General features: G+C 73.7%; 211 protein-coding genes, 3 tRNA genes and 2 pseudogenes (2 of these 216 running past the window's edge). 124 read left to right on the top strand and 92 right to left on the bottom strand.

Going from position 1 to position 230686, the window contains the following annotated elements; translation table 11 throughout:
* Positions 1 to 268 carry the beginning of a cytochrome P450 gene (locus HOP40_RS08630; RefSeq protein ID WP_172156425.1) on the bottom strand. 938 nt of this gene lie to the left of the window's left edge, so 268 of the gene's 1206 nt are visible here — the first part of the coding sequence; its start codon is at positions 266 to 268; the stop codon falls past the left edge of the window.
* Positions 269 to 388: 120 nt separating this feature from the next.
* Here HOP40_RS08630 and HOP40_RS08625 point away from each other — a divergent pair, with 120 nt between their 5' ends.
* Both HOP40_RS08625 and HOP40_RS08620 read left to right on the top strand, forming a co-directional pair.
* Positions 389 to 982, top strand: a complete 594-nt coding sequence (locus HOP40_RS08625) for a TetR/AcrR family transcriptional regulator (RefSeq protein ID WP_205347129.1) — start codon at positions 389 to 391, stop codon at positions 980 to 982.
* A gap of 87 nt (positions 983 to 1069) precedes the next feature.
* A complete protein-coding gene (locus HOP40_RS08620; protein ID WP_172156421.1) occupies positions 1070 to 2260 on the top strand; it encodes an FAD-dependent monooxygenase in 1191 nt (396 codons plus the stop codon).
* 11 nt (positions 2261 to 2271) lie between these two features.
* On the opposite strand, the gene HOP40_RS08615 is transcribed toward HOP40_RS08620, so the two are convergent.
* Positions 2272 to 4062: a bifunctional diguanylate cyclase/phosphodiesterase gene (locus HOP40_RS08615; RefSeq protein WP_172156418.1), complete on the bottom strand. Its 1791-nt coding sequence runs from the start codon at positions 4060 to 4062 to the stop codon at positions 2272 to 2274.
* Between the two features lie 272 nt (positions 4063 to 4334).
* The gene (locus tag HOP40_RS08610; protein ID WP_172156416.1) at positions 4335 to 5753 is read right to left on the bottom strand and encodes an amidase; all 1419 of its coding nucleotides are present in this window, start codon (positions 5751 to 5753) and stop codon (positions 4335 to 4337) included.
* Positions 5754 to 5902: 149 nt separating this feature from the next.
* On the opposite strand from HOP40_RS08610, the gene HOP40_RS08605 reads away from it, so the two are divergent.
* Positions 5903 to 6853 carry a helix-turn-helix transcriptional regulator gene (locus HOP40_RS08605; protein WP_172156414.1) on the top strand — a complete coding sequence of 317 codons (951 nt, stop codon included), beginning with the start codon at positions 5903 to 5905 and terminating at the stop codon, positions 6851 to 6853.
* A 4-nt stretch (positions 6854 to 6857) separates the two neighbouring features.
* On the opposite strand, the gene HOP40_RS08600 is transcribed toward HOP40_RS08605, so the two are convergent.
* Positions 6858 to 7487, bottom strand: a complete 630-nt coding sequence (locus HOP40_RS08600; RefSeq protein WP_172156412.1) for a response regulator — start codon at positions 7485 to 7487, stop codon at positions 6858 to 6860.
* Between the two features lie 105 nt (positions 7488 to 7592).
* Between HOP40_RS08600 and HOP40_RS08595 the strand changes: the two genes are divergently transcribed.
* Positions 7593 to 10538 carry an ATP-binding protein gene (locus HOP40_RS08595; RefSeq protein WP_172156410.1) on the top strand — a complete coding sequence of 982 codons (2946 nt, stop codon included), beginning with the start codon at positions 7593 to 7595 and terminating at the stop codon, positions 10536 to 10538.
* Here the strand turns inward: HOP40_RS08595 and HOP40_RS08590 are convergent.
* Positions 10504 to 10896 carry a response regulator gene (locus HOP40_RS08590; protein ID WP_172156408.1) on the bottom strand — a complete coding sequence of 131 codons (393 nt, stop codon included), beginning with the start codon at positions 10894 to 10896 and terminating at the stop codon, positions 10504 to 10506. The two genes, HOP40_RS08595 and HOP40_RS08590, sit on opposite strands and share 35 nt — an antisense overlap.
* 116 nt (positions 10897 to 11012) lie before the next feature.
* On the opposite strand from HOP40_RS08590, the gene HOP40_RS08585 reads away from it, so the two are divergent.
* Both HOP40_RS08585 and HOP40_RS08580 read left to right on the top strand, forming a co-directional pair.
* Positions 11013 to 11831 (top strand): glucose 1-dehydrogenase, encoded by an 819-nt coding sequence (locus tag HOP40_RS08585; RefSeq protein WP_338053052.1) that lies wholly within the window; start codon positions 11013 to 11015, stop codon positions 11829 to 11831.
* A gap of 5 nt (positions 11832 to 11836) precedes the next feature.
* Positions 11837 to 12829, top strand: a complete 993-nt coding sequence (locus tag HOP40_RS08580; RefSeq protein WP_172168081.1) for an LLM class flavin-dependent oxidoreductase — start codon at positions 11837 to 11839, stop codon at positions 12827 to 12829.
* A gap of 1242 nt (positions 12830 to 14071) precedes the next feature.
* On the opposite strand, the gene HOP40_RS08575 is transcribed toward HOP40_RS08580, so the two are convergent.
* Together HOP40_RS08575 and HOP40_RS08570 are read right to left on the bottom strand one after the other, a co-directional pair.
* A complete protein-coding gene (locus HOP40_RS08575; RefSeq protein ID WP_172156403.1) occupies positions 14072 to 15478 on the bottom strand; it encodes a pyridoxal-phosphate dependent enzyme in 1407 nt (468 codons plus the stop codon).
* 65 nt (positions 15479 to 15543) lie between these two features.
* The gene (locus tag HOP40_RS08570; RefSeq protein ID WP_240157585.1) at positions 15544 to 16773 is read right to left on the bottom strand and encodes an FAD-dependent monooxygenase; all 1230 of its coding nucleotides are present in this window, start codon (positions 16771 to 16773) and stop codon (positions 15544 to 15546) included.
* Positions 16774 to 16851: 78 nt separating this feature from the next.
* Here HOP40_RS08570 and HOP40_RS08565 point away from each other — a divergent pair, with 78 nt between their 5' ends.
* The 6 genes from HOP40_RS08565 to HOP40_RS08540 all read left to right on the top strand — a co-directional run bounded on the left by HOP40_RS08565 (position 16852) and on the right by HOP40_RS08540 (position 23018).
* A complete protein-coding gene (locus tag HOP40_RS08565; RefSeq protein WP_240157584.1) occupies positions 16852 to 17406 on the top strand; it encodes a MarR family winged helix-turn-helix transcriptional regulator in 555 nt (184 codons plus the stop codon).
* Positions 17407 to 17503: 97 nt separating this feature from the next.
* Positions 17504 to 18463: an MBL fold metallo-hydrolase gene (locus tag HOP40_RS08560; RefSeq protein ID WP_172156399.1), complete on the top strand. Its 960-nt coding sequence runs from the start codon at positions 17504 to 17506 to the stop codon at positions 18461 to 18463.
* A gap of 37 nt (positions 18464 to 18500) precedes the next feature.
* Positions 18501 to 20135: an FAD-dependent monooxygenase gene (locus tag HOP40_RS08555; RefSeq protein ID WP_172156397.1), complete on the top strand. Its 1635-nt coding sequence runs from the start codon at positions 18501 to 18503 to the stop codon at positions 20133 to 20135.
* A complete protein-coding gene (locus HOP40_RS08550) occupies positions 20110 to 21306 on the top strand; it encodes a homogentisate 1,2-dioxygenase (RefSeq protein WP_172156395.1) in 1197 nt (398 codons plus the stop codon). The genes HOP40_RS08555 and HOP40_RS08550 overlap by 26 nt, the downstream gene beginning before the upstream one ends.
* Entirely contained in the window at positions 21303 to 22487 is a 1185-nt protein-coding gene (gene fahA / locus HOP40_RS08545) for a fumarylacetoacetase (RefSeq protein ID WP_172168077.1), read from the top strand. The genes HOP40_RS08550 and fahA overlap by 4 nt, the downstream gene beginning before the upstream one ends.
* A gap of 15 nt (positions 22488 to 22502) precedes the next feature.
* The gene (locus tag HOP40_RS08540) at positions 22503 to 23018 is read left to right on the top strand and encodes an ABC transporter substrate-binding protein (protein WP_172156393.1); all 516 of its coding nucleotides are present in this window, start codon (positions 22503 to 22505) and stop codon (positions 23016 to 23018) included.
* A 12-nt stretch (positions 23019 to 23030) separates the two neighbouring features.
* Here HOP40_RS08540 and HOP40_RS08535 read toward each other — a convergent pair whose 3' ends face one another.
* Both HOP40_RS08535 and HOP40_RS08530 read right to left on the bottom strand, forming a co-directional pair.
* Positions 23031 to 23981 carry an alpha/beta hydrolase gene (locus tag HOP40_RS08535; protein ID WP_172156391.1) on the bottom strand — a complete coding sequence of 317 codons (951 nt, stop codon included), beginning with the start codon at positions 23979 to 23981 and terminating at the stop codon, positions 23031 to 23033.
* The gene (locus HOP40_RS08530; RefSeq protein WP_172156389.1) at positions 23981 to 24796 is read right to left on the bottom strand and encodes a mycofactocin-coupled SDR family oxidoreductase; all 816 of its coding nucleotides are present in this window, start codon (positions 24794 to 24796) and stop codon (positions 23981 to 23983) included. Before HOP40_RS08530 ends, HOP40_RS08535 begins: the two co-directional genes overlap by 1 nt.
* Positions 24797 to 24854: 58 nt before the next feature.
* Here HOP40_RS08530 and HOP40_RS08525 point away from each other — a divergent pair, with 58 nt between their 5' ends.
* Positions 24855 to 25409, top strand: a complete 555-nt coding sequence (locus HOP40_RS08525) for a TetR/AcrR family transcriptional regulator (protein ID WP_205347128.1) — start codon at positions 24855 to 24857, stop codon at positions 25407 to 25409.
* Positions 25410 to 25416: 7 nt separating this feature from the next.
* Here the strand turns inward: HOP40_RS08525 and HOP40_RS08520 are convergent, their stop codons facing one another.
* Genes HOP40_RS08520 through HOP40_RS08510 form a run of 3 tightly spaced genes read right to left on the bottom strand, consistent with a single transcriptional unit; the run spans position 25417 to position 27586 of the window.
* Positions 25417 to 25974: a dihydrofolate reductase family protein gene (locus HOP40_RS08520; RefSeq protein ID WP_172156385.1), complete on the bottom strand. Its 558-nt coding sequence runs from the start codon at positions 25972 to 25974 to the stop codon at positions 25417 to 25419.
* A 47-nt stretch (positions 25975 to 26021) separates the two neighbouring features.
* A complete protein-coding gene (locus HOP40_RS08515; protein ID WP_172156383.1) occupies positions 26022 to 27218 on the bottom strand; it encodes an RNA polymerase sigma factor in 1197 nt (398 codons plus the stop codon).
* Positions 27215 to 27586, bottom strand: a complete 372-nt coding sequence (locus tag HOP40_RS08510; RefSeq protein ID WP_172156381.1) for a YciI family protein — start codon at positions 27584 to 27586, stop codon at positions 27215 to 27217. The genes HOP40_RS08515 and HOP40_RS08510 overlap by 4 nt, the downstream gene beginning before the upstream one ends.
* 101 nt (positions 27587 to 27687) lie before the next feature.
* Here HOP40_RS08510 and HOP40_RS08505 point away from each other — a divergent pair, with 101 nt between their 5' ends.
* Positions 27688 to 27969 (top strand): DUF1905 domain-containing protein, encoded by a 282-nt coding sequence (locus HOP40_RS08505; protein ID WP_172156379.1) that lies wholly within the window; start codon positions 27688 to 27690, stop codon positions 27967 to 27969.
* On the top strand, positions 27966 to 28352 hold the full coding sequence (locus HOP40_RS08500) for a DUF1761 domain-containing protein (protein WP_172156377.1): 387 nt from the start codon (positions 27966 to 27968) through the stop codon (positions 28350 to 28352). The genes HOP40_RS08505 and HOP40_RS08500 overlap by 4 nt, the downstream gene beginning before the upstream one ends.
* 10 nt (positions 28353 to 28362) lie before the next feature.
* On the opposite strand, the gene HOP40_RS08495 is transcribed toward HOP40_RS08500, so the two are convergent.
* Positions 28363 to 28941 carry a TerD family protein gene (locus HOP40_RS08495; RefSeq protein ID WP_172156375.1) on the bottom strand — a complete coding sequence of 193 codons (579 nt, stop codon included), beginning with the start codon at positions 28939 to 28941 and terminating at the stop codon, positions 28363 to 28365.
* Between the two features lie 50 nt (positions 28942 to 28991).
* Between HOP40_RS08495 and HOP40_RS08490 the strand changes: the two genes are divergently transcribed.
* The 3 genes from HOP40_RS08490 (at position 28992) to HOP40_RS08480 (ending at position 31716) form a co-directional block, all read left to right on the top strand.
* Positions 28992 to 29981, top strand: a complete 990-nt coding sequence (locus HOP40_RS08490) for a Gfo/Idh/MocA family protein (protein ID WP_172156373.1) — start codon at positions 28992 to 28994, stop codon at positions 29979 to 29981.
* 261 nt (positions 29982 to 30242) lie between these two features.
* Positions 30243 to 31211, top strand: coding sequence for an AraC family transcriptional regulator (locus HOP40_RS08485; RefSeq protein ID WP_172156371.1), 969 nt, complete (start codon positions 30243 to 30245; stop codon positions 31209 to 31211).
* A gap of 16 nt (positions 31212 to 31227) precedes the next feature.
* The gene (locus HOP40_RS08480) at positions 31228 to 31716 is read left to right on the top strand and encodes a bifunctional nuclease family protein (RefSeq protein WP_240157583.1); all 489 of its coding nucleotides are present in this window, start codon (positions 31228 to 31230) and stop codon (positions 31714 to 31716) included.
* Positions 31717 to 31752: 36 nt separating this feature from the next.
* Here HOP40_RS08480 and HOP40_RS08475 read toward each other — a convergent pair whose 3' ends face one another.
* Positions 31753 to 33687 carry a TPM domain-containing protein gene (locus tag HOP40_RS08475; protein WP_172156369.1) on the bottom strand — a complete coding sequence of 645 codons (1935 nt, stop codon included), beginning with the start codon at positions 33685 to 33687 and terminating at the stop codon, positions 31753 to 31755.
* Between the two features lie 133 nt (positions 33688 to 33820).
* Here HOP40_RS08475 and yczE point away from each other — a divergent pair, with 133 nt between their 5' ends.
* Complete coding sequence (yczE, locus tag HOP40_RS08470; RefSeq protein ID WP_172156367.1) at positions 33821 to 34456, top strand: membrane protein YczE; 636 nt, start codon at positions 33821 to 33823, stop codon at positions 34454 to 34456.
* Between the two features lie 10 nt (positions 34457 to 34466).
* Here yczE and HOP40_RS08465 read toward each other — a convergent pair whose 3' ends face one another.
* Positions 34467 to 35732: a multidrug effflux MFS transporter gene (locus HOP40_RS08465; RefSeq protein ID WP_205347127.1), complete on the bottom strand. Its 1266-nt coding sequence runs from the start codon at positions 35730 to 35732 to the stop codon at positions 34467 to 34469.
* A gap of 93 nt (positions 35733 to 35825) precedes the next feature.
* Between HOP40_RS08465 and HOP40_RS08460 the strand changes: the two genes are divergently transcribed.
* From HOP40_RS08460 to HOP40_RS08450, 3 genes are read left to right on the top strand one after another with little or no spacing between them, the layout of a single operon-like run.
* Positions 35826 to 37004, top strand: coding sequence for a pyridoxal phosphate-dependent aminotransferase (locus HOP40_RS08460; RefSeq protein ID WP_172156363.1), 1179 nt, complete (start codon positions 35826 to 35828; stop codon positions 37002 to 37004).
* The gene (locus HOP40_RS08455; protein ID WP_172156361.1) at positions 37001 to 37909 is read left to right on the top strand and encodes an NADP-dependent oxidoreductase; all 909 of its coding nucleotides are present in this window, start codon (positions 37001 to 37003) and stop codon (positions 37907 to 37909) included. Before HOP40_RS08460 ends, HOP40_RS08455 begins: the two co-directional genes overlap by 4 nt.
* Before the next feature lie 46 nt (positions 37910 to 37955).
* Entirely contained in the window at positions 37956 to 38462 is a 507-nt protein-coding gene (locus tag HOP40_RS08450; RefSeq protein WP_172156359.1) for a hypothetical protein, read from the top strand.
* Between the two features lie 51 nt (positions 38463 to 38513).
* Here HOP40_RS08450 and HOP40_RS08445 read toward each other — a convergent pair whose 3' ends face one another.
* Genes HOP40_RS08445 through HOP40_RS08425 form a run of 5 tightly spaced genes read right to left on the bottom strand, consistent with a single transcriptional unit; the run spans position 38514 to position 44598 of the window.
* Positions 38514 to 40772, bottom strand: coding sequence for an FdhF/YdeP family oxidoreductase (locus HOP40_RS08445; RefSeq protein ID WP_172156357.1), 2259 nt, complete (start codon positions 40770 to 40772; stop codon positions 38514 to 38516).
* A gap of 9 nt (positions 40773 to 40781) precedes the next feature.
* Complete coding sequence (locus HOP40_RS08440) at positions 40782 to 41057, bottom strand: helix-turn-helix domain-containing protein (RefSeq protein WP_172156355.1); 276 nt, start codon at positions 41055 to 41057, stop codon at positions 40782 to 40784.
* Between the two features lie 36 nt (positions 41058 to 41093).
* Entirely contained in the window at positions 41094 to 42677 is a 1584-nt protein-coding gene (locus HOP40_RS08435) for an efflux RND transporter periplasmic adaptor subunit (RefSeq protein ID WP_172156353.1), read from the bottom strand.
* Positions 42674 to 43879 carry an ABC transporter permease gene (locus HOP40_RS08430; protein ID WP_172156351.1) on the bottom strand — a complete coding sequence of 402 codons (1206 nt, stop codon included), beginning with the start codon at positions 43877 to 43879 and terminating at the stop codon, positions 42674 to 42676. The genes HOP40_RS08435 and HOP40_RS08430 overlap by 4 nt, the downstream gene beginning before the upstream one ends.
* Positions 43876 to 44598, bottom strand: coding sequence for an ABC transporter ATP-binding protein (locus HOP40_RS08425; RefSeq protein ID WP_172156349.1), 723 nt, complete (start codon positions 44596 to 44598; stop codon positions 43876 to 43878). Before HOP40_RS08425 ends, HOP40_RS08430 begins: the two co-directional genes overlap by 4 nt.
* 163 nt (positions 44599 to 44761) lie before the next feature.
* Here HOP40_RS08425 and HOP40_RS08420 point away from each other — a divergent pair, with 163 nt between their 5' ends.
* From HOP40_RS08420 to HOP40_RS08405, 4 genes are read left to right on the top strand one after another with little or no spacing between them, the layout of a single operon-like run.
* Positions 44762 to 45277 carry an SRPBCC family protein gene (locus HOP40_RS08420; RefSeq protein ID WP_172156347.1) on the top strand — a complete coding sequence of 172 codons (516 nt, stop codon included), beginning with the start codon at positions 44762 to 44764 and terminating at the stop codon, positions 45275 to 45277.
* 53 nt (positions 45278 to 45330) lie between these two features.
* A complete protein-coding gene (locus tag HOP40_RS08415) occupies positions 45331 to 46212 on the top strand; it encodes an MOSC domain-containing protein (protein ID WP_172156345.1) in 882 nt (293 codons plus the stop codon).
* Positions 46213 to 46233: 21 nt separating this feature from the next.
* Positions 46234 to 47835, top strand: coding sequence for an acyl-CoA synthetase (locus HOP40_RS08410; protein ID WP_172156343.1), 1602 nt, complete (start codon positions 46234 to 46236; stop codon positions 47833 to 47835).
* A 4-nt stretch (positions 47836 to 47839) separates the two neighbouring features.
* Complete coding sequence (locus tag HOP40_RS08405) at positions 47840 to 48541, top strand: DUF998 domain-containing protein (RefSeq protein WP_172156341.1); 702 nt, start codon at positions 47840 to 47842, stop codon at positions 48539 to 48541.
* Here the strand turns inward: HOP40_RS08405 and HOP40_RS08400 are convergent.
* Positions 48435 to 49250, bottom strand: coding sequence for an SDR family oxidoreductase (locus tag HOP40_RS08400; RefSeq protein ID WP_172156339.1), 816 nt, complete (start codon positions 49248 to 49250; stop codon positions 48435 to 48437). The two genes, HOP40_RS08405 and HOP40_RS08400, sit on opposite strands and share 107 nt — an antisense overlap.
* Positions 49251 to 49319: 69 nt before the next feature.
* Between HOP40_RS08400 and HOP40_RS08395 the strand changes: the two genes are divergently transcribed.
* The gene (locus HOP40_RS08395; RefSeq protein WP_226370074.1) at positions 49320 to 49694 is read left to right on the top strand and encodes a winged helix-turn-helix transcriptional regulator; all 375 of its coding nucleotides are present in this window, start codon (positions 49320 to 49322) and stop codon (positions 49692 to 49694) included.
* A 279-nt stretch (positions 49695 to 49973) separates the two neighbouring features.
* Here HOP40_RS08395 and HOP40_RS08390 read toward each other — a convergent pair whose 3' ends face one another.
* Together HOP40_RS08390 and HOP40_RS08385 are read right to left on the bottom strand one after the other, a co-directional pair.
* The gene (locus tag HOP40_RS08390; RefSeq protein ID WP_172156337.1) at positions 49974 to 51878 is read right to left on the bottom strand and encodes an acyl-CoA dehydrogenase family protein; all 1905 of its coding nucleotides are present in this window, start codon (positions 51876 to 51878) and stop codon (positions 49974 to 49976) included.
* The gene (locus HOP40_RS08385; RefSeq protein ID WP_172156335.1) at positions 51875 to 52504 is read right to left on the bottom strand and encodes a TetR family transcriptional regulator; all 630 of its coding nucleotides are present in this window, start codon (positions 52502 to 52504) and stop codon (positions 51875 to 51877) included. The genes HOP40_RS08390 and HOP40_RS08385 overlap by 4 nt, the downstream gene beginning before the upstream one ends.
* Positions 52505 to 52592: 88 nt before the next feature.
* Here HOP40_RS08385 and HOP40_RS08380 point away from each other — a divergent pair, with 88 nt between their 5' ends.
* From HOP40_RS08380 to HOP40_RS08360, 5 genes are read left to right on the top strand one after another with little or no spacing between them, the layout of a single operon-like run.
* Positions 52593 to 53888 (top strand): acetyl-CoA C-acetyltransferase, encoded by a 1296-nt coding sequence (locus HOP40_RS08380; protein WP_172156333.1) that lies wholly within the window; start codon positions 52593 to 52595, stop codon positions 53886 to 53888.
* A 1-nt stretch (position 53889) separates the two neighbouring features.
* The gene (locus HOP40_RS08375) at positions 53890 to 55227 is read left to right on the top strand and encodes a 3-oxoacyl-ACP reductase (RefSeq protein WP_172156331.1); all 1338 of its coding nucleotides are present in this window, start codon (positions 53890 to 53892) and stop codon (positions 55225 to 55227) included.
* 1 nt (position 55228) lies between these two features.
* On the top strand, positions 55229 to 56053 hold the full coding sequence (locus HOP40_RS08370; protein WP_172156329.1) for a MaoC family dehydratase: 825 nt from the start codon (positions 55229 to 55231) through the stop codon (positions 56051 to 56053).
* An 18-nt stretch (positions 56054 to 56071) separates the two neighbouring features.
* Positions 56072 to 57619 (top strand): adenylate/guanylate cyclase domain-containing protein, encoded by a 1548-nt coding sequence (locus HOP40_RS08365; RefSeq protein WP_172156327.1) that lies wholly within the window; start codon positions 56072 to 56074, stop codon positions 57617 to 57619.
* 10 nt (positions 57620 to 57629) lie between these two features.
* Positions 57630 to 58538 carry a DMT family transporter gene (locus HOP40_RS08360; protein WP_172156325.1) on the top strand — a complete coding sequence of 303 codons (909 nt, stop codon included), beginning with the start codon at positions 57630 to 57632 and terminating at the stop codon, positions 58536 to 58538.
* Here the strand turns inward: HOP40_RS08360 and HOP40_RS08355 are convergent.
* From HOP40_RS08355 to HOP40_RS08340, 4 genes are read right to left on the bottom strand one after another with little or no spacing between them, the layout of a single operon-like run.
* Positions 58526 to 59287 carry a putative hydro-lyase gene (locus HOP40_RS08355; RefSeq protein ID WP_172156323.1) on the bottom strand — a complete coding sequence of 254 codons (762 nt, stop codon included), beginning with the start codon at positions 59285 to 59287 and terminating at the stop codon, positions 58526 to 58528. The genes HOP40_RS08360 and HOP40_RS08355 overlap by 13 nt on opposite strands.
* Entirely contained in the window at positions 59284 to 60834 is a 1551-nt protein-coding gene (gene pxpB / locus HOP40_RS36575) for a 5-oxoprolinase subunit PxpB (RefSeq protein ID WP_172156321.1), read from the bottom strand. The genes HOP40_RS08355 and pxpB overlap by 4 nt, the downstream gene beginning before the upstream one ends.
* Positions 60831 to 61676: a LamB/YcsF family protein gene (locus tag HOP40_RS08345; protein ID WP_172156311.1), complete on the bottom strand. Its 846-nt coding sequence runs from the start codon at positions 61674 to 61676 to the stop codon at positions 60831 to 60833. The genes pxpB and HOP40_RS08345 overlap by 4 nt, the downstream gene beginning before the upstream one ends.
* The gene (locus HOP40_RS08340; RefSeq protein ID WP_172156309.1) at positions 61673 to 62881 is read right to left on the bottom strand and encodes an NRAMP family divalent metal transporter; all 1209 of its coding nucleotides are present in this window, start codon (positions 62879 to 62881) and stop codon (positions 61673 to 61675) included. Before HOP40_RS08340 ends, HOP40_RS08345 begins: the two co-directional genes overlap by 4 nt.
* A gap of 102 nt (positions 62882 to 62983) precedes the next feature.
* Between HOP40_RS08340 and HOP40_RS08335 the strand changes: the two genes are divergently transcribed.
* Together HOP40_RS08335 and HOP40_RS08330 are read left to right on the top strand one after the other, a co-directional pair.
* Positions 62984 to 63673, top strand: coding sequence for a GntR family transcriptional regulator (locus tag HOP40_RS08335; RefSeq protein ID WP_172156307.1), 690 nt, complete (start codon positions 62984 to 62986; stop codon positions 63671 to 63673).
* A gap of 79 nt (positions 63674 to 63752) precedes the next feature.
* Positions 63753 to 64169: a DoxX family protein gene (locus tag HOP40_RS08330; RefSeq protein WP_172156305.1), complete on the top strand. Its 417-nt coding sequence runs from the start codon at positions 63753 to 63755 to the stop codon at positions 64167 to 64169.
* A gap of 82 nt (positions 64170 to 64251) precedes the next feature.
* Here the strand turns inward: HOP40_RS08330 and HOP40_RS08325 are convergent, their stop codons facing one another.
* From HOP40_RS08325 to HOP40_RS08305, 5 genes are read right to left on the bottom strand one after another with little or no spacing between them, the layout of a single operon-like run.
* Positions 64252 to 64527, bottom strand: a complete 276-nt coding sequence (locus HOP40_RS08325; RefSeq protein ID WP_172156303.1) for an HPr family phosphocarrier protein — start codon at positions 64525 to 64527, stop codon at positions 64252 to 64254.
* 29 nt (positions 64528 to 64556) lie between these two features.
* Entirely contained in the window at positions 64557 to 66002 is a 1446-nt protein-coding gene (locus HOP40_RS08320) for a PTS fructose transporter subunit IIC (protein ID WP_172168071.1), read from the bottom strand.
* Positions 66003 to 66013: 11 nt separating this feature from the next.
* Positions 66014 to 66463 carry a PTS sugar transporter subunit IIA gene (locus HOP40_RS08315; protein ID WP_172156301.1) on the bottom strand — a complete coding sequence of 150 codons (450 nt, stop codon included), beginning with the start codon at positions 66461 to 66463 and terminating at the stop codon, positions 66014 to 66016.
* Positions 66460 to 67407 carry a 1-phosphofructokinase gene (gene pfkB, locus HOP40_RS08310; RefSeq protein ID WP_172156299.1) on the bottom strand — a complete coding sequence of 316 codons (948 nt, stop codon included), beginning with the start codon at positions 67405 to 67407 and terminating at the stop codon, positions 66460 to 66462. The genes HOP40_RS08315 and pfkB overlap by 4 nt, the downstream gene beginning before the upstream one ends.
* 1 nt (position 67408) lies before the next feature.
* Positions 67409 to 68170, bottom strand: a complete 762-nt coding sequence (locus HOP40_RS08305) for a DeoR/GlpR family DNA-binding transcription regulator (protein ID WP_172156297.1) — start codon at positions 68168 to 68170, stop codon at positions 67409 to 67411.
* A gap of 96 nt (positions 68171 to 68266) precedes the next feature.
* On the opposite strand from HOP40_RS08305, the gene HOP40_RS08300 reads away from it, so the two are divergent.
* Together HOP40_RS08300 and HOP40_RS08295 are read left to right on the top strand one after the other, a co-directional pair.
* Positions 68267 to 69922 (top strand): putative PEP-binding protein, encoded by a 1656-nt coding sequence (locus HOP40_RS08300; protein WP_172156295.1) that lies wholly within the window; start codon positions 68267 to 68269, stop codon positions 69920 to 69922.
* A 147-nt stretch (positions 69923 to 70069) separates the two neighbouring features.
* On the top strand, positions 70070 to 71218 hold the full coding sequence (locus tag HOP40_RS08295; protein ID WP_172156293.1) for an IS481 family transposase: 1149 nt from the start codon (positions 70070 to 70072) through the stop codon (positions 71216 to 71218).
* 1126 nt (positions 71219 to 72344) lie between these two features.
* On the opposite strand, the gene HOP40_RS08290 is transcribed toward HOP40_RS08295, so the two are convergent.
* Positions 72345 to 72641, bottom strand: coding sequence for an ArsR/SmtB family transcription factor (locus HOP40_RS08290; protein WP_420821815.1), 297 nt, complete (start codon positions 72639 to 72641; stop codon positions 72345 to 72347).
* Between the two features lie 118 nt (positions 72642 to 72759).
* Between HOP40_RS08290 and HOP40_RS08285 the strand changes: the two genes are divergently transcribed.
* Positions 72760 to 74691 carry a heavy metal translocating P-type ATPase gene (locus tag HOP40_RS08285; RefSeq protein ID WP_172156291.1) on the top strand — a complete coding sequence of 644 codons (1932 nt, stop codon included), beginning with the start codon at positions 72760 to 72762 and terminating at the stop codon, positions 74689 to 74691.
* A gap of 5 nt (positions 74692 to 74696) precedes the next feature.
* Here HOP40_RS08285 and HOP40_RS08280 read toward each other — a convergent pair whose 3' ends face one another.
* Positions 74697 to 75374, bottom strand: coding sequence for an alpha/beta hydrolase (locus tag HOP40_RS08280; RefSeq protein WP_172156290.1), 678 nt, complete (start codon positions 75372 to 75374; stop codon positions 74697 to 74699).
* Positions 75375 to 75413: 39 nt separating this feature from the next.
* On the opposite strand from HOP40_RS08280, the gene HOP40_RS08275 reads away from it, so the two are divergent.
* A complete protein-coding gene (locus HOP40_RS08275) occupies positions 75414 to 76247 on the top strand; it encodes an SDR family NAD(P)-dependent oxidoreductase (RefSeq protein ID WP_172156289.1) in 834 nt (277 codons plus the stop codon).
* A 3-nt stretch (positions 76248 to 76250) separates the two neighbouring features.
* Here HOP40_RS08275 and ppc read toward each other — a convergent pair whose 3' ends face one another.
* From ppc to HOP40_RS08260, 3 genes are all read right to left on the bottom strand, one after another.
* Complete coding sequence (ppc, locus tag HOP40_RS08270) at positions 76251 to 78944, bottom strand: phosphoenolpyruvate carboxylase (protein ID WP_240157581.1); 2694 nt, start codon at positions 78942 to 78944, stop codon at positions 76251 to 76253.
* Between the two features lie 66 nt (positions 78945 to 79010).
* Positions 79011 to 79823: an inositol monophosphatase family protein gene (locus tag HOP40_RS08265; protein ID WP_172156288.1), complete on the bottom strand. Its 813-nt coding sequence runs from the start codon at positions 79821 to 79823 to the stop codon at positions 79011 to 79013.
* Entirely contained in the window at positions 79820 to 80389 is a 570-nt protein-coding gene (locus HOP40_RS08260; protein ID WP_172156287.1) for an SACE_7040 family transcriptional regulator, read from the bottom strand. The genes HOP40_RS08265 and HOP40_RS08260 overlap by 4 nt, the downstream gene beginning before the upstream one ends.
* Positions 80390 to 80459: 70 nt before the next feature.
* Between HOP40_RS08260 and HOP40_RS08255 the strand changes: the two genes are divergently transcribed.
* From HOP40_RS08255 to HOP40_RS08235, 5 genes are read left to right on the top strand one after another with little or no spacing between them, the layout of a single operon-like run.
* Complete coding sequence (locus tag HOP40_RS08255) at positions 80460 to 81974, top strand: carboxyl transferase domain-containing protein (RefSeq protein ID WP_172156286.1); 1515 nt, start codon at positions 80460 to 80462, stop codon at positions 81972 to 81974.
* Between the two features lie 5 nt (positions 81975 to 81979).
* Complete coding sequence (locus HOP40_RS08250; RefSeq protein ID WP_172156285.1) at positions 81980 to 83962, top strand: ATP-binding protein; 1983 nt, start codon at positions 81980 to 81982, stop codon at positions 83960 to 83962.
* A 2-nt stretch (positions 83963 to 83964) separates the two neighbouring features.
* The gene (locus HOP40_RS08245) at positions 83965 to 85113 is read left to right on the top strand and encodes an acyl-CoA dehydrogenase family protein (RefSeq protein WP_172156283.1); all 1149 of its coding nucleotides are present in this window, start codon (positions 83965 to 83967) and stop codon (positions 85111 to 85113) included.
* A 42-nt stretch (positions 85114 to 85155) separates the two neighbouring features.
* Complete coding sequence (locus HOP40_RS08240) at positions 85156 to 86604, top strand: fused MFS/spermidine synthase (RefSeq protein ID WP_172156281.1); 1449 nt, start codon at positions 85156 to 85158, stop codon at positions 86602 to 86604.
* Between the two features lie 26 nt (positions 86605 to 86630).
* Complete coding sequence (locus HOP40_RS08235) at positions 86631 to 87020, top strand: hypothetical protein (RefSeq protein WP_172156279.1); 390 nt, start codon at positions 86631 to 86633, stop codon at positions 87018 to 87020.
* 30 nt (positions 87021 to 87050) lie between these two features.
* Here the strand turns inward: HOP40_RS08235 and HOP40_RS08230 are convergent, their stop codons facing one another.
* Together HOP40_RS08230 and surE are read right to left on the bottom strand one after the other, a co-directional pair.
* Positions 87051 to 87227 carry a hypothetical protein gene (locus HOP40_RS08230; RefSeq protein WP_172156277.1) on the bottom strand — a complete coding sequence of 59 codons (177 nt, stop codon included), beginning with the start codon at positions 87225 to 87227 and terminating at the stop codon, positions 87051 to 87053.
* A gap of 84 nt (positions 87228 to 87311) precedes the next feature.
* Complete coding sequence (gene surE, locus HOP40_RS08225; protein WP_172156275.1) at positions 87312 to 88103, bottom strand: 5'/3'-nucleotidase SurE; 792 nt, start codon at positions 88101 to 88103, stop codon at positions 87312 to 87314.
* A 1012-nt stretch (positions 88104 to 89115) separates the two neighbouring features.
* Here surE and HOP40_RS08220 point away from each other — a divergent pair.
* Both HOP40_RS08220 and HOP40_RS08215 read left to right on the top strand, forming a co-directional pair.
* Positions 89116 to 89997: an aldose 1-epimerase family protein gene (locus HOP40_RS08220; protein WP_172168067.1), complete on the top strand. Its 882-nt coding sequence runs from the start codon at positions 89116 to 89118 to the stop codon at positions 89995 to 89997.
* Positions 89994 to 90569 (top strand): DUF1353 domain-containing protein, encoded by a 576-nt coding sequence (locus HOP40_RS08215; protein ID WP_172156274.1) that lies wholly within the window; start codon positions 89994 to 89996, stop codon positions 90567 to 90569. The genes HOP40_RS08220 and HOP40_RS08215 overlap by 4 nt, the downstream gene beginning before the upstream one ends.
* Positions 90570 to 90596: 27 nt before the next feature.
* On the opposite strand, the gene HOP40_RS08210 is transcribed toward HOP40_RS08215, so the two are convergent.
* Positions 90597 to 91373 carry a transglutaminase family protein gene (locus HOP40_RS08210; protein ID WP_172156273.1) on the bottom strand — a complete coding sequence of 259 codons (777 nt, stop codon included), beginning with the start codon at positions 91371 to 91373 and terminating at the stop codon, positions 90597 to 90599.
* A 57-nt stretch (positions 91374 to 91430) separates the two neighbouring features.
* On the opposite strand from HOP40_RS08210, the gene HOP40_RS08205 reads away from it, so the two are divergent.
* Positions 91431 to 92438, top strand: a complete 1008-nt coding sequence (locus HOP40_RS08205; RefSeq protein WP_172156272.1) for an NADP-dependent oxidoreductase — start codon at positions 91431 to 91433, stop codon at positions 92436 to 92438.
* 35 nt (positions 92439 to 92473) lie between these two features.
* Here HOP40_RS08205 and HOP40_RS08200 read toward each other — a convergent pair whose 3' ends face one another.
* Entirely contained in the window at positions 92474 to 93388 is a 915-nt protein-coding gene (locus HOP40_RS08200) for an ATP-binding protein (RefSeq protein WP_172156271.1), read from the bottom strand.
* A 102-nt stretch (positions 93389 to 93490) separates the two neighbouring features.
* Here HOP40_RS08200 and HOP40_RS08195 point away from each other — a divergent pair, with 102 nt between their 5' ends.
* The 5 genes from HOP40_RS08195 (at position 93491) to HOP40_RS08175 (ending at position 98286) form a co-directional block, all read left to right on the top strand.
* Complete coding sequence (locus HOP40_RS08195) at positions 93491 to 93943, top strand: MaoC family dehydratase (protein ID WP_172156270.1); 453 nt, start codon at positions 93491 to 93493, stop codon at positions 93941 to 93943.
* A complete protein-coding gene (locus HOP40_RS08190; protein WP_172156269.1) occupies positions 93943 to 95154 on the top strand; it encodes an acetyl-CoA C-acetyltransferase in 1212 nt (403 codons plus the stop codon). Before HOP40_RS08195 ends, HOP40_RS08190 begins: the two co-directional genes overlap by 1 nt.
* 85 nt (positions 95155 to 95239) lie before the next feature.
* Positions 95240 to 95491, top strand: a complete 252-nt coding sequence (locus tag HOP40_RS08185; protein WP_172156268.1) for a hypothetical protein — start codon at positions 95240 to 95242, stop codon at positions 95489 to 95491.
* A 96-nt stretch (positions 95492 to 95587) separates the two neighbouring features.
* Positions 95588 to 96079: a MarR family winged helix-turn-helix transcriptional regulator gene (locus HOP40_RS08180; protein WP_172156266.1), complete on the top strand. Its 492-nt coding sequence runs from the start codon at positions 95588 to 95590 to the stop codon at positions 96077 to 96079.
* An 8-nt stretch (positions 96080 to 96087) separates the two neighbouring features.
* Positions 96088 to 98286, top strand: a complete 2199-nt coding sequence (locus HOP40_RS08175; protein ID WP_172156264.1) for an MDR family MFS transporter — start codon at positions 96088 to 96090, stop codon at positions 98284 to 98286.
* A 55-nt stretch (positions 98287 to 98341) separates the two neighbouring features.
* On the opposite strand, the gene HOP40_RS08170 is transcribed toward HOP40_RS08175, so the two are convergent.
* Positions 98342 to 98860, bottom strand: coding sequence for an inorganic diphosphatase (locus tag HOP40_RS08170; protein ID WP_172156262.1), 519 nt, complete (start codon positions 98858 to 98860; stop codon positions 98342 to 98344).
* A 137-nt stretch (positions 98861 to 98997) separates the two neighbouring features.
* On the opposite strand from HOP40_RS08170, the gene dacB reads away from it, so the two are divergent.
* The 4 genes from dacB to hpt are packed head-to-tail and all read left to right on the top strand — an operon-like array spanning position 98998 to position 103114.
* Positions 98998 to 100416: a D-alanyl-D-alanine carboxypeptidase/D-alanyl-D-alanine endopeptidase gene (gene dacB, locus HOP40_RS08165; protein WP_172156260.1), complete on the top strand. Its 1419-nt coding sequence runs from the start codon at positions 98998 to 99000 to the stop codon at positions 100414 to 100416.
* Positions 100417 to 100436: 20 nt separating this feature from the next.
* Positions 100437 to 101504, top strand: a complete 1068-nt coding sequence (locus HOP40_RS08160) for a zinc-dependent metalloprotease (RefSeq protein WP_172156258.1) — start codon at positions 100437 to 100439, stop codon at positions 101502 to 101504.
* A 57-nt stretch (positions 101505 to 101561) separates the two neighbouring features.
* The gene (gene tilS / locus HOP40_RS08155) at positions 101562 to 102521 is read left to right on the top strand and encodes a tRNA lysidine(34) synthetase TilS (protein WP_172156256.1); all 960 of its coding nucleotides are present in this window, start codon (positions 101562 to 101564) and stop codon (positions 102519 to 102521) included.
* A 29-nt stretch (positions 102522 to 102550) separates the two neighbouring features.
* Entirely contained in the window at positions 102551 to 103114 is a 564-nt protein-coding gene (gene hpt / locus HOP40_RS08150; RefSeq protein WP_172156246.1) for a hypoxanthine phosphoribosyltransferase, read from the top strand.
* Between the two features lie 825 nt (positions 103115 to 103939).
* Here hpt and HOP40_RS08145 read toward each other — a convergent pair.
* A complete protein-coding gene (locus HOP40_RS08145; RefSeq protein WP_172156244.1) occupies positions 103940 to 104878 on the bottom strand; it encodes a serine protease in 939 nt (312 codons plus the stop codon).
* Positions 104879 to 105178: 300 nt separating this feature from the next.
* On the opposite strand from HOP40_RS08145, the gene ftsH reads away from it, so the two are divergent.
* From ftsH to HOP40_RS08085, 12 genes are all read left to right on the top strand, one after another.
* Entirely contained in the window at positions 105179 to 107593 is a 2415-nt protein-coding gene (ftsH, locus tag HOP40_RS08140) for an ATP-dependent zinc metalloprotease FtsH (RefSeq protein WP_172156242.1), read from the top strand.
* Positions 107594 to 107613: 20 nt separating this feature from the next.
* A complete protein-coding gene (gene folE, locus HOP40_RS08135) occupies positions 107614 to 108216 on the top strand; it encodes a GTP cyclohydrolase I FolE (RefSeq protein WP_205347126.1) in 603 nt (200 codons plus the stop codon).
* Positions 108217 to 108221: 5 nt separating this feature from the next.
* On the top strand, positions 108222 to 109091 hold the full coding sequence (folP, locus tag HOP40_RS08130) for a dihydropteroate synthase (protein WP_172156240.1): 870 nt from the start codon (positions 108222 to 108224) through the stop codon (positions 109089 to 109091).
* Complete coding sequence (folB, locus tag HOP40_RS08125) at positions 109088 to 109480, top strand: dihydroneopterin aldolase (RefSeq protein ID WP_172156238.1); 393 nt, start codon at positions 109088 to 109090, stop codon at positions 109478 to 109480. Before folP ends, folB begins: the two co-directional genes overlap by 4 nt.
* A complete protein-coding gene (gene folK / locus HOP40_RS08120) occupies positions 109477 to 109974 on the top strand; it encodes a 2-amino-4-hydroxy-6-hydroxymethyldihydropteridine diphosphokinase (RefSeq protein WP_172156236.1) in 498 nt (165 codons plus the stop codon). The genes folB and folK overlap by 4 nt, the downstream gene beginning before the upstream one ends.
* Positions 109975 to 109987: 13 nt before the next feature.
* On the top strand, positions 109988 to 110461 hold the full coding sequence (locus tag HOP40_RS08115) for a DUF3180 domain-containing protein (protein ID WP_240157580.1): 474 nt from the start codon (positions 109988 to 109990) through the stop codon (positions 110459 to 110461).
* Between the two features lie 28 nt (positions 110462 to 110489).
* Positions 110490 to 111797: a PrsW family intramembrane metalloprotease gene (locus HOP40_RS08110; protein WP_172156234.1), complete on the top strand. Its 1308-nt coding sequence runs from the start codon at positions 110490 to 110492 to the stop codon at positions 111795 to 111797.
* A gap of 523 nt (positions 111798 to 112320) precedes the next feature.
* Positions 112321 to 112869 (top strand): NlpC/P60 family protein, encoded by a 549-nt coding sequence (locus HOP40_RS36745; RefSeq protein WP_420821793.1) that lies wholly within the window; start codon positions 112321 to 112323, stop codon positions 112867 to 112869.
* A 25-nt stretch (positions 112870 to 112894) separates the two neighbouring features.
* Positions 112895 to 113581: an SDR family oxidoreductase gene (locus HOP40_RS08100; RefSeq protein ID WP_172156230.1), complete on the top strand. Its 687-nt coding sequence runs from the start codon at positions 112895 to 112897 to the stop codon at positions 113579 to 113581.
* A 64-nt stretch (positions 113582 to 113645) separates the two neighbouring features.
* Complete coding sequence (locus tag HOP40_RS08095) at positions 113646 to 114068, top strand: DUF1707 SHOCT-like domain-containing protein (RefSeq protein WP_240157579.1); 423 nt, start codon at positions 113646 to 113648, stop codon at positions 114066 to 114068.
* A 23-nt stretch (positions 114069 to 114091) separates the two neighbouring features.
* Positions 114092 to 114841: a UPF0158 family protein gene (locus HOP40_RS08090; RefSeq protein WP_172156228.1), complete on the top strand. Its 750-nt coding sequence runs from the start codon at positions 114092 to 114094 to the stop codon at positions 114839 to 114841.
* Positions 114838 to 115287 (top strand): hypothetical protein, encoded by a 450-nt coding sequence (locus tag HOP40_RS08085; RefSeq protein WP_172156226.1) that lies wholly within the window; start codon positions 114838 to 114840, stop codon positions 115285 to 115287. The genes HOP40_RS08090 and HOP40_RS08085 overlap by 4 nt, the downstream gene beginning before the upstream one ends.
* 1 nt (position 115288) lies before the next feature.
* Here HOP40_RS08085 and leuS read toward each other — a convergent pair whose 3' ends face one another.
* On the bottom strand, positions 115289 to 118117 hold the full coding sequence (leuS, locus tag HOP40_RS08080) for a leucine--tRNA ligase (protein ID WP_172156224.1): 2829 nt from the start codon (positions 118115 to 118117) through the stop codon (positions 115289 to 115291).
* A 184-nt stretch (positions 118118 to 118301) separates the two neighbouring features.
* On the opposite strand from leuS, the gene HOP40_RS08075 reads away from it, so the two are divergent.
* Entirely contained in the window at positions 118302 to 118784 is a 483-nt protein-coding gene (locus HOP40_RS08075) for an SdpI family protein (RefSeq protein WP_240157578.1), read from the top strand.
* Here the strand turns inward: HOP40_RS08075 and HOP40_RS08070 are convergent.
* Both HOP40_RS08070 and HOP40_RS08065 read right to left on the bottom strand, forming a co-directional pair.
* Positions 118753 to 119250: a DUF427 domain-containing protein gene (locus HOP40_RS08070; RefSeq protein WP_172156222.1), complete on the bottom strand. Its 498-nt coding sequence runs from the start codon at positions 119248 to 119250 to the stop codon at positions 118753 to 118755. The two genes, HOP40_RS08075 and HOP40_RS08070, sit on opposite strands and share 32 nt — an antisense overlap.
* A gap of 54 nt (positions 119251 to 119304) precedes the next feature.
* On the bottom strand, positions 119305 to 119889 hold the full coding sequence (locus HOP40_RS08065; RefSeq protein WP_172168057.1) for a YqgE/AlgH family protein: 585 nt from the start codon (positions 119887 to 119889) through the stop codon (positions 119305 to 119307).
* A gap of 45 nt (positions 119890 to 119934) precedes the next feature.
* Here HOP40_RS08065 and HOP40_RS08060 point away from each other — a divergent pair, with 45 nt between their 5' ends.
* The gene (locus HOP40_RS08060; protein ID WP_172156220.1) at positions 119935 to 121236 is read left to right on the top strand and encodes an MFS transporter; all 1302 of its coding nucleotides are present in this window, start codon (positions 119935 to 119937) and stop codon (positions 121234 to 121236) included.
* Positions 121237 to 121258: 22 nt separating this feature from the next.
* On the opposite strand, the gene HOP40_RS08055 is transcribed toward HOP40_RS08060, so the two are convergent.
* Positions 121259 to 122689, bottom strand: coding sequence for a CCA tRNA nucleotidyltransferase (locus HOP40_RS08055; RefSeq protein ID WP_172156218.1), 1431 nt, complete (start codon positions 122687 to 122689; stop codon positions 121259 to 121261).
* Positions 122690 to 122784: 95 nt separating this feature from the next.
* Between HOP40_RS08055 and HOP40_RS08050 the strand changes: the two genes are divergently transcribed.
* The 9 genes from HOP40_RS08050 to HOP40_RS08010 all read left to right on the top strand — a co-directional run bounded on the left by HOP40_RS08050 (position 122785) and on the right by HOP40_RS08010 (position 134038).
* Positions 122785 to 123279 (top strand): NUDIX hydrolase, encoded by a 495-nt coding sequence (locus HOP40_RS08050; protein ID WP_172156216.1) that lies wholly within the window; start codon positions 122785 to 122787, stop codon positions 123277 to 123279.
* Entirely contained in the window at positions 123276 to 125933 is a 2658-nt protein-coding gene (locus HOP40_RS08045; RefSeq protein WP_172156214.1) for a DUF6049 family protein, read from the top strand. The genes HOP40_RS08050 and HOP40_RS08045 overlap by 4 nt, the downstream gene beginning before the upstream one ends.
* 863 nt (positions 125934 to 126796) lie before the next feature.
* Positions 126797 to 128389, top strand: coding sequence for a murein biosynthesis integral membrane protein MurJ (murJ, locus tag HOP40_RS08040; protein WP_172156211.1), 1593 nt, complete (start codon positions 126797 to 126799; stop codon positions 128387 to 128389).
* Positions 128390 to 128441: 52 nt separating this feature from the next.
* Positions 128442 to 130070 (top strand): protein kinase family protein, encoded by a 1629-nt coding sequence (locus HOP40_RS08035; RefSeq protein ID WP_172156209.1) that lies wholly within the window; start codon positions 128442 to 128444, stop codon positions 130068 to 130070.
* A 50-nt stretch (positions 130071 to 130120) separates the two neighbouring features.
* On the top strand, positions 130121 to 130666 hold the full coding sequence (sigM, locus tag HOP40_RS08030; RefSeq protein WP_172156207.1) for an RNA polymerase sigma factor SigM: 546 nt from the start codon (positions 130121 to 130123) through the stop codon (positions 130664 to 130666).
* Entirely contained in the window at positions 130663 to 131265 is a 603-nt protein-coding gene (locus HOP40_RS08025) for a hypothetical protein (protein ID WP_172156205.1), read from the top strand. The genes sigM and HOP40_RS08025 overlap by 4 nt, the downstream gene beginning before the upstream one ends.
* 86 nt (positions 131266 to 131351) lie before the next feature.
* Positions 131352 to 132350 carry a thioredoxin-disulfide reductase gene (gene trxB / locus HOP40_RS08020; protein ID WP_172156203.1) on the top strand — a complete coding sequence of 333 codons (999 nt, stop codon included), beginning with the start codon at positions 131352 to 131354 and terminating at the stop codon, positions 132348 to 132350.
* A gap of 36 nt (positions 132351 to 132386) precedes the next feature.
* On the top strand, positions 132387 to 132716 hold the full coding sequence (gene trxA / locus HOP40_RS08015; protein ID WP_172156201.1) for a thioredoxin: 330 nt from the start codon (positions 132387 to 132389) through the stop codon (positions 132714 to 132716).
* Between the two features lie 164 nt (positions 132717 to 132880).
* A complete protein-coding gene (locus tag HOP40_RS08010; RefSeq protein WP_172156198.1) occupies positions 132881 to 134038 on the top strand; it encodes an N-acetylmuramoyl-L-alanine amidase in 1158 nt (385 codons plus the stop codon).
* Positions 134039 to 134128: 90 nt separating this feature from the next.
* On the opposite strand, the gene HOP40_RS08005 is transcribed toward HOP40_RS08010, so the two are convergent.
* Positions 134129 to 134773, bottom strand: coding sequence for a GNAT family N-acetyltransferase (locus HOP40_RS08005; RefSeq protein WP_172156195.1), 645 nt, complete (start codon positions 134771 to 134773; stop codon positions 134129 to 134131).
* A gap of 182 nt (positions 134774 to 134955) precedes the next feature.
* Here HOP40_RS08005 and HOP40_RS08000 point away from each other — a divergent pair, with 182 nt between their 5' ends.
* Entirely contained in the window at positions 134956 to 136281 is a 1326-nt protein-coding gene (locus HOP40_RS08000; RefSeq protein WP_240157576.1) for an aminotransferase-like domain-containing protein, read from the top strand.
* A gap of 956 nt (positions 136282 to 137237) precedes the next feature.
* The gene (locus tag HOP40_RS07995; RefSeq protein ID WP_172156191.1) at positions 137238 to 138188 is read left to right on the top strand and encodes a D-alanine--D-alanine ligase family protein; all 951 of its coding nucleotides are present in this window, start codon (positions 137238 to 137240) and stop codon (positions 138186 to 138188) included.
* An 84-nt stretch (positions 138189 to 138272) separates the two neighbouring features.
* On the opposite strand, the gene HOP40_RS07990 is transcribed toward HOP40_RS07995, so the two are convergent.
* The 8 genes from HOP40_RS07990 to rpmH form a co-directional block, all read right to left on the bottom strand.
* The gene (locus HOP40_RS07990) at positions 138273 to 139292 is read right to left on the bottom strand and encodes a ParB/RepB/Spo0J family partition protein (protein WP_172156189.1); all 1020 of its coding nucleotides are present in this window, start codon (positions 139290 to 139292) and stop codon (positions 138273 to 138275) included.
* A gap of 3 nt (positions 139293 to 139295) precedes the next feature.
* Positions 139296 to 140219, bottom strand: a complete 924-nt coding sequence (locus tag HOP40_RS07985) for a ParA family protein (RefSeq protein ID WP_275691343.1) — start codon at positions 140217 to 140219, stop codon at positions 139296 to 139298.
* Positions 140220 to 140244: 25 nt separating this feature from the next.
* Positions 140245 to 140922 (bottom strand): 16S rRNA (guanine(527)-N(7))-methyltransferase RsmG, encoded by a 678-nt coding sequence (rsmG, locus tag HOP40_RS07980; RefSeq protein ID WP_172156187.1) that lies wholly within the window; start codon positions 140920 to 140922, stop codon positions 140245 to 140247.
* On the bottom strand, positions 140915 to 141451 hold the full coding sequence (locus HOP40_RS07975) for a Jag family protein (RefSeq protein WP_172156185.1): 537 nt from the start codon (positions 141449 to 141451) through the stop codon (positions 140915 to 140917). The genes rsmG and HOP40_RS07975 overlap by 8 nt, the downstream gene beginning before the upstream one ends.
* 97 nt (positions 141452 to 141548) lie before the next feature.
* Entirely contained in the window at positions 141549 to 142787 is a 1239-nt protein-coding gene (gene yidC, locus HOP40_RS07970) for a membrane protein insertase YidC (protein WP_172156183.1), read from the bottom strand.
* On the bottom strand, positions 142781 to 143041 hold the full coding sequence (yidD, locus tag HOP40_RS07965) for a membrane protein insertion efficiency factor YidD (protein ID WP_205347124.1): 261 nt from the start codon (positions 143039 to 143041) through the stop codon (positions 142781 to 142783). The genes yidC and yidD overlap by 7 nt, the downstream gene beginning before the upstream one ends.
* Positions 143038 to 143415 (bottom strand): ribonuclease P protein component, encoded by a 378-nt coding sequence (gene rnpA / locus HOP40_RS07960; protein ID WP_205347123.1) that lies wholly within the window; start codon positions 143413 to 143415, stop codon positions 143038 to 143040. The genes yidD and rnpA overlap by 4 nt, the downstream gene beginning before the upstream one ends.
* A gap of 13 nt (positions 143416 to 143428) precedes the next feature.
* Positions 143429 to 143572, bottom strand: a complete 144-nt coding sequence (rpmH, locus tag HOP40_RS07955) for a 50S ribosomal protein L34 (RefSeq protein ID WP_172156181.1) — start codon at positions 143570 to 143572, stop codon at positions 143429 to 143431.
* Positions 143573 to 143975: 403 nt separating this feature from the next.
* On the opposite strand from rpmH, the gene dnaA reads away from it, so the two are divergent.
* The 7 genes from dnaA (at position 143976) to HOP40_RS07920 (ending at position 153429) form a co-directional block, all read left to right on the top strand.
* On the top strand, positions 143976 to 145745 hold the full coding sequence (dnaA, locus tag HOP40_RS07950; protein WP_172156178.1) for a chromosomal replication initiator protein DnaA: 1770 nt from the start codon (positions 143976 to 143978) through the stop codon (positions 145743 to 145745).
* 780 nt (positions 145746 to 146525) lie between these two features.
* Positions 146526 to 147707, top strand: a complete 1182-nt coding sequence (gene dnaN, locus HOP40_RS07945) for a DNA polymerase III subunit beta (RefSeq protein WP_172156176.1) — start codon at positions 146526 to 146528, stop codon at positions 147705 to 147707.
* A 48-nt stretch (positions 147708 to 147755) separates the two neighbouring features.
* Positions 147756 to 148700, top strand: coding sequence for a phosphogluconate dehydrogenase (NAD(+)-dependent, decarboxylating) (gnd, locus tag HOP40_RS07940; RefSeq protein WP_172156174.1), 945 nt, complete (start codon positions 147756 to 147758; stop codon positions 148698 to 148700).
* Between the two features lie 12 nt (positions 148701 to 148712).
* Positions 148713 to 149843: a DNA replication/repair protein RecF gene (gene recF / locus HOP40_RS07935; protein ID WP_172156172.1), complete on the top strand. Its 1131-nt coding sequence runs from the start codon at positions 148713 to 148715 to the stop codon at positions 149841 to 149843.
* A 261-nt stretch (positions 149844 to 150104) separates the two neighbouring features.
* Positions 150105 to 150518: a DciA family protein gene (locus HOP40_RS07930; RefSeq protein ID WP_240157575.1), complete on the top strand. Its 414-nt coding sequence runs from the start codon at positions 150105 to 150107 to the stop codon at positions 150516 to 150518.
* A 261-nt stretch (positions 150519 to 150779) separates the two neighbouring features.
* A complete protein-coding gene (gene gyrB, locus HOP40_RS07925) occupies positions 150780 to 152753 on the top strand; it encodes a DNA topoisomerase (ATP-hydrolyzing) subunit B (RefSeq protein ID WP_240157574.1) in 1974 nt (657 codons plus the stop codon).
* 22 nt (positions 152754 to 152775) lie between these two features.
* Positions 152776 to 153429, top strand: a complete 654-nt coding sequence (locus HOP40_RS07920; RefSeq protein ID WP_172156166.1) for a pentapeptide repeat-containing protein — start codon at positions 152776 to 152778, stop codon at positions 153427 to 153429.
* A 59-nt stretch (positions 153430 to 153488) separates the two neighbouring features.
* Here HOP40_RS07920 and HOP40_RS07915 read toward each other — a convergent pair whose 3' ends face one another.
* Positions 153489 to 159077 (bottom strand): non-ribosomal peptide synthetase, encoded by a 5589-nt coding sequence (locus tag HOP40_RS07915; RefSeq protein WP_172156164.1) that lies wholly within the window; start codon positions 159075 to 159077, stop codon positions 153489 to 153491.
* Between the two features lie 275 nt (positions 159078 to 159352).
* Between HOP40_RS07915 and HOP40_RS07910 the strand changes: the two genes are divergently transcribed.
* Genes HOP40_RS07910 through HOP40_RS07895 form a run of 4 tightly spaced genes read left to right on the top strand, consistent with a single transcriptional unit; the run spans position 159353 to position 168238 of the window.
* On the top strand, positions 159353 to 160570 hold the full coding sequence (locus tag HOP40_RS07910; protein ID WP_172156162.1) for an aminotransferase class I/II-fold pyridoxal phosphate-dependent enzyme: 1218 nt from the start codon (positions 159353 to 159355) through the stop codon (positions 160568 to 160570).
* Positions 160567 to 160854: an acyl carrier protein gene (locus HOP40_RS07905; protein WP_172156160.1), complete on the top strand. Its 288-nt coding sequence runs from the start codon at positions 160567 to 160569 to the stop codon at positions 160852 to 160854. Before HOP40_RS07910 ends, HOP40_RS07905 begins: the two co-directional genes overlap by 4 nt.
* On the top strand, positions 160851 to 167207 hold the full coding sequence (locus tag HOP40_RS07900) for a non-ribosomal peptide synthetase (RefSeq protein ID WP_172156158.1): 6357 nt from the start codon (positions 160851 to 160853) through the stop codon (positions 167205 to 167207). Before HOP40_RS07905 ends, HOP40_RS07900 begins: the two co-directional genes overlap by 4 nt.
* Positions 167204 to 168238: a MupA/Atu3671 family FMN-dependent luciferase-like monooxygenase gene (locus HOP40_RS07895; protein ID WP_172156156.1), complete on the top strand. Its 1035-nt coding sequence runs from the start codon at positions 167204 to 167206 to the stop codon at positions 168236 to 168238. Before HOP40_RS07900 ends, HOP40_RS07895 begins: the two co-directional genes overlap by 4 nt.
* Here the strand turns inward: HOP40_RS07895 and HOP40_RS07890 are convergent.
* The 4 genes from HOP40_RS07890 to HOP40_RS07875 are packed head-to-tail and all read right to left on the bottom strand — an operon-like array spanning position 168233 to position 172522.
* Entirely contained in the window at positions 168233 to 169786 is a 1554-nt protein-coding gene (locus HOP40_RS07890) for an AMP-binding protein (protein ID WP_172156154.1), read from the bottom strand. The two genes, HOP40_RS07895 and HOP40_RS07890, sit on opposite strands and share 6 nt — an antisense overlap.
* A 36-nt stretch (positions 169787 to 169822) precedes the next feature.
* Positions 169823 to 171415, bottom strand: a complete 1593-nt coding sequence (locus HOP40_RS07885) for an HAD-IIIC family phosphatase (protein WP_172156152.1) — start codon at positions 171413 to 171415, stop codon at positions 169823 to 169825.
* Positions 171412 to 171681: an acyl carrier protein gene (locus HOP40_RS07880; protein WP_172156150.1), complete on the bottom strand. Its 270-nt coding sequence runs from the start codon at positions 171679 to 171681 to the stop codon at positions 171412 to 171414. The genes HOP40_RS07885 and HOP40_RS07880 overlap by 4 nt, the downstream gene beginning before the upstream one ends.
* A 19-nt stretch (positions 171682 to 171700) precedes the next feature.
* The gene (locus tag HOP40_RS07875; protein ID WP_172156148.1) at positions 171701 to 172522 is read right to left on the bottom strand and encodes an arylamine N-acetyltransferase family protein; all 822 of its coding nucleotides are present in this window, start codon (positions 172520 to 172522) and stop codon (positions 171701 to 171703) included.
* A gap of 339 nt (positions 172523 to 172861) precedes the next feature.
* Between HOP40_RS07875 and pabB the strand changes: the two genes are divergently transcribed.
* The 3 genes from pabB (at position 172862) to HOP40_RS07860 (ending at position 177024) form a co-directional block, all read left to right on the top strand.
* Positions 172862 to 175039: an aminodeoxychorismate synthase component I gene (gene pabB, locus HOP40_RS07870; protein WP_172156146.1), complete on the top strand. Its 2178-nt coding sequence runs from the start codon at positions 172862 to 172864 to the stop codon at positions 175037 to 175039.
* Positions 175040 to 175128: 89 nt separating this feature from the next.
* Positions 175129 to 175962, top strand: a complete 834-nt coding sequence (locus HOP40_RS07865; protein ID WP_275691366.1) for a chorismate mutase — start codon at positions 175129 to 175131, stop codon at positions 175960 to 175962.
* Between the two features lie 48 nt (positions 175963 to 176010).
* A complete protein-coding gene (locus HOP40_RS07860) occupies positions 176011 to 177024 on the top strand; it encodes an aldo/keto reductase (RefSeq protein ID WP_172156142.1) in 1014 nt (337 codons plus the stop codon).
* An 83-nt stretch (positions 177025 to 177107) separates the two neighbouring features.
* Here the strand turns inward: HOP40_RS07860 and HOP40_RS07855 are convergent, their stop codons facing one another.
* Entirely contained in the window at positions 177108 to 178061 is a 954-nt protein-coding gene (locus HOP40_RS07855; protein ID WP_172156139.1) for a prephenate dehydrogenase dimerization domain-containing protein, read from the bottom strand.
* Between the two features lie 93 nt (positions 178062 to 178154).
* On the opposite strand from HOP40_RS07855, the gene HOP40_RS07850 reads away from it, so the two are divergent.
* The 7 genes from HOP40_RS07850 (at position 178155) to HOP40_RS07825 (ending at position 184017) form a co-directional block, all read left to right on the top strand.
* Positions 178155 to 179009, top strand: a complete 855-nt coding sequence (locus tag HOP40_RS07850) for an aminotransferase class IV (RefSeq protein WP_240157762.1) — start codon at positions 178155 to 178157, stop codon at positions 179007 to 179009.
* Between the two features lie 309 nt (positions 179010 to 179318).
* Positions 179319 to 181817 (top strand): DNA gyrase subunit A, encoded by a 2499-nt coding sequence (gene gyrA / locus HOP40_RS07845; RefSeq protein ID WP_172156134.1) that lies wholly within the window; start codon positions 179319 to 179321, stop codon positions 181815 to 181817.
* Between the two features lie 52 nt (positions 181818 to 181869).
* The gene (locus HOP40_RS36740) at positions 181870 to 182868 is read left to right on the top strand and encodes a DUF3566 domain-containing protein (RefSeq protein WP_420821792.1); all 999 of its coding nucleotides are present in this window, start codon (positions 181870 to 181872) and stop codon (positions 182866 to 182868) included.
* 50 nt (positions 182869 to 182918) lie between these two features.
* A tRNA-Ile gene (locus HOP40_RS07835) sits at positions 182919 to 182992 on the top strand.
* A gap of 46 nt (positions 182993 to 183038) precedes the next feature.
* Positions 183039 to 183152, top strand: coding sequence for a DLW-39 family protein (locus HOP40_RS35810; protein ID WP_240157573.1), 114 nt, complete (start codon positions 183039 to 183041; stop codon positions 183150 to 183152).
* Positions 183153 to 183191: 39 nt separating this feature from the next.
* Positions 183192 to 183267 (top strand) — tRNA-Ala (locus HOP40_RS07830).
* A 474-nt stretch (positions 183268 to 183741) separates the two neighbouring features.
* Positions 183742 to 184017 carry a hypothetical protein gene (locus tag HOP40_RS07825; RefSeq protein ID WP_172156132.1) on the top strand — a complete coding sequence of 92 codons (276 nt, stop codon included), beginning with the start codon at positions 183742 to 183744 and terminating at the stop codon, positions 184015 to 184017.
* Positions 184018 to 184084: 67 nt separating this feature from the next.
* Here HOP40_RS07825 and HOP40_RS07820 read toward each other — a convergent pair whose 3' ends face one another.
* Positions 184085 to 184543 carry a group II truncated hemoglobin gene (locus HOP40_RS07820; protein WP_172156129.1) on the bottom strand — a complete coding sequence of 153 codons (459 nt, stop codon included), beginning with the start codon at positions 184541 to 184543 and terminating at the stop codon, positions 184085 to 184087.
* A 120-nt stretch (positions 184544 to 184663) separates the two neighbouring features.
* Between HOP40_RS07820 and HOP40_RS07815 the strand changes: the two genes are divergently transcribed.
* The 9 genes from HOP40_RS07815 to HOP40_RS07775 all read left to right on the top strand — a co-directional run bounded on the left by HOP40_RS07815 (position 184664) and on the right by HOP40_RS07775 (position 192127).
* On the top strand, positions 184664 to 185011 hold the full coding sequence (locus tag HOP40_RS07815) for an ArsR/SmtB family transcription factor (protein ID WP_172156127.1): 348 nt from the start codon (positions 184664 to 184666) through the stop codon (positions 185009 to 185011).
* Between the two features lie 76 nt (positions 185012 to 185087).
* A complete protein-coding gene (locus HOP40_RS07810) occupies positions 185088 to 186431 on the top strand; it encodes an ABC transporter substrate-binding protein (protein WP_240157572.1) in 1344 nt (447 codons plus the stop codon).
* 197 nt (positions 186432 to 186628) lie between these two features.
* On the top strand, positions 186629 to 187309 hold the full coding sequence (gene nthB, locus HOP40_RS07805; RefSeq protein WP_172156124.1) for a nitrile hydratase subunit beta: 681 nt from the start codon (positions 186629 to 186631) through the stop codon (positions 187307 to 187309).
* Between the two features lie 54 nt (positions 187310 to 187363).
* Positions 187364 to 187990, top strand: a complete 627-nt coding sequence (gene nthA, locus HOP40_RS07800) for a nitrile hydratase subunit alpha (protein WP_172156122.1) — start codon at positions 187364 to 187366, stop codon at positions 187988 to 187990.
* Positions 187991 to 187993: 3 nt separating this feature from the next.
* Positions 187994 to 188422: a nitrile hydratase accessory protein gene (locus HOP40_RS07795; RefSeq protein WP_172156120.1), complete on the top strand. Its 429-nt coding sequence runs from the start codon at positions 187994 to 187996 to the stop codon at positions 188420 to 188422.
* On the top strand, positions 188419 to 188646 hold the full coding sequence (locus tag HOP40_RS07790; RefSeq protein WP_172156118.1) for a hypothetical protein: 228 nt from the start codon (positions 188419 to 188421) through the stop codon (positions 188644 to 188646). The genes HOP40_RS07795 and HOP40_RS07790 overlap by 4 nt, the downstream gene beginning before the upstream one ends.
* Positions 188643 to 190067, top strand: a complete 1425-nt coding sequence (locus HOP40_RS07785) for an amidase (protein ID WP_172156116.1) — start codon at positions 188643 to 188645, stop codon at positions 190065 to 190067. The genes HOP40_RS07790 and HOP40_RS07785 overlap by 4 nt, the downstream gene beginning before the upstream one ends.
* 17 nt (positions 190068 to 190084) lie before the next feature.
* Positions 190085 to 190819 (top strand): nitrile hydratase subunit alpha, encoded by a 735-nt coding sequence (locus HOP40_RS07780; RefSeq protein WP_172156114.1) that lies wholly within the window; start codon positions 190085 to 190087, stop codon positions 190817 to 190819.
* A gap of 99 nt (positions 190820 to 190918) precedes the next feature.
* Positions 190919 to 192127: a hypothetical protein gene (locus HOP40_RS07775; RefSeq protein WP_205347122.1), complete on the top strand. Its 1209-nt coding sequence runs from the start codon at positions 190919 to 190921 to the stop codon at positions 192125 to 192127.
* Here HOP40_RS07775 and HOP40_RS07770 read toward each other — a convergent pair.
* The gene (locus HOP40_RS07770) at positions 192097 to 192918 is read right to left on the bottom strand and encodes a helix-turn-helix transcriptional regulator (RefSeq protein WP_172156112.1); all 822 of its coding nucleotides are present in this window, start codon (positions 192916 to 192918) and stop codon (positions 192097 to 192099) included. The genes HOP40_RS07775 and HOP40_RS07770 overlap by 31 nt on opposite strands.
* Before the next feature lie 177 nt (positions 192919 to 193095).
* Here HOP40_RS07770 and HOP40_RS07765 point away from each other — a divergent pair, with 177 nt between their 5' ends.
* The 5 genes and pseudogenes from HOP40_RS07765 to HOP40_RS36360 form a co-directional block, all read left to right on the top strand.
* Positions 193096 to 194793: an AMP-binding protein gene (locus HOP40_RS07765; protein ID WP_172156110.1), complete on the top strand. Its 1698-nt coding sequence runs from the start codon at positions 193096 to 193098 to the stop codon at positions 194791 to 194793.
* Positions 194794 to 194917: 124 nt separating this feature from the next.
* The gene (locus HOP40_RS07760; protein WP_172156108.1) at positions 194918 to 196174 is read left to right on the top strand and encodes an acyl-CoA dehydrogenase family protein; all 1257 of its coding nucleotides are present in this window, start codon (positions 194918 to 194920) and stop codon (positions 196172 to 196174) included.
* Between the two features lie 68 nt (positions 196175 to 196242).
* Positions 196243 to 197253 (top strand): helix-turn-helix domain-containing protein, encoded by a 1011-nt coding sequence (locus tag HOP40_RS07755; RefSeq protein WP_172156106.1) that lies wholly within the window; start codon positions 196243 to 196245, stop codon positions 197251 to 197253.
* 18 nt (positions 197254 to 197271) lie between these two features.
* Positions 197272 to 197379, top strand: a pseudogene (locus HOP40_RS36735) (helix-turn-helix transcriptional regulator); the annotation flags it as partial.
* Positions 197376 to 198350: pseudogene (locus HOP40_RS36360) on the top strand (AMP-binding protein); the annotation flags it as partial. The pseudogenes HOP40_RS36735 and HOP40_RS36360, both read left to right, overlap by 4 nt.
* 1452 nt (positions 198351 to 199802) lie before the next feature.
* On the opposite strand, the gene HOP40_RS07740 reads toward HOP40_RS36360, so the two are convergent.
* From HOP40_RS07740 to HOP40_RS07715, 6 genes are all read right to left on the bottom strand, one after another.
* Complete coding sequence (locus tag HOP40_RS07740) at positions 199803 to 200816, bottom strand: ABC transporter ATP-binding protein (RefSeq protein WP_172156104.1); 1014 nt, start codon at positions 200814 to 200816, stop codon at positions 199803 to 199805.
* On the bottom strand, positions 200813 to 202345 hold the full coding sequence (locus HOP40_RS07735) for an ABC transporter permease (RefSeq protein WP_240157571.1): 1533 nt from the start codon (positions 202343 to 202345) through the stop codon (positions 200813 to 200815). Before HOP40_RS07735 ends, HOP40_RS07740 begins: the two co-directional genes overlap by 4 nt.
* Complete coding sequence (locus tag HOP40_RS07730) at positions 202342 to 203352, bottom strand: extracellular solute-binding protein (protein ID WP_240157570.1); 1011 nt, start codon at positions 203350 to 203352, stop codon at positions 202342 to 202344. The genes HOP40_RS07735 and HOP40_RS07730 overlap by 4 nt, the downstream gene beginning before the upstream one ends.
* Positions 203353 to 203427: 75 nt before the next feature.
* Positions 203428 to 204123, bottom strand: a complete 696-nt coding sequence (locus HOP40_RS07725; protein ID WP_172156102.1) for a hypothetical protein — start codon at positions 204121 to 204123, stop codon at positions 203428 to 203430.
* Between the two features lie 65 nt (positions 204124 to 204188).
* Positions 204189 to 204680: a pyridoxamine 5'-phosphate oxidase family protein gene (locus HOP40_RS07720; RefSeq protein WP_172156101.1), complete on the bottom strand. Its 492-nt coding sequence runs from the start codon at positions 204678 to 204680 to the stop codon at positions 204189 to 204191.
* Between the two features lie 83 nt (positions 204681 to 204763).
* Complete coding sequence (locus tag HOP40_RS07715) at positions 204764 to 205927, bottom strand: luciferase domain-containing protein (RefSeq protein ID WP_205347121.1); 1164 nt, start codon at positions 205925 to 205927, stop codon at positions 204764 to 204766.
* A gap of 101 nt (positions 205928 to 206028) precedes the next feature.
* Here HOP40_RS07715 and HOP40_RS07710 point away from each other — a divergent pair, with 101 nt between their 5' ends.
* A complete protein-coding gene (locus HOP40_RS07710; RefSeq protein ID WP_172156099.1) occupies positions 206029 to 206355 on the top strand; it encodes a putative quinol monooxygenase in 327 nt (108 codons plus the stop codon).
* 41 nt (positions 206356 to 206396) lie between these two features.
* Here the strand turns inward: HOP40_RS07710 and HOP40_RS07705 are convergent, their stop codons facing one another.
* Both HOP40_RS07705 and HOP40_RS07700 read right to left on the bottom strand, forming a co-directional pair.
* Entirely contained in the window at positions 206397 to 206810 is a 414-nt protein-coding gene (locus HOP40_RS07705; protein ID WP_172156097.1) for a hypothetical protein, read from the bottom strand.
* A 134-nt stretch (positions 206811 to 206944) separates the two neighbouring features.
* Complete coding sequence (locus HOP40_RS07700; RefSeq protein ID WP_172156095.1) at positions 206945 to 207505, bottom strand: hypothetical protein; 561 nt, start codon at positions 207503 to 207505, stop codon at positions 206945 to 206947.
* A 147-nt stretch (positions 207506 to 207652) separates the two neighbouring features.
* Between HOP40_RS07700 and HOP40_RS07695 the strand changes: the two genes are divergently transcribed.
* From HOP40_RS07695 to HOP40_RS07685, 3 genes are read left to right on the top strand one after another with little or no spacing between them, the layout of a single operon-like run.
* Positions 207653 to 208783, top strand: a complete 1131-nt coding sequence (locus tag HOP40_RS07695; protein ID WP_240157569.1) for an alpha/beta hydrolase family protein — start codon at positions 207653 to 207655, stop codon at positions 208781 to 208783.
* Entirely contained in the window at positions 208767 to 209297 is a 531-nt protein-coding gene (locus HOP40_RS07690; RefSeq protein WP_172156091.1) for a peptidylprolyl isomerase, read from the top strand. The genes HOP40_RS07695 and HOP40_RS07690 overlap by 17 nt, the downstream gene beginning before the upstream one ends.
* 10 nt (positions 209298 to 209307) lie before the next feature.
* Entirely contained in the window at positions 209308 to 210168 is an 861-nt protein-coding gene (locus HOP40_RS07685) for a rhomboid family intramembrane serine protease (RefSeq protein WP_172156089.1), read from the top strand.
* Here HOP40_RS07685 and HOP40_RS07680 read toward each other — a convergent pair.
* The 10 genes from HOP40_RS07680 to HOP40_RS07635 form a co-directional block, all read right to left on the bottom strand.
* A complete protein-coding gene (locus HOP40_RS07680; RefSeq protein WP_172156077.1) occupies positions 210154 to 210600 on the bottom strand; it encodes a PH domain-containing protein in 447 nt (148 codons plus the stop codon). The two genes, HOP40_RS07685 and HOP40_RS07680, sit on opposite strands and share 15 nt — an antisense overlap.
* A 62-nt stretch (positions 210601 to 210662) precedes the next feature.
* Positions 210663 to 210932 (bottom strand): cell division protein CrgA, encoded by a 270-nt coding sequence (gene crgA / locus HOP40_RS07675; protein WP_172156075.1) that lies wholly within the window; start codon positions 210930 to 210932, stop codon positions 210663 to 210665.
* Between the two features lie 82 nt (positions 210933 to 211014).
* Positions 211015 to 211650: an aminodeoxychorismate/anthranilate synthase component II gene (locus tag HOP40_RS07670; protein WP_172156064.1), complete on the bottom strand. Its 636-nt coding sequence runs from the start codon at positions 211648 to 211650 to the stop codon at positions 211015 to 211017.
* Between the two features lie 27 nt (positions 211651 to 211677).
* On the bottom strand, positions 211678 to 213600 hold the full coding sequence (pknB, locus tag HOP40_RS07665; protein ID WP_172156062.1) for a Stk1 family PASTA domain-containing Ser/Thr kinase: 1923 nt from the start codon (positions 213598 to 213600) through the stop codon (positions 211678 to 211680).
* A gap of 106 nt (positions 213601 to 213706) precedes the next feature.
* The gene (locus HOP40_RS07660) at positions 213707 to 215002 is read right to left on the bottom strand and encodes a serine/threonine-protein kinase (RefSeq protein WP_240157568.1); all 1296 of its coding nucleotides are present in this window, start codon (positions 215000 to 215002) and stop codon (positions 213707 to 213709) included.
* A 13-nt stretch (positions 215003 to 215015) separates the two neighbouring features.
* Positions 215016 to 216491, bottom strand: a complete 1476-nt coding sequence (locus tag HOP40_RS07655; protein ID WP_172156060.1) for a peptidoglycan D,D-transpeptidase FtsI family protein — start codon at positions 216489 to 216491, stop codon at positions 215016 to 215018.
* On the bottom strand, positions 216488 to 217909 hold the full coding sequence (locus tag HOP40_RS07650) for an FtsW/RodA/SpoVE family cell cycle protein (RefSeq protein WP_172156057.1): 1422 nt from the start codon (positions 217907 to 217909) through the stop codon (positions 216488 to 216490). The genes HOP40_RS07655 and HOP40_RS07650 overlap by 4 nt, the downstream gene beginning before the upstream one ends.
* A gap of 1 nt (position 217910) precedes the next feature.
* Positions 217911 to 219242, bottom strand: coding sequence for a PP2C family protein-serine/threonine phosphatase (locus HOP40_RS07645; protein WP_172156055.1), 1332 nt, complete (start codon positions 219240 to 219242; stop codon positions 217911 to 217913).
* 46 nt (positions 219243 to 219288) lie between these two features.
* Positions 219289 to 219753: an FHA domain-containing protein FhaB/FipA gene (locus HOP40_RS07640; RefSeq protein WP_172156053.1), complete on the bottom strand. Its 465-nt coding sequence runs from the start codon at positions 219751 to 219753 to the stop codon at positions 219289 to 219291.
* A 33-nt stretch (positions 219754 to 219786) separates the two neighbouring features.
* The gene (locus HOP40_RS07635; protein ID WP_172156051.1) at positions 219787 to 221010 is read right to left on the bottom strand and encodes a DUF3662 and FHA domain-containing protein; all 1224 of its coding nucleotides are present in this window, start codon (positions 221008 to 221010) and stop codon (positions 219787 to 219789) included.
* A gap of 136 nt (positions 221011 to 221146) precedes the next feature.
* On the opposite strand from HOP40_RS07635, the gene HOP40_RS07630 reads away from it, so the two are divergent.
* Positions 221147 to 221229, top strand: a tRNA-Leu gene (locus tag HOP40_RS07630).
* A 98-nt stretch (positions 221230 to 221327) separates the two neighbouring features.
* On the opposite strand, the gene HOP40_RS07625 is transcribed toward HOP40_RS07630, so the two are convergent.
* Genes HOP40_RS07625 through HOP40_RS07615 form a run of 3 tightly spaced genes read right to left on the bottom strand, consistent with a single transcriptional unit; the run spans position 221328 to position 222512 of the window.
* Positions 221328 to 221942 (bottom strand): nucleoside/nucleotide kinase family protein, encoded by a 615-nt coding sequence (locus tag HOP40_RS07625; protein WP_172156049.1) that lies wholly within the window; start codon positions 221940 to 221942, stop codon positions 221328 to 221330.
* A 5-nt stretch (positions 221943 to 221947) separates the two neighbouring features.
* The gene (locus tag HOP40_RS07620; protein WP_172156047.1) at positions 221948 to 222190 is read right to left on the bottom strand and encodes a DUF2630 family protein; all 243 of its coding nucleotides are present in this window, start codon (positions 222188 to 222190) and stop codon (positions 221948 to 221950) included.
* Positions 222191 to 222209: 19 nt separating this feature from the next.
* Positions 222210 to 222512 carry a hypothetical protein gene (locus HOP40_RS07615; protein WP_172156045.1) on the bottom strand — a complete coding sequence of 101 codons (303 nt, stop codon included), beginning with the start codon at positions 222510 to 222512 and terminating at the stop codon, positions 222210 to 222212.
* A 60-nt stretch (positions 222513 to 222572) separates the two neighbouring features.
* On the opposite strand from HOP40_RS07615, the gene HOP40_RS07610 reads away from it, so the two are divergent.
* Both HOP40_RS07610 and HOP40_RS07605 read left to right on the top strand, forming a co-directional pair.
* Positions 222573 to 223229: a TetR/AcrR family transcriptional regulator gene (locus HOP40_RS07610; RefSeq protein ID WP_172156043.1), complete on the top strand. Its 657-nt coding sequence runs from the start codon at positions 222573 to 222575 to the stop codon at positions 223227 to 223229.
* A gap of 19 nt (positions 223230 to 223248) precedes the next feature.
* Positions 223249 to 224037 (top strand): IclR family transcriptional regulator, encoded by a 789-nt coding sequence (locus HOP40_RS07605; RefSeq protein WP_172156041.1) that lies wholly within the window; start codon positions 223249 to 223251, stop codon positions 224035 to 224037.
* Between the two features lie 47 nt (positions 224038 to 224084).
* Here the strand turns inward: HOP40_RS07605 and HOP40_RS07600 are convergent, their stop codons facing one another.
* The gene (locus tag HOP40_RS07600) at positions 224085 to 224927 is read right to left on the bottom strand and encodes an LLM class F420-dependent oxidoreductase (RefSeq protein WP_172156038.1); all 843 of its coding nucleotides are present in this window, start codon (positions 224925 to 224927) and stop codon (positions 224085 to 224087) included.
* Positions 224928 to 224974: 47 nt separating this feature from the next.
* Here HOP40_RS07600 and HOP40_RS07595 point away from each other — a divergent pair, with 47 nt between their 5' ends.
* Both HOP40_RS07595 and HOP40_RS07590 read left to right on the top strand, forming a co-directional pair.
* Positions 224975 to 226108 (top strand): 5-methyltetrahydropteroyltriglutamate--homocysteine S-methyltransferase, encoded by a 1134-nt coding sequence (locus tag HOP40_RS07595; protein ID WP_172156036.1) that lies wholly within the window; start codon positions 224975 to 224977, stop codon positions 226106 to 226108.
* Positions 226105 to 226851, top strand: a complete 747-nt coding sequence (locus HOP40_RS07590; protein ID WP_172156034.1) for a methyltransferase domain-containing protein — start codon at positions 226105 to 226107, stop codon at positions 226849 to 226851. The genes HOP40_RS07595 and HOP40_RS07590 overlap by 4 nt, the downstream gene beginning before the upstream one ends.
* 16 nt (positions 226852 to 226867) lie before the next feature.
* Here HOP40_RS07590 and HOP40_RS07585 read toward each other — a convergent pair whose 3' ends face one another.
* From HOP40_RS07585 to HOP40_RS07560, 6 genes are all read right to left on the bottom strand, one after another.
* On the bottom strand, positions 226868 to 227344 hold the full coding sequence (locus HOP40_RS07585; protein WP_172156032.1) for a (2Fe-2S)-binding protein: 477 nt from the start codon (positions 227342 to 227344) through the stop codon (positions 226868 to 226870).
* Between the two features lie 149 nt (positions 227345 to 227493).
* The gene (locus HOP40_RS07580) at positions 227494 to 228186 is read right to left on the bottom strand and encodes a haloacid dehalogenase type II (protein WP_172156030.1); all 693 of its coding nucleotides are present in this window, start codon (positions 228184 to 228186) and stop codon (positions 227494 to 227496) included.
* Positions 228187 to 228223: 37 nt separating this feature from the next.
* Positions 228224 to 228670 carry an ester cyclase gene (locus HOP40_RS07575; protein ID WP_172156028.1) on the bottom strand — a complete coding sequence of 149 codons (447 nt, stop codon included), beginning with the start codon at positions 228668 to 228670 and terminating at the stop codon, positions 228224 to 228226.
* A 66-nt stretch (positions 228671 to 228736) separates the two neighbouring features.
* Entirely contained in the window at positions 228737 to 229423 is a 687-nt protein-coding gene (locus HOP40_RS07570; RefSeq protein ID WP_172156026.1) for an iron-sulfur cluster assembly protein, read from the bottom strand.
* On the bottom strand, positions 229420 to 230469 hold the full coding sequence (locus HOP40_RS07565; protein ID WP_172156014.1) for an amidohydrolase family protein: 1050 nt from the start codon (positions 230467 to 230469) through the stop codon (positions 229420 to 229422). Before HOP40_RS07565 ends, HOP40_RS07570 begins: the two co-directional genes overlap by 4 nt.
* 59 nt (positions 230470 to 230528) lie before the next feature.
* A protein-coding gene (locus tag HOP40_RS07560; RefSeq protein WP_172156012.1) for an NAD(P)-dependent alcohol dehydrogenase crosses the window boundary here: on the bottom strand, positions 230529 to 230686 show its 3' end. 871 nt of this gene lie beyond the right edge of the window; 158 of the gene's 1029 nt are visible here — the last part of the coding sequence; its start codon lies off the right edge, out of view; the stop codon is at positions 230529 to 230531.

The raw sequence follows: 230686 nt of genomic DNA, 5'->3' as shown, positions 1-230686 counted from the left end.
GCGGGTCGTTCTCGATCAGCGGGTACCGCTCGGTCCGGGTGGTGGGGACGTCGAAGGTCACGCCGTCGCCGGACACGAACTCGGCGTGGTGGCGCAGCACGCGGACCGCCTCGGCGTGCCCGGCGACGAGCCAGACGTCGCGCTCCGGCACGTGGACGACGGGCCCGAGCTCGCGCAGCCGGTCGTAGTACGGGTGGGGGTCGCGCTGTGCCTGCGGGGAGTAGGGGTCGAGGTCGGTCGGCTCGGCGGTGAACGCGAGATCTACCATGACGGTCCTCCATCAGGACTGCTGATCGGATCGAACTTGCACTTGGGTGCAGTGGCTCGGGTCACAGACTGCACTCGGGTGCAGATCGTGTCAAGGGAGCACCGGGAAGAGCGATGCGACGTGCCCGTTGAGCCCCCGCCCCCGCTCTCGAACCCCCGCGCCGCCCGGACCCGCCAGGCCCTCTACGACGCGGCGGCGCGGCTCTTCGTCGACCGCGGCTACGAGGACACGACGATGGCGAACATCGCGGAGGCGGCCGGCACCTCCCGCCGGACGGCGTTCAACCACTTCCCCAACAAGGGCGACATCCCGATGCTGTGGGTCCGGCAGATGGCCGACAGCGCGATCGACGTGGTGGAGCACGGGGGCACCGACGACGTCGCCGAGGGCGTCCGCGCCTACTTCCGCGTGATCAGCGAGGCGGTGGAGTCCGAACCCGAGCTGAGCCGGCAGATGATGCTCGGCTGGACCGCCGCGCTCGGGCCGGCCCGGTACGAGTCGCAGCTGCTGGCCGACATCGCCCCGATGCTGAGGGACGGTCAGGAGCACGGGCAGATCGACCGCGGGGCGGACGTCGCGGTGGCGGCGCGCGCGCTCAGCGACGTGCTCCAGGGCGCGGTCTTCCGGTGGGTGCGGGAGCCCGACTCCGTGCTGCACGAGAGGGTCGACAGCGCGATCGCGCTCGTGCTGCGCGCGATCACGACGAGGGACTGAGCTTCCCCCGGGATCCGACCGATGACTCCCGGGCCCCGCCGGCGTCTTCCCCTCGACGAGCCCCGACCGATCGACGAAGGAGCAAGGGTGAGCGGTACCAGGGTGTTGGTGGCGGGAGCGAGCATCGCGGGGCCGGCGCTGGCCCACTGGCTGCGCCGGCGCGGAGCCGAGGTGACCGTGGTCGAGCGGGCACCCGGGCTGCGTCCCGGCGGGCAGGCGGTGGACGCCCGCGGGGTGGCCAGGGAAGTCATCCGGCGCATGGGGCTGGACGCCGAGGTGCGCGCGGCCCGCACCGACACCGCCGGGGCGCACACGGTCGACGCGGACGGCACCGTGCTGGAGACCTTCCGCGCCGACGACGACGGCGGCGACGGGTTCATCGCCGAGATCGAGATCCTGCGCGGGGACCTGTCGCGGGTGCTCCACGACGACACGCGCGACGGCGTCGAGTACGTCTTCGGCGACCGGATCGCCGGGCTCACGCAGGACGCGGACGGGGTCGACGTGGTCTTCGAGAGCGGTGGCCGCCGGCGCTTCGACCTGGTCATCGGAGCCGACGGGCTGCACTCGGGGCTGCGGTCGATGGTGTTCGGGCCGCACGAGCGGTTCGTCCGCCACCTCGGGCTGGTGCTGGCCTTCTACAGCGTGCCCAACGAGTTCGGGCTCGACCGCTGGCTGCTCGACCACCAGGACTCCGGGCGCGGCGCCGCCCTGCGCCCTATCCAGGACGCCACCCGGGCCATGGCCACGTTCTCCTTCCCCGCGGCCGACTTCGCCGTCGACCACCGCGACCTCGAGGGCCAGAAGCGCCTACTGCGCGAGCGGGCCGAGGGCCTGGGCTGGCTGGCGCCGCGCATGCTCGCGCACCTCGACGACACCCCGGACTTCTACCTCGACCAGGTCGCCCAGGTGGTGATGGACCGCTGGTCGAGCGGGCGGGTGGGGCTGCTCGGGGACGCGGCGTTCAGCGCGTCGCCGATGTCGGGGCAGGGCACCGGGATGGCCCTGGTCGGCGCGTACGTGCTGGCCGGCGAGCTGGCGGCCGCCGGGTGGGACCCCGACGCCGGGTTCGCCGGCTACGAGGCGCGCCTGCGGTCGTTCGTCGAGGCCAACCAGGAGATCGGCCGGATGCACGTGCACAGCCTCGGCATCCCGGGCGCCGAGCCGGGGCCGGAGCTCGACGCCGACGGGTTCGCCGCGCTGATCGACCGCGCGATCAACGGCGACGAGCTCCCCGACTACGCCGGGGTACCGGACTCCGGGGCCCTCGTCGGCTAGGTGGCGGCCCGCTAGGGACGGCCGAGGTCCCAGGAGTCCGCGGGCGCCGGGGGGCCGAAGAGGTGGCCCTGGGCCAGGGTGCAGCCGAGGTCGACCAGCACCTCGGCCTGCGCCTCCCGCTCGACGCCCTCCACCACGACCGCGATCCCGAGGTCGGCGCCGAAGCTCAGGAGCGCCTTCACGAACTGGGCGGTGTCGACGTTCGTGTCGATGTCGTGCAGGAACCCGCGGTCGATCTTCATGGCCCGCAGCGGGATCTGCCGCAGGTGCAGCAGCGACGAGTACCCGGTGCCGAAGTCGTCCAGCGCGAGCAGGACCCCGATGTCGGCGAGCCGTCCGGCCACGGCGGTCGCGGTGGGGAGGTCGTGGAGCAGCGCCTCCTCGGTGATCTCGAGCGTCAGCTGCCCGGGATCGACCCGGTGCTCGCGCAGGCACGCGGCGACGCGGTCGGGGAAGTCGTGGTCGCCCATGCACAGCGGCGAGACGTTGATCCCGACGTGCATGTCCTGGTGCCCGAGCTGCGCGTTCCAGTGCGCGAGCCGGCGGACGGCGGTGGCGAGCATGTGGTCGGTGAGCGCGGGGAGCAGGCCGAGGCGCGCCGCGACCGGGATGAACAGACCGGGCCGGACGACGTCGCCCTCGTGTGGCCAGCGGGCGAGGGCCTCGAACCCGACGACGACGCGGTCGGGCAGCGTGACGATCGGCTGGTAGGCGGCCTGGATCGTGCCGGTGGTGATCGCACGCTGCAGCGGCTCGCCGAACGCCAGGTCGATCGACGCGGGCAGCGCCATCGACGGGTCGAAGACCACGTACCGGCCCTTCCCGCTGCGCTTGGCCTCGTACATCGCCGTGTCGGCGCGGGCGACCGCGTTGTCGACGCCGCCCGTCGAGCCCTTCGGGCCCAGCTCGGCGACGCCGACCGTGGCGGAGAGCCGGATCCGCCTCCCGGCGAGGGTGACGGTCTGCTGCAGCGCCGCCACCACCTTCGCGGCCAGGGCCTGCGGCTCGGCGTGGTCGACGATGACCGCGAACTCGTCGCCGCCGAGGCGGGCCAGCAGGTCCGCGGGGTCGACGACGCCCCGGAGCCGGTCGGCCACGAGGACGAGGAGCTCGTCGCCGCCCGTGTGGCCGAAGGTGTCGTTGACGGCCTTGAAGTCGTCCAGGTCGATGAGCATCACCGCCGTCGGCCGGTGCCGGCCGGAGCGCTGCAGGTCGGTGAGGCGCTGCAGGAAGCCGGCCCGGTTGGCGAGCCCGGTGAGGTGGTCGTGGTGGGCCCGCCAGTGCAGCTCGGCCTCGCGGGCGGCGGCCTCGACGCGCAGGTGGTCGGCGTGCAGGATCTGCTCGAGCAGCTCGGCCAGCACGTCGAGCAGCGGCCGGTGCGCGTGCAGCTGCCCGGGGTCCGGGTACGGGCGGGGGTCGAGGCCGCAGATCATGCCGAAGACCGACCCGTCGACGTCGCGGATCGGCACGCCGACGTAGGCCCCGATCTCGGCGAACCCGGCGGCGGCGGCGAACGCCGGCACCTCCCGGACGTCCGGGGCGATCGGCGGCGCCGACCCGTCGACGACGTGCCGGCAGAACGACTCCGACCACGGCTGGGCGTGTCCCGACGACGTCCCGTAGAACTCGTCGTGCACGCGCAGGTGCACCTGCTGGTCGTCGACGTGGCGGCTCACCGACCAGAACGCGAGCGGGACGTGCCGCCGCAGGTGGTCGACGACCCGCTGGCAGGCCGCGTCGAACGTCCTCGACGGGGTGGCGGGCGCGGGCGGGCGCGCAGGACGCGCCGTCACACCGCTCATCGCGCTCACCGGCCTTCGTCGAGGTCGTACAGGCGGCTATCGGGTCGACCGGTCCGAACGTGTCACGGACCGACGAGCTTCACCCGTCGGAGTGACGGCGTCACGCACCGAGGACGCGCTCGACGACCTCGACCGACCAGGGCACGGTGAGGACGTTAGAGGAGTAGAGGGCGTTCGAGTCGGGACCTCCGGAGGGTCGCTCGCCGGGGTCCGTTCCCCCGATGCGGGAGTACACCAACCCCGGCGGGCGTGATCAACCCTCTCCCGACCGTTCAGACAGGCGGCCGGCGGTCGGCCCAGGGACGGGCCTGCTCGACGTTCGCGGCGACGCGCAGCGCGAGCGCGTCCTGGTGGTGGCGCGCGGCGATCTGCAGCCCGACCGGCCGCCCGTCGGCGGTGAACCCGGCCGGCACGGTGATCGCCGGGTTGTTGAGCATGTTGTAGGGGTAGGTGAGCAGCCAGTCGAGCAGCTGCTCCCGCAGCGACGCGCCGTCGAGCCACTCGGGGGCGAACCGGTCGAGCGGGATCGTGGCGCTGCACAGCGTCGGGGACACGAGGACGTCGTAGTCGTCCATGAACCGGGTCCAGGTGTCCCACATCCCGCCGCGGAAGACGTCGGCCCGTCCGACGTCGACGCCGGTCAGGGCCTCGCCCTCGCGCATGAGCGCGATCAGGTTGTCGTCGACCTGCCCGTGCAGCGACTCCCAGTCGAGCAGGTCGTGCTCGGAGGCGAAGCCGGGCACCCAGATGCCGTTCCACATCGCCTCGGACGCCGGCCCCCAGCCGGGGGTCGCGTCGGTGACGGTGGCACCGAGCCCCTCGAGGACCGGGAGGACCTCCCGGCACACGGCCAGGACCTCCGGGTCGACGTGGCAGCCGAGGCCGAGGTCGGGGGAGAACGCCACGCGCAGCCCGGAGACGCCGCCGCTCAGCGCGGCGATGTAGGACTGCTCGACGCGCGGGATCGACAGCGGGTCGGCGTGGTCGGGCCCGGCGACGACGTCGAGCATCAGCGCGTTGTCGGCGACGGTCCGGGTGATCGGGCCGTGGTAGGCCCAGTTGTAGTACCGGCCGGCGAGGATCGTCTGCGGGACGACGCCGGTGGTCGGCTTGAGCCCGACCACCCCGCACAGCGACGCCGGGATGCGGACCGATCCGGCGCCGTCGCTGCCCTCGGCGAGCGGGCCGAGGCCGGCCGCCACCGCCGCGGCGGCGCCGCCGCTGGAGCCGCCCGCGCTGTGGCCGCGCTTCCACGGGTTGTGGGTCGGGCCGAACAGGTGGTTGTCGGTGCCGCCGTAGTAGCCGCTCTCCGGGGTGTTGGTCTTGCCCAGGAACAGCCCGCCCGCCTCGCGCATCCGCCACACCAGCACGGCGTCCTCGGTGGCGGTGTTGTGCTTGAGCGGCACCATGCCGAACGTGGTCGGCAGCCCGGCGACGTTCGTCAGGTCCTTGATCGTGTACGGGACGCCGTGCAGCGGGCCGAGCTCGTCGCCCCGGGCGACGGCGGCGGTCAGCTCGGCGGCGTCGCGGACGACCTGGTCCCGGTCGATGTGGATGATCGCGTTGAGGTCGGGGTTGATCCGCTCGACCCGGTCGAGGACGGCCGTGGCGATCTCGGTCGGCGACAGCGCGCCGCTGCGCACCTGCGCCGCCAGCTCCGTCGCGGACATCCAGCTCAGCTCGTCGGACATGGGGCCTCCTGCGCTCGTGAGGCCACCGCGGCCTCCACCTCGTGGGGTCGGGACGCTAGGAGCGGTCGGCAGCGGCGGCATCGGTGATATGACGGATGCGCCGATCGACCGCTACCCCGGGCGCGGTCGCCCGGCTAGCGTCGCGGGGCATGAGCCAGCTGCGGGCGGCGCGCGACCTGCGCGCGTTCCTGCGGCGCCACGGCAGCCGGACGGCGGGGTCCGCGGCGGTCGTGGTGGAGTCGCTGCAGCTCATCGTGCCCACCGACTGCCTCGCCGTGTCCGCCTGGGACCCGGCCGCGCGGCGGCACCGGACGCTCGCGACGTCCTACCCCGGCACGGACACCTCGTTCTTCGACGACGAGTGGCACCACGACCCCCTGTTCCAGCTGCCCCTGCGGCGGCGCGAGCCGGTGCGGATCGGCGACCTGACCGCCGGCGAGCGCCACGGCGCCGTGTTCGACCGCGTGATCGACCCGGCCGGTTTCCGCGACGGCGTGACCCAGTGCCTGTACGCCTCCGACGGCCGCTACGTGGGCATGGTCAACGCCAACTCGCAGCACGCCGGGACCCTCGACGACGACGTCGTGCACCTGCTGGACCTGGTCTCACCGGACCTCGCCGCGGCGATCGACCCCGTGCCCGCGCCGTCGCCGCTGACCGCCCGCCTCGCCGACGGCGGGGTCGGCGGTGGCGGGGCCGAGGGCTTCCTGCTCGCCGCCGACGGCACGACGCGGCCGCTCTCGCCCGGGGCGCGGCCCGACCTCGTGGCCGCCCTCCCGCCGCTGGGCGGCCTGTCCGACGGCACCACCCACCTCGTCGTCGGCGACGCGGTGATCGCCGTCGACACCGCCCGCAGCGGCGACGGGACGGTCGTCCTGCACCGGGAGGTCCCGCCGCCCGACGGGCTCACCGCCCGGGAGCTGCACGTCCTGGCCCTGGTCGCCGAGGGGCACAGCAACATCCGGATCGGGCAGCGCTGCGGGATCAGCGCCCGCACCGTGGCCACGCACGTCGAGCACATCCTGCGGAAGACCGGCGCCCGCAACCGCGCCGAGGCCGCGAGCCGGGCAGCCCGCCTGCGGCTGGTCGTCGGCGCCTGACCCCTCACGGGGAGCGGTCGGTGCGCTCCCGGTCGGACCCGAGCAGGCCGTTGCGGGCCGCGATCGCGACCGCTTCGAGCTTCGAGTGGGCGTCGAGCTTGGTCAGCACCCGCTGCACGTGGTTGCGGACGGTGTTGACGCTGATCCGCAGCTCGTCGGCGATGTCCTGGTTGGCCAGGCCGGCGCCGATGAGGTGCAGGACGTCGGCCTCGCGGCGGGTCAGGTCGCCGCCGACCGTCGTCGCGCGGCGGCCGACGAGACCCCCGGCGACGTCCGGCGAGATCGGGGTCTCGCCGCGCAGCACGGCCTCGACCGCGGCGATCACCGTGGCCACGCTGTGCCGCTTGGTCACGAAGCCGTCGCAGCCCGCGTCCATCGCCTCCTGCAGGACGCCGCGCTGCTCGGCGGCGGTCAGCATGAGCACGCGCGTCCGTGGCGCGAGCCGCTTCACCGCCGCGACCCCACCGGCCCCGGTCCCCGACGGCAGGTTGTGGTCGAGGACGACGACGTCGGGCGGCGCCGCGGCGATCGCGTCGAGGGCCTCGGCGACGGTGCCGCACAGGCCGACGACGTCCATCCCGTTCGCCGCGAGGGCCTCCCCGAGCAACTCACCGAAGATCTGGTGATCGTCCACGAGCAGCACGGTGGGCGCGCGTCCCGGTGTTACGGTCGCCGCGACGGCCGGCGCGGTCACCACCGGCTCCGGCGCGCTGCGGGTCCCGCTACGAGGTGGAACGCCATGCATGAGGTCCTCCGGCCCGACGGCGTCGTCGGCGTCGATCCGCACGAGGTCCGGGTCGTCCGCGCCGCCGAGGTCGCATCGCTGCGCCGATCGTCGCCCGATCGTGCCATCGTCGCGCTGGCCCGGTCGAGCTGCCCGGAGGAGACGGTCGCGGCGCAGCTGGCCGGGGCCGACGTCGTGCTGCCCTGCGTCGACGGGGAGGAGCCGTCGCCGGAGCTCCTCGCCGCAGCCTGCTCCGCCGCCCGGGTGCTGGCCGGCCGGGCCGCGGTGCAGCGGGAGGAGACCAGGCGCGCGGCCCACGAGATCGCGGGCAACGCCTCCGCCGTCGCGATGGCCGCGCAGCTGCTCGCCGCCGAGGCGCCCGCGCGGTCGCGGCAGCTGCAGTCCCTCGCCGCCCAGGGGGCCGAGCTCGCGTGGCGCGCCGGGCGGGCGGCGCGGTCCGGCAGCGGGCCGCTGGAGCCCCTCGACGTCGTCCCGGTGCTGCGCTCGCTGTGCCGGGTCGCGCGGTCGGGCGACGTGGTGCCCACCGTCCGCGTGGTCGGGCCGCGGGCCGCGCACGTGCTGGTCGACCGCGTGCGGTTCGCGCGGGCGATGACCAGCGTGCTGGGCAACGCCCGGCGGGCGGGCAGCGCGGCCATCGAGGTCCGGGTGCGGCAGGAGCCGGACGCCGTGGAGGTCACCGTCACCGACGACGGGCACGGGCTGCCGGCGGGCTGGGACGCCGGAGCCGCGCTGCGCCCGTTCACGACCGGGTGGGAGGTCCCCGGCGACGGGCTCGGCCTGACCGAGGCCGCGGAGTTCGCCGTCGACCACGGCGGGAGCCTGACGGTCGAGCCCGGGCCGGGCACGCGCGTCCGGCTCCGGCTGCCCGCCGCCCCGCCCCGGCCGGTGCCGGCGGGGGCGCCGCTGGTCTCCCCGGTCGCGGAGGCCGACTGGTCGGTCGTGCGGATCCTCGAGGGCATCGCGCGCCGCGACCCGCTCGCCCACAGCCTCGACGCGCTCGTCGCGGCGATGGAGCAGCGCCTGCCGGGCAGCGTCTGCTCGATCCTGCTGCTCGACCAGACCGCCGGCACGCTGCTGCACGGCGCGGGCGAGCGCCTCCCGCAGCCCTACCGCGCGGAGATCGACGGCGTGCGGATCGGACCGTTCGCGGGCTCCTGCGGCACGGCGGCCTTCACGCGCAGCGAGGTGATCGCCGCCGACATCGACACCGACGCGCGGTGGGCCGACTACCGCACCGTCGCGCTGCGCCACGGGCTCCGCTCGTGCTGGTCGACGCCGATCCTGGACGTCGACCGGGGGATCGTCCTGGGCACGTTCGCGGTCTACCACGCCACCAGCTGGACGCCCGACGCCGCGGCGACCGAGCTCGTGCAGCGGCTGACCCACGTGGCCGCCGTCGCGATCGGCACCGCGGAGCTGCACGAGCAGCTCGTCGAGAGCGAGGCGCGGTTCCGCAGCACGTTCGAGACCGCCGGCCTGGGGATCGCCCTCGTCGATCCCGGGGGCCGCATCCAGCAGGCGAACGCCGCGCTCACGGCCATGGCCGGCCGCCGGGTCACCGGGCTGCGGCTGGTCGACGTCGTCGACGCCGAGGACGCGCGGGCGATCGAGCGGGCGATGGCGGAGGTGCTCGACCCGATGTCGGGCGCGGTCTCCGCCGTCGTCGCCGACCGGCTCCCTCCGGCCGAGGTGCGACTCTGGGTCGCCGGCCGCGAGGAGCCGCTGTGGGCGGCGCTGGGCGGCTCGCTCGTGCGCGGCCACGACGGCGGACCGCGGCTGTTCTGCCTCGAGCTGTACGACCTGACCGAGCGCAGGCGGGTGGCGCAGGCCCGCCGCGAGCGGGCCGTCGCCGAGGCGGCCAACCACGCGAAGAGCGACCTGCTCGCGCTCGTCAGCCACGAGCTGCGCACGCCGCTCAACGCCGTCATCGGGTTCGCGCAGCTGCTCGGCGCGGCCGCGCTGACCGAGCAGCAGCAGCGCGACGGCGTCGGCCACATCCTCGGCGCCGGACGCCACCTGCTCCGGCTGATCGACGACCTGATCGACCTGACGGGCGCGGAGACCGGCCAGCTGCGGCTCGCCGCGGAGCCCGTCGCCCTGTCTGGGGTCGTGGGGGAGGCGCTGGAGATCGTCACCGGGCTGGCCGTGGAGCGGGGCGTCGTGCTCAGCGGCCCCGGTGACGGGCCGGCGCAGTGGGTCCGGGCCGACCGGCAGCGGCTCCTGCAGGTGCTGCTCAACCTGCTGGGCAACGCCATCAAGTTCACCCCGGCGGGCGGCCGGGTGACCGTCGGCGTCGAGCGGGGGGCGGTGCGGGTGACCGACACCGGACCGGGCATCGGGCCCGACCACCTCGACCGGCTCTTCACCCCCTTCCACCGCGCCAGCGACACCGGCGCCGAGGGCTCGGGCCTGGGCCTGGCGCTGTCGCAGCGGCTGACCGCCGCGATGGGCGGCCGGCTGGCCGTGGAGAGCGTCGTCGGGGCCGGCAGCACGTTCCGCGTGGAGCTGGCCCCGTGCCCGCCGGGAGGCGCCGACGTCGACGGTCCCGAGGGCGGCGCCCCGGTGCACGCGCCGCGCGGGCGGGTCCTCTACCTCGAGGACGACGGGGCGAGCCGGCAGCTGCTGGCGTCGGCGCTGTCGCGGTGGCCCGCGGTGTCGCTCGGGCTGGCCCGGACGTGTGCGGAGGCGCGGTCCCTGCTCGTCGAGCACCCGGTCGACCTGCTCGTGATCGACGTCGAGCTGCCCGACGGCAACGGCTGGGACCTCGTGCGCGAACTCGCCGAGCGGGGGCTCGGGGTGCCGCCCGCGGTCGTCGTCACGGCCGGGGGGCGCACCGCACCGCCCGGGATGGAGTCCGTGCCGGTCCTCGGCAAGCCGCTGGTCATCGACGAGGTGCTCGCGGCGATCAGCCGGCAGCTGCCCGCACCCGCTCCGCGCTGACCCGCAGCAGGACGGCCAGGAACTCCGCGACGTCGATCGGTTTGGACAGGCAGGCGTCGGCGCCGGCGGCCCGGGCGCGCACCAGGTCGTCGGCGCTGGTCACGCCGGTCAGCGCGACGAGGGCGACCGCGTCGTGCGCGGGGTCGGCGCGGATCCGGCTGATCAACCGGTAGCCGCCGTCGCGGTCGACGCCCATGAGGAGGTCGGTGACCACCGCCGCGGGCACCGGGCCCTCGGCGAGCAGCCGCAGGCCGCCCGCGACGTCCGCGCTCGTGCGCACCCGGTGCCCGGCGGACTCGAGGACCATCCGCAGCAGCTCCAGGCCGGCGGCGTCGTCGTCGACCGCGATCACATCCATCCCCCGGCACCTCCCCGCAGCACGGTAGGGGCTCGGACGGGCCCGGGAGATGGTGCGGATGCACCAGTCGCGGGTGGTGCCGCGAGCGCTTCTCGGCCCCGGTACCCGCTCCTAGCGTGGCGCACACCACACCCGCACCAGATCGACGGAGGACTGCAGTGGGACGAGTTGAGGGCAAGGTCGCCCTGATCACCGGCGGCGCACGCGGACTGGGTGAGGCGACGGGTCGCCTGATGGCCCAGGAGGGTGCGACGGTGGTCCTCACCGACGTCCTCGACTCCGAGGGCGAGACGCTCGCCAAGGACATCACCGCGAACGGCGGCACCGCGAGCTACGTCCACCAGGACGTCACCGACGAGGGCGCCTGGGCCGAGATCACCGGCGCGATCGTCGCCGAGCACGGCCGCCTCGACATCGTCGTCAACAACGCCGGCATCGTCCTCGACGCGAACGTCGAGGACACCACCCTCGAGGGCTGGCGGCACGTCAACGCCATCAACAGCGAGGCCGTCTTCCTCGGCACCCGCGAGGCGATCCGCGTCATGAAGGCGCAGGACCCGCGGGGCGGCTCGATCGTCAACATCTCCTCGATCGCCGGCCTCGTCGGCATCGACAACCTCGCCGCGTACAACGCGTCGAAGGGCGCGGTGCGGCTGTTCACGAAGTCCGCGGCGCTGCACGTCGCCAAGCAGGGCTACGGCATCCGCATCAACTCGGTGCACCCCAGCTACACGTGGACGCCGATGGTGCAGCACCTCGGCGACAACACCGGTGACCGCGACGCCTTCTTCGACGCGCTCTCGCAGGTCCACCCCCTCGGCCGCCCCGGCGAGCCGATGGACATCGCCTGGGGCGTGCTCTACCTCGCCTCCGACGAGTCGCCCTGGGTCACGGGCTCCGAGCTCGTGATCGACGGCGGGATCACGGCGGCATGACGGCCATGAAGCTCGCTCTCTACCTGCCCAACTTCCGCGACAAGGTGACGGTGAAGGAGTTGGAGGACCTCACCGAGCTGGCCGAGGAGCTGGACTTCGACTCGGTGTGGACGCTGGACCGGATCGTGGTGCCGGAGTCCTCGGACCGTCAGGAGCTGCAGTACTCGTTCGGGATGATGGAGGGCCTGCCCAAGGCGCTGCCGGTGTCGGCGCGGGGGGAGTGGTTCCAGGGGATGCCGTTGATCCCGTGGTTGGCGGCGAAGACGTCGAAGGTGCGGATCGGGATGAGCATCATCGATACCCCGTACCGGTCGCCGGGGGTGTTGGCGGCGGAGCTGGCCACGATCGACCACCTGTCCAACGGTCGCCTGAACGTGGGTGTGGGGTCGGGGTGGATGCCCGAGGAGTTCGCGGCGGCGAGTGCGGCGCACATCTTCCCCAAGCGGCACAAGCACGTGCGGGAGACGATCGAGATCATGCAGGGGATCTGGGGCAACGAGCTGTTCGAGTACCACGGGGAGTTCGCGGATTTCGAGTCGTGTGGTTTCGGGGCGAAGCCGGTGCAGCAGCCGGGTCCGCCGATTTACTTCTCGGGGTTGAAGGATCCGAAGCGGTCGGCGGCGCGGATCGCGAAGTACGGGTTGTCGGGGTGGATCGGGATCCAGGACTCGCCGGAGGACATCCGGAACTGGCGGGGGTCGATCCAGCGGGAGCTCGATGAGTTGGACACGCCGCGGTCGGTGGATGATCTGGACATCTGTTCGATGTTGTGGACGGTGATCACGGATGTGGATGTGGACCAGTCGCCGGCGGGGAAGGTGACGAACTTGATGGTGGGGTCGGAGGGGCAGATCACCGACCGGCTCAAGTCGTACAAGGAGGCGGGGTTGACGATGCCGTTGATCTGGCCGCCGTTCGCGGACGTGCCGGTGTCGAAGACGCTCGACGACCTGAAGCGGATCAAGAACGACATCATGCCGAAGGTCGACGCCAGCTAGACCACTCTCGCAGTACCCGCTCGCGGAGCGCGGCCCGTCCCCCCGCGGACCGCGCTCCGCGAGCGGCACACCTCGTTGCTGGACGGGTGGTCGGTCGTTCGCGGCGGTTGCCGCGTGCTGGACCAGGTCCCGCGCGCCGTTGGGTTCCCGCGCACCGAACCGGCTCCCGCGCCGAACCGGATCCCGCGCGTCGAACCGGGTCCCGCGCGGCCCCGGGGGCACGCGGGAGCGGGAAACGCGCGCGGCAGCCGGGAACGCGCGCGGGAGTGCCCGCGGCGTGCGCGGACCGCTGGCCGAAGAGCCGCCACAGGTGTGCTCGAGGCGGCGGGCTCCAGGTGCCCGCTCGACCGGGCCACCCTCGCCGCCGCGGCCCTCCGCGCTCGCGGCCCCTCGGAGCCGCCGCGCGCCGCCACGGTTCCCGCGCACCGAACCAGATCCCGCGCCGAACCGGATCCCGCGCGTCGAACCGGGTCCCGCGCGGCCCCGGAGGCACGCGGGAGCGGGAAACGCGCGCGGCAACCGGGAACGCGCGCGGGACACGCCCGCGGCGCGCGCGGACCGGTGGCTGAGGAGCGGCCACAGGTGTGCTCGACGCGGCGGGGCTCCAGGCCCCCGCTCGGCCAAGCCGCCCTCGCCGCCGAGGCCTTCGCACCGCGGCCCTTCGCGCCGCCGCCCACCGCCGACGGTTCCCGCGCGCCGTTGGGGTTCCCGCGCACCGAACCGGCTCCCGCGCGGCCCCGGGAGCGCGCGGGAGCATGAAAGGCGCGCGGCAACCGGGTACGCGCGCGGGACACGTCCGCGGCGCGCGCGAACCGGTGGCTGCAGGGCCGCGCTCCGTGTGGGCGCAACGCGGCGGGGCTCCAGGTCCATCCGGCCGGGCCACCCCCACCGCCGCGGCCATCGGCGCCGCCTCGTGCCGCCTCGTGCCGCCGCGTGCCGATGAGGTTCCCGCACGCCGGTGAGGTTCCCGCACGCCGAGCAGGCTCCCGCGCACCGAACCGGCTCCCGCGCGCCCCCCGGAAGCGCGCGCGAGTTCGGAACGTGCGCGGCTGCCGGGAACGCGCGCGGGAGCCCGACGTGGTCTTCGACGTGCCGCACTACAACTGGGCGAGGTACTCGTGGACGTCGACCCGCGTGCTGACGGTGGTCTCGGGCCTCCGGTCGTCGTGACGGAGCTGCCCGAGAGATCCCAACGATCCTCGAGCGCGAGCTACCCCTCCATCGCGGTGTCTACGTGATGTCCTAGAAACCGGCAGAGAACGCTCGCGCCGCCAGCTCCGCCCGGGTCACCAGGCCGGCCAGGCGGCCGTCGCGCAGCAGCACGGCGTGGTCGGCGCCCGCCGCGTCGAGCCGGGCGAGGGCCTCGGCCGCCGTGTCGCCGGTGCCCACCGAGGCGGGCGGGCCGCACATCACCTCGCCCACCGGCGTCGCCGGGTCCCGGCGGGCGAGCACGGCCGGGTCGAGCACGGCCCGGTCGAGCACGGCCCGGTCGAGCACACCGAGGAGCTCGGAGACGGCGGTGGCGAAGCGGGGGTCGCGGCCGGGCAGGACCACCGGGACCAGCGGCTGGTCGCGCGCCGGGCCCGCGGCCAGCGCGGCGGCCTCGGCGAGCGAGGTCTCGGTGGTGACGGTGTGCACCGGGCCGGTGGCGTCGGCGAGCAGGCCGGGGCGGTCGTCGTCGAGGAAGCCCAGGCGGCGCAGCCAGTCGGCGGAGTGGTACTTCGACAGGTAGGTGCGGCCGGAGTCGGGCAGCACGGCCACCACGACGTGCTCGGGCCCGAGCCCGCGCGCCACCCGCAGCGCCGCGGCCACGGCCAGCCCGGACGACGCCCCCACCAGCAGTCCCTCCTCGCGGGCGAGGCGGCGGGTCGTCAGCACCGACTCGCGGTCGCCGATCACCTCGATCCGGTCGACGACGTCGCGGTGGTAGGACCGCGGCCAGGTGTCGGTCACCGTGGCGGTGTGGCGGTAGTGCCCGGCCGCCTCGACGAAGAAGGGGCTGCCGTCGCCGCCGTGGTAGACCGACGTGGCGGGGTCGGCGCCCACGACCTCGACCGGCCCCTGCTCCTTGAGGTAGCGCCCGGTGCCCGAGATCGTGCCGCCGGTGCCGATCCCGGCGACGAGGTGGGTCACCCGCCCGCCGGTCGCCATCCAGATCTCCGGGCCGGTCGTCGCGTGGTGCACCGCCGGGTTGGCGGGGTTGTCGTACTGGTCGGCGAACCAGCCGCCGGGCGTCTCCTCCGCGATCCGCTGGGCCAGCCGGTTGACGTGCTCGGGGTGCTCGCGCGGCAGGCTCGCAGGCGTCGTGACGACCTCGGCCCCGTAGGCGCGCAGCACGTCCATCTTCTCGACGGCGACGGTCTCGGGCAGCACGACGACGATCCGGAACCCGCGGACGGCGGCGGCCTGCGCCAGCCCGATCCCGGTGTTCCCCGACGACGCCTCGACGATCGTGCCGCCGGGCCGCAGCGACCCGTCGCGCTCGGCGGCGAGCACCATCGCGGTGGCGGCGCGGTCCTTCACCGACCCGCCCGGGTTGAGGTACTCGGGCTTGACCAGCACGGTCGCGGAGAGCCCGGCCGCGAGCCGGCCCAGCCGGACGAGCGGGGTGCCGCCGACGAGGTCGATCAGGGAGTCGTGGATGAGCACGCCCCATCATCGACAGCGCGGCCCCCGCGCGCTCTCCGGGTGTCGAACGCCGTGTAGCGGCAGCGCTAGAGAGCCGTAGAAGCAGCGATGGAGGGGTAGCCGGACAGGTCGACGAGCTCCGACGACGAGCCGGAGAACAGCCCCGCCACCGCGCCGACCGCCTGCCCGACCCGGCGCGCCGGTCTGCTGCCGACGACGCGGATCGCGGTGCGCAGGGCGGCCACGCCGGGGCGGGTGCGCGGATGCGCGATCCACGGCACGCCGGGCGGCAGGTCCTGGGCGTCGTCGACGTAGGGCCGCATCCGCTCCTCGTACGCGGCGAACGCGGCGCGGTGGTCGTCGTGCGCGGCGAGCTCGCCCGCCAGCACGTAGGCGCCGACGAGGGCGAGGCTGGTGCTCATCCCGCTCACCGGCGAGGCGCAGTAGGCGGCGTCGCCGACCACCGCCACGCGCCCGCGGCTCCACGCGGGCAGGCGGACCTGGGCCAGCGAGTCGAGGTAGAAGGGCGCGCCGCCGTCGAGGGCGTCGAGGATGCGGGGGGTCTCCCAGCCGGCGTCGTCGAACGTCCGGCGCAGGACGCGGACCTGGGCCTCGGGCCCGATGTCGGCCAGCCCGCGGACGTCGGACCGGAACGACACCGCCGCGCGGATCGTGCCGACGTTGTCCGGGCGCAGGGTGACGCTGCGCCCGCCCGGCGCGTTGTACCAGCGCCAGAGGTCGGTGTCGGCCGGGGTGCGCGGGATCGTCAGGTAGGCGGTGTAGAGGCCGAGCTCGCGGACGTCGGCGTCGGGCAGGACCAGCGCCCGGGTCCGCGACGTGACCCCCTCGGCGATCACGACGACGTCGACGGTGCGGGTGGGCCCGTCCCGGAAGGTGACCTCGACGCCGTCGGCGCGCTCCTCCAGGCCGGTGATCTGGTCGCCGAAGACGTACTCGGTGCCGGGTCGGCTGCGCTCCACGAGCAGCCGGGACAGGTCACCGCGCAGGATCTCGACCTCCGCGGTGGCGCCGTCCCCGTCGGAGGTGCCGGCGGGGAAGGACGCGAGCGCGCGGCCGCGGGCGTCGACGAACTCGGTGCCCCGCTCGCCCGTCGTCGCCGCTTTGACGGCGTCCTCCAGACCCATGCGGCGGACGACCTCGCGCGCGGCGCCGCGGATGTCGATGTTCTGGCCGGTGTCGCGCTGCTCGGCGAACCGCTCGACGACGGTGGTCCTCCACCCGGCGGCCTCGAGCCAGACGGCGAGGGCGGGCCCGGCGATGCTGCCGCCGGAGATCAGGATGCTGCGCGGGGTCACGTCGTCGCCGTTCTTCCGGGAGGCGCCCGGAGCCCGTCGGCTCCGCGGACGACCTGTCTCGACTCCTACCATCGGACGGTGCCCACGCCCCCGCAACCCGGCCCCGAGCTGTCCGGCAGCGACGACTTCCTGTCCTTCGCCGAGATCGCCCTCGACACCACCGGGGAGCGGCTGCCCGACACCGACCGGTCGGCGATGGCGATGGTGCTGCTGCTGCACCGCGTCGCGAACACCGTCGTCTACGACCTGGAGTCGACGGTGCACCGGCCCGCGGGGTGGAGCTGGTCGGCGTTCCGGCTGGTGTTCACGCTGTGGGTGTCGGGGCCGCAGGAGGCCGGCCGGGCGGCCGCACTGGCCGGCATGAGCCGCGCGGCGGTGTCGAGCCTGTCGAAGACGCTGCACGCGTCCGGCGTCGTGGAGCGGGGCCCGGACGCCCGCGACGGCCGCACGGTCGTCCTGTCCCTCACCGACCGGGGGAGCGCGGCGCTGGAGGAGGTCTTCCTCGTGCACAACCGGCGCGAGGCGGAGTGGGCGGGCCTGCTCACCGCCGACGAGCTCGGCACGCTCAACACGGTGCTGCGCAAGCTGGCCCGCGCCGCGCACGACCAGGAGTGGGTCAGCCGCCGCCGCTGATGTGGCGCGGGTCACACCGCGGTGGCGTTCATGGACGCCAGGCCCTACCGTCCTCCAAGTAGTAAAACCTTTGACGATCACCCGGAGGACCGTCCCCATGGCCAAGCCGTTCGCCTCGTCCGCCGACACCGCCGTCAAGGAGCAGACCCTCGAGGTGCTGGCCGACGGCGTCTACGCGCTGACCGCCGAGGGCGACCCGAACATCGGCGCGATCGAGGGCGAGGACTTCCTCGTCTGCTTCGAGGCCCTCGCCACCCCGGTCGCGGCGCGCCGCTGGCTCGCGATGCTGCGCGAGCACACCGACAAGCCCGTGCGCTACCTCGTGCTGTCGCACTACCACGCGGTCCGCGTGCTCGGGGCCAGCGCGTTCGACGCCGAGACGATCGTGTCGCACGAGATCACCCGCGACCTCATCGCCGAGCGCGGCGAGCAGGACTGGGCCAGCGAGTTCGCGCGCATGCCCCGCCTCGCCGAGGCCGCCGAGTCGGTGCCCGGCCTGACCTGGCCCACCCTCACCTTCGCCGACCGCCTGACCATCGACCTCGGCGGCGACCGCGGCGAGCTCGTGCTCCAGTACCACGGCCGCGGGCACACCGAGGGCGACATCACCGCGTGGCTGCCGCAGCACCGGATCCTGTTCGCGGGCGACCTCGTCGAGGCCCAGGCCGCGCTCTACACCGGCGACGCCTTCCACCGCGACTGGGCGGGCCCCACGCTCGACCGCATCAAGGCCGTCGGGGCCGAGCAGCTCGTCGGCGGGCGCGGCGCGGTGAGCCGCGGGCGCGCCGAGGTCGACGCCGCCGTCGAGCAGACTCGCGGGTTCCTGCAGGTCATGCTGCGCGAGGTGGGTGCGGTGCAGCAGCGCGGCGGCACGCTCAAGGAGGCCTTCGAGGCCAGCCACGCCGCACTGGTCGACGACTACGGCCACTGGCCGATCTTCGAGCACTGCCTGCCCTTCGACGTCTCCCGCGTCTTCGACGAGCTCTCGGGCGTCGAGCGGCCGGTGATCTGGACCGCCGAGCGCGACCAGGAGGTCTGGGCGCAGCTGCAGGGCTGATCCGACCACCCCACGCACGACGACGGGAGCCCCCGCCATGCCCACCACCCCTCCGACGTGGCCGCTCGACCCGGTCGTCGTGCTCGGCGCCGGCCCCGTCGGGCAGACGACCGCGCTGCTGCTCGCCCGCTGGGGCGTGCCGACGGTCGTGCTCGACCAGCGCACCGGGCGCGACGCCGTCGGCTCGAAGGCCATCTGCCAGCAGCGCGACGTCCTCGACGTGTGGGAGGCCGTCGGCGCGGGCCGCCGCATCGCCGACGAGGGCGTCACCTGGACGACGGCGCGCACGTTCCACCGCGACGCCGAGCTGTTCAGCTACGCCTTCGCCGAGCCCGGCCGCCCGGCGTTCCCGCCGTTCGTCAACATCTCCCAGACGCGCACCGAGCAGATCCTCGACGAGCGGATCGCCGACGAGCCGCTGGTCGACCTGCGCTGGGACCACCGCGTCGTCGACGTCGAGCAGGACGACTCCGGCGTCACCGCGCGCTGCGCCGACGGCACCGCGGTGCGCGGCTCCTACCTGGTCGTCTGCGGCGGCGCGCGCAGCGACGAGCTGCGCCGGCTGCTCGGCGTCGGCTTCGAGGGCCACTCCTTCGACGACCGGTTCCTCATCTGCGACATCCGCACCGACCTGCCCGGCTGGGCCACCGAGCGGCGCTTCCACTTCGACCCGGCGTGGAACCCGGGCCGCCAGGTGCTCATCCACCCCTGCCCGGGCGGCACGTTCCGGATCGACTGGCAGGTGCCCGCCGACTACGACCTCGACGCCGAGACCGCCTCGGGCGCCCTGGACGCGCGGATCCGCGCGATCATCGGCGAGCGGCCCTACGAGATCGTGTGGAACTCGGTGTACCGCTTCCACTCCCGCGTGGTCGACCGCATGCGCTGCGGGCGCGTCCTCGTCGCCGGGGACGCCGCCCACCTCGTCTCGCCGTTCGGGGCGCGCGGCCTCAACTCCGGCGTCGCCGACGCCGAGAACGCGGCCTGGAAGATCGCCTACGTCGGGCACGGCTGGGCGCCCGAGGCCCTGCTCGACAGCTACCACGACGAGCGGCACGCCGCGGCGCTGGAGAACATCGCCGTCACCACGGCCACGATGGACTTCCTCGTGCCGCCCGACGAGGAGCGGGCGCGGCGCCGGGAGGAGGTGCTGGCGCGGGCGGCGCTCGACCCGGCGGCCCGCGCGGACGTCGACTCGGGTCGGCTCTCGGAGCCGTTCTGGTACGTCGACTCCCCGCTGACCACCGGCGACCCCCGCCGCCCGTTCGACGGCCGGCCGCCGCGCGGGCAGGTCCCGCCCGCGGCGCCCGGGGTGCTGCTGCCCGACGCGCCGGTCGACGCGCCGCAGGGGCGGGTGCGGGCGCTGGCCCGCGACGGCTTCCTGCTCCTGACCGGCGACGCCACCGACCTCGACGCCGTCCGGGCCGCCGCCGCCGATGCCCCCGGCCCGGTGCGGGTCCTCGCCCTGCGCGCGCTCGACCCCGACGGCACGCTCACGGCCACACTGGGGGCGCGGCCCGACGAGGTGTGGATCGTCCGCCCGGACGCCCACGTCGCCGCCGTCGTCGCCGCGCCCACCCGAGAGTCGATCACCACGGCGCTGGCCCGCGCCGCTGCCCGCACCACCACCCGGGAGGAGACCCCCCATGGCGTTCTACAGACGAGCCGGTGACATCCCGCCCAAGCGGCACACCCAGCACCGCGACGAGGCCGGTGCGCTCTACTACGAGGAGCTGATGGGCGAGGAGGGCTTCTCGTCGGACTCGTCGCTGCTCTACCACTCCGGGGTGCCGTCGGCGATCGTCGACGCCACGCCGTGGGAGCTGCCCGACCAGTCGACCACCGAGAACCGCCCGCTGCTGCCGCGCCACCTCAAGCTGCACAGCCTGTTCGACGAGGACTGGAAGGCCGTCGACGTCGTCACCGGGCGGCGCCTGGTCCTGGGCAACGCCGACGTCCGCATCTCCTACGTCGTGGCCGGGGAGGCCTCGCCGCTCTACCGCAACGCCACCGGCGACGAGTGCGTGTACGTCGAGTCCGGCTCGGCGACGGTGGAGACGGTGTTCGGGTCGCTGTCCGCGCGCCAGGGCGACTACGTGATCCTGCCGCGCTCCACCACGCACCGGTGGGTGCCGACGGGCTCGGAGCCGCTGCGCGCCTACGCCATCGAGGCCAACTCCCACATCGCGCCGCCCAAGCGCTACCTGTCCCGCTACGGCCAGCTCCTCGAGCACGCGCCCTACTGCGAGCGCGACCTGCACGGCCCCGAGGGCCCGCTGCTCACCGAGGGGACCGACGTCGAGGTGCTGGTCAAGCACCGCGGCTCGCGCGGGGTCACCGGCACCCGCTACGTCTACCCGGAGCACCCGTTCGACGTCGTGGGCTGGGACGGCTGCCTCTACCCGTACACGTTCAACATCGCCGACTACGAGCCGATCACCGGCCGCGTGCACCAGCCGCCGCCCGTGCACCAGGTGTTCGAGGGCGGCAACTTCGTGATCTGCAACTTCGTGCCGCGCAAGGTCGACTACCACCCGCTGTCGATCCCGGTGCCCTACTACCACTCCAACGTCGACTCCGACGAGATCATGTTCTACTGCGGCGGCAGCTACGAGGCCCGCAAGGGCTCGGGCATCGAGCAGGGGTCGATCAGCCTGCACCCCGGCGGCCACAGCCACGGCCCGCAGCCCGCCGCCGTCGAGCGCTCGATCGGCGCGGAGTTCTTCGACGAGCTCGCCGTCATGGTCGACACGTTCCGCCCGATGGAGCTCGGCGAGGGCGGCCTGGCCGCCGAGGACCCGGCCTACGCGTGGACCTGGTCGGGGCGGGGGCCGGGCCGGTGACCGTCGTCGACGTCCCGGAGGGCTCCCCGTTCGGGCTCGCGAACCTGCCCTACGGCGTCTTCTCGACGCCGGGTGCGCCGCCGCGGGCGGGGGTGCGCCTGGGCGACTCCGTCGTCGACCTGGCCCGCCTGCTCGACGACCCGGTGTTCGCCGCGCCCGTGCTCAACGGGTTCCTGGCGCAGGGCCGGACGCGCTGGACGCAGGTGCGGGAGCGGATCGCTGACCTGCTGGCCGGGGACGTCCCGGACGACGCCGTGCACCCCGTCACCGCGGTGACGATGCACCTGCCGTTCGCGGTGGCCGACTACGTCGACTTCTACGCCTCCGAGCACCACGCGACGAACCTCGGGCGCCTGTTCCGGCCCGACTCCGAGCCGCTCATGCCGAACTGGAAGCACCTGCCGGTCGGCTACCACGGCCGCGCCGGGACCGTCGTCGTGTCGGGCACGGAGGTCGTCCGCCCGTGCGGGCAGCGCAAGGCCCCCGACGAGCCCGGCCCGACCTACGGCCCGAGCCGGCGCCTGGACATCGAGGCCGAGCTGGGGTTCGTCGTCGGGACCGGGTCGGCGCTGGGGGAGCGGATCGGCGTCGACGACGTCGCCGAGCACGTGTTCGGCGCGGTGCTGGTCAACGACTGGTCGGCGCGCGACCTGCAGGCCTGGGAGTACGTGCCGCTCGGCCCGCACCTGGGCAAGAGCTTCGCCACGTCGGTGAGCCCGTGGGTGGTGCCGCTCGCCGCGCTGGAGGCCGCGCGCGTGCCGCTGCCCGGCCAGGACCCGCAGCCGCTGCCCTACCTGCGCGGGCGCGCGGACTGGGGCCTCGACGTCGACCTGGTGGTGGAGTGGAACGGCGAGGAGGTCTCGCGCCCGCCCTACCGGGAGATGTACTGGTCGCCCGCGCAGATGCTCGCGCACCTGACCGTCAACGGGGCCTCGGCGCGCACCGGCGACCTGTTCGCCTCCGGCACGATCTCGGGCCCCGAGCCGCGCCAGCGGGGCGCGTTCATCGAGCTGACCTGGGGCGGGAAGGAGCCGGTCACCGTCAAGGGGGAGCAGCGCACGTTCCTGCTCGACGGCGACGAGGTGACGATCTCGGCCACCGCGCCGGGCCCGGACGGCAGCCGGATCGGCTTCGGCGAGGTCACCGGGACCGTCGCACCGGCCCGCGGGGAGAGCGACTGACCTACGCTCGCAGGCGTGTCGAGCACCCCGGAGAACCCGCGCGAGCAACCGGTGCGCACGGCCGCGCTCACCGCGATCATCGGTGCCGCCGGGGGCCGCCGGGCCTTCGTCGACGCCACCGGCACCCCGGTGACGCTGCCGCCGCTCGTGCGCCGGCTCGTCGCCACCGACGAGGTCGTCGGCGCGCTGCTGCGCGAGCTGGGGGCCGAGCTCGTCGGCTGCGCCGGGACCCTGGACGGCGTCGAGACCGTCGGGCCCGACCGCGCGCCCGACCCGCGGGCCGTCGCCGCGCTGGAGCCGCACGTGATCGTGGCCGGGGCGGTCGACCGCGTGCACGACCTGGCCGACGAGCGGCTGGTCCCGTACCTGCGGAAGGTGGCGCCGGTCATCGCCGTCGACACCGGGCACCCGGCCGTGGCGCGCGCGGACCTGAAGGCCCTGCTCGGCACCGGCCGGGCGGCGCGGTCGGCCCCCGCACCGATCCCCAACCGTCCGCCGGGACCGCCGCAGACGCGGCCCCGGCTCTGGTGAACGCCCGTCCGCTCAGGTCAGCGCGGCCCGCAGCTCCCCGGTGAGCTCGGCGAGCGCCTGCGGCGCGGAGCGGCAGAACCGCGGGAACGACAGGTAGCCGTGCGGCATGCCGACGTAGGTCGTCGCGCGCACCGGGACGCCGGCCGCGCGCAGGGCGTCGGCGTAGCGCAGCCCGTCGTCGCGGATCGGGTCGTGCTCGGCCACCTGCACCAGCGCGGGCGGCAGGCCCGCGTGGTCGGGGGCGAACAGCGGGGAGGCGTAGGGGTCGCGGGGGTCCTGGGCGCCGAGGTAGTGGTCGCGGAACGCCAGCACGTCGGCCTTGCCGATCACCGGCGCGTGCGCGTTCTCCTCGATCGACGGGCTGCCCAGCGTGAGGTCCGTGGCCGGGTAGAGCAGGGCCTGGAACGCGATCGCGGGCCCGGAGCGGTCGCGCGCCATCAGCGCGACGACGGCGGAGAGGTTGCCGCCCGCGCTGTCGCCCATCACGGCCAGGCGCCGCGGGTCGGCGCCGAGCTCGGCCGCGCGCTCCACCAGGTCGACGAGCGCGGCGTGGCAGTCCTCGCCGGCGGCGGGCCAGGGGTGGCCGGGCGCGAGCCGGTAGTCCAGCGACACGACCACCGCGCCGACCCCGGCCGCGACCTGGCTGCACAGCCAGTCGGACTGGTCGAGCGAGCCGAGCACCCACCCGCCGCCGTGGATGTTGACGACGAGCGGCAGCGGCCCGGCGCCCGCGGCCGTGGGCCGGTAGATCCGCACCGGGATCGGGCCGGTCTGGCCCGTCGCGGTGGCGTCGGTGAGCACGACGCCGGGCGCCACCCCGCCGAACAGCAGGTCGGTGACCGGGTTGTGGGGGATCGACGTGGCCTGGGCGCGGGCGATGGCGGCGGCGTCCATCGTGGTGATCGAACTGCTCGCGCGCAGCGCCCGCGCGAGCAGCCGCACCCGCAGGTCGAGCGGTGCCATCAGAACTCCGTGACGCCGGCGTCGGGCGCGAGCTCGTGCGCGGTGACGTAGCGGGACTCGTCGGAGGCGAGGAACAGGACCGAGTCGGCCACGTCCTCGGGCTGGGTGGTCTCGACCGGCAGCATGTTCGCGAACATCATCCCCAGCCGCTGGTCGCCCGCCATCGCGGCGCCGAGCACGGCCTGCATGTCGCCACTGCCCATCGGGGTGGCGACGCCCGTCGGGTGCAGGCTGTTGACGCGGATGTGGTGCTTCGCGAGCTCCGCCGCAAACGCCTTGGCCATGCCGCGCACGGCGAACTTGCTGGCGGTGTAGGGCACCATGAACGGCTGCACCTTGATCCCGGCCGCCGAGCTGACCAGCACGATCGACCCGCCGCCCGCCTCCACCAGGTGCGGCGCGCCCGCCATCACCGTGTTCCAGACGCCGGTGACGTTGGTGCTCATCGTGTCCTCGAAGATCTGCGGCGTCACCTGGTCCCAGGCGCGCGGCACACAGATCCCGGCGTTGGCGACGATCACGTCGAGGCGGCCCAGGTCGGCCACCGCCCCGTCGACGGCCGCGCGCAGCGCCGCGAGGTCGCGCACGTCGAGCCGCGCCGCGACCGCGCGCCGCCCGGCCTTCTCGACCAGCGCCACGGTCTCCTCGAGGTCGGCGGGCGTCGCCGAGTCGTAGGCGACGCTCGGCAGCGGCGCGCACACGTCCACCAGGACGACGTCGGCGCCCTCCCCGGCCAGCCGGACGGCGTGCGCGCGGCCCATGCCCCGCGCGGCGCCCGTGATCAGTGCGACCTTGCCCTCGACCCGTCCGGCCACGGCTCCACCTCTCGACAACAACCGGACACTGTTGTCCGGTTGTTGCTACCGTAGCCGCGTGACCTCCCTGCGTCGAGAGAACCGGGGCCGCGGCGCCGCGGCCGGCAACCGGCGCGCGCTGCTCGCCGCGGCCGTCGAGGTGTTCGGGGAGCAGGGGTACGACGCGCCGCTCTCGGCCGTCGCGAAGCGCGCCGGCGTCGGCCAGGGCAGCCTCTACCGGCACTTCCCCGACCGGGTCGCGCTCGCCGTCGCGGTGTTCGAGGACAACGTCGTCGAGCTGGAGGAGCTGGCCGCGCTCCCGGGCACGACGCTCGACGCCCTGCTCGACGCCGTCACCGACCAGCTCGTGTCCTGCGTCGGGTTCGTCGACGTCGTGACGGCGTCGGTGCGCGACGGCCGCGTCGAGGCGGTGGCCGAGCGGGTCGGCGCCGTGCTCGCCGGGGCGCTGCCGCAGGCGCAGGCGGCGGGCCGGTTCCGCGACGACGTCACCGCCGCCGACGTCGTCCTGGCGATCGGGATGGTCGCCGGGCTGGTCGCGAAGGTCCCGCCCGAGGACCGGCTGCGCACCGCCGCGGCCGCCTGGGCGCTGCTGCGGCAGGGCCTGCGGCCGTGACCGCCGCTCAGCGCGGCCGGTAGCGCGCGTAGAGCAGCCCGCTGTCGAAGCGGCGCTGGTCGACCAGGTCGAGGTCGAGGCGCACGCCGTCGGGGAAGAACCGCGTGCCGCCCCCGACCGCGCTCGTGGTGACGAACAGGTGGTACTCGTCCACCAGGCCCGCCGCGATCGCCTGGGCGGCGAGGTGCGGGCCGTCGACAGTGAGGTCGCGGTCGGCCCCCTCCTTGAGCCGGCGCACCGCGTCGGGGTCGAAGGTCCGCTCGATCCGGGTCCGCGCGCTGGACACCGACCCCAGCGTCGTGGAGTAGACGACCTTGTCGACGGCCTGCCAGTCGCGGGCGTACCCGACGATGTGCGGGGGCGCGTCGGGCGCGGTGTGCGCGGTCTCCCAGAAGACCATCGTCTCGTACATGCGCCGGCCGTAGAGGTACGTGCCGACGGGGCGGAAGAGGTCGCCGATGAACGTGTGGACCTCGGGGTCCTCGGCGCCGCGGCCGAGGTCGCCCTCGGCCGCCACGGCGTAGCCGTCGAGCGAGACGATCATCGAGTAGAGGAGCTGTGCCATGTGCTGTGTGACCGGAGGACGGGCGAGAAGTCATCGACCGGCGGCCCTCATCGTCCGGCGGCTCGGTCGAGCAGGTAGCGGCGCTCGGGCGCGCTCAGGGTGCGGGCGGCCGCGCGGCGGTAGTGCTCGCGCGCCCCGTCGGCGTCGCCGGTGCGGTCGAGCAGGTGCGCGCGCACGGCGTCGACGCGGTGGTGCCCGGCCAGCGCCGGGTCGCCCGCGGCAGCGTCGAGCTGCTCCAGGGCGACGAGCGGCCCGCGCACCATGGCGACGGCGACGATCCGGTTGAGCGTGACCATCGGGCCCGGCGCGATCGCCGCCAGGATCTCGTAGAGGCCCAGGATCTGGCGCCAGTCGGTGTCCTCGGCTCGCGGGGCCTCGGCGTGCACGGCGGCGATCGCGGCCTGCAGCTGGTAGGGCCCGGGCACCGCCGTGGCCAGCGCCGCGGTGACCAGCGCGACGCCCTCGGCGATCGCGGCGGCGTCCCAGAGCCCGCGGTCCTGCTCGTCCAGCGGCACCAGCGCGCCGTCGGGCGCGGTCCGGGCGGCCCGGCGCGCGTCGGTGAGCAGCATCAGCGCGAGCAGGCCGGCGACCTCGCCGTCGCCGGGCCGCAGCCCGTGCAGCAGGCGGGTCAGCCGCAGCGCCTCCCGGGTCAGCTCGACGCGCTGCAGGGACTCACCCGAGCTGGCCGTGTGCCCCTCGGTGAACACCAGGTACAGCGTCCGGAGGACCGCGGGGAGCCGCGCCTCGTCGTCCGGGTCGCCGAACCGCCCGCCCGCGGCCCGGATCCGCGCCTTGGCCCGGCTGATCCGCTGCGCGACGGTCGCCTCCGGCACGAGCAGGCCGCGGGCGATCTCCGCGGTGGTCAGGCCGCCGACCGCGCGCAGCGTCAGGGCCACCTGCGACGGCGGGTTCAGCGACGGGTGGCAGCACAGCGCGAGCAGGGCGAGCGTGTCGTCCTCGCCGGGCACCGGGCCCGGCGGCACGGCCGCGGCCACCGCGTCCTCCCGGCGGCGGCGCGCCGCGTCGGCGCGGTGGGCGTCGACGGTGCGGCGGTGGGCCGCGGTGATGAGCCAGCCCGCCGGGTTGTCCGGGACGCCGTCGGCCGGCCAGGCGAGCGCCGCCGCGATCAGGGCCTCCTGCACGGCGTCCTCGCAGGCGGCGAAGTCACCGCCCCGGCGGCGCACGAGCACGCCGAGGACCTGCGGCGCGAGCTCGCGCAGCAGGTCCTCGACGCTCCCCGTCACAGGTCCGGGCCCGCGGGGCTGAGCACCGGCCGCACCTCGACCAGGCCCCACACCGCGTCCGGGACGCGCGCGGCGATCTCGACCGCGCGGTCCGCTGTCTCGCACTCGACGAGGTAGAACCCCGCCAGGTGCTCCTTGACCTCGGCGAACGGCCCGTCCGCGACGACCGCGGCGCCGTCGCGCGCCGTGACCCACCGCCCGAGCGACGGGTCGGCCAGCCCCTCCGACGCCACCAGCTCGCCCGACGCGGCGAGCTCGTCGGTCAGCGCGCGGTGCCCGCGGCCGAACTCGGCGCGCTGGGCGTCGGTCAGGCCCGCCCAGCGCTCGAGGAAGTGCTCGTTGCTGTGGATGAGGACCAGGTACTTCACGTGCCACCTCCGTCACCGGGAAACTCCTGCCGCCGGGATGTCGAGACCGCCGGCCCGGTCTCGACATCCCGGCGTACGGACCCCGAGGGAAGGATCCTCCGATGGAACTCGACCACGACTTCACCGCCGTCCTGGTGACGAGCCCGGCACCGGGCGGCTGGACCTACGTGAAGATGCCCGGCTCCGCCGAGTTCTTCGGCACCCGCGGGCTGGTGAAGGTCCGCGGCACCGTCGACGGCCACCCGTTCCGCAGCTCGTTCATGGCGCTGGGCGACGGCACCCACAAGCTGCCGGTGCGCGCCGCCCTGTGCCGGACGCTGGGCAAGAAGGCCGGCGACTCCGTCGACGTGCACCTGTCGGAGCGGATCGAGGAGAGCCGGTGAACGTCCTCGCCGTCGTCGTGGCCGCGGTGGCCGCGTTCGTCGTCAGCGGGGCGTACTACGGCGCGCTCGGCGCCCGCCTGGCGCAGCTCTCGCCCGCCTACGCCCCGGGCGCGGGGCGCCCCGCCGCGCTCACGGCGGTCACCGAGGTCGTCCGCAACGTCGTGCTGGCGCTCGTCGTGGCCGGGCTGGCGCGCGGGCTGGGCGCCGACGCGCTCGGTCCGGCGCTGCTGCTCGCCCTCGTGCTGTGGGTGGGGTTCCCGGTCCTGCTGCTCACCGGGTCGGTGTTCCACGAGCGGGTGCCCGTCGCCCTCGCCGCGATCCACTCCGGTGACTGGCTGCTCAAGCTGCTGGTCGTCGCCGGCGTGACGGGCGTCTGGGCCTGACCGGCGCCGCTCAGCCGACGTTGACGCCGAAGTCGCGCGCGATGCCCGCGAGCCCCGACGCGTAGCCCTGCCCGATCGCCCGGAACTTCCACTCCGGGCCGCGGCGGTAGAGCTCGCCGAACAGCATCGCGGTCTCGGTGGAGGCGTCCTCGGTGAGGTCGAAGCGGGTGATCTCCGACTCGCCCGCGGCGTTGACGATCCGGATGAACGCGTTGGCGACCTGGCCGAAGCTCTGCCGGCGGTTGTCGGCGTCGTAGATGCTCACCGGGAACACGATCTTGTCGACCTGCGGGGACATCCCGGCCAGGTCGACCTTGAGCTGCTCGTCGTCGCCCTCGCCCTCGCCGGTGAGGTTGTCGCCGGTGTGCTCGACGGTGCCGTCGGGGCTGATCAGGTTGTTGAAGAAGATGAAGTGGCTGTCGGAGAGCACGCGGCCGTCGGCGCCGAGCATGATCGCCGAGACGTCGAGGTCGAAGTCGGCACCGGTCGTGGCGCGCACGTCCCAACCGACCCCGACGATCACGTTCGTGAGGCCGGGGGCCTCCTTGCTGAGGCTGACGTTGCCGCCCTTGGCCAGGCTGACGCTCACAGAGCACTCCATCTCGGTCGACGCGGTGGTGCGGCTGCGATGCTAGGGCCATGAGCGTGCGGTGGGGGATCGTCGGCCCGGGTCGGATCGCGTCGAAGGTGGTGGCGGACTTCCCGCACGTCCCCGGCGCCGAGGTCGTCGCGGTCGCGTCCCGGTCGGCCGAGCGGGCGCGGGTCTTCGCCGACGCGCACGGGGTCGACCGCGTCCACGCCTCCTACCGGGCGATCGTCGAGGACGACGGCGTCGACGTGCTCTACATCGCGACCCCGCACCCGCAGCACCGCGCCGTCGCGCTGGCGGCGCTGCGAGCGGGGAAGGCGGTGCTCGTCGAGAAGGCGTTCACGGTCACGCCGGCGGCGACCCGCGAGATCGTCGACGTGGCGGAGGCGGCGGGGGTGTTCGCCATGGAGGCGATGTGGACGCGCTTCCAGCCCGCGATCGTGCGGATGCGGGAGCTGATCGCCGACGGGGCGATCGGCGAGGTGCAGTCGGTGCAGGCCGATCTCGGCGCCCAGCACCCCACCGACCCGTCGGACCGCTTCTACGACCCCTCCGTCGGGGGAGGTGCGCTGTTCGACGTCGGGGTCTACCCGATCTCGTTCGCGCAGATGGTCCTGGGCGCACCCGACGCCGTCGCGGCGCACGGCGTGCTGGCCCCGAGCGGCGTCGACGTCGAGGAGGCCGTGCTGCTGTCCTACCCCGACGGCCGCACCGCGTCGCTGCTCGCGTCGCTGCGCTGCGCCACGCCCGGCGCGGCCCGCGTGGTCGGCACCGGCGGCTGGATCGACGTGCCCCCGCGCTTCCACCACCCGTCGGCGATCGTGCTGTGCCGCAACGGCGCCGAGCCCGAGCGGATCGACGCGCCCGCCCTCGGGGCGGGGTACTCCCACGAGCTGCGCGAGGTGACCGACTGCGTCGCCGACGGGCGGACGCAGAGCGCGGTCATGCCGCTGGCCGACACCGTGGTGGTGCAGGACGTGATGGACGCGGTGGCGCGGCAGCTCGGGATGGAGCCGCAGGAGGGGCCGGCGGAGCTGTAGCCCGCTCCGCGGCCGGTCGCAGGGCCGGTGGCGGTGGTGGGCCGGGAGGACCCCCGGCCCCCTCCAGCGGAGGTCCTCCCGTACCGCCGTAGACGTACCCGCTACGTCGGTCGCCCACAACCGGGTCGCGCGCCGTGATCGCCTGGCGGACAAGCGGCCGTCGTGGAACGGACAGCGCAACCTCGCAGCGTCCGGATGGTCGATCGCGCACGGACACCGGGCCGATTAGCGTTTCCCCCTCGACCAAGGGGGGACTTGATCGTGCCGGAATCGCTGATGCGCGCGCAGATCACGACGGCCGACGCCGACGTGGCGCACGGCTGGCTGCGTGACGCCTACGGCGACCACGAGGTGACGATCTCCGGACGACCGACCGATTTCCGGTTCGCGCACAGCATGGCCGACTTCGGCAGCTTCACCGTCGGCGTCGCGCGGCACTCGATGGTGCTGCAGGGCAGCTGGGAGCCCCTCGACGACGTGCTGCTGTTCAGCCACCTGCTCAGCGGGCGGTTCGTCCTGCGCTCGCCGAGCAGCGAGGTGGTGGGCGGGCCGGGCGACGTGCTGTCCTACGACCCCGACGCGCGGACCGACGTCGAGTGGCACGACTTCCGCATGGCCCAGCTGCGCATCCAGCGATCGGCCGTGGAGCGGGCCGCGGCCGAGATGCTGGGCGAGGACCGCGCGACCCCGCGCCTGGCCTTCGACCTCGGGCGGCCGCTGTCGGAGGCGAAGGGGGTGCACTGGAAGCGCCTGATGCAGTACGTGTCGGGCGACGTCGCCCGCAACCCGGGTGTCAACGGCAACCCGCTGGTGGTGCGGCACGTGCAGCGGCTGATCGTCGCGACGCTGCTGGAGACCTTCCCCAACTCGAGCCAGGCCGGCTACCGCACGAAGACCCAGTACGCGGCGCCCGACGCCGTGCGCCGCGCGATCGCGTTCATGGAGGAGCACGCGGGCGAGGACCTCGACCTGACGACCATCGCGGACGCCGCGCACGTCGGCCCGCGGGCCCTGCAGCGGGCGTTCCGGCGCTCGATGGACCAGACGCCGCTGGGCTTCCTGCGCTCGGTGCGGCTCGACCGCGCCCACGACGAGCTGCGCGCCGCCGACCCGGCCGGGACGACCGTCGGCGCGGTCGCCGCCCGCTGGGGCTTCGGCCACCCCGGGCGCTTCGCCGCCGACTACCGGACCCGGTTCGAACGATCACCCAGTGACACGCTGCGCGGTTGACGCAACACTGTCGACCATGTCGATGACGACCATGCGCGTCCTGCGGCTCGTGGTGCACGTGCGCACCCGCGAGCCGGTGCTCCTGCTCGGTGAGGTCGAGGGTGAGCGCTGCCTGCCGGTGTTCCTGCGCCGCCCCCAGGCCGACGCGATAGCGCTGGGCGAGCGCGGCGAGGGCGACCCCCAGCTGCCCCAGGACGTCCTGCTGCCGGTGCTGCAGGGCCTGGGTCACGAGCTCGTCGGTGCCGAGGTGGTCTCGCTCGTCGACAGCGTGTTCCGGGCCGAGCTGGTCTTCGCCGACGGCGCCCGGGTCGAGCTGCGCCCCAGCGACGCGCTGGCCGTCGCGGTGCGCGAGGGCCTGTCGATCGGCGTGGCCACCTCGATCCTGGACGAGGTCGGCCAGCCCATCGCCGACCTGTTCCCCGACGGCACGGACGCGCCGCCGGAGAAGCAGCTCGAGGACTTCCGCAAGTTCATCGACGAGGTCTCGCCCGACGACTTCGCCTGACCGCCCGCAGGGACGCCGGCGGGACGGCGGCGCCGCTCAGAAGCGGCCGCCGCCCCCGCGGCGCCCGCGCGAGGCCGACCCGCCGAAGCTGCCGGGCGAGAACCCGCCGCCGCCCCCGCTGCTCCAGCCCCCACCGCCGCCGCTGCTCCAGCCCCCACCACCGCCGCGCGTGGCGCCGGAGATGATGCCGCCGAGGATCAGGCTGCCCAGGTCGACGCCGGTGCTGCCCGACGACGTGCTCGACCAGCTCGACGCGTCGGACTGCGCGAGCCGCAGGGCCTCCTGGGCCAGCGAGTCGGCCTGCTGCGCCTCGCGCAGGGCCTCGGCCGGGTCCTGCCCGTTGCGGGCGTTCTCCAGATGGCGCTTGGCCTCGGCGAGCCGGGTGCGCGCCGTGGCGTCGACGGCCCCCCGGTGCGTGGTCACGAAGTCCTCGGCGGCGTCGACGGCCGAGCGGGCCGTCAGCAGCGTCTGCTCCAGGACCGCGGCGGTGCGGCGGCGGCGGTCCTGCTCGACGCGGGCGGCGGCGATGGCCTCGTCGAGCGCGGCCCCCGCCTCGTCGAGCAGGCGCAGCGCGGCGATCGGGTCGCCCGCCTCCACCTGCTCCGACGCCGTGACGGCGGCCTCGGCGCGCGCCACCACGGGCGCGAGCGACGCGTCCAGCGCGCGGGCCTCCGCGAGGTCCTGCTCGGTCTCGGCGCGGGCCGCGGGGATGGCCGCGGCCGCCTCGACGAGCTCGGTGCCGCGGCGCGGGACGGCGTCGAGCAGCGTCTCGGCCTGGGTGAGCGCGTCCTCCGCGGCGCGGCCGGACACCACGGCGGCCGGGCGCGCGCCCGCGTCGACCTCGGAGCGGGCGGCGGTGATCTCGGTGCCCGCGACGTCGAGCAGCCGGCGGGCCTGCGCGAGCGAGCCGGCCACCGGCTCCAGCGCGCTCGGGGCGTAGCGCGCCGAGAGCGCCTGCCACGTCGACCCGGTCTGCGGCACGCGCGCGAGCACGGCGTCGCGGCGCGCGGCGAGGCCCGCGACGTACTCGGGCGCGGTGGCCTCGAGGTTGCGCATCGCGTCGAACGCGGCGACCTGGGCGTCGAGGCGCTCGTCGGCGGCCCGGCACGCGCGGATGATGTCGGCGTGCATGCGGCGCTGCGTCGGCTCGTCCTCGGGCACGTCGTCGTCGAGCTGCTGGCGGACGCCGAACGCGCGGAGCATGTCGGCCTTCGACGCCTCGACGGCCGCGGCGAACCCGCGCACCGCCTCCTCGCCGAAGTGGCCGCGGGCGGCGGACAGCTCGATCTCGGAGGTGCGGACGGCCTCGTCGACCTCGATCAGCCCGGCGCTGGCGCGGTAGGCCAGGTCGTCGGTGGCGACGTCGCTGAACTCGTCGCGCGGGGCGGGCGGCTGCGCCGGGTCCGCGGGGACGGCGGCCGTGCGGTTGCGGCGGCGGCGCGACACGACGTACGCCCCACCCCCGACGACGACCACGCCGCCGAGCAGCAGCGCGCCGACCGGGAAGCCGCCGCTTCCGCCACCGCCGAGACCGTCGGACAGCGCGATCGCCGCCCCGGCCCAGTCGTCCTGCGCGAGGCGGTCCTCGGCATCGCCGATGGCGCTGTCGACGGTACTCTCGCCGACGGTGAGGCCGTCGGCCACCGACACCCCGTACGCGCGGTCGCCCACCGCGACCGCGAGCAGCACGTCCTGCGCCCCGAACTGCGAGAGGCGCGCGGACTCGTCGGCCCACGACTGCCCGTCGGCGCCGTCGAAGGAGTCGACGTAGACGACGAACAGCTGCGTGCCGTTCGCCTCGCGCAGCCGGCCGAACGCCTCGGTGATCCGGGCCTGGTCACCGGGCGCGAGGACGCCCGCGGAGTCGGTGACCGCCGGCCCGACCCGGGACGGCGGCTCGGCCGCGGCGACCCCGGCCCCGATCAGGGCGAACAGCCCCAGAACCACGGCCAGCAAGGGCAACCTGCGCACGACGACCTCCGCGAACGGGAAATGATCCGCTCATCATGACGCTCCCCGGACGACGACCCTCAGGCGCGGCCGACCGGGCCACCGGGGCGGGATTGGCACTGGCGCAGCAGGCCACCGCGGCGACGATGGACCCATGGCCGCGATCGAGCTCCGCACGCTCCCCCTCTCGCACGACCCCGCCCGCCGCCTCGTCCAGCTCGTGGCCGGGCTCGCCCTCTACGGCACGTCGATGGCCATGCAGATCCGGGCGACGCTCGGGCTCAACCCGTGGGACGTGCTGCACGAGGGGCTGACGGCGCAGACGCCGCTCGGCTTCGGGCTGATCACCGCGGTGACGGGCGTGGTCGTGCTGCTGCTGTGGATCCCGCTGCGGCAGCGCCCGGGGATCGGGACGGTGGCGAACGTGCTCGTCATCGCCGTCACCGTCGACCTCGCGCTGGCCCTGATCCCGGCCCCCGGTGGCCTCGCCGCCCGGATCGCCCTGATGACGGGCGGGATCGTGCTCAACGGCGTCGCGTCGGCGGCGTACGTCGGTGCGCGGCTCGGCCCGGGCCCCCGCGACGGCCTGATGACCGGCCTCGCCGCCCGCACCGGCCGCTCGCTGCGGCTGGTGCGGACGGGCATCGAGGTCACCGTGCTGGCCGCGGGCTGGCTGCTCGGCGGCACCGTCGGCGTCGGGACGGTGCTCTACGCGCTGGCCATCGGCCCGCTGACGCAGCTGTTCCTGCCGTTCGTCGTCGTGCGGGAACCGGTGCGGCCGGTGGTCTGACCGGCGTGCGTCAGGCGGCCGCGACGGCCGGCGCGGCGGCCGGCTCGATGTCGGGCAGCGTCCACGGCCGGACGACGGTGACGAGCACGACCAGCGACAGCACCAGACCGCCCGCGACGACCGAGGCCATCGCGACGGCGTCGTTGCCCAGCAGCCCGACGACCGGCGAGATGACCGCGCCGATGCCGAATTGCACGGCGCCGAGCAGCGCGGCCGCGGTGCCCGCGGTCTCGCCGTGGCGCGACAGGGCGACGGCGGGCGCGTTGGGCAGCGCGAGGCCGGTGCAGAACAGCACCAGCCACATCCCGCCGACGACCCCGACGATGCCGGCGAAGCCGGTGGTCGCGATCAGCACGAGCAGCAGCCCGAAGAACGCGCCGGCGGAGACGGCGGCGAGCAGGATCTGCCGCGGCTCGAACCAGCGCAGGAACACCGGGTTGAGCTGGGTCGCGAGGATCAGGAAGATCGCGCCCGAGCCGAAGACCAGCCCGAACTGCTGCTGGTCGAGCCCGAACTGGCCCTGGAACACGAACGACGAGCCCGACACGTAGCCCAGCAGCGCCGACATCGCGAGCCCGGCGACGACGACGAGCCCGACGAACGTGCGGTCGTGGAACAGGGCGCCGTAGTCGCGCAGCGTGCCGCCGAGGCCGGCGGTGCGGCGCCGCGAGGGCGGCAGCGTCTCGCGCAGCCCGACCAGCGCGACGGGCAGCAGGACCAGGCCGAACGCGGCGAGGGCGACGAACACCCCGCGCCACGAGGTGAAGCGCAGCAGCTCCCCGCCCAGCGTCGGCGCGATGACCGGCGCGGCGCCCATGACCAGGATCAGCCGGGAGAGCATCGTGGCGGCCGGGCGGCCGGTGTAGAGGTCGCGGACGATCGCCAGCGCGATGACGGCGCCGGCCGCGGCGCCCACGCCCTGCAGCACCCGCAGGGAGCCGAGCACGGCGATGTTCGGCGCGACGGCGCACAGCAGCGACGCCACCACGTGCAGGGCGGTGCCGGCGATCAGCGGGCGCTTGCGGCCGAACCGGTCGGAGAGCGGGCCGATCACCAGCTGGCCGATCGCGAGGCCCAGCAGCGTGCCGGTGAGCGTCAGCTGGACGACGGCGGACGTCGTCGCCAGCTCGGTGGTGATGGTGGGCAGCGCGGGGAGGTACATGTCGATCGTCAGGGGGCCGAGGGCGATCAGTGATCCGAGGATCACGATCAGCCGGAGGCGCTGACCCCGGTCGGGGGTCGCGGCCGTCTCGACGCGATCGGAGGTTGTCGTCACCGCACGGACAAGGAGCGGCGTCCGGCGCGTTGTTCCCGATCCCGGATCGGGTGTGACGTGGGCCACTGCCTGCGCCGGGCTACCGTGCGACGCATGCTGGTCGAACGCATGCGGCCGTTCACGTCGACGATCTTCGCCGAGATGTCGGCGCTGGCGCTGCGGACGGGGGCGATCAACCTCGGCCAGGGCTTCCCCGACACCGACGGCCCGCCGTCGCTGCTGGCCGACGCCGCCGCCAACATCACCGGCGGGATCAACCAGTACCCGCCCGGCCCGGGCGTCCCGGCGCTGCGCGCGGCGGTCGCGGAGCACCAGAGCCGCTTCCACGGCCTGTCCGTCGACCCCGACGACGTGCTGGTCACCACGGGCGCGACCGAGGCCATCGCCGCCGCGGTGCTCGCGCTGTGCGACCCGGGCGACGAGGTCGTCACGTTCCAGCCCTACTACGACTCCTACGCCGCCACCGCGGCGCTGGCCGGCGCCGTGCTGAGGGCCGTGCCGCTGCGCGCGTCCGGTCCGGGTGGGCCGTTCGGGTTCGACCCCGACGAGCTGCGGGCCGCGTTCTCGGCGCGCACCCGCGTCGTCCTCGTCAACACCCCGCACAACCCGACCGGCACGGTGCTCACCGCGGAGCAGCTCACGACGATCGGGGGGCTGGCCGCCGAGTACGGCGCGGTCGTCGTGTCCGACGAGGTGTACGAGCACATGGTGTTCGACGGGCGCGCGCACGTGCCGATGGCGACGCTGCCGGGGATGGCCGAGCGGACGCTGACGATCTCCTCGGCCGGCAAGACGTTCTCCGTGACGGGCTGGAAGGTCGGCTGGGTGCACGGCCCCCGCGAGCTGGTGGCGGCGGTGCGGGCGGCCAAGCAGTTCCTCACCTACGTCAGCGGCGCGCCGTTCCAGCCGGCGATCGCGTCGGCGCTGGCACTGCCCGACGCGTTCTACGCCGACATCGCGACGAGCCTGCAGGGCAAGCGCGACCTGCTCGCCGACGGGCTGCGCGCGGCCGGGCTCACCGTGCACCCGACGGCCGGCACGTACTTCGTGGTCACCGACGTCGCGCCTCTGGGCGTCACCGACGGGGTGGACCTGTGCTGGCGGCTGCCCGAGCTGATCGGCGTGGCCGCGGTGCCGGTGTCGGTGTTCTGCACCGACCCCGAGCTCGGGCGCACGCTGGTGCGGTTCGCGTTCTGCAAGCGCGACGAGGTGCTGACCGAGGCCGTCGACCGCCTCGCCGGGCTGCCCGCGGCGCTGGGCGCGGCCGCGTGAGGGCCTACGGGTTCACCGCCGTCGGCGGTCCGGAGCACGAGGCGTTCCTCGAGGTCCCCGAGCCCGAGCCGGGGCCGGGCGAGCTGCTGGTCCGCGTCCGGGCGGCCGGGGTGAACCCCGGCGACTGGCGGCTGCGCGAGGGGTCCTACGGGGTCGAGCCGCCCGCGGTGCTCGGCCGCGAGGTGGCAGGCACCGTCGAGCGGCTGGGCCCGGACGTCACCGGCTTCGCCGTCGGCGACGAGGTGTTCGGCGGCTGCCCCGGCATGGTCGGCGGCTTCGCGCCGCTGGCCCGGGTCACGGCGTCGTTCGCGGCGCACCGCCCGGCCGGGGTGTCGCCCGCCGACGCCGCCGTGCTCCCGGTCGCCGCGGGCACCGCCTACGACGCGCTCACCGGCCTCGACCTCCCGCCCGGCGCGACGCTGCTGGTCAACGGCGCGGGCGGCGGGGTGGGCCTGCCCGTCGTGCAGCTCGCGGCGGCCCGGGGGATCACGGTCGTCGGCATCGCGAGCCGGGCCAAGGAGGAGCTGCTGCGCCGGTTCGGCGCGGTCCCGGTCGTCTACGGCGACGGGGTGCTCGACCGCGTCCGCGCGGCCGCCCCGGGCGGGGTCGACGCCGTGTTCGACCTCGTGGGCGGCGATTCCCTGCGCACCGTCGCGGAGCTGCTCACCGACCGCTCCCGGCTGCGCTCGGTGGCCGACAAGCCGCTGGTGGCGAAGCTGGGCGGCGCCGACGTCGCCCGCGACCGCAGCACGGCGGTCCTCACCGAGCTGGCGCGGCTGGTCGCGGCGGGCGCGCTGGACCCGCACGTCACGAGCGTCCGCCCGTTCGACGAGGCCGGCGCCGCGCTTGCGGCGGTCGAGCGCGGGCACGAGGTGGGCAAGGTCGTGCTGGATCTCGACGTGTGACATCCGTGCCTACCGGAGGGCCCCCGACGTCGGACAGGCTCGTCCCATGAACATCGGGGCGCTGGTCGGCGGGTCGTTCGGTCTGGTCTACGTGCTGGTCAACGCGGGAGCGCTGGGGACGCCCGCGGGGCCGGCGGTGCAGGCCGCCGGGGTGCTGGCGTTCGTCGCCCTCCTGGTGGCGGTGCTGCGCCGGCGCGGCACCGGGCCGGCGGGGCCGCCGCGGTTCACCCGCGGCTACTGGCTCGTCGTGCTGGCCGAGGCGGTGGCGATCGTCGTCGGGGCGCAGGTGCTCACCGCGCTCGGCCTGCCGCCGCTGCCCTGGGTGACGGTCGTGGTCGGCGTCCACTTCCTGCCGCTGGCGCGGATGTGGTCCGCGCCCTCGCTCGCCCGGGTCGGGGTGGCGCTGGCGCTGTGCGGGGCCGCCGGGCTGGTCGCCGCCGTCACCGGTGCGTCGCCCGCGGTGGTGGCGCTGCTCGCCGGGGTGCTGCCCGGGGCGCTACTGCTCGGCGGCGCCCTCCTCGGCGCCACCCGCCCCACCCCGGTCGCCGCCTGACCTCGTGAGTGGCGATCGTGCCCAGGGGCACGGTCGCCACTCACGGGCGCGTCAGCGCTCGAGGCGCACCACGACCCACTTCGACGTCGGAGTGCCGGCCTCCAGCGCCACCGAGTCGAGCGGGATCAGCGCGTTGGTCTCCGGGTAGTACGCGGCGGCGCAGCCCTTGGGCGTGGAGTACTCGACCAGGCGGAACCCCGCGGCGCGGCGCTCGACCCCGTCGGACCACTCGCCCACCAGGTCGACGACCTCGCCGTCGGCGAACCCGAGCTCGGCCAGGTCGGCGGCCGAGACGAACACGACGCGGCGGCCGTGGTGGATGCCGCGGTAGCGGTCGTCGAGGCCGTAGATCGTGGTGTTGAACTGGTCGTGGCTGCGCATCGTCTGCAGCACCAACCGGCCCGCGGGCACCTGCACCGCGGCCATCGGGCTCACCGAGAACACGGCCTTCCCGGGCTCGGTGGGGAAGGTGCGGCTGTCGCGCGGCGGGTGCGGCAGGACGAACCCGCCCCGCTCCCTGATCTTGTCCGCGTACCCCTCGCACCCGGGCACGACCCGGCCGATGCGGTGGCGGATCTCGTCGTAGTCGGCGGCGAACGCGGCCCAGGGGATGCCGTGGCGGTCGCCGAGGGTGGCCGCGGCGATGCCGCAGAGGATGCCGACCTCCGAGCGCAGGTCCGCGCCCGCCGGCGTCATCCGACCGCGGGACGCGTGCACCGAGGACATCGAGTCCTCGACGGTGATCCGCTGCTCGGTGCCGCCGGACAGGTCCTTCTCGGTGCGGCCCAGCGCCGGCAGGATCAGCGCCGTCTCCCCGCAGGCGACGTGGCTGCGGTTGAGCTTCGTCGAGATCTGCACGGTGAGCGCCGCGCCGCGCAGCGCCGCCTCCGTGACGCCGGTGTCCGACATGGCGGAGGCGAAGTTGCCGCCGAGCCCGACGAACACCGACGCGCGCCCGTCGCGCAGCGCGCGGACGGACCCCACCGCGTCGAGGCCGTGCTCGCGCGGGGGCTCGAACCCGAACTCGTCGCGCAGGGCGTCGAGGAAGGAGTCGGGCGAGCGCTCCCAGATGCCCATCGTGCGGTCGCCCTGCACGTTGGAGTGCCCGCGGACCGGGCACAGGCCCGCGCCGGGCTTGCCGATCATCCCCTGCAGGAGCGCGACGTTGACGAACTCCTTGATCGTCGCCACGGCGTTGCGGTGCTGGGTGATGCCCATGGCCCAGCAGTGGACGATCTTCGACGAGCGCGCGAACAGGTCGGCGAGCTCCTCGATCCGCTCCCACTCCAGGCCGGTGGCGGCCAGCACCTCGGCGCGGTCGATCTCGGCGACGTGCGCGGCGTAGGCCTCGAACCCGACCGTGTGCCCGGCGACGAACGCCTCGTCGGCCACTCCCCGGGCCAGCAGCAGGTGCCCGAGGGCCTGCCAGAGCGCGAGGTCGCCGTCGGAGCGGATCTGCAGGTAGAGGTCGGCCAGCTCGGTGCCGCGCCCGGCGATGCCCGACGGCTTCTGCGGGTTGTTGAACTGCAGCAGCCCGGCCTCGCGCAGCGGGTTGATCGCGACGATCGTCGCGCCGTTGTGCTTGGCGATCTCCAGCGCCGACAGCATCCGCGGGTGGTTCGTGCCCGGGTTCTGCCCGGAGATGACGATGAGGTCGGCCTCGTGGATGTCGTCGAGGGAAACCGAGCCCTTGCCGATGCCGATGGTGTCGGCCAGGCCCACCGACGTCGCCTCGTGGCACATGTTCGAGCAGTCGGGCAGGTTGTTGGTGCCGTAGGCGCGGGCGAAGAGCTGGTAGACGAACGCGGCCTCGTTCGACGCGCGGCCCGAGGTGTAGAACAGCGCCTCGTCGGGGCTGTCGAGGCCGTTCAGGTGCTCGGCGACGAGCGCGAACGCGGCCTCCCACGTGATCGGCTCGTAGTGCGTGCCGCCCGCGCGGCGCACGACCGGCTCGGTGAGACGGCCCTGCTGGCCCATCCAGTACTCCGACCGCGTCTCCAGGTCGGCCAGGGAGTGCGCGGCGAAGAAGTCGGGCCCGATGCGGCGGGTGTCTCCCTCCCAGGCGACGGCCTTGGCGCCGTTCTCGCAGAACTCCGCGGTGTGCCGGTGCTCCGGATCCGGGTCGGGCCAGGCGCAGCTCATGCAGTCGAAGCCGTCGACCTGGTTGAGCCGCAGGAGGTTGCGCGCCGTGCGCACCGGGCCCATCTGCGAGACCGCCATCCCGAGGCTGACGGCCACGGCGGGCAGCCCGGCGGCGGCGGTCTTGGGCTTGCCGACCGCGAGGTCGGGTTCGGGCTGCACGGCGGTCATGCCCCGACCCTAGGCAGTGCGGACGAAGGTGACCTCTCCGTCGGGTGTGACGCCGGGCATGGCCAGCTCGTCGAGCGAGAGTCCCAGCGCGCGGGCGAGCGCGGCCACGGTGAAGAACGCGGGCGTCGGGATGCGACCGGTCTCGATCTTGCGCAGCGTCTCGGCGGAGATCCCGGACGCCCCGGCGACCTCGCCGAGGCTGCGCTCCCCGCGCGCCTCCCGCAGGAGGGCGCCGAGCTGCTCGCCGCGCTCGCGCTCGGCCGGGGTCAGGGGGACGCGCACCATGGGGGCGATACTAATACCGGGTACGGCCCCGGGAGGTCAGTTCTGCGGCGGGCCGCCCGGCGCCGCCGCCACCTGCGCCTGCGGCAGCAGCACCTCCTGGCCCTCGCGCAGGCCGGACTTCACCTCGGTGTACTCGTCGCCGATCGCGCCGGCGGAGAACGGCGTCGTCACCGGGTCGCCGCCGTCGACGCCGGGGGTGGTGACGACCTTGCGGCCGTCCTCCGTGCGCACCGTCGACGACGGCACCCGCAGCACGTTCTCCACCGACTCCACGCGCACCGCGGCGTCGGCCGTCTGGCCGTCGCGCAGCTGCGGGTCGCTCCGGTTGAGGACGATCGTCGCGTAGTAGTTGACGATGCCCGAGACGTCGGCGCCGGTGGGCGCGACGGCCAGCACCGAGGCCGGGACGCTGATCCCCGGCACCGCGTCCACCGTGACGTCGACGGCCTGGCCCGGCTGCACGCGCGCCGCGTCGGACTCCTCGAACGGCACGACGAGCTGGAACGAGTCGACGTCGTTGAGGACGAGGAACGCGCCGCCCCCGGCCGTCGCGCCGCCGGCGCCGGTGCTCGAGGCGTCGGTGACGCCGGGCAGGCGCGCGCTGCTGCCGGGGGCCAGCGAGGTGGTGCCGGAGGCGGCGCCGACGAACTCGCCGACGGCCCCGTTGATCTGCGAGACGACGCCGGCGACGGGGGCGCGCAGCGCGGTGTCGTCGAGGTCGCGCTGCGCCAGCGCCACGGACGCCTCCGCGTCGCGGACCTGGGCCTCCTGCGCGTCGGTGTCGGCCGGGCGGTCGCTGCCGGCCTGGTCGAGGGTGTTCTGCGCGGTCACGATGCTGCTGCGGGCGTTCTCGATCGACAGCCGGCCCGAGGCCTCGTCGACGTTCTCGCGCTGCTCGGCCGTTTCGAGCGCGGTCTCCGAGGCGATGACGGTGCCCCGCGCCTGCTGCACGGCCGTCTCGTCGGCGGGGATGGCCTCGCACTCGGGGTCGGTGACCACGGGCGCCGGGGTCGACGCGGACGCCCCCTCGAGCAGGCTGGGTGACGTCGTCGGCGCCGGCTTCGTCGTCGTCGGCGACGCGCTGCACCCCGCCTGGTCCCGCGCCAGCTGGTCCTCGGCCCGGTCGAGCTGGGAGCGGTCGAAGTCGAGCTGCACCCGCGCGCGCTCGGTGGCCACGTCGTTGGCGCTGTTGGTGGCCTCGACCTGGTCCTCGGTGGCCGACAGGATCGAGTACGCCTGGTCCAGCGAGGCCTGGGCCTGCTCGACGGAGTTGGCGCCGGTGATCTTCGCGAGGTTCGCGCGGGCCTGGTCGAGCTGGGCGCGGCTCTGCTCCAGCGCCTGCTCCAGGTCGAAGTTCTCCAACCGCGCCAGCACGTCGCCCGCCTGCACGCGGTCGCCGACCGACACGAGCACCTCGGCGAGCTGCCCGCCCTCGGCGAACCCGAGGTTCTGCTCGGTGATCGCGACGAGCGAGCCGGACGCGGAGACGCTCGTGGCGACCAGCCCGCGGTCGACGCGCACCACCGGCGGTGGTGCGGCCTCGCCGCTGCAGGCCGCGAGGGCCAGCACCGCCGCCACGGCGGCGACGATCCGGAGGGGCGACTGGGCGACGGTCTTCACTGGAACCTCAACGCTTCGATGGGACGCAGCCGGGCCGCGCGGTTGGCGGGGTAGCCACCGGCGACCAGGCCGATGAGCAGGCTGATCACGAACGAGATGATCACGGAGTTGACGTCGACGACCGGCGGCGGGAAGTCCGGGACCGCCTGCGGCAGCGCGATCGCGGCGGCCGTCGACAGGCCGACGCCGATGAGGATGCCGACGAGCCCGCCGAACCCGGCGAGGAACGTCGACTCGAGCAGGAACTGCTGCAGGATCGCCCGGCGCCGGGCCCCGATCGCCTTGCGGATGCCGATCTCCCGGGTCCGCTCGGTGACGGTGACGAGCATGATGTTGGCGACGCCGATCCCGCCGACGATCAGCGAGATCGCGGCGACGGCCACGGTGAACAGCGTGAGGAACGACAGCGTCTGGTTGACCTGGTCGAGCAGGCTCTGCTGCGCGGTGGCCGTGTAGTCGCGCTCGGCGGGCTCGTCGATGTCGTGGCGGTCGTCGAGGATCGTGGTGACCTGGGTGAGCGCGGCCGGCACCGCCTCGGGCGAGACGGCCACGACGACCACGTTGCTGACGGAGTCGCCGCCGCCGAGCAGGAAGCTGCGCGCGGTGCCCAGCGGCATGATCACGACGTCGTCCTGGCCGGTGGCCGCGACGACCCCGATCACCCGGAACGCCGTGCGCCCGATCCGCACCTCGCTGCCCAGTGCGGCGCCCGCGTCGCCGGCGAAGAGGTCCTCGACCGCGCCGGGGGCCAGCACCACGACCTTGGCCCGCCGCTCGGCCTCGTCGAACATCCGGCCGACGACGAGGTCGCGGTCGGTGACGTCGAGGTAGGTCGACACCGTGCCGACCACCGACGAGCGGAACTGCGTGCCGCCGGGCAGCTGCAGCGTGACCGGGCCGCCCGCGGTGGGCGTGGCCGAGGCGACGTCCGGCGCGTCGGCGGGGTCGGCGAGCGCGTCCACGTCGGCGTCGGTGAGGTCGCGCGGCTGCCCGTTCGTGCCCTCCTGGTTGGCGCTGACCGAGATCTGCGTGGCCAGCGACCCGAACGACTCGGTGAACCCGCTCTGGATGCCGTTGCCCAGCGCCACCAGCACGATCACGGCCGCGACGCCGATGATGATGCCCAGGGTCGTCAGGCCGGAGCGGAGCTTGTTGGCCCGCAGCCCGCGGAACGCCAGGCGCGCGGCCTCGCCGATGTTCACGGGGTGCCGCCGGCCGTCGGGGCCGGTGCCCCGTGCGGCAGCGGCTTCTGCCGCAGGTCGCTGACGATCCGGCCGTCCCGCAGCCGCACGACGCGGCGCGCGAACGCGGCCACCTCGTCCTCGTGGGTGATCAGCACGACGGTGCGCCCGGCGTCGTTCAGCTCCACGAGCAGCTGCATGACCTCGTTGGTCGAGACGGTGTCGAGGTTGCCCGTGGGTTCGTCGGCCAGGATCATCGCCGGCCGCGTGACGAGCGCGCGGGCGATCGCGACGCGCTGCTGCTGCCCGCCGGAGAGCTCGTTGGGCATGCTGCCCCCGCGCCCGTCGAGCCCGACGCGGGCCAGCGCCTGCTGCGCGCGGTCGCGGCGCTCGCGGCGGCCCACCCCGGCGTAGACCAGGGGCAGCTCGACGTTGCGCGCGGCGCTCGTGCGGGCGATGAGGTTGAAGGACTGGAAGACGAAGCCGATGCGGCGGTTGCGCAGGTCGGCGAGCGCGTTCTCCCGCATCCCGACGACATCGGTGCCGCCGAGGCGGTAGTGGCCGGTGGTCGGGACGTCGAGGCAGCCGAGGATGTTCATCATCGTCGACTTGCCGGAGCCGGACGGTCCCATGATCGCCACGAGGTCGCCCTCGTCGATGGAGAGGTCGACGGAGTCGAGGGCGCGGACGGCCACCTTGCCGGCTTGGTAGACCTTCGTCACCGCATCCAGCTCGATCATGCACACCCCCGTTCGGCCCAACGACGGGGGTGGACGGCGGTCACGAGCGGCGGGCGGTGTTCACCGGGTCGTGACCTGGGGGAGGAGGTCATCGCGGCGCAACCTAGCGGGGTCCGCGACGCGCGTGCGCGCGCCGTTCTCAGCGCGCTCTTAGGCTGGGTCCGTGCTCCGCGGACTGCCCTGGGCCTGGGGCGCCACCGACCCCGAGATCGACGACGCCTACCCCTGCTCCGACCTGGTGCCCGAGCCCGCCGCGCGGATGGTGCGGGCCGTCGACGTCGGCGCGCCGGCCGCGCACGCCTTCCGCTGGGTCGCGCAGCTCACACAGGCGCCCTACAGCTACGACCTCGTCGACAACCTCGGCCGGCGCAGCCCGCGCACGCTCACCCCCGGCGCCGACGCCCTCGAGTCCGGCACGCCGTTCGTCCTGATCTTCCAGGTCGTCGACGTCGTGCCGGGGCGCGAGGTCACCGCCGTCGGGCGGCCGGGACCGACGCGCCGGTTCGGCCCGATGGCGTGCACCTACCGCGTCACGCCGACGGGCGAGCGGACCTGCCGCCTGATCGGGCGCCTCGACCTCACCGCGGGCCGGCTCGCCGCCCCGATCGCCTGGGGCGACCTGGTGATGATGCGGAAGCAGCTGCGCACTCTCGCCGCATGTGCGGAACGGACGTCCTGACCCCTCCGACCGGGGGGTTCCGCCGCACCGGCGGGACGGGATAGACCGGGCGCATGACGGTCACCGCGATCCACCGCTACCCGGTCAAGTCGATGCTCGGCGAGTCCCTGACCACCTGCACGGTGGGCCCGACCGGCGTGCTGGGCGACCGCGCCTACGCCGTGATCGACGGCGAGACCGGTGTCGTCGCGAGCGCCAAGGTCCCGCGCCGCTGGGCCGACCTGCTCGCGTTCTCCGCCCGGTTCGTCTCCGAGCCCGAGACGGGCGCCGCGCCGCCGCCCGTGGAGATCACGTTCCCCGACGGGTCCGTGCACCGCAGCGACGACGCCGACATCGACGACGCGCTCTCGGCCGCGATCGGCCGGCCCGTCCACCTGGCCGCCGAGGCCCCCGAGGGCGCGTACTTCGAGGAGCTGTGGCCCGACGTCGAGGGACTGGCGCCGCAGCAGCTCATCGACGACACCACCGTCCGCCGCGAGGAGACCGGCGAGGTGATCAGCAAGTTCGACATCTCGGCGTTCGGCGCCAAGGGCACGTTCTTCGACCTCTCCCCGCTGCACGTGCTCTCCGAGGCCACGCTCGACCGGCTCCGCGAGCTCGCCCCCGACGCCACCTTCGACGCCCGCCGCTACCGGCCGAACTTCGTCGTCAGCGGCGACACCGGATTCGCCGAGAACGACTGGCCGGGCCGCACCGCCACGCTCGGCGGGGCCACCGTGAAGTACTCGTTCGCCACCATGCGCTGCGTCATGACGACCCTGGAGCAGGGCGACCTGCCCCGCGACGTCGACACCCTGCGCGCGATCGCGAAGCACAACCGCATCGAGATCCCGCAGATCGGCGGCGTGTGGGCGTGCGCGGGGGTCTACGCCGACGTCGCCGGGCCCGGTGAGGTGTCGGTGGGCGACGCGTACGCGGAGGTGTCCTCCGACTGATCCGTGGGGCAGGATCGGGCGGTGACCTCCACCGCCGGCAGCCCCTTCACCGACAGCACGCAGGCCGCCATCGCCCGCACCCGCCAGCACTCCCTCGGCGACCTGCTCCGCCGCTCCGCGCTGCGCTACCCCGACAAGCTCGCCGTGGTCGACGGCGAGCGGCGGGTCACGTTCGCGGAGTTCGACGCGGCCGCCAACCGCACCGCGCACGCGCTCACCGCGCGCGGGCTGCAGAAGGGCGACCGCCTCGCGCTGCTCGCCCGCAACTCCTACGCCTACGCCGTGCTGGCCTTCGCCACCGCGAAGGTCGGCGTCGTGCTGGTGCCGGTGAACTTCATGCTCGGCGCGTCCGAGATCGCCTTCATCCTCACCCACTCCGGCGCGTCCGGGATGGTCGCGCAGGACGCGCTGGCCGACACGGCGGCGAAGGCGCTGGCCGAGGCCGGCGTCCAGGGCGGGGTGCGCGGCTGGATCGGCGCCGACCCGGCGGAGGGCTGGGAGGACGTCGAGCCCTGGATCAGCGGCGAGGGGCCCGACCACGACCCCGAGGTCGCCGTCGGCGACGACGACCCGCTGCGGCTGATGTACACCTCGGGCACCGAGTCGCGGCCCAAGGGCGTGATGCTGTCGAGCCGCTCGCTCATCGCGCAGTACGTGAGCTGCACGATCGACGGCGGCATGAGCACCGACGACGTCGAGGTGCACTCGCTGCCGCTCTACCACTGCGCGCAGCTCGACTGCTTCCTCTCCGTCGACGTCTACCTCGGCGCGACCTCGATCATCCTGCCCGCCCCCGACCCGGCGACGCTGCTCGCGACCCTCGAGCGGGAGCGGGCCACGAAGCTGTTCTGCCCGCCGACGGTGTGGATCTCGCTGCTGCGCCACCCCGACTTCGACACCCGCGACCTGTCGTCGCTGCGCAAGGGCTACTACGGCGCGTCGGCGATGCCGGTGGAGGTGCTCAAGGAGCTGTCACGGCGGCTGCCCGACGTGCAGTTCTGGAACTTCTACGGCCAGACCGAGATGTCGCCGCTGGCCACGATCCTGCGCCCGCACGAGCAGCTGCCGCGGGCCGGCTCGGCCGGGCGCGCGTCGATCAACGTCGAGACCCGCCTCGTCGACGACGACGGGCAGCCGGTGGCGCCGGGGGAGATCGGCGAGATCGTGCACCGCTCCCCGCACGCCGCGCTGGGCTACTACGAGGACGAGGAGAAGACCGCCGACGCCTTCCGCGACGGCTGGTTCCACTCCGGCGACCTCGGGGTCATGACCGAGGACGGCTACCTGTCGGTCGTCGACCGCAAGAAGGACATGATCAAGACCGGCGGCGAGAACGTGGCGTCGCGCGAGGTCGAGGAGGCGATCTACCAGCTCGAGGGCGTCGCCGAGGTCGCCGTCTTCGGCATCTCGCACCCGACCTGGATCGAGGCCGTCACGGCCGTCGTCGTGCCGAAGGAGGGCGTCGAGGTCACCGTGGAGCAGGTCAACGAGCACGCCCGCGGGGTGCTGGCCGGCTACAAGCGGCCCAAGTACGTGGTGCTCGCCGACGCGCTGCCGAAGAACCCGAGCGGCAAGATCCTCAAGCGGGAGCTGCGCACCGCGCACGCCGACCTTGCCCAGTAGTGCCGTGCGCGGGAACCGTGGCTCCGACCACGGTTCCCGCGCACGAGGGGTGGTCGTCGGCGGGGTCGCGGTGTTCTGGCTCGTCTCGCTCGTGGCCGGCACGCTCGTCCCCGGCTACTCGCCCCGTGCCGACTACGTGTCGAGCCTGGCCGGGCGCGGGTCGTCGGTGGCCGTGTTCGGGATCGCCGCGATCGCGGCGCTCGGCCTCGCCCACCTCGGCGCGGCGACCGTGTGGCGCGGTGCCGTCGCCGTGCCGCTCGCCCTGGCCGGGCTGGCCGGTCTGACGATCGCCGCGTTCCGCACGGCCTGCCCGCTCGGCGCGGCCGGCTGCGGGACGCCGCCGAACTACGCCCCGGCCGACCTGGCCGGCTCCGTGCACGGCCTCGCCGTCCTCGCCTACGAGGTCGCGCTGCTGGCGGCGATGGCCGTGGTGGCGGCGCGCCTGGCCCGCACCCGCCCGCTCGCCGCCGCGCTCACCGTGGTCGCCGCCGTCCTGTCCGTGGTGCTCGGACTGAACATCGACGGGTCCGACCTCGGGGCGTGGCAGCGGGCGTGGCTCGTCGTGAACACCGGGTGGCTGGTGGCGGCGGTCCTGCTGCTCAGCCCGCGAGCACCGCGCGGACCGACTCCGCCAAGCCCGTGGCCGGACGGCCGAGCAGCTTCTCCAGGTCGTCGGAGGGCTCGGCGAACAGGCCCGACGCGATGAGGTCGTGCACGAAGCCGATGCCGCCGAGCTCGGCCGACGGGACGGCGCGGTAGGCCACCGGCGTACCCGACACCTCCCCGACGACGCGCGCGAGGTCGGCCAGCGTCCAGAGCGGGCCGCGCAGCTCGTAGGCGACGCCGGCGTGACCGTCACCGGTGAGGGCGGCGGAGGCGGCGAGGCCGAGGTCGCGGATCGTCGCGAAGTTGACCGGCTTCCCGCCGTCGGCGCCGAAGATCTCGCCCGCGGCCACGGCGTCGCGCAGGCCGGGGTTGACCAACGCCTCGCTGTAGAAGGTGTTGCGCAGCAGGGTGTGCGCCACGCCCGACTCGCGCAGCAGGCCCTCGGTGGTGGTGTGGTCGGCGAGGAAGCCCTGGCCGTCCTCGGCGCCGATCGCGCTGGTGTAGACGATCCGGCCGACGCCCGCGTCGCGCGCGGCGTCGATGGCGTTCCCGTGCTGGCGGGGGCGGACGCCGGGCGTGACGTCGGGGGAGGAGACGAGCAGCAGGACGTCGACGCCGGCGAACGCGGCACGCAATGAGGCCGGGTCGTCGTAGTCGCCCGCGCGGACGTCGACGCCGCGGTCGGCCAGGTCGGCGGCCTTGCGCGGGTCGCGGGCGACGGCGACGAGCTCGGTGGCGGGGATGCGGGTGAGGAGGTCGTCGACGACGACGCGGCCGAGGTTCCCGGTGACTCCGGTGACAGCGATCATGGCTCCGACGGTAGCGCGTGCACTATCGTTCGGTAAGTACGTACCTTCTCGTAAGTGCCGGAGGCGGATGTGAGCACGCAGGTCCTGGACGCGACGTGGCCCCCGCGGGGTGACGTGTTCGACAGCCGCTGCCCCAGCCGGTCGGTCCTCGACCACGTCACGAGCAAGTGGGCCGTCCTCGTGCTCGCGGCGCTCGACACCGGCGAGCTGCGGTTCAGCGCGCTGCGCCGGCGCATCGACGGGGTGAGCGAGAAGATGCTGGCCCAGACGCTGCGCACGCTGGAGTCCGACGGCTTCGTGGCCCGCGAGGTCGCCCCCACCACCCCGCCGCAGGTGACCTACAGCCTCACCGATCTCGGGAGCGGCCTCACCGCGCAGCTCACGGGCCTGCTGGACTTCATCACCACCCGCCTGCCCGAGATCCAGGCGGCGCGCCGGCCCTGACGACCCGCGAGTGTGCCGCTCACGCCCGGCGAGTCCGCCGACCACCCGGCGAGTTTGCCGCTCACGCCCGGCGAGTTTGCCGACTGGGAGCGAGCGGCAGCGGCGAACTCGGCGGGCGGCAGCGGCGAACTCGCCGGGGTCCGGGGCGAACTCGCCGGGGTCCGGGGCGAACTCGCCGGGGTCCGGGGCGAACTCGCCGGGGTCCGGGGCGAACTCGCCGGGGTCCGGGGCGAACTCGCCAGGCGGCGGCGGCACACTCGCCGGGGTCTGGGGTGCGGGTCAGCCGACGGCGGTGAGGGTGTCGGCGTGCTGCTCGTCGGCCTGCGTCGGGCGGGTGCGCTCGCCGTCGAGCAGCGGGCAGTCGAGCCAGTTCTCCGGGATGCCGAAGGCGTCGACGAGCTCACGGGCGTGCGGGCGGAGCTCGCCGCACAGGGCGTTGACCGCCGTCGTGACGGCCTTGGTGCGGGCCGCCGTCAGGTAGCCGTGCTCGACGAACCACGCGCGGTCGCCCTCGATCACCGACAGCCCGTGCAGCGCCAGGACCCGCCCGAGCAGCGGGTGCTGGTCGGCGACGGCGGCGAAGGCGTCGAACACGATCCGGTCGACGTGCGCGCGGGCGGCGGTGAGCAGGTGGTCCTGCGCGCCGTTGAAGACCGCGAACTGGTCGGCGCCCGGCGCCAGGGCCTTGCGCATCCGCAGCGCGCCGCTCGCGATGAGGTGCTCCTCGCGCCGGGCCAGCAGCCAGCGCTGGTAGCCGGGGTCGCGCAGGTCGCCGCGGCGCAGGACCGAGCGGGCGCCGGTGCGCTCCAGCACGGTGCCCGCGACGAGGTCGGCGCCGAAGCGGACCTTGCCGGCGAGGTCGAGCTTCCCGACGCGGCGGCCGTAGTCCGACAGCAGCGTCTTCGCGACGAGCTGGAGCAAGACGGTGTTGTCGCCCTCGAACGTCGTGAAGACGTCGGTGTCGGCCTTGAGCGCGGGCAGCAGGTTCTCCGCCAGGTAGCCCGCGCCGCCGCACGCCTCGCGGCAGGTCTGGATGGTGCGCGTGGCGTGCCAGGTGCCGACGGCCTTGATCCCCGCGGCACGGGTCTCCAGGTCGCGCTGGCGCTCCTCGTCGAGCTCGGCACCGGGCTTCTGCAGGTCGTGCATCTGCGACACGAGGTCGTTCTGCGCGAACTGCAGCGCGTACGTCGTCGCCAGGGCGGGGAGGAGCTTGCGCTGGTGCACGAGGTAGTCGAGGACGACGACCTCCTCGCCGGTGGCCGGGTCGCTGAACTGGCGGCGCGTCTCGCCGTAGCGGACCGCCAGCGTCAGCGCCTTCTGCGTGGCGCTGGCCGCGCCACCGGCCACGCTGATGCGGCCGCGGACGAGCGTGCCGAGCATCGTGAAGAAGCGGCGCGTCTCGTTGGTGATGTGGCTGGAGTAGACGCCCTCGGGGGAGACGTCGGCGTAGCGGTTGAGCAGGGCCTCGCGCGGCACGCGGACGGAGTCGAACACCAGCCGCCCGTTGTCGACGCCGTTGAGCCCGGCCTTGACGCCGCAGTCGGTGATCGTGACGCCCGGCACCGCGTCGCCCGCCTCGGTGCGGATCGGCACGAGGAAGCAGTGGACGCCGTGCGTCTCGCCGTTCGTCACCAGCTGCGCGAACACCGCCGCCATCCGCGCGTCGCGGGCGGCGCCGCCGATGTAGTCCTTGCGGGCGCCCGGCTCCGGGGTGTGGATCACGAACTCGTGGCTGTCCGCGTCGTAGGTGGCCGTGGTGCGCAGGTGCTGGACGTCGGAGCCGTGGCCGGTCTCGGTCATCGCGAAGCAGCCCAGCAGCGTGCCGTCCATCATGTCGCGCAGGTAGCGGTCGTGGTGGCGGGCGGTGCCCAGCGCCTGCAGCGCACCACCGAACAGGCCCCACTGGACCCCGGCCTTGACCAGCAGCGACAGGTCGCCGTGGCCGAGCATCTGGAACGCCGCGACGACACCGCCGACGTCGCCCTGGCCGCCGTAGGCCGGGTCGAAGCCCTGGTGCGGGCGCCGGCTGCGCGCCAGCGCGCGCACGGCCTCGGCGATCTCGGCGCGGTACTCCTCGGTGGAGGCGTCGGGGTCGGGCGTCAGCGCGAGCTCGCCCATCTGCGCGCGGACGTCGTTGCGCACGTCGGCCCAGCGGCCGTCGAGCACGGTCTGCAGGTCACTCATGAGTCCTCCTCGGAGGGGGTTGCCACGACGCCGGAGAGCCCGGCCCAGGCGAGTTCGGTGAGGTGGGTGGCGAGCTCGGCGCGGGTCATCCCGGCCGGTCGGGCCAGCCAGTTGTCGGCGGCGGCGCGGACCATCCCGACGACGCCGTGCCCCCAGGGGACGGCGCGGACGGGGTCGCCGGTGCGGGCCGCGATGACGGCGGCGGCCTGGTCGCCGATGAGGGAGACGAGGTCGGCGACCGGATCTGCGTCGAGCGCGCGGTCAACGAGCGGGCGGTGGACCACGAACCGGTACACCTCGGGGTCGTGCTCGATGAGCCGCAGGTAGGCCTCGATGCCCGCGGCGGTCTGCCCGTGCGGGCCGTCGGCACCGTCCATCGCGGCGCGGACCTGGCCCAGGAGCACCCCGGCCACCCGCTCGCACACCGCCACGTACAGCTCGGTGCGGTCGGCGAAGTGCCGGTAGACCACCGTCTTGCTGGTGGCGGCCTGCGCGGCCACCTCGTCCATGCCCACGCCGGCGCCGTGCGCGCGGATGGCCAGGATCGCGGCGTCGGTGAGCTCGACGCGGCGGGCCTGCCGGTGGGCGTCCCATCGGCTGGCGCGGCGGTCCCGGGCGCTCTTCACGGAACCGAAAGTACCGCGTACTTGCGGTACCGGCTACGCGACGCGGGTCACGTATGCGGGACCGCCAGTACCGGGTACCGTTCGTACCATGACCCGTTCAGCCCGGCAGGCCGCCGTCATCGGGGGCAACCGCATCCCGTTCGCCCGTGCGAACGGGGCCTACGCCCAGGCCACCAACCTCGACATGCTCACCGCCACCCTCGACGGCCTCGCGGCGCGCTTCGGCCTCGCCGGCGAGCGCATCGGGGAGGTGGCCGGCGGCGCCGTCCTCAAGCACTCCCGCGACCGCGACCTCACCCGCGAGTCCGTGCTCGGCAGCCGCCTCTCGCCCTACACCCCGGCCTACGACGTGCAGCAGGCCTGCGGCACCGGGCTGGAGACGGCCGTCCTCGTCGCGAACAAGATCGCGCTCGGGCAGATCGAGAGCGGCATCGCGGCCGGTGTCGACACCGCCAGCGACGCCCCCGTTGCCCTCAACGACGACCTGCGCCGCGTCCTCATGAGGCTCAACGGCGCCCGGTCGCTCGCCGACCGCCTGCGCGCCGTCGCGGGCCTGCGCCCCGGCCAGGTCGTGCCGGAGGTGCCGCGCAACGCCGAGCCGCGCACCGGCCTGTCGATGGGCGAGCACGCCGCGCTGACCGCGCTGGAGTGGCACGTGTCCCGCGAGGCGCAGGACGAGCTCGCCGCCGCCAGCCACCGCAACCTCGCCGCCGCCTACGGGCGCGGCTTCTTCGACGACCTCGTGACGCCGTTCCTGGGCCTCACCCGCGACGCGAACCTGCGCCCCGACACCTCCGCGGAGAAGCTCGCGACGCTCAAGCCGGTGTTCGGCGGGCCCGAGGGCACGATGACCGCCGGCAACTCGACGCCGCTCACCGACGGCGCCTCGGCCGTGCTGCTGGGGTCGGACGAGTGGGCCGCCGAGCACCGCCTGCCGGTGCTGGCGCACGTCGTCGACGCCGAGACCGCGGCCGTCGACTTCGTGCACGGGGCCGACGGGCTCCTGACCGCACCGGTGCACGCCGTGCCCCGACTGCTCGAGCGCAACGGCCTCACCCTGCAGGACTTCGACTTCTACGAGATCCACGAGGCGTTCGCGTCGACCGTGCTCGCCACGCTGGCGGCCTGGGAGGACCCGGCGTTCGCGAAGGAGCGCCTGGGCCTCGACGCTCCGCTGGGCTCGATCGACCGGTCGCGCCTCAACGTCGCGGGGTCGAGTCTCGCCACCGGGCACCCGTTCGCCGCGACCGGCGGCCGGATCGTCGCGACGCTGGCGAAGCTCCTGCACGAGAAGGCCCGCGACACCGGCACGAAGGGCCGCGGCCTGATCTCCATCTGCGCAGCCGGCGGCCAGGGCGTCGTCGCGATCCTCGAGGCGGCCTGAGATGAGCAACGACACCCTGCGCGACCTCTCGCAGAACCCGCTCGTCCAGCGCCTGGGCGTGCCCCGCATCCCCGTGCTGCGCCGCCACGTCCCCGGCGCGCCGCTGCTCGACGGGCCCGCGCTCGTCGGCACCGTCGGCGGTGGGACGTTCGCCGACGCGGTGCGCGCGCTGCTCAAGAACGAGGGCGTGGCCGAGGCGGCCGAGGGGAAGGTGGCCGGCGTCGTGCTCGACGCCACCGCCGCCCGCACGCTCGACGACCTCGCCGCCGTCCAGGAGTTCCTCACGCCCGCCGTGCGCCGGCTCGCCCCGAACGGGCGGCTGCTGGTGCTCGCGCCGGAGCCCACCGAGGACCCCGAGGCCGCCGCCGTCGCGCAGGCCTTCGACGGCATCGTGCGCTCCGTGGCCAAGGAGGTGCGCGCGGGCGCCACGGCGAACCTGCTGGTCGTGCACCCCGACGCCCCGCCCGCCGCGCTCGACTCGTCGGTGCGGTTCCTGCTGTCGGGCCGCTCGGCCTACGTCGACGGGCAGGTCGTGCACGTCGGCGTGCCGGTCGGGCCGGAGCAGGACCCGATCGGCATGGACGCCCCCGCGGAGCCGGTGGCCCCGCTGGCCGGGCGCGTCGCCGTCGTCACCGGGGCGGCGCGCGGGATCGGTGCGGCCATCGCCGACACGCTCGCCCGCGACGGCGCCGTGGTCGTCGCCGTCGACGTCCCCGCCGCGGGCGAGGCGCTCGCCGCCGTCGCCAACCGCACCGGTGGCACCGCGCTGCAGCTCGACATCACCGCTCCCGACGCCGCCGACCGCCTGCTCGCCCACCTGCGCGAGCGGCACGGGCGCGTCGACGTCGTCGTCCACAACGCCGGGATCACCCGCGACAAGCTGCTCGCCAACATGGACGCCGACCGCTGGAACGCGGTCCTCGCGGTCAACCTGCGCGCCCAGCTGGTGATCAACGGGGCCCTGCTGGAGGGCGACCTGCTCTCGGACACCGGCCGGATCGTCTGCGTGGCCTCCACCAGCGGCATCGCCGGCAACCGCGGCCAGACCAACTACGCCGCGAGCAAGGCGGGCGTGATCGGGATGATCCGCGCGCTCGCGCCGCGGGCGGCGGCGCGCGGCGTCACCGTCAACGCGGTCGCCCCCGGGTTCATCGAGACCGAGATGACCGCGCGGATGCCGCTGGGCACGCGCGAGGGCGGGCGCCGGATCAACAGCCTGCGCCAGGGCGGGCTGCCCGTCGACGTCGCCGAGACCGTGGGCTGGCTGGGCCAGGCCGAGAGCGGTGGCGTGACCGGGCAGGTCGTGCGGGTGTGCGGGCAGAGCATGATCGGGGCCTGACGTGAGTCTCGCTCCGCTGTACGCGAAGGCCGCGGTCGGGTCGGTCGGACCGCGGGCGTCGACGCTGCCCGGCACGGTCCTGCACCGGACCGTCGACGTCGACCGCGCCCACCTCGCCGACTACGCGCGGGTCTGCGGCTTCCGCCTCTCCGACGCACTGCCGCCGACCTACCCGCACGTGCTCGCCTTCGCGCTGCAGGTGGAGCTGATGGCGGGCCGGTCGTTCCCGCTGCCGCTGCCCGGGCTCGTGCACGTCACCAACACGATCACGGTGCACCGGCGGGTCGACGCCGCCGAGCGCCTCGAGATCGCCGTGCACGCCGAGCGGTTCGCCGGGCACCCCAAGGGTGCGCAGGTCGACCTCGTCGCGGCCGTGGACGTCGGCGGCGAGCGCGTCTGGGACGGCCGCAGCACCTACCTGGCCCGCGGCGCCCGCGCGCCGGGTGCGGCCGCGGAGCCGCCCGCGGCCCCGCCGGAGGTCGGTGACGGCCCGGCGTCGGCGGTGTGGCGGGTCGAGGCCGACACCGGACGGCGCTACGCGGCGGTCAGCGGCGACGTCAACCCGATCCACCTGCACCCGCTGAGCGCGAAGGCGTTCGGGTTCCCCCGGGCCATCGCGCACGGCATGTGGACGGCCGCGCGGTCGCTCGCGGTGCTCGAGGGCCGCCTGCCCGAGGCGCTGACGCAGGTGGTCGCGTTCGGCCGCCCGCTGCTGCTGCCCTCGACCGTCGAGCTGCGCACCCGCGCCACCGGCGACGCCTGGGCGCTCGACGTGCGCTCGCGCGGAGGCGTGCACCTGACCGCGGCCGTCGCTCACGCGGGCTGACCTGCGAGGATCGCCGGCGTGGCGAGGCGGCGGTGGGTGATCGGGCGGCGGGTCCGCGCGGCGCTGCTGTCGGCCGTCATCCTCGCCAACGTCATCGGCGCCGGGGTCGTGCTGCTGCTCTCGGCGTGGGTGCTGCCCAGCGGGCCGGTGGACGAGGAGAGCCCGGCGCTGGTCGTCAACCTCGTGGCGTTCGGGTCCTACCTGCTGCTCGCCGTGCTGGTCGGGGCGCTGTGGGGGAGCAAGCGGTTCCGGATGCGGGTCGGCGGCGGCACCGCGGTCGAGCAGCGCCGCGAGCACCGGCGCGTGCTGTACGGGCCGCTGCGCCTGACCACCGTGCAGGGCGCGCTCTGGATCACCGCGGTCCTGCTGTTCGGCGGGCTCAACGCGCAGTACTCCTGGCGGCTCGCGGTGCAGGTCGCCGAGACGACGCTGCTCGGCGGCATCACCACCTGCGCGCTGTCCTACCTGCTCAGCGAGCGGATCCTGAGGCGCACCACCGGCCGCGTGCTGTCGACGCAGCCCCCGCGGCGGCGCGTGCTGCCCGGGGTGGTCGTCCGGTCGCTGCTGTTCTGGGCGCTCGGCACGGCCGTCCCGGTCGTCGGGGTGCTGCTCGCGGCGGTCTCCGCGCTGGTCTACGGCGACGTGCCCGCCGCGCAGCTCGCCGTGATCGTCCTGAGCATCGGCGGCACGGCCCTGCTCACCGGGCTGCTGGCGACGGTCGGGGCGGCGCGCGCGGTCGCCGACCCCGTCAACGCGGTGCGCCGGGCGATGCGCCGCGTCGAGCGCGGCCGGCTCGACGCCGAGGTCACCGTCTACGACGGCACGGAGCTCGGGCAGCTGCAGAGCGGGTTCAACACCATGGTCGCGGGGCTCGCGGAGCGCGAGCGGATCCGCGACCTGTTCGGCCGCCACGTCGGGCGCGAGGTCGCCGAGGCTGCGGCGGCGTCGGCGGAGGTCCGCCTGGGCGGCGAGGTGCGGCCGGTCGCGGTGCTGTTCGTCGACCTCGTCGGGTCCACGCAGCTCGCGGTGCACCGCCCGGCCGAGGAGGTCGTCGGGGTGCTCAACCGGTTCTTCGGCGTCGTCGTCGAGGTCGTCGAGGAGCACGGCGGCTGGATCAACAAGTTCCAGGGCGACGCGGCGCTGGCCGTGTTCGGCGCGCCCGTGGGTCTGCCCGACGCGGCCGGGTGCGCGCTGGCCGCGGGCCGCGACCTCGGCGCCCGGCTCGCCGCGGAGCTGCCCGACATCGAGGCCGGGATCGGGGTGTCGGCGGGCGACGCGGTGGCCGGCAACGTCGGTGACGTGCGGCGCTTCGAGTACACCGTCATCGGCGACCCGGTGAACGAGGCCGCGCGGCTCACCGAGCTGGCGAAGTCGCTACCCGGCGGCGTCGTCGCGGCGGGGCGGGCCGTGGAGCTCGCCGACGAGGGCGAGCGCCGGCGCTGGGAGCCGGCCGGGGAGACCGAGCTGCGCGGGCGCGGCGGGCCCACGAAGCTCGCCGTTCCGGCTGGCAGCATGTCGTCGCAGGACGGCCGGAAACCGCGCGAGATCGGCGCGGATCGACCGTAGCGTCGGCGGCGTGACGACCACCGCCGCTCCCCGTCTGCACACCGGTGCCCTGCTCGCCGTCGCCGTCACCGTGGTGGCGTGGGCGTCGGCGTTCGTCGCGATCCGCGCGGTCGGCGCGTCCTACGAGCCCGGGCCGCTGGCGCTGGGCCGGCTGCTCGTCGGGGCGCTCGCGCTCGGCGCCGGGCTGCTCCTGAGCCGGAGCCGCTGGGTCACGCCCACGCCGCGCGAGTGGGGGCTGGTCCTGCTGTGCGGGCTGGCCTGGTTCGCCGTCTACAACGTCGTGCTCAACGCCGCGGAGCAGCGCATCGACGCGGGCACCACGGCCATGCTCGTCAACGTCGGGCCGATCCTCATCGCGCTGTTCGCGGGCCTGCTGCTGGGCGAGGGTTTCCCGCGCTGGCTGCTCATCGGCGGCGGTATCGCGTTCTGCGGGGCGGTGCTGGTCGGTGCGTCGACCGCCGACACCGGCAGCGCCGACGTCCTGGGCGTGCTGCTCTGCCTGGCCGCCGCCGTCACGTACGCGATCGGGGTGCTCGCGCAGAAGCCGGTGCTGCGCCGGCTCCCCGGGCTGCAGGTGACGTTCCTGGCCTGCGCGATCGGCGCCGTCGCCTGCCTGCCCTTCACCCCCGGCCTGCTCGCCGACCTCGCCGCCGCCCCGGCGAGCGCCACCGCCGGGCTCGTCTACCTCGGGCTGGTGCCCACCGCGCTGGCGTTCTCGACGTGGGCCTACGCGCTGGCCCGGATGGACGCGGGGCGCCTGGGCGTCACCACCTACCTCGCGCCGCCGATCACGATCGTGCTGTCCGCGGTGCTGCTCGGCGAGCTCCCGCCCGTGCTCGCGCTGGTGGGCGGGGCGGTGTGCCTGGTGGGGGTGGCGCTGTCGCGGCGGCGCTCCCCGGTCCGGAGTCAGATCAGGTAGTCCTCGTCCCGCGCGTCGGTGATCAGCATGTGGCCCGGGGCGTGCGCGATCGCCAGCGGCGGGCGCGACTCCACCACCGCGGCCTGCGGCGTCACCCCGCACGCCCAGAACACCGGCACGTCGCCGGGCTCGGACGCCACGGCGTCGCCGTAGTCGGGGGCGTCCAGGTCGGCGACGCCGAGCTCGCGGGGGTCGCCGACGTGGACCGGCGACCCGTGCACGGCGGGGTAGCGGGCCGTCGTCGCGACCGCCGTCGCCACCAGGGACTCCGGCACGTACCGCATCGACACGACCAGCGGCCCGGACACGTCCCCGGCCGGGCGGCAGCGCCACGACGTCCGGTACATCGGCACGTTGACGCCCTGCTCGACGTGCCGCACGGGCACGCCGGCCGCCCCGAGCGCGCGCTCGAAGGTGAAGCTGCAGCCGATGAGGAAGCTGACGAGGTCCTCGCGCCACCACTCCCGGACGTCCGTCGGCTCCGCCACCTGCTCGCCGTCGACGTAGACGCGGTAGAGCGGGACGTCGGTGCGCACGTCGCCGTCGAGGATCGGGCCGGCGACGGCACCCGCGTCGAGGACGTCGAGGACCGGGCACGGCTTCGGGTTGCGCTGGGCGAACAGCAGGAAGTCCCACGCCCGGTCGCGCGGGACGCTGATCAGGTTGGCCTGCGTGTACCCGTCGCACCAGCCGGCGGTGGGGGTGACGAGGCCGTCGCGGAAGCGGGCGCGGGCGTCGGCGGGGTTCACGGGCTCTCCTTCACGGGGGACCGCACGAGGCGGAAGCGGATCTGCTGCCCGGGGCGGGCCTGGGCGGCGCGGTCGACGTCGGCGTCGAGGACGACGGCGACGACCGGGTAGCCGCCGGTCACGGGGTGGTCGGCGAGGAACAGCACCGGCTCCCCGCCGGGCGGCACCTGGATCGCGCCGCGGACCATGCCCTCGCTGGGCAGCTCGTCGGTCCGGCTGCGGCGCAGGGGCTCGCCCTCGAGCCGCATGCCGACGCGGTCGCTGCGCCCCGACACCGTCCACGTCGTGGCGGCGAGCGCGGCAGGGTCGTCGACCCAGTCGTCGCGGGGGCCGGGGACGGCGCGCAGCGTCAGGACGCCGGCGGACGGCGTCGCGACCGGGGCGACGTCGACCCGCGGCAGCTCCGCGGGCTCCGGCCCGACCGGCAGCACGTCGCCGGGGGACAGCGCGGCCGGTCCGACGCCGGACAGCACGTCGGTGCTGCGCGAGCCGAGCACCGCGTCGACGGTGATCCCGCCGCGCACGGCGACGTAGCTGCGCAGGCCGGCGGGCGGCGGGCCCAGCCGCAGGGTCTGCCCGGCCCGCAGCACGACCAGGGCGTGGTGCCCGACCGGGGTGCCGTCGACGTCGGCGGGTGCGGGGGCGCCGGTCACGGCGAGCAGCAACGGGGCCGGGACGTCGTCGCCCGCGCGCAGCACGAACCCGCCGAACGTGACCTCGACGCCCGCCGCGCCCGGCGGGTTGGCGACGAGCCGGTTGCCCAGCGCGAGAGCGCCGCGGTCCGCGGCCCCCGACCGGCCCACTCCAGTGGCGGCGGCCCCGACCCGCCCGAGATCCTGGACGGAGGCGAAGGCGCCGGGGGCCACCACCTCCACCACCCGTCCGCACCTCGGAGTCGGCACGCGGTCGTGGGCCCCCTCCGCAGCGCGTTCCGGCTCCGAGGTGCGCACGAAGCGGACCTGCGCGCCCGGTCTCAGGAGCGCCGGTTGGTCCCGCTCCTCGTTCCACAGGTCGGCGGTCGTGCGGCCGATGAGCTGCCAGCCGCCGGGGCTCGACCGCGGGTAGACGCCGCTGAACTCCCCGGCCAGCCCGACCGAGCCCGCCGGCACGCTGGTGCGGGGCTCGTCGCGGCGCGGGACGTGCAGCCGCTCGTCGCCGCCGGCGAGGTAGGCGAAACCGGGCGCGAAGCCGCCGAAGGCCACGCGCCACGGCGTGCCGGTGTGCGCCTCGACCACCCCGTCGGCGCCCAGGCCGGTGAGCCGGCCGACCTCCTCGAGGTCGGGGCCGTCGTAGACCACCTCGATCTCGACCGTGTCCCCCTCGGGCGGCGCGGCCGAGGGGTCGACGGTCAGCGCCTCCACCGCCCGGCGCAGCGCCGCGAGATCGGTGCCCGGCGCGGCCGTCAGGAGCACCGTGCGGGCGGCGGGGACGACGTCGAGGACGCCGGGCAGGTCGGCGGCGCGGGCGGCGTCGGCCAGGGCGAGCACCTCGTCGAGCCCGGCGACCTCGAGCAGCAGCGCGGCGTCCCCGCAGGGCAGCACCTTCACGCGCCGCCACCTCCCGCCCCCGTTGCAGGAAGGCCACCTTGCTGTGCGGAAGCGTCAGCAAGGTGGCCTTCCTGCAAGTCCGGAGCCCCCACGAACGCCCGCACCTCCACCCCGGCGCCGGCCAGCGCCGCCCGCACCGCGCGGGCCATCTCCACCGCCCCCGGCGAGTCCCCGTGCACGCACGCCGACTCCGCCCGCACCGCCACCACCGTCCCGTCGACGGCCTCGACCGTGCCGTCGGTGAGCAGCCGCAGCACGCGCGCGGCCACCTCGTCCGGGTCGTGCAGCAACGCACCGGGCTCGGAGCGGGGCACCAGCGCGCCGGCCGGGGTGTAGCCGCGGTCGACGAAGAACTCCGGCACCGCACGCAGCCCCGCGGCCTCGGCGGCGGCCAGGAGCTCGGACCCGGGCAGTCCCATCACCGGCAGCGCGGGGTCGTAGTCGCGCACGGCGTCGAGCACGGCCCGCGCCTGCACGGCGTGGTGCACCGTCGCGTTGTAGAGCGCCCCGTGCGGCTTGACGTAGCGCACCGTCGTGCCCGCCACCCGGCACATCGCCTCCAGCGCGCCGAGCTGGTAGAGCACGTCGTCGGCGAGCTCGCCCGGGTCCATGTCGACGAACCGGCGGCCGAACCCGGCCAGGTCGCGGTACCCCACCTGCGCCCCCACGACGACGCCGCCCGCCGCGGCCCGCGCGCACGTCCGTCGCAGCGTCGACGGGTCGCCCGCGTGGAACCCGCAGGCCACGTTGGCCGAGGTGACCAGCTCGAGCATCGCGTCGTCGTCGCCGAGGGTCCAGCGGCCGAACGACTCGCCGAGGTCGGAGTTCAGGTCGACGTTCACAGGTTCGCCAGCCCGCCGAGCGACTGGTAGCCCAGGTACAGCGTCAGCAGCCAGGCCAGCACGCCGATGCCGAGCAGCCAGGCCGGGTAGCGGTAGCCGCCCAGCAGGTCGCGGCGCCGCCACGCCACCCACAGCACGACGGTGAAGCCGATCGGCAGGATCAGCCCGTTGAACGCGCCGGCGAACACCAGCAGCGTCACCGGCGCGGTGCCGACCAGGACGTAGATGAGCGTCGACAGGGCGATGAAGGCGACGGTGAGCAGGTTGCGCCGCCGCGGCGAGGTCTCCGAGGAGGTCATGAACGACACCGAGGTGTACGCCGCCCCGATCACCGAGGTGATGCTCGCGGCCCACAGGATGATCCCGAAGACCCGCAGCCCGACCTGCCCGGCCGCCGCCTCGAACGCGCTCGCCGCCGGGTTGTCCTGCGCCAGCGTCACGCCGCCCGCGACCACGCCGAGCACGGCGAGGAACAGCAGCACCCGCATCAGGCCGGTCACCAGGATGCCGACGACCGAGCTCCGCGAGATCGCGCCGACGTGCTCGGGCCCGGTGAGCCCGGAGTCGAGCAGCCGGTGCGCGCCCGCGTAGGTGATGTAGCCGCCGACGGTGCCGCCGATCAGCGTGGTGATGACGAGGAAGTCGACCTGGTCGGGCAGCACGGTCTGGCGCAGCGCGTCGCCGACCGGCGGGCCGGACACGATCGCCACGTACGCCGTCATCAGGATCATCACCGCCCCGAGCACGACGACGATCCGGTCCAGCGCGACGCCCGCCCGCTTGCTCAGGAAGATCGCGATCGCGAGCAGCGCCGAGATCGCGCCACCGATCTTCGCGTCGACGCCGAGCATCGCGTTGACGCCCAGCCCCGTCCCGCCGACGTTGCCGATGTTGAACACCAGCCCGCCGACGACGACGAGCACCGCCAGCAGCCAGCCGACGCCGGGCGCCACCTTGTTGCCCAGCTCGTGGGCCCGCTGCCCGCTGACCCCGATCACCCGCCACACGTTCAGCTGCACCGCGACGTCGACCAGGATCGACACCAGCACCGCGAACGCGAACGCGGCGCCGAGCCGCGCCGTGAACGTCGTGGTCTGGGTGATGAACCCCGGACCGATCGCGCTCGTCGCCATCAGGAACATCGCGCCGAGCACCGCGCCGCGGCTCGTGGCCGAGCCGATCGCCGCCTTCATGTCGTCCGCCATGTGGGCTCCCTCACTCGTGGATGTGGTGAGCGTAAGGATTGTTCAACAATCCGACAAGAGGAAGCCCGGATCGGAAACACGTCCTTCACCTAGGCTGGCCCGGTGACCTCCGTCGACGCCCTCGCCTCGCTGGGTCGCGCCCGCGCGCTCGTCCTGCGCACGACCACCGCGGAGCGGGTCGCCGACGCCGTCCGCGAGGAGGTCGTCGAGGGCCGGCTGCGGCCGGGCGAGCGGCTCCCCGAGCAGGCCGTCTGCACCGCGCTGGGGGTCTCCCGCAACACCGTCCGCGAGGCGCTGAGCCAGCTCGTCGCCGAGCGGGTGCTGGTGCGCGAGGCCAACCGCGGGGTCTTCGTGGCCCAGCCCGACCGCGACGCCGTCCGCGACGTCTACCGCGTCCGCCGCCTCGTCGAGCCCGCCGCGGTGCTCTCGGGCGAGGCCTGGGACGCCGAGCGGGTCGCGACCGTTCGCGCCGCCGTCGACGAGGGCCGCCGCGCGGCGGACACCGGCGACTGGGCCGGCGTCGGCAGCGCCAACCAGCACTTCCACCGGGCCCTGGTGGCGCTGGCCGGCAGCCCCCGGCTCGACCAGCAGATGGCCCTGCTCCTGGCCGAGATGCGGCTGGTGTTCCACCGCGTGCCCGACGTCCGCGAGTTCTTCGAGCCCTACCTGGGCCGCAACGACGTGATCTGCGGCCTGCTCGAGGACGGCGACCGGGAGCGGGCCGCCCGGGAGGTCACCGAGTACCTCGCGGCGGCCGAGGCGCAGCTGCTCGCCGCGTACGACCCGCGCTGACGGGTTCCCGCCCGCTCCGATGAGTTCCGCCGGTGCCCACCGTCCTACTGGCAACGGACACTCGGATCGGGGAGACGACATGACCGCCACCGCAGACAGCACCACCGGTACCACCACCTCGCGCCGCGCCGGGCGGATCGCGCTCGGCGTCCTGCAGGGCCTGATCGTGCTGGCGTACCTGTTCTCCGCCTACTCGAAACTCTCCGCCGACCCGCAGGCCGTCGCCGGTTTCGAGCTGATCGGGCTGGGCCTGCCCGGCCTCTACGCCATCGGCGTGATCGAGCTGCTCGGCGCGCTCGGCCTGCTCGTCCCGCGCCTGATGGGCCTCGCGGCCACCGGTCTCGTGCTGCTGATGATCGGGGCGACGATCACGACCGCGGTCGTCGTCGGCGGCGCGCTCGTCCTGGTGCCGGCGGTGTACCTGGTGCTGGTGTCGGTCCTGGCCTACGCCCGCCGGCGGGAGACGGCGGCGCTGCTGGCCTCGCTCCGCCGCTGACACGGCGGACGCAGGAACGCCGGACGGCGCGGTGACCCACGAGGGGTGGTCACCGCGCCGTCCGGCGTGGGGGTGGTGCGGCTCAGGCGTCCATGTCGGTCGCGAGCAGCTCGGCCAGCGCGGCGACCGCGGCCTCGGAGTCGGCCCCGTCCTCCTGCGCGGTGAGCACGACCTCCTCGCCGCTGCCCACGCCGAGCCCGAGCACCGAGAGGATGCTGCGGGCGTCGACCGGGCCGCGGTCGCCCGCGGCGATGGTGACCTTCACCGGCTGGGCGGCGGCGGCCTTGGTGAACAGGGTGGCGGGGCGGGCGTGCAGGCCCACCGAGGATCCGACGGTGACGCGGCGTTCGACGGTCATGGGGGGTGCTCCTGTGTCAGACGGGCGGATCAGACGGCGACGGCGACGGGCGCCGTCTCGGTGGCGGGCCGGCGGCGGGAGTTCTTGAGCGCGACGACCAGCGCGGTGGAGACGAGCGTGCCGACCACGATCGCGATGAGGTAGCCGAACGGGTTGCCGATCAGCGGGAGCACGAAGATGCCGCCGTGCGGGGCCCGCAGGGTCGAGCCGAAGGCCATGGACAGCACCCCGGTCACGGCCGAGCCGGCCATCAGCGAGGGGATGACGCGCAGCGGGTCGGCCGCGGCGAACGGGATGGCGCCCTCGGTGATGAAGGAGGCGCCCAGCAGCCAGGCGGCCCGGCCGTTCTCCCGCTCGACCTCGCTGAACAGCTTCTTGCGCACGACGGTGGCCAGCGCCATCGCCAGGGGCGGGGTCATGCCGGCGGCCATCACGGCGGCCATGATCAGCAGCCCGGCCTCCGAGCCGCTCTCCAGGCCGGCGAGCGCGAAGGTGTAGGCGGCCTTGTTCACCGGGCCGCCCATGTCGAAGGCCATCATCAGGCCGACGAGCGCGCCGAGGAGCAGGGCGTTGGCACCGGACAGGCCGGTCAGCCAGTTGGTCAGGCCGGTGTTCACCGCGGCGAGCGGCGGCCCGATGACCACGAACATCGCGATGCCGACCACGAGCGTGCCGAGCAGCGGGTAGACGACCACCGGCATGATCCCGGCCATCGCCTTGGGCACCGAGAACCGCTTGAGCCCGAGGACGACGGCACCGGCGAGCAGGCCGGCGATGAGGCCGCCGAGGAAGCCCGCGTCGATCTCGGCGGCGATCGCCCCGCCGACGAAGCCGGGCACGATCGCGGGGCGGTCGGCCATCGCGTAGGCGATGAAGCCGCCGAGCACCGGGATCAGGAACCCGAAGGCGAGCGCACCGATCTGGAAGAGCAGCGCTGCCCAGCTCGCCAGCGCGAGGGGGTCGAAGCCCTCGGTGACGGCGGGCGAGTCGGTGACCTGGTACCCGCCGAGCGCGAAGCCCAGGGCGATGAGCAGGCCGCCCGCGGCCACGAACGGGATGACGTAGGAGACGCCGGTCATCAGCCAGCCGCGCAGCTGCGACCCGAAGCCGGGGCCGAAGTCCTTGGTGGCCGGGGTGGCGGTGCGCTGCGCGGGGACATCGGCCTTCGGGGCCTCCGCGGCCTCGACGGCCTGCGCGACGAGCAGGTCGGCCCCGCTGATCGCCTTCTTCACGCCGGTGCGGATGGTCGGCAGGTGCGCGAAGCGCTCCTCGTCGCGGACGGCGACGTCGGCGGCCAGGATGATCGCGTCGGCCTCGGCGATCTGGGCGTCGGTGAAGGGCGTGGTGCCCGCGGAGCCCTGGGTCTCCACGACCATCTCGTGCCCGGCGTCGGCCGCGGCCTGCTCGAGCGCCTCGGCGGCCATGTACGTGTGCGCGATGCCCGTGGGGCACGCGGTGATCGCGAGGAGCTTCATGCTGCGCGTGCTCATCCGGCGACCTCCTTCTGGATGTAGTCGGCGACGTGACCGGCGTCGGTCGCGCCGAGGAGCTCGTCCTTGAACGCCCTGCGCACCAACCGGCGGGCCAGCGCGGCCAGCACCGTCATGTGGTCGGTGCTCCCGCCCTCCGGGGCGGCGATCATGAAGACGAGCCGCGCGGGGCCGTCCTCGGCGCCGAAGTCGACGCCCTCGGTGCTGCGGCCGAACGCGAGCGTCGGCTCGGTGACGGCGGTCGAGCGGCAGTGCGGGATGCCGATGCCGCCCTCGAGCCCGGTGGCCATCTGCTCCTCCCGCGCCTCGATGTCGGCGAGGAACCGCTCGATGTCGGTGACGCGCCCCGCCTTCTCGAGCCGCTCGGCGAGCGAGCGCACGGCGGTGCGCCGGTCGGCCGACGGCAGGTCGAGGTCGACGAGATCGGCGGTGATCAGGGCGGTCATACGGCTGCTCCGGTGAGGTGGAGGGTGGTGTCCGGCGTGCCGACCACGCGGACGTCGTGGAGGTCGATCTCGTGCGGGCCGGGCATCGCGCTGCCCGGCAGGCGGCACGCGGCGGCCCCGTAGGCCACCGCCTGCCGGAGTGCGTCGGGACCGGCGCCGCCGGCCGCCAGGAACCCGGCGAGGGTGGCGTCACCCGCGCCGACGGTGCTGCGCACGGCCACCGGGGACGACACGGCGTGGTGCTCGCCGCTGTCGTCGACGAGGAGCGCGCCCCCCGCCCCGAGGCTCACCAGCACCGCGCCGACGCCCGCGGCGCGCAGGCCGCGCGCGGCGTCGAGGACGTCGCCGATGCTGGTGAGGGGCCGGCCGACGAGCTCGGCCAGCTCCTCGTGGTTGGGCTTGATGAGGTCGGGGCCGGCGGCGCAGGCGGCCCGCAGCGGGGCGTCGCTCGCGTCGACGGCCACGCGGACGCCGGCGCTGCGGGTGCGGCGCACGACCTCGGCGTGGAAGTCGTCGGGCATCCCTGCGGGCAGCGAGCCGCAGGTGACGACCCAGCTCGCGTCGGCCGCCAGCGCGACGACGGTGTCGGCGAGCTGTGCGACCTCGGCGTCGGTGAGGACGGGCCCCAGCTCGTTGATCTTGGTGGTGGTGCCGTCCGGCTCGACGACCGTGATGTTGGTGCGGGTGGCGCCGTCGATGGCGACCGTGGCGGCGCGGACGCCGTGCAGGTCGAGCAGGTCGGTCAGCCGCCCGCCCGGCGCGCGGCCGCAGGGGAGGACGGCGATGGTGTCGAGGCCGGCGCTGGTGAGCGCGCGGGCGACGTTGACGCCCTTGCCGCCCGGGTCCAGCCGCACCGACGTGGCGCGGTGGACCTCGCCGCGGAGCAGGCGGGGGACCTCGACCGTGCGGTCCAGGCTGGGGTTCGGCGTGACGGTGACGATCATGTTAGGCGCGCACCACTCTCGGTCCGGCGGCCGACAGCGCGGCCGCGTCGGCCGCCGCCAGACCGGTGTCGGTGATCAGCGCGTCGACCTGGTCGATCCGGCCGAAGCGCACGAACTGGTCGGCGCCGTGCTTCGCCGAGTCGGCCAGCACCACGGTGCGGCGGGCGGCGGCGAGCATCGCCTTCTTCGCGGCGGCCTCGGCGCGGTCGGGGGTGGTCAGCCCGCGCTCCACGGAGAAGCCGTTGGTGCCGAGGAAGGCGACGTCGGCCGTCAGGTCGCCGAGGACGTCGAGCGCCCACTCGTCGACCGTGGCCATCGTCGTGCCGCGCACCCGGCCGCCGAGCAGCAGCAGCGTGACGTTGGGCCGCGCGGCGAGCACCGAGGCGATCGGCAGGGCGTTGGTGACGACGGTGAGCTCGCGGTCGGCGGGGAGCAGCGCGGCGAGGCGGGCCGTCGTCGTGCCGGCGTCGAGCAGGACGGTGGAGGCGCCCTCGAGCTCGTCGAGCGCCGCCTTGGCGATGCGGTCCTTCTCCTGCGTGGCGACGGCGTCGCGGGTGGAGATGCCGGGCTCGAAGCCGAGGAGGTCGGCCGGGATGGCCCCGCCGTGCACGCGGCGCAGCAGGCCCTGGCGCTCCAGGGCGCCGAGGTCGCGCCGGATCGTCTCCGGGGTCACGTCGAGCTCGTCGGCCGTGGCGGCGACGTCCACCCGCCCGGCCTCACGGGCCCGGTTCAGCAACCACTGCTGCCGCTCCGCTGCGTACATCTTTGTTTGCTCCCGAGTTAGTGCTTGCTTGTGTCCGAGTATGTGGGTTTTACTGTGTTTGTCAACGGGTCACGAGGAAGTCATCTGGGAGTGGACATGCGGACACTGAGCGGGATCCCGGCTAGCAGCGGGCGTGCGAGCGGACGGGTGGTCCGGGTCGCCGACGCACCCGGCGAGCCCCCGGTGGGCCCCGCACCCCTCGACCCGGCGGGGGAGGCCGCGCGCATCGCCCCGGCCGTCGCCGTCGTCGCCGCCCGCCTGGAGGCCCGCGCGGCCACGGTGTCGGGCGACGCGAAGGACGTGCTGGAGGCGACCGTCGCGATGGTCACCGACCCGGCGCTGCTCGACAACGCCCGCGACCTGGTCACCGGCGGCGGGCGCCCCGCCGCCCGCGCCGTGTACGAGGCGGCCGGCGCGTTCGCCGACCTGCTCACCGGCATGGGCGGGTACATGGCCGAGCGCGCCCGCGACATCCACGACGTGCGCGACCGGATCGTCGCCGAGCTGCTCGGCCTGCCCGCCCCGGGCGTCGCCGACCTCGACGCCCCGTGCGTCCTCGTCGCCGCCGACCTCGCCCCCGCCGACACCGCGGGCCTGCGCCCCGGCATCGCGCTGGCGCTGGTCACCGAGCAGGGCGGCCCCACCAGCCACACCGCGATCCTGGCCCGCTCGCTCGGCATCCCCGCGGTCGTCGGCTGCGCCGGCGCCACCTCGATCGCCGAGGGCACCGCGGTCGTCGTCGACGGGGCGACGGGCGTGGTGCAGGAGGTGGCCGACGTCGTCGAGCAGGAGAACGGGACCGTGGTCGCGGCCGAGTGGGACGGCGTCGGCCGGACCTCCGACGGCCACGTGGTGCCGCTGCTGGCCAACGTCGGCGAGGCGAAGGGTGCGGTGACGGCGGCCGGGCTGCGCGCGCAGGGCGTCGGGCTGTTCCGCACCGAGCTCGCGTTCCTCTCCGCCGCCGAGGAGCCCTCGGTCGCCCGACAGCACGAGGTCTACGCGGGGGTGCTGGCCGCGTTCGCCGGGCTCCCGGTCACCGCGCGCACCCTCGACGCGGGCGCCGACAAGCCCCTGCCGTTCCTGACGCTCGACGGCGAGCCGAACCCGGCGCTGGGCGTGCGCGGGCTGCGCGTGGCGCGCGTGCCCGGCCCGGGCTCCGACGTGCTCGACCGCCAGCTCGCGACCCTCGCCGCTGCGGCCACCGAGACCGGCGCCGAGCTCAAGGTGATGGCGCCGATGGTCGCGACGGCCGAGGAGGCCCGCTGGTTCGTCGCGCGGTGCCGGGAGCACGGCATCCGCTCGGCCGGCGTGATGATCGAGGTCCCGGCCGCCGTGCTGACCGCCCACGAGGTGCTCGCCGAGGTCGACTTCGCCAGCGTCGGCACCAACGACCTGGCCCAGTACCTGTTCGCGGCCGACCGCCAGTCCGGCCCGGTCGCCGCCCTCAACGACCCGTGGCAGCCCGCCCTCCTGCGCCTGCTCCGCCTGCTCGGCGAGGCCTCGGCCACCACCGGCACGCCGGTCGGGGTGTGCGGCGAGGCCGCCGCCGACCCCGCCCTGGCCCCGGTCCTGGTCGGGCTCGGGATGGCGACGCTGTCGATGGGCGCCGGCGCCCTGGCCGCCGTCGGGGCCTCGATCGCCGGCGCGAGCCTGGAGGACTGCCGTGAGCGTGCGGAGGCCGCCTGCGCCGCCGTGGACCCCGCGGCCGCCCGCCAGGCCGTCGCGGAGCTGGCGGTGAAGCAGGCGCAGTGAGCCGCCCCAGCTCCGACTCCACCCTTGATGATCGTCGGGAGTGCGCCGTCACGGTCGGGCGGAGGGCCGTGACTGTTCTGACCGGTGACTTGTCGGACGTGATGTACCGGGGACTTGTCGGACACCTGAGCGCGGATGCTGACCGGCATGCCGCTGAAGGTGATGGACGTCGTGGAGCAACGTTTAGCGGTCCTGTTAGAACCGGGCTGGTCCGGGCGCACGGTCCGGGAGGTGTGTCGCCGGCACGGGATCAGCCCGGACACCTTCTACGCCTGGAAACAGCGCTATGACACCGATGGGTTGGCCGGGTTGGCGCCGCGTTCGCGGCGCCCGGGCAGTTCCCCGGCCCAGCTCGACGCTGCGCTCGAGGACCGGATCGTGGCGTTGCGCAAGGCCCACGGCTGGGGGCCGGTGAAGATCCGCGACGCGCTGCGCCGGGAAGGGCTGGTCGTGCCGGCCTCGTCCACGGTCCAGCAGGCGCTGGCCCGACGCGGGATCCTCACTCCCCGCCCGCGACGGGCCCGCCCCACCGGGCCGGGCCACCGGTTCGAACGCTCGGCGAGCAACCAGCTGTGGCAGATCGACGGCGCGATGCACCACCTCGCCGACCGCAGCCCCTACTGGACGGTGGAGGTGATCGACGACCACTCCCGGTTTTGCCCGGCCATCACCGTCGGACCGGGCCTGACCGGGCACCTGACCTGGTCCACGGTCTGCACCGCGGTCGCCCTCTACGGAGTCCCGGAATGGATCCTCACCGACAACGGTCGCTGTTTCACCGGGCGCCTGCACGGCGACGAGGTCAGCTTCGAACGCCGGGTCAAAGCCGCCGGGATCTGCCTGACCCATTCCCGCCCCTACCACCCCCAGACCTGCGGGAAGGTCGAGCGCCTGCACCACACCCAACGGGTGTGGTTGGCCCGCCACCCCGTCCCGGCCACCCTGGCCCAGGCCGGCGAGCTGTTCAGGATGTTCCGCCGCCACTACAACACCGAACGCCCCCACCAGGCCCTGCACGGAGCCACTCCCGCCGAGGTCTACCGACCCGGCCTGGGGATCGAGCTGCCCGCGGTCGATCTCGAACCCGCCGACCACACCCCACCGGGCTGTCTGCGCCGCAAGACCCGCCCCTGCGGGGCGTTCACCTACGCCGGGACCTCGTTGAGCGTCGGCGAGAAATGGGGTGGGGTCACCATCGGAGTCCTACGCGAACACGGCCGGCTGCACGCCTTCTACGGCAGCAGCCTGCTAGACACCTTCCTCGTGGGCAGTGCACTGCCCACACCCACCCGCTGAAACCCCGTGTCCGACATGTCCCCGGCACCTAACGTCCGACATCACCTCGGTCAGAACAGTCACGGTCGGGCGGAGGGCCGTGACGTCACACTCCTGACGATCACAGCCCGGCCGGCCGCGGTGATCGCCGAGAGTGTGCCACCACTGTCGTCGGAAGGGCCGTCACGTCGCACTCCTGACGATCTCGATACGAACCGGCGGCGATGATCACCGGAACCGCACCACCACGGTCGTCCGACCCTCACGGCACACTTCCGACGATCACCAACCCACCAGCCGCCGCGGCAACGGCAGACCGGGCGTGGGAGTGGCGCTCCGACCAGGCGGCACTCCGGGCGCGGGGTGGCGCTCCGACCAGGCGGCCCACCGGGGCCGGAGGCCCGCGGCATGATCGTCGACAGTGCGCCCCCACCGTCGTCGAGAGGGCCGCGACCTCACACTCTCGACGACCACGACCCGATCGACGCCGGTGATCGCCGAGAGTGGGCCCCCACGGTCGCCGGGAGGCCCCTGACGTCACAGTTCCACCGATCACGACCTGACCGCCGCCGGTGATCCCCGAGAATGCGCCCTCACGGTCGGGCGGAGGGCCGTGACGTCACACTCCTTACGATCACCGACCCGCTCGGCGCCCGTGATCGCCGAGAGTGCGCCCCCACGGTCGCTGGGAGGGCCGTGAGGTCACACTCCTGATGATCACGACGCGAACCGGCGGCGATGATCACCGGAACCGCACCGCCACGGTCGTCCGACCGACCCTCACGGCACAGTTCCGACGATCGCCGACCCACCAGCCGCGGCGGCAACGGCGGACCGGGCGTGGGGCGCGCTCCGACCAAGGGCCCACCCAGGACCGGGCGCCCCCGGCATGATCATCGGAAGTGCGCCCCCACGGCCGCCGGGAGGGCCCTGTGGTCCCGGTTCTGCCGATCACGACCCGCTCGGCGCCGGTGATCACCGCAAGCGCGCCCCCACGGTCGCCAGGAGGGCTGTGAGGTCACACTCCTGACGATCACGACCCGAACCACGCCCAGTGATCGCCGAGACCGCACCACCACCGTCGCCCAACAGACCGTGACGTCACCTTCCCGACGATCACAGCCCGGCCGGGCAGTGAGCCGGAGCCCTACCGCCCCAACCCCGCCGGCTGGCCGAGCCGCAGAGCCTCGGCCAGCACCCCACGCACCCCGTCACCCGCCGAGTAGTAGATGAAGGTGCCCTCGCGCCGGCCCTCGACCAGGCCCGCGAGCCGCAGCTTCGCCAGGTGCTGGCTCACCGCGGTGGGGCTGGCGCCGACGAGGTCGGCCAGGCACGCCACCGACTCCTCGCCGTGCAGCAGGGCCCAGAGGATCTTGATGCGGGTGGGGTCGGCGAGCAGGCGCAGCGAGTCGGCCGCCCGCCGGACGTCGTCGGCGTGCGGCATCGCGAAGCCCGGGATGCCGTCGTGCACGCGGCCAGACTACCTGCACCACCCCCTGCGGGACCCGCTCCTGACCGAGCCGTCTGCGTACCTGCGTACCTGCGCAGGTACGGTGGCACCCATGTGGTCGATGCCCGAGGTCCGTTGGGCCCTGCTCTCCCTCGCCGCGTTCGCGCTGGCGGTGCCCGCCGACCTGCTCGGCGCGCCGGCCGCGGCGGTCGTCGTGCTCTACGCGGTCTGCTACGTCGCGGGCGGGTGGGAGCCGCTGGTCGAGGGCGTGCGGGCGCTGGGCGAGCGGCGCCTCGACGTCGACCTGCTCATGGTCGTGGCCGCCCTCGCCGCCGCCGCGATCGGCCAGCCCCTCGACGGCGGCCTGCTCATCGTGATCTTCGCGAGCTCCGGCGCGCTGGAGGCGGTGATGACCGCCCGCACCGAGCGCAGCATCCACGCCCTGCTCGACCTCGCTCCCGAGACGGCGACGCTCGCGGGCTCCGAGCGCGTCGTCCGCGCCGACGCGCTGACCGTCGGCGACGAGGTCGTCGTCCGGCCGGGGGAGAAGATCCCCGCCGACGGACGCGTGGTCGGCGGCGCGAGCGACGTCGACACCGCCGGGCTGACGGGCGAGCCCGTCCCGGTGCCCCGCGCCCCCGGCGACGACGTGCACGCCGGCACCGTCAACGGCACCGGCACGCTGCGGGTCCGGGTGGAGCGCGACCCGGCCGACTCGGTCGTCGCCGGCATCGCCGCGCAGGTCGAACGCGCCACGGAGACCAAGGCCGGGCGGCAGCTGTGGATCGAGCGCATCGAGCAGCGGTACTCGGTGGCCGTCGTCGTCGGGGCGCTGGCGCTGCTGGGCGGGCCGCTGCTGTTCGGTGCCGCGTTCGAACCGACGCTGCTGCGCGCGATGACGTTCATGATCGTCGCGTCGCCGTGCGCGGTCGTGCTCGCGACCATGCCGCCGCTGCTCGCCGCGATCGCCGTGGCCGGGCGGCGCGGGGTGCTGCTGCGCGACGCCACGGTGGTCGAGGCGCTCGCCGTCGTCGACGCCGTGGCGCTGGACAAGACCGGCACCGTCACCCGCGGGCGGCCCGAGCTGGTGGCGGTCGAGCCGCTCGGCCACCCCGACACGGTCGCAACCACAGCCCGACTCGCGGGGGACGGCGGGCGCGACGGCGTGCTCGCTCTGGCCGCCGCGGCCGAGTCCGGCAGCGAGCACGTGCTCGGCCGCGCCGTCCGCGAGGCCGCCGCCCACCTGCGCGTCCCGGCCGCCGCCGCGTTCGACGCGCTGCCCGGCGTCGGGGTGCGGGCGGTCGTCGGCGGGGTGGAGATCGTCGTCGGGCGGCCGTCGCTGCTCGACGGGGGCGACCACCCGACCGCCCGCGCCGCCGTCTCCCGCCACGAGGACGCCGGGCGCACCGCGGTCGTGGTGCTGGTCGGCGGCAGGCCCGCCGGCGTGCTGGCGCTGGCCGACGCCCTGCGCCCCGGCGCCGCCGACGCCCTCGCGACGCTGACCGCCACCGTCGGCACCCCGCCCGTCCTGCTCACCGGCGACGCTCCGGCGCCCGCTGCCCGCATCGGCCGCGAGCTCGGCGTCGACGACGTGCGCGCCGGCCTGCTGCCCGAGGACAAGGCCGCGGTCGTGGCGGAGTGGCAGGGCGCGGGGCGGCGGGTGCTCGCGGTCGGCGACGGCATCAACGACGCCCCGCTGCTCGCCACGGCCGACGCCGGGCTGGCCGTCGGCGAGGGCGCGGGGGCGCTCGCCGTGCAGGCCTCCGACGGCGTGCTGCTGCGCGACCCGCTCGGCTCCCTGCCGCCGCTGCTCGCGCTGGCCCGCCGGGCGCAGCGGACCGCCCGGGCCAACCTGGCGTTCGCCGCGGCCGTGATCGTCGTGCTGGTCACCTGGGACCTGGTCGCGACCCTGCCCCTGGCGCTGGGCGTGGCCGGGCACGAGCTCAGCACCGTGCTGGTCTGCCTCAACGGCCTGCGCCTGCTGGTGCGGCCCGGGTGGCCCGCGCCCGCGCCCAGCCCCCGGCGGGAGCACGCCTCGGTGTGAGCTCCTCAGGCTGAGCCCAGGACCCGGTCCAACACGCCCACCAGCGCGTCCGGCCCGGTGCGGAGCACGTTGTGGGTCTCGTCGAGGTCGTGCACGACCCAGGACGGGTCGGCGCGCAGCCGGTCGGCGACCGCCACGAACGGCGACCGCGCCGCCCACTCCGCCGAGGCCGCGAGCACGTAGTGCTTGTCGGCGACGGTGCGCCAGGCCCCGGTGAGCCGCGAGCGCTGCGTGAGCGTGGCCAGCGGGTGCGCGTCCGCGCGGTCGTCGAAGAACGGCAGCGGATCGACGTAGGCCCCGGTGCGCCCCGAGCCCTCGACGAACCACTCCCGCTCCCACGGCAGCGTCATCGACCAGCACGACTCGCCGTCGTCGGGCACGAACGCGTCGACGTAGAGGAGGCTGCGGAACCGGTCGGGCACGACGTCGGCCGCGCCCGACAGCACGGAGCCCGCGTAGCTGTGCCCGAGCACGACCGCGGGCCCGGGCAGCGCGGAGACCACGTCGACGAGCTGCCGGACGTGCGTGTCGAGGGTGATCAGGCGGTCGGGCTCGGGATCGGCGGGGTCGAGGCCGTCGAGGGTGACGGCGTGGGCCCGGTGCCCACGCGCCTCCAGCTCCTCGACGACGGGCCGGTACCACCAGCCCCCGTGGTTGGCTCCCGGTACGAGTACGACGTCCATGCCCGCCACGGTGCCACCCGACCCTGACACGATCGCGGCATGACGGAGCGGCGTGCGGCAGTGGTCACGGGTGGGGCGAGCGGGATCGGGCTGGCCACGGTCACCCGGCTCGTGGCGGACGGGTGGCGGGTGGTCCTCGCCGACTACAACGCCGCCAACGGGGAGGCCGCCGCCGCCGGCTTCGGCGACGACGTGCGGTTCGTGCGCACCGACGTCGCCCGGGAGGCCGACGTCGAGGCAGCGGTCGGCGCCTGCGTGGACGCGTTCGGGCACGTCGACTGCGTCGTCAACAACGCCGGGGTCGGCGGGGCGTTCGGGCGCCTCACCGACATCGAGGTCGACGACTGGGACTACACGTTCGCCGTGCTCGTGCGCGGCGTCTTCCTCGGCATCAAGCACGGGGCCCGGGCGATGCGCGGGCGTGGCGGGTCGATCGTCAACCTCGGCTCGATCGCGGGCCTCGCCGCGGGCGCCGGCCCGCAGGCCTACTCCGCCGCCAAGGCCGCGGTGATCAACCTGGGGCGCACGGCGGCCACCGAGCTCGGTCCCGAGCGGATCCGCGTCAACACCGTCTGCCCCGGCCTCATCGTGACGCCGCTGGTCGGCGACGGGGCCGGCGCCGCGCAGGTCATGGCGGGCGCGCAGCCGTGGCCCGACCTCGGCCGCCCCGAGGACGTCGCCGAGGTGATCGCGTTCCTCGCCGGCGACGCGGCGCGCTTCGTCACGGGCGAGGCGATCACCGTCGACGGCGGGCTCACCGCCGCCGGCCCGCGCATGCAGGAGGCCTACGGCGGCGATCCGGGCAGGCGCGGGCTGGTCGGCGTCAACCGCGGGACGACGGGCGAGGGCGCCACGGTGCGCCGCGCGGAGTGACGTTCAGCCCGTGTTCCGCAGCCCCGCCGCGATCCCGTTGATCGTGAGGAGCAGGGCGCGGTGCACGTCGGCGTCGGGCTGGTCGGTCCGCCGGCGCTGCGCGAGCAGCTCGACCTGCAGGTGGTGCAACGGCTGCAGGTAGGAGTCGCGCACGGCGAGGGTGCCGCGCAGGACGGGGTAGCGGGCGAGCAGCGTCGGCGAGCCGGTCAGGCGCAGCACCTCCCGCAGCGTGAGCGCGTGCTCGGCCACGATGTCGTCGAAGATCGGGTGCAGCGACGGGTCGACCAGCTCGTCGACGTAGCGGCGGGCGATCCCGAGGTCGGTCTTGGCCAGCGTCATCTCGACGTTGCCGAGCAGGTTGGCGAAGAACGCCCACTCCCGCATCTCCTCGAGCACCGGCCCGTGCCCGGCCTCGCGGGCGGCGGCCAGCCCGCTCCCCAGGCCGTACCAGCCGGGCACGACCATCCGCGTCTGCGTCCAGCCGAAGACCCACGGGATCGCGCGCAGGTCGTCGAGGGTGGCCGCGCCCTTCCCCGGCCGCCGCGACGGGCGGGAGCCGACGTTGAGCTCGCCCAGCTCGTCGACGGGCGTGGCCGCGGAGAAGAAGTCCGGCAGCCCCGGCTGCCCGACGAGCCCGCGGTAGGCGGCGCGGGCGGCGTCGCTGACCAGGTCCATCGTGTCGTCGAAGCGCTCCAGCGACGGGTCGTCCCAGCGCGAGGCCCGGTGCAGCAGCGTGGCCTCCAACATCGCCGCCAGCATGATCTCCAGGTTGTCGTGGGCGAGCGCGGGCAGCGAGTACTTGTCGGAGATGACCTCGCCCTGCTCGGTGACCTTCATCGTCGCGTCGACCGAGCCGTAGGGCGCCGACGCCACCGCCTCCGCCGACGGCCCGCCGCCGCGCCCGACCGACCCGCCGCGCCCGTGGAACAGCCGCAGCCGCACCCCGTGCTTCGCCCCGATGTCGCGGAGCTGGCGCTGGGCCCGGTGGATCTCCCACTGCGAGGTCGTGATGCCCGCGCCCTTGTTGGAGTCGGAGTAGCCGAGCATGACCTCCTGCAGGTCACCGCGGTTGCGCACGTGCTGGCGGTAGCCGGGCACCGAGAGCAGCCCGTCGAGCAGGTCGCCGGCCTGGCACAGCTCCTCGACGGTCTCGAACAGCGGCACGAGGTCGATCGACGAGCGGGGATCGTGCTGCAGCTCCACCATGAACGCCTCGCGCGCCAGCACGGCGACGGCGAGCAGGTCGTCGACGCCCTGGCACATCGACACGATGTAGGTGCGCGCCACCTGCGGGCCGTAGCGGTGCTGCACCTCGTGCAGCAGGTCGAACACGCCGAGCACGTCGACGGCCTCGGCCGGCAGGCCGTAGTGGCGCCGGACCAGCGGGCGGCCGCCGTCGAGCTCGCGCGACAGGAGCTCCGTGCGCTGCTCGCGCGTGAGGGAGGCGTAGGGCTGCTCCAGCTCGCCCAGCGCGTCGTACACGGCGCCGAGGGCGTCGTGGTGCCGCTGGCTGTGCTCCCGGACGTCGAGCTCGGCCAGGTGCAGCCCGAGCGCACGGCCGGTGCGCAGCGCGCGGGCCAGCGTGCCGTCGGCGATGCGGGCGCCGAGGTGCCCGCGCAGGGAGCGGTCGACGACGGCGAGGTCCTCGAGGTAGGCCTCGGGGCCGAGGTAGTCGCGGCCGGGCACGTGCCCGTCGCGGGTGCGCGTGTTCGCCAGGCGCGCCTGCACGTAGGAGAGCTTGAGCCGGTAGGGCTCGGTGGCGTTGAGCCGGATGAACCGGTCGTGGACCTCGGGGAGCGCGCGCCGGTCGCGCGCCAGCGACGACCGCAGCTCCTCCGACACCCCGATCACCCGCGTGCTGATCGACAGCTCCTGGATCAGCTCCTCGACCAGGCCCTCGTGGATGCGCAGCGCGCGGTCGGAGTAGAGCTCCAGCACCTCGCGCGTGACGGCCGGGGTGACGTTGGGGTTGCCGTCGCGGTCGCCGCCGACCCAGCAGCCGAGCACCAGCGGCCCGGAGCCCGGCGGCACCTCGAAGCCGGCGGCGCGGACCTCGCGCTCGTACTCGGCGAGCAGCTCCGGCACCGCGCCGCGGCCCAGCTGCTCCATGTACCAGCCGATGGCGCGGGCCTCGTCGGCCACGGTGGGCTTGCCGGGGCGCAGCTCGTCGGTCTGCCAGAGCAGCTCGACGAGCGCCTCCAGCGCGTCGTCGGAGGCGCCGCGGTCGAGGCCGTCGGCGACGCGGCGCAGGATCGCGAGCACCGACTGCCGCGAGGACTCGGTCGGGTGCGCGGTGAACACCGGGCGCAGCTCGGCGCGGGCCAGCACCTCCTGCACCTCGTCGCGGCCGCACTCCTGCGCGACGCGCTCCATGACGCGGCGCAGCGGGCCGCGGCCGTCGGTCGCCGCGATCTCCTTCGCCCGGTGGCGCTGCTCGGCGATGTTGGCGAGCTGGAAGTACTGCGAGAACGCGCGGGCCAGCGCCACCGCGGTGCCCGCGTCGAGCCCGGACAGCAGCGACTGCGCGTCGCCGTTCCGGGAGCCGTGGCGCACCTGCTCCACCAGCTCCAGCAGCTCGGGACCCCCGTGGTGCACGAGTGTGCGCCCGAGCATCGTGGAGAGCCGGCGGATGTCGGCGCGCAGGGCGTCGTGCCCGGACTCCGAGGTGACGCCGGCGTGGGTGGCGACCGTGTTCACGAGAGGGCTCCGATCGGCCGGGAGGGGCCGCCCGCACCGCTGGGAACGACTGGTTGCGCGGTGATGCTACCGGGGCAGGACGCCCAGGAGCTCGTCGTGAACGGCCCCGTTCGTCGCGACGACGTCGGTGACCCCCGCCCCCGCGACGCGTGCACCGGCGAAGTCGGTGAGCCGCCCGCCCGCCTCCTCCACCAGCAGCTGCCCCGCGGTGATGTCCCACGGCGGCATGGCGCGCTCGACGTAGGCCGTGAGGTGTCCCGCGGCGATGTGGCTGAGGATCAGCGCGGGCGCACCGGGGAACCGCACGCCGCCCGCGGCGTTCATCAGCGCCTCGAACAGGACGACGAACTCGTGGATCTCGGCGCGGTCCGACGACTGGATCTGGCTGACGACGACCGCGCGCTCCACGCGGTCGGTGCCGTCGACCCGCAGCGGCACGCCGTTGCCGGTGGCCCCGCGTCCGCGCCCTGCGCAGTAGAGGACGTCGTGGACGGGGTCGAACACCGCACCCGCGACGGTCTCGCCGCCGCAGCGCAGGCCGACCGACACGCAGTACCACGGGATGCCGTGCGCGAAGTTGCTCGTGCCGTCGAGGCCGTCGACGTACCAGACGTGCCGGGCGTCGGGGCCGTCCTCGGTGCCGTCCTCGCCGACGACCACGTGCTCGGCGAACGCCTCCCGCAGCACCCGCGCCACCGCGGCCTGCGAGGCGAGGTCGGCCGACGTCGTGACGTCGACGCGGGCGTCCTTGAGCGTCACCTCGACCCGGGTGCGGTCGGTGGCCGACAGCACGGCGCCGCCGGCGCGGGCGGCGTCGGCGGCGACCGTCATCGCCCGGTCGGTCAGGACGCAATCGATGTGGGAGCAGGGCCCGGTCACGACGCGACGGTGTCCAGGTCGGCGAGCGCCGCGCGGGCCATGCGGCGCAGCAGCGCGGCCGCCTCCGGGGAGCGCCCGGCGTGCGGCGTGGAGTTGAGCAGGCCGAACGCGCCGTGCGCGGCGACCCGCGCGTCCCCGGCGGACAGGCCGGGGTGCACGCGGCGCAGCGTGTCGACCCAGATCTCGACGTAGGTGCGCTGCAGCTGCCGCACGCGCCGGCGCGCCGCGGGCGGGAGGTTGGCCAGGTCGCGGTCCTGCACGACGATCAGCTCCGGCTCGCGCAGCGCGAACGCGGCCTGGAAGTCGACGAGCGCGGCGAGCACCTCGTGCGGGTCGTCGGACGCGGCGGCGCGCTCCTGCCCGCCCGCCAGCAGGTGCTCGCTGATCCCCACGAGCAGCTCGGAGAGCAGGGCCTCCTTGCCGGGGAAGTGCCGGTAAAGCGCCGGCCCGCTGACGCCGACGGCGGCACCGAGGTCGGCGATGCTCACCCCGTGGAAGCCGTGGCGGGCGAACAGCTGCGCGGCCACGGCGAGGATCTGCTCGCGCCGGGACCGGGTCGCCACCATCGGTCCACCCTAGCGCCCGCGGTTAACAAGCGCTAACCTTGTTAACAAGCGCTAACCGAGGAGGTCGAGGGTGACAGCCACGCTCACGGGTCATCGAGAGCTGGTCGATGACCTGCACGCCCAGCTCGCCACCGCCCGTCTGGGCGGGCCCGAGCGGTCCCGGGTCCGGCACGTCGAGCGGGGCAAGCTGCTCCCGCGCGACCGCGTCGACTCATTGGTCGACCCGTCGAGCCCGTTCCTGGAGCTGTCGCCGCTGGCCGCGCACGGCCTCTACGGCGGCGACGCCCCGGGCGCCGGGATCATCACCGGCGTCGGGCGGGTGGCGGGGCGCGAGTGCGTCATCGTCGCCAACGACGCCACCGTCAAGGGCGGCACGTACTACCCGATGACGGTGAAGAAGCACCTGCGCGCACAGGAGGTGGCGCTGCAGAACCGGCTCCCCTGCCTCTACCTCGTCGACTCCGGCGGCGCCTACCTGCCCGAGCAGGACCAGGTGTTCCCCGACCGCGAGCACTTCGGCCGGATCTTCTACAACCAGGCGCAGATGTCGGGCCTGGGCATCCCGCAGATCGCCGCGGTGCTGGGCTCGTGCACCGCGGGCGGCGCGTACGTGCCGGCCATGAGCGACGAGGCCGTGATCGTCCGCAACCAGGGCACGATCTTCCTGGGCGGCCCGCCGCTGGTGAAGGCGGCCACCGGCGAGGTCGTCACCGCCGAGGAGCTGGGCGGCGGCGACCTGCACTCGAAGACCTCGGGCGTCACCGACCACCTCGCCGACGACGACGCGCACGCGCTGTCGATCGTCCGCCGGATCGTCGGCACGCTGGGCCCGCGCGCGCCGCGGCCCTGGGACGTCGCGCCCACCGAGGAGCCGCTGGCCGACCCCGCCGAGCTCTACGACGTCGTCCCGACCGACTCCCGCACCCCCTACGACGTGCGCGAGGTCATCACCCGCGTCGTCGACGGCTCGCGCTTCCACGAGTTCAAGTCCGAGTACGGCACCACGCTCGTCACGGGCTTCGCGCGCATCCACGGCCACCAGGTCGGGATCGTCGCGAACAACGGGATCCTGTTCTCCGAGTCCGCGCTCAAGGGCGCTCACTTCGTCGAGCTGTGCGACCAGCGCGGCATCCCGCTGGTGTTCCTGCAGAACATCTCCGGGTTCATGGTCGGCCGCGAGTACGAGGCGGGCGGCATCGCGAAGAACGGCGCCAAGATGGTCACGGCCGTCGCCTCCACCCGCGTCCCGAAGTTCACGGTCGTCATCGGCGGCTCGTTCGGCGCCGGCAACTACGCGATGTGCGGGCGGGCGTACTCGCCCCGCTTCCTGTTCATGTGGCCCAACGCCCGCATCTCCGTCATGGGCGGGGAGCAGGCGGCCACCGTGCTGAGCACCGTCGGGGCCGACCCGACCACGATCCGCGACCAGTACGAGACCCAGGGCCACCCGTACTACTCCACCGCCCGGCTCTGGGACGACGGCGTGATCGACCCGCTCGACACCCGCACCGTGCTCGGCCTGTCCCTGTCCGCCGCCGCCAACGCGCCCCTGGCCGATCCGGCCTTCGGCGTCTTCCGGATGTGAGGCCCATGTTCGACACCGTGCTCGTCGCCAACCGCGGGGAGATCGCCGTCCGCGTGATCGCCACCCTGCGCCGCCTGGGCATCCGGTCCGTGGCCGTGTACTCCGACGCCGACGCCGGCTCCCCGCACGTCACGGCGGCCGACGTCGCCGTGCGCATCGGGCCCGCCGCCGCCGCGCAGAGCTACCTCTCGATCCCCGCCGTCATCGAGGCCGCCCGCGCCACCGGCGCGCAGGCGATCCACCCCGGCTACGGCTTCCTGTCCGAGAACACCGCGTTCGCCGCCGCGTGCGAGGAGTCGGGCCTGGTGTTCGTCGGCCCGCCGTCCTCGGCGATCGAGGCGATGGGCGACAAGATCCGCGCCAAACAGACCGTCGCCAAGGCGGGCGTCCCGGTCGTCCCGGGCTCCGACGGCGCCGGCCTCGACGACGCCGCGCTCGCGCTGGCCGTCGAGCAGGTCGGCTACCCCGTGCTGCTCAAGCCGAGCGCCGGGGGCGGCGGCAAGGGCATGCACGAGGTGCACGACGCCGCCTCCCTGTCGGCCTCGATCGCCACCGCCCGTCGCGAGGCGAAGGCGTCCTTCGGCGACGACACGCTGCTCGTCGAGCGCCTCGTCACCACCCCGCGCCACATCGAGATCCAGGTGCTGGCCGACGCGCACGGCGCCGTGATCCACCTCGGCGAGCGCGAGTGCTCGCTGCAGCGGCGCCACCAGAAGATCGTCGAGGAGGCGCCGTCGGCCCTGCTCACCGAGGCGCAGCGCGCCGCGATGGGCGAGGCGGCGTGCGAGGCCGCCCGGGCGTGCGGGTACCGCGGCGCGGGGACCGTCGAGTTCATCGTCGGCGCCGACGCGCCCGACGAGTTCTTCTTCATGGAGATGAACACCCGGCTGCAGGTCGAGCACCCGGTCACCGAGCTGGTCACCGGCCTCGACCTGGTCGAGCTGCAGCTGCGCGTGGCCGCCGGGGAGCCGCTGCCGATCACGCAGGACGACGTCGCGCTCACCGGGCACGCCGTCGAGGTCCGCGTCTACGCCGAGGACCCGGCGGCCGGATTCCTGCCGACCGGCGGGCGCGTGCTGCGCTGGGCGCCGCCGTCGGGCGTGCGGGTGGACGCCGGCATCGCCGAGGGCGGCGTCGTCGGCTCCGACTACGACCCGATGCTGGCCAAGGTCATCGCCCACGGCGCCGACCGCGCGGAGGCGATCCGCCGGCTCGACGCCGCGCTGCGCGACACCGTCCTGCTGGGCCTGGGCACCAACGTGGGCTTCTTGCGCGCGCTGCTCGCCGACGAGGACGTCCGCGCCGCGCGACTGGACACCGGGCTGGTGGGACGCCGGGTCGAGGAGTGGACCCGCCAGGACCTCCCGCACGACGTCCTCGCCGCCGCCGCCGTCCACGCGCTCGACGAGCTCGAGCCGGCCGGTCCGGTCGTCGACCCGTTCGACGTGCCCGGCGGCTGGCGGATCGGCGAGCCCGCGTGGACGACGTGGAAGACGGCCGTGTCCGGGCACGAGCCCGTCGAGGTGCGGGTCCGGGGCCGGGCCGCCGACGCCGTGGTCGTCGTCGGCGACGGGGAGCCGGTCGCGGCCGCCGTCCGCCGCCGCGACCCCCACGAGCTCGTGGCCGCCGTCGACGGCGTCACGCGCACCTACGCCGTCGCCCGCGACGGCGAGACCCTCTGGCTCGGCCGCGACGGCCGGACCTGGGCGGTGCGCGAGCAGGCCCCGCTCGACGCCGCGGCCGCCGAGGCCGCCGCCGGTGCGGGCGGCCCGGTGCTGTCGCCGATGCCCGGCACGGTGACCGTCGTCGAGGTCACCGAGGGGCAGCGGGTCGCCGCGGGCGACCGGCTCGTCGTCGTCGAGGCGATGAAGATGGAGCACGTCCTCACCGCACCCGTGGACGGCACCGTCCGAGAACTGCGCGCCCGTGCGGGCGCGACCGTCGCGCGGGACGCCGCGCTCCTGATCGTCGAACCCGAAGGGGAGTGACCATGGACCTGGAACTCAGCGAGGAGCACGAGGCGCTGCGCGCCACCGTCGAGGACTTCGCGCGCAAGGAGGTCGCGCCCGTCATCGGCGACCTGTACGAGCGCGAGGAGTTCCCCTACGACATCGTCGCCCAGATGGGCGCGATGGGCCTGTTCGGCCTGCCCGTCTCCGAGGAGTACGGCGGCATGGGCGGCGACTACTTCGCCCTGTGCCTGGCCCTGGAGGAGCTCGCCCGCGTCGACTCGTCGGTGGCGATCACGCTGGAGGCCGGCGTCTCGCTCGGCGCCATGCCGATCTACCGGTTTGGCACCGAGGAGCAGAAGCGCGAGTGGCTCCCGCAGATGGCCGCGGGGGAGAAGCTCGGCGCGTTCGGCCTCACCGAGCCCGGCGGCGGCTCCGACGCCGGCGCCACCCGCACCACCGCGCGCCTCGACGGCGACGAGTGGGTGATCAACGGCTCGAAGGCGTTCATCACGAACTCCGGCACCGACATCACCTCGGTCGTCACCGTCACCGCCATCACCGGCACGGGCGAGGGCGGCAGGAAGGAGATCTCGGCGATCATGGTGCCGGCCGGCACGCCCGGGTTCCGCGTTGCGAAGCCGTACTCGAAGGTCGGCTGGTGCTCGTCGGACACCCGCGAGCTGTTCTTCGACGACGTCCGCGTGCCCGCGGCCAACCTGGTCGGCGAGCGCGGACGCGGCTACGCGCAGTTCCTCTCCATCCTCGACGAGGGGCGCGTCGCGATCGCGGCGCTCTCGGTCGGGCTGGCGCAGGGCTGCGTCGACGAGTCGGTGCGCTACGCCCACGAGCGCGAGGCGTTCGGCCAGCGGATCGGCGCGTACCAGGCGATCCAGTTCAAGATCGCCGACATGGAGATGCGGGCCCACACCGCGCGCCTGGCCTACTACGCGGCCGCGGCGAAGATGCTGCAGGGCAAGCCGTTCAAGAAGGAGGCGGCGATCGCGAAGCTGGTGTCGTCGAACGCGGCGATGGACAACGCGCGCGACGCCACGCAGGTCTTCGGCGGCTACGGCTTCATGAACGAGTACCCGGTCGGGCGCTTCTACCGGGACGCGAAGATCCTGGAGATCGGCGAGGGCACGAGCGAGGTCCAGCGCATGCTGATCGCGCGCCAGCTGGGGCTGTAGCCCGCCCGCGCGGCGGCCCGGGAGAGAGGCGAGGATGAGCGGGTGAATGCACGGTTCGCCCGGTTCGTCGTCCTGGTCAGCGGCGCCGCGATCCTCGTCGTCGAGACCCTGGCGACGCGGCTCGTCGCGCCCTACGTCGGGCTGACGCTGGAGTCGACCACCGCCGTCATCGGGGTGGCGCTCGCCGGGATCGCGGCGGGCGCCTCGCTGGGCGGGCGGTGGGCCGACGTCTTCCCGCCGCGGCGGGTGGCGGCGGGCGCGCTGGCCGTCGGCGGGCTCGGGGTGCTGGCCGTGCGGCCGCTGGTGCGGCTGCTCGGCCCGGCGCTCGGCCCCGGTCCGGTGGCGGCGATCCTGCTGGTGGCGGCGTCGACGCTGGTGTCGGTCACGGCGCTGGCGATGGTCACGCCGGCCGTCACGCGGGCCCGGCTGACGGGCGTCGACGGGTCGGGCACGGTGATCGGCGAGCTGTCGGCCGCCGGCACGATCGGCTCGCTCGCGGGCACGTTCCTCACCGGGTTCGTCCTCGTCACGTTCCTGCCGGTCACGGCGATCCTGCTGGTCACGGCGCTGGCCTGCCTCGTCCTCGCGGCCACGGTGGCCGGGGCGGCGCGGCGGGCCGAGGTCACGCGCACGACGGTCGCCGCGGTGCTGCTCGCCGTCGCGCTCGTGGCCGTGCCGGGGCGCTGCGACGCCGACACCGTCTACTACTGCGCCCGCGTCGACGCCGACCCGGAGAACGCGAGCGGCCAGGTCCTCGTCCTCGACGACCTGCGCCACTCCTACGTCGACCGCGCCGACCCCGCGCACCTCGAGTTCGCCTACACGCAGCGCTTCGGGGGCGCGATCGACGCCGCGTACCCCGCCGGGAAGCCGCTCGACGTCGTCCACGTGGGCGGCGGCGGCTTCACGATGCCGCGCTGGCTCGCCGCGACCCGCCCGGGCAGCACGTCGACGGTGCTGGAGGTCGACCAGGGCGTCGTCGACCTCGGGCGCCGCGAGCTCGGCGTCGACGAGATCCCGGACACGGAGATCCAGGTCGGCGACGCCCGCACGACCCTGGCCCGGCTGCCCGCGAACTCCGCCGACGTCGTCGTCGGCGACGCGTTCGGCGCCCGCTCGGTGCCCTGGCACCTGGCCACCACGGAGTTCGTCGACGAGGTGCGCCGCGTCCTGCGCCCCGGTGGCCTCTACGTCCTCAACATCATCGACCGCGACCCGCTCGCGCTGCTCGACGCCGAGATCGCCACCGTCGCCGACCGGTTCGTCACCGTCGCACTGATGGTGCGGCCCGACCAGCTCGTGCCGGGCGGCGGCGGCAACGCCGTGCTCCTGGCGTCGGACCGGGCCCCGGACCTGGCCGCGCTGGCCGCGTCGTCCGCCGCGCGCGGCGAACCGGACTCGGTCCTCGACGACGCCGCCACGCGTCAGCGGGCCGTCGGCGCCCCCGTGCTGACCGACGACCGAGCGCCCGTCGACCAGCTGCAGACCTGACTCCGGCGGGCGGTACGGTCCGACGCATGGCGAGCTGGGACGACCTCGGGTCCTTCGTGCGGGTGCGCTACGAGATCATGCGCCAGCGCGAGGGCGAGCTGTGGTTCAACCTGCCGACCACGGGCGAGCGCACGCAGATCGTCGCCGTCCGCCTGGTCACCGGCGAGGACCACCACCCGTGGGCGCAGATCACCTCGCCGGTGGGCCGCATCGGGCAGATCGACCTGGCCCTGGCGCTGGAGCGCGCCGCCGCGCCCGTCACCGGTGGGCTGGTCGTCGAGAACGGGCTGGTGCTGTTCCGGCACTCGATCCCGCTGCTCGACACCGCGCTCGACGGCTTCGACCGCTCGTTCCGGCTCGTCGTCGACGTGGCCGACGCGATGGAGCACGAGCTGACGGGCGCCGACGAGCACTGACCGCGACGACACTGACCGCGACGACGCGGGTCAGACCGCCATGCTCGGCAGGTCGAGGGCCTGGTCGACGAGCACCCGGAGCCTGGCGAGCAGCTGATCGGCCTCGCCCCAGGTCAGGGCGCCGCTCTGGACGCCGGACCGGATCTCCGCGGCCACCGTCCGGGCGAACTGGGTGGACCATTCGGCCCTGCACTCCGCGTCACGCATTCCGAGATGGTGACCGGTGACCTGAGTCACACCTGCACCGGGGTGCCCGTGAGTGCGAACCAGGGCCAGGGCCCCGGTCGCCACTCACGACGTCGGTACGCCGGGCCCCAGGACGCCGGGGCGCTCGCCGACCGACACGAGCCGCGTCAGCGTCGGGTGGCCCTCGCGCAGCAGCGCGGTGTCGGTGCCCGGCTCCGGCGGTTCGGCCCGGTCGTCCCACGTCATGTGCAGGCCCTCGCCGCCGTCGGTCGTGCGCTGCGCGATCCGCACCTGCACCATGCCGAACGCCGCGAGGCGCGCCTCCCGCAGCGGACCGAGCTCGGCGGGCGGCAGGTCGGGCACGTTGAGGTTGAGCACGGTGCCCTCCTCGGTGCCGAGCAGCAGGTCCAGCACCTCGGGCAGCACCTGCGCGGCCGCCTCCCAGTGCGGCCGCTCGGGCGGCGTCCACCCCGTGTCGAGCGAGACCGCGAGCGACCGCCTGCCCTGCAGCCCGGCGGCCAGCGCCGCGCCGACCGTGCCCGAGTGCAGCACCGCGTGCCCGGTGTTGGCGCCGAGGTTGATGCCCGACAGCACGACGTCGGGCTCCGGGTCGAGCCAGCCGCGGCCCGCGGAGGTGACGATGAACGCCGGGTGCCCCTCCACCGCGAACGCCGGCACGCCGTCGAGGCCGGGGATCTCCCGCGGGTGCAGCCGCACCCGGCCGTCCTCCCGCACCGACAGCACCGACGCCCCCACCCCGCTCGCGTCGACGTGCGGCGCCGCCACGACCACGTCGAACCCAGCGTCCCGCGCGGACGCGGCCAGCGTCCACAGCCCGGGCGAGTCGATGCCGTCGTCGTTGGTGATCAGGGCGCGGAGTCGTCGCGAGGAGGCCACTCGCTCCACGGTAGCGAGTGGAGGCCTCCCGGGACGGGGGCGGCGACGACGGTCACGGCCCCACCCCGCCTGCGCTCCCGCGCTCGTGAGTGGCGATCGTGGTCCTGGCGACGGTGGGCGCTCACGGGTGCGGAGCGGATCCCGTGGGCAACGGGGACGGGGGCTCGGTGATCAGCGGAACCGCACCACCACGGCCCTCCCAACGACCCTGACGACGCACTCCCGACGATCACCGACCCGAGATCACCGAGACCGCACCACCACGACCCTCGCCACGACCGTGACGGTGCACTTCCGACGATCACAGGGCCGCCGGTGAGTTCACGCCCGCGGCGAGTGCGGCGGCCTCGGCGTCGAGGGCGAGCAGGCGGCCGGCGCGACAACTCCCCGCCACCCGAACCACCCCGCCCGCCGGTGATCACCGGAACCGCACCACCACGGTCGCCCCGACGACTCTCAGGGCGCGGTCCCGACGATCACCAACCCGAGATCACCGAGACCGCACCACCACGACCCCCGCAACGACCGTGACGACGCACTCCCGACGATCACAGGGCCGCCCGCGCCCGCCCTCGTGAGTGGCGATCGTGGTCCTGGCCACGGACGCCGCTCACGGGCGCGGAGCGCAGAGGTACCGCCGGTGATCACCGGAACCGCACCACCACGGTCGGCCCGACGACCCCCAGGGCGCGATCCCGACGATCACGGTCCCGAGATCAGCAGGACCGCACCACCACGGCCCTCCCAACGACCCTGACGACGCACTCCCGACGATCACCGACCCGAGATCACCGAAACCGCACCACCACGACCCCCGCCACGACCGTGACGACGCGCTTGCGACGATCACGGTTCCGCCAGCGCTCCACCCGCGCTCCCGCCCTCGTGAGTGGCGATCGTGGTCCTGGCCACGAAAAGCGCTCACGGGCGCGAAGCGCAGAGGGCCTCACGACGCGCCCCACCGCGCATCCGGCGTCGCCATCACCGCCGGGGATAGCCTGCCCGCGTGCTCATGCCGATGCCGCCGACGGGCGAGCAGTTCGAGATCCGCTCCGGGGCCGCGCTGGCCGTCGTCACCGAGGTGGGGGCGGGGCTGCGGGCCTTTTCCGTCGACGGCCGCCCCTACGTGGAGACCTTCGACGAGACCGCGCGCCCGCCCCGCGGCTCCGGCAACGTCCTGGTGCCCTGGCCCAACCGCACGGCGGGCGGGCGCTGGCACTGGAACGGGAAGCCCCAGCAGCTCGCGCTCACCGAGCCCGGCGCGGGCAACGCGATCCACGGCCTGCTCCGCCACACCTTCTACCGGGTCGAGGAGCGGACGCCCGACTCCGTGACGCTCGCCGCCGTCGTCGCCCCGCAGCCGGGCTGGCCGGTGCCGCTGGCCACGACCGTCCGCTACGCGGTGGGCGAGGACGGCCTCACCGTCACCCACACCGTCACCAACGCGGGCACCGAGCCGGTGCCGTTCGGCGTCGGCGCCCACCCCTACCTGCGCGCGGGCGACGCCGACACCGACGACTGCACGCTGCACCTCGCCGCCACCACCGCGCTGCCGCTGGGCGGCGGGCTGCCGGTCGCGTCGGCCTCGCCCGTCGCGCCGCCGGAGATCGCGCTGCGCGGCACCGAGCTCGACCACGCCTTCGGCGGCTGCACGCCCGTCGACGGGCTGGTGCGCCACCGGTTGTCCGGCCCCGGCGGCGACGTCGAGCTGTGGGCCGACCCCGACTTCGGCTGGGTGCAGGTCTTCACCCCCGACGACCACCCCGGCCGCGGCCGCGCGGTGGCCGTCGAGCCGATGACCTGCCCGCCCGACGCCCTCAACTCCGGCGACGGCCTGCTCACCGTCGCCCCCGGCGAGACCTGGACCGGCCGCTGGGGGATCGCGCCCCGATGACCTTCCTGACGGGCCCCCGGGTGCTGGTCCGGCAGGCCGACGACGAGGACTGGACCCTGGAGGAGGAGGTCGTCTACCAGGGCCGCACCGAGCGGTTCGTCGTGCCGGTGGGCACCCGCACCGACTTCGCGTCGGTGCCGCGCGTGTTCGTGTGGCTGGTGCCGAAGTTCGGCCGGTACACCGCGCCTGCGGTGCTGCACGACCACCTCGTGCGCGTGGAGCGGCCGGCCGGGCGGATCAGCGCGGTCGACGCCGACGGGCTGTTCCGCCGCGCGATGCGCGAGCTGGGCGTGCCGTTCCTGCTGCGCTGGTTCATGTGGGCCGCGGTCCGGCTGGGCTCGCTCACCGACCGCGACGGCCGCGTCGGCTGGGTCCGCGACCTCCCCGCCGTCCTGCTCGTCACGGTCGTCGCGCTGCCGGTGGTGGCGCTGCCGGCCGTGGCGATCGTCGTCGGGCTGCTGGTGTTCACGGCCCTGGAGTTCCTGGTCTGGCCGTTCCTGCTGCTCGGGCGCCGGATGCGCCCCGACAGCGACAAGGCCGTCAACCGCCCGGACCCCGGCTTCAGCACCTGATCCCGCACGACCTGACCCCGGGCGCGGCTAGTTCAGGTGCGCCTTCAGGCTCTTCGCCGCCGTCCGCAGCCGCTCGGCGTGGGCGGCCGAGGCCGACGGGACGCGGTCCTCGAGCAGCTTCGCGCCCTCCAGCCAGCGGCCCTGGTCGCCGAGGGCCTCTCCCAGCTCCAGCACGTCGAGGAGGCGGACGCCGGGCAGCAGCAGGCGCATCCGCAGCACCCACTCCAGGTCGGCGGCGCGGCGCCGGGCCCCGTAGACCGCTCGCAGGTTCTCCAGCATCCGCACGAGGATCGCGCGGGTCGGCGTGGCGGTGAGCAGGTGCGGCCCGAACGGGACGTCCGGCCCCGCGCCGGTGGCCCCGCGGAACAGCTCCTCGCACCGCGCCCCGCTGATCTCCGCGCCGCCGGCGAACACGTCGAGGTAGCGGCTCGTGCCGGTGGGCCGGACGAGGAAGTGCCCGGGCATCCCGACGCCCTCCATCGGCACGCCGGCGCGCCGCCCCACCTCCATCGTGACGACGGCGAGCGTGATCGGGATGCCGAGCCGCCGCGCCAGGACGTGGTGCAGCAGCGAGTTGCGCGGGTCGGTGTAGTCGCCGGAGTTGCCGCCGAAGCCCTCGTCGACGAACAGCCGCTGGCGCAGGGAGTCGACGGAGGTGACGCCGACGGCGAGGCGGTCGAGCTCGCGGAGCCAGCGGTCGGCGTCGAGGCCGGGATCGGCGCCCGCGGCCAGCGCCAGCGCGGCCCGGTCCAGCGGCGGATCGGGCACCGCGACGACCCGTCCGAAGCGCTGCACGGGATCCACGGGCCCATCGTGCGCCCCGGACCGCCGCGAGTCGAGCGGCCGGGTAGACAGGGCGGCATGACCGACAACCACCAGGTCCGCCTCGCCGCCCGTCCCAACGGCCTCCCGACGCCCGAGGTGTGGGAGCACACGACCGAGCCCGTGCCGACGCCCGCCGACGGCCGGTTCGTCGTCCGGGTCACCCACCTCTCGCTCGACCCGGCCATGCGCGGCTGGATGAACGCGGGCCGCTCCTACGTGCCGCCGGTGGGCATCGGCGAGGTCATGCGGGCGCTCGGTGCGGGGCGGGTCGTGGCGTCGGCGCACCCCGACTTCCCGGAGGGAGCGCACGTCACGGGCATGTTCGGCGTGCAGGAGCACGCGGAGTCCGACGGCTCGGGCGTGCTGGTCGTCGACCCGACGGTCGTCCCGCTGGCCACCTACCTCGCGGTACTGGGCATGACCGGCATGACCGCCTACTTCGGGCTGTTCGACGTCGGCGCGCTGCGCGAGGGCGACACCGTCGTCGTCTCCGGCGCCGCGGGCGCGGTGGGCAGCGTCGTCGGCCAGCTCGCGAAGATCAAGGGCTGCCGGGTCGTCGGCATCGCGGGCGGCGCGGAGAAGTGCGCGTGGATCGTCGACGAGCTGGGCTTCGACGCGGCGATCGACTACCGCAGCGAGGACGTCGGCCGGGCGCTGCGCACGCACGCGCCCGACGGCGTCGACGTCTACTTCGACAACGTCGGCGGCGACATCCTCGACGCCGCCCTCGCCCGGCTGGCCCGCGGCGCCCGCGTCGTGATCTGCGGGGCGATCAGCACCTACAACGCCACGGAGCGCCCGCAGGGGCCGGCGAACTACATGTCGCTGCTGGTCAACCGCGCGCGCATGGAGGGCTTCGTGGTCTTCGACTACGCCGACCGCTACGCCGACGCCGCCGCCGAGCTGGGCGGCTGGCTGCGCGAGGGGAAGCTGCGCAGCCGCGAGGACGTCGTGCGCGGGGGCGTCGCCGACTTCCCGGAGACGCTGCTCAGGCTGTTCCGCGGCGAGAACACGGGCAAGCTCATCCTGCAGATCGCGGACTGAGCGCAGACCCGACCGGGCGCAGACCCGACCGGGCGCTACCAGGCCCGGGCCCGGATCACGGTGCCCGTCGGGTCGCTCCACACCTCGAGGACGTCGCTGAGCTCGGAGGCGAGCCACAGGCCGCGGCCGCGCTGCCCGGTCGGCGACGGGGGCACCAGGCCGGGGAAGGGCACGTCCATCCGGCCGTGGTCGGCGACCTCGACCGTGAGCAGGCCGGGGGCGGTCCACACCCGAAGCCGGCCCGCGCCCGCGCCGTGCTCGACGCTGTTGGTGGCGAGCTCGTTGACGGCGAGGACGAAGTCGGCGACCCGGTCGGGCGCGAGCCCGGCCGCGGCCCCCGCCTCCGCGGTGCGGCGGCGCACGGCGGACAGGTCGTCGAGCCCGAAGGGCAGGTCGACCGCGCTGGGCCCGAGGTCGGGCGGGGGCGGCGGCGGGTACCCGACCACGGCCTCGAGCGGGGCCCGGTAGCCGGCGCCGGTGCGGCGGCCGGTGGCGGTGAGCACCAGGGGGTGCGTCGTGTCCAGCGTGGGGTCGGACTCCCCGCACGGGCACAGCACGGTGATCGGCAGGCCCGCGATGGCGACGTCGACGGCCATGTCGAGCCGCGGCCAGTGCGCGTCGGGGCTGCCGGGGAGGTCGAGGTGCTGCCCGACGACGAGCACCCGCCCCGAGGCGAGCCCGCGCGCGAGCCGCGCCCACCGCACCGCGACGGTGAACGCCGGGACCGCGTGGACGTCGGCCGGGGCGGCGAACTCGACGCGCCGGGCCGCGGTCCCCAGGCGGGTGCGGAGGGCGTCGCGCTCGGGCCCGTCCAGCACCGCGAGCACCGGGTCGCCCGCCGCGAGCGCCGTGTCGAGCACCGGCTCGAGGCGGTCGGCGAGCTGCTCGGGCCGGGCGTAGGGGACGGCCAGGTGGTCGACGATCCCCGCCGTGCCGTCCACCGTCGTCACCCGCCCTTCCGCCTCGCGGACAGTAACCGCCACCACCGCCCGCAGCAGCGCGGAGCGTGGCAGGGTGGTCCCGACACGAGTCACCGATCTTCGGGAGCATCGATGCGCGTCTTCGACGGAGTGGACGACCTGCGGGCCGCGGTGGGAACGCAGCTGGGCACGGGCGACTGGGTGACGATCGAGCAGAACCAGATCGACACGTTCGCCGACGCCACCGACGACCACCAGTGGATCCACGTCGACCCGGAGCGGGCGAAGGAGGGTCCGTTCGGCACGACGATCGCGCACGGCTTCCTCACCCTGTCGCTGCTGCCCTCGCTCGTCTCCTCGGTCTTCGAGGTGCACGGCACGAAGATGGGCGTGAACTACGGCCTCAACAAGGTGCGGTTCACCTCCCCGGTGCCGGTGGGCAGCAAGGTGCGCGCGGTGGTCGACCTCGACGAGGTCACCGACGTCACCGGCGGCGTGCAGGTGATCACGAAGATCACCGTCGAGATCGAGGGCGCGGAGCGTCCGGCGCTCGTCGCCGAGTGGCTGACCCGCCGGTACGTCTGATGCGCGAGGCGGTGATCTGCGAGCCGCTGCGGACCCCCGTCGGGGGTTTCGGCGGGTCCCTGCGCGACGTCCCGGCGCACGAGCTGGCCGCCACGGTCATCCGCGGCCTGCTCGACCGCACCGGTCTGCCCCCGGACGCCGTCGACGACGTGCTCCTCGGGCACTGCTACCCCACGATGGACGCGCCCGCGATCGGCCGGGTCGCCGCGCTCGACGCCGGGCTGCCGGTGAGCGTCACGGGGCTGCAGATCGACCGCCGCTGCGGGTCCGGTCTGCAGGCCGTGCTCTACGCGGCGATGCAGGTGCAGGCGGGCGCGTCCGACGTCGTGCTGGCCGGCGGGGCCGAGTCGATGTCGAACGCGTCCTTCTACTCGACGTCGATGCGCTGGGGCGCGAAGGCCGGCCCCGGCGTCCTGCTGCACGACTCGCTCGCGCGCGGGCGGGTCACCGCGGGCGGGGTGAACTTCCCGGTCCCCGGCGGGATGCTGGAGACCGCGGAGAACCTGCGCCGCGAGTACGCGATCCCGCGCGCCGAGCAGGACGAGTTCGCCGTCCGCAGCCACCACCGGGCGGCCGCCGCGCGCGACTCCGGACTGTTCGCCGACGAGATCGTGCCCGTCACGGTGAAGGGGCGGAAGGGCGACACCGTCGTCGAGGCCGACGAGCACATCCGCGCCGACTCCTCGGTGGAGAAGCTCGCGGGGCTGCGCCCGATCCTGGGCCGCGACGACCCCGACGCCACCGTCACCGCGGGCAACGCGAGCGGCCAGAACGACGGGGCGTCGATCTGCGTCGTCACCCACCCCGCGCGCGCCGAGGAGCTCGGCCTGCGCCCGCTCGCACGGCTCGTGTCGTGGGGCGTGGGCGGCGTGGCGCCCGCGACGATGGGGATCGGTCCGGTGCCCGCCGTCGCGAAGGCGCTGGACGCCGCGTCGCTGCGCCTGGCCGACATGGACCTCATCGAGCTGAACGAGGCGTTCGCCGCGCAGGTGCTCGCCTGCACGCGCGAGTGGAAGCTCACCGACGCCGACATGGACCGCGTCAACGTGCACGGCTCGGGCATCTCGCTCGGCCACCCCGTCGGGGCCACGGGCGGCCGCATCCTGGCCACGCTCACCCGCGAGATGGACCGGCGGGAGGCCCGCTACGGGCTGGAGACGATGTGCATCGGCGGCGGCCAGGGACTCGCGGCGGTGTTCGAGCGGGCGTGACCTGAAACACCCGGACGGCCCAGGGCGACTACTCCAGTAGCAGAGCGACCCCTGGTGGTCGGAAGTCGTCCGGAGGAGTCGGGAGATGGCGGACATGCCGGTGGCGGTCACGGTGAGCGGACGAGAACGGGCGCTGCTGCGCGCGGTGGACGCCGGGCGCTGCCAGTTCCGCGGCGGGTGCGAACCCGTGCTCCTCGTCGACGGGCTGGCGTGCGCCGACTCCTCCGTCGCCCGCAGGCTCGTCGACCTCGGTCTCGTCGCGGCGCCCGACACCAGCGTGCCGGTGCAGCCCGCCACCGCGACCGACGCCGGACGCGCCCTGCTCACGACGGGGTAGATCACACGCAACCAGGTTGCGGACCCGCGGACGGCGGGTACATGCTTGCGGTCGACAACTTGTTGTATGCCGCATGCAAACCCGAGGTAAAGACCCGTGCACTCCGACGCGGAGATCACCACAGCCGACCTCGTCGGCACCCAGCTCGTCCGGCTCGTCCGGCTGCTGGAGCGCAAGCAGGCCCAGTACCAGGCCGACCACCCCGACGCGGTCGAGCGCGCCACCTACATCCTGCTCGTCCACCTCGTGAAGGACGGGCCGCAGCGGGCGGGCACGCTGGCGGAGTCGGTGTACTCCGACCCGTCCACGATCAGCCGGCAGGTCGCCCAGCTCGTGCGGCTCGGGCTCGTCGAGCGCACGGCCGACCCCGAGGACGGCCGCGCCACGCTGCTCGCTGCCACCGACGAGGGCAGGCGGGTCTTCGAGGAGAACCGCCGCAACCGCAACGAGCGCATCGCCGGGCTCATGGGCGAGTGGGACCCGGCCGACCGCGCGCGGTTCGCCGACCTGCTCGTCCGCTTCACCACCGACTTCGAGAACCAGCACAGGATCAGCACCGGACCGGCCGCCGCGGCCGGCCGGTCGTGAGGAGAACCATGTCCGCGCCCACCGCGGCACCCGCGCCGACCGCAGCCGGGTCACTCAGCCACAAGCAGATCCTCACGATCTTCGCCGGGCTGATGATCGGCATGTTCCTGGCCGCGCTCGACCAGACCATCGTCGCGACGTCGATCCGGACGATCGCCGACGACCTCGACGGGCTGAGCCTGCAGGCGTGGGCGACCACCGCCTACCTGATCACCGCCACGATCACCACGCCGCTCTACGGCAAGCTGTCCGACATCTTCGGCCGCAAGCCGCTGTTCCTCATCGCCATCGGGATCTTCGTCCTCGGCTCGATCGCGTGCACGTTCGCCACGTCGATGTACCAGCTCGCCGCGTTCCGGGCGATCCAGGGACTCGGCGCCGGCGGCCTGTTCTCGCTGGCCCTGACGATCATCGGCGACATCGTCGCGCCCCGTGAGCGCGCCAAGTACCAGGGCTACTTCGTCGCCGTCTTCGGCACGTCGAGCGTGCTCGGCCCGGTCGCGGGCGGCTTCTTCGCCGGCCAGGCCGAGATCCTCGGCATCACCGGGTGGCGCTGGGTCTTCCTCATCAACGTCCCGCTCGGCATCCTCGCGCTGGCCGTCGTCACCAAGGTCCTGAACGTCCCGCACACCAAGCGCTCGCACCGCATCGACTGGCCCGGCGCGCTCGCGCTCGTCGTCGGCCTGGTGCCGCTGCTGATCGTCGCGGAGCAGGGCCGGATCTGGGGGTGGGACTCCGGGCGCTCGATCGCCTGCTACGCCGTCGGCGTGCTCGGCATCGTCGCGTTCGTCCTGCTGGAGCGGCGCATCGGCGACGACGCGCTGCTGCCCCTGCGGATGTTCCGCAGCGGCGTGTTCGCCTGGGGCTCGGTCGCCGGCTTCATCGCGGGCATCGGGATGTTCGGCGCGCTCGCGCTGCTGCCGCTGTACCTGCAGATCGTCAAGGGGTCGACGCCCACCGAGGCCGGCCTGCAGACGCTGCCGCTGGTGCTCGGTATCATGAGCATGTCGGTCTTCTCCGGGCAGATGATCTCCCGCACCGGCCGCTACAAGATCTGGCCGATCATCGGCCTCTCGCTGATGATCCTCGGCATCGGCGCGCTGTCGTTCATCGGCGTCGACACCCCGTACTGGCAGGTCGCGCTGATCATGGTCGTGATCGGCTGGGGCCTGGGCGGCAACATGCAGCCGCTGACGCTGGCCGTGCAGAACGACGCGGCACCGCGCGACATGGGCGTCGCCACCGCGTCGGCCACGTTCTTCCGGCAGATGGGCGGCACGCTGGGCACCGCGGTGTTCATCTCCGTGCTGTTCAGCGTCCTGGGCGGGCGGGTCGCCGACAACTTCCGCGCCGCCGCCGGCACCCCGGCCTTCCAGGCCGCGCTCACCGACCCGGCCGTGCTGGCCAACCCCGCCAACGCGCCGATCCTCCAGGGCCTGCAGGGCGGCGGCGGGCTGTCGCTCGACGACTCGTCGTTCCTCGCCACGGCCGACCCGGTGCTGGCCCGCCCGATCCTCGACGGCTTCGCGGGCTCGATGAGCGTCGTCTTCCTCGGCGCCGCCGCGGTGCTGGTCCTCGGGCTGTTCGCGGTGATCATGATGAAGGAGGTGCCGCTGCGCACCCGGTCGGGCGTCGACGCCCGCAACGACGAGGTCGCCGCTGCCGCGGCGGCGGCCGCGGAGGGCGGACCGGACGCGGTCCCGGCCCCGGCCGACGACGTCCCCGAGGGCCCCGAGGGCCCCGCGACGGCGCCGCGCCCGGTGCACGGCGCGGCGATCACCGCGGGTGCCCACCCGGTGAACGGCAACGGGTCCGTGCACGGCAACGGCAACGGCAGCGGCAACGGCAGTGCCAACGGCAGCGGCAGCGGCTCGGCCGCGGTGGGCGTGCTCGCCGAGCCGCGCACCGAGCAGGTCGCTCCGCCGGCCGAGCCCGCCCCGGCCGGCACCGACGCCCGTGACCGGCTCCTCGCGATGCTGCTGCCCGACCCGACCCGCGCGCTCACCGTCGTGGCCACGGCCGAGCGGGCGCGCGACGCCGTGCGGCACGCGCGCCGCGAGCTGGAGGTGCGCACCGCCGAGCTCGACGGGGCGTCCGAGGAGCTCGTCGCGCAGGGCCTGAGCCCGCGCCAGGTCCAGGACCTGCTCGGCCTGTCCGAGGAGGAGGGCCCGCTGGCCCCGCGGCACGGGGCGCACGCGGCCGAGTAGCCCGCAGACGACGGACGGCCCCCTCCGCGGAGGGGGCCGTCCGTCGTTCGCAGGCTCAGTGGCCGGTGGGCTCGCCCTCGGCCTCGGCCGCCGCGGCGTCCTGGGCGCGCTTCCACGACGCCCGGACCTCGCGCTCGGCGTCGGCGCGGCCCACCCACGTGGCGCCCTCGACGCTCTTGCCGGGCTCGAGCTCCTTGTAGATCTCGAAGAAGTGCTGGATCTCGGCGCGGTCGAACTCGGCGAGGTGGTGGATGTCGCGCAGGTGCTCCTGGCGGGGGTCGACCGACGGCACGCACAGCACCTTGTCGTCGCCGCCCATCTCGTCCTTCATCCGGAACATGCCGATCGCGCGGCACAGGATGATGCAGCCCGGGAACGTGGGCTCGCGGACGAGCACCAGCGCGTCGAGGGGGTCGCCGTCCTCGCCCAGGCTGTCGTCGATGAAGCCGTAGTCGGCGGGGTACTGGGTGGCGGTGAACAGCGTGCGGTCCAGGCGGATCCGCCCGGTCTTGTGGTCCACCTCGTACTTGTTGCGCCCGCCCTTGGGGATCTCGATGGTGACGTCGAAGTCCACTGGGGTACTCTCCTGAGGTTCGGGAACGGCTGTACGTCGGACCCCTCTAGTGTGGGGGACCGCCTCCCCGTGGACGTGACCGGCCGACAGTGCTGTTGCGCACCCACCCACCGGGTGGGGCCGACGAGGAGGTTGGCGTGGGTTTCGGGGGCCGGATCGGTGACACGCTGCGCGTACCCGGTCGCGGAGTGCGACGGGCGGTCGCGGTGCTCACCGTGCTCGTGCTGGCCGGCGGAGTGGGCAGCGCCGTCTCGCTGACGGCCCCGACTCTCGTCTCCGACCTCGGGCTGACCGGCGCGCCGGCCGCCCTCGAGCCCACGGAGCCGGTGCCCGCGCTGGGCCCGCTGGCCGCCACCGCACCGCCGCCGACCACCGCCGGGCTGGAGGCGGCGCTCGGCCCGGCCGTCGAGGAGATGCCGGGCCGCTTCACCGGCACCGTCCTCGACCCCGTCACCGGCGAGGTCCTGTGGGCCTCCGACGCCGACCGCGCGCTGGTGCCCGGCTCCACCGCGAAGATCCTCACGGCCGCCGCCGCGCTGCTGACGCTCAACCCCACCGACGGCTTCGTCACGCGCGTCGTCGCCGGGGCGGAGCCGGGCAGCGTCGTGCTGGTCGGCGGCGGCGACCCGACGCTCACCGCGCTCCCCGAGGGCGAGGACGGCACCTACCCCGGCGCCGCGCGGCTGGCCGAGCTCGCCGCGGAGGTGCAGCAGGCGATGCCCGGACCGATCGACACGGTCGTCGTCGACACCAGCCGCTACGACGGCCCCACCTCGGCCCCCGGCTGGGACCCGGCCGACGTCGGCGCCGGGTTCGTCGCCCCGATCGTGCCGCTCATGCTCGACGGCGGCCGCGCCGACCCGACGCTGCAGGACGGCCCCCGCACCACCGAGCCCGCCGCGGAGGCCGGACGGGCGCTGGCCCGGCTGCTCGGCGCCGACGACGTCGAGGAGGGCACCGCCGCCCCCGACGCCCAGCGGCTCGGCTCGGTCACGTCGGCGCCGTTCAGCGAGCTCGTCGAGCACGTCATGCGCACCTCGGACAACGTGCTCGCCGAGGCGCTGGCCCGCGAGGTCGCGATCGCGCGGGGCGGGCAGCCGACGTTCGCCGGCGCCGCCGAGCAGACCCTCGCCGCGCTCACCCAGGCCGGGTTCGACCCGTCGGGCGCCGTCCTCGTCGACGGCAGCGGGCTCTCCACCGACGACGAGGTGCCCGCCCGCGTGCTCGGCACGCTGCTCACCGCGGCGGCCACCCCGGCCGAGGGCGACCGCGACACCGACTTCCTGCGCCCGCTCGTCACCGGCCTCCCGGTGGCGGGCGGCGACGGCACGCTCGACGACCGGTTCGGCGCCGGGGCCCCGTCGTCGCCGGGGCGCGGGCTGGTGCGGGCCAAGACCGGCACGCTGACGAACGTCAGCAGCCTCGCGGGCCTGGTCACCGACGCCGACGGGCGGCTGCTCGTCTTCGCGTTCATGTCGAACGGGGCGTCGCCCGCGACCGTGCGGCCACGCCTCGACGCGCTGGCCGCCGAGCTGAGTGGCTGCGGCTGCACCTGACGGTGCGTAGCGTGGATCGGGTGGGACAGACGATCGAGGACAACGGCGCGGCCACCGAGCAGGGGCTGCCCGTCGACTGGCGGCTCGCCGCCCGCACCGCGGCGAGGCTGGCGTCCCCCGGACCCCAGGCGACGATCGCCGAGGCCACCGAGCTCGTCGCGCGGCTGCGGTCCGACGCGGCCGTCGCCGAGGGGCACGTCCGCGACGTCACCGGGCTGGGCGCGGGTCTGCCGCTGCTGCCCGCCGACGTCGTCGACCGTCCCGCGTGGGCGCTCGCGGCCGTCGAGGGCATGCGGTCGCTGACCGACGGCGCCCGGCTGCCCGCCACCCCCCGGTTCGCCCGCGCCGTCACCGCGCGCACGGCGGGCCTGCAGATCGGTGGGGTCCTCGCCTACCTCGGCGGGCGCGTGCTGGGCCAGTACGACCCGTTCGGCGGCCCGGACGACGGCGGCAGGCTGCTGCTCGTCGCCCCCAACGTGCACGCGGCGCAGCAGGCGCTCGACGTGCCGTCCGCCGACTTCGGGATGTGGGTCTGCCTGCACGAGGCCACGCACCGGCTGCAGTTCACCGCCGTGCCGTGGCTGCGCGACCACTTCGCCGGGGAGGTGGGCCGGCTGCTGTCGATCTCGCCCGGCGACAGCGTCGGCGGCCTGGCCGATCGCCTGCCCGACGCCGTGCGCGCGCTGCGCGACTCGCGCGGCGACGCCCTCGCCCTCGTCGAACTGCTGCAGGGTCCCGAGCAGCGCATGGTGCTCGACCGCCTGCTCGCCCTCACCACGCTGCTGGAGGGCCACGCCGACCACGTCATGGACGCCGCGGGGCCCGAGGTGGTGCCCAGCGTCGCCACCATCCGCCGCCGGTTCACCGCCCGCCGCCGCGGGGGCGGCCTGGTCGACCGGGTGCTGCGCGCGCTGCTGGGCGTCGACGCGAAGGTCAAGCAGTACGCCGTGGGCGCCGCCTTCACCCGGCACGTGGTGCTGGCGGCGGGGATGGACGGCTTCAACCGGGTCTGGACGAGCCCGGAGACGCTGCCGCTGCGGTCGGAGCTGGAGGACCCGGGCGCGTGGCTGGCCCGCGTGCGCCCCTGACCCCCCGTGGGGCCGCGCGCGCTCGGAGGAGCGTGCGCGCCCGTGGGACCGTGAGCCGTGCCCCCGCCCGCCCGTGACGCCGTCACCGAGGTCCGCGGCGCGGTCCGGCGGGCGCTGCTCCCGCACCGCGGGGTGCCCGTGCTCGTCGCGTGCTCCGGTGGCGCCGACTCCCTCGCCCTCGTCGCCGCCGCGCTGGGCGTCCACGACGAGGTGCACGCCGCCGTCGTCGACCACGGGCTGCAGGACGGGTCGGCCGGCGTCGCCGCCGCGGTCGCCGCCCGGCTGACGGCGATGGGGGCGCGGGCGCAGGTGCACCGCGTCGAGGTCCGCGGACCCGGCGGCACCGAGGCCGCCGCCCGCACCGCCCGCTACGCCGCGCTGCGTGCGGCCCGGCCGCACCCGGACGCGCCCGTGCTGCTCGGCCACACCCTCGACGACCAGGCCGAGACCGTGCTGCTCGGGCTGGGCCGCGGGTCGGGAGCGCGGTCGATGGCCGGCATGCGCGCGTGGGACGACCCGTGGCTGCGCCCGCTGCTCGACGTCCGGCGCACGACGACCCGGGCGGCCTGCGCGGCGCAGGGCCTCCCCGTCTGGGACGACCCGCACAACGCCGACCCCCGCTTCACCCGCGTGCGCCTGCGCCACGAGGTGCTGCCGCTCCTGGAGGACGTCCTCGCGGGCGGGGTGGCGCAGGCGCTCGCCCGCACGGCCGCGCAGCTGCGGGAGGACGACGAGGCGCTGACGGCCGTCGCGGACGCCCTGCTCGCCCGGGCCGCCACCGGCGACGACCTCGCGCTCGACCCCGTCGCCGCCGCCCCGCCCGCCGTGCGCCGCCGGGTGCTGCGCGCGTGGCTGCTGGGCGCGGGCGTCACCGGTCTCACGGCGGAGCACCTGCACGGCGCCGACGCGCTCGCCGCCCGCGGCCCGGACCGATCGGGTCCCGCGCTGCCGGGAGGGTTGGAGCTGGTCCGCGCGCGTGGCAGGCTCGTGCTGCGCCCGGCGCAGTGGGCGCGCTGACGATCGCCAACCGCAGGAGGTCCTCCGCCGTGTACGACGGTGACATCGCATCCACGCTGGTCACCGAGCAGGCCATCCGCGAGAAGACCGCGGAGCTGGCGCAGGAGGTCGGGCGCGACTACGCGGAGTGCTGCTCCGGCCTGGGACGCGACTCCGACCTGCTGCTCGTCGGCGTCCTCAAGGGCGCCGTGATGTTCATGACCGACCTCGCCCGCGCCCTGCCGCTGCCGGTGCAGCTGGAGTTCATGGCCGTGAGCTCGTACGGCTCGTCCACGTCGTCGTCGGGGGTCGTGCGGATCCTCAAGGACCTCGACCGCGACATCGCGAACCGCCACGTGCTCATCGTCGAGGACATCATCGACTCCGGCCTCACGCTGTCGTGGCTGCTCAAGAACCTCGAGTCGCGCGGGCCGGCGTCGCTGGAGGTGTGCACGCTGCTGCGCAAGCCCGACGCCGTGAAGGTCGAGGTGCCGGTGAAGTACGTCGGCTTCGACATCCCCAACGAGTTCGTCGTGGGCTACGGCCTCGACTACGCCGAGCGCTACCGCGACCTGCCCTACATCGGCACCCTCGACCCGTCGGTGTACGCCTGACGCACCGTCGGGCTCGCGCACCCGCCGGCCGGCCACGCACGTGCGCGGGACGCCAGGAGTGCGCGGTGGGGGAGCGCCCGGAGCGCGGGGTGGGCGGCACCGGCTCGACCCGGGCCGCCGGTCGGGGTTGATCACCGAGACCGCGCCACCACGGCCCCCACCGGGACCTCCACGTCACACTTCCGACGATCACCGCCCCCACGCCCCGAGCTGCACACCGGCCCGCCGGTCAGCCCGGAGGCGGGCGCCCGTGATCACCGAGACCGCGCCACCACGGTCTCCACCGGGACCTCCACGTCACACTCCCGACGATCACTGCCCCAACACGCCCGAGCTGCGCACCCGCCGGCCGTCCGCGCACGTCCAGACGTACGCGGGACGCCAGGAGGTGCGCGGATCGGCGGAGAAGGGCGCCGGTTACCCAGCCGGTGCACCAGGTGCGCGGCCGGCGGGTGAGCGCGACGGCGCAGCCGAACGTCAACGCACGCAGCGGCGGCGCGAGCGAGGCACCCGGAACGGGCGCCCGTGATCACCAAGACCGCGCCGTCACGGCCCCCGCAGCGACTCCCACGTCGCACTCCCGGCGATCACTGCTCCAGCACTCCCGAGCTGCGCACCCGCCGGCCACCCGCGCACGTCCAGACGCATGCGGGACGCCAGGAGGTGCGCGGAACCCGGCACGGCGCCCGCGCGGGACACGGCGCGGCGGCGGAGCCCCCCGACCCCCGCGACCCCCGACCCCCGACGCAGGAAAGCCACGTTCCTGCCCTCTGCGGGCGTGAACGTGGCTTTCCTGAACCCCGAGGTGGGGAGGGAGAGACTGCGTCAGACGTCGCCCACCGGCGGCCCGGCCGGCGGGGCGACCGCCGCGAGCGGCACGCCCTCGGGCAGGGGCGTGAACGGCTCGGTGCCCAGCACCAGCTCCACCGGCCCGACGCCGCCGAACTCGTTGGCGTAGGCCAGCGCGAGGGCCAGGTCGGAGACGCCGTTGCTCACCGGCAGCGGGGCCAGGTTGAGCGTGGAGAGCAGGCCGACCGCGTCGCCGTCGCCGTCGAGGAAGCCGCTGCCCGAGTCACCGGGCACGCCCGGGGTGACCGTGTAGACCTCGTGGCTGAAGCCGCCGCCGGTGTCGCCCGCGCTCACGCCCGCCTTGGGGCTGAGCTCCTGGATGCCCAGGCGCAGCGGCGAGTTGCCGTAGGTGAAGACCTGCTCGCCGGCGGGGAGGCCGTCGGTGTCGAGGCCGACCGGGCCGCCGAAGAACGGGAGGCTCGGGTTGACGTCGGCGGCGTCCTCCGGCGCGAGCTCGACGAGCGCGAAGTCGTTGAACTGGCACGTGTCGGGGTCGGCCTCGCCGTTCTCCTGCATCGCGACCCAGGAGCTGTAGGCCAGCGTGCCGGTGCGCGCGGTGCCGTCGGCGGCGCGGATCGTGACGGCCGTGCCGAGCGGGCCGGTGCCCGAGTCGCAGCCGTTCGTCTCGGTCGCCTCGCCGGTGCCCGCGCAGTGCGCGGCCTGGCCGAGGAACGTGCGGTCACCGCTGGTGAAGACGAAGTTGCTGGTGCAGGCCCCGCCACCCACGGTCTCGGTCATCACGCCGGGGGTGATCGCGGCCTCGCCCGCGGGCGCCCAGTCGGCCGGCGCGGACGCGGCGGCGGGCAGCGCGAGGGCGGGAGGGGCGGCCGTGGCCGTGGGGGCGACGGCGACGGCGATCGCGACGACGCAGGACGCCGCGGCGAACACCGCGGGCCCCCGCTTGCTGACCTTCATGCACGAACCCCCGTCGTCGGCGCGCCTGTGCCCGTCACACGCCCGCGGGGAACTTAACGAGCGCGACGTGGCGCGCGTTACCCCCCTGTACGGGTGACCGGGAACATCGCCCGTCCGGCGCTCGTTGACAACTCACAGACCCTGTCGACGAGCACCGTCCAGCAGTCCCGGCGCAGCACGGCCTCCCGACCGCTACCCTGGTCGGATCAGGGCCGGTCGCGCCGCGCACGCCGCGGACGCGGCTCCCTGGCAGGGAGTTTCTCACCAGGGAGGGTGAAGGCCGCCTCAGGCCGAAGCTGCATGGACCGCAAGCGCCTGCTCCGCAACCCGTTGATCTGGATCCTCGTCGCGGTCCTGGTCTACTTCACCTTCAGCCTGCTCTTCGACGACACGCGCGGCTACACCCGCGTCGACACGTCGGTGGCGCTCGCGCAGATCGACTCCGGCAACGTCACCGAGGCCCTGGTCGAGGACCGCGAGCAGCGCCTGCGCCTCACGCTCGCCCAGCCCGTCGACGGCAGCAGCGAGATCCTCACCCAGTACCCGGTGCAGACCAGCGACCGGATCGTGCAGGCCCTGCAGAACGCGCCCAACGGGCCCGCGTTCAACGTCGCCGTGCGCCAGGACTCGTTCCTGACCACGATGCTGATCTACCTGATCCCGCTCGGCCTCGTGCTGCTGGTCCTGTTCTGGATGATGAACAACGCCCAGGGCGGCGGCAACCGGGTCATGTCCTTCGGCAAGTCGAAGGCCAAGCAGCTCAACAAGGACATGCCGAAGACCACGTTCGGCGACGTCGCGGGGGCCGACGAGGCCGTCGAGGAGCTCTACGAGATCAAGGACTTCCTGCAGAACCCGCAGCGCTACCAGGCGCTCGGCGCGAAGATCCCGAAGGGCGTGCTGCTCTACGGGCCGCCCGGAACCGGCAAGACGCTGCTCGCGCGCGCCGTGGCCGGTGAGGCGGGCGTGCCGTTCTACACGATCTCGGGCTCCGACTTCGTCGAGATGTTCGTCGGCGTCGGCGCGTCCCGCGTGCGCGACCTGTTCGAGCAGGCCAAGCAGAACAGCCCCTGCATCATCTTCGTCGACGAGATCGACGCGGTCGGCCGCCAGCGCGGCGCCGGCCTGGGCGGCGGTCACGACGAGCGCGAGCAGACGCTCAACCAGCTCCTCGTCGAGATGGACGGCTTCGACGCCCGCGGCGGCATCATCCTCATCGCCGCCACGAACCGCCCCGACATCCTCGACCCCGCGCTGCTGCGCCCGGGCCGCTTCGACCGCCAGATCCCGGTCGGCGCGCCCGACCTGGCCGGCCGCCGCGCCATCCTGCAGGTGCACGCCGCGGGCAAGCCGTTCGCGCCCGACGTCGACTTCGACTCGCTCGCCAAGCGCACGGTCGGCATGTCCGGCGCCGACCTGGCCAACGTCATCAACGAGGCCGCGCTGCTCACCGCGCGCGAGAACGCCACGCTGATCAACGGGGCGGCGCTGGAGGAGTCCGTCGACCGCGTCGTCGGCGGCCCGCGCCGCAAGGGCAAGATCATCTCCGAGCAGGAGCGCAAGATCACGGCCTACCACGAGGGCGGGCACGCGCTCGCCGCGTGGGCCATGCCCGACCTGGAGCCGGTCTACAAGCTCACGATCCTGCCCCGCGGGCGCACCGGCGGGCACGCGCTCGTCGTGCCCGAGGACGACAAGGGCCTGATGACGCGCTCGGAGATGATCGGGCGCCTGGTGTTCGCGATGGGCGGCCGCTCGGCCGAGGAGCTCGTCTTCCACGAGCCCACGACCGGCGCGTCCTCCGACATCGACCAGGCCACGAAGATCGCCCGCGCGATGGTCACCGAGTACGGCATGAGCGCCCGCCTGGGTGCGGTCCGCTACGGCCAGGAGCAGGGCGACCCGTTCCTGGGCCGCTCGATGGGCAACAAGGCCGACTACTCGCTCGAGGTCGCCCACGAGATCGACGAGGAGGTGCGCAAGCTGATCGAGGCCGCGCACACCGAGGCGTGGGACATCCTCAACAGCTACCGCGACGTCCTCGACGAGCTGGTGTTCGAGCTGCTGGAGAAGGAGACGCTCACCCGCAAGGACCTCGAGCGCATCTTCGACAAGGTCGAGAAGCGGCCGCGGATCACCGCGTTCAACGACTTCGGCGGGCGCACCCCGTCGGACAAGCCGCCGATCCTCACCCCGGCCGAGCGCGCCAAGGAGCGCGGCGAGCCCTGGCCGCCGCACGCCGAGCCCACCCGCGAGCCCACGCCCGTCGGCTCGTTCCCCGGCGGCGCGCCGCACGGCGTCCCGGCTCCCGGCCCCAACGGCGGCTCGCCCGCCCCCGGGCCGCAGGGCGGCGGCTACCCGGGCGGGTTCCCGGCCCACCAGCCGTCGACCCCGCACCAGGCCTGGGGCACCCCGGTGCCGCCGCAGGACGGCCGCCCGACGTCGGTGCCGCACAACTACGGCGCCCCGCCGGACTGGCGCCCCGCCACCACGCCGACCGGCCAGACCTGGCCGCCGGCCGGCCAGTGGCAGCCGCCGCAGCAGCAGCCCCCCGTCGCCCCGCCGTGGGACCGCCCGACCACGGGCAACGGCACCGGCGACGTCCCGGGCACCAACGGCAACGGAACCGGCAACGGCCACGGCGCGGCCCACGGCAACGGGCACCCCGCCCCGCCCGCCGACGACGCCGACCCCGACCACGGGGGTCAGCGCTGAGCGCCGGGATCCCCGGGGGCGTGCTCGGCACCGCGGCCGGAACGAACGGCCGCCCGGTCGTCGACCGCGCGCGGGCCGAGGCCGCCGTGCGGGAGCTGCTGATCGCGGTCGGGGAGGACCCCGACCGCGAGGGCCTGCGGGAGACGCCCGCGCGCGTCGCCCGGGCCTACGAGGAGATCTTCGCCGGGCTCTACACCGACCCGGACGCCGTGCTCGAGAAGACCTTCGACGAGTCGCACCGCGAGCTGATCCTCGTCAAGGACATCCCGATGTTCAGCACGTGCGAGCACCACCTCGTGCCGTTCCACGGCATGGCGCACGTCGGCTACATCCCGGGCGAGAACGGGCGGGTCACCGGTCTGTCCAAGATCGCCCGGGTCGTCGACCTCTACGCGCGGCGCCCGCAGGTGCAGGAGCGGCTCACCGGGCAGGTCGCCGACGCGCTCGTGCGCAAGCTCGCCCCCCGCGGCGTCATCGTCGTGATGGAGGCCGAGCACCTCTGCATGGGCATGCGCGGCATCCGCAAGCCCGGCTCGCGCACGATGACCTCGGCGGTGCGGGGGCTGTTCCAGACGTCGCCCTCCTCACGTGCCGAGGCGTACTCGCTGATCCGGGGTACCTGAGGGCCATGCACCTGCCGCACCCCGGGCGTTGCGCCGTGCTCGGCGTCCTCAACGTCACGCCCGACTCCTTCTCCGACGGCGGCCGGTACGTCGACCGCGAGCACGCGGTCGCCCACGGGGTCGCCATGCGCGACGCCGGCGCCGATCTCGTCGACGTCGGGGGCGAGTCGACCCGCCCCGGTGCCGGCCGCGTCGACCCCGCCACCGAGGCCGAGCGCGTGGTCCCGGTGATCCGCGACCTCGTCGCCGAGGGCGTGCGGGTCAGCGTCGACACCACCCGGGCCGCCGTGGCCGAGGCGGCCGTCGAGGCGGGCGCCACCCTGGTCAACGACGTGTCGGGCGGCCTCGCCGACCCGCGGATGGCCGCCGTCGTCGCGTCGGCGCGGGTGCCGTGGATCCTCATGCACTGGCGCGGGCACAGCGACCGGATGAGCGAGCTGGCCTCCTACGAGGACGTGATCGGCGAGGTGCGCGCCGAGCTGGTCGCGCGCGCCGACGCCGCGGTGCTCGCGGGCGTCGACCCGGGCCTGCTCGTGCTCGACCCCGGGCTCGGGTTCGCCAAGAACGCCGCGCACAACTGGGCGCTGCTGCGCCGGCTCGACGTGCTCGTCGCGCTCGGCTTCCCCGTGCTGGTCGGGGCCTCGCGCAAGCGGTTCCTCGGCGAGCTGCTGGCCGACGCCGACGGCGCGCCCCGCCCGACCCCGGGCCGCGACGGCGCCACCGCGGCGATCACCGCGCTCGCCGCGCACGCCGGCGCGTGGGGGGTCCGGGTGCACGACGTCGACGCGAGCATGGACGCCGTCGCCGTGGCGTCCGCCTGGCAGCTCGGCGCCTCCCGGGCCCGGACCGGGCCCCCGGCCAACCCGCACTCGTGAGCCCCGCACCCGGGCCCGACGTGCACGGCGGCGACCGCATCGAGCTGCGCGGCCTGCGGGTCCGCGGCCACCACGGCGTGTTCGACCACGAGCGGCGCGACGGCCAGGACTTCGTCGTCGACGTCACGGTGTGGATGGACCTCGCCCCGGCCGCCGCGTCCGACGACCTCGCCGACACGCTGCACTACGGCGAGCTCGCGCAGCGCGCCGCGGAGATCGTCGGCGGCGAGCCGTGCGACCTCATCGAGACCGTCGCCGCCCGCATCGCCGACGACGTGCTCACCGACCCGCGCGTGGGGGCCGTCGAGGTGGTGCTGCACAAGCCGCAGGCGCCCATCCCGCTGGAGTTCGCCGACGTGGCGGTGGTGGCGCGGCGGTCCCGGTCGTGAGTCGTGCGGTGCTCTCCCTGGGCTCCAACCTGGGCGACCGGATCGCGCACCTCCGGGCCGCGGTCTCCGGCTTCGCCCATGTGCTCGTCGGGGTCTCCCCGGTCTACGAGACGGCGCCGTGGGGCGGGGTCGACCAGGACGACTTCCTCAACGCCGTGATCGTCGTCGACGACCCGGGCGCCGACGCGTGGGAGTGGCTGCGCCGCGGCCAGGCGCTGGAGGACGCGTCCGGCCGGGTGCGGGAGGTCCGGTGGGGCCCGCGGACGCTCGACGTCGACGTCGTCACGGTCACCGACGACGACGGGCCGGTCGAGAGCACCCACCCCGACCTGCTGCTCCCGCACCCCGGCACGCCGGAGCGGGCCACGGTGCTGCGTCCCTGGCTCGACGTCGAGCCCGACGCGGTGCTGCCCGGGCACGGCCCGGTCGCGGCGCTGCTGGCCGCGCTCGGACCGGACGCCGAGGACGGGATGCGGCCGGGGCCGGCGCTGTGAGGGGGACGCAGCGGTGAGCGGCCCCCTCGTGACCGCCACGCGGCCGCGCGACCTGCTGATCGCCGCGCTCGTCGCCGCCGTCGTCGCGAACCTGCTGGTCCGGCTCACCTACGGCTCGCTGCCCTCGATCCCCGCCGCGGCCGGGGCCACGCTCGCGGTGCTCGGCGTCGCCGAGGCGCTCGGCGGGCGCGCGCTGCGGGCGCGGATCGAGCGGCGGCCGGGCACGACCCCGGTGCCACCGCTGGTGGCGGCGCGGGCGGTGCTCGTCGCCCGGGCCTCCTCGACGGCCGGGGCGATCATGGCCGGGGCGTGGGCCGGGCTGCTGGTGCACGCCCTGCCGCGCTCGGCGGAGATCGCCGCGGCGGCCGGCGACGCCGTCGCGGGCACGGTCGGGCTCCTCTCCGCGCTGGTGCTGGTGGGCGGCGCGCTGTGGCTCGAGCGGTGCTGCCGCACCCCCGACGACGACGGGCCCGGACCCGCGCGGTGATCGGGTGCGGCCCGTAGGCTCCGGTGCCATGGCGCAGGTGACACAGGGGTGGGGCGCGCCGCCGCCGCTGCCGACCTCGGACCGGCAGCGCCGGTTCGTGCTCGGCCCGGTCCTCGGGCTGCTGGCCCTGGCGATCTGCGGTCTGGTGGTCATCGGGCTCGTCGCGGGCAGCGTGGGGCCGGGCGGGGTGGTCGTCGGCGCGCTGTGCGCGCTGCTGCCGGTCGGGCCGGTCGTCGCCGCGTTCCTGTGGATCGACCGCTGGGAGCCCGAGCCGCCGCGGCTGCTGCTGCTCGCGTTCCTCTGGGGCGCCTGCTTCGCCACCCTGTCGGCCCTGCTCATCAACTCCGGCGCCGCGCTGCTGATCGACGAGCTCACCGGGCAGGGCGACGTGTACGGGGCCGTGATCGTGGCGCCGATCGTCGAGGAGGCGTTCAAGGGCGTCTTCCTCGTCGGGCTGCTGGTGTTCCGCTACCGCGAGTTCGACGGGATCGTCGACGGCATCGTCTACGCCGGGCTGGTGGCGGCCGGCTTCGCCTTCACCGAGAACATCCTCTACATCGGCCGGGCCTTCGCCGAGGACTCCGTCGCCGGCCAGAGCGGTGCGGTGCTCGGCGTGCTGCTGGTGCGCGGGGTGCTCTCGCCGTTCGCGCACCCGCTGTTCACGGCGATGACCGGCATCGGCGCGGGCATCGCGGCCCGGCACCGCAATCCCGTCGTGCGGGTCCTCGCGATCGCCGTGGGCTACGTCGTCGCGGTGTTCCTGCACGCTCTGTGGAACGGCTCGGCCACCATCGCGGGCGGCGGCGTGTTCCTGGGCGTCTACGCGTTCGTGATGCTGCCGCTGTTCCTGGTGATGATCGGCGTGGTCCTGTGGCAGCGCCGCCGCGAGCAGCGCACGGTGGCCGACCAGCTCCCGCTGTTCGCACAGGCCGGCTGGATCGCGCCGAGCGAGGTGCCGCTGCTGTCCAGCCTGGCCGGGCGCCGGGGCTGGCAGGCCGCGGTGCGCCGCCGCTCGGGCCGCGCCACGGCGAAGGCCGTGATGGGGTACCAGGCGGCCGTCACCGAGCTCGCGTTCCTGCGGGCCCGCATCGCCCGCGGCACCGTCGGGTCCTCGGCCCCGATCTGGCACGAGCAGGCCCTGGGCACGCTGCGGCGGGCGCGGGCCGCGGCCGTCGGGCACCCGGAGGCGCTGACGGTGGCGATGGCGCACCGCGGCCCGCAGAACTGGACCCCGCCGCCGCCCGGGCCGCCTCCGCCCCCGATGGTCGGCCCGCAGTCGTGGCCGCCGCCCCCGCCGTACGGCGGCCCCGGGCCGCGCCCGCCCTGGCAAGGGTGACACCCCGAGAATTCCTTCGCTCCTGCAACCTTTTCACCGCGATCCGGCCCTTCCGATCCGGAAGTGCTTTCACCCGACCGGCCCCATCACGGGTCGATCTCGGTGGAACCGACGCTGCAGGTCACCCGCCTGCGCGGGTCCGAGCCGTGATCGACGGGATTGCGGGCGTGTAATTCCTCCCTCTGCGCAGCAATTCCGGTGAGGACGGTCACAAGAAGAAAGAGCGCGGATTGAGAGTTGCGTCATCCATTCCGCAGTAATCCGTTCGTAATGTCGTGGACGGCCTCGCGACACCACTGCTCACCCGGAGCGGAGGGCGCGGGGTCACCGTCCGGACGGGCGGGGAACGGCGCACCGGTCATCTCGACGCACCCGCCACGCCAGCACCTCGAGGCGTTCCCCGTACGACCGCCGCGTGCTCCCCGGCCCGCGATCGCCGTCCGACGGTGCGCACCCTGAGGAACCGTCTGTGCCGATCCACCCCGCGTCCACCCCCTCCGCGACGCACCACCTCCGTACGTACGTGACCCGTGCTGCCGTCGTGGCCACCGCCTCCGCCGCGGCCGCGGTGCTGGCGGTCATCCCCGCCACCGCCGACGCACCGGCCGCCGCCCCCGCGGCCGCCGCGGCACCCGTCGCCACGGCGCCGGCCGCGCCCGTCGTCGACACCCGCGTCACGCAGGTCGCCGTCACCGCCCCCCTGGCCGCGGCCCCCGCCGCGGCCTCCTCGGCCCGCGCGTCCGCCGTGTCGCTCGCGCTGTCCAAGGTGGGGTCCCCCTACCGCTGGGGCGCCGCCGGCCCGTCGGCGTTCGACTGCTCCGGCCTCGTCAACTGGGCCTTCGAGCGGGCCGGCATCGACGTGCCGCGCACCTCGCGCGCGCTGTCCCAGACCGGCACCCCGGTCTCCCGCGGCGACCTCCGCCCCGGTGACCTGGTGTTCTTCTACTCGCCGGTGAGCCACGTCGGCATCTACATCGGCGACGGGCAGATGGTGCACGCCAGCACGTCCGGCAAGCCGGTGGCGATCTCCTCGATCGACCGCAGCTCGTACAACTCGGCCCGCCGCATCTGATCCACACCGGATAGTGTGCGGCGGCATGAAGCCCGTCGCGCTCGTCACCGGTGCGTCCCGGGGCATCGGTGCCGCCGTCGCCCGCGCGCTCGCGCCCGGTCACGACCTGCTCCTGGGCGGTCGTGACCAGGCCGCGCTGGCGGCGCTGGCGTCCGAGCTCCCCGGCTCGCGGGCCTGGCCCGTCGAGCTGACCGACGCCGCCGCGCTGGCCGAGGCCACCGCCGGCATCGAGCGGCTCGACGTGCTCGTGCACTCCGCGGGCGTCGGGCTGCTCGGCACCGTCGCCGACACCCCGGCCGCCACCTGGCGCCGCCAGTTCGAGGTCAACGTCGTGGCCGTCGCCGAGCTCACCCGGCTGCTGCTGCCCGCGCTGCGGGCCGCCCGCGGCCGGGTGGTCCTCGTCAACTCCGGTGCGGGGCTCGCCGCCCGCCCGGGCTGGGGGTCCTACGCGGCCAGCAAGTTCGCGCTGCGGGCCTTCGCCGACGCGCTGCGCGCCGAGGAGGCCGCCGCGGGCGTCCGGGTCACCTCGGTGCACCCCGGACGCGTCGACACCGACATGCAGCGGGCCGTCGTCGCGCACGAGGGCGGCGAGTACGACCCGGGCTCCTACCTGCGGCCCGAGTCCGTCGCGGGCGCCGTCCTGCTCGCCGTCACGGCCCCGCCGGACGCCGCCCTCACCGAGATGGTGCTGCGGCCGGCCGGCGGCGCCTGACAACTGTCACCTTCCTCCGTCCGACCGGTGCGCCGGTGACCTCGGCGCGCCTATCGTGGAGAGCGTGAGCGGGGACATCGAACGCGCCGCGATGCGTGCGTCGGACGCCGACCGGGAGGCCGTCGCGGAGCGCCTGCGGCACGCCGTCGACGAGGGCAGGCTCGACCTGTCCGACTACGACGAGCGCCTGCGCGACACCTACGCCTCCCGGACCTACGGCGAGCTCGCGACGATCACCGCCGACCTGCCGGCCCCGGCGCCCGCGCCGCCGGTCCAGGCGGGGTCGAAGGCGGTCGCGGAGAAGGACGGCCGGGTCGACGAGTGGCGCTCCTGGGCCGGCACCGCCGTCGTCCTGGTCACCATCTGGGGCATCACGTCGATCGCGTCGGGTGGCTTCCTGTTCTTCTGGCCGATGTTCCCGATCGGCATCTGGGGGGCGATCCTGCTCGCTTCGGCGCTCGGCGGCCGTTCGCACGGTTCGCACTGACTCCGCAGCGGTACCGTGGGCGGATGCTCGATCCGGAGTCGGTTGATCTCGACGAGCTGTGCGCGGCGCTCGAGGACCGCACGCCCGGGACGTCGTGGTGGATCGACCCCCGCACCGGCGTGATCTCCTCGCACCTGGCCGACGTCGGCGCGCCCCGGCCGTCGGGCGTGCGCATCCGGCGGACCGAGTCGCGCGAGAGCTACCAGGACATGGCGCAGTTCGTGGCGGCCGTGCACCACCGCCGCGCCGCCGACCTGCTCGACCGCGCGATCAGCGGCCCCGGCGCGTTCCGCCGGTTCAAGGACACCCTGTTCGAGTTCCCCGAGCTGCGCGACCAGTGGTTCCGCTACCGCAGCGCCCGCGCCCGGCGCCGGGCGGTGCACTGGCTGGCCGAGGTCGAGCTGATCGGTCGCGCCGACGCCGAGCGCCTCGCCGCCGCCATCCCCGACCCCGTCGCGCGGGACGAGGACCTGCCCGCGGCCGTCGCCGTCGACCTGGCGATGCTCTACGGCGACCGCCTGGAGCAGGTCCTGCTGTTCGGGTCGTGGGTGCACGGGGACGGGCCGGGGGAGTTCGACCTGCAGCTCGTCGTCGTGCTGTCGGACCTGCGCTCGCCGTGGGAGGAGCTGCACCGCATGGACGACGTGCTGTGGCGCCACACCGAGCGCACCGGGTTCACCGTCACCGCGCTGCCCGTGAGCGCCGCCCAGCTCGCGGCCCCGCACACGCCGCTGCTGGCCCGGGCCGCCGCCGAGGCGAGGCTGGTGGCGTGAACGCCGGTGTCGGGGTCGCTCGGGCCCGTGAGGAGCTGTTCGCCGCGCACCTGCTCGGCACCACCGGGTTCGCCGCGCAGACCGTCGCGCTGGCCTACCGGGCCGCGCTGGCCGCCGCGGAGGCGGCGCTGCTGGAGCTGGGCCGCCCGCCCGGGCCGGAGCCGGCCGCCGTCGTGGCCGCGTTCCTGCGGCACGTCGTCGCCGAGCGCGGGCTCGACCCGGAGGCCGGGCGCCTGCTGCGCTCGCTGCACAACCGGGCCGAGCTCGCCCACGACGACGGCGCCGTGCCCACCGAGGAGGGCCCGTCGGCGATCAAGGACGCGTCGCTGGTGGTCGACACCGTCGAGGCCTGGCTGACCCACTCCGACTTCGTGGCGATCGCCCGCAGCGCCCCGAAGGCGCCGCGGGCGGCCCCGAAGCCGAGGCCGCCGCGCAAGCGCCGGTAGGTCAGACGACCACGTTCACCAGGCGGCCCGGCACCACGATCAGCTTGCGCGGGGGCTTGCCGCCCAGCGCGCCCGCCACCTTCTCGTCGGCCAGCGCCGCCGCCTCGACGTCGGCGGGGGAGGCGTCGGCGGCCACCGTGACCCGCGAGCGGACCTTGCCGTTGACCTGGATCGGGTACTCGACCGTGTCGGCCACCAGGTACCGCTCGTCGGCCACCGGGAACGCCGCGTAGGCCAGCGACCCCTCGTGGCCCAGCAGCGACCACAGCTCCTCGGCGATGTGCGGCGTCAGCGGCGCCATCATCAGCACCAGCGCCTCGGCCACCGGGCGCGGCACGCCGGTGCCCGCCTTGGTCAGGTGGTTGTTCAGCTCGATCAGCTTCGCCGCGGCCGTGTTGTAGTGCAGCGCCTGGTAGTCGGCGTGCACCCCGGCGATGGCCTTGTGCAGCGCGCGCAGCGTGGCCGTGTCGGGCTCGGCGTCGGTGACCCGGACCTCGCCCGTGGTCTCGTCGACCAGGTTGCGCCACACCCGCTGCAGGAACCGCTGCGAGCCGATGACGTCGCGCGTCGACCACGGGCGCGAGACGTCCATCGGGCCGGTCGACATCTCGTAGAGCCGGAACGTGTCGGCGCCGTAGCGCTCGCACATCTCGTCGGGGGTGACGACGTTCTTCAGCGACTTGCCCATCTTCCCGTACTCCCGGGAGACGGGTTCGCTGTTCCACGTGAAACCGCCGGCGCCGTCGTCGACGACCTCCTCCGCGGGCACGTAGGTGCCGCGGGCGTCGGTGTAGGCGAAGGCCTGGATGTAGCCCTGGTTGAACAGCCGGCGGAACGGCTCCTCGGAGCTGACGTGGCCCAGGTCGTGCAGCACCTTGTGCCAGAAGCGCGCGTAGAGCAGGTGCAGCACGGCGTGCTCGACGCCGCCGACGTACAGGTCGACGCCGCCCGGGTCGCCCGGCCGCTCGGGGTCGGCGCCCAGCCAGTAGCGCTCGATCTCGGGGTCGACGAAGCGCTCGTGGTTGTCGGGGTCCAGGTAGCGCAGGTGGTACCAGCACGAGCCGGCCCACTGCGGCATCGTGTTGGTCTCGCGGCGGTAGGACGCCGGGCCGTCGCCCAGGTCGAGCTGGGCCACCACCCAGTCCTCGTTGCGCGACAGCGGCGGCTCGGGCTCGGTGTCGGCCGCGTCCGGGGCGTAGGTCTTGGGGGAGTAGTCGTCGATCTCGGGCAGCTCGACGGGCAGCTCGGCGTCGGGCAGGCCCACGGGCAGGCCGTCGGCGTCCCACACGACCGGGAACGGCTCGCCCCAGTACCGCTGGCGGGAGAACAGCCAGTCGCGCAGCTTGTACTGGGTGACCGCCTCGCCGTCGCCGCGGGCGACCAGCCAGTCGGTGATCGCGCGCTTGGCCTCGGTGACCCCCATGCCGTCCAGGCTGATCTCCTCGTTGGCCGAGTTGATCGCCGGGCCGTCGCCGGTGAACGCCTCGCCCTCCCAGTCGCCCGGGTCGACCGTGCGGACGATCGGCAGGCCGAACGTCGTGGCGAAGTCCCAGTCGCGCTGGTCCTGGCCGGGCACCGCCATGATCGCGCCGGTGCCGTAGCCCATCAGGACGTAGTCGGCGACGAAGACCGGCAGCCGCTCGCCGTTGACCGGGTTCACGGCGTACGCGCCGGTGAAGACGCCGGTCTTCTCCCTGTTCTCCTGGCGGTCCAGGTCGGACTTGCGGCCCGCCTCGAACCGGTAGTCCTCGACGGCCAGCGCGGGGGTGCCCGCCCCGCCCGTCCAGCGCTCGTCGGTGCCCTCGGGCCACTCCAGCGGCGTCAGGCTCCCGACGAGCGGGTGCTCGGGGGCCAGCACGACGTAGGTGGCGCCGAACAGCGTGTCGGGGCGGGTCGTGAAGACCTCGATGTCGACGGGGGAGCCGCTGCCGGTGGCCGTGCCGAACCGGACCCGCGCGCCCTCGGAGCGGCCGATCCAGTTGCGCTGCATGGCCTTGACGGAGTCGGGCCAGTCCAGGCGGTCCAGGTCGGCGACCAGGCGGTCGGAGTACGCGGTGATCCGCATCATCCACTGCTTCAGGCTGCGCCGGAACACGGGGAAGTTGCCCCGCTCGCTGCGGCCGTCGGCGGTGACCTCCTCGTTGGCCAGCACCGTGCCCAGCCCGGGGCACCAGTTGACGGGGGCCTCGGAGATGTAGGCCAGGCGGTGGCCGTCGATCACCTTGCGCTGCTCGACGCGCGACAGCTCGGCCCACGGGCCGCGCGTGCCGGCGGCGTACTCGGCCTCCAGCTCGGCGATGGGGCGGGCGCGCTGCTGCTCGGGGTCGTACCAGGCGTTGTAGATCTGCAGGAAGATCCACTGCGTCCACCGGTAGAACTCGACGTCGGTGGTGGCGACGGAGCGGCGGTCGTCGTGGGCCAGGCCCAGCTGGCGCAGCTGCTCCTTGTAGCGCCGGATGTTGGCCTCGGTGGTGGTGCGCGGGTGCGTGCCCGTCTGCACGGCGTACTGCTCGGCGGGCAGCCCGAAGGAGTCGAAGCCCATCGTGTGCAGGACCGTGCGGCCGTTCATCCGCAGGTAGCGACCCAGGACGTCGGTGCCGATGAAGCCGAGCGGGTGCCCGACGTGCAGCCCCGAACCCGAGGGGTAGGGGAACATGTCCATCAGGTAGACCTTCGCGCCCGCGTCCGGGCCGGGGAGGCTGGGCGTGTGGAACGTGCCCTCGCGCTCCCAGCGGTCCTGCCAGCGGCGCTCGATGTCGGCGGCCAGCGCGGCGCCGTAGCGGAACGGCGGGGCGTCGGTGTCGGCGACGGTGCTGGTGTCGGTGCTCATGTCCATCCCGGTGATGTCGTGTGGGCCCGGAAAGCAAGGAACCCCTCCGCCGTGAGGCAGGAGGGGTCGCCGCGCCGGGGTCGGTGTCAGACCGGCGCGGCCTCGAGGAGAAGGCGACGGGCCACGTGACCAGCCTAGCCCCGGTCCCGGCCGGGCCGCGCCCGGGTTGACCTACCCTGGTCGGGTGCCCCTCGTGCCCCGCCTGGTCCTCGCCGCGCTGTTCGTGACCGCCGGTCTGGTGCTGCTCGTCGTGGCGGTGCTCGGGGCGCGCGAGCGGCTGCCGCGCAACCGCTGGGCCGGCGTCCGCACCGTGGAGACGCTGGCCTCCGACGCGGCCTTCGCCCTGGCCAACCGGGTCGCCGCCGCGCCGCTCGGGGCGGCCGGTGCGGTCGCCGTCGTGGGCGGGGCGGTGCTGGCGGCGGGCCCCGTGGGGGCCGTGTCCGTCGTCGTCCTCGTCGTCACCGGGCTCGGCGCGCTGGTGCTCGCCGTGTTCGGCGGGATGGTCGGTCAGCGGGCCGCCGCGGCGGTGCCCGTCCCCGCGGCCGCCCCGGCCTGCGCCGGCACGTGCGCGGGCTGCGACCTCGTCGCCGGCTGCCGCCCGGCCGACACCAGCCCGGCCGACACCAGCCCGGCCGCTACCAGCCCCACGAGCCCGGACCGCCCTTGAACGGCCCCACCACCTCCGGCGTCACCCAGCCGCCGTAGAAACCGCCGGGCTGGGGCTCCACGCGCACGCCGTCGAGGGTGATCTCGTCGAACGCGGCCGCGTAGACCGCCACCCGGTCGAGCAGCGAGGGGTAGCGGCGGTCGGGCTCGGGGTACCACCAGCCGACCTCGCGCAGCGGCTGCGCGCCGGGCACCACCACGTCGACGTAGCGGGCCACGCCCTTCCACTCGCAGAACGTCGTGCGCTCGACCGGCGCCAGGAACTCCCCGAACGCGGTGCGCGGCAGGTAGAACGTCGGCGGGTGGCTGGTCTCCAGCACGCGCACGAGGTCGGTGGTGTCGGCGACGACCGTGCCGCCGTGGCGCAGCACCGCGCGGCGGTGGTCGGGCTCGGCGCGCGGCGGGCGGGGGTAGTCCCAGACGGACTCCTGGCCGGGACCTGCGGGTTCGGGGCGGGGGCGGGGCACGTCCCCATCCTGGGGCCGCCCGGGCGGGGGCGCGCGCCGACCGCCGCCCGGTGCTCAGTTGAGCTTGACGTCGTCCGGGAACGTCGCGAGCAGCGCGACCGGCATCCCCTGGCGGCGCAGCACCCGCGCCCACAGTTCCGGGCCGTGCCCGGCGACGACGTCGTCGGGCAGCGCGGGGACGACGATCCAGTCGCCGCGCTCGATCTCCCCGGCGAGCTGGCGGGCGTCCCAGCCGGAGTAGCCGGCGAACACCCGCAGGCCGCGCAGGCGGGGCGCCAGCGACGACGGGTCGCCGTCGAGGTCGACCAGGGCCACCGGGCCGCGGACCGGCACCAGCCCGTCCACCCCGTCGACGGTCTGGCCGGTGCGCAGCGCGGCCAGGCAGAGCGCGGTCTCCGCCTCCACCGGCCCCCCGACGAACACCGCCTGCGGATCCGACGACAGCGGCGCCCACGTCGGCAGGACGTCCTGGACGGTGACCTCGCTCGGCCGGTTCAGCACCACGCCGAGGCTGCCCTCCGGGCGGTGCTCGATGACGTAGACGACGGTCCGCCGGAAGTTCGGGTCGAGCAGTCCGGGCGCGGCGACGAGCAGCGTCCCGGGCGCGACGCCGGTCGGGTCAGCAGGCCGCTCGTCCACCACGGGACCATCGTCGCACCCGCCCCCGTGCGTAGCCTTCCCCCCGTGCCGACGACCCCGACCCCGTCGCCGCCCGACGACCGGCTCGGGCTCGCGGGTCTGGTCCGCACCCCCGGGTACGTCCGGCTGCTGCTGCTCCGGTTCTCCGCGCAGTGGGGCGACGGCGTGTTCCAGGCGGCGCTGGGCGGGGCCCTGCTGTTCAACCCCGAGCGGCAGGCCGACCCGCTGGCCGTGGCCGCCGGGCTCGCGGTGCTGCTGCTGCCGTACTCGCTGATCGGGCCGTTCGCGGGGGCGCTGCTCGACCGCTGGGACCGCCGCCAGGTCCTGCTGTGGGCCAACCTCCTGCGTGGCGCGCTCGTGCTCGTCGTCGCCGCGGTGGTGGCGTCGGGCGTCACGGGTCCGGCGCTGTACGCGGCGGCGCTGTCGACCGCCGGCGTCGCCCGGTTCGTGCTGGCCGGGCTGTCGACGGCGCTGCCGCACGTCGTGCCGCGCCGGCACCTGGTCGAGGCCAACGCGCTGGCCGTGACGGCCGGGGCCGGGGTCTCCGCTCTGGGCGGGGCGACCGCGGTGGGCCTGCGCGCGCTGTTCGGGGCCGGTGACGCGGGCTCGGCGGCCACGGTGGCCGTCGCCGTCGTGGGGTCGCTGCTGGCCGCGGCCGCCGCCGTGCGGTTCCGGCGCGGGCAGCTCGGCCCGGACGCCACCGACCCGCGGACCACCGCCGACGCCGTGCTCCGCGGGTTCGCCGACGGGACGCGGGCGGTCGCGGCGACGCCGTCGGTCGCGGCCACGTTCCTCGCGCTCGCCGCGCACCGCCTGGCCTTCGGCGTCACCACGCTCGTGACGCTGCTGCTGTTCCGCTACGCGTTCACCGACCAGGGCCTGCTGCGCTCGGGGTTCGCCGGGCTCGGGGAGGCCGTGGTGCTGGCGGCCGTCGGGCTGGGCGTCGCGGCGCTCGTCACGCCGTGGCTGGTGCGGCGGTGGGGCCGGGCGCGGACGGTGCGGACAGCGCTGCTCGTCGCCGCGGTGACGCAGCTCGGGCTGGCCGCGCTGCTGAGCCTGCCCGCCGTGATGGTGGCGGCGTTCGTCGTCGGGCTGGCGGGGCAGGTGGTGAAGCTGTGCACCGACTCCGCCGTGCAGGGGGAGGCGGGCGACGGCGTGCTGGGGCGGGTGTTCGCGCTCTACGACATCGTCTTCAACGTCGGCTACGTGCTGGCGGTGGCGGCCACGGCGCTGCTGAGCCCGCCCGACGGCCGGGCGCCGTGGCTGCTGGCCGGGGCGGCGCTGCTCTACGTGGTCGGGCTGCTGGCGCACGACGCGCAGCTGCGCCGCACCCGTGAGCGGATATGAGTGCTCCGGCACTCGTATCCGCTCACGGGGTCTGTTCGGCCGCCCACCGCCGCAGCTCCGCCTCGGCCTCCTCGCGACCGAGCGGCCCCCGCTCCATCCGCACGGCCAGCAGGTGCTTGTAGGCCTTCCCGACGAGCGGGCCCGCGGGGATCCCGAGGATCTCCATGATCGCGTTGCCGTCGAGGTCGGGGCGGATCGCGTCGAGCTCCTCCTGCTCGCGCAGGGCCGCGATCCGCTCCTCCAGCCCGTCGTAGCTGCGCTGCAGGGCGGCGGCGCGGCGGCGGTTGCGGGTGGTGCAGTCGCTGCGGACCAGCCGGTGCAGGCGCTCGAGCAGCGGCCCGGCGTCGGTGACGTAGCGGCGCACCGCGGAGTCGGTCCACGCGCCGTTGCCGTAGCCGTGGAAGCGCAGGTGCAGGAACACCAGCTGCGCGACGTCGTCGACGACCGACTTCGGGTAGCGCAGCTCCCGCAGCCGCCGGCGCGTCATCTTCGCCCCGACGACCTCGTGGTGGTGGAAGCTGACCCGCCCGTCGGACTCCTTGCGCCGCGTCGCGGGCTTGCCGATGTCGTGCAGCAGCGCGGCGAGGCGCAGGACGAGGTCGGGGCCGTCGGTCTCCCGGTCGATCGCCTGCTCCAGCACCACGAGCGAGTGGACGTAGACGTCCTTGTGCTGCATGTGCTCGTCGACGGCCAGGCGCATCGCGGGCACCTCGGGCAGCACGACCTCGGCCAGCTCGGTGTCGACGAGCAGCTCGATCGCCCGCCGCGGGTGCGCCCCGAGCAGCAACTTCGACAGCTCGGCCTGGACCCGCTCCGCGGTGATCCGCGACAGCTGGCCCGCCATCGCCGTCATCGCCGCCACCACGCGCGGCGCCGGCGCCAGCCCGAGCTGGGAGACGAAGCGGGCGGCGCGCAGCATCCGCAGCGGGTCGTCGGAGAACGACTCCTCGGGCGTCGCCGGGGTGTCCAGCACGCCGGCGTGCAGGGCGGCGAGCCCGCCGTGCGGGTCGACGAACGTGCGCGTGCCGGTCAGCTCGACGGCCATGGCGTTGACGGAGAAGTCGCGCCGGACCAGGTCGTCCTCGATCGTGTCGCCGAACGCGACCACCGGGTTGCGCGTGACGCCGTCGTAGACGTCGGCGCGGAACGTCGTGATCTCGACGGTGGCGCCGTGCCGGCGCGCGCCGACCGTGCCGAAGGCGATCCCGGTGTCCCACACGGCGTCGGCCCAGCCGGCGAGGGCGGCGAGCACGGCCTCGGGACGGGCGTCGGTCGTGAAGTCGAGATCGTTGACGGGGCGGCCCAGCAGGGCGTCGCGGACGCTGCCGCCGACCAGGTACAGCCGGTGCCCCGCCGCGGCGAACCGCGCGGCGAGCTCGTCGGCCACCGGCGGGATCGGCACGAGGTCCACGAGCGCATTGTGCTGCGCGCGGAGGAGGTCGGTGGGAGGCACGACAGGTCAGTCTAGGTGCTCGTGCCCGGACACCCGTCGGGATACCGGCCCGCGCGCCCCCGGTGCCTGCGCGACCGGCTCGTTACCATCGCCACATGTCCACATCCCGCGGTCGCTCGGGTGGGCGCCGCGCGGGTGGCTCACCGGACCGAAGACGTCGTCTCCGCACGGTCGACGAGACGTCGGCCGGCGGGCTCGTCGTCGACCACGCCTCCGGCACCGCCGCCGTGATCGGCAGGCTCGACCGCCGCGGCCGCCTCCTCTGGTCCCTGCCCAAGGGCCACATCGAGGCGGGCGAGACCGCGGAGCAGGCGGCGGTGCGCGAGGTCGAGGAGGAGACCGGCATCATCGGCTCCGTGGTCGCACCCCTGGGCACGATCGACTTCTGGTTCGTCGCCGAGGACCGGCGCGTGCACAAGACCGTGCACCACTTCCTCATGCGCGCCCTGGGCGGCGAACTGTCCGACTCCGACGTCGAGGTCTCCGAGGTGGCATGGGTGCCGCTGCACGAGCTCGAGTCGCGGCTCGCCTACGCCGACGAACGGCGGCTGATCCGGCGGGCCACCGAACTCCTGGAGGATTCGGCGTGAAGCCGGTCGCGGCCCTGGTCGCGATCCTCGTCGTGCTGCTCGTCGGCCCGCTCACGGGCGCGGCGCTCGCGGCACCCCGTCAGCCTGCCCCGGCACCGCCCGGCGCCCTCACCCTGGCCCTCGACGACCTGGCGCCGCGCGTCGTCACGGCGGGCGGCCCGACCGTGCTCACCGTGACCGGCACGCTCACCAACACCGGCGACGAGGCCGTCAGCGACATCGGGATCCGCCTGCAGCGCGGCCGCCCGCTCACCACCGAGGGCGAGGTGCGCGACGCGCTCGAGGGCGGCGCGCCGACCGACGCCATCGCCCCCGAGTTCCAGGAGCTCCCGGACGCGCTCGGGGTGGGGGAGCGCGTGCCGGTGCGGCTGACGGTGCCGCTGCGCGGCGCGCCGGAGACCACGCTCGCGCTGTCGGAGACCGGCGTCTACGAGCTGCTGGTCAACGTCAACGGCGTGCCCGGCGACGGCGACCGCGCCCGCCTGGCCGCCGTGCGGATGCTGCTGCCCGTCCTGGGCCTGCCCGACGACGGCACCGGCGAGCTGGTCGTCGCCGACGCGCCCGCGGCCGCCACGCCGTTCTCGCTGCTCTACCCCGTCGTCGACGTCCCGCGCCGCCTCCCGACCGTGCCCGGGGAGCCCGTGCTGCTCACCGACGACGTGCTCGCCGACTCCTTCGCCCCCGGCGGCCGGCTCGCCGGACTGGTGGGCGCGCTCGCGGAGGCCGCGCCCGCCGGGTCGCCGGTGCGCGCCGCCACCTGCGTGGTCGCCGACGCCGACCTGCTGCAGACCGCGCAGCAGATGAGCGCCGGCTACACGGTCGTGGGCCGCGACGGCGCGCTCTCGCCCGGCCGGGGCGCGGAGGCCGCGGGCGCCTGGCTCGCCGCGTTCGCCGACGCCGCCCGCGGGATGTGCGTCATCGCGCTGCCCTTCGCCGACGCCGACGTCGTCGCGCTGACCCGGGCCGACCTCGCGAGCACCGCGGTCGGCGCGATCACCGCCGGGCGCGGGCTCGTCGCCGACCTGCTCGGCACCCCGGTGCAGGCCGGCACCGCCTGGCCCGCCGACGGCGTCGTCGACGAGGCGGGGCTGGCCGCGCTCGTCGAGGGCGGGGTGCGCTCGCTGGTCCTCTCGGCCGACGGGCTCCAGCTGCCGTCGGACGCCGAACCCGCGGGCACCGTGCGGGTCGCCTCGACCGGGCCCGCCACCACCGCCGTCGTCACGGACCCGCTGGTCACCCTGGCCGCCGGCACCCCCACGACGACGGTCGCCGTCCCCACCGGGCGCGGCGGGGCGGCCGCCGCGACGCCGGCCACCGGGCCGCTCGCCGGGCAGGACGTGCTCGGCGCGGTCGTGTTCCGGGCCGTGGAGGACCCGCCGACCGGGGGCCCGCTGGTGATCGCCCCGCCGCACCGCTGGGACGCCGACGGGGTGGCCGGGCGGGCCCTGCTGGAGGGGCTCGGCGCCCTCGTCGACGACGTCCTGCTCACCCCGCGCGCCCTCGCGGCCGCGGCCGCCACCCCCACCGACACCACCGAGCGCGCCCTGGACTACCCGCTCGACGCCGGCGCCCGCGAGGTCTCGCCGAGCGCGGTCGCCGGGATCGAGCCGGTGCTCGACGACATCGGCGACCTCGACTCCTCCGTCGTCGACGACGAGCTCGGCGTCGACGTCGACGACGTGTTCGTCCCGCTGCTGCTCGGCGCGGTGCGCCCGGCGTCGGCGGCCTGGCGCGGCAGCCCGGAGCTCGCCTCCGCCTCGGCCGCCGCGCTGGCCCGGCGCGTCTCCGACCTGCGCGGGTCCATCTCCGTGCTGGAGCCGCCGAGTCCGTTCTCACTCGGCACGTCGACCTCCCCGCTGCTGCTGACCGTCGCCAACGGGCTGCCCGTCACGGTCCGGGTCCGCGTCGAGGTGTCCAGCACGTCGGGGCTGCAGGTGGCGCCGATCCCGGTCGTCGAGGTCCCCCCGTTCGGGCGCCGGCAGATCCAGGCCAGCGCGGAGGTGCAGCGGTCGGGCGTGTTCACCGTCGACGCCTCGGTGCGCACGGTCGACGGCGGGCTGCTCGGTTCACCCAGCCGGCTGCAGGTCCGCTCGACCGCCTACGGCACCATCACCCTGTGGCTGACGGGGACCGCGGGGGTGCTGCTCGTGGTGCTGGCGGGACGCCGGATCCTGCGTCGGATCCGGAGCGAGCCGACCCGGGGCCCGGGGAGCCCGGCGCGGCCGGGGTCCCCGGAGACGCTGCCGCACACCGCGGAGACCCCGAGGGTGACCGACCCGCCGAAGCTGGCGGCACCGGAGGACCTGATGACGCCCGACGGTCGGACGAGCCCGGTCCCGGCGACCGTCCCGGGCCCCTCGAACGGACCGATCCCGGCTGGCCCGCGCACTGGCCCGAGCCGACCCGGGCAGTCCGCCCCGACCGGTCCGTCCGCCGGGTCGCCGGCCCGGCGTCCGGACGTCCCGGGGCGGTTCCCGGTCCCGCCCGACCGGGGCCGCCTCCCCACCCGCCCGCTCACCGACCGCCCCCTCCCGGACCACCCGGACCCGGCGCAGCCCGCCCACCCGCAGGCCGGCCCCCAGCAGGCAGGCCCCCCGCAGGCCGCCCACCCGCAGCCCGGCCGCCCGCCGGTCCGTCCGCCGGGGTCCCCGTAGAGCCCCGCGGCCCGGGCGGGGACGCGCACCCCGACTCCCGGCACCCCGACCTCGCGGACCCCCGGTCCGAGGGTCCCGACGCGCCCGCCCCCGGCCCCCCGGCCCGGGGTCCGCGGCCGTCCGCGCACGACGGCCCGCACGATGCCGGTGGGGCCGGGCGCCCCGGCCCGCCGCCCTCCGGACGCCCCGGGCCGCCGCCGGGTGCCCCCGCGCCCTCCGCGCCGGGTGAGCGCCGCCCCGGCCCGCCGGCCGGACCTCCCGCGCACCCCGGGCAGCCGGTCCCGGGCCAGCCCGGTCCGGGACAACCCGGTCCAGCACAGCCCGGTCCGCACCCGCAAGGCCGGCACCCGCAGGTCGGACGCCCCGGCGGCCCGCCCCCCGCCGGGCCGCCGCCCGCCCGTCCCCCCTTCCCGCCGGGCCGGCCCGGCCATGCCGGACCGTCCGGCGCCCCGCACCACCCCGGCCCCGGCCGCCCCGGTCAGGGACCGCCCCGCCCCGGAGCACCGCTCCGGCCCCCCGGACCGCCGCCCGGCACGGGTGGCCCGCACGGTGACCCGCGCCGTCCCGGCCCGCCGCGCTTCCCCGACGGCCCGCCGGCGCGCCGCCCCGGGCCCGACCCCCGCGGCCCCGGTCTCGATCCGCGTGGACAGGGCCGCCCGGCCGGTCCGCCCCCCGGCCTGCCCGCCGTCCCGCCGCCGTGGGCCGCCTCGCGCCGCCCCGGCGGCGGTCCGCCGACCGACCCGCCCACCACCACGATCCGGCCGCGCTACGCGCCCCCGCCGACGTCGGACGAGATCACGCAGATCTTCGCGCCGATCTCCGACGCCGAGCCGGAGCCGTCGCTGGGCCGGTCGAGCAGCCTGATGGCCGTCGCGAGCCTCGTCTCGCGCGTGACCGGCTTCCTGCGCCAGATCGTGCTCGTCGGGGTGCTCGGGCTCGGGCTCGTCAACAGCTCGTACACGATCGCGAACACCCTGCCCAACATCATCTTCGAGCTGCTCATCGGCGGCGTCCTGTCCAGCGTGCTCATCCCGCTGCTGGTCCGGGCGCAGACCGAGGACCCCGACGGCGGGGAGACCTACACCCGCCGCCTGCTGACCCTCGCCGGCACGGCGCTGCTGCTCGCCACCCTCGCCGCGATGGCCGCCGCGCCGCTGATCACGTCGGTGTACGTGGGCTCCGCGTCCGACGCCGCCGCGGCGCCGCTGACCACGGCGTTCGCCTACCTGCTGCTGCCCCAGATCTTCTTCTACGGCCTCGGCGCCCTGCTCGGGGCGATCCTCAACAGCCGCGGCGTGTTCGGGCCGTTCGCCTGGGCGCCGGTGCTCAACAACGTCGTCGTGCTCGTGGTGCTCGGCGTGTTCGTGCTCCTGCCCGGCGAGATCAGCGTCGACCCGGTCCGGATGGGTGAGCCCAAGCTGCTCGTCCTGGGCATCGGCACGACGCTGGGCATCGTGGTGCAGGCCGTCGTGCTCGTGCCCGCGATCCGTCGCCTCGGGTTCCGCTTCCGGCCCACCTGGGGCTGGGACCGGCGGCTCACCGAGACCGGCGGCCTCGCCCTGTGGGTGATCGGGTACGTGCTGATCGGGCAGGCCGGGCTCATCGTGACGACGAACGTGGCGATCGCGGCCTCGGCGGGCGGCCCGGCGACGTACACGAACGCGTGGCTGCTGCTGCAGGTCCCCTACGGCATCCTCGGCGTCTCGATGCTCACCGCGCTGATGCCGCGGATGAGCCGCGCCGCCGCCGAGGGCCGCACCGAGGACGTCGTCGCCGACCTGGCACTGGGCAGCCGGCTCTCCGCGGTCTTCCTGCTGCCGATCTCGGCCCTGATCACCGTCTTCGGCACGCCGATCGCGCTCGCCCTCTTCGCCTGGGACGCCGACAACGTGCCCGGCGCGCAGGTGCTCGGCAGCGCACTGGCCGTCTCCGCGTTCGGCCTGCTGCCCTACGCCATCACCATGCTCCAGCTGCGCGTGTTCTACGCCCTGGCCGACAGCCGGACGCCGACGCTCGTGCAGCTGTTCACCGTCGGGGTGAAGATCCCGATGCTGCTGCTGGCCGGCGCGCTCCTGCCCCCGGAGCAGGTCGTGCTGGGGCTGTCGGCGGCCAACAGCCTGTCGTTCGTGTTCGGGGCGGTGCTCGGGCAGGTGCTGCTGCGCCGCAGGCTGGGCCGTCTGCCGACGCTCGAGGTGCTCGGCACCATGGCGTCGGTCACGGTCGCGTCGCTCCTGGGCACCCTCGTCGCCTTGGGCGTCGTGACGCTCCTGCCGCTGCCGGACGGGTGGCCCGCACCGGCCACGGCGTGGACGTCGCTGGTCGTCGCGCTGGTCGTCGCCGGGCCGGCGATCCTGGCGGCGATGCGGCTGCTGAAGGTCCGCGAGGTCGACACGGTCGTGGACCGGATCTCGCGGCTCGCCACGCGCGCCACGCCTCGTCGCAGGAGCGGCTCCTGACGTAGGCTGTCGCACGGGCAGAACGGCCGATCATGGTCCGGGGAGGTACGGGGTGAGCGAGCTCGCGAGCCGCCCGTCCGCGCCCACGGAACCACCCGGTCTGGTGCCCGTGCAGCCCGGTCCGGCCGACCGCGAGGTCACGCCGGCCGTCGGTCCCGGTGCCCTGCTCGCCGGTCGCTACCGCCTCCGCACCCGTGTCGGGTCCGATCTGGCCGCAGGTGCGGAGTTCTGGCGGTCCGAGGACACCGTGCTCCGCCGCGACGTCGCCGTCACCCTGCTCCGGGCCCTCGCGCCCGAGCACGGCGCCATCGGCGGCGACGAGGACCCGACGGGCGCCACCCGCGCGGGCGAGATGATCGTGCGCGCGCTGCGGTCGGGGTCGTTCGAGCACCCCGGCTGCGCCCGCCTGCTCGACGTCCTGGCGCCCGGTGCGCCCGGCCTGCCCGGCGACGTGCTCGGCGCGGCCGTCACGGAGTGGGTCAACGGCCGCAGCCTGGCCGAGGTCGTCTCCGAGGGGATGCTGCGCCCGCTGGCCGCCGCCCGCGCGCTGGCGCCGCTCGCGGCCGCCGCCGAGGAGGCCCACCGGCACGGGTTCGTGCTCGGCTGCGACCACCCGCAGCGCGTCCGGATCACCCCCGACGGCCGCGCCCGCATGTGCTTCGCCCTGCCCCGCCCCGACCTGCGCCCCGCCGACGACGTGCGCGGCCTCGGCGCCGTGCTGTTCACCATGCTCACCGCGCGCTGGCCGCTGTCGGGCGCCGACGCCGCGCGCGCCGGGCTGACCGCCGCCGAGCGCACGCCCGGGGGAGCGCTCGAGCCGCCGTCGTCGGTGCGTCCCGGCGTCCCCGTGGAGCTCGACGCCCTCGCGCGCGGCACGCTCGGCCCCGAGAACGCGCCCGGTCACGTGCGCACCGCGGCGGCCGTGCACCGGCTGCTCACCGACGTCGTGGCCGAGGACGACCGCAACGCGCTGTTCCCTCCCGCACACGACGGCGCGCCGTCCGACCCCGACGACGTCTGGCAGGACCGCGGCCGTCCCGCCACCCCCGCCGACCCGGTCCGCCGCAAGCGCCTGCTCACCGGGCTGGCGACGCTCGCCGCGGCCGTGCTGCTCGTGCTCGGGTACGTCGCGGTGCAGGTCACGTCGCTGTTCTCCGACCCGTCCACGCCCACGATCGTCGTCGGCCCGAACGCGGGCGGCTCCGAGCCCGCGCCGCCCGCCGACGGCGCGGCCCCGGCCACCGGGCCGGTGCGGGTGGCGGCCGTCGAGGTCGTCGACGACGTGGGCGACCGCGACAACGCCAACCGCGTCACCCGGCTCATCGACGGCGACCCGTCCAGCACCTGGGGCACCGTCACCTACCGCCAGCAGTTCCCGGCGCTGAAGCCCGGCGTCGGGGTGATGGCGTCGTTCGCCTCCGCCGTGCAGCTCGCCGAGCTCTCGATCAGCTCGGGCAGCCCCGGCACCCGCGTCGAGGTGCGCTCGGCCCCCTCGGCCGACGCGTCCGTCGACGACACCGAGCTGATGACCGAGGCGACGCTCGAGCGCGGCACCACCGTCGTCCCGCTCGACGGCAGCCAGCCCGTCGAGCACGTCCTGCTGTGGATCACCGAGCTGGCGCCCGCCGACGGCGGCTTCTCCTCCGAGCTCGGCGAGGTGGAGTTCCGCCGGGCGGGCTGAGTTCCCCCGTTCGGCCACGGGGGGCGGTGTCGGCGACCTAGCCTCCGCCCGTGACCAGCGCCCGGAGCGACGCGGAGCTCCTCGCCGCGCACCTCGACGGCGACCGGGCCGCGTTCGCCGAGCTGGTGGGGCGGCACACCGAGCGGATGTGGGGGATCGCGGTGCAGACGCTGTCCCACCGGGACGACGCCGCCGACGTCGTGCAGGAGGCGCTGCTGTCGGCGCACCGCAACGCGCACCGGTTCCGCGGCGAGTCCTCGGTCCGCACCTGGCTCAACCGCATCCTCGTCAACGCCTGCATCGACCGGATCCGGCGCGAGTCGGTCCGCCGCACGGTGCCCTGGCCCGCCCACGACGTGCCGGCGCGCCGCGGCGACACGGCCAACGACCTCGCCACGCGCCTGGCCGTCGAGGACGCGCTGGCGGAGCTGCCCACCGAGCAGCGGCTGGCGGTCGTGCTCGTCGACGTGCAGGGTTTCTCCGTGGCCGAGACCGCGCAGATCCTCGCCGTGCCCGTCGGCACGGTGAAGAGCCGCTGCGCGCGCGGGCGCACGCGGCTCGCCCGGCTCCTCGGACACCTGCGGGAGGGGGCGTGAGCGACGACACCCCCGACGCCGGGGCTCCCGACGTCGAGCTGCTGGCCGACCTCGACGCCGGCCTGCTGGACCCGGTCCGGGCGGGCGCCGTCCGCGACACCGCGCGCGCCGATCCGCGTTCCGCCGCCGTCCTCGACGCGCTCGCGGCCACGCGGGCCGACCTCGCCGCGCTCCGGCCCCCGCCGCTGCCGCCGGGGCTGGCGCAGCCCTGGGTGGCTCCTCCCGCGCCGCGCGCGAGGGCTCCGCGCCGGGGGCTGCTCGCCGCGGCCGCGGCCGTCGTCGTCGCCCTGGCGGGCGGGGCCGTGTCCGGGGTGGCCGGTCCGGGGGCGCCCGCCGACGTCACGCGGGTCGAGCTCGCCGCCGTCGCCCGCTCGACGGTCGGGCTCACCGACCTCGGCCCGCTCGCCGACCCCGCCCGGCGCGCCGCCTGCCTGGACGCCGCCGGCCGTCCCGGCGCCGCGGTGCTCGGCGGGCGGCGGGTGCGCCTCGACGGGGTCGACGCCGTGCTCCTGGTGCTCCCGACCGGGCAGCTCGGCCGCATCCGCGTGCTGGTCGTCACCCCGTCCTGCACCGTGCTGGACGACGCCGTCGTCGGCTGACCAGGCCCGGTCCGGCGTGGAATGTCCACCCCTGGGATCGTGTTGGAGGCGATGTACCGCCGTACAGCTGAGAGGACGGGGTTGCAGTGACCACCGACGAGGTGCACGAGCTGATCATCATCGGCTCCGGGCCGGCCGGCTACACGGCCGCGGTGTACGCCGCGCGCGCACAGCTGGCGCCGTTGGTCTTCGAGGGCACGCAGTTCGGCGGCGCCCTGATGACCACCACCGAGGTGGAGAACTACCCCGGCTTCACCGACGGCATCATGGGTCCCGAGCTCATGGAGCAGATGCGCGGCCAGGCCACGCGGTTCGGCGCCGACCTGCGCGCCGAGGACGTCGAGGAGGTGTCGCTCGAGGGCCCGGTCAAGACCGTGGTCGCCAACGGCGTCACCTACTCCGCCCGCGCCGTCATCCTGGCGATGGGCGCCGCCGCCCGCTACCTGGACGTACCCGGTGAGCAGGAGCTGCTCGGCCGCGGCGTCAGCTCGTGCGCCACCTGTGACGGCTTCTTCTTCCGCGACCACGACATCGCCGTGGTCGGCGGCGGCGACTCCGCCATGGAGGAGGCCACGTTCCTCACCCGCTTCGCGAAGTCGGTGACGATCGTGCACCGCCGCGAGACCTTCCGCGCCTCGAGGATCATGCTCGAGCGCGCGCAGAACGACCCGAAGATGCGCTGGGCGCTGAACTCCGAGGTCGTGGGCGTCGAGGGCGAGGGCAGCGTGTCCGGCCTGCGCCTGCGCGACACCGTCACCGGCGACGAGCGCACGATCCCGGCCACGGCGATGTTCGTCGCCATCGGCCACGACCCGCGCAGCGACCTCGTGAAGGGCCAGCTCGAGCTCGACGACGCCGGCTACGTCAAGGTCGCGTCCCCGAGCACGGCCACGGCCATCCCCGGCGTGTTCGCCTGCGGCGACCTCGTCGACCACACCTACCGGCAGGCCATCACGGCGGCCGGTTCCGGCTGTTCCGCGGCGATCGACGCCGAGCGCTGGCTCGCCGAGGGAACCGTCACCACCGAGATGGCGGGCGGTGGCTACGGCCAGGCGTCCGAGCAGGTCGCCGCCGTCACCGGCTGAGACCGTCCGACCGATCCACCCAGAGGGAGAACAGAAATGGGCAACAACACCGTCGACGTCACCGACGACACCTTCGACGCCGACGTCCTCAAGAGCGGCAAGACCGTCGTCGTCGACTTCTGGGCCACGTGGTGCGGTCCGTGCAAGATGGTCGCCCCCGTGCTCGACGAGATCGCCGGTGAGAACAAGGACAAGCTCACCGTCGCGAAGCTCGACATCGACGCCAACCCGGAGACCGCCCGCACGTTCCAGGTCATGTCGATCCCGACCATGATCGTGTTCCAGGACGGCAAGCCGGTCAAGCAGATCGTCGGCGCCAAGCCCAAGGCCGCGCTGCTGAAGGACCTGGCCGACTACCTGGGCTGATGCCCCCCGCGTGCCCCGCTCCGCACGGAGCGGGGCACGCTCTTATCACGACTCGAACACGCCGGGGAACCGACCGCTGTCCCCCTTCCGGGTGCCGGCAGGGCACAATGTCTCCCCGGACCGCCCGTAGCCGGGTGGTGACCGCGACATCGAGCGAGGGGTGCATGCAGCTGTTGCGCCGAGGTGACACCGGTCGGGCCGTGGTCGAGGTCCGCGCCACGCTGCGGCAGTTCGGTCTGCTCGCGGGGCCCCTGCCCGGTTTTCCGGACGAGCACTTCGACGTCCATGTGGAGCAGGCGGTCCGGGCGTTCCAGCAGGGCCGGGGCCTCATCACCGACGGGATCGTCGGCCCGGCCACCTACCGCGCGCTGCGCGAGGCGGGCTGGAGCCTGGGCGACCGGATGCTCGCGCACATGATCGCCGCCCCGATGAGCGGCGACGACGTCACCACGCTCCAGGAGCGCCTCCTCGAGCTCGGGTTCGACCCGGGCCGTCCCGGCGGGGTGTTCGACGAGCGCACCGAGAAGGCTCTGAAGGCGTTCCAGCGGGAGTACGGCCTCGTCCCCGACGGCGTCTGCGGCCCCGCCACGCTGCGCTCGCTCAAGCAGCTGGGCCGCAAGGTCACCGGCGGCCGCCCGCACCTGCTGCGCGAGCAGGAGCTGCTGCGCGAGGCCGGGCCGCGGCTGCGCGGCAAGCGGATCGTCGTCGACCCGGGGCACGGCGGGCTCGACCGCGGCGTCTCCGTCGCCGGCGCCACCGAGGCCGACCTGATGTGGGACCTCGGGCGCCGCCTCGTCGGCCGCATGACCGCCACCGGCATGGAGGCCATGCTGTCGCGGCGCGAGGACACCTGCCCCAGCGACACGGAGCGGGCCGCGTTCGCCAACAACGCCGGCGCCGACCTCGTGCTCTCGCTGCACACCGACGCCAACCCCAGCATGCACGCCAACGGTCTGGCGACGTTCCACTTCGGCAACGGCTCGGGCTCCACGTCGACCGTGGGGGAGGCGCTCGCCGGGCTCATCCAGCGCGAGCTGCTCACGCGCACCGCGATGACCGACTGCGGCACGCAGGGCCGCACCTGGGAGCTGCTGCGGCTGACGCGCATGCCGACCGTCCGCATCGAGGTCGGCTACCTGACGCACCTCGGCGACCGGCGCAACCTGCTCGACCCGAACTTCCGCGACGTCGTGGCCGAGGGCGTCCTCGTGGGCGTCAAGCGCCTCTACCTGCTCGGCCAGAACGACCAGCCGACCGGGACCTTCACCTTCTCCGACGTGCTGGCGCGCGAACTGGAGCGGGGCGGGGCGCAGGCGATCTGAAAGGTCGTCCCGGGCCCCTCACCTGCGGTGACCCGGGAACGGGCTCCAGCGGCGTTCTCAGGGCGCCCTGAGATCGTCGCTGCCGGGTGATCAGGAGTGGGTGGGTACCAAATCACGCGGAGCCGGTGCCTGCATCGGGATCGTGATCGACCCGAGCAGCTGCTCCAGCGCGGCCTCGACGTCTTCCTTCCACGTCATCGCCGAGCGCAGCTCCATGCGCAGCCGCGGCCAGCGCGGGTGCGGGCGGACGGTCTTGAAGCCGACGCTGCGCAGGAAGTCGACCGGGATCATGCACCCGGGCTCGGTGCCGGGGCGTGCCTCGCCGAAGACCTCGACGGCCTTGACGCCACGGCGGGTGAGGTCGCGGACGACCGCCTGCGCGAGCATCCGGCCCAGACCCTCGCCGGCGAACTCGGGCATCACCTGCATCGTGGTGATCAGCACGGCGTCGGCGCTGACCGGGCCGGTGGGCATCTCGGCGGCGCGGGGGGAAGCCGACGGCGGGGCGTAGATGACGTACCCCGCGGGGGCGCCGTCGACGTGGACGATCCGCCCGCACGAGCCCCACTCCAGCAGGACCTCGGAGACCCAGGCCTCCTTCTCCAGCTCCACCGAGCCGAACTCGACGGCCTGCTTGCCGAGTGTCTCCGACAGCTCCCAGAACACGCAGCGACGACACCGCTTGGGCAGATCGTCCAGATTGTCCAGAGTGATCGGAGCGACGTGCCAGGACACAACAACCTCCGGCGGCGAGCTCCCCGTGCGTCGCCGCCCGACGCGTCGACCGTCCCGACGATAGATCGATACAGCTCAGGACGGTACCCCGTGTGCTGCGACCGGTGCCTCACCCACGACGAAGGGCTGTGGGTCACCCCACCTGGTTACACTCGATCGGATCTCTACCTCCGGGAGGAACCGTGTCCGACGCGCTGCCCCAGCCCCACCGACCGTCCGCGGCGGCCCCGGCGGAGCGGTTCGCAGCACGTACCGCCGGCATGACCGCCTCGGAGATCCGCGCGCTGTTCGCCGTCGCCAGCCGGCCGGAGGTCGTCTCGCTCGCCGGCGGGATGCCGAACATCGCGGCGCTGCCGCTCGACGCGCTCGCCGTCGAGGTCGCCGACCTCGTGCAGCGCGAGGGCCAGGTGGCCCTGCAGTACGGGTCGGCGCAGGGCCGCCCCGAGCTGCGCGAGCAGATCTGCGAGGTGATGGCGCTCGAGGGGATCCGCGCCGACCCCGACGACGTCGTGGTCACCGTCGGCTCGCAGATGGCGCTCGACCTCGTCACGCGCATCTACTGCGACCCGGGCGACGTCGTCATCGCCGAGGGGCCGTCCTACGTCGGCGCGCTGGGCAGCTTCGCGGCGTACCAGGCGCGCGTCGTCCACGTGCAGATGGACGAGCACGGGCTCGTGCCCTCGCTGCTGCGCTCGGCCCTGCACTCCCTCGCCGGGCAGGGGATCACGCCCAAGTTCCTCTACACGATCCCGAACTTCCACAACCCCGCCGGCGTCACGCTCGCCGTGGAGCGCCGCAGCGAGGTCCTCGCGATCTGCGCGGAGTACGGCGTCGCCGTCGTCGAGGACAACCCGTACGGCCTGCTGGGCTTCAGCGGCACCATCTACCCGGCGCTGCGGTCGATGGACCGCGACGTCGTGTACCTCGGCTCGTTCTCCAAGACGTTCGCCTCCGGCCTGCGCGTCGGCTGGGCGCTGGTGCCGCCCGCGGTGCGCGACCGCCTGGTCCTCGCCGCCGAGTCGGCCACGCTCTGCCCGCCGTCGTTCAACCAGATGCTGGTCTCGCGCTACCTCGCCGCGCACGACTGGCGCAGCCAGGTGAAGACCTACACCGAGGCCTACCGCGACCGCCGCGACGCGATGCTCCGCGCCCTGGAGACCTACCTCCCCGAGGGTTGCACGTGGAACATCCCCGACGGCGGCTTCTACGTGTGGCTGACCGTGCCCGAGGGCGTCGACACGAAGGCGATGCTGCCGCGCGCCGTCACCGCCCGCGTCGCCTACGCCTCGGGCACCGGCTTCTACGCCGACGGCTTCGGCAGCCGCCAGCTCCGCCTGTCGTACTGCTACCCGACGCCCGAGCGGATCACCGAGGGGGTCCGGCGGCTGGCCGGCGTTCTGGAGGCGGAGTTGGACGTCATGCGCACCTTCGGCACCCCCGCCCGCCTCCCCGCCACCCCGCCGGAGCCCCGCAACGGCCCGCAGGCGCCCTCGCCCCACACGCCGTAGCTGCCGTCGTCGTCGGTGCGCGCCGGTGCAGATCCGGAGGGCGCCGACGGTGCGGGCCCGACGATCAAGGGCAGAAGGTGCGGACGCGCCCGTGATCGCCGAGATCGCGCCGCCAGCGTCGTTCCAACGTCCGTGGCGGCGCAGTCCCGGCGATCAAGGGCAGAAGGTGCGGCCGAGCGGCCGGTGATCGACGAAACCGCGTCACCAGCGTCGTCCTGACGACCGTGGCAGCGCGGTCCCGGCGATCACCCGCGGGAGGACATGTCGGGGGACCGGCGGCTGTCTCCCGCGCACGTTCCCGTCTGCCGCGCACGTTTCGCGCTCCCGCGCGCCCCCGGGAGCGCGCGGGAGCCTGTTCGGCGCGCGTCAGTGGGAGCGGCGCGGCCTGTCGATGCGGCGGGAATCCGCCTTCGTCCCGCGGAACGCGGGAGCGAGCGCCGTGTCCCCGCACCCGATCGGCAACCCGCAGCCGTCGCCCTCGACGAGCCGCACCACCTCGTGAGCGGCGATCGTGGCCGGGACCGCGGTTCCCGCTCACGAGTCGCCGGCAGCCGCACGCCCCGGGTCTACCCGCGCACGCGCGGGAAGGACTTCGCCGCGCCGTGCGGACGTCCCACTCGCTGTGCGCGGCCACCACGCCGTGCGCGGCCGCCACCACACCACCTATGCACTACGCGCGGGCACGTTGCCGAGGACGCCACCCGGCACACCCCGCTCCTACAGCCGTGACGCGACCTCGCGTTCCGCACCCGCAGGCCTCCCTGCCCGACCCGGACCTCGTGAGTGGCGATCGTCGCCGGGACCACGGTTCGCACTCACGAGCGCCGGAACGGCGCACTCGGGTGCGCGCCTCGCCCACTCCGCCGTCCCGCGCGAGCTCGTCGCCGTGGTGGGAGACGGGACCCACGCACCGCCCGACCCGACCGCCTCCCACCACGGTGGCGCAGAATGCGGCGGTGACTCCGAGAACGGTGGCCGTGCTGGCCGGTGGGCTGTCCCACGAACGCGAGGTGTCCCTGCGCTCCGGACGCCGGCTGGCGGCCTCCCTGCGGAAGACGGGGCTGTCGGTGGTCGAGTGGGACGCCGACGCAACCCTGCTGCAGCGGATCCGCACCGAGCGGCCGGACGCCGTCGTCATCGCGCTGCACGGCGGTGAGGGGGAGAACGGGTCGGTGCAGGCGGTGCTCGACCTGCTCGACGTCCCGTTCGTCGGCACCCCGGCCGCGGCGTGCCGGCGCGCCTGGGACAAGCCGACGGCGAAGGCGGAGCTGCAGCGCGCCGGGCTGACGACGCCGGACTGGGTCGCGCTCCCGCACAGCACGTTCCGCGAGTTCGGTGCGCAGGCGGTGCTGGACGCGATGGTGGAGCGGCTCGGGCTGCCGCTGATGATCAAGCCCGACCAGGGCGGGTCGGCGCTGGGCGCCCAGGTGGTGCACGAGGCGGGTGAGCTGCCGGCCGCGATGGTCAGCTGCCTGGCCTACGCCGACACCGTGCTGGCGGAGCGGTTCGTCGCGGGCACCGAGGTGGCGGTGTCGGTCGTGCACGACGGCGCGGAGCCGCGGGCGCTGCCGCCGGTGGAGGTCGTCGCCACGGGCGGCGTCTACGACTACACCGCCCGCTACACGCCCGGCGCGACGTCGTTCCACTGCCCGGCCCGCCTCGACGCCGCCACCACCGCCGCGTTGGAGGAGGCGGCGATCGCCGCCCACACGCTCCTCGACCTGCGCGACGTCTCGCGCCTGGACGCGGTCGTCGACGCCGAGGGTCGGGTGCAGATCCTGGAGGTGAACGTGTCACCCGGGCTGACCGACACCTCGCTCCTGCCGACGGCCGCCGCCACCGCCGGCATCGAGCTCGGCGACCTCTACGCCGCGCTCGTCGAGCGCGCCGTCGAGCGCGGTCACTGACGCACGACCGCCCCTGTTCCACGTGGAACAGGGGCGGTGGCGGTGACGGAGTGGCGGTGTTTCACGTGAAACACGCGACGGCGTTCAGTCGCGGGCGGCCGGGTTCATCAGGGTCGCGATCCGCTCCAGGTCCTCGACCGACCCGAACTCGACGACGATGCGCCCCTTGCGCTGACCCAGCTCGACCTTCACCCGCGTGTCGAACGTGTCCGACAGGCGCTCGGCGAGGTCCTGCAGCCCGGGCGCCTGCATCGGACGGCGGCGCACCGGCTTCGCGGTCGGCGTCTCGTGTCGGGCGAGGACGACGGCCTCCTCGGTGGCTCGGACCGACATCCCCTCGGCGACGATCCGCGCGGCGAGCTCCTCCTGCGCCCCGGCGTCCTCGAGACCGAGCAGTGCGCGGGCGTGCCCGGCCGAGAGCACGCCGGCCGCGACGCGCCGCTGCACCGACACCGGCAGCCGCAGCAGCCGGATCGTGTTGGTGACGACGGGGCGGCTGCGGCCGAGGCGGTCGGCCAGCTCGGTGTGCGTGACGCCGAACTCCGCGAGCAGCTGCTCGTACGCGGCCGCCTCCTCCAGCGGGTTGAGCTGGACGCGGTGGATGTTCTCCAGCAGGGCGTCGCGGAGCATGACGTCGTCGCCGGTGCTGCGGACGATCGCCGGGATGGTCTGGAGGCCGGCGCGCTGGGTCGCGCGCCAGCGCCGCTCGCCCATGACGAGCTGGTACGAGCCGGTGGACACCTCGCGGACCACGACGGGCTGCAGCAACCCGAACTCGCGGATCGAGTGCTCCAGCTCGGTGAGCGCCTCCTCGTCGAAGCTCGTGCGCGGCTGCTGCGGGTTCGGGTGGATCGCCGCGACGGCGATCTCCCGGTACTCCGCACCCTCGACGGCGCCGGGCCCGTCGTCGCCGTACGACGGCGCCGGCGAGCGCCGGTCCTCGGGATCAGCACCCCGCCGGTCGGACGGGAGCTCCTCCTGGGTGCGCACCGACGTGTCGCCTCCCGCGGCGGGGGCGGCCGGAGCCGCCGGGCCCGTGGGGATCAGCGCGGCCAACCCCCGGCCCAGCCCACCCTTGCGCTCCGGGGTCTTCCGCTCGGCCACGGTCTACCGCCCGTCGGTCCGGATGCGGCCGCTCGCGCCGCGCTCGGCGATCTCGCGGGCCGCATCGACGTAGCTCATGGCCCCGCGCGAGCCGGGGTCGTACGCCAGCACGGTCTGGCTGTACCCCGGCGCCTCGGAGACCTTGACGCTGCGCGGGATCACGGTGCGCAGGACGGTCGGCCCGAAGTGCGTCCGCACCTCCGTGGTGACCTGGTCGGCCAGCTTCGTGCGGCCGTCGTACATCGTCAGCAGGATCGTCGAGACGTGCAGGTCGGTGTTGAGGTGCGCGCGGACGAGGTCGATGTTGCTCAGCAGCTGCCCGAGCCCCTCGAGCGCGTAGTACTCGCACTGGATCGGGATGAGCACCTCGTCGGCGGCCACGAGCGCGTTGACGGTGAGCAGACCGAGCGAGGGCGGGCAGTCGATGAGGACGTAGTCGACGTCGAGCTCGTCGAGCGCCTCGGGGGACAGCGCCTGCTTCAGCCGCTGCTCCCGCGCGACCATGCTGACGAGCTCGATCTCCGCGCCGGCGAGGTCGATCGTGGCCGGGACGCACAGCAGGTTGGGCGACGCGGTGCTCGTGACGGCGGCCTCGGCGAGCCGGATCTCGCCGAGCAGCGCCTCGTACACCGACGGCGTGCCGAGGCGGTGCTCGACGCCGAGCGCGGTGGAGGCGTTGCCCTGCGGGTCGAGGTCGATCACCAGGACGCGCACGCCGTGCATCGCGAGCGCCGCGGCCAGGTTGACCGTGCTCGTCGTCTTGCCAACGCCGCCCTTCTGGTTGGCGACCGTCATGACCCGGCGGTGCACCGGGCGCGGCATGCCGTGGCGGTCGGGGTGCAGCACCCGGGCCGCCCGCTCCGCCTCCTCGGCGATCGGCGTCCACTCAGGTGTTTCACGTGAAACATGCTGCTCGGTCAAGCGCACGAACCCTCCTCGCCGACTCCGGCTGTCATCGTCTCTCCCGCCGAGCCGGACGGCCGGCTCTCCGCAGCCGCTCCACCACGACGACCGTGGTGGGCGGGTCGACGGCACCGGTGCCGCACAGCACGATCGCCGGATCGCCGCCCCCGAGCTTGCGGACGGCGACGGCGTCGCGCGCGATCTCCTCGGAGGCCGAGGCGCCCTTCAGGGCGAGGACCCGCCCTCCGGTGCGCAGGAGCGGCAGCGCCCATCCGGCGAGGCGGTGCAGCGGCGCGACGGCACGGGCGGTCACCACGTCGGCCCCCTCCCATCGCCGCCGCACGGCGGTCTCCTCGGCCCGGCCCCGGTCGACGCGGACGTCGATCCCGAGATCGGCCACGACCTCCTCGAGCCACTCCACCCGACGGGCGAGGGGTTCGACGAGCGCGACCTGGAGATCAGGCCGGGCCAGCACCAACGGTATCCCGGGGAGCCCGGCTCCCGAACCCACGTCCACCAGACGGGCGCCGTCCGGCAGGAGTTCCGCGACGACCGCGCAGTTGAGAACGTGCCGCTCCCAGATGCGCGGCGCCTCGCGGGGCCCGATCAGGCCGCGCTCGACGCCGGTGGTGACGAGGTGCTCGGCGTAGCGCCGGGCCAGCGGGAGGCGGTCGCCGAACACGCGCTCGGCGACCGCCGGGTCGACCACGTGATCGACGTCAGCCATTGCGGAAGACGACGACCTGCCGTCGCGGCTCCTCGCCCTCGCTCTCGCTGGACACGCCCTTCACACGGGCGACGGCGTCGTGCACGACCTTGCGCTCGAACGGCGTCATCGGCCGGAGGCGGGCCGACTCGCCCGACTCCAGGACCTCCTTCGCCGTGCGCGTGCCGATCTCGGTGAGCTCGTCGCGGCGGCCCTGGCGCCACCCGGCGATGTCGAGCATGAGGCGGCTGCGGTTGCCCGACTCCTGCTGCACCGCCAGGCGGGTCAGCTCCTGCAGAGCCTCGAGGACGGCACCGCGGTCGCCGACGAGCTTGTTGAGGTCCTCGCCGCCGTCGATGCTGACGATCGCCCGGCCGGCCTCGACGTCGAGGTCGATGTCGCCGTCGAAGTCGAGGACGTCGAGCAGGCGCTCCAGGTAGTCGCCGGCGATGTCGCCCTCGCGGACGAGCTGGTCCTCCGCGGTGGTCGCCGCCTTCGGCGGGCCGGCCGCGGTGTCCTGGGTCGTCCCGTCCTGCGCAGTCTGGGGCACGGTGCGTCTCCTCTCCGAGATGGGCCGGTGGTGCCCGGAAGGTCCCGGGCACCACCGCAGCGGCCGCCGACGCGGGCGGCCACCGGTGGTTCGTGGGTCAGCGGCGCTTGCGGTTGCGGCGCGCGGGCGGGCGGGACCCGCCGCCGGCGCGGCGCGCGGCGGCACCGGGCGAGCTCGCGCCGCCCCCGCCCGCCGTGCTGCCGTTCGCCGTGCTGCTGCCGTTCGCCGTGCTGCTGCCGTTCGCCGTGCTGCTGCCGTTGGCCGTGCTGCCGCTCGTGGCGCTGCCGTTCGTCGCACTGCCGTTCGTGGCGCCGTTGGTGGCGCTGCCGTTGGTGGCGCCGCCCGCCGAGCTCCCGTTGGCACTGCCGTTCGCGGCTCCGCCCTTGCCCGCCGCGGCCGGCTTGCGCAGGACGGGCTTGGCCCCGGGCGTCTTCTCGGGGGCCTCGACCGCGGCCGTCTCCGGGCGCACCGGCTTCTGCCCCGGCTTGGGGGCGCGGGCGGTGCGCTCGACGACGGCCTGCTCGCGCTTCGCCGTCTCCTCGACGTCGATCCGCTTGTAGACGACGTACTGCTGGCCCAGCGTCCACAGGTTGTTGGACACCCAGTAGAGGAGCACCGCGAGCGGCAGGAAGGGCGCACCGACGACGACGCCGATGGGGAAGACGTAGAGCATCAGCTTGTTCATGATCGCGGTCTGCGGGTTCTCGCCCTGCGCCGCGGTCTGGCGGGCCACCGAGTGCCGCGCCGTGATGTGCGTGAAGATGCCCGCCATGATCATCAGCGGGATCATGACGATGAGCATCTGCAGCAGCGAGGTGCCCGCGGCCTCGAGCGTCCCCGGTGCGTTCCACTCCTGCAGCGGCCAGTTGCCGAGCTTCGCGCCGAGGAAGTCGGCCCGGAGGAAGGAGTTGACCTCCTCCTGCCCGAAGAAGTAGTTCTCCGTGCGGAGCGACCCGTCGCCGTTGTAGAGCGTGAAGTTGCGCAGCACCTGGAACAGGCCGATGAACACCGGCACCTGCACGAGCACCGGGAGGCAGCCGGCCAGCGGGTTGACGCCGTGCTCCTTCTGGAGCTTCTGCATCTCCTCGGCCTGCTTCTGCCGGTCGTTGCCGTACTTCTTGCGGAGCTTCGCGATCTCCGGCTGGAACTCCTGCATCTTGCGCATGGAGCGGACCTGGCTGACGAACGGCTTGTACAGGATCGCGCGCAGCGTGAAGACGAGGAAGACGACCGACAGCGCCCAGGCGATGCCGTTGTCCGCGCCGAGGACGGCTCCGAACACCTTGTGCCAGACCCACAGGATGAAGGAGACCGGGTAGTAGATGAAGTTCAGCACGGCGCTTGCTCCTCGTGGTGGTTCGGTCGGGCCGGAACCAGGTCGATACCGCCAGGGTGCCACGGCGCGCACTTGAGCAGGCGCCGGAGCGTGAGCCAGGAACCGCGCAGCGCCCCGTGCACCTGCAGCGCCTCGACGGCGTAGCTGCTGCACGTCGGGTAGAAGCGGCACACGGGGGGGAACGCGGGGGAGACGTAGGTCTGGTAGCCGCGCAGCAGGGCGATCAGCGGCCGGGCCGCCCGGGAGGGCGTCACCGCGCACCGCCGGACTGCGCCGGGGCCGCCGGGAGCTTGCGCAGCGCACCGCGCAGCGCCGCGTCGAGGTCGGAGCCGAGCTCCGCCGAGGTGGCCGCGGCCGCCGGGGGCAGGGCCCGCACCACGACGCAGGCCCCGGCGGGCAGCGGGGCCAGCCGGGGTACGAGGAGGTGGCGCAGGCGCCGGGACACGCGGTGGCGCACGACGGCACCTCCCACGGCACGGCTCACGACGAGCCCCGCGCGCGGCGGGGCCCCGGTGTCTCCCACGATCTGCAGGTGGACGACCAGCCGGTGCCGACCGCTTCGCCGTCCACGACGGATGACCGAGGCGAACTCGTCGGCCCTCGTCAGACGGGATGCGGCCGGTAGCACCGGCGGGGCCGGATCAGGCCGAGAGCTTGTCGCGGCCCTTGCCGCGACGAGCTGCGAGGATCGCGCGGCCGGCGCGGGTGCGCATGCGCAGCCGGAAGCCGTGCGTGCGCGAGCGGCGGCGGTTGTTCGGCTGGAAGGTGCGCTTGCCCTTGCTCACGGTCGGTTCTCCTGCTCGATGGCGCGACGAGGACGGCACCCGAGGGGGCGACGCGTCCGCCGTCCGCCTGGTAGATCGGAACGGTGTGACTGCATGCGGTGCCCAACCTGCGGCACTCCTTCGACCAGGGTACGCAGCCCCGTCGAGGAGGGTCAAACCACCCCGGTCACCCCGTTGCCGGTAGCGGCGGGGGAACGGGTTGTGGCAGGAGGTCGGTGTTGTTAGGTTGCCCCCTCACAGTTCGGTCCGGGGGGATCGAACGCACCCGAGCGGGAACCCACGGGCCGCGGGAGTTCGCTCCTGCCGGCCCGCGTACGGTCCTGCACACAGGTGTGGACAAGTCTGGGGATACCCCGACCGGCCTGCGCGGCCATCTGGAGCGAGTACCGGGAGGGGAGCCGGCGTGGCGGATCAGCCAGGCGACCTCGGACAGGTCTGGAACCGCGTCATCGCCGACCTCTCCGGCGCCGCGGGCGGCCCCAACTCGCTGCAGGCGCTGTCCTCGCAGCAGCGCGCCTTCCTCCGGCTGACCCGGCCGCTGGGCCTCATCGACGGCACCGCGCTGCTGGCCGCGCCGAGCGAGTTCGCGAAGAACGCCATCGAGCGGGTGCTGCGCCAGCCGATCAGCGACGCGCTCGGCCGCCACCTCGGCGTCACCGTCAACCTCGCCGTCGTCGTCGACGCCTCCGCGGCGTCCGGCGGCACCGAGGTGCCCGACCCGCCCGGCCGCGACGGCGGCCCGCACCACGACCACCGCTCCGAGCACCGCCCCGAGCGCCCCGACGGGCGCGGCGGCGACGGGCGGGGGTTCGACGGCCGGGGCTTCGACGGACCCGGCGCCGACGGGCACGACGTCGACGGGCGCCGGGACGGGCACGGCGTCGACGGCACCGGCCCGATGCCCGTCCGCGCCCCGGGCTTCGACTCCCACGGTCCCGGGCTCCAGGGCGACGGCCCCGACCTCCGCCCCGGTCCGCCGCTCGCGGTCGACCCGCCGGCCCGGCGCGACGACGCGGCGCTGTCCGACCGGATGTCCGACGGGCGCATGCCCGACGGCCGCATCGGCGAGGGCCGCGCCGACGTGTGGCCCACCTACTCCGCGCCCCCGGCCGCCGAGCCGGGCACCGCACCGCGCTCGCAGTCGCGGCTCAACGAGAAGTACATCTTCGACACGTTCGTCATCGGGGCGTCCAACCGCTTCAGCCACGCCGCGGCCGTCGCCGTCGCCGAGCAGCCGGCGCGGGCGTACAACCCGCTGTTCATCTGGGGCGACTCCGGGCTGGGCAAGACCCACCTGCTGCACGCCGTCGGTCACTACGCGCAGCGGCTGTTCCCCGGGATGCGGGTGCGGTACGTCAGCACCGAGGAGTTCACGAACGACTTCATCAACTCGCTGCGCGACGACCGCAAGGTGGCGTTCCAGCGCCGCTACCGCGACGTCGACGTGCTGCTGGTCGACGACATCCAGTTCCTCGAGGGCAAGGAGGGGACGCAGGAGGAGTTCTTCCACACCTTCAACACCCTCCACAACGCCAACAAGCAGATCGTCGTCTCCTCCGACCGCCCGCCCAAGCGCCTCGAGACCCTCGAGGACCGGATGCGCACGCGGTTCGAGTGGGGCCTCATCACCGACATCCAGCCGCCCGAACTGGAGACGCGCATCGCGATCCTGCGCAAGAAGGCGGCCCAGGACCGGCTCGCCGTGCCCGACGACGTCCTCTCCTTCATCGCCGAGCGCATCGAGCGCAACATCCGCGAGCTCGAGGGCGCGCTGATCCGGGTCACGGCGTTCGCGTCGCTCAACCGGCAGCCCGTCGACACCCAGCTCGCCGAGATCGTGCTGCGCGACCTCATCCCCGACTCCGGGGCCTCCGAGATCACCGCGTCCACGATCATGGGCGTCACCGCCGAGTTCTTCGGCGTCACGATGGACGAGCTGTGCGGGCCGGGGAAGACGAAGGCGCTCGCGCAGAGCCGCCAGATCGCCATGTACCTGTGCCGCGAGCTCACCGACCTGTCGCTGCCCCGGATCGGGCAGACGTTCGGCGGCCGCGACCACACCACGGTCATGCACGCGGACAAGAAGATCCGCAACGAGATCGCGCAGCGCCGCAAGACCTTCGAACAGGTGCAGGAGCTGACGGCGCGGATCAAGCAGCGCGCCCGCCACTGACGTTCCCGCGCACCGTTCTCCGCGGTGCGCAGCGGTTTCCCGTGATCGGCCCGAGATGTGCCGGGGCGCCGTCGTGCGCGCCGGTGCCCGCGCCCGGACGCCCCGTCGCGGGGGGGCACGGTCCCGCCACGCCGCTCCGGGACGCGCGTCCGCTGCGCCGGACACCGGACCGGGCCGACCGCTCGCCGTTCCGCCACCGTCACCCGGCGCCTCCCGGCGTGTCGATCACGCACTCCCCGTGACGAAGATGCTCACGCTCCGTTCTCCGTGTGGGACGGGCGGGAAGTCTGTGAGTTCTCGCCGCCGGCGGAACCGCGCCGAGCGCGACGAACCCGTCGCCGTGCGTTCTGACGCGCACGCTCTTTTCACCCACATCTGGGGACAACTCTGTGGATCGACGTGCGGGGACCGGTGGACGGACGGCCCGGAAACGGTGGACAACCGGTGTCCCGCCGGGGGACAACCGGGGACGGCCGGCGTCCATCCACGGACCGCCCGATCCGTGCACCGTCCGTCCCACCCGCGGATCCACAGGACGCCACACCCCACGACCTGCGGCGACGGGCTCCATCCACACAACACACAGGTGTGAGTACTACTGCTGGTTCTCTCTTCTCCTGGAACTACAAGAAGAACGAGTGTGTGGACGGAGACCCGGACGGGCGCCGTCGCGCCCCTCTCGGGCGGGATGACACCCGGAGCCGGGAGGCTCTACGGTGGTGGTCCTCCCGGCTCCCCGACGACCGGTGAGTCCTGCCCCGCCCGCGAGAGGTCCCCGTCATGAAGTTCCGGGTCGAACGCGACGTCCTGGCCGACGCCGCCGCGTGGGTGGCGCGCAGCCTCCCGGCGCGGCCGCCGGTCCCCGTGCTCGGCGGGGTCCTGGTCGAGGCGGTCAGCGGGGGCGGCGACGGCGACCGACTCACCGTGTCGGGGTTCGACTACGAGACCTCCGCCCGCGTCGAGCTCGACGCCACGATCGGCGACCCGGGCCGCGTCCTGGTCTCGGGCCGCCTGCTGGCCGACATCACCCGCGCCCTGCCGTCGAAGCCGGTCGACCTCGTGGTCGACGGCGCGCGCGCCACGATCAACTGCGGCAACAGCCGGTTCAGCCTCCCGACGATGCCGGTCGAGGACTACCCGCAGCTGCCCGCCATGCCCCAGCACGCGGGCACCGTCGCGGGCGACCAGCTCGCCGAGGCGGTCGCGCAGGTCGCCGTCGCCGCCGGGCGCGACGACACGCTCCCGATGCTCACCGGCATCCGGCTGGAGATCGAGGGCAGCCGGCTCACCCTCGCGGCCACCGACCGCTTCCGGCTCGCCGTCCGCGAGCTCGAGTGGAACCCGGGCGAGGACCTGGCCACCGGCTCCGTCGCGGTGCTGATCCCGGCCAAGACGCTGTCGGACGTCGCGAAGTCGCTGGCCGGTGCGGGCCGCGTGGAGATCTCCCTGTCAGCGGGCGACGGGATGCTCGGCATCACCGGCGCCGGGCGGCGCGCCACCACCCGCCTGCTCGACGCCGAGTTCCCGCGCTTCCGGCAGCTGATCCCGGCCGAGCACACGAGCGCCGCGGTCGTCGGCGTGGCGGGGCTGGTCGAGGCGATCAAGCGCGTCGCGCTCGTCACCGACCGCGTGGCGCAGGTCCGCATGGAGTTCGGCGAGGACGGGCTGCGCCTGTCGGCCGGCGGCGACGACGTCGGGAGCGCCGAGGAGGAGCTCCCCTGCGAGCTCGACGGCGCCCCGCTGACGATCGCGTTCAATCCGGGCTACCTGCTCGACTCGCTCGGCGCGCTGCACACCGACCGGGCCCAGCTGACGTTCACCACGCCCAACCGGCCCGCGCTCGTCCGCCCCGTCCCGGCGCCTGCCGCCGCAGCAGGTGATGATGGCGCCGGCGACACCGCGGTCGCCGACCCCGTCCCCGGATACCTGCACCTGCTGATGCCCGTCCGGCTGCCCGGCTGAGTCCGGAGCGCCCGTCCGGCAGCACTCGAGAACTCAGGAGCCACAACCGTGCAACTCGGACTCATCGGGCTGGGCAAGATGGGCGGCAACATGCGCGACCGCGTGCGCGCCGCCGGCCACGAGGTCGTGGGCTACGACCCGCGCCCCGAGGTCACCGACGTCGACTCGCTCGCGTCGCTGGCCGCCGCCCTCACCGCGCCGCGCGTCGTGTGGGTGATGGTCCCCTCCGGCGAGCCGACGCGCAGCACCGTGCAGGCGCTGGCCGACGTGCTCGAGCCCGGTGACCTCGTCATCGACGGCGGCAACTCCCGCTACACCGACGACGGCCCGAACGCCGCCCTGCTCGACGCGAAGGGCATCGGCTACCTCGACTGCGGCGTGTCCGGCGGCATCTGGGGCAAGGACAACGGCTACGGCCTGATGGCCGGCGGCACGCCCGAGCACGTCGAGCTCGCCATGCCGATCTTCGACGCCCTGCGCCCCGAGGGCCCCCGCGAGGAGGGCTTCGCGCACGCCGGTCCGGTCGGCGCCGGGCACTTCTCGAAGATGGTCCACAACGGCATCGAGTACGGCCTCATGCAGGCCTACGCGGAGGGCTTCGAGCTGCTGTCGGCGGCCGACCTCGTCACCGACGTGCCCGCGGTGCTGCAGGCCTGGTCGCGCGGCACGGTCGTCCGCTCGTGGCTGCTCGACCTGCTCGTCCTCGCGCTGAAGGACGACGCGCAGCTGTCCAAGCTCGACGACTACGTCGACGACTCGGGCGAGGGCCGCTGGACGATCGAGGAGGCCATCACGCACGCGGTGCCGCTCCCGGTCATCTCCGCGGCGCTGTTCGCGCGCTTCTCCTCGCGCCAGGAGTCCTCGCCCGCGATGCGCGCGGTCGCGGCGCTGCGCCAGCAGTTCGGCGGCCACGCCGTGCGCGCGGCGGGCCCCGCGGGCGCCCCGGGTGAGCACGCCGGCCCGAGCTCGGGCACCGGCTCCACGCAGGACTAGGGCCGGCACCGCTTGCACCTGCGCCGACTGGCCGTCACCGACTTCCGCTCCTGGGAGACGGCCGACCTCGAGCTGGAGCCGGGCGTCACGGTGCTGGTCGGGCCCAACGGCGTCGGCAAGACCAACCTGGTCGAGGCCGTCGGCTACCTCGCGACGCTGGGCTCGCACCGCGTCTCCTCCGACGCGCCGCTGATCCGGCGCGGCGCGGAGCGGGCCGTGGTGCGGGGCACCGTCGTGCACCACGGCCGCGAGCTGCAGATCGAGCTGGAGATCACCACTGGGCGCGCGAACCGGGCGCGGGTCAACCGCGCCCCGGTCCCGCGCCCCCGGGACGTGCTCGGGATCCTGCGGACGGTGCTGTTCGCGCCCGAGGACCTCGCGCTGGTGCGCGGCGACCCGGGCGAGCGCCGGCGCTTCCTCGACGACCTGCTCGTCGTGCGCTACCCGCGCTACGCCGCCGTGCGCGCCGACTACGACCGCGTGCTGCGCCAGCGCTCGGCGCTGCTCAAGACCGCCCGCAACGGGCGCTCCGACCTCTCCACGCTCGACGTCTGGGACGGCCACCTCGCCCGCACCGGCGCCGCGCTGCTGGCCGGCCGGCTCGACCTCGTCGCCGGCACCGCCCCGTACGCGGTGGAGGCGTTCGCCGAGATCGCGCCGACGTCGGAGGAGTTCGGGCTGTCCTACCGCTCGACCGTGCCGGGTGCGCTGCCGCCCTCGCCCGCCGAGCTGGAGCCCCTGCTGCTCGACGAGCTGGCGCGCGTGCGGCGCCAGGAGGTGGAGCGCGGGGTGTGCCTGGTCGGGCCGCACCGCGACGACCTCGACCTGCTGCTGGGCCCCGGCCCGGCCAAGGGGTACGCGAGCCACGGCGAGTCCTGGGCGATGGCGCTCGCGCTGCGCCTGGCGTCCTACCGGCTGCTGTGCGCCGACGACGTCGAGCCCGTCCTGATCCTCGACGACGTGTTCGCCGAGCTCGACGCGCGCCGCCGGCGGGCGCTCGCCGACGTCGCCCGGCGGGCCGAGCAGGTGCTCGTGACGGCCGCGGTGGCCGAGGACGTCCCCGAGGGCCTCGACGGCGCGCGCCTCGCGGTGGGCGGCGGCCGCGTGACGCCCGCGGCGCGAACCGGCTCGTCAGGAGGGTGACCGTGAACCCGACCGGCTGTGGACAAGGTTGTGGATACTGTGGATAACTCGGCCCGTACTGGTGATGACCGGCCCGGACGACCGCCGATCGTGCCGCGCGAACCGTCCGGCGCGGCCCGTCCGGGGTCGGTTGTCCCCACCCCTGGGGATGACGGTCCGGCGACCGCCGGTCGCGGATCGGACATCGCCCGGGACGCGCTGAGGGCCGCCCGCGAGGCGTCGGCGGCGAAGTCGGCGCAGCGCGCGGGCGAGCGCCGCGGCGTGCCGCGCCTGGGCCGCGCGGGCAAGCGGCGCCGGTGGTCGGGCCCCGGCCCCGACGACCGGGACCCGCAGACGCTCGGCCGGGTCGTCTCGCGCGTCGCGCTCGACCGCGGGTGGTCGCCCCGGCTCACCGACGCCACGGTGCTCGGGCGCTGGCCCCAGCTCGTCGGCGACGACGTGGCCGACCACTGCACCCCGATCTCCCTGCGTGACGGCGAGCTCGTGCTCCAGGCGGAGTCCACGGCGTGGGCCACGCAGCTGCGGATGCTGCAGCGCCAGCTGCTCGTGCGCCTGGCCGGGGCCGTCGGCAAGGACGTCGTGCGGCGGATCCGGGTGGTCGGGCCGAGCGGGCCGACGTGGAAGCACGGCCCGAGGACCGTCCGGGGCCGCGGCCCGCGCGACACGTACGGCTGACCTGCCGCAACGTCCTGCGGCCCGCTCAGGGCGACATGACGTCGCCGCAGCCGCCGTTCACCCCCCCGTCACGCCGCCGGGACCCGAACCGGTGACCGATCGGCGTTCTGCGGCCGTCCTGGGCGGGTCCTAGCCGCCGTTCTGCCGGACCGCCCCGGTAAGATGGAGGGAGTGTTTCCGGGCGCCTCCGTCGCGCCCGGTCGAACGCCCGGGCCGATCTCCCCGCGGTCCGGGCTGACGCAGCGAGGAGACTGGCGGCCCGTGCCGGAGCAGAAGAACGGTTACAGCGCATCGTCGATCACGGTGCTGGAGGGCCTCGAGGCCGTCCGCAAGAGGCCCGGCATGTACATCGGGTCCACCGGTGAGCGCGGGCTGCACCACCTGATCTGGGAGGTCGTCGACAACGCGGTCGACGAGGCGATGGCCGGCCACGCCACGCGCGTGGAGGTCACGCTGCAGGACGACGGCGGCGTCCGCGTCGTCGACGACGGCCGCGGCATCCCGGTCGGCATGCACCCGGTGGAGAAGAAGCCCGCCATCGAGATGGTGCTGACGATGCTGCACGCCGGCGGCAAGTTCGACAGCGACTCCTACGCGGTCTCCGGCGGCCTGCACGGCGTCGGCGTGTCCGTCGTCAACGCGCTGTCCGTCGCGCTCGACGCCGAGATCCACACCGACGGCCACGTCTGGCGCCAGCACTACTCGCGCTCGATCCCGGGCCCCCTGCGCAAGGGCGAGGAGACGAAGCGCACCGGCTCGTCGATCACCTACTGGGCCGACCCGGACATCTTCGAGACCACCACCTACAACCTGGAGACGATCCGTCGCCGGCTGCAGGAGATGGCGTTCCTCAACAAGGGCCTCACGATGGTGCTGCGCGACGAGCGCAACGGCTCCTCCGAGGGGGCCGAGGAGCCCGACGCCGAGGGCTACGTGGCGAAGACGGTCGAGAACGTCTACTGCTACCCCAACGGGCTCGAGGACTTCGTCGCGCACCTGAACAAGTCGAAGGACCCGATCCACAAGAAGCTCGTGTCGTTCTCCGGTGAGGGGTCCGGGCACGCGCTCGAGGTGGCGATGCAGTGGAACAACGGCTATACCGAGTCGGTCTACACGTTCGCCAACACGATCAACACGCACGAAGGCGGCACCCACGAGGAGGGCTTCCGCTCCGCGCTGACCACCACGATCAACCGCTACGCGCGCGACAAGAAGCTCATCAAGGATAAGGACCCGGCGCTTACCGGCGAGGACATCCGCGAGGGGCTCGCCGCGATCGTCTCGGTCAAGGTCAAGGAGCCGCAGTTCGAGGGCCAGACAAAGACCAAGCTGGGCAACACCGAGATCAAGTCTTTCGTGCAGCGGGTCAGCAACGAGTGGCTGGCCGACTGGTTCGAGCGCAACCCCGCCGAGGCCAAGACGATCCTGAACAAGGCGGTGTCCTCCGCGCAGGCGCGGATGGCCGCGCGCAAGGCGCGCGAACTGGTCCGCCGCAAGAGCGCGGGCGACATCGGCGGCCTGCCGGGCCGACTCGCTGACTGCCGCTCCACGGACCCGCGGGCGTCTGAGCTGTTCATCGTGGAGGGGCCGTCCGCAGGGGGGTCGGCCAAATCCGGTCGGGACTCGATGACGCAGGCGATCCTCCCCATCCGCGGCAAGATCATCAATGTCGAGAAGACCCGCCTGGACCGCGTGTTGAAGAACGCGGAGGTGCAGGCGCTCATCACCGCGATGGGTACGGGTATTCATGATGAGTTCGACATCTCCAAACTGCGCTACCACAAACTGGTCCTGATGGCCGACGCGGACGTCGACGGCCAGCACATCCGCACCCTGCTACTCACCCTGCTGTTCCGCTTCATGCGTCCGCTGATCGAGAACGGGCACGTGTTCCTGGCGCAGCCGCCGCTCTACAAAATCAAGTGGCAGCGGGCGAACCCGGACTACGCCTACTCCGACCGCGAGCGGGACGGGCTCATCGCCCAAGGCCGAACTGAGGGCAAGCGGTTACCCAAGGATGAGGGGGTGCAGAGGTACAAGGGCCTCGGCGAGATGAATGCCGATGAGCTGTGGGAAACTACGATGGACCCTCGGGTCCGGCTGTTCCTCCAGGTGACCCTTGAAGACGCTGCGACGGCCGACCAGCTATTCTCGATCCTCATGGGGGAGGACGTAGCGTCCCGTCGCTCCTTCATCACTCAGAATGCGCGCGACGTCCGCTTCCTGGATGTCTGACGGCACAGGATCGGGAGATTTCATGAGTAAGCCGCGTGAGCTGGACGATCTACCCTATGCGCGCCACCTCAGTCGATTCGTCGGTACCCTCGAGCAGCACGCCGACTACGACACCGCTTACTTCGTCGATCTCGAGGTCGAGGACGGGGAAGTGGGGAATGCCCGGTTCACCGAGTGCGCGTTCACCAAGGCCGTCCTCACCGGTGGGCGCTACTCCCGAACCCGGTTCAACGACGTGTGGATGAACAACGTGCGGCTCGTGGGCGCGAGCTTCGCCGAGTCGTCATGGCTCGACGCTGAGGTCGCCCAGGGTTCGCTGGCGGGCGTGGAGATGTTCAACGCCGAGCTGACGCGGGTGAGCTTCCACGACTGCCGGTTCGACGCGGTGAACCTGCGCGGGGCGCGACTGAAGGAGGTGACGTTCCGCAACTGCGTGCTCCAGGACGTCGACTTCGCCGGAGCGACGTTGACCGACGTCACGGTGCCCGGTTCCGAGCTGCGTGGCGCGCGGATGGCCGGGGTGCAGTTGAAGAAGGTCGACCTCCGCGGGGCATCCGTGCTCGATGTCGCCGACGGCATCACGTCATTGCAGGGCGCTGTCGTCAGCTCGCTGCAACTCGCCGAGCTGGCGCCGACGATGGCTCGGACGCTGGGACTCGTCGTCAAGGACCGGTGAGGCGCCCCGCCCCCGGTGCCGGAACGCCGGGTTACCCGCGCCGCGAGTGCGGGTGGGGTTCAGCTGGGTGGGGGGAAGAAGCCGCGACTGAGCCCGTCTTGGATGAAGGACCGGACGTAGGCGGTCCCGGACGCACCGAGAACCAGCCCGAGCTCCGCGGCGGCTGCCCGGGACCGCCGGGAGTCCAGGGTCACGGCAACCCCGGAGTGTCGGTTGATCTGCGGGAGCAGGCCACCCACCAGATCGCGGTCTGCTCCACCAGAAATCAACCGGTCCATTTCGGCTGGGAACTCACCGGGCGGTACGACACGTAGATTGTATCCGAGGTCGGTCAGTATTGTGGCCAGCCGCCCGTGACTCAGCGGTTCCGTGCCTTCGAGGTGGAAAGTATTCTTGGAGCGACCCGCATGTGAACTTGCGAGTTCGAGCACGGCTGTCGCCATGAGATCGGCGGGTATGAGCCTGAGGTCGCGGCCCGGCCAGGTGGAGGTAATCCCCAGCATGAGAATCGAACGGAGGTGGCGACTGAGAAAATGGGCCTGGATGTCCCGCTGAAAGTGTCCGGTCCTGGAATTCGGGGCGACCGTACCGACTCGCAGTACGCTGCCTTCCCAGCCAGCGGCGAAGTGCTTGCGCACGACTCCTTCAGCGATGATCTTCGACTCCGAGTACACTTCGGTCGGGCGTTGTCCGATGTCCAGCGAGTCCTCATCGAGCACTGTCACCGCTGCATCCCGCGGTACCCAGCCGGCTACTCCCACCGTCGAAATATGGTGAAGAGACACCGGTCCGAGGCCCTGAACCAGATCGACGACCCTACGGGTGCCGTCGACGTTCGCCGCCATGACCTCATTCCGGTCCGCTACATGCCTCACGTCTGCTGCGCAGTGCAAGACGTGATCGAAGCGGGTCCCTGGGTGCTGCGCGTGGAGTGCCACAGTCAGGTTGTCGCTGCACAGATCGGCAGCGCACGCGGCGACCCTGCTCCGGAGCACGCCGATATCGGCGGTGGGAAAATACCAGCCGTACTGGTCCAGGATCCGGGCGAGTCCGCTGTCCGGCCCGGCGGCGCGGACCAGGCAGACGATGTCGGCGGTCGTCCGCGACAGCAGCGCGTGGAGGATGTGAATACCGAGCATTCCGGTGGCTCCGGTGAGCAGGATCCGCCGTCCGTCGATGAGCGGACGCGGAGCACCCATGGATGTGTCGGAGAGCGCCAGCAGCGGCGCCACGTCGTGATCATCAGCGGTATCCGGCGGCGCGGACTCGGGTGACCCGTAGTCGGCCGACACCGCCACAGCCATCGTGGCCACGGTACGGAACTCGAAGACCTGCTGCGGTGTCAACGACAAGCCACGAGAGCGCAGGGCAACAGCGAGCTGAATCGCGGCCAGCGAGGTGCCACCGATGTCGAAGAAGTCGTCCGTCACCGAGAAGTTCTGGTGCCCCAGGGTTTCCGTCCAGGCCGCGGCGACAGGAATCTCGTCGCCTGCTGGCTCGCGAAGCACGACTGACGCCCTCGATGGTCGTGGCGGCGGGAGCGCGGCACGGTCCACCTTGTTGTTCGGTGTCAGAGGGAATTTCGGCAGCACGATGACAGTTGCCGGAACCATATAGCTCGGAAGGTGGCGCAACAGATGTTCTCGGACCGTTCGTTCCAGATCGCGGTCCTGTAGCCGGCGAGCCGGATCATTCGACAGCACACCGGGAACTGGGCGGGCACGCCGCCATTTCTGACCAACGGTGTTCGTCACCGTGGGCCGAACGTCACCGGACACCGCCCGAGGACGAAGCAGGACATCGAAATCCCCTTCGTCAGCCGTCCTGCGCATGTCGAAGGTCGCGGTCCAGCCGAGGTCGTGTGCAAGATCGTCGATCTCGGCGGCGCTGGCGATCAGCCCGGTCGCCTCGCCGTCCGCGTGCGGCTCGAACGGGGTTGCCACCGACCGGATGGCGACCGGCCCGGGGTCGGTGTCGAGCAGCGACCGCACACCGCCCATCCCACCGCGGATGTCGGCCGCTCGGATCTCCTCCATCGGACGTACGTCGACCTGCGCGGTGCCGGGGCCGGTACGCAGCACGACGTCGTACCGGAACCGGCTCATCTCGGTGGCGTGGTGATCCAGCCGCGGCATGATCTCCACGTCGGTGATCCGCGGACGGCGGCGGGCGTACTGCTCGAACCACGCCGGTGCCAGCAGCAGCTCGTCTTCCGCGTGGGAGGCGTCCTCGACGAACTCCCGTAGCCGGGCACCATCCAGGCCGCGGGCCCGACCGACCGCCAGGTGGAAATCCGTCAACCGGGTGACATCGCGAACATCTCCAACGAAGATGCAGCCGTCATCTGCGATCGTGCCCGTACACGCATCGAGGACCTCGGTCAGGTACCCAGGTCCCGGGAAGTACTGCACGACCGAATTGATCACTATGACGTCGTATTCGTCGCTGGCCGCCGTGAGTGTCCCCAGCGCCGAGCCCGTCGCAAGCTCGACCTGGGAGAGCCCCGCCGCCTGCACCCGTTTACGCAGATCGAAGATTGCTCTCCGGGACACGTCGGTACCGACGTATCGCAGTACTTCGGGAGCCAAGGACAGGAGCACGAGTCCGGTGCCGCAGCCGATCTCGAGGATCGTGGAGGGACCGGTGGTCGGGAGGCAGCGCCGGATCTGCCGGACGGTCCCGGAAAGCCAGTCGCGCATGACGTCCAGATCGATCGACGTCCCGCTGAAGCTGCTCCTCCAACCGGTGAAGTCGAGGCCACCCCGGACGCTACGTACACGCCCGCCGTAGGCATCGTCGAAAACGTGCCGCCAGTTCTCGACGCGCCGACCGTCGGTCTCGCCGCTCATGGCACCGACCGCGGGGGTCACATACAGGAGGAGACGCTGTTCGGCGAGGGTCGTCCCGGTCGGCACGACCACACTCTGCCCGACCCCGGCCGCGCCGGCCGCCAACGCCGCTATCTCCGTGAGTTCTATCCGGGCACCGCGTACCTTGACCTGGGTATCTCGGCGGCCGAGGAATTCCAGGTCGCCGGTGGTGCGCCACCGCGCTCGGTCGCCTGTGCGATAAAAGCGCATCCCAGCGCGTTCGACGAAGGACGCGGCGTGCTCGGACGGACGATTCAGATAGCCACGACCGACCCCGTTTCCGCCGATCCAGATTTCCCCCTCGGCCCCGACCGGTACACGCTCTCCGCGGGCGTTCGCGACCCGGATCGAGGCTCCGGGGAGCGGGCGCCCGAGCGGGTTCCCGGTAACCTCTCCGGTGTCCGGAACGTTATAGCGAGTACAAAATATCGCCGCTTCCGTCGGTCCGTAGGTGATGGAGATCCTCGCCCGGGGGAAAGTCTTCCGCATGGCCTTGAGCAGAGCTGGCGGAACCGTGTCGCCGCCGGTCATGAGCCGCCGCAGGCTGTGGTTGACCCCGGCGCCGTGCGCGGCGGTGATCTGCATGATCTGCTCCATCAGACCAGGCACCGCCTGTAAACTCGACGCGCGCTGCAGGAGGCCGAGCATGGCGTCATGGTCGAACAGTTCCTGCGGAGTCACCAGGTACACGCAGGCGCCGGACAACATCGGAGTGAAGAGCTCGTGATAGAAGACGTCGAAGGTGTGGGCCGCTAGGACGAGCCCGAGGTCCCCCTCATGCAGATCCTCTGCGCGTACGCAGGCCGAGAGTGTGTTGACGATGTTCCGGTGCTCGACCAGGACAGCTTTCGGCCGGCCACTCGAGCCGGACGTGTACATGACGTAGGCGACGTTCTCCGGCACAGGTGCTCGAGAGGGAACTCGCGCGTCGTCCGAAACGGGGATCGGCTGGTCGCCGTTGAGGGACGAGAACGGTATTCCGGTGACGCCGGCGGGCAGCCACGCCACGTCGACGTCGTCGGTCACCACCAACTGGCACCCGGCGTCCTCCAACACGTGTCGACGACGTGCGGGCGGATCCTGCAGGTTGAGCGCCAGAACCGCGGATCCTGTGCCCATGATGCCGAGGATCGTTGCCACGAGCGGAATGTCACGCTGCAGGGCGACAGCCGTGATGCGCGTTGGCCCAGCCATCCCGGTCAGCTGTCGAGTCACCTTGTCGGCCATTTCAGCCAACTCGCCGAACGAGGCGCTGCCGGCCGAGGTTTCGAGGGCCGGCCGGCTCGAATAAACGCGCGCAGCAGCGGTGAACATGGCGGGTACGGTGCGTGCGTCGCCAACTTCGGCGGCCGGCCCGTGTTCCCAGCCGGCGATGATTCCAATCTCGTCCGGCGGCATGATCGGGAGTTCTTCCAGAAGGCTTTCCGGATGTTGGGACACGTGATCCAACAGGATCGTGAGCTGGCGGATGATCCGACCGATGGTGGCGTCGTCGTAGTGGCGGGGATGGCCGCCCACCCGAACCTCCAGGCCGGTCGGGCGCCGCCAGGTAGTCACCTCGAGATCGACGTGTACCGCTCCGCTGATGTTTGTGCCCCGTTCCACCGTGGCGTCCGGGAACTGGGGAAGTGGTGCGTCGACGTTCTGGTGGGCAACCATGATCTGGAACAATGGGTTGAGGTCGACGTGACGGTCGGGCGCCAGCCTCTCCACCACGCGTTCGAACGGCATGCTCTGGTGGTCCAAGCCGGACGACACCGTATCGCGAGCGAGTTCGACGAGTTCGGCGAACGTGGTCACCTCGGCACATCTCATGCGGAGGGCGATGGTGTTGACAGTGAGAGCAACAAGATCGACCACGTCGGCGGAGGTGCGGTTGGCCGCGGGCGCGCCGAAGGTCAGATCGGTCTCGCCGGTACACCGGATGACCCATGCCGCCACGCTCGCGCAGATGACCGCGTACAGCGACGTGCGTCGCTGAGCCGCCAGCAGCTCCAGCGCCGCCGTCGTCTCGGCGGAGAGGTGCACGGTGCTCGATGCGGAAGGTCCGTCCGAAGGACTCAACTGCCGGACGAGCGGCAGTGGAGCACTCGCGCTTCCACGCAGTTGATGCTCCCACCAGGCGAGAGCCTCGGTGGCGGCAGGCGAACGGAGATAGGCGTGTTCCCGGGCGGGCAGGACGTCGGGATCGACTGCCGGCGGCAACACCGGTGGTCTTCCGTCCCGGGCAAGTGCTGAGTACACGAGTCCCAGTTCCCGATTCAGAACACCAATGGCGGAGCCGTCACAGATAATGTGGTGGTAAACCATGCACAGCAGATGGTCGCGCTCGGTGATGTGCAACAGTGCGGCACGGGCGAGCGGAGGCACCGCAAGATCGAAAGGCCGCCGGAAGAAACCGAGTAGAGCTGCCTCGACCGCGGTCTCGTCGGATGTGTCCGCAACCTGTAGATCCTCGATCATGACCACGGCGTCGTCCACCACAGCCCGGCGCAGGCCAGCACCGTCGGTGAAACCGGACCGCAGGCTGCTGTGCCGGCCTACCAGCACGGCGAGGGACCGTTCGAGGGCACGCCGGTCGAGGGCGCCATGCACGCGGAACGTCTCGGCGACGTGGTATCGGCTGGGGTCTGCCTCGACCTTGTCCAAAAAGAACATCCGCGCCTGTGCCGAAGTGACGGCTCCACGCCGGACATCGCTGGATTCGTCGGCCGCGGCGCGGCGGCCAGCGAGGATCCGTTCCAGGTACTGATCCGCGAGATCATCTTCCAGCGTCACAACGACCTCCCCCGCTGCTCGGCCTCTCCCAGCCCGGATCAGGCCCATCATGGATGGAGCTCGACCCGAGGGCAAGTGGTGCAAAATTCGGCGCCCGAGTGGGATTGTTGAAGCTCGGTGTCTGTCCTACACTTCATAAGTGGGCCCGATACCCCTAGCCCGGGCGTCAGCGGCGCAGGGTTGTTGCGCGGCCGGCGCGCAGTTCCTGATCACGAGACAAACGTCTAAAATGGGTGCAGGGTGGGAGGGCGGGCGAACTGAGCTCCACCGACGAGGTGTCCGGATCGCAGCGCCGCAGCATGTCGGAAAAACGCGGACTTGAGCCACTGCTGCGCCCACTCGAGCAGTTCACCAGCCTCCATGCGGCCACCCTCCGGCGGCATGGCTCGCATGCGATCGACCTTTCCTTTCCGAATCCGCGTGTCCGACGAGACGGACGCGCGGTCGATCTGCTCGGCGCGGTAGCCGGCCGCCTCACGGCGGATGAACTGCAGTACACGCCTCTCGGCGGCTCGACGATCTTACGGCGGAAGGTCGCGGGAGTATTGTCGCAGATGACGTGTGTGCCCTATAACTACCGTGACATTGTTTTCACGCCGGGCGGGGCCGCGGCGCTGGCCACCGGCTTCGCGGCGCTGCTCGAGCCGGGTGACGAGGCGCTCGTCCTCACACCCGGGTGGATGGACTACCCCCTCTACCTGCGCCAGCTGGGCGTGGGCTGGCAATTCGTCCGGTACGCGGGAGGATCGCCTGACCTGGCCGCGCTCACCCGGGCGTGGGGTCCGCGAACCCGTGCGGTGATCCTCAGCCAGCCGAACTGCCCGACGGGTGTGATGCTCGGAGCCGCGGAGCTCGCGTCCCTCGCCGAGGCTCTGGTGGACGTGGGCCGCCGGGACGGTCGAATGCCGATCTTGTTCAGCGACGAGGTGCATCGCGACCAGACGTGGGCCGGCGAGTTCGTCAGCCCGGTTCACTTCTATGACAACGTCGTGAGTTTCTACTCACTCGGCAAGGCTTGGTCCCTACAGGGTCAACGCACCGGTTACCTCGCGATATCACCACGTTTCCAGCAGCGAGAATCGGTCCAGCGCGACGCGGTCCGCGCACTCCGCGCGAACGGCGCGTGCGCCCCGACCGTCGTCATGCAGCAGGTCATGGCCGAACTGGCGGGCCACCGTCCAGCCATGGGCAGCCTGGCCGCGGATCAGGACCGTGCTCGTCAGTTGCTGAGGTCGGGCGGCGCCGACGTTGTCGACGCGACGGCCACCGCGTTTGTCTATGTACGTTGTCCCCTCGGTTTGACCGACAGTGAGTTCGCCGAGGCGGCTGCGGCGGAGGGAGTTCTGATCTTACCTTCCGAACTGTTTCATGACAGCTCCCACTATCGGATCGCTTTGAACGTCGGAGGCGAACAGCTGGACGAAGGCCTGCGGCGGCTTGTCCGGATTCACCACGTGACGGAGTCTCGTGGCCCCACCAGGGGGACGTCATGACTGTCCGACCGATAGAACACGAGCAGATCGCGGGCCAGATCGAGGCCTTCGTTCGAGAGGTTGGCCGCATCGCCCCCGACGACAGGGGATTCGATCGTGATGTCGATCTCTTCGAGAGCGGTTATCTCGACTCGCTGGGCGTCATCAGGTTGATAGAGTTCGTAGAGTCCACATTCCTACTGGTACTGGCGGATGAAGATCTGTTCGGTCGGAACTTCACAACAGTTGACGGCATAGCGGGCATCCTCGTCCGCGCGCGGCAGCAGTCGGGGCCGGTGTCGTGACCGGCGAAGCCCACGGGTTGAGCCTCGCCCAGCGGCGAATCTGGTTCGCCGAGCAGCGTGGCGACGCAGCGGCGACCTATGTCATCGAGTCGAGCAGTTGGCTGACCGGCCCCCTCGACCGTGATCGGCTGGACGCCGCCCTGGAGGCGCTCGTCCGGTTGCACCCGCTGCTCGGCATGGGGGTTGCTCCCGATGCCGATGGCCGCCCCTGGCTGAGCGCCGTCCGGACACGGCCCCAGGCCGAGCGGGTGGATGCCGAGGGTCGCACCCGAGCGATGCGGAAGGCAGAGGCACAGCGCATCGCCGAGACCGCCGTCGCGACGCCGTTCGAGGTCGCCGGTGGCCCGCTGCTCCGACCCGTGCTCATCCGGCTCTCCGCGGACGAGCACCTCCTCGTCGTCGCCTACCACCATCTCCTCGGTGACGCCATCTCGTCCCGGATAATCAGACGAGACCTCATGCGGCTCTACGCGGCCGGCCGGTACCCGGAGGCCGGCGCGGCCGGCAGTTGCGGAGACGGTCTTCAGGTCGATCTCGCCGGCGAGCAGGCCGAGGACGGGAGCGCCGAGCAGCGGGCCGCTGACGCCGCAACCACGGCGCGGAGGTTGGCCGGGTCCCCACCCGGAAGCACGTTCCGGCCGACAGGAAGCCGCGCGGGCCACACGTCACCGCGGGCCAACTGGTGCCAAGCCGTCGTCGACGACGACCTCATCGAGGGCGTCGCCCGTCTTGCGCGCAGCTGCCGGGCCAGTCCTTTCGTCGTCCACCTCACGGCCCTGCACCTGCTTGTCCAGCGGTACAGCGGTCAGGATCAGACTCTCGTCGGCTTCATGACCGGGAACCGCTCCGCCGCGCGGCGCGAGAGCGTGGGTCTGCATGCTCAGACGTTGGTGAGCAGACTCGACGGGAGCGACCGGACCGGGCGGGGCGCCATCACCCAGGTCCGCACCGACCTCGTTGACGCGGTCCGCTGTGAGAAGGCTCATCTCGAAGACGTGCTGCAGCTGCTACCCGAATATGGTTCGCGCGCCGGGAACCCGTTCTTTCAGTGCTTCCTCAGCTACATAGATCTTGGCCCGGAGATCATAGCGGAAGATCTCACGGCGACGCCGGCGATCGTCCCGCTGCGTTTCGCCTGGCTGGACGCGGAGTTGCGAATCTACGTGTGCAAGGGTGGCGACACACACGTTGCCCTGCGGTGTCCCGCGGACCTCTTCGACGTCGAGGGCATCGATCAGCTGTTGTGGCACTACGTCCAGATCCTCCGGTCCTTGACCGCAGATCCGGACACGCCGGCAGCAACACTCGAGGTGATGACGGCACAGGAGTCTGCGCGCGTCCTCGAGCTCGGGACCGGTGCCCCGTCGACGGCCTACGGGACGGTGGCTGCCCTGCTCGCGGACCGCCTCGCCGTCGCGCCCTCGGACAACGTGGCCGTCGCATTCGCCGACCACCATCTGACCTTCGGGGAACTACGGCTGCGCGCCCACCGGGTGGCCGACTACCTCGCCGCGCGGGGCGCTTGTGCAGGCCATGTCGTTGCGGTGCGTACTCCGCGCTCACTGGATCTCGTCGTCGCCGTTGCCGGAGTTCTGCTCGCCGGCGCTGCCGTCGTCCTGGTCGACGCGGAACTACCCGCGGGCCGCCAGGACATCATGATCGCAAACGCGGATCCGGTGGTCGTGCTGACCGACTCGGAGCCGTCCGGCGTCCACCGGTCCAGGAAACAGGATGAGCACAACGGCTCGTGGGCCTTCGTGACAGTCGCGGACGCTGTGCGGGAAGGTGGGAGACCGGACACGCCGCCGCGGACACCGGCTGCCACCGACCTGGCGTACGTGCTCTACACATCCGGCTCCACCGGCACGCCGAAGGCTGTCGGGAACACGCAGGCCGGCCTGGTGAACCGAATCGCCTGGATGCAGGACTACTACGCCATCGGGCCCGGCGACAGTGTGCTGCACAAGACACCCATCTCCTTCGACGTGTCCGTCTGGGAACTGATCTGGCCGCTCGTGGCCGGTGCTCGGATGGTGGTCGCCAGGCCGGGCGGGCACCGGGACCCCGAGTACCTGGGCAACCTCATCCGTCGAGCGGGAGTGACGGTCGTGCACTTCGTCCCGTCGATGCTCGCGGCGTTTCTCGCGGCCGGCCAGGCACGGGAGCCGCTCCCGCTCAGGCACGTCATCCTCAGCGGCGAGTCACTGAAGAGCTCGCTGGCCGGCGAGCTGCTGACGAGCTGCCCCGCGGAGGTCCACAACCTGTATGGCCCCACCGAGGCGGCTATCGACGTCACGTCATTCACCTGCCGGCCGGAGAACATCGGTGCGGCGGTCCCGATCGGGCTCCCGACGCCCGGAACCCGCGTCCATGTCCTGAACCGAGCCGGCCGTCCGCAACCGCCGGGAGCCATCGGTGAGCTCCATCTCGGTGGCATTCAGCTGGCTGCCGGCTACCTGGGGCAGGAGCAGCTGACGGCCGAGCGGTTCGGCCCCCATCTCGCAGGATCGGACGAGCGGTTCTACCGAACCGGTGATCTGGGCCTGATGCGTCGAGACGGTGTGCTCGAGTATATCGGCCGAGTGGATCGGCAGATCAAGATCCGCGGCTACCGAATCGAACCCGGTGAGATCGAAGTTGCCCTCGAACGGATCGACGGGGTCCGACAGGCCGCGGTGATCGCACCCGAGCGCAACGGCGCCAGGGAACTGGTCGCTTTCGTGCACGCCGAGGTGGGGTCCACAACAGTGTCGCGAGGTCCCCGGGTTGCGGATGCCCGGGTGATCGCTGCGCAGCTCACCACCTTCCTGCCCGAGTACATGGTTCCGTCGCGTTTCCATATGGTGGAATCACTTCCGACGTCGACGTCCGGCAAGATGGATTACGCGCGCCTCCTCGACGAGGACGCTCGGATCACCACCGAAGCCGGTACCCGGGCCGAATCGGGAACGCTGTCGGACACGCGGACTGCACCGCCGAACGAGGTGTCGCAGCTGCTGCTGCATATCATGCGGACGGTCGTGCAGCGAGCTGACCTCGGGATCGATGACTCCTTCTTCGCATGCGGCGGTGACTCCATCCGGAGTCTCGAAGTGGTGGCCCAGGCCCGCTCCGTAGGGCTGGCATTGTCGGTGGAAGACGTGTTCCTCCATCCCACGGCTCGCCAGCTGGCAGCCGTCGTCGGCCGGAGCTCGGGCCGGGACGAACCCCCTCCGGACCCGTTTTCGCTCGTCGATGCTCACGTGCACGCACAGCTGCCGGAGACGGTAGAGGATGCATATCCGCTGTCCGCAGCGCTGCGCGGACTGGTTGTAGAGTCGAGCCGACCGGGCCGTTACCGGCCTTATCTGACGAGCCTGCGCCTCGGTGGCGAGTTCGACGCCGGCCGATTCGGGCGTGCCTGCGCGGAAACGCTACGGCGTCATCCCGTGCTGCGCAGCTCACTATGGCGTATGGGCGCGGCCGAAGAACCGATCCAGGTGGTACATCGCGACGTGTCCATCCCTGTCGACGTCCAGGATCTGCGGGGGCGCGGCAGTGCCCGGCAGCAACAGGACTTCGACGGGTGGTTCGCCGCGGAGTGGGCTCGCACGTTCGACTGGTATCAGCCGCCGCTGCTGCGCGTCACCGTCCACGTCCTGGGCGACGCCGATTTCAGGCTCACCCTCTCAGAACCTTTCCTCGACGGGATGAGCGTCGCCACCTTCCTCACCGAGCTACTCGACCGGTACCTTGGGTTAAGCGTTCCCGAGGCAGTCGTGGACGTGTGGCCGACTTTCCTCAGGCAGGAACAGGTAGCGTTGACTAGATCCGCGCAGGCCTGGCGAGAACTGCTACAAGGTGCGCCCGACACCTCGATTCCAGGGCTGGCAGCGGAGGCCGACCCTGCCGCTGTGAGCTCCATTGACGTACATTTTCCCACCGAGATCGCCAACGCTCTGGACACTGTGAACCGGCAAACCGGACTACCGACGAAGGCCCTCTTACTGGCAGCCCACACTCGGGTTCTGGCAGTTCTTTCACATCAGCGCGAAGTTGTCACCGCCGTGCTGAACAGCGAACGTCCGGCCACCCCCGGCGGTGTTGACGGGGTCGGCATGTTCATCAATGCAAACGCTTTTCCGGTGAGCGTCGGACATGGCTCGTGGCTCGATCTGGCACAGCGGTTGCATGACCTGGAAAAGCGTATGATGCCGCACCGCGGATTTCCGTTCTCCGAAGTGCGACGACAAGGAATGGTCGGTCAGGTTCATGCCTTGTTCAACTATACACGCTTTCGTTCGTACGAGAACCGTGCGCGTACGGATGAGCTCCGGATTCTGGACCGGCGGGCTACCGACCAGACCTATTTTCCGCTCACCGCACAATTCATGGCCCGCGGTGACGCGCTGACCCTGTCACTCGAGTTCTTCGGAACCGAAGTCCGGTTGGATCAGCGACAGGCCATCGCGAGCATGTACCGAGTGGCGGTGTCCGAACTCGCCCTGACCCCCTATGGGTCACACGAGCACATCGGCCTGGCGACGAGAAGCCAGCAGGCGGTGGTCGACGGGGAGCCGGCCGGGCCGGGTGGGGCGCTCGGTCCCGTGTTCCTCCGAACGGCTGGAGAACACCCGCTCCGCGTAGCGGTCCGCACTCCGGACGGGGCGTGGACGTTCACGCAGGTACGGGAGATGGCCGAAAGGCTTGTGGACGCGCTGCGCAGCGCGGGTGCCGAGCCGGGCGATGTCATCGGCATCCAACTCCCCCGGTCGGCCGCAACCGCGGTCGCCCACCTCGGTGTCCTCCTGCTGGGTGGCGTTTGCCTGCCCATCGATCCCGCGCTGCCGCTGGCCCGGCGGCGGCACATGATCAGCAACTCGCGCTGCCGGCTGGTCGTGACAACGGCCGCGTCGGATCTCGCCGACGTCGTGACCACACTCGTCGCCGACACGGTGTGTACCGACCAGTGCGTGCCGCCGGCGGCGGAGATCCGTGCCGAGCGCCAACCAGACGACCCCGCCTACATCGTGTTCACCTCTGGCTCGACAGGTACCCCGAAAGGGGTTCTGCTCTCACACCGGTCCATTCTCAACCGGCTCCGGTGGGGCTGGCGATGTGCGCCCTTGACCGCTCGTGACGTGCTGGCGGTGAGGACGCCGGCGGCGTTCGTCGACGCGATTGCCGAGATGCTCGGCGGGCTGCTGGGTGGCGCAACGAGTTACCTTGTTCCCGAAGAGGACAGGTCGCCGGTCGAACTGCTCAAGCACCTAGAGAGGGCCGGCGCCACGCGCGTCACCATGGTGCCGACCCTGCTGGAACAGTTCCTGGAAAGTGGGGAGGACCTTCGAACACGAGTCCCGTCGTTGAACTGCTGGCAGCTCAGCGGGGAGCCGCTGTCCTTGGCGCTGGTACGCCGGCTCCGTGCATACTTTCCGTCGGCCCAGATCATCAACTTGTACGGTTGCACCGAAGTGACCGCCGATGCCACCGCGCACTGGGTCCGAGGTGACGAAGAAGGTGTCACGGCGCCGGTCGGTGTGCCCATCGACGGGTGCACGGTCATGGTGATGGACCCCTGGGGACACGCCGTGCCGACCGGAATCACGGGTGAGGTCGCGGTCGGCGGAGTTCCGATGAGTGTCGGCTACCTGACATCTCCGGATGTGCACGAGGCGCCGGATGTGCACGAGGAAGAGTCCCGCTGGTTTCGTACCGGTGACCTCGGAGTGCTGGACTTCGACGGATCGTTGCACTGTCGGGGTCGGCGTGACCGCCAGTTCAAGGTCCGCGGCGTGCGGCTGGAGAGCGCCGAGATCGAGGCGGCGCTCGGGTCGTTGCCCGGGGTCGCGCGGGCTGTGGTGGTTCCGGACGAGCGCGGCCTGACCGCCTTCGTGGTCGCGCCGGACGGCGACAGGGCCGTGGAGGTCGCCGCCATGCGGCAGGCCGTGATCGACGCCCTTCCGGCTGCTGCGGTACCGACATCCTTCGCCGTCGTCGCGACGCTGCCCCTGACACCATCGGGCAAGGTTGACTACGCTGGGCTGCGTGATCTAGGCACGCCACTGAAGAGCCCGACACGCGGCGGTGAACCCAGGACGCTGGTGCAACGTGAGCTGGCGGCTCTCTGGCGGACCCATTTGCGGGTTGAGGTGGTGGCACTGGAGTCGGACTTCTTCGAGCTCGGAGGGCACTCGCTCCATGCCGTGATGCTGGTCGCCGACCTGCGTGACCGCATGGGTGTCGACCTCGGCGTCGGTGACGTCTTCCACTCGCCCCGGCTCGCCGACCAGGCCGAGCTGGTCAGGAGAGAATTGCTGCGCCAGGCGGCCGAGGACGACCTCCGCGGCTCGGATGATGGACCCCCTTCGTGAATCTGAGCCTCTTCTACTTCGCCGCCAACGCTTCCCGACCCACGTCGGATCCGTATCGGCTACTTCTCGAAGGAGCCCGTTTCGCGGATCGCAACGGCTTTTCTGCGGTCTGGACGCCGGAGCGGCATTTCGCGCAGTTCGGCGGGCTGTACCCCAACCCTTCCGTCACCGGGGCCGCCGTCGCGGCCATCACCAGTAGAATCCAGATCAGAGCCGGCAGTGTCGTGGTTCCATTGCATCATCCGCTACGGCTGGCGGAAGAGTGGTCGGTGCTCGACAACTTGTCAGGTGGCAGAATCGGACTCTCGCTCGCCCCGGGATGGAACCCCACCGATTTCGTCCTGCAGCCCGACGCGTTCGAACGGCGTCGCGAGCTGACCGAGGACAGCGTGGAATGGCTGCGTACCATCTGGCGTGGCGAACCGGTCGCGTGCCCGAGCGCATCCGGCCTGGAGCTGATGGTGTACCCCCGGCCGGTCTCCAATCCACTGCCGCTGTGGCTCACCACCAGCGGTGCACCGGCTATTTTCACACTGGCCGGACGGGCGCGGACCGGCGTGCTGACTCATCTGATGAACCAGAGCCTCGATGAGCTGGCCGAGAAGATTTCGCTCTATCGCGAGGCGCTGCGGGACAGTGGTTCGCGGGACAGTGGCTCGCAGTGGCGCGGGCACGTCACCTTGATGCTGCACACATACGTGAGCAACTCCGGTGATGCCGCCGACGTAGCCCGGCCCGCCTTGACACGGTATCTCACGGCGGCGCTGCAAGCTTTCTCCGCCGACGCGGAAATTTTGCATGAGCGGGCCGACCGAAAGCTCCGGCTGGCCGTCAGCGCTGCTCGCGAGCGCTACCTTTCATTGGATGGACTCATCGGGAACGTGGATGAGGCGGTGCGGTTGGTACGGAAGTTCGAGCAGGCCGGCGTCGATGAGATCGCGTGCCTCGTGGACTTCGGTATCGACACCGCCACCGCACTCAGGGGGCTGGGCCCACTCGCGCAGGTACTCAAGCAGTCACCGGGTTCATAACGGTTGGTCCGTGCCGAACCGGGCCACCATCATGCGACGGACCGTCATGCGGTCGGTCTTGCCTGAGTCGGTTCGCGGCGGTTCACGGACGATCATGTAGTGGTGTGGTCGCAGGTGCGGCGTCAACGTGGCCCGTGCATGGGCATCCAGTCGGCTCGCCAGCGAAGAGTCTTCGATGTCGCTACCGATCGGGATGACAGCGGCTATGATAAGGGGTTCGGAGTCTTCCGCCGGCAACGGCCGGACAATTATTTCCGTCGCCAGCCCGGAGGCAAGCAGGCCGGCCTCGATCTCTCCGGGGTTCGTCCGTATGCCGCGGGACTTGAAGAGCTCGTCCCCGCGGCCGACGTAGTACAGGTAACCTTGCTCGTCCGTCGTGACGTTGTCGCCCGAATACACCACGACCTGAGGTACGGCCCCGGGGGGTGGAAACGGGTGCGGGCGAAAGACCTTGGTCGTGGCTTCGGGCTGGCGCCAGTAGCCAGCGGCTACCGTGGGACCGCTGTGGACCAGCTCTCCGAGCTCACCGGGACCACATCGATGACCGTCAGCCCCGACGACCAGCAGTTCGGTGTTCGGGATCGCCCGTCCCATGGAACCGGGGCGCAGATGCAGTTCCGCTGGCGGCAGATAGGAGGACCGGAACGCCTCGGTGAGTCCGTACATGGCCACGATTTCGGTATTCGGGTGGTGCCGCTGGAGCAAATCGATCGTCATACTGCTCAATGGCCCACCTGAATTGGTAATGTACCGCAGCGACGGTAGCTCCATGTGCAGGAACGGCGACGGGCGCCGCAGGAGCAGCGACCAGATGGCGGGGACGCCGGCCAGCCCGGTCACCGCGTAGTCAGCTATGGAGCGACAGATGTCCGGAGCGAACGACGAGTTCTGCGGGACTACGCAGCCGCCGGCGTGAAAGGTCGCGAGGACCTGGTTGAGCCCGTAGTCGAAGTTCCACGGCAGCAGACCGAGGGCGCGGTCGGCGGGGCACAACCCGAGATAATCGGCGACGATCTGCGCGCCGCTGACCAGGTTCTCGTGGGTGACCATCACCCCCTTCGGTCCGCCCGTCGAGCCCGAGGTGTAGAGGAGGACCGCGAGATCACGTCCGATCACCGGCGGCGCCGCTGCGGGGTCTGCGCTGCTCGCGTCGTCCGACGCCTCGTCAGGTCCCAGCGCGAGCACGGCATCGGAGGGCAGGGTGGACGGCAGCAGGTGTCGCTGTCGATCATCGACCACAACGGCACGCGGCTGGCTGTCCCGCAGGATGTGGTCGATCTGTGCGCGGCGCACGCCGTCGCCGAGAAAGACGGCCACCCCGCCGAGCAGCTGAATCCCGAAGAAGGACGCGAGCGCTGCGTGTCCGCGCGCCTGAAAAATGGCGACCCGATCTCCCTTGGCAACTCCGATCCGGGCGAGGCTGCGGCTGCGTCCGTGCGCCTCGACGAAGAGTTCCCGGTAGCTGACCCGGCCCGCTGCGCTGAGGAGCGCCGGTGCTTCCGGTCGCGTCCGGACATTTGATGTCAGGAGATCAGTGATGACATGCACAGACATACACACCGGCCGCCGATCGATACTCGGTGATCACAGCCGCACCGGGAGGTGGAGGCTGACGAGACCGGATCCGGAGCCGGTCAGCTGCCCGCCGAGGCGCGTGACGAAGTTCTGTAGGGGGGCGTTGCGGGGGGTGCGCACCAGGTCCATGCGCACAGTGGCAATCTTCGCCGCCCGCGCGTCCCGCAGGATGACCTCGACCATCTCCTCCTCCACCCCGCGGCCGAGCACCCGGCAGCTCAGGAGCAGGGCCTCGATCCACAGCGTGTCGCCCACGACCCGGTCGGCGACCAGACCGACGCGACCGTAGTCGCCGATCCGGTCCTTCACCTGCACGATCCATGTCCGGCGGTCCGGGTCGGCCCGGTCCGAACCCGCTGGGAGCCGGAAGCCGGGGACGACGTGGGCGAACTGGTTGGTGCGGGCCAGGAGTTGGCGCGCACGCGGCCATGCGGATGCGTCGAGGGGACGTGCCGTCACCTCGACCTGCAGCGACGCGACGTAGTCGAGGTGGCTCGGCGCCGCGGCGCGCGCGGCACGGCGGCGGCGCTCGTCCTCGTAGCTGCCCGCCCGCGTCCGGTCCTCGGGCGTGGTGTGCGACCGCTCGAACAGCCAGGAGGTGCCCAGCAGCGTGACCAACCCGCCGCCCGACGTGAAGTCGGGTACGGCGACCTGCGGCAGCGCACTCCTGACCAGCGCACGCTGCACATCGTTGTCGTCGAGGAACACGAAGGTGTCCAGGCCGAGTCCCAACTCGCCGGCGAGCTCGACGAGCATGCGGTCCTTGGGTTGCCAACCGACCCGTCGAGCACTCAGGTGCTCGGCCCGCAGCCCACCCCCGGACGGGGGCGCTGCGAGCACGTCGAGCACGTCGAGTTCGACGTTGTGACTCGCCAGGCACAGCAGCCGTCCGGACGCCCGCTGCTGCAGAGCCAGCAGGCCGATCCGGGCGTAGGGACCCCCACGGTCGACACCCGCGGGACCGTCCTCCGCGGCCGATCCACCCCACAGCGTTCCGTCCCCGTCGAACACGAGCACCTTCACCGACGGTCGTACCTGCAGCCAGCACCGGCGGGCCAGGCGAGCCGCCAGCTCTGCCAGCCCCGCAGGCTGGTAGGGCACGTGGGCCAGTGTGTCGAGGAACGGTTCGCCCTCCAGCTCGCCTGCCTCGACGACGAGGACACCGCTCTCGGCGGCGCCGTCGCGCGCGGCGGTGGCCAACCGCTCACAGAGGCTGCGGGGGCCCGGTGTCCGCGCGTCGTCGAGCACGCTGAGCAGCAGCGGCGCGGACGCCGTCGCGCGCCACGTGGCCACCCCGGCGACCAGGTCGTGCACCCACTCCTCGGCCCGGCGGGTCGCCTGCGGGTCCGGCTCGGTGTCGTAGTGCGCCGTCTCCCCGCCGTGGGTGTCGACCCACATCCGGCGTAGGAGGTCCGCGATCCGCACCACCAGCACGACCGCCACGACGTCGTCGGCGCAGGGTCTCTTGAGCGGCTCGACAACCTGCCCGTAGGGGCCGGCCTCGACGTCCCACCGCACGCCCTGCCCCTCGAACGCCCGCCGGAGGCCGGCGACCAGGGGCTCGGCGGTGAAGGTGCAGAGCACTACGACTCGCTCGCTCATCGTGTCACCGAACGGTCGGCCGGCGGCCCCCCGGCCCGCTCGGCCACGAGAGCCGCGAGCTCGGCGGCGGTGACCCCGGCGCCGAGGTCGGTCAGGGCCAGCCGGACACCCAGGACACGCCAGAGCCGGGCCAGGACGATCGCGGCGGTCAGCGAGGTGCCACCGAGATCGGCGAACGTGGCCCGCGGGTGGATGTCCTCCGCTAGGAGGACGGCTGCATACGCGACGAGAATCTCTTCAAGGAACGGTTGCGTTTCACCATTCATCGGGAACCGACCCGTCCACTCATCCGAAGACCCCGGCCTGCTCCAGCCTCGTGACGATCCGTTCGGACCAACCGAAAAGGGTTATCAGCACGTCCGGAGCGGATTGCTCGATCGGCTCGACGGTCCCGTCGCCGTCCACCCGCACGGCGAAACCCCCAATCACGACCACCGGCCCGTCGTCGGTGTTTCGGCGGGCGTAGAGCATCGCGTTGAACCGCTGGAACGTCTCGGATTCCTGCGTGCTCCGGTAGAATCCGACGAGGTCGGGCAGCGGCAGCGCCGGAAGGACGTGGCAGCGCTGTACGGCCCGGTTCACCGGTGTCGACCACTGAATCTCCCACCCGTCCGCCGTGGGCCGTGACCGCACCTCGAGAGCGCTGTGGCCGACCCGGTGGGGCCCGGTGTCGAGCAGCACCGGCACCTCGCCCAGCGCAACCGTGTCGAGCAGGAATCGCCCGGTGGGCAGCGTGACGATCGTGGAGAGATGGTCGGGTTCCCGCGCGTCGTCGATCCGGGCCAGGGCGTGGCGCCACGTGAAACCGTGCGCGGTGAGTAGCACACCCAAAGCCCGTGCGGTGGCGACGCACATGCCGCCACACCCTGTCATCGCCCATGCGGCCCAGAAGTCGTCCGGTTCGCTCCCCGGAAGATCATCGAGGCCGGCTCGCAGGGCCAGCACCCGCATGGCGTTGTCGAACGAGACCCGCCGACACCACGTGCGGTACAGCGCCTCAAGTCGATGGTGCGGGTCGACGTGCTCCGGCACGGCGAACGGGAAGCAGGCCGACACCTCGAACGGGGGTTGACAAGAGGTGCTCCGGTCGTGGCCGACCGTGTTCATCGGCTATCCGATCGACGGCCGGTTGCGCCAACGGTCACCGGGCTGCCTTTCGGAGAAGGGGACGCCGCGGGGAAGGGCACTGCGATGCGCGGTCGGCGGCGTTGTCGGACACTGCGACATACAGACAAAGAGTCCTGGCCGATAGTATTATTCGCGGCGAAGCACGTCAACCCTTGAGTCCGTCGAATCGTTCGGCGCAGAGATCATCGAACATGATCCATTAATGGATACGGTTGACAGGCCGACGAGCATACTGCATCATTTGCTCAGAAGACCTGAAAGGATAGGCTCACATCCGGGACGGGCGAGAGAAGAGTCTGTGTTGCGAGAAGAGCCTTCATGACGATCCTGATAATTGACAACTATGACTCGTTCACATTTAATCTCTATCAGCTGGCAGCCGAGGTTTCCGGCAATCGCGTCGATGTCATCAAGAATGACGACCGGGCATCGTGGGAAGCACTGAAGACCGAACCGGTCGAGGCGATTATTCTGTCCCCCGGTCCGGGACGTCCTGACGTGGAGAGCGACTTCGGAATCAGCAGGCTGGCCCTGCAGACTGATCTCCCACTGCTCGGTGTGTGTCTCGGACATCAGGGGCTGTGTCATTTCGAGGGCGGCACAGTGGGTCGGGGCGCCGAGCCCATGCACGGCCGGGTCAGCACGGTCTCGCACGACGGATCCGGAATCTTCACGGGGATTCCCTCACCCTTCGAGGCGGTCCGCTACCACTCGCTGGTGGTGCACGACGTCCCGGACTGCCTGCGGATCACCGGGCGGTCCGCGGACCGGGCCGGCACGCCGGTGGTGATGGCCGTCGCGCACCGCACCCGACCACAGTGGGGCGTGCAGTTCCATCCGGAGTCGATCTCCACTGAGCACGGCCGCCTGCTCATCGAGAACTTTCTGGGGCTTGCGCGTCGGACACCGCGGCGGTTCGACGCCCGGGGCACGAGCAGGCCGGCTGCGAGCAGGCCGGCACAGGGCATCCCGGCCCGCCCCGCCGGACGGACCGAGCGACCTGTGAAGCGGCGACATCGTTTGCTCAGCCACCAGCTGGAACATCACCCGGCGGCCGAGGCGGTGTACACCGCGCTGTTCGCCGCCGGCGACTGCGCCTTCTGGCTGGACAGCTCCGCCGTCGTCGCGGGCCTGTCGCGGCACTCCATCCTCGGAGGTCGCGGTCCCCTGGGTGAGTGGGTGACAGCGATAGCCAACCGCGGCGTGCGGGTCCAGACGGCCACGGGCGCCGAGGCCCACCTGGAGGAGAGCATATTCGACTACCTGGCGCGGGAGACCGCAGCGCGTGCGGTCGAGGGGCCGCCGAGTGGGTGCGGCTTCGCGCTCGGGTACGTCGGCTACCTCGGCTACGAGCTCAAGGCCGAGTGCGGCGGCGACCTCGTGCATGCCTCAGACCTGCCTGATGCGGCGTTCCTCTACTGCGACCGTGCCGTGATCATCGACCACCTGCTCGGTCGGACATGGCTGCTCACCCTCGTCGACGAGGACACCGAGCTCGCGGGCCGTTCGTGGCTGGCCGAGGCAGCCTGCGCCGTACTCGCCGCCCCCGTGGCCGGGGCCGCCGGGGTCGCGGCGCCGACCCCGGAGGTACCGGTGCCCTTCACCGCTCGGGACTCACCCGAGGAGTACCGCGAGCTGATCGGGCACTGCCTCGCCGAGATCCGGGAGGGTGAGACCTACGAGGTGTGCCTGACCACCACGATGACGGCGCGCGCACGAATCGATCCGGTCACCACCTATCGGGAGCTGCGGCGGCGCAGCCCGGTGCCCTACGGCGCGCTGTTGCACCTGCCCGGCGTCGACGTGCTCAGCGCGTCCCCCGAACGGTTCCTCACGATCTCCGCGGACCGGGAGGTGGAGGCCAAGCCGATCAAGGGCACCCGGCGGCGGGGGCGGACACCCGTCGAGGACGCGCGACTGGCCGCAGAGCTCGGCACCGCGGAGAAGGACCGCTCCGAGAACCTCATGATCGTCGACCTGTTGCGCAACGACCTCGGGAAAGTCGCCGCGATCGGTTCCGTCCACGTTCCCACGGCCTTCGCCGTCGAGACCTACGCGACAGTGCACCAGCTTGTCAGCACGGTGCGTGCGCGGCTGCGTGAGGACGTCTCGCCCGTCGACTGCGTGCGCGCGGCGTTTCCGGGGGGGTCGATGACGGGCGCACCCAAGATCCGGACGATGCAGATCATCGACCGGCTCGAGCGCGGCGGGCGCGGCGTCTACTCCGGGGCGCTGGGCTACTTCTCACTGACCGGATCTGTCGACCTGAGCATTGTTATCCGCACGCTGGTCGTCCGCGGTGAGGACGTCAGCGTCGGGGCGGGCGGTGCGGTCGTCGCACTCTCCGACGCCGGCGAGGAGGTGGCGGAGATGCAACTCAAGGCCGAGGTTCCGATGGCCGCGGTGCGCGTGACCGCGCAGCCCCCCGGCCCAGATCAGGGGCTGTGCACGCCGCCGGTGGCACACCCACCGGGCAAGCACGAGATCGCTGTGTGACGACGCCCCCGCAACGGGCTGCTCGTACGGGCCCGAGCGCGGCGGACACCGCGCGGAGCCCTCACTCCGCGGACCTCAGGAGGAATGACATGACACAAGACCGAGACCGGCAGGCCGACGCGGGCGGTGACGCGCCGGGGGCGCCCGAGCTGGAGAGGGCACGTGAGCGCATCGACGAGCTCGATGGTGAGCTGGTGCGCGTGCTCGCCGAGCGGATGCGGGTCTGTGCGGAGATCGCCGAGGTCAAGGCCGCCTCGGGGGTCTCCATGATGCAGCCCAATCGGCTCGCCCACGTCCGCGACCGGATGCTGGCCCAGGGACGAGCCGCTGGGCTGAGCGAGTCGTTCGTGCACCAGATCGTCAGCGTGATCACCGAGGAGTCGTGCCGGCTGGAGGCTGCGATCATCGACGGTGACGAACCACTCGCGACGGACGCCACCCGGCACTCCCAGATCCAGGCCATCGACCATATCGCGATCGCGGTCGAGGACCTGGAGACGGCGGTGGCCGAGCTGCGCGACCACTATGGCTTCGAGGTCATCGAGCGCCGCTCGGTCGAAGGCGAGTACAGCGGCATGGTGTCGGCGACCATGCGAGCCGGCGGGGCCACCTTCGTGGTGTGCCAGGGCACCTCGGAGCGGTCCAACGTCAGCCAGTACATCGCCCACCGCGGACAGGGGGTGCAGCACGTGGCGCTGGCGGTCGGTGACCACACAGCCCTGCTGACGGATCTGCGCGTCGCCCAGGCCGACCTGCTGACGGGGATCATCCACGCCCCGGGCCTTGACCAAACCTTCACCCGGCGCAGCACCGCCACCGGCCTGCAGCTGGAATTCATCAGCCGCACGGGTGGCGCCACCGGCTTCGAGGACGACAACGTCCGCGAGCTGTTCGAGTCCATGGAACGGGAGAACGTCTGGTGAATCCCGAGCCGGCAGGACCCGAGGCCGCCTTGGTCTGAGGGGACCAGTATGAGCATCTCCCACCGCCGGCTGGGCGGCACGGGCCTGGAGGTCTCCGCGGTGTCACTGGGCGCGTGGACCACCATCGGTGACCGGCTCGCCGACGACGAGGCGCTCGTCCTGCTGCACCGCGCCCATGAGGCCGGGGTGAACCTGTTCGACCACGCCGAGACCTACGCCGCGGGAAGCGGGGAGCGCGCGTTCGGGAGGCTGCTGACCCGCCTGGGCTGGGACCGCGAGACCTTCGCGGTGTGCGCGAAGGTGTTCTGGGGTGTGCACCAGCGACGACCCGGCACGTGGGGGCTGAGTCGCAAGCATGTGCGTGACGGGTGTGAGCGCTCCCTGCGCAGCCTCGGCGTGGACTACCTGGACCTGTTCCTGTGCCACCGCTTCGACCCCGATGTCCCGCTGGCGGAGACCGTGACGGCGATGTCGGACCTGGTCCGCCAGGGAAAGGTGCTGTACTGGGGCACCTCGGAATGGGAGCCCGAGCAGATCCGGGCCGCGCACGAGATCGCCGCCTCCGGTGGAGGGGTGGCGCCGGTCGTCGAGCAGCGCCAGTACAACATGGTTGTCAGAGATCGGGTCGAGGGCGACTTCGCCGAGGTCCAGCGCGACCTCGGGCTCGGCCTGATGACCTGGTCCCCGCTGCTCTACGGACTGCTGGCCGGCCGCTACGACGACGGGATGCCTACCGACGCCCGGCTGTGCCAGCCGGAGCTGCAGTGGCTGCGGCACACGGCGCTCGGCGATGATGAGCAGGCCGCCCTCACCCGGATCCGTCGCCTCACCGCGCTGGCTCGCGAGACCGGGCGCCATCCCGTGTCCATGGCGCTATCGTGGGTCCTGCGCAATCCGCAGGTCGACACCGCCCTGTGCGGCGCGTCGTCCGGCGCACAACTCAGCACGCTCCTCGCTGCCGCGGAGCTCCCGACGCAGCTCGACGCCGCGACATTGCGCGCGATCGACGCCGCGCTCGCCGACCCTGCCGACTCGTCGTCGCACCGCTCCTGTGCCCGCTGAACCAGCGCTCCGGCGGGTCCGACCGACGCCACCTGGCAAGAAAACTGCGATGTCATCGACAATGCCGCCGTTGACCGCTGCAGTTATGTGTCCGACGAGCTGGGCCTGGCCTGCCCGTCCGGCTCGCCGGGGACGGCTCCGCGGTCCTGGACGGGTTGCGTGCCTCCCACGGCGTCGGGCGTGGTCGACGCGGCGAGGTCTTCGAACATGCGTCGGCAGTCGTTGCCCAGCGGGTCGCGGCGCTCGCCCAGCCACGCCGCGATATTGGCCAGGGTGGTGGGCATGCCGCCCGACAGGCGCAGCTCCTGGTTCAGGTGGGCGAGCGCCGCGGCAAGTCCTTCGCGGGAGTCGGCCGCGAATGTGTTGCGCACCTGGATGTCTTCGTAGACCTCGGGCGCCCCGTTGCTGATTCTGGCTAGCAGGAGCAGCATGACACGGCACGGCGGCGGGGCCAGGGCCCAGACGTCGTCCACGGACAGCGGCGAGGCGGCGAGCACCGCGCCGAGGGCCAGCACCGCTGCGTGCACACCGGCCTGGACGGCCGCACAGAGGCGGTCGTGCTCAAGGACGTCTCGAACTTCTATGACGCGCAGCCCCCATCTGGCGAGCAGCGCAACGAACCGGCGGCCCGCCGGCCCGCCGTCAGGGTCGACGACCAGGCACGGCCGCCCGGCCGGCGCCAGGCTAGGGGCGAACATCGGGTTGACACTGAGGACCGGCGGCCGTCCGACGACCCCCGCCCACACCGGTGCAATCGCCATCTTGACCGACGTCGTGTCGACGACGAGGGCCCTCGACGCGGTCGTCAGCACGTGCTGCAGCGCCTGGCGGGTCACCGACTCCGGCAGGGCGAGCACCACTAGCCCGGAACCGGCCAGGGCACTTCCGTACTCGCCGGTCGGGGGGTCGTTGGCATCGGTGCCGGTGCGGCGGTCGAACGAGCGCACGCGGACGCCGTCGGCGGCGAGCAGCCCGGCAAACATCTCCCCGACCGCTCCCGAGCCAATAACGACAGCGTTGCCGAAACTGTGTGTCATGTTCGGGAATTGTGCCCGATTGTCCGGCCTGCGGCACCCGGCCGCGGGGCCGACGACCCAACCCGGCCGACGAGGTGGAGACCAACTGTGAAGATGAGCGAACGTGCATGGTTCAATGGCCAGGTAGTGCCTCACCACAGCGCTGACCCGTCGGTTGCTAGCAACACACTGCACCTCGGCATTGCGGTCTTCGACGGATGCGTCGCCTACTGGAACGACGACCACTGGCATCAGCACCTGATGCGGGAGCACATGGAGCGGTTCCACCGGGGAGCAGCGCGGATGGACCTCGCACTTCCCTGGGGAGTCGAGGAACTCCTCGACGGTGTCCACCTATTGCTCGACACCTTGCCGCGCCGTACGCATTACATCCGGCCGATAGCCTATCGCACCGCACCGGAGGTGTTCTTCTCCGTCGATGTCGAGTCGACGAGCGCGTGCATGTTCGCCGTCCCCATTACACGCGACGTCGATGGCGCCGTCCGTTGCCAGCTCTCCTCGGTCGAACGGGTGCGGCACACGGCGATCGATGTCACCTGGAAGGTGTCGGGTGCCTACGCCAACAGCTACCTGTGCGAGCGGGAGGCGCGACGCGCCGGTTTCGACACGGGCGTGATGCTCAACTCGGCCGGCCTGATCTGCGAGGCGAGTTCCTCAAACCTGTTCTTCGTGGCCGACCGCACGTTGGTCACGCCCCGCCTCGATGGCGACGTCTTTCCTGGCCTGACCAGGGCGCTACTCATCGACCAGGCACGCGCCGCCGACATCACCTTGGTGGAACGTGACGTGCACCCCGCCGAGCTTCCCAATTTCGACGCCGCGCTGCTCTGCGGGACGCTCAGCGAGGTGCGCCCGGTGAGTTGCATCGGCGACGTGAATTGGCCCTCCGCAGATGATCCGACTGTGCGTCACGTGATCGACCGCTTCCGGCGGTCGACCCACCGCTGAGCTTGATCTTCTTCCTCCGGGTCCCACAGGTGGGCTCCCGGTCGCAAGCATTGATTGTGACTGGAGAATAGTCTGACATCGGCAATTACGCCGTCTGATCTCTCCTCGGAGCGGGGGATTCTTGGGGGGTTCGGAAAATCAGGGCGGCTCTCGACGTGGCAGTCCCGGACGGCGTCGGGACCTATGTCACGGGTGCTCGGGGCTGCATGGTAAGCTTGGCAAAAATTCTGGTGCATTCCGACACTGCCGGATCTCAAATTCAGTGAAGCGTACGGAAAGACATGCACCAGCTAGGTGGAAGGGTGTGACATGACAGACATGCTGGTGCCTCCCTCGCCGGGGGGCGACCGGATCGAGCCAGTTGACATCGAAGACGAGATGCAGCGTTCCTATATCGACTACGCGATGAGCGTAATTGTCGGCCGGGCGCTGCCGCTCGTGGAGGACGGGCTCAAGCCGGTGCACCGTCGCGTACTGTATTCGATGTATGACTCCGGATTCCGGCCGGACCGGTCTCACGTCAAGTGTGCCCGCGTTGTCGGCGACGTGATGGGCAACTACCACCCACACGGCGACTCGGCGATCTACGACGCGCTCGTGCGCTTGGCGCAGCCATGGTCGCTGCGTTACCCGTTGATTGACGGCCAGGGCAACTTCGGCTCGCGCGGCAACGATCCCGCTGCGGCGATGCGCTACACCGAGTGTCGTCTGTCGCCGCTGGCGATGGCAATGATGCAGGATATTGGCGAAGATACCGTCAACTTCTCCGACAATTATGACGGCAAGAGCCAGGAGCCCGACGTCCTGCCGTCCCGGGTGCCCAACCTGCTGATCAACGGCAGCTCCGGCATCGCGGTCGGCATGGCCACCAACATCCCGCCGCACAACCTGCGCGAGGTCGGCGCGGGCGTGGTGTGGGCGCTGGACAACTGGGAGGCCTCCGACGAGGACACCCTCACCGCGCTGATGGGCCACATCAAGGGCCCGGACTTCCCGACCGCCGGCCTCATCGTCGGTCGCGACGGCATCGAGCAGGCCTACCGCACCGGCCGCGGTTCGGTGCGGATGCGCGCCGTGGTGGAGGTCGAGGAGGACGCCAAGGGCCGCACGATCCTCGTCGTCACCGAGCTGCCCTACCAGGTCAACCCGGACAACCTCATCGAGTCGATCGCCACGCAGCACCGCGACGGCAAGCTCGCCGGCATCGCCGAGATCAACGACGAGAGCTCCGACCGCATCGGCATGCGGATCGTCATCACGCTCAAGCGCGACGCCGTCGCGAAGGTCGTGCTGAACAACCTCTACAAGCACACGCAGCTGCAGTACGGGTTCGGCGTCAACATGCTGTCGATCGTCGACGGCGTGCCGCGCACCCTGCGCCTGGACCAGATGGTGCGGCACTACATCCGCCACCAGATCGAGGTCATCGTCCGGCGCACCCGCTACCGGCTGCGCAAGGCCGAGGAGCGGGCCCACATCCTGCGCGGCTACGTCAAGGCGCTCGACGCGCTCGACGAGGTCATCGCGCTGATCCGGGCCTCGGCCACGGTCGAGGTCGCCCGCGCCGGCCTGATCGAGCTGCTCGACGTCGACGACGTCCAGGCGCAGGCCATCCTCGACATGCAGCTGCGGCGCCTCGCCGCGCTGGAGCGCCAGAAGATCATCGACGAGCTGGCCGAGATCGAGCGCACCATCGCCGACCTGCAGGACATCCTCGACCGCCCCGAGCGCCAGCGCCAGATCGTGCGCGACGAGCTCGTCGAGATCGTCGAGAAGCACGGCGACGAGCGCCGCACGCAGATCGTGGCCGACGACGGCGACGTGACCAACGAGGACCTCATCGCCGTCGAGGACATCGTCGTCACGATCACCCAGACCGGCTACGCGAAGCGCACCAAGACCGACCTGTACCGGGCGCAGAAGCGCGGCGGCAAGGGCGTGCAGGGCGCCGCGCTGAAGCAGGACGACATCGTCGCCCACTTCTTCGTGTGCTCCACGCACGACTGGATGCTGTTCTTCACCAACAAGGGCCGGGTCTACCGGCTCAAGGGCTACGAGCTGCCCGAGGCCAACCGCAGCGCGCGCGGCCAGCACGTGGCCAACCTGCTCGCGTTCCAGCCCGACGAGCACATCGCCCAGGTCATGCAGATCAAGAACTACGAGGTGTCGCCGTACCTGGTGCTCGCCACGCGCACCGGCCTGGTGAAGAAGTCGCGGCTCACCGACTTCGACTCGCCGCGCTCGGGCGGCCTGATCGGCATCAACCTGCGCGAGGACGACGAGCTCGTCGGCGCCGTGCTCTGCGCGGCCGACGACGACCTGCTGCTGGTCTCGGCCGAGGGCCAGTCCATCCGGTTCACCGCGAGCGACGAGGTGCTGCGCCCGATGGGCCGCGCCACGTCCGGCGTGCTGGGGATGCGGTTCAACGCGGGTGATCGGCTGCTGTCCCTCGCGGTGGTGCAGGACGACCTGTTCGTCCTGGTCGCCACCACGGGCGGCTACGCCAAGCGCACCCCGATCGAGGACTACCCGGTCCAGGGCCGCGGCGGGAAGGGCGTGCTGACGCTCCAGTACGACCGCAGGCGTGGCACCCTGGTCGGCGCGCTCATCGTCGGCATCGACGACGAGCTGTACGCGATCACCTCCACCGGAGGGGTGATCCGGACGTCGGCCCGGGAAGTGCGCAAGGCGGGCCGGCAGACCAAGGGGGTCCGTCTGATGAACCTCGGCGAGAGCGCCACACTGCTGGCGGTCGCGCGCAACGCCGAGGACGATGCCGACGCCCCGGAGGTCACCGGCGGGTCCTGACCCCGCACGGCCCCTGACCGCTGGAACCCAGTACCGAGGAGAGCTCCACCTCGTGGACGACAAGACGAGCAAGGACGGCGACGTGGGCCGCCGCGGCCCGGACGACCGGGCCACGGTGGCCACCGACGAGCAGGCCGCGCCCGACGGCACCGACGCCGGGCCCGCGCCGGCCGCACCGGGTGCTCGTCCCGCCGACCCCGAGGGAGCCGTCGAGGTCGTGGACGACGAGCAGACGGTCGTCGACGTCCCCACGGCCCCGCCGGACGCCCCCACCGCGCAGATGCGGGTGCCCGACGAGGCCGCGGCGGCGCCGCACGCCGGTGGGTCGGAGAACGGCAGCAGCTCGGGCAACGGCTCGGGCAACGGCAGCGTGCCCGGCATGAGCCCGGTCTCCGCCGAGGCCCCGACGCAGCACCACGTGCCGGTGCCGCAGGCCCGGCCGTCCGGGGGACCGGCCCCCGCGCCGGGTCCGGTGCCCGGGCCCGGCCCCGACGCCGCCACGCCGCCGCCGTGGCGCCGCATCCCCGGCCGGGGAGGCCCCGACCAGCAGGAGGTCCGCCCCGAGCCCGTCGCCGCGGGCGGCAGCCTGCTCGACGAGGGCCCCACGGCGTTCCTGCGGGCCCCGGAGCCCGAGCCCGTGCGCGGTGAGGACGGCGTGCGCTCGCCGGTCCGCGCGGCCCGCACCCGCGCCCCCCGCCAGGCGGCCCTGCAGCTGCGCCGGCTCGACCCGTGGTCGGTGCTCAAGCTCGCCCTCGTGCTGGCCGTGGTGCTGTTCTTCGTGTGGCTGGTGGCCGTGGGCGTGCTGTACGGCGTCCTCGACGGCATCGGCGTGTGGGACCGCCTCAACGGCACCTACGCCGACCTCGTCTCCGGCCAGGCCCAGACCGGTGCGCCGCTGATCAGCGCGGGTCGCGTCTTCGGGTTCGCGGCCGTGGTGGGGGCGATCAACAGCCTGCTGTTCGCCGTCGCCGTCACCATCGCGGCCTTCGTCTACAACGTGTCCGCCGACCTGGTCGGCGGCGTCGAGGTCACGCTCTCCGAGCGCGACTGACCCCGTCGGAAGGCGGTGGAGGCGCTGGGGTAACCTCGACTCCGCCGCAGGGGCCCATAGCTCAGTTGGTTAGAGCGCGTCGCTGATAACGACGAGGTCGGTGGTTCAAATCCACCTGGGCCCACTCTCTCGACCCCCTCGGCACACTCCCTCGGCACCCGGAGTCCTCGATGAAGAAGCTCCTCACCGTCGTCATCGCCCTGGCCGCCGGCGCGGCCGTGTTCTCCAAGGTCCGGGCGTCGCGTTCCGAGTCCGACCTGTGGCACGAGGCCACCACCCGCTGAGCCCGCCCGCCCCCTCCGGCGGGTAGCCTCGCCGGGTACGGGGACGTAGCTCAATTGGCAGAGCACCGCCTTTGCAAGGCGGGGGTTAGGGGTTCGATTCCCCTCGTCTCCACCAGCCCGACCAGCGACAAGATGGTCGACCACGCAGTCATCGTCGATCAATGACTGTGGCGTGCGCAGCCCGCGGACGAAGCGGTGCAGGGCGGACCACGGAGCAGGCCGCGGGCCGCCCCGGCCGACGTGGTCTGCCAGACCCCCCCGCCCAGCCCGGACGCCAGCGCCTGCACAAGGGCGTCGACATCGACCTGCACCGCGGATCCCCGACCCCGATGCCGAACCGCTCGCAGCGCCGGTGGTCTGAACCACAGCGTGGGCGCGCCGGCGGTCGACTCGCTGACGGCGGTCGGCCTCGGCAGGGGTGGCGGGCGGGTCGTGAGGCTGGTGGTCGTGCCGGGACCGCCAGGACCTGCGCAGCCAGGCACGAGCCGCACGCATGGTGGCGGGACGAGAGATCTCCCGCCGATCGAATGCTCGTGGCGCCGCGCACGTATGCAGAGGTGTTCGCACGTGCTCTCACTTCGGAGGCATCATGCTCGCCACACTCGCACGGGTCGTCGCCATCGCGGCACTGACAGGCGGGGCGGTGCTGGTCGGCGCCGGCAGCGCCTCGGCCGCGCACTGCACGGGGACGACCGCGGAGGACATGTCCTCGCCCGGCTTCTCCTACTTCGGCACCGACCACGTGAAGGAGGCCGAGCACGCCGAGGGCGGCAACCCCGGCCCGCACGGCGGGACGTCCGGCGCGTCGAACTGCCGTGACACCACGGGCAGCCCGGCCGAGCGCGCCCCCGGCCAGAACCGCTGACCAACGGGGCGATCAGGACGCCCGCTCCTGCGTCCGGAGCGGGCGTCCGCCGGCGTCCTGACGCCGATCACGGCTGGTAGGGCGGGGCCACTCCCCAGCCCCAGCGCGGCACCGGGGCCTGCTGCACCACCTCGGCGCCCGGCTGCGAGTTGCCCAGGGCGATGCGGGTGCCCCACTCCAGGTAGCCGACGAAGGCCGCCCGGAACTCGGGGTCGTCCGGCAGGTCGGCGTCGTCCGCCGCTCGGCTCATGAGGGAGGCGAACCGCATCCGCTGCTCGGGCGTGATGCCCAGGCCGATGTGCTTGTTGACCATCCGCCGGTAGCCGCCGAGCTCGTCGGTGTACAGCGGCGGGCCGCCGAAGACCTCGCTCCACCAGGCGATCACGTGTTCCCGGTGCTCGGTGGTCACGCCGCCCGGGAAGAGCGGCGACAGCAGTTCGTCACCCTGCACGCGGTCGTAGAAGGCGTTGATGAGGCGCTGGAACGCCGGGGTGCCCCCGGCCCACTCGAACAGTGTCGGCTCCATGGTGCAACAGTGTAAGCATCCCCGTGGCTCCGCTGCGCTCCACTCGAGCCCTGGGAAGGGGCACCTCCGGGGCTGTGAGTCGTCATGTCTACACTTGTCGACGCGTGTTAGGGTCCCGTCGTGACCGCGAACGAGAACCTCGCGTTCGACGCGTTGTCGGACCGGGTTCGGCGGCAGATCCTGTCCGTGCTGGGTGAGGGTGGCGAACTCACGGTCACCGAGATCGCCGAGCGCGTCGACGTCGTCGGTCGCAGCACGGTGTCGAGCCACCTGCGCATCCTGCGGACCTCCGGGGTCGTGAACGAACGCCGCGACGGTCGCAGGCGCTACTACTCGCTCGATGCCGAGGGCTCGGTGCGTGACGCCTTCCGGTTCCTCCAGGGGATCCTGCAGGCAGCGGTGTCCCTCGACACCGCGGCGGGCGACACGGCAGACTCCGAGTCGGATCCGCAGCGCGACACCGGTTGATCAGCTTCCTCGCGGGGACGTTCACGATGAGAGCCGCCCACTCGTGACCAGCACAGCGCTGACGGCCGAATCCCACGTGGAGCTGTCTCCCGCCGAGGTCTTCGGCCTGTTCGGCAGGCCGGAAGCCGGGAGCTGGCTGTTCGACGCGCGCTGCGAGTCCATGGTCGTCGGCTCAGCGGTGAGGTTGTCGCTGCCGGTCGGCGGCCACAGCGGACGTCGGTTCGACGTCGAGCTGCTGGGACGGCTGACGGCGGTTCGGCCGAACGAGATGTTCGTCATCGAACACGTCCAGCCGTGGCGCGGGCGCCTCAAGGTCACTCTGGACCGGCTCGGAGCGCGACGGACGAGGGTCCGCGTGCGTGCGGACGTCTCGGGCGCCGGCGTCGAGTGGCTCGTGCGTCACGGCGGCGGCGCGCTCCCGGTGCCGCCGGTGCGGCCGGATGCGGTGAGGATCGGCGTGATCACGAGCAAGTCGGGCCCGGCCGCGATCTACTCGATGGCCACCGAGTACCTGGCCGAGCTCGCGGTCGAGGAGGTCAACGACTCCGGCGGGCTGGACGGCCGGCGCCTCGAGATCCTCGTCGCCGACGACGAGACCGACCACACGGTGGCTGCCGGCGAGGCGCAGAGGCTGGTGCGCGCGGGCTGCCGGGCGATCTTCGCCTGCACCACGTCGATCAGCTTCGCGGCCATCAGCGACTCGGTCCGCAACGCCGGCGTCCTCCTGGTGCACGCGGTGATGAACGAGCGGGGGAGCGACGACGAGGAGTCGGTCGTCCGGTTCGGGGAGCAGCCGGCCACGCAGATCGAGGCGATGGCCGGACGGCTCATGAGGGCCACGGGTGGACGTGGCTGGTTCCTCGTCGGCGAGCAGTACAGCTGGTCCTACGGTGCGCACCGCGCCGCCCGGGCGGCGGTGCCGAGGGCGGCGGGGCGGGTGATCGCCGAGGCGTTCACCCCGCTGGGCACCACGGACTTCGCTCCGCTCATCGAGCGCATCCAGCTCTCCGGCGCCGACATCGTCCTGTCGTCCCTGATCGGCTCCGACGAGGTCGAGTTCCAGAGGCAGTGCGCCGCTGCGGGCCTGCGATCCTCGGTGAGCTCGCTGTCCCTGGCGATGGACGAGCCGACCTGCGAGCACATCGGGGCCACCGCGGCCGAAGGGATCTGGACCGCTCTCGGCTACTTCCAGGACGGCCCGGCGGCGGGCAACCCCGATCTTCTGTCGCGGTACCGGGCGGCCAACGGGAGGTGGCCCCGCCGATCTCCACGCTCTCGGAGACGGTGTACGAGGCGATACTCCAGTACGCCCAGGCGGTGCGCCGCAGTCCCGACGACAGTGCTCGGCTGCAGGGCCGGGCGCTGCTCGGGCACCGGGCCGGCAGCGGCGGCACGGCCATCGGTGCCAGAGACCTGGTAGCTCCCCGGCTGTACCTCGCCGAGGTCCGCGCCGGTGAGCTGCAGGTCTTCGACGAAGCGGGCCGGTGATGGGTGTGCGCGGCCGCTGCGCCGCGCCGCTACCGGCGTCACACGACCGTTAATAGGTCGATAGATATCGACATGTAGAAGTAAGCTCGCTAGTGTCACGCGCACCACAGAGCACGAAAGGTGCGCGACATGGATGGTGTGCACGATCTCGGAGGCCGTCACGGCCTCGGCGCGATCAGGCCCGAGGCCGACGAGCCCGTCTTCCACGCCGACTGGGAACGCTCGGTCCTGGTGATGTTCCCGGCCATGGCCATGGCCGGCGCCTTCAACCTCGACCAGTTCCGTGCGGGGATGGAGCAGATCCCGCCGGCGGAGTACCTCAGCTCGACGTACTACGAGCACTGGATGCACTCGATGATCCGCCACGGCGTCGAGGCGGGGATCTTCGACCCCGAGGACCTGGAACGCCGCACGCAGCACTACCTCGAGCACCCGGAGGAGGCGGCGCCGAAGGCCGCCAAGCCGGAGATGGTCGAGACCCTGCGCCAGCTCATCCCGAGCGGCGACGACTACCGCCGTGAGGTGGAGGCCGCACCGGTGTTCGATGTCGGTGACCAGGTCCGGGTCCGTCCGGAGGTGTCGACCACGCACACCCGTCGTGCGGGATACGTCCGTGGTCGGGTCGGCGACATCGTGGCCGCGCACGGCGCCTACGTGTACCCGGACAGCAACGCGCTCGGTCTCGGCGAGGACCCCCACCACCTCTACACGGTCAGGTTCGACGCGACCGAGCTCTGGGGTGACGAACCCGGCGCCGCCAACGCAGTGATCCACATCGACCTGTGGGAGCCCTACCTCGTCCGCGTCTGACGCGTCGGAGCACGTCCCGTCCAGTTGTCCGAACGAAGCGATTGAAGGTTCCTCATGTCCGTCGAGCACGACACCACGGCAGCCACCACCGAGGACGAGCGCATCGCCGCCCGGGTCAAGGCGATGGAGGCGATCCTGGTCGAGAAGGGCCTGATCGGCACCGACGCCATCGACTACATGTCCTCGGTCTACGAGAAGGAGGTCGGCCCGCAGCTCGGCGCGAAGATCGTCGCCCGTGCCTGGACCGACCCGGAGTTCAAGCAGCGCCTGCTCGCCGACGGGACGCAGGCGTGCAAGGAGGTCGGCGTCAGCGGGATGCAGGGCGAGGAGATGATCGTCCTGGAGAACACCGACGCGGTCCACAACGTCGTGGTCTGCACGCTGTGCTCGTGCTACCCGTGGCCGGTCCTCGGCCTGCCGCCCAACTGGTACAAGTACCCCGCCTACCGGTCCCGCACGGTCCGCGATCCCCGCGGGGTCCTGGCGGAGTTCGGACTCCGGCTGCCCGACAGCGTCGAGGTGCGGGTGTGGGACTCCAGCGCCGAACTGCGTTACTGGGTGCTGCCCCAGCGTCCGGCGGGCACGGACGGGTTCACCGAGGAGCAGCTCGCCGAGCTGGTCACGCGCGACTGCATGATCGGTGTGACCGAGGCGCTCCGCCCCGACCCCGCGAAGGCCTGAACCGTGGAACGGATCAACGAGCGCCCCTCCCCGGACACGAAGCCCCGTGTCGACTCCCTGGTCGACGTGCTCCCGTTCGGGGAGCGCATCCCACGGCGGTCCGGCGATGTCGCCTTCGACCACGCCTGGGAGATCCGCGCGTTCAGCATGACCCTCGCCCTGCACGAACGGCTCGGCTTCGACTGGTCGGACTTCCAGCAGGAGCTCATCGATGCGATCCGCCGCTGGGAGTCCGAGCAGTCCGACCTGGCGCAGTGGAGCTACTACGAGCGCTGGACGGCGGCGCTGGAGGAGCTCGCGAGGACCAAGGGGTGGCTGTCGCAGGCAGAGCTCGACCGCCGCACCGAGGAGGTCCTCGCGAAGCCGGCGAACGCGAACCACCACCACGCCGTGCGCGAGCCGGTCGCGGTCGTCGGGGGAGGTGGCCGATGAGCCCGGCCGGCGAGGCGATCACACCGGACGCGGTGCACGCCGCCGCGGTCCTCGCCGACCTGCCGCTCACCCCGCAGCGGGCCACCGAGGTCGCGGCACTGCTCGCCTCCTGGCTCCCGGCGGCGCACGCCCTGAACACCCGGATGCAGGCCGAGGACCTGCGCGGGCTCGCCCCCGCCGTGACGTTCACCCAGGGGGCCGAAGCGCAGGAGGCGGGCGGATGAGCGACGACGACATGCTGGACCGGTCCCTCACCGCCACCGCAGCACTGGTGGCGGACCGGCAGGTCTCCCCGGTCGAGCTGGTGGAGGCCGCACTGCGCCGGATCGAGCTGATCGACGAGACCAACGCCTACATCTCCGTGCTCGCCGACGACGCGCTGGCCGTCGCCAGGGCCAGCGAGACCATGATCGCCGCGGGGCACCGCCTGGGCCCGCTGCACGGGGTTCCGGTGGCGCTCAAGGACAACATCGACGTCCGCGACCGGCCCAGCACCGCGGGCGCGAAGATCCTCGCCGACCACCGGCCCGCCGCCGACGCCACCGTCGTCAAGCGCCTGCGTGCCGCCGGAGCGATCCTGGTGGGCAAGACCAACATGCACGAGTTCGCCTGGGGCGGGACGTCGGCGAACCCCCACTACGGCTCTGTGACCAACCCCTGGGACACCACGCGCATGCCGGGTGGTTCCAGCGGCGGCTCCGGTGTGGCAGTGGCGACCCGCTCGTGCTTCGCCGCGCTGGGCACCGACACCGGGGGTTCCATCCGGCTGCCGTCGGCGCTCAACGGCATCACCGGTCTCCGCCCGACCATCGGCCGCGTCCCCAACACCGGCGTCGTGCCACTCGCCTGGAGCATGGACACCGTCGGCCCGATGGCGCGGACCGCAGCCGATTGCGCCGTGGTCCTCACCGCGCTCGCGGGACACGACGCGGACGATGCAGGATCCGCGGACCGCTCGGCGGAGGACTACTCGCGGGACCTGGCCCTCGGCGTGGACGGCCTGCGGATCGGGATCATCGAGGGGTACTCGCTGCACCACGTGCAGCCCGGGGTGGAGAAGGCTCTCCGCATCGCGCTGGAGACGCTGACCGACCTCGGCGCCCGGACCACCGAGGTGTCGATCGCCGACATCGAGGGCAACATCTCCGCACAGCTCACCGTGGAGGCCGCCGAACCGAGCACCTACCACCAGCGCTGGCTGCGCGAGCGGCCCGAGGACTACGGCGACGACGTGCGGCTGCTGCTCGAGGCCGGCGAGCTCCTGCTGGCCACCCAGTACCTGCAGGCCCAGCGCTACCGGGCACTGCTGCGCCGCCAGACGCTCGCCGCGCTGTCCCGGGCCGACGTGCTGGTGTGCCCGACACTGCCGTTCACCGCGACCCCGCTCGGCGAGGTGATGGTCGAGATCATCGAGGGCGCACCGGAGGACATGCTCTCGGCGATCATGCAGTTCACCGGGCTGCCCTCACTGACCGGACTGCCCGCGATCAGCGTGCCCTGCGGGTTCGACGACGCAGGACTGCCGATCGGCGTGCAGCTGATCGGCAGACCGTTCGCGGAGGCCACGCTGCTCCGGATCGGCGCGGCGTTCCAGTCCGGGACCGACTTCCACACCCGGGTGCCGCCGCTCGTGGCTCCGGGCTGAGCGGGGGTGCGTCGGCGATGGACACCACGGTGCAGCGGCTGGAGGACCGGATGCTCGCCGGCGGCCTGACCACCGCTCGGTCGATCGACCGGTGGAGCGACCTGCACGCCGACGAGGTCGGACCCAGGCACGGGGCGCAGGCCGTCGCGCGGCTGTGGGACCGCCCCGATCCCGCAGCCGTGCACGCCCCGGGGCTGCGCCGGTGCCCGTGCGGGCGGCGCTGGCGACTGCTGCACGACTCCACGGCGGTGCGCAACACGGTGGTGCCCACCGCGGGGACCTGCACCGGTTGGCGGGTCCTCGGGATCCCACCCAGCCGGTACGGCCCGCACGATGTGGACCGTGGACCGGAGACGCACCTCCGGTTCTGGTCCGACACGACCACGGTCCACCACCTGGTGGTGCCGGTGCGGCCGGAGCGCAGCGCGGACCGGGGGCTCTTCGACCTGGCCGCTCTCGTCAGCCGGGCGGCGATGCGAGGCGTCGGCACTCCGTCCGTGCCCGGTCGTGACGATCCGACGGCGACCGGACCGCCCTGGGCCCAACGGTTCCCCGGCTACCGGCTCGACGAACGCGCCATCGACCAGCCCTGGGAGCTCCGGACGGTGGCGTTGGTCCTCGCCGGTGTCGAGGACCGCCCGGAGCTCGGCGAGCGGGTCGGCGTCGAGCTCGACCGCATCGCCGCACGGCTCCCGATCCGCAGCAGCATCTACACGGCCTGGCTCTGGGCCCTCGCCCGAGCGACGCACTGAGCGGCTCCCGCCGCTCCGCCGATCCACCACCACCGCCACCGCTCCTGGTGGCCGGTGCGAAGCCGCGTGCCCGCAGGGGCGCCTTCCAGAGGAGCTGACATGACACTCGCCGACGACCACCTGGATCTGCGCGACGAGGACGGGCCCGGTCCCGTCCGCCGGACACTGCCGTGGTGGGCCTTCGGACTCGCCAACCTCGCGGTGGTCCTCGTGCTCTCCCTGGTCTCCTGGTGGCTGCTGGTCGACCCGCAGTGGAGCGCCCTCGGCGCGTACCCGCAGCCCTACACAGCGCTGCTGTTCTGGACCGTGATCGCCACCGTGTGGGTCGGGTTCACCTTCCAGTGGCTCGGCCCGGCCTCGCTCGACCAGCCCTGGCGGGGGCTCGTGGGGATCGGCCTGACGATCGTCATCGGCGCGGCCGTCACGGTCCTGCTCGCCTACGGGTGGGGCGCGGTGGATCCCAGCTTCGCGGCCACCCGCGAGGGCGGCGCCGGCTTCACCACCGGCAACCTGTTCGTGCTCTTCGGGTTCTTCTTCTACGTCCTGTCCGCCGTCAACGCCGGCCACTGGCCCTGGTCACAGGGCTCACGGCAGCCCTGGACCGGGCTGGGCGAGCTCACCCTCGTGCTGGTGCCCACCATGGCCGTCTACCTCGTGCTGATCCTTCCGAACCTCGCCGTCTGGGCGGAGCCGGGCGGGTCGCTGATGAGCATCCCCACGGTGATCGGGTGGTTCTACTCGCTCGTGGTCGCGGCAGTGCTCACCGGCCTCCTCGCGGAGAACCGGCCGTGGAGCTTCGCCGGCCGCCCTGCGGCGGTTGCGGCGGCGGCACTGGTGGGCAACGCCGCCCTCGGAACGGTGCTGTACTTCCTGCTGCTCGCCGTCGCGAGGCTGCTCATGGGGCCGGACAACGTGACGGCCCTCGGCGACGCGGTGACCCTCCACGCCGCCGAGATCGGCGTCTGCTGGGCCTTCTGGATGATCGCCTGGGCGAACGTCTTCGGGAACCGCCCCACCCGGCACTCACCGGCCGTCAACATCGCCGTGCGCGTCATCACCACGTTCGTCCTCGCCGCACTGACCTACCTGCTCTACTACTTCGTCCTGGCCCAGCACGTGCTCCACGAGCCGAACGCCGGCGGCACCCTGTACGGCGACGCGCTCGGCTTCGTCGACTGGGCCGTGCTGTGGATGCTCTGGTACGTGCTGTTCCTCGGCTCCTACGGGCTGCCGGAGATCGCGGACGACACGGCACCGCGGCCCTCGGTCCGACGGGGTCAGAGCAGGCCGAGCACGCGAGCGACGTGAACCGCCGCGGTCCGGTTGTGCACGCCGAGCCGGCGGGTCGCGCTGCGGAGGTAGGCGCGCACCGTCTCGACGCTCAGCCCCAGCTCCCCGGCCACCTCACCGTTGGTCATCCCGACGGCCACGAGCCGGAGGACCTCGACCTCCCGGGGAGCGAGGCCCGGCTGCCCCGCGGTCGGCGCCGCCCCGCCCACGACGTCCCGCAGACCGGCGATGAGCTGGTCGAGCCGGCGGCGCGTCGCGGCGTCACCGGTCGTCCTCGCCAGCTCGGCGAGCTCCGCGACCGCCGCGCGGGAGTGCGGGAGGACCGGGGTGGCGGGCCGCGTCAGGACGCCGGCCAGCTCCTGCTCCAGCGCCGTCCCGAACGCCGCCGCGCGCTCCAGGACGGCGTCGCCGATCCGGTGCGGGCCCCGCACCGCGCCGTAGATGATCGCGCGGACCACACCGGCGACCGTGACGGGCAGCGCGAAGATCGAGCTGATCCGCTCCTGCGCGACGACGATCTCGTCGAAGTCGTGGGTGATGGACCGGGTCGAGGCGTAGTCGGGCACCGTGCGCAGGGCGCCGGAGGCGAGCACGGACCCGCCCAACCCGCGGCCCGGCCCCACCCGGAGGTCGAGCAGCGAGGTGCCGATGGTGCCCCGGACGTGCGTGATGTGCAGCTCCCGGCCGCTGCGCCGGGGGGCGGTGGCGCCCCCGAAGACCGCGGGCAGCCCGGTGGCCCGTTGCAGCTGGCGCAGTCGCAGTCCGACGAGGCGGGCGGCGGTCGGCGTCGGGGAGGTGTCGTCGTCCACGTCCCTCCTCGAGGTCGGGGGCGGAGTGCGGTGGTGGGAGGTCGGTGGCGGGATTGTCGTCGGCGGTGCCCGCGGTGCGCAATCGCGCCGTCTCCTCTACCTCCGCGCGGGGGTAGCCGCGGCCGGTGGCGCGGCGAGACCCTGCTGGTCCCGACCCATGCCTTCCAGGAGTACGAGATGTCCAGCAGCACCGACACCTACCGCGCGGCCCGTGACCTCCTGCAGGACCTCTCCCGCGACTACGGCAAGGCGGTCGCGGAGTTCGCCTGGCCGGACTTCGGCGACCGGTTCAACTGGGCGGTCGACTGGTTCGACGAGATCGCCCGCGGGGTGGACCGGACCGCGCTGTGGATCGTCGAGGAGGACGGGTCGGAGGCCCGGTACTCCTTCGACGAGATGGCGACGCGGTCCGACCAGGTCGCCGCCCACCTGGCGGCGAACGGCGTGGCGCGCGGCGACCGGGTGCTGCTGATGCTGGACAACCAGGTCGAGCTGTGGGACACGATGCTCGCGGTGATGAAGCTCGGTGCCGTGATCCTGCCGACGACCACCGCGCTCGGCCCGGCCGAGCTGACCGACCGGATCGGCCGTGGCCGGGCGCGCCACGTCGTCGTCACCGCGGCCGACGCGGCCAAGTTCGACACCGTCGACGGCACGTACACGCGGTTCGTCGTCGGGGAGGCGCCGGCGGGGACGGTCTCCTTCCGCGACGCCTACGCCGCGGACGTCCCGCCCACCCCGCACCCGGGGACCGCGCCGTCGGACCCGCTGCTCCTGTACTTCACCTCGGGCACGACGAACCTGCCCAAGCTGGTCGAGCACACGCAGGTCTCCTACCCGGTCGGCCACCTGGCCACGTCCTTCTGGGTCGCGGCGAAGCCCGGCGACGTGCACCTGAACATCTCCTCGCCGGGGTGGGCCAAGCACGCGTGGTCCTGCTTCTTCGCCCCGTGGATCGCCGAGGCGACGATCTTCGCCTTCAACTACTCCCGGTTCGACCCGGCCTCGCTGCTGGGGCAGATCCGCCGGGCCGGGGTGAACACGTTCTGCGCACCGCCGACGGTGTGGCGGATGCTGATCAAGGCCGACCTGTCCGGAGGACGAGGTGAGCTGCGCGAGCTCCTCTCGGCGGGCGAGCCCCTCAACCCCGAGGTGATGGAGCAGGTCCGCGCCGCCTGGGACCTCACGATCCGCGACGGCTACGGCCAGACCGAGCTCACCCTGGCGGTGGGCAACGTGCCCGGGATGCCCGTCAAGCCGGGGTCGATGGGACTGCCGCTGCCCGGGGTGCCCGTCGTGCTGGTGGACCCGACGACCGGGCAGCCGGCCCGCGAGGGGGAGATCTGCATCGACCTGTCCCGCCGCCCGACGGGGCTGATGACCGGCTACCAGGGCGACGACGAGCGCAACGCCGAGGCCATGTCCGGCGGCTACTACCACACCGGTGACGTCGCGTCCCGGGACGAGGACGGCTACATCTTCTACATCGGCCGCACGGACGACGTGTTCAAGGCCAGCGACTACAAGATCTCCCCGTTCGAGCTGGAGAGCGTGCTGATCGAGCACCCCGCCGTGGCCGAGGCCGCCGTCGTCCCCGCGCCCGACGAGCTCAGGCTCGCGGTGCCGAAGGCCTACGTCACCCTCGCGGCCGGGTACGCACCGGACCGCGAGACCGCGCTGGCGGTGCTGCGCCACGCGCGCGAGAAGCTCGCCCCCTACCAGCGCGTGCGTCGCCTCGAGTTCGCCGCGCTCCCGAAGACGATCTCCGGCAAGATCCGGCGCGTCGACCTCCGCCGCAGGGAGGAGCAGGCGGCGGCGGGGGAGCAGGCCGTCACCGAGTTCCGGTACGAGGAGTTCCCCGAGCTGAAGGGGTGAGCGGTTCGCGGCGCGGTCGTACCAGTGGCGGTGCGCTCTCGTCCAAGTGCTGGGCGTCGCCCGTGTCCGACACTGCGCGCACCGCTCCGGCCGACGGGCCGGAGCCCTGTGCACGGAGGACGACATGGGACTCGACTTCAGCCTCGACGAGGGTCAGCTGGAGCTGCGCGCCGGAGCCCGGCAGTTCGCCGACGGCGTCCTGACCGGGGTGGCGGCGGCACTGCAGGACATCCCCGGGCCGGAGGAGCGCTTCTACGCCATCAAGCCGTTCTACGAGCAGATGGTCGCCGCGGGCTTCCTGAAGGCGCTGATCCCCGACGAGTACGGCGGCAACAAGTTCTCCTCGCTGGCGTTCGTGCTCGCCGCCGAGGAGCTGGCGCGCGTCGACATCAACACCCCGACCGCGGTGCTGGCCACGGGACTGGGCCTGGCGCCGATCATCCACTTCGGCACCCACGAGCAGAAGGAGCGCTTCCTCCGCCCGTTCACCGACGACGAGCCGCGGCTGGCGGCGTTCGGGTTCACCGAGGTCACCGGTGGAGCGAACTTCGACTCGGTGGACCCCAAGGTCGGGGTGCAGACCTTCGCCCGGCTCGACGGCGACGAGTGGGTGATCAACGGGGCGAAGCACTACACCACCAACGGATCCGGGTGGAACCGCGAGCTGCCCGACGTCATCACCCTGGTGTGCCGCACCGACCCGGACAAGCCGCCGCAGGAGTCCCTCGCGGTGATCGTCGTGGAGAAGGGCACGCCCGGCGTCGAGATCACCGGGATCATCGACACCATCGGGCACCGGGCCACGATCTCGCCGCGGCTGGAGTTCACGAACGTCCGGGTTCCGGCCGGCAACATCCTCGGCGAGCCCGGCGACGGCATGGAGATCGTGAAGACGGCCTTCTCGTGGACGTGCGCACCGATCGGTGCGGCCTGCGTGGGGCGGATGCGCGCCGCGTTCGACTACGCCTACGAGTTCACCAGGACCGACAACCGCTCCGGCCCGCACCCGGTCATCGAGTACCAGAACGCCGGCTACATGCTCGCCGACCTGAAGATCCGGATCGAGGCGGCCCGCTACCTGACCTGGAAGGCCGCCGACCACTTCGACAAGACCGACGGCAAGGACCGCGAGCTCGCGAACATCACCAAGGTCTTCGCGTCGGAGACGTCGGTCCAGGTCGTGTACGACGCCATGCGCCTGGTCGGGGTGGACGCCTACACCGATCTGACCCCGATCGCGGGGATCATGCAGGACGTCCTGTGCTTCCCCGTGTACGACGGCGGCAACATGGGCGTGCGGCGCCGCCAGTTGCACGAGATGTTCCAGAACCCGACCTACGACCCGCTCGCGGCGGCCGAGAACCGGCTCTCGACGGCCTGACCACACGGGCGGTCGGTCGAGCATCATGGGTCCCGGCACACGGACGACCGGGGCGAGGAGTGTGGGCGATGCGCTACTGGACGACGACGGACCGGCCGCCCGTGGAGCAGTTCAGCTACTGGCGCGAGGTCATCTGCGAGGCGTTCACCCCGCTGGCCACCGAGCGGCGTTCGGCGCACCGTCCGTCGGGTCCGCGTCAGCCGGGGATCGAGAGCTGGGTCCGGTCCAGCGTCCTGACCGGCACCAACTGCGCCGAGGTGGTCTCCGCCACGCAGCTGATCACCCACGGCGAGGCGGAGGTCCGGCGCACCGACTCCGACCACGTGTTCGTGAACCTCCAGCTGCGCGGCCACTGCGTGGGCGGCCAGGGCGGCCGGACGTGCGTCGTGCAGCCGGGCGGGTTCGCGATGTTCGACACGACGGCCGAGTACCGCCTGGAGTTCGTCGGCGAGCCGGGTTCCCAGGAGTGGCACGTCGTGTCGTTCCGCGTCCCGCGGACGCAGCTGGTCCCCCTGCTCGCCGATCCGCACGGGAGCACCGCCGTGACCCACGACGGCACCACGGGCGGCTCGGCGGCCCTCGTCGCCTCGACGATGCTGTCGATCTGGAAGAACGTCGGCTCCCTCGACCGCCACGGGCGGCAGGCGGCGGACACCGCGTTCACCGCACTCCTGGCCGCGGCGGCCGGCGGCGGGGACCGGTTGCGCGACACCTGCCGCGACGAGCTCGACGCCTCGTTGCGCGCGTCGATCAATCGCTTCCTGGCGGCGAACCTGCGTCACGCGGACCTGTCCGCGGCCCTCGTGTCACGGCGGTTCGGCATCTCCCCCCGCACGCTGCACCGCCTGTACGAGGGCACCCCGCAGAGCTTCGGCCGGACGGTCATGACGCTGCGCGTCGAGGCGTGCGCGCGGGAGCTTGCCTCGGGTACGCGGCAGTCCCTGACCGAGCTCGCCAGCCGGTGGGGCTTCTGCGACCTGTCCCACCTCAACCGCGTCTTCCGCTCGCGCTACGACTGCCTGCCGTCGCAGTACCGGGACGCGGCGCTCCCGGCGGGAGCCCACGTCGTCGTCCGGTGAGCCGACGTTCCATCGCAGTCGCACGTCACCCGCGCGTTCCGCGCGCGCTTCGGGTGCACGCCGTCCGAGGTCCGCCACGCGCCGCCACCGAGTGAGACAGGGGCCTCCGCAGCCTTTACCGAGTGAGGGTAGGCGTATCTAATGCAGGGGTGGGCTCACCTGTTCTCTTCGTGGACGGCCTCGCTGCGCACGGTGGACGCGCCGCCGTCGCGCTGCCGGCCGGCGAGGTCGTCACGCACCGCGAACTCGCCGCCCGTGCGGACGCCCGCGCCGAACGGTGGGGCGCCGGACGGCGCCTCGTCGGGATCGTCGCGACGCCCGGGCTCGACACCCTCGTCGCCTACGTCGGTGCGCTGCGGGCCCGTCACGCGACCCTGCTCCTGCCGCCCGACCGCGCCGCGTCGCTCGTCGGGCACTACCGGCCCGACGTCGTCGTCCGCGGCGACGTCGACGAGCAGTGCTCGCCCGCCCCCGCGCACGACCTGCACCCCGACCTCGCGCTGCTGCTGTCGACGTCGGGCTCGACCGGTTCGCCGAAGCTGGTGCGGCTGACCTTCGACAACCTGGCGGCCAACGCCGCGGCCATCGCCGACATCCTCCCGATCCGGCCGGACGACCGCGCCGCGCTGACCCTGCCGCTGCACTACTGCTACGGGCTGTCGGTCGTGCACAGCAACCTGCTGCGCGGGGCGTCGGTGCTCCTCGGGCCGGCGTCCGTCGCCGACCCGGCGTTCTGGCCCGAGTTCCGCGCCCACGCCGCCACCAGCCTGCACGGCGTGCCGCACACGTTCGACCTGCTCGACCGGTCCGGGTTCGCCGACCTGGACCTCCCGCACCTGCGCTACGTGACGCAGGCGGGCGGGCGCTGGGACCCGGAGGCGGTGCGGCGGTGGGCCGCGCTCGGGCGGAGCCGCGGCTTCTCGCTGCACGTCATGTACGGGCAGACGGAGGCCACCGCCCGCATGGCGCACGTCCCCGCGGACCGGGTGCACGCCGCGCCGTCGGCGATCGGGCTCCCGGTCCCGGGCACGACGCTGCAGGTGGACGCGCCCGACGCCCGCGGCGTGGGCGAGCTGGTGTGCCGCGGCCCCGGCGTCATGCTCGGCTACGCGCGCAGCCCCGCCGACCTCGCCCGCGGCCGGGAGGTCACCGAGCTGCGCACGGGCGACCTGGGCCGGCTCCGCCCGGACGGCCTCCTGGAGGTCACCGGCCGCGCGGCCCGCTTCGTCAAGCCGTTCGGCCTGCGCGTCGATCTCGACCACGCCGAGCGGCTGCTCGCCGACGCCGGCGTCCTGGCCTGCACCGGTGACGACACGGGCATCGTCGTCGCGGTGCGGCGCGGCGCCGACCGGGCCCGCGCGACGGCCGTGGAGCGGCTCGGGCTGCCCGCCGCGGCGGTGCGGGTGGTCACGGTGGCGGAGCTGCCGCGGACGGCGTCGGGGAAGGTCGACCACGCGGCGCTCGCCGCCCGCGCGGCGGCGGAGCCGGTGGCCGACGGCGTCCGGGCGGTGTTCGCCGGCGTGTTCCCCGACGACCGGATCCGCGGCGGCGACACGTTCGTCGGGCTGGGCGGGGACTCGCTGTCCTCGGTCCGGATGCAGGTCGGGCTGGCCCGGGTGCTCGGCGACGTCCCGCCGGACTGGCCGACCCTGTCGGTCCGCGAGCTGGCCGCGCGGACCCCGGGCGCCCGTGGCCCGGCCCGGATCGAGACGGCCACCGTGCTGCGCGCCGCGGCGATCGTGCTGGTCGTCGGCTCGCACGTGGGCGCGTTCCGGGTGCTCGGCGGCTCGCACGTGCTGCTGGCGGTGGCGGGCTGGGCGTTCGCGCGGTTCGCCCTGTCGCCCGGCGCCGGGGATCCGGCGCGGGCCGCCCTGCGCTCCGCGGTGCGGATCGGGGTGCTCAGCGCGCTCTGGGTGACCTGGCGGGCGATGACGCAACCCGACGTCGGGCTGCACCACGCCCTGCTGCTCAACTACTGGATCGACCCCGAGGCCTGGGGGTACTGGTTCGTCGAGACCCTCGTGCAGCTGCTGCTGCTGCTCGCCGCCGTGTTCGCGGTGCCGCCGATCGCCCGGGCCCAGCGCCGGTGGCCGTTCGGGTTCGGCTGCGCCGTACTGGGCGTCGCCCTGGCCGCGACCGCGCTCGACGACGGCGGGAACACCTTCACCGACCGGCTGATGAGCCCGCACACCGTGCTGTGGGTGTTCGTGCTCGGCTGGGTGGTGCAGAAGGCGGCGACACCGGCGCAGCGGCTGGCCGTGACCCTGCTCGTCGTCACGCTCGTCCCGGCGTTCTTCGCGGCCGAGCCGGCCCGCGGCGCGGTGGCGACGCTCGGGGTGCTGCTCCTGCTGGTGCCGGCCGTGCGGGTGCCGCGGGTGCTGGTCACGCCGGTGTCGGCGCTGGCGGCGGCGTCGCTGACCATCTACCTGACCCACTACGCCGTGTACCCCGGGCTGGCCGCGCTGCCCCCCGCCCTCGCGACGCTCGCCTGCCTGCTCGCCGGGGTGGCGCTGCACGTGGTCGGCGGGCGGGTCCTGGCCCGGGCGCGCTCACTCCGGGTAGAAGCGCACCGGTCCGCACACCTCGACGCCGACCTCGCGGCCGGGGCCGGGGACGTCCGCGTCGGCGGTGCGGCACCGCACCCGGGCACCCCCGACGTCGAGCACGACCGTGGTGTCGCGGCCGTGGAAGACGACCTCCAGGACCCGCCCGACCGGGCCCCGGTCCGGCGCCACCAGCCGCAGCTGCTCGGGGCGCACCAGGATCCGCCCGGGTCCGTCGGGCGCCGGCACGGCGTGCTCGCCGAGCACGCTCGCCGCCCGTTCCGCCCGCACCGCGGCCGGCAGCACCACCGCGTCACCGACGAACGTCCCGACCCCGACGTCGACCGGCTCGCCGTAGACGGACCGCGGTGATCCCGCCTGCACCACCCGGCCCGCGCGCAGCACCGCGACCACGTCGGCGATGCCCAGGGCCTCCTCCTGGTCGTGGGTGACCAGCACGGCCGTCGCGCCCGCGGCCCGCAGCGCCGCCCGCACCTGCTCGCGCACCTCGCCGCGCAGGCTCGCGTCCAGCGCGGTGAACGGCTCGTCGAGCAGCACCAGCGCGGGCGCCGGCGCGAGCGCGCGGGCCAGCGCGACGCGCTGCTGCTGGCCGCCGGACAGCTCGCCGGGGCGGCGCCCGGCCAGGTCGGCGAGCCCGACCAGGTCCAGCACCTCGCCGACGCGACCGTTGCGGCGCCCCGCCCGGTCCAGCCCGAAGCCGACGTTGCCGGCCACGGTGAGGTGGGAGAACAGCGCGCCGTCCTGCGGGACCAGCCCGATCCGGCGGCGCTCGGGCCGCTCGTCGACCCCGTCGCCCGCGACGACCCGGTCGCCGATGCGGATGCGTCCCGCCGTCACGGGGTGGAAGCCGGCGATGCAGCGCAGCAGGGTCGTCTTCCCTCCGCCGGAGGCGCCGAGGACGGCGGCGAGCGCGCCGTCCGGCACCTCGAGGTCGACGCCGTGCAGCACCGGGGCGCCCGGGAACCCCGCGTGGACCCCGTCGACCAGGAGACGGGTCATCGCCGCATCGCCCGGTCCAGCAGCACGGTCGGCACGGCGGCGACCAGCACGAGCACGAGCGCGTAGGGCGCGGCGGCGCCGAACGCGCCGGCGCCCGTGTGGCTCCAGAGCTGCACGGCGAGGGTGTCGTCGCCGGTCGGGCGGAGCATGAGCGTCACGGGCAGCTCCTTGGTGATGGTGAGGAACACCAGCGCCGCCCCCGCCACGACGCCCGGCGCGGCGAGCGGCAGGGTGACGCGCGCGAACGCGGCGAGGCGGCCGTGCCCGAGCGAGCGCGCGGCCTCCTCCAGCGCGGGCGGTGCCGCCGCGACGGACGTGCGCACCGCGCCGATGGCCAGCGGCAGGAACAGCACGGCGTACCCCGCCACGAGCAGCGGGGTCTCCTGGTAGATCCCGGGCACCAGGCGGATGCCGAGGAACACCAGCGCTAGCCCGATGGTGACGCCGGGCAGTGCGTGCCCGGCGTACGCGGCGGTCTCGACGACGCCGACCAGGCGTCCCCGGTGCCGGGCGGCGAGCACCCCGACCGGCCCGGCGAGCAGCACCGTGACCACCGCCCCGAGCGCCGCGACCTGCAGCGTGACGGCGGTGGCACCGGCGAGCGCGGGCCAGTCGACCCCCGTGGACGACCCGACCGCGGCCCAGTGCACGAGGCTCCAGGCGGGGAAGCCCAGCGCGATCCCCGCCACCGCGACGACCGCGGCGACGGCCGGGACGCGGGCCCGGCCCAGTGCCACCACCGCGACCGCCCGGGCGGTGCCGCGCCCGATCCGCTGCGCCGCGGCGCCGCGGGCCCGCATCTCGGCCCAGGTCAGCAGCCCGGCCAGGCAGACGAGCACGCACCCGAGCACGGCGGCGGGCGTGCGGTCGAAGGTGGCGCGGTAGCTGGTGAAGATGGCGAGGGTGAAGGCGTCGTAGCGCATCAGCGAGACCGCACCGAAGTCGCTGAGCACGTAGAGCGCCACCAGCAGCCCCCCGGCCGCGGCCGCGGGCCGCACCCGCCGGGCCGTCACCGTCAGCAGCACCCGGCCCGCGCCGTGCCCGAGCGAGCGGGCCACCTCCTCCAGGCCCCCGTCGGCGCTGCGCAGCGCCGCGGCCACCGGCAGCAGCACGTACGGGTAGCTGACGGTGGTGAGCACCGCGTAGGCGCCCCAGAACCCGGCGACGGCGGGCCACTGCGCGATCCACGTGAAACCGGCGACGTAGGACGGCACGGCCAGCGGCAGCGCCAGCACCGCGGCCCAGGCCCGCCGTCCGGGCAGGTCGGTGCGCACGAGCAGCCAGGCCAGGCCGGACCCGACCACGACGCAGGTGAGGGTGACCGCCCCGGCCAGGGCCACGCTGCGGACGAGCAGTTCGGCGGTGCGCGGGCGGGTGAGCACGTCGAGCACCGCGGCGGGGCCCGCGCCGAGCGCGCGCACACCCAGGTAGACCAGCGGGACGAGCGCGAACAGGCCGGGCACGACGGCCGCGGCGACCAGCGCCGGGGGGACCTGCCGCCGGGTCCGGGCGCGCAGCGCCCCCGTCACGCCAGCCCGGTCTCCTGGAGCAGCGCGAGCGTCTGCTGCAGCGACTCCAGGTCCGACAGGTCGATGTCCGGCGGCTGCAGGTCCGACAGGGGCGGCAGGTCGTGCACGGTGGAGGAGACGCCCGACCGCACCGGGTACTCGGCCGTGACGTCGGCGAAGTACTGCTGCGCGGTGTCCGAGACCAGGAACTCGACGGCCTGCCGGGCCTTCTCGGCGTCGGGGCTGCCCGCGATCACGCCGGCCCCGGCCACGTTCACCAGGCCCAGCGGGTCGCCCCCCGGCACGTAGTGCACCCGCGCGGGCACGTTCGCCTCGCCGACCTCCGCCACCCGCTCGTACCAGTAGTAGTGGTTGGACAGGCCCACCGCGATCTGCCCGGCGTTGACGGCGTCGAGGATCTGGATGTTGTTCTCGAAGCGCACCGGCTCGTTGGCGGCGAACGCCTCCAGCCACGCGCGGGCGCCGTCCTCGCCCCGCAGCACCCGGAGCCCGGTGACGAAGGCCTGCCAGGACGCGTTGGTCGGCGCGTAGCCCAGCCGGCCGCGCCAGGCCGGGTCGGCGAGCGCGTCGAGCCCGGTGGGCAGCTCGGCCTCGGGCACCTGGCGCGGGTCGTAGAACAGCACGCGCGACCTCGCGGACGTCGCCACCCACCCGCCGTCCTCCGCCCGGTACTCGGCGGGGACGGCGTCGAGCACCGTGGCGGGCAGCGGGTCGAGCCGACCCGCCCCGCCGAGCGCGCCGAGCGCGCCGGCGTCCTGGGAGAAGAAGACGTCGGCCTCGGTGGCGTCGCCCTCCTCCAGGAGCTGCGCCGCCAGCTCCGCGCTGCTGCCGTAGCGCACCTCGACGGTGCCGCCGATGCGCTCCTCGAGCTGCGTGATCAGCTCGCCGACGAGCTGCTCGTTGCGTCCCGAGTAGATCGTCAGGTCCGCCGAGGAACCGCAGGCCGTCACCAGGGGGGACAGCGCCGCGAGGGCGAGGGCGGCCGCCATCAGGGGAACGCGGGGCACGGGGTCACTCCTCGTCAGGTGGCCGGCGGGCGCGGCCGAGTGAGGTGAGCGTAACCAATTACCCGGCGGAAGGGGTCAGGTCACCGGCCGTCGGCGGGCGGACCACACCCCGGCGGCGTTCAGCGCACCGCCCCACAGGGCCAGCACCACGAGCCACGCCACCACCTCGGGGGTCGACGGGCTGCCGGTGAGCAGCGGCGGGGTGGCGCCGAAGGGGGTGAGCCACGCGCGCAGCCACGCGAGCGGGCCGAGCGCGCCCAGCGTCAGCCAGACCCCGAGCGGCAGGACGACCGTCCCGAGGAACGCGACCAGCGGCCGGCGCAGCAGGAACCCCAGCCCGGTGCCGACGAGCTGCGCGGTGACCTGCACCCCGATCCCGCCGAGCGCCACGGCCACCACCGTCGCGGGTCCGCCGAGCGCCGCCGACGGCACGAGCGCGACGGCCACCACGCAGGCCGCGAACCCCAGCAGCGCGACGGCCGCGGCGTACGACGCGGCGGCCAGCACGACCGGCCCCGCGCCGCCCCCGCCCGGACCGCGCGCCCACTCCTGCGCCAGCAGGACCCCGGACAGGGGGACGAGGACCGACATCAGCAGCTGCGCCGCGGACGCCGGGACGGCCACCGTCGGCACGGGCGCGGCCACCGCGACCAGCACGGCCGCCGCCGCCCCGACGACCAGGACGGCGACCAGCAGCCACCGCCGCCCGGTCCCCGCCGTGGAGCGGCGCAGCCAGTGGCCGACACCGCCCGCCACCGGCGATCGCTCCACGGGCCCTCCTCGCACGGTCGCGTCCCGTCGGCGTCCAGTATGGAGCCCGGCGGCCCCCGGGCCCGTCAGCGCGCGTCGCCGTGCGCGGCGACCAGATCGGCGACGGCCTTCGGGAGCGTGGTCTCGAAGTCGTGCAGCACGACGTGGTCGGGCCGGACGGTGATCACCGCCATCTGCGCGTAGAGGGCCCGCACGCCGGCCTCCCAGGCGGGCATCGCCTCGGCCGGGGTGACCTTGCGGGAGGCGGCGACGTACTCGTCGGGCACGCCGTCGACGACCTCGACGGTGGCCGCCCCGCGCACGAGCAGGCACCGCGGGGGCATCCCCGGCCGGTCGACGGCCAGCGCGACCCGGGGGTGCCGCCGGATCGCCGCCACCTTCGCCGACCTCACGACGGTCGCGACGACGACCACCTCGCCGGTCCACCAGAACGCCGTGGGGACCACGCGGGGATCGCCGTCGAGGCCGACGTAGGACAGGCGGGCGGGGATGTCGGAGGCCAGCAGCTCCCGGGCGATCGGTCGGTCGAGGGTGTCGGTGACGGTCTGCGCGTCCATGGGGTCCTCCGGCGTCTGGGGGTCGCTCACCCCCGGGACGGAGCCGGTCGCGGATCCTCGACACCCTCGACGACGAGGTGGGCTCACCCCACGGCGTACCGGCGGGCCGCCTCGACGATCCCCGTGACGACGTCGACCTCGGCGTCGTCGCGCGGGCCCGGGACCAGCACCATCCCCGAGCCGACGCGGACCCCGGCGAGCGGGTGCGGCACGGCCCAGCCCTTGGCGATCGCGTCGTAGGCCAGCTCGTCGGGCAGGGCGACGTGCACGCTGCCGTCGGGATCGGGGTGCAGGTGCGCGAACTCGCCGACGTCGGGCACCAGGTACGCGGGGTCCGGCCCGGTCGCGGCGGACCGGTCGAGCAGCAGCGACCGGGTGCCCGCGACGCCGACGGTGGCCGGCGCGGTCGTCACGGCGTCGAGCGCGGACAGGCGCTTCCACAGCTCCTCCTGCCGGTCCGCGGGCGCGTTCTGGGTGAGCTGGTGCTGCGGGACGGTGGTCGCGGTCTCGGGCGGCGGGCCGGAGCGCGCCGGGAGCCGGCCGCCGGTGAGGGTCGGCCACGCGGGCTCGTCGCCGTCGGGGAGCGGGTTCTCGCCGTGGGCGCGCAGGTGGTCGAGCCGGTCGCCGAGCCAGGTGCCGAGGTGGCCGACGACCTCACCGGCCAGCTGCGCCCCGCCCGGCTCGCGCTCGGCCCACAGCGGGGCCCCGCTCTCGCGGGCCAGCCAGTCCCAGGTGCGGGCGAGCAGCGGCGCAGGCGTGCGGACGTCGGCCTCGCCGTGCGCGAGGAACACCGGCATCCCGGACAGTGCGCCGCGCCCCATCGGCAGGCCCGCGTCGAACGGCAGCGCGCCGTAGAGCAGGCCCGCTCCGGCGAACCGGTGCGGCGCGGTCAGCATCAGCGCCCCGGCGAACGTGACGCCCTCGCGGAAGCCGACGAGGAGCACCGGCCGGTCCGGGTCGCCCTCCGTGTCGAGCCAGTCGAAGAACCAGCGGCAGCTCAGGGCGACGTCGTCGGCGTCGGGCGGGCCGCCGGTGAACCACGCGTAGCCGGTGCCCTGCTGCACCGGCCCGCGCACCGCGACGTACGCCACGGGACCGTGCGGCAGCCACGGCGAGATCTCGATGAGCGAGTGCTCGCTGGTGCCGCTGCCGTGCAGCGCGACGACCAGAGGTGCGGCCGGGTGCTCGGTGCCCCACCGCGCGACGAGCGGGATGTCGTCCGGCCCGGCGAGACGTTGATCTCCCACCGCGCCACGGTAGAGGCGGCGGCTCCGGGGACCGGTCTCAATGCGAGACGGCGGGCGCTGTTCCACGTGGAACAGCGACGCGCGTCACTAGGATGTCGCCCATGATCCTGATCAACGTCAAGTTCCCGGTGCGCGCCGAGAAGGTCGACGAGTGGCTGACCCTGGCCCGGTCGTACGCGACCGCGGTCAACGCCGAGGAGGGCTGCAACTTCTTCGAGTGGTCGCGCGGCCTGGAGGACCCGCTGGAGTTCGTGACCATCGAGTGCTTCCGCGACGCCGACGCCGGTGGCGCCCACACGAAGACGCAGCACTTCGCGGAGTTCGTCGAGAAGGCCCCCGACCTCGTGTCCGCGCAGCCGCAGATCATGTACGTCGACCACGAGCAGGTGCAGGGCTGGGGCCCGATGGGCGAGATCACGCCCCGCTGACGCACCGTCCGGGCGGGCCCGCGGGCCCGCCCGGGGCGCCGTCAGCCCATCCGCCGCAGGCCCAGCCACTGCAGGTCGGCGAACACGGCCACCGCGGCGGCCTGCGCCAGCACCACGGCGACGCCGAGCCCGGTGAGCGAGGGGCCGGCGACGACCGTCGCCAGGACGCTGCCGGCGACCCACGCGGCGTTGCCGAGCACGACCGTCCACGCGGCGGGCCGCGGCACGACCGGCCGGGCGGCGAGGACGAGCAGCCCCGCCGCGAAGACGACGAGGAACGCGCCGACGCCCACCAGCACCGGCGCGGGCGGGCCCAGCAGGTCGACGAGCGCGGGCGCCGCGGCGAGGGCGAGCACGCCGAGCGCACCCGAGGCGGCGGCGTCGGTCCGCAGCGCGCGGCGCAGCAGGCGGCCGCCGTCGGAGGTGCGGGTGGCGGCGGTGTCGAGGGTGCTCATGGTGTGCGCTCCTGTCGTCGAGGTCATGACAGGAACTGTCGTGCAGCGGGGTCGTCGGGTCGATGACGTGCGGGGTAAGCAGACGGCCCGCCCGCGCACCGGGGTGCGCGGGCGGGCCGTCGGAAGGGCCGGGATCAGCCGATCTGCTGGTTCTCCGTGATCGAGCCACCGGCGGCGCCGCTCTGCGCCATCTCGGCGAGCATCGCCGCCATGTCCATGGCCGCCATCGCGCCGACCTGGTTCTGGCCGACGCCCTCGGGCGCGGGGCCGTTGACCTGACCCTCGACGCCCTCGCCGCTGTTCACGACGGGAGAGGTCGAGGGGGCCTCGGGGGCGGCGGGCAGCTCGGGGGCGGCGGGCGCCTCCGGCACGGCGAGCTCGGGGGCCGTCGGCAGCGCGAACGCGTCACCGGCGGGGAGCTCGGGCGCGGCGGTGTTGACGGCCGGCATCTCGAAGTTGACGACGCCGGGGACGCTCCAGCCCTCGGCGGAAGGCAGGCCGGGCGTGGCCGGGGCCTCGGGGGCGGCGGGCAGGGCGGGCGCGGCCGGGAGGCCGGCCTCGCTCAGGCCCTCGGTTCCCGGCAGGGCCGGGAGCGCGGGGGCGGCGAGGGCGTGGCCGGCGAAGCCCACACCGAGGGCGGCGATTCCGGCCGCGGCGGCGGTGGTGCGCAGGCTGCGCCGAGCGAGGCTGCTCATGCGAGGTGTCCCTTCAGACGCTTTCGTTGTCAGGACGATCAACGAGGCGTTCAGCGACGGGGTGTGCACTTAACGTGACCGTCATCGTCTTTCACTCGTTATGGTGGGGCTCGTGCGCAGCCCGGCGTGTCGTTCATCATCGACATCGTGACGGTGGTGGGAAGGCTCGCGGCGGCGAGCGCCGGTGTCGGTATCGGAGCCGGTCTGGGCGGGATCGGCTGGTTCTACTCCGGGGTCCTGCTCGACACCCGGCGGGAGGTCGTCTACCCCGAGCGCGTGCTCGGCGTGACCCGCGGCGCGGTCTCGCTCGCGGAGTCGCGCCTGACCCGCCAGCCCGGGACCTGGGGCCTGCGCTGGGCGGGTGGGCTCGCCCGGGTGGGCCCGGTGAGCGCCGTCGTCGACGGCGCGGTCCGCCGTCCGCTGCTCGGCGGGGACGTGCCCGTCGCCGGCACGGCCGCCGTGCTCGACACCGGGCCGTGGGACCCCGACCCGGCCGCCCGCGGGCTCGCCTTCGACGACGTCGACGTGCCGACGCCGCTCGGCCCGGCGCCCGCCTGGCTGGTGCCGGGCGGGTCCGACACCTGGGTCGTCGCGGTGCACGGGCGCGGCGGGTCGCGGCGCGAGGCGCTGCGGGTGCTCCCGGCCCTGCACGCGCTGGGGCTGCCGGTGCTGGTGGTCAGCTACCGCAACGACGGCGACGCCCCGGCGAGCCCCGACCGCCGCGACCACCTGGGCGACGCCGAGTGGGAGGACGTCGAGGCGGCGGTGCGGTTCGCGCGGGAGCGGGGCGCGCGCCGGATCGTGCTGTACGGCTGGTCGATGGGCGGGGCCATCACCGGCGCGTTCCTGGACCGCTCGGCGGAGGCGGCCGACGTCGTCGCCGTCGTGTGGGACGCCCCGCTCGTCGACTGGCGCGCCACCCTGCGCCTGCAGGCCCGCAACCGGCGGCTGCCCCCCGGCCTCACCCCGCTCGCCACGGCGATCACGAGCCGGCGCATCCGCATCGACTTCGACCGCTTCGACCTGCGCCGCCGCCCGCCCGCCGTCCGCCCGCCGACGCTGCTCGTCCACACCGACGACGACACCGCCGTGCCGGTCTCCGCGAGCCGCGCGCTGGCCGCCGCGGCGCCCGGGCTGGACTGGGCGCTGCGCTACGTCGAGGTCGCGGGCCTGGAGCACACCGCGGCGTGGAACGCCGACCCCGCGGCGTACGAGGAGACCGTGACGTCCTTCCTCTCCGAGGTGCTGGCACCATGGAGGCGTGACGGAACCAGGTAACGCCAAGAACACCGCGACGCTGCGGACCTCCGAGGGCGACATCACCATCACCCTCTTCCCGGACCACGCGCCCAAGACGGTCGCGAACTTCGTCGGGCTCGCCACCGGTGAGGGCGACTACAGCCAGCCCAACGCGAGCGGCGGCGACTCGGGCCCGTTCTACGACGGCTCGGTCTTCCACCGCGTGATCGGCGGCTTCATGCTGCAGGGCGGCGACCCCACCGGCACCGGCCGCGGCGGCCCCGGCTACCAGTTCGCCGACGAGTTCCACCCCGAGCTCCAGTTCGACCGCCCGTACCTGCTGGCGATGGCCAACGCGGGCCCCGGCACCAACGGCTCGCAGTTCTTCATCACCGTGGGCCCGACGCCGCACCTCAACCGCCGGCACACCATCTTCGGCGAGGTGGCCGACGCCGAGTCGCGCGCCGTCGTCGACAAGATCGCCGCGGTCAGCACCGACCGGTCCGACCGGCCGCTGAACGACGTCGTCATCCAGAAGGTCGAGATCTCCTGAACGAGGCACCGTGACCCACCCCGCCGGCCCGCCCACCGGAGCCCCGGTGGTGTGCGTCCGCCATCCCGACCGGCCCACCGGGCTGGCGTGCACCCGCTGCGGGCGCCCGTCGTGCCCGGAGTGCCTGCGGGAGGCGGCGGTGGGGTACCAGTGCGTCGACTGCGTCCACCAGGGTCGCCACGACGTGCGCCGGGCCACCACGGTGGCCGGCGCCGTCGTCGGGTCACGGCCGGTGGTCGTGCCCGCCCTGGTGGTGCTCAACCTGCTCGTCTTCGCGGTCACGGCCGCGCAGGCGGGCAGCATCGCGGCCAACACCCGCTCCGCCCTGTTCGCCGCGTGGGCGCTCTCGCCCGGCACGGTGGCCGCGGGCGAGTGGTGGCGGACGGTCACGTCGGGCTTCCTGCACATCGGCCCGGTGCACCTCGCGTTCAACATGTTCGCGCTGTGGGTGATCGGCCGGGACATGGAGGGGCTGCTCGGTCGCGGGCGGTTCCTGGCGGTCTACCTGCTGGGCATGCTCGGCGGCGCCGCCGCGGTGATGCTGCTCTACGGACCCGGCGAGTACGTGGCCGGGGCCTCCGGGGCCGTGTTCGGGCTGATGGGCGGCCTCGCCGTCGCGCTCGTGCGGCTGAAGCGGCCGCTCAACCAGGTCGGCGGCCTGCTCGCCGTCAACCTCGCCCTGGGGTTCTTCGTCCCGGGCATCTCCTGGCAGGCCCACGTCGGCGGCCTGCTCGCGGGCGCCGCGGCCACCGCCGTGCTCGTCTACGCCCCGCCCGCCCGCCGCGCGCCGCTGCAGGCCGGCGGCCTCGCCGCGATCGCCGTGGTGCTCCTCGTGGTCATCGCCGTGGGCGCCCTCCTAGCGGGGACGTAGGTCCATCAGCTCCGGGGCGACGTCCTCGGGGTCGGCGCCGAGGTCCAGGCGCCCGAACAGCAGCAGCCGCTCCCCGCCGTCGGCGGTGACCGTGTCGACCTCCAGCAGCGAGCTCTCCCGGCCGAAGCGGCGCGTCCGCAGCACCCGGACGCCCTGCACGAGCGGCCAGGGGTGGTGCCGCGCGCGCAGCAGCCCGCCGACCGTCAGCCCGTCGGCGTCGGCGCGCAGCCGGGGCCGCGCGCGCGTGCCGTACAGGGCCGCGACGGCGAGCCCGACGGCCGCGCAGCCGGCCAGCAGGCGGCCCGCCGGGTCGGCGCCGGACGTCACCAGCAGCACGCACCAGGCCGTCGCCGCGGCGGCCGCGAGCCAGCCCAGCACGACGAGCCCGGGGGCCGGGCTCCAGGACCGAACAGCCGATCCATGATCACTCACGGTAGTTTGTCCACAGCGGTTGTCCACACTGTGCACTACTTACAGGCCGGTATTTCCGCTGGTCAGCGCCATCTCATCGTCATCAGGAGGCCGATCACGATGAGTGAGAAGCCGATGAGGAAGTTCGCGGGGCCCAGCGCGGCCATCCACGGGATGTAGTCCACAGCCAGGTAGTTGACCACCAGCCACACGAGCCCGAGCAGCATCAGGCCCAGGAACACCGCCACGTAGACGGGGTTCGTGGGGCCCTTGACCTTGACCGGCGTGGTCGTCCGCCGGTCGCCCGCGGGCGGGGTGTAGACGGTCTTCTTCCGGACCTTGCTCTTCGGCATGTGCAGACCTCGTCGACGGCGTCACCGGCGCGCGCCGCGCCGGACTCTGCCCACACGGTAGCGCGCGCGTCCCCGGACGGGGTCAGGCGCGCGCGCTCAGGGCGGCGGTCTCGGCGGTGAGGGCGTCGACGTCGGCGGGGGAGGGGGCGTGGCCGGCGGCGGTCATCCAGTTGGCCAGCAGCCGGTGCCCGCCCTCGGTCAGGACCGACTCGGGGTGGAACTGCACGCCCTCGATCGGCAGCTCGCGGTGCCGCACGGCCATGATGACGCCGGTCTCCGTGCGCCCGGTGACCTCGAGCTCGGCGGGCACGGTGCCGGGCCGGATCGAGAGCGAGTGGTAGCGCGTGGCGACGAACGGGTCGGGCAGCCCGGCCAGCACGCCGTCGCCGCCGTGGTGCACCAGCGAGGTCTTGCCGTGCAGGAGCTCGGGCGCCCGCTCCACCACCCCGCCCCAGGCGACGCCGATGGCCTGGTGGCCCAGGCAGACCCCGAGCAGCGGCAGGGCGCGGTCGGCGCAGCGCCGGATCGCCTCCACGCTGGCACCCGCCCGCTCCGGGGTGCCCGGGCCGGGGCTGACCAGCACACCGTCGACGTCGTCGAGCTCGTCCAGGTCGACCTCGTCGTTGCGGCGGACCGTGGTCTCCGCGCCGAGCTGGGCCAGGTACTGGACGAGGTTGTAGACGAAGCTGTCGTAGTTGTCGATGACGAGCACGCGCATGGGCACCAGTGTGCCCCGGCCCGCGACTCAGTTCCCGAAGAACCCGCCGCCGGCGTCGCCGATGGTGATGGTGAGCTCGTCGCCCTCCTCCAGGGACTGCCCCGCGGCGACCGACTGCTCGATGACGCGGCCGTCCTGGCTGTTGTCGCTGACGCCGCGCTCGCGCTGGTTGACGTCGCTCAGGCTGATGCCGGCCTGCTGGATGGCGCGCAGGGCGTCGCTGCGGTCGAGACCGACCAGGTCGGGCACCTGCACCTGGTTGCCGCGCGAGAGCTGCAGCGTGACCGTCGAGCCCGGGGCGGCCTGCGTGCCGGCGGACGGCTCGGTGCCGAGGACGTCGCCGCCCTCGCCGCCGCCGTCGACCTCGGTCTCGGCGACCTCGAAGCCCGCCGTCTCCAGCGCCGAGCGGGCCTGGTCGCGGCCCTGGCCGGTGACGTCGGGCACCGCGACGGTGGTCGGGCGGGTTCCGACGACGACCGCCACCGCGCTCCCACCGGGCGCATCCGCTCCCGCGGCCGGCGTCGAGCGGATGATCTTGCCGATCAGCGCCTCGTCGCGGGTCTCCTCGGGGGTCTGCTCGCCGAGGGTGAGACCGCGGGCGGCCAGGGCCGTCTCGGCGTCGGTGATCGAGAGCCCGGCCAGCGGCGGCACGGCGGCGACGGCGGGCCCGGACCCGACGAAGAGCGTGACGGCCCGCCGCTCCTCGACGAGCGAGGTCGCCGGCGGGTCGGTGCGCACGACGCGGCCCTGGTCGTCGACGGAGGACTCCTCGGTCTGCACCGTCGGGTTGAGGCTGAGGTTGATCAGGGCCGTGCGGGCGGCCTCCTGCTCCTGCCCCACGACGTCGGGCATCGCGAACTGCTCCGGCGCGGCCGGCCCCCCGAAGATCTGGTAGGCCACGAACCCGATCAGCGCCAGCGCGATCGCCACGGCCGCCGCGATGCCGACGATGCGTCCGGTGCCGCGCCGCGGCTCCTCGTCGTCGTAGTAGGCGGGCGCGGACGGCGGCAGGGTGTGGCGGCCGCCGCCGTTGATCCGGCGGGTGGGGCCGGTCTGGCTGGCGAGCATCGCGGTGCGCTCGTCCTCGCTCATCACCGCGGGAGCCATCACCGTCTGCCCGCTGCGGACGCGCACGAGGTCGGAGCGCATCTCGGCGGCCGACTGGTAGCGGTTGGCCGGGTTCTTCGACAGCGCCTTGAGCACGACGGAGTCGAGCGCGGCCGGGATGTCGGGGTTGAGCTCCGACGGGCGGCGGGGGTCCTCGCGCACGTGCTGGTAAGCGACCGCGACGGGCGTGTCGCCGGTGAACGGCGGCTCCCCGGTGAGAAGCTCGAACAGCACGCAGCCCGCCGCGTAGACGTCGGACCGGGCGTCGACGGCCTCGCCGCGCGCCTGCTCGGGGGAGAGGTACTGCGCGGTGCCGATGACGGCCGCGGTCTGCGTGACGTTCTGGCCCTCGCCCAGCGCGCGGGCGATGCCGAAGTCCATCACCTTCACGGCGCCCGCATTGTTGATCATGATGTTTGCGGGCTTGACGTCGCGGTGGATGATCTGGTGCCGGTGGCTGAAGTCGAGCGCCGCGCAGACGTCGGCCATGACCTCGATGACGCGCTGCTGGCTCATCGGCCCGGTGGTCTTGACGATCTCGCGGAGCGTCTGGCCGTCGACGAACTCCATGACGATGTAGGGCAGCGGCCCGAACTCGCTCTGCACCTCGCCGGTGTCGTACACGGCGACGATCGCGGGGTGGTTGAGCGCCGCGGCGTTCTGCGCCTCGCGGCGGAACCGCATCTGGAACTGCGGGTCGCGGGCGAGGTCGGCGCGCAGGACCTTGATGGCGACGTCACGGCCCAGTCGCGTGTCGAGGCCGTGGTGGACCTCGGACATGCCTCCGTAGCCGAGCGTATCGCCCAGCTCGTAGCGCTCGGACAACAGGCGGGGGGTGGTCATCGCGGCCTCTGGGAGGTTCGGGTGGACGAGGTCATCATGCCGGTCGCGGTGTGCGGACCGGGTGCAGCGACGGCCCCCCGAGCGCCGGTCGGCCGGTTGTACGGGTTCACCGGCCGCTCCCCGTGTCGATCACCACGGTGGGCACCGGGCCCACCCGCATCCCCGCCCCCGCCCCCGGGTCGTCCTCGCCCAGGGCTCGGAGCACGAAGATGCCCACCACCACCGCCGCGACCGTGAGCAGCACGAACAGCACGATGAGCAGCCCCCGACCCGGCCCCGACGTGGGCTGCAGCCGCAGCGGCTCCGTCGGCCCGGCGGGCGCCCGCCGGACGGGCTCGTACGGCCGGTCGCCGATGTAGACCTCGCCGTCGTCGGACGGTCCGTACGGGTCCGCCGGGCGGGCGTCGACGCGGTACGGGTCGGGCGCGTACCGGTCGGCGGGGACGGCGTACCGGTCATCCGGCGCGGGCACCGGGGGCGGCGCGGCCGCGCGGCGGCTGCGCGACGGCGTCGCCACCGGTGCCGACCCGCCATGCGGCGTGAGGCCGGACGGCACCGGCATCGGCTCCCCGCGGCGCACGGCGGCCACGGCCTCGGCGAACTCGCCCCCGCTGGCGTAGCGCTGCGTCGGGTCCTTGACCAGCACCGACTCGATCAGCTCGCGGGCCGGCAGCGGGATCGTGTCGGGCAGCGGCGGCGGCTCGTCGCGCACCTGCATCATCGCGACGGCCACCGCGCTGTCGGCGCGGAACGGCCGGTGCCCGGCGAGGCACTCGTAGCCGACGATCCCCAGGGAGTACACGTCGCCCGCGGGGCCCGCCTCGGCGCCGCTGGCCTGCTCCGGGGCGATGTAGTGGGCGGTGCCCATCACCATCCCCGAGCGCGTGACCGGCACGGCGTCGGCGGCCTTCGCGATGCCGAAGTCGGTGATCTTGATGAGGCCGTCGGAGCGGACGAGGATGTTGCCCGGCTTCACGTCGCGGTGCACGAAGCCGCGCTCGTGCGCGGCCTGCAGCGCCCGCGCGGTCTCCTCGATGATCCGGAGCGTCTCGGCGGTGTCGATCGGCCCGCGGGCGATCACGGCCGACAGCGGCTCGCCGCGCACCAGCTCCATCACCAGGTACGCGGTGCGCCGCCCGCTGTCGGACGGGTCGTCCTCGCCGTAGTCGTGGACGGCGGCGATGCCGGTGTGGTCGAGCGACGCGACCGTGCGCGCCTCGATCCGGAACCGGTGCAGGAACTCCTCGTCGTCGGACAGCTCCGGCCGCAGCACCTTGACCGCGACGCTGCGACCCAGCCGCGTGTCGGAGGCCTCCCAGACCTCGCCCATCCCGCCGACGGCGATCCGCCGGTCGAGCTGGTACCGGTCGGCGATGAGCAGCCCCGCGGCGAGAGCCCTCACTGCGCACCACCCGTCACTGGGACCCCCGCAGCGCCGCGCCGATCACCGCGCGCCCGATCGGCGCCGCGACGGCCCCGCCGGTGGCGGCCAGGTTGTTGCGGTCGCCGCCGGACTCCACCAGCACCGCGACCGCGACCTGCGGGTTCTCGGCCGGCGCGAACGCGACGTACCAGACGTGCGGCGGCGTCGACTTGGGATCGGCGCCGTGCTCGGCCGTGCCCGTCTTGGCCGCGATCTGGACGCCGCGGATCTTGCCGGCGCCCTGGTAGCTGTTCTCGTTGTTGACCATCATCTCGGTCAGCGTCTGCGCGACGCCCGGGCTGACGGCCTGACCCAGCTGGTCGGGCGCGGTGGTGTCGAGCGCCTCCAGGTCCTGGCCCTGGACCTCCGAGATCAGGTACGGCGCCATCAGCCGCCCGCCGTTGGCGATGGCCGCGACGACCATCGCGTTCTGCATCGGGGTGAGCGCGACGTCGCGCTGGCCGATGCTCGTCTGCTGCAGCGCGGCGGTGCTCTCGATGTCGCCGATCGTCGACGGGACGACGGTCATCGGGATCGCGATGTCCTCGGTGCCGATCCCGAACGCCTCGGCCTGGTTGCGCAGGGCCTCCTCGCCCAGCTGCTGGGCGAGCTCGGCGAACGCGGTGTTGCACGAGCGCTGCAGGGCGTCGCGCAGGCTGGCGGTCTGGCCGGTGCCGCACTGGTTGCCGTTGAAGTTCTGCAGCTGCGTGGCGGTGTCGGCGAGGGTGATGCTCGACGCCGCCGTCAGCTGGCTGTCGGGGGTGTAGCGCCCGCTCTCCAGCGCCGCGGCGACGTCGATCAGCTTGAACGTCGACCCCGGGGGGTAGACCTCCTGGATCGCGCGGTTGGTGAGCACCGGCGGCGAGGCCTCGGTGTACTCCGCCCACGCGTCCTGCTGCGTCGTGGCGCTCTGGCTGGCCAGCGGCCCCGGGTCGTACGACGGGGTCGACGCCATCGCCAGGATCGCGCCGGTGGCGGGCTGCAGCGCCACGACCGCGCCGGTGTAGCCGCTGTCGGACAGCTCGTCGTAGGCGGCCTGCTGCACCGCCGGGTCGATCGTGGTGACGACGTTGCCGCCGCTCGGGTCGCGCCCGGTGATGAGGTCGGAGAGCCGGCGGGTGAACAGCCGGTCGTCGCTGCCGTTGAGGACGTCGTTGGCCGCCCGCTCCAGGCCGCCCGCGCTGTAGATCAGCGAGTAGTAGCCGGTGACCGAGGCGAACGCCGGGCCGTTCGGGTACTCGCGCTGGTAGGGGTACTGCCCGTCGGTCTCGACGCTGCGCGCGAGCACCTGGCCCTGCGCGCTGATCTGCCCCCGCTGGCGGGAGTACTCGGCGAGCAGGACGCGCTGGTTGCGCTGGTCGGTGCGGTAGTCACCGGCCTTGACCACCTGCACGTAGGTCAGGTTGGCCATGAGCAGCAGGATCATCGCCATCACGGCGATCGCGATGCGGCGGACCGGGGTGTTCACGAGGGTCGCTCCACCAGCTCGGTGCCCGCCTCCGCGATCGGCGGCAGCGGGGTGGCCGGGCGGCGGGGCAGCGGGGCGCGGGCGGCGTTGGAGATCCGCAGCAGCAGCGCGACCAGCGCGTAGTTGGCGACGAGCGAGCTGCCGCCGTAGGACAGGAACGGCAGCGTCAGCCCCGTCAGCGGGATGAGCTTGGACGCCCCGCCCGCGACGATGAACACCTGCAGCGCGAGGGTGAACGCGAGCCCGGTGGCCAGCAGCTTGCCGAAGCTGTCGCGCACGGCGAGCGCGCTGCGCAGGCCGCGCGTGATGAGCACCAGGTAGATCACCATGACCGCGGCGAGCCCGATCAGTCCCAGCTCCTCGCCCAGCGAGGACAGCATGAAGTCGCTCTCGGCGAACGGCACGAGCTCGGGGCGTCCGGCGCCCAGCCCGGTGCCGCCCAGGCCCCCGGTGCCGAGCCCGAACAGGGCCTGGCCGATCTGGAAGCCGGCGCCGTCGAAGTCGGCGAAGGGGTCGAGCCAGATCTGCACGCGGGTGCGGACGTGGCCGAACAGCTGGTAGGCCACGATGCCGCCGGCCGCGAAGAACGCCAGCCCGATGAGCATCCAGGAGACGCGCTCGGTGGCCGTGTAGAGCAGCACCAGGATGATGCCGAAGAACAGCAGCGACGTGCCCAGGTCGCGCTCGAGCACGAGCACGCCGACCGAGAACGCCCAGGCGACGAGCAGCGGCGCGAGGTCGCGGGCGCGGGGGAGCTCCATGCCCAGGAAGCGGCGCCCCGCGGTGGAGAACAGGTCGCGCTTCTGCACCAGGAACGCCGCGAAGAAGATGATCAGCAGGATCTTCGCGAACTCGCCCGGCTGGATGGAGAAGATGCCCAGCCGCAGCCAGATCTTGGCCCCGTTGACCTCGGAGATCGACGACGGCAGCACGCCCGGCAGCGCGAGCAGCACCAGCCCGGCGAACCCGGCGGTGTAGGCGTACGCGGCGAGCTTGCGGTGGTCGCGCACGATCCACAGCACGGCGACGAACAGCACCAGCCCGACGCCGGTCCAGGCGACCTGGCGCGGCCACAGCAGCGTCGGCAGGTCGTTGCCCAGCGCCACCGCGCGGTCGGCCTTCGCGAGGTCGAGCCGGTAGATCATCACCAGGCCCAGGCCGTTGAGCAGGGCCACCGCGGGCAGGATCAGCGGGTCGGCGTAGGGAGCGAGCCAGCGGACGGCGATGTGCGCCGCCACCAGCAGCGCCAGGTACGCGACGCCGATCAGCAGCAGGTCGAGGGTGAGCGTCTGCTCCTGGTTGGCCTCGACGAGCACCAGCGCACCGGTGACCAGCACCGCCGCGAACGCCAGCAGCACGAGCTCGATCGTGCGGCCGGTGGGCGGGCCCGCCTGCTCCCGCGCCTCGGGGGCCGCCACGTCAGCCCACCGGCCGGCAGTTGATCCCCGGCTCGGGCGGCACGCTCGGCAGCGGCGTGGAGCCGTAGTCCGGGTAGGTCACGTCGGGCAGCGTCGGCACCAGCGCCGTCTCGGGCGCCGGGGCGGTCGGGGTCGGGCACGGCTCGAGCATCTTGGTGCGCAGCCGCTCCACGACGCCCTGGGCGCCCTCGAGGCCGGCCGCGTCGATGCCGCCGCGCACGAGCGAGCGGTCGGACTCCGGGAGGTCGTCGAGCGCGATCTCGGTGCGCTCGGCCACGAGGTGCAGCGGCACGCCGAGCACCTCGCCCTGCACGCCCTGGAAGATCGCGACGGCGTCGGTGTCGGCGCCGACGTAGTACTGCTGCAGCACCCAGATCCGCGCGAGCAGCGCGCCGCCGACGAGCACGGCCAGCACCGCGACCGCCGCGACGGCGATCCTCGTGCGGGACCGGCGCGCGACGGCCGGGGCCTGCGCGGGCTGCGCGACCCGCTGCGGCGCGGGGCGGGTGAGCGTGGTGGCCGAGGCGCGCGCGGCCGCGGAGTCGGGCCGCGGGCCGTCGTCGTCGCGCCCGTCGCCCGCCGCACCGCCGACGATCGGGGCGTCCTCGCCGAACTCGATGTCGAGCACGTCGGCCACGATGCAGGTGATGTTGTCGGGGCCGCCGCCGCGCAGCGCCAGCTCGATCATGCGGTCGGCGCACTCGCGGGGGTCGCGGTAGCCGCGCAGCGTGTCGGCCAGCGTCTCGTCGCTCACGACGCCGGACAGGCCGTCGGAGCAGAGCAGGTACCGGTCGCCCGGGCGGGCCTCGCGGATGGTCAGCGACGGGTCGATGTCCTGGCCGGTGATGGCGCGCAGCAGCAGCGAGCGCTGCGGGTGCGTGTGCGCCTCCTCCTCGGTGATCCGGCCCTCGTCGATCAGCGACTGGACGAACGTGTCGTCCTTCGTGATCTGGGTGAAGACGCCGCCGCGGAGCTGGTAGGCGCGCGAGTCGCCGATGTGCACCAGCCCCAGGCGCGAACCGGCGAACAGGATGGCCGTGAGCGTGGTGCCCATGCCCTCGAGGTCGGGCGCCTCGCGGACGTGCCGGGTGATCGCGGCGTTGCCCTCGACCGTGGCCTCGCGCAGCTCGCGGAGCAGGTCGTCACCGGGGTCGTCCTCGTCGAGCGGGGCGAGCGCGGAGATCACCAGCGACGAGGCGACCTCGCCCGCCGCGTGGCCGCCCATGCCGTCGGCGAGGGCGAGCAGCCGCGGACCGGCGTAGACCGCGTCCTGGTTGTTCTGCCGGACGAGCCCGCGGTCACTGCGGGCCGAGTAGCGCAGGACCAGCGTCATCGGGCGGCTCCGGCGGCTCGGTCGGCGGGCCCGGAAGGGAACCGGTTCATGATCGGAGCTCGATCACCGTCTTGCCGATGCGGACAGGGACTCCCAGGGGGACCCGGGTGGGTCCGGTGACCTTAGCCCGGTCGAGGTACGTGCCGTTCGTCGACCCGAGATCCTCGACGTACCACTCGTCGCCCTGCAGGGAGATGCGTGCGTGGCGGGTCGAGGCGTAGTCGTCGTCGAGCACCAGGGTGGAGTCGTCGGCCCGGCCGATGAGGATCGGCCGGGAGTCCTCCAACGACACCCGGGTGCCCGCCAGCGCGCCGGCGGTCACGAGGAGCTGGCGCGGCATGCGGCCGCGGCCCCCGCCGCGCGGCGCGGTGCGTCCGCCTCCGGGCAGCATCGACCGGAGTCCGGACGCGGCGTAGAGGTCCGACCGCACCACCCGGAGTGCGACCAGCACGAACAGCCAGAGGAGAGCGAGGAAGCCCGCCCTGGTCAGCTGCAGCACCAACTCGGGCACTCGCGGAGGACTCCGTTCTGGGGTTCGGGACGACTACTGGGTCCGGAAGACCAGGCTGGAGTGCCCGACCCGGATGACGTCGCCGTCGTTGAGCTGCCACGTCTGCACCGGGTTGCCGTTCACGGTGGTGCCGTTCGTGGAGCCGAGATCGGTGAGCGTGGCCGACTGACCATCCCAGCTGATCTCCAGATGGCGGCGCGACACGCCGGTGTCGGGGAGGCGGAACGCCGACTCCTGGCCGCGGCCGATGACGTGGCTGCCCTGGGTGAGCTCGTAGTTGCGGCCCGAGCCGTCGTCGAGGCTCAGCGTGGCGGAGTAGCCCTGCTGGCCGTACCCCTGCTGCCCGTAGCCCTGCTGGCCGTAGCCCTGGTCGTAGCCCTGCTGGCCGTAGCCCTGCTGCTGGCCGTAACCCTGGTCGTAGCCCTGCTGGCCGTAGCCGGGCTGCTGCTGGCCGTAGCCCTGGTCGTACCCGGGCTGCTGCCCGTAGCCGGGCTGGCCGTAGCCGGGCTGCTGCTGCCCGTAGCCCTGGTCGTAGCCGGGCTGCTGCTGGCCGTAGCCCTGGTCGTACCCGGGCTGCTGGCCGTAGCCACCCTGCTGGGGCTGGCCGTAGCCCTGCTGGCCGTAGGGGTCGGGGGCGCCGCCCTGCTGGCCGTAGCCCGGCTGGCCGTAGCCCGGCTGCTGGCCGTAGCCCTGCGGGGGCTGCTCGCCCTGGTCGTACCCCCCCTGGCGCTGGTCGTAGGCGGGCGGGGCGTACGTCTGCTGCCCGTATCCGCCGGGGGCGGGACGGTCGTAGCCGTACTGCCCGTTCTCCTCGGGGTGGCCCGGTTGCTGGCTCATGGGTGCTTCTCCTGCGTCGCGTGCTCGTGTGGCGTCCCGGCGGGAAGCGTCGGGGTCCACGGACGAGCGGGTGCGGAACTGTCCCGTGTGCAGCGCATCGGAGCGCTCCAGAAAGACTACGACCTCGCCGTAGGTGTCCCATCCCTGGTCGGCGAGTTGTTCGGTGACGTAACTCGAGAGCGAGTCGACGATCTGAGCGGTGTCACCGGCCATGCGATCGAAATCGGCGGGTCCGAGCAGCACCGTGTAGCGGTTCGGCGCGAGCAGCCGCCCGCCCGCGAGCTGCTCGATGTTGTCCTCGGCCTCCCGCATCAGCCCCTGCATGACCTCCTGGGGAACGACGCTGCCACCGAAGACACGTGCGAAAGCGTCGCCCACCATCCCTTGTAGACGGCGCTCGAACCTCCCGACGCGGCCCAACCGATCTTCCCTTCGCTCGCAACGGCGTGTTGCTGACGGCACCGATCGTATCTGTGATAGCCCGCAGCGTGTCGCCCCCCGATGCGGGGGTCTGCGGCGGGGTGCCCGGGGCGCCGTGCTAGCTTTCCTCCTGCCAGGGCGAGTGGCGGAATGGCAGACGCGCACGGTTCAGGTCCGTGTGTCCGAAAGGACGTGAGGGTTCAACTCCCTCCTCGCCCACAGATCACCGGAGGGGTCCCGAGAGGGGCCCCTTTTCCGTTACCCGGCCGGGTGACCGGTCGCCGAGCACCGCCGTGGCGTCGCCGAGCGGTTGCCGATCAGGTGCGCCGCACCGCGGGGCGGTCCGGGTGGTCGGCGAGCACGACGAGGTCGGCCCGCCCGGCGGGGTCGCGCTCGGCCGCGTACCGGGCGTGGGCAGGCAGGGTCCACCGCTCGTCGTCGGGGGTCCGGCGGGCCAGCGCTGCCGCGCCCATGTGCAGGTGCACCGCGAGGTCGAACGGGAGCCCGCGCCCGAGCAGCAGCGCGCCGGCGACGACCACGACCCCGTCGGGCGGGAGCTGGGCGTAGCCGTCGCGGAAGGCGCGGTCGGCGGCCGCGTCCCACAGCCGCGGCAGCACCCGCCCCGTCGACGCCGCCGGGTCGAGCACCTCGCGGCGCAGGCCGCCCGCGTCGAGCCAGCCGTCGAGGAGCTCGTCGGGGTCCTCGCGGCCGTGCTCCAGGCGCACCGAGGCGGGGCGCAGGAAGTCGGCGGCGGCCACCACGACCGCCTCCCGCCCGAGCGTCCGCAGGTCCTCCGCGACGCGCGCGGCGAGCGCCTCCGGGCGCGTCGGCGGCGGCCCGTCGACGGCGAGCCGCACCCGGCCCGGCCGGGCCGCGACGAGCCCGACGACCTCGTCGGCGAGCCGCTCCGGCGTCAGCGGGGTGACCTGCACGCGGACTACTGCCGGTAGCCCTCGACGGTGCCGGCGTCGCGCTCCTGCGCGCCGTCGGGGTCCTGGCCGGCGCGGCGGCGGGCGTCGCGCTGGCGCAGGAGGTCCCAGTAGCGGTCGAGCTGGATGCCGAGCCGGTCGAGGCGGTCCTTCTCCTCGGGCGAGAGCGCCGTGCCGATGTGCGACCGCTCGAGGCGGTGCTCCTCGGCGACCAGCTCGTCGATGCGGCGGTGCAGGGTGTCGTCGTCCATCCCGCAGATGATTCCAGCCCTAGCGCGGTGCCTGCAGGAGCAGGCCGGTGGCGTCGAGGACGTCGAGGTGGTGGACCACCGGCTCGCCGGAGGGTCGGGCGCCCCCGAAGGCGCGCTCGACGGCCGGGTGGATGCGCTCGTCGAACGCCCGGGCGCAGTGCTCGGCCGACTCCCACACGTCGATGTAGCGCAGGCCGCCGTCCTCGCGGCGGACGCACAGGTGCAGCAGCTGGCCGTCGATCGGCTCGGGGCCGAGCTCGTCGACGATCCGCCGGTAGAGCCCGGCGTCGATCGGCACGTCCTGGGTGAAGGCGTAGACCACGGTCCGCTCCCGTCTTCGATCCGAACTGCTTTCGGACGAATACGGGTATGGTTGACCGCGATGGGCGACGACGTCAAGGGCCGACGGGGGTACCGGGCCCCGCGGCGCGCGGAGCAGGCGGCCGGTACGCGCCGCGCGGTCCTCGACGCCGCGCGGGCGCTGTTCCTCGCGCAGGGCTACTCGGCCACCACCGTCGCGCAGATCGCGGAGCGGGCCGGGGTCAACGTCGACACCCTCTACGCCTCGGTCGGGCGCAAGCCGGTGCTGCTGCGGGAGGTCGTGGAGACCGCGATCTCCGGCACCGACCGCGCGGTGCCCGCCGAGGAGCGCGACTACGTCCGCGCCGTCCGCGCGGCCCCCACGGCGCGGGCCGGGATCGCGCTGTACGCCGCGGCCGTCGCGGAGATGGGGCCGCGCACCGCGCCGGTCTTCTCGGCCCTGCGCGACGCCGCGGCCCGCGACCCGCAGTGCGCGCGGCTGCGCACGGAGATCACGCAGCGGCGGGCGGCGAACATGCGGCTGTTCGCGGCCGACCTGCGCGCCACCGGCGAGCTGCGCCCCGACCTCACCGACGACGAGGTCGCCGACATCGTGTGGAGCACGGGCTCGGCCGAGTACTACGTGCTGCTGGTGCAGGAACGGGGCTGGACGACCGAGCGGTTCGGGGAGCACCTCGCCGACCTGTGGTCCCGGATGCTGCTGGCGCCCGGTGCCTGACGGGCCGGAGACTGGGGGCGTGGAGCCCGAGCGCAGCACCGGCACGTCGATCACGCGTGCGCTGCGGGTGGTCGAGGCGGTCGCCGCGGCGGGCGACGGCGTCACGGCCAAGGCCATCGCGCGCCGGCTCGCCTGCCCGCTGCCGACGGTCTACCGGGCGCTGGGCACGTTGGTGCAGGAGGGCTACCTCGTCCGGCTGCAGGAGAGCCGCGGCTACGGGCTGGGCTACCGGATCGCCGAGCTGCACCGCAGCCTGGCCGACCAGGTGCGGCCGCCGTCGCCGGTGCGGGCGGTGCTGCACGAGCTGCACGAGAACCTCGGCGCCACCGCGCACCTGGTCGTCTTCCGCGACACCGACATCGTGGTGGCCGCCGTCGACGACTGCGCCGACCACCCCCGCCCCGACGGCTTCGACGTCGGCGAGCCCACGCCCGCGCACGCCACCGCGGGCGGCAAGGTCCTGCTCGCCCCGCTGCGCCCGGCGCGGGTCAGCGAGCTCATCGCGCCCTACGGGATGCCGCGGCTGACCTCCCGCACGCTCGTCGAGCGCCGGGGGCTCGACCGCGAGCTGATGCGGGTGCGCTCGGCGGGCGTCGCCGTCGAGGTGGAGGAGTACCGGGCGGGCACCGCGGGCGTCGCGGCTCCCGTGACCGGGCCCGGCGGGGCCGTGCGGTCGGCCATCGGCGTCACCGTGTCGCGGGCGGAGTTCACCGCCCGGCGCTGGGAGCTGGAGGTCGCGGTGCGCGAGGCCGCCGGCCGCGTGGCGCGCGCCGAGAGCGACGACGTGCGGGCGGCCGGCGGGCACTGAGCCCCCGCACCCCGACACGGTCGCAGCGAGAGCCCGACTCGCGGGCCTTATGGCAGCAGTTCCGCCAGCTCGTCGAGCTCGCGCAGCACCGCGTCCGTCTCGGCCGGGCCGGGGTCGGTCAGCTCGAACAGCACCCGGTCGACGCCCGCCGCCGCGTAGGACTCCAGCGCCTGCGGCTTCGGCGACGCCCCGTAGACCGTGACGGGCAGGTGCCCGCGCCCGGCGTCGGCGGCGCGGCGCTGCAGCTCGGCGACCCGCCCGCCGAACTCGTCGAGGCCCGACACGGGCACGCGCAGCGGGATCCAGCCGTCGCCGTGGGACAGGACGCGGTCGAGCACCGTCGGCCCGCCGCCGCCGATGAGGACCGGCGGCAGGCGCGTCGGCTTGGGCCAGGACCAGATCGGGTCGAAGTCGACGAAGGTGCCGTGGTACTCGGCCTCGTCGTGGGTCCAGATCGCCTTCATGGCCTCGACGTGCTCGAGCATCCGCGCGGTCCGGCGCGCCGGGTCGACGCCGTGGTTCGCCATCTCCTCGGCGTTCCAGCCCGGGCCGATCCCCAGCTCGACGCGGCCGCCGGCGATCCGGTCGAGGCTGGCCACGGCCTTGGCCAGCACGATCGGGTCGTGCTGGGCCACCAGCGAGACGGCGGTGCCGAGCGCGATCCGGTCGGTCGTCGCCGCGATCGCCGCCAGCGCGACGAACGGGTCGTAGGTGTGGGAGTAGCGGGCGGGCAGCTCGGGCCCGCCGGGCCACGGCGACTCGCGGCTGGTCGGGATGTGGGTGTGCTCGGTGAGCATCAGCGCACCGAACCCGCGCTCCTCGACGGCCCGCCCGAGCTCGACGGGAGCGGGGCCGTAGTCGGTCAGGAACGTCACGACGCCGAAGTCCATGCGGCCGATCATGCAACGGGTGCGCGGATCGGCATAGCCTCGCCCCCATGACGCCTCCCGGAGCCGTGACCGCGCCGCCGTTCCGCGCCGACCACGTCGGCAGCCTCCTGCGCCCGCCCGCGCTGCTCGCCGCCCGCGAGCAGCACGCCGCCGGCAGCCTCGACGACGCCGGCCTGCGCGCCGCCGAGGACGCCGCGATCACCGACGTCGTGCGGATGCAGGAGGAGGTCGGCCTGCGGGCGGCCACCGACGGCGAGTTCCGCCGCACGTCGTGGCACATGGACTTCATCTACCGCCTCGGCGGGATCACGCGGACCGACGAGCAGATCCGCGTGCGGATGCGCAACGCCTCCGGCGAGGGCGCCTTCACCTCGGCGGGCATGGCCGTCACCGAGCGGGTCCGCCTCGACGAGCCGATCTTCGCCGACCACTTCCGGTACCTGGCCGACCAGGTCACCACGGCCGTGCCGAAGCTGACGATCCCGTCGCCGAGCATGGTCTACGCGCGCGGCGGCTCCGCGGTGATCGACCGGTCGGTCTACCCCGACCTGGAGGGGTTCTGGGCCGACCTCTCCGCCGCCTACGCCGACGAGGTGGCGGCGCTGCACGGCCTGGGCTGCCGCTACCTGCAGCTCGACGACACCGCGCTCGCCTACCTCAACGACCCCGCGCACCGCGCCGAGCTGGCCGCCAAGGGCGACGACCCCGAGACCCAGCACCTGCGCTACATCCGCCAGATCAACGCGGCGATCGCCGACCGGCCCGCCGACCTGCGCGTCACCACGCACATGTGCCGCGGCAACTACCGCTCGTCGTGGGCCGCCGAGGGCGGCTACGACCACGTCGCGGAGGCGCTGTTCGGCGAGCTCGCCGTCGACGGCTTCTTCTGCGAGTTCGACGACGAGCGCTCCGGCGGGTTCGAGCCGCTGCGGTTCGTGCCGCCGGGCAAGCAGGTCGTCCTCGGGCTGGTGACGACGAAGTCCGGCGCGCTGGAGGACGCCGACGCGCTCAAGCGCCGCATCGACGAGGCCGCGAAGCACGTCCCGCTCGACCAGCTCTGCCTCTCCCCGCAGTGCGGGTTCTCCTCCACCGTCGAGGGCAACGAGCTCACCGCGGACGAGCAGAAGGCCAAGCTCGCGCTGATCGTGCGCGTCGCGCAGGACGTCTGGGGCTCGGTGTGAGCGAGGGCCCCCGCGGCTGGGCGGCCCCGCTGTACGCGCGCGTCCTCGACGCCACCGGCGTCGCCGCCGGCACCCGGGTGCTCGACCTCGGGTCCGGCGGGGGTGGGTTCGCCGCCGCCGCGGTGGCCCGCGGGGCCGTCGTGCACGGGATCGACACCGACCCGTCGGCGGTCGCCGTGGCGTCCGGGGAGGTGCCCGACGCGGTCTTCGCCGTCGGCGACGCCCACGACCTCGGCTCCCTCGGCCCGTTCGACGTCGCCGCCGCCGTGCAGCTGCTCGCGCACGTCGTGAACCCGGTGCTGGTGCTGCGCGAGGCCGCGCGCGTGGCGCCCGTCGTCGCGGTGACGGTGTGGGGGCGCGAGGAGGAGTGCGACGTGCGGGCGTTCGGGGAGGCGCTGGCCCCGTGGGTCGGCTCCCGCCGCGCCCCGGACGGGCCGCCGCCGATCACCGAGCCCGCCCGCCTGCGTGCGCTCGTCGAGCTGGCCGGGCTGACCGTCACCTCGTTCGACGAGGTCGTCTGCCCGTTCGACTACCCGGACGACGACGAGCTCGTCGGGCCGCTGTTCGGCACCGGGATCGGGCGGCACGCGGTCAACCGCGGGGGGCCGGTCGCGGTCCGCGACGCCGTGCTGGAGCGCTTCGAGCGCCACCGCACGCCCGGGGGCGGCTACCGGCTGGAGAACGTGTTCCGCGTGCTCACCGCGACATCGGGCGGGGCGACGCGCGACGGGGCCCCCGCGTAGGCGGGGGCCCTGCGCCTCACATGTTCTCGGCGCCCGCGTAGATCGCTTCGCGGATGCGGTTGTAGGTGCCGCAGCGGCAGATGTTGCGGATCTCCTCGATGGCGGCGTCGTCGAGCTTGCGGCCCTCGTCGGCGCACTGGCGGACCTTGGCCACCGCGGCCATGATCTGGCCGGGCTGGCAGTAGCCGCACTGCGCGACGTCCTTCTCGATCCACGCTTCCTGCATGGGGTGCAGGTCGGAGCCGACGGTGTCGGCGAGGCCCTCGATGGTGGTGATCTCGTCGTCGGCGGAGATGTCGGCGACGGAGACCGAGCAGGGGTTGAAGGCCTTGCCGTTGATGTGGCTGGTGCAGGCCTTGCAGACGTTGATGCCGCAGCCGTACTTGGGTCCGGTGACCCCGAGCAGGTCGCGGATCACCCAGAGCAGGCGGACGTCGTCGTCGGCTTCGACGGTGACGGACTCACCGTTGAGGGTGAAGGTGTGCTGTGCCATGTCTGGCTCCTCAGAGGGTCGAGACCGCCGGCCTGCGGGGTCGCTTCGTCGGAGACCCAACGAAACGGGTGGCCGCGCGGTCTCGAAAGTGGGGCAGGTTCACTCGTCGGAGTGGGACCGCCGCACCCGTGCACGCACGGTGACCGGCGTCAGCAGCCGAGCCGCTCGGCCAGCTCGACGAGCGAGCCGACGGAGAGGTCGGCGGCCGGGTCGGAGGACGCGGTGTCGACGCCGGGCCCCTTCTCGTCGGGCCGGTGCACGTAGGCCGTGCGCAGCCCGCGCTCGCGCGCGGCGGCCAGGTCGTCGAGGTGCGCGGCGACCATGAGCACCTGCCCGGGCACGACGTCGAGCAGGCGCGCGGCGCCGTCGTAGACCTCGGGGTCGGGCTTGTAGTGCCCGAACAGCTCTGCGGACAGCACGGTGTCCCACGGCAGCCCGCCGTGCCTGGCCATGTCGACGAGCAGCGAGACGTTGCCGTTGGACAGCGTGGCGATCACGTGGCGCGCCTTGAGCCGGTGCAGCCCCTCGACGGAGTCGGGCCACGGGTCGAGCCGGTGCCAGGCGTGCACGAGCTCGACGCGCACCGCCTCGGGCGTCGCGGGCGCGCCGAACTCCTCGAGCAGCTCGTCCAGGGAGGCGCGGTGCAGGCCGTCCAGCCCGGTCCAGGGCCGCTTCCCGCGCCGCACGCGGTCCATCGAGGGCAGGTAGTGGCCGCGCCAGGCGTCGGCGAAGGCGTCGGCGTCGACCCCGGGCCCCAGCAGGCGCGCCACCTCGCGGGCGACGCCGGAGCGCCAGTCGACCACGGTCCCGAACACGTCGAACACCAGCGCGCGCACGTCCACGGGAGGAACCTAGGCCAGTGCCGTGCCGCGTGGCGATCTAGAGCCCGAGCCGGGCCACCAGGCCGACGTGGTCCCACAGGACCCGCTGGAACGCGACCTTCGACGCGCGCACGCCCAGCACCGAGACGGCCGCCACCTCGGCCCGCCGGCCGGTGGGGGCGACGCCGGGCAGCAGCCAGGGCAGCTCGCGGTCGTGGGTGAAACCGACGGTGGTCTCGTCGACGACCCGCCACTTGTCCACCGTCCGCGAGACGCGGGTGAAGACGAGGTCGTCGGGCAGGTGCGGGACGACGTCCTCGGCGAGGTGGCGGCGCAGCTCGTCGTGCCCGGTGCCGCCGCTGCCCGACGGCAGGTGGCGCACCGCGCAGTCGGTGGCGGCGAGCGCGAGGGCCGCGTCGACGTCACGGGCGACGTACACGGCCTCCTGGAACGCGTCGCGGACCTTCTCCACCGCCCAGATGTACTGCTGGATCTGCAGGGTCACGGGGTCCTCCTGGCGCGACGAACCCCGGGCCGGGGCTCCCGGTCCGGGGTTCGTCGAGTCGGCCGGTCAGGGCGCGGTGGCCGCGTACCGCGTCTGGAGCAGGCTCTTGCAGTACTCGCCGTTGGTCTCGATGCTCATCCGCGTCAGCCGGGCCCGCCGCAGGTGCAGCGGGACCTGCGCCGAGGTGACGCGGCTGCCGTCCTTGTGGAGCAGCAGCGGTGCGTCGTCGTCCGCGGCGAGGCCGATCTTGGCCCGCCGCTCGCGGAGGCGGGTCAGGTCTCCCGAGGGAGGAACCTGGCCCAGGGTCATCCCGGCGAGCTCCTCCGGTCCGGCCCCCTCGTCGACCAGCGGCTGCGCCACGCGGTCCTGCCCGGCCATGGCGGCCTTCTGCAGGAACTGTTCGCGCAGCTCGTCGAGCTCGTCGGTGGCCTCGCCCTCGAAGGACGCGACGAAGCCGGACTGGGCCGCCACGCCGCCGTTGATCTCGGCGGAGGCGTGGTGGTCGGCCAGCGTCACCACCGCGTGCGTGATGCCGGGCACCTGCGACACCGCGTCGTAGGCGTCGGCGACCATCAGGAAGGAGAAGTTGGGCGCGCAGAAGAACGTGGGCAGCCGCAGACCGACCGTGGCCACCCCCTCGTCGGACACCGTGCACGTCTCGACGAAGTCGAGGTCGGTGATGGGCTCGTCGAGCTCCGGGTCCATCACCGACCCCAGGGCGGCCCACACGTCTCCGTGCAGGCCGGCCGTCACGACCCGGCCACCAGCTGCTCGCCGGGGGCCATGGCCTCGTCGGCGTCGGTCTTGATCTGCAGCTCCGCCGGCACCGGGATGTCGTAGAGCTTGGCCGCGTTGAGGCCCAGGATCTTCTTCTTCGTGTCGACCGTGAGCTTCGGGTAGTCCGAGCACGACGGGTCGTCGGGCATCTGCCAGTCGACGAAGCCCTCGACCTGCCACTTGGGCGTCCAGATGTTGTAGTCGCCGCCGAAGGTCATGCGGTCCTCGCCGACCCAGAACAGCAGCTCGCCCATCACCTTGGCGAAGAACTTCGGCCGCGCGTGCATGAGGCCGCCGATGACGACCGAGAGGCCTGCGTAGACGTTGGGCTCCTGCACCGCCATGAAGCAGAAGTCCTCGATGCGCGGGATGCCCGCGTGCTCGATGATGAAGTTCAGGCCCTGGAAGTCGGTGGCGGCCTGGTCGACGTCGTCGGCGGAGAACGCGTCCTTGTTGAGGGGCCAGATCGTCGGGCCCTTGTGGGCGTGGATGTTCTTGATCCCCAGCGACTGGGCCGCCTCGAAGAACCGGTAGCACTCGGGGTCGGTCAGCTTGTAGCCGCGGGAGTCGCCGTTCCACTCCGCGGTGTAGAGCTTGATGCCCTTGTGGCCGTACTTCGCGACGTCGGCCTCGAGCTGCTTGATGCCGGCGTCGCCCTCGCGCGGGTCGAACCGCCCGTTGACGATGACCTTGTCACCGAGGCGCTCGAGCATCGCGGCGTTCTGGTCCGCGGTGTTGAAGCCGTTGGTGTACCACTCCTTGAGGTACGTCGACTGGAAGATCGCGACGTCGACGTGCCCCTCCTCGAACATGTCGCGCTCGAAGTCCTCGGGGGTGACCTTCAGGTACTTCTCGTAGTCCCAGTGGGTCTCGGGCGGGCCGAGCTGGTGGTAGCCGTAGAAGCAGTCGATCCAGCCCTTCGCGAACTCCTCGCGACCCTCGCGCCAGTTCTCGCGGCTCGCGTCCCAGAAGTGGGAGTGGGAGTCGACTACGAAGTACTTCTCGCCGTCTTTCTCGTACATGTGGTGGGACCTCTCTCGCGTCAGTGCTCGTGGAACTCGGTGCTTGCGGAACTCGGTGCTTACGGAACGAGGATCGCGCGGCCGCGGACCCGGCCGGCGTCGAGATCGTGGAGGGCGTCGAGCGCCGCATCCAGGGGGTACTGCTTGGTGTGCAGCGTGACCTTGCCGGCCTGCGCCAGGACCATCAGCTCGGACAGGTCCGAGTAGGTGCCGACGA

The organism is Pseudonocardia broussonetiae (assembly GCF_013155125.1).
Lineage (GTDB): Bacteria > Actinomycetota > Actinomycetes > Mycobacteriales > Pseudonocardiaceae > Pseudonocardia > Pseudonocardia broussonetiae.
Note: the sequence above shows the minus strand (reverse complement) of the source record. Positions and strands in the feature narration are given on the sequence as shown.

Bases quoted from the DNA above. Each gene is read 5' to 3' on its own strand.
- ftsH (WP_172156242.1), top strand. From the start codon at position 105,179: ATGGACCGCAAGCGCCTGCTCCGCAACCCGTTGATCTGGATCCTCGTC.
- HOP40_RS08440 (WP_172156355.1), bottom strand. From the start codon at position 41,057: ATGGTGCGCGTCCCCCTGACCCCGGCCGAGCGCGAGCGCGGCGAGCAG.
- HOP40_RS08390 (WP_172156337.1), bottom strand. From the start codon at position 51,878: ATGAGTGACCTGCAGACCGTGCTCGACGGCCGCTGGGCCGACGTGCGC.
- HOP40_RS07850 (WP_240157762.1), top strand. From the start codon at position 178,155: ATGAGCGAACGTGCATGGTTCAATGGCCAGGTAGTGCCTCACCACAGC.
- HOP40_RS08425 (WP_172156349.1), bottom strand. From the start codon at position 44,598: ATGATCGAGCTGGATGCGGTGACGAAGGTCTACCAAGCCGGCAAGGTG.
- nthA (WP_172156122.1), top strand. From the start codon at position 187,364: ATGTCCGTCGAGCACGACACCACGGCAGCCACCACCGAGGACGAGCGC.
- HOP40_RS08520 (WP_172156385.1), bottom strand. From the start codon at position 25,974: ATGGCACAGCTCCTCTACTCGATGATCGTCTCGCTCGACGGCTACGCC.
- HOP40_RS07780 (WP_172156114.1), top strand. From the start codon at position 190,085: ATGGACACCACGGTGCAGCGGCTGGAGGACCGGATGCTCGCCGGCGGC.
- HOP40_RS07760 (WP_172156108.1), top strand. From the start codon at position 194,918: ATGGGACTCGACTTCAGCCTCGACGAGGGTCAGCTGGAGCTGCGCGCC.
- HOP40_RS07875 (WP_172156148.1), bottom strand. From the start codon at position 172,522: ATGAACACGGTCGGCCACGACCGGAGCACCTCTTGTCAACCCCCGTTC.
- HOP40_RS08325 (WP_172156303.1), bottom strand. From the start codon at position 64,527: ATGACCGTCGAACGCCGCGTCACCGTCGGATCCTCGGTGGGCCTGCAC.
- HOP40_RS08595 (WP_172156410.1), top strand. From the start codon at position 7,593: ATGCATGAGGTCCTCCGGCCCGACGGCGTCGTCGGCGTCGATCCGCAC.
- HOP40_RS08305 (WP_172156297.1), bottom strand. From the start codon at position 68,170: ATGTACGCAGCGGAGCGGCAGCAGTGGTTGCTGAACCGGGCCCGTGAG.
- HOP40_RS07775 (WP_205347122.1), top strand. From the start codon at position 190,919: ATGACACTCGCCGACGACCACCTGGATCTGCGCGACGAGGACGGGCCC.
- HOP40_RS08610 (WP_172156416.1), bottom strand. From the start codon at position 5,753: ATGTCCGACGAGCTGAGCTGGATGTCCGCGACGGAGCTGGCGGCGCAG.
- HOP40_RS08175 (WP_172156264.1), top strand. From the start codon at position 96,088: ATGTCCGCGCCCACCGCGGCACCCGCGCCGACCGCAGCCGGGTCACTC.
- HOP40_RS07710 (WP_172156099.1), top strand. From the start codon at position 206,029: ATGATCCTGATCAACGTCAAGTTCCCGGTGCGCGCCGAGAAGGTCGAC.
- leuS (WP_172156224.1), bottom strand. From the start codon at position 118,117: ATGAGCACCGACACCAGCACCGTCGCCGACACCGACGCCCCGCCGTTC.
- yczE (WP_172156367.1), top strand. From the start codon at position 33,821: ATGGCCGCGATCGAGCTCCGCACGCTCCCCCTCTCGCACGACCCCGCC.
- HOP40_RS08230 (WP_172156277.1), bottom strand. From the start codon at position 87,227: ATGCGTGACGCGGAGTGCAGGGCCGAATGGTCCACCCAGTTCGCCCGG.
- HOP40_RS08505 (WP_172156379.1), top strand. From the start codon at position 27,688: ATGGAACTCGACCACGACTTCACCGCCGTCCTGGTGACGAGCCCGGCA.
- HOP40_RS07620 (WP_172156047.1), bottom strand. From the start codon at position 222,190: ATGGACGACGACACCCTGCACCGCCGCATCGACGAGCTGGTCGCCGAG.
- pfkB (WP_172156299.1), bottom strand. From the start codon at position 67,407: ATGATCGTCACCGTCACGCCGAACCCCAGCCTGGACCGCACGGTCGAG.
- HOP40_RS07885 (WP_172156152.1), bottom strand. From the start codon at position 171,415: ATGAGCGAGCGAGTCGTAGTGCTCTGCACCTTCACCGCCGAGCCCCTG.
- HOP40_RS08195 (WP_172156270.1), top strand. From the start codon at position 93,491: ATGCGCGTCTTCGACGGAGTGGACGACCTGCGGGCCGCGGTGGGAACG.
- HOP40_RS08380 (WP_172156333.1), top strand. From the start codon at position 52,593: ATGACCCGTTCAGCCCGGCAGGCCGCCGTCATCGGGGGCAACCGCATC.
- HOP40_RS08490 (WP_172156373.1), top strand. From the start codon at position 28,992: ATGAGCGTGCGGTGGGGGATCGTCGGCCCGGGTCGGATCGCGTCGAAG.
- HOP40_RS08580 (WP_172168081.1), top strand. From the start codon at position 11,837: ATGAAGCTCGCTCTCTACCTGCCCAACTTCCGCGACAAGGTGACGGTG.
- HOP40_RS08190 (WP_172156269.1), top strand. From the start codon at position 93,943: ATGCGCGAGGCGGTGATCTGCGAGCCGCTGCGGACCCCCGTCGGGGGT.
- HOP40_RS07645 (WP_172156055.1), bottom strand. From the start codon at position 219,242: ATGACGCTGGTCCTGCGCTACTCGGCCCGCAGTGACCGCGGGCTCGTC.
- HOP40_RS08050 (WP_172156216.1), top strand. From the start codon at position 122,785: ATGTCCACATCCCGCGGTCGCTCGGGTGGGCGCCGCGCGGGTGGCTCA.
- HOP40_RS08280 (WP_172156290.1), bottom strand. From the start codon at position 75,374: ATGGACGTCGTACTCGTACCGGGAGCCAACCACGGGGGCTGGTGGTAC.
- HOP40_RS08145 (WP_172156244.1), bottom strand. From the start codon at position 104,878: ATGAAGGTCAGCAAGCGGGGGCCCGCGGTGTTCGCCGCGGCGTCCTGC.
- HOP40_RS08375 (WP_172156331.1), top strand. From the start codon at position 53,890: ATGAGCAACGACACCCTGCGCGACCTCTCGCAGAACCCGCTCGTCCAG.
- HOP40_RS07905 (WP_172156160.1), top strand. From the start codon at position 160,567: ATGACTGTCCGACCGATAGAACACGAGCAGATCGCGGGCCAGATCGAG.
- HOP40_RS07855 (WP_172156139.1), bottom strand. From the start codon at position 178,061: ATGACACACAGTTTCGGCAACGCTGTCGTTATTGGCTCGGGAGCGGTC.
- nthB (WP_172156124.1), top strand. From the start codon at position 186,629: ATGGATGGTGTGCACGATCTCGGAGGCCGTCACGGCCTCGGCGCGATC.
- HOP40_RS08235 (WP_172156279.1), top strand. From the start codon at position 86,631: ATGGCGAGCTGGGACGACCTCGGGTCCTTCGTGCGGGTGCGCTACGAG.
- HOP40_RS08460 (WP_172156363.1), top strand. From the start codon at position 35,826: ATGCTGGTCGAACGCATGCGGCCGTTCACGTCGACGATCTTCGCCGAG.
- HOP40_RS08250 (WP_172156285.1), top strand. From the start codon at position 81,980: ATGTTCGACACCGTGCTCGTCGCCAACCGCGGGGAGATCGCCGTCCGC.
- HOP40_RS08445 (WP_172156357.1), bottom strand. From the start codon at position 40,772: ATGACCGCCGTGCAGCCCGAACCCGACCTCGCGGTCGGCAAGCCCAAG.
- pknB (WP_172156062.1), bottom strand. From the start codon at position 213,600: ATGACCACCCCCCGCCTGTTGTCCGAGCGCTACGAGCTGGGCGATACG.
- HOP40_RS08110 (WP_172156234.1), top strand. From the start codon at position 110,490: ATGGCGCAGGTGACACAGGGGTGGGGCGCGCCGCCGCCGCTGCCGACC.
- HOP40_RS08275 (WP_172156289.1), top strand. From the start codon at position 75,414: ATGACGGAGCGGCGTGCGGCAGTGGTCACGGGTGGGGCGAGCGGGATC.
- HOP40_RS07785 (WP_172156116.1), top strand. From the start codon at position 188,643: ATGAGCGACGACGACATGCTGGACCGGTCCCTCACCGCCACCGCAGCA.
- HOP40_RS07820 (WP_172156129.1), bottom strand. From the start codon at position 184,543: ATGGAGCCGACACTGTTCGAGTGGGCCGGGGGCACCCCGGCGTTCCAG.
- murJ (WP_172156211.1), top strand. From the start codon at position 126,797: ATGGCCGTCGCGAGCCTCGTCTCGCGCGTGACCGGCTTCCTGCGCCAG.
- HOP40_RS07610 (WP_172156043.1), top strand. From the start codon at position 222,573: ATGGGCGACGACGTCAAGGGCCGACGGGGGTACCGGGCCCCGCGGCGC.
- HOP40_RS08215 (WP_172156274.1), top strand. From the start codon at position 89,994: ATGACCTTCCTGACGGGCCCCCGGGTGCTGGTCCGGCAGGCCGACGAC.
- HOP40_RS07825 (WP_172156132.1), top strand. From the start codon at position 183,742: ATGCTCGCCACACTCGCACGGGTCGTCGCCATCGCGGCACTGACAGGC.
- gyrA (WP_172156134.1), top strand. From the start codon at position 179,319: ATGACAGACATGCTGGTGCCTCCCTCGCCGGGGGGCGACCGGATCGAG.
- HOP40_RS08320 (WP_172168071.1), bottom strand. From the start codon at position 66,002: ATGAAGCTCCTCGCGATCACCGCGTGCCCCACGGGCATCGCGCACACG.
- HOP40_RS08550 (WP_172156395.1), top strand. From the start codon at position 20,110: ATGGCGTTCTACAGACGAGCCGGTGACATCCCGCCCAAGCGGCACACC.
- rsmG (WP_172156187.1), bottom strand. From the start codon at position 140,922: ATGGCTGACGTCGATCACGTGGTCGACCCGGCGGTCGCCGAGCGCGTG.
- HOP40_RS08555 (WP_172156397.1), top strand. From the start codon at position 18,501: ATGCCCACCACCCCTCCGACGTGGCCGCTCGACCCGGTCGTCGTGCTC.
- HOP40_RS08090 (WP_172156228.1), top strand. From the start codon at position 114,092: ATGCTCGATCCGGAGTCGGTTGATCTCGACGAGCTGTGCGCGGCGCTC.
- pabB (WP_172156146.1), top strand. From the start codon at position 172,862: ATGACGATCCTGATAATTGACAACTATGACTCGTTCACATTTAATCTC.
- HOP40_RS35810 (WP_240157573.1), top strand. From the start codon at position 183,039: ATGAAGAAGCTCCTCACCGTCGTCATCGCCCTGGCCGCCGGCGCGGCC.
- HOP40_RS08300 (WP_172156295.1), top strand. From the start codon at position 68,267: ATGCGGACACTGAGCGGGATCCCGGCTAGCAGCGGGCGTGCGAGCGGA.
- HOP40_RS07700 (WP_172156095.1), bottom strand. From the start codon at position 207,505: ATGAGCAGCCTCGCTCGGCGCAGCCTGCGCACCACCGCCGCCGCGGCC.
- HOP40_RS08245 (WP_172156283.1), top strand. From the start codon at position 83,965: ATGGACCTGGAACTCAGCGAGGAGCACGAGGCGCTGCGCGCCACCGTC.
- HOP40_RS07670 (WP_172156064.1), bottom strand. From the start codon at position 211,650: ATGCGCGTGCTCGTCATCGACAACTACGACAGCTTCGTCTACAACCTC.
- HOP40_RS08315 (WP_172156301.1), bottom strand. From the start codon at position 66,463: ATGACCGCCCTGATCACCGCCGATCTCGTCGACCTCGACCTGCCGTCG.
- HOP40_RS07880 (WP_172156150.1), bottom strand. From the start codon at position 171,681: ATGAATGGTGAAACGCAACCGTTCCTTGAAGAGATTCTCGTCGCGTAT.
- HOP40_RS07865 (WP_275691366.1), top strand. From the start codon at position 175,129: ATGACACAAGACCGAGACCGGCAGGCCGACGCGGGCGGTGACGCGCCG.
- HOP40_RS07740 (WP_172156104.1), bottom strand. From the start codon at position 200,816: ATGACCCGTCTCCTGGTCGACGGGGTCCACGCGGGGTTCCCGGGCGCC.
- HOP40_RS07765 (WP_172156110.1), top strand. From the start codon at position 193,096: ATGTCCAGCAGCACCGACACCTACCGCGCGGCCCGTGACCTCCTGCAG.
- HOP40_RS08220 (WP_172168067.1), top strand. From the start codon at position 89,116: ATGCCGATGCCGCCGACGGGCGAGCAGTTCGAGATCCGCTCCGGGGCC.
- crgA (WP_172156075.1), bottom strand. From the start codon at position 210,932: ATGCCGAAGAGCAAGGTCCGGAAGAAGACCGTCTACACCCCGCCCGCG.
- trxA (WP_172156201.1), top strand. From the start codon at position 132,387: ATGGGCAACAACACCGTCGACGTCACCGACGACACCTTCGACGCCGAC.
- HOP40_RS08185 (WP_172156268.1), top strand. From the start codon at position 95,240: ATGGCGGACATGCCGGTGGCGGTCACGGTGAGCGGACGAGAACGGGCG.
- HOP40_RS07860 (WP_172156142.1), top strand. From the start codon at position 176,011: ATGAGCATCTCCCACCGCCGGCTGGGCGGCACGGGCCTGGAGGTCTCC.
- HOP40_RS08295 (WP_172156293.1), top strand. From the start codon at position 70,070: ATGCCGCTGAAGGTGATGGACGTCGTGGAGCAACGTTTAGCGGTCCTG.
- HOP40_RS07790 (WP_172156118.1), top strand. From the start codon at position 188,419: ATGAGCCCGGCCGGCGAGGCGATCACACCGGACGCGGTGCACGCCGCC.
- HOP40_RS08535 (WP_172156391.1), bottom strand. From the start codon at position 23,981: ATGGCACCGCTCGACCTGCGGGTGCGGCTGCTCGCGCGGGCGCTGCGC.
- HOP40_RS08010 (WP_172156198.1), top strand. From the start codon at position 132,881: ATGCAGCTGTTGCGCCGAGGTGACACCGGTCGGGCCGTGGTCGAGGTC.
- HOP40_RS08340 (WP_172156309.1), bottom strand. From the start codon at position 62,881: ATGGCGGACGACATGAAGGCGGCGATCGGCTCGGCCACGAGCCGCGGC.
- HOP40_RS08615 (WP_172156418.1), bottom strand. From the start codon at position 4,062: ATGAGCGGTGTGACGGCGCGTCCTGCGCGCCCGCCCGCGCCCGCCACC.
- dnaN (WP_172156176.1), top strand. From the start codon at position 146,526: ATGAAGTTCCGGGTCGAACGCGACGTCCTGGCCGACGCCGCCGCGTGG.
- folP (WP_172156240.1), top strand. From the start codon at position 108,222: ATGCACCTGCCGCACCCCGGGCGTTGCGCCGTGCTCGGCGTCCTCAAC.
- HOP40_RS07720 (WP_172156101.1), bottom strand. From the start codon at position 204,680: ATGGACGCGCAGACCGTCACCGACACCCTCGACCGACCGATCGCCCGG.
- HOP40_RS07565 (WP_172156014.1), bottom strand. From the start codon at position 230,469: ATGTACGAGAAAGACGGCGAGAAGTACTTCGTAGTCGACTCCCACTCC.
- HOP40_RS08330 (WP_172156305.1), top strand. From the start codon at position 63,753: ATGACCGCCACCGCAGACAGCACCACCGGTACCACCACCTCGCGCCGC.
- HOP40_RS07600 (WP_172156038.1), bottom strand. From the start codon at position 224,927: ATGGACTTCGGCGTCGTGACGTTCCTGACCGACTACGGCCCCGCTCCC.
- HOP40_RS07705 (WP_172156097.1), bottom strand. From the start codon at position 206,810: ATGAGCACCCTCGACACCGCCGCCACCCGCACCTCCGACGGCGGCCGC.
- HOP40_RS07755 (WP_172156106.1), top strand. From the start codon at position 196,243: ATGCGCTACTGGACGACGACGGACCGGCCGCCCGTGGAGCAGTTCAGC.
- HOP40_RS08480 (WP_240157583.1), top strand. From the start codon at position 31,228: ATGTCGATGACGACCATGCGCGTCCTGCGGCTCGTGGTGCACGTGCGC.
- HOP40_RS07585 (WP_172156032.1), bottom strand. From the start codon at position 227,344: ATGGCACAGCACACCTTCACCCTCAACGGTGAGTCCGTCACCGTCGAA.
- HOP40_RS08290 (WP_420821815.1), bottom strand. From the start codon at position 72,641: ATGCCGCACGCCGACGACGTCCGGCGGGCGGCCGACTCGCTGCGCCTG.
- HOP40_RS08590 (WP_172156408.1), bottom strand. From the start codon at position 10,896: ATGGATGTGATCGCGGTCGACGACGACGCCGCCGGCCTGGAGCTGCTG.
- HOP40_RS08605 (WP_172156414.1), top strand. From the start codon at position 5,903: ATGAGCCAGCTGCGGGCGGCGCGCGACCTGCGCGCGTTCCTGCGGCGC.
- HOP40_RS08450 (WP_172156359.1), top strand. From the start codon at position 37,956: ATGAACATCGGGGCGCTGGTCGGCGGGTCGTTCGGTCTGGTCTACGTG.
- HOP40_RS07920 (WP_172156166.1), top strand. From the start codon at position 152,776: ATGAGTAAGCCGCGTGAGCTGGACGATCTACCCTATGCGCGCCACCTC.
- HOP40_RS08415 (WP_172156345.1), top strand. From the start codon at position 45,331: ATGACGGTCACCGCGATCCACCGCTACCCGGTCAAGTCGATGCTCGGC.
- HOP40_RS08400 (WP_172156339.1), bottom strand. From the start codon at position 49,250: ATGATCGCTGTCACCGGAGTCACCGGGAACCTCGGCCGCGTCGTCGTC.
- HOP40_RS08205 (WP_172156272.1), top strand. From the start codon at position 91,431: ATGACCGACAACCACCAGGTCCGCCTCGCCGCCCGTCCCAACGGCCTC.
- HOP40_RS08285 (WP_172156291.1), top strand. From the start codon at position 72,760: ATGTGGTCGATGCCCGAGGTCCGTTGGGCCCTGCTCTCCCTCGCCGCG.
- HOP40_RS08260 (WP_172156287.1), bottom strand. From the start codon at position 80,389: ATGGTGGCGACCCGGTCCCGGCGCGAGCAGATCCTCGCCGTGGCCGCG.
- HOP40_RS08100 (WP_172156230.1), top strand. From the start codon at position 112,895: ATGAAGCCCGTCGCGCTCGTCACCGGTGCGTCCCGGGGCATCGGTGCC.
- HOP40_RS07595 (WP_172156036.1), top strand. From the start codon at position 224,975: ATGACGCCTCCCGGAGCCGTGACCGCGCCGCCGTTCCGCGCCGACCAC.
- HOP40_RS08560 (WP_172156399.1), top strand. From the start codon at position 17,504: ATGGCCAAGCCGTTCGCCTCGTCCGCCGACACCGCCGTCAAGGAGCAG.